Below are 223,900 nucleotides of genomic sequence, written 5' to 3'. Positions count from 1 at the left end.
GAGGCTGGCCACCAGATCGAGCGCGGTATCGGCAAGGCTGCCGAGCATGGCCGACGATCCGGTGGAAAGGACCGCCCAGACTTTCAGGCCCACCAGCAGCAGCGCCACCGCGCTGGAGGCAAGCGCGGCCTTGCGATTGAGATCGGCGTGCGTGTCTGTCCGGGTCATGTCCATCGTGGCGCTATCTTACGGGTAAAGCAGGGTGCTGGTCCAGCCGCCTTGCCCGTCCACCACGAAGCGGCGACGTTCGTGCAGGCGGTAATCGCGGTCCTGCCAGAACTCGATGGCGACCGGCCGCACGCGGTATCCCGACCAGTGTGCGGGGCGCGGCACGTTGCCATCGGGATACTGCGCCGTCAGCGCCTCCACGCGGTCGAGATAGACCTGCCGCGACGGCAGCGGGCGCGACTGGTCGGACGCGGCCGAACCCAGCCGCGACTGGGGATGCCGGCTGGCGAAATAGGCGTCGGCCTCTGCCGGAGTGACCTGCTCGATCACGCCTTCGACGCGGACCTGGCGGCGCAGCGACTTCCAGTGGAACAGCAGCGCCACGTGGGGATTGGCCGCCAGTTCGCCGCCCTTGCGGCTTTCGAAGTTGGTGTAGAACACGAAGCCGTCCGGCCCGTGGCCCTTGAGCAGCACCATTCGCACCGAAGGCACCGCCTGCGGCGTGGCCGTGGCCAGCGCCATCGCGTTGGGATCGTTCGGCTCGCTCTGCCGGGCCTGGGCGAACCAGTCCTCGAAGATCGCCATCGGATCGGCGTGGGGAATCGCTTCTGCGGATGCTTCGGTCACGGTCTTTTCCCTGCGGTGTCCGGCAAGGCCCACGGCCTGGCGGAACGATACGGTGCGCGCCATGACCTCGATCAACGCGGGGGATCGATGGCGCACCACGCGGAGTAGCGTGCGCTGGGCCGGGTGCCTACCCGCACGATGGGTCATCACGATGGGTCTTGGCGCGCCCACCCCGGTCTCACCGGCATGCCGTCCCCCGCCGCGTGCAGCGCAAGGCTTGCGGCACGGGCCCGGCAATCCTAGCTAGGATAGCATGGCAGACCCTTATTCGACCCTTGGCGTAGCGCGCAGTGCAGGCGAGAAGGACATCAAGTCCGCCTATCGCAAGCTGGCGAAGGAACTCCACCCCGACCGCAACAAGGACAACCCCAAGGCGTCCGAGCGCTTCTCCGAAGTGACGCGGGCGTACGACCTGCTGTCCGACAAGGACAAGCGGGCCAAATTCGACCGCGGCGAGATCGACGCCGATGGCAATCCGACGATGCCTTTCGGCTTCGGCGGGGGCGGCGGCGGCGGCGGCTTTGCCGGGGCGCAGCGCGGCTATCGCCATGACGGCGGGTTCGAGGCAGGCGGGGCCGAAGGCGTCGATCTGGGCGACCTGTTCGAGGGCCTGTTCGGTGGGCGCGGCGCCGGGGGACAAGGTGCAGGCTTCGGCGGCGGATTCGGCGGCGGCCGGCGCGGACCTCCGCCCAAGGGCGCCAACGTCACCTATCGCCTGAAAGTGCCCTTCACCGATGCCGCCACGCGCGCGCCGCAGCGGATCACGCTGGCGGACGGAAAGAGCATCGATCTCAAGCTGCCTGCCGGTGTCGAGGACGGCCAGCAGATGCGGCTTGGCGGCAAGGGCGAGCAGGGGCCGGGCGGTTTCGGCGATGCGATCATCACCATCGAGATCGAATCCCACCCATTCTACGAGCGCGACGGCGACTCGATCCGGCTGGACCTGCCGATCACGCTGGACGAGGCGGTGCACGGCGCCAAGGTGAAAGTGCCGACCGTGGACGGCGCGGTGATGCTGACGGTGGCGCCCGGCAGCAGCAGCGGCAAGACGCTGCGCCTGAAGGGGCGCGGCTTCACCCGCAAAAACGGCGAGCGCGGCGACCAGTTGGTAACGCTGATGATCGACGTTCCGGCGGACGACGCGGATCTGAAGACGCGGCTCGAGGGTTGGACGGACAAGCGCAACTTGCGCGGCAAACTGGGAGTGTAACCCTTTGTCCGAGGCTCCGGATGCACCCCCCGGGGCCCACCCGCTGGTCGACCTGCCCGATCTTTCCCCCGAGGCGCGCCGCCGCGAGGCGCTGCAATGGCGCGCCGGGCTGGCCGAGGCGCGCGAGCGGATCGGGCCGGGAAGCCGCGTGTTCGAAGTGGTCAAGCGGGTGTGGGTGGGCGTCATCAACGATGGCTTCATCCACGCCGGCAACTTTGCCTACATGGTGCTGATCGCGCTGTTTCCCTTCTTCATCACCGGCGCCGCGCTGTTTTCTCTGCTGGGCGAAGCGGGCCAGCGCGCCGCCGCGATCAACACCGTCCTGATCGCGCTGCCGCCGGTGGTGGCCAACGTGCTGGAACCGGTGGCCCGCGGCGTGATCGAGGCGCGCACCGGCTGGCTGCTGTGGATCGGGGGAATCGTGGGCCTGTGGACCGTGGGCAGCCTGGTCGAAACGATCCGGGACATCCTGCGCCGCGCCTATGGCACGCGCTGGACCCATGCCTTCTGGCGCTATCGCCTGATGTCCACCGGCCTCATCATCGCTTCGGTCGTGCTGATCCTGCTGTCGATCACGGCCCAGGTGGTGATCGGCGCGATGGAAGAGGCGATCTCGGCATGGCTGCCGCAGTTCGAGGACATCGTGAACGGGCTGGCCATCACCCGATTCGCGCCGGCGGTGCTGCTCTATGGCTCGCTGTGGCTGGTGTTCATCTCGCTGACGCCGGGGGCCTATCGCGGCCGGCAATACCCCAAATGGCCCGGCGCTCTGTTCGTGACGACGTGGTGGATCCTCGTCACGACGATGCTGCCCAAGCTGCTGCGGCACCTTTTTACCTACGATCTGACCTATGGCAGCATGGCCGGGGTGATGATCGCGCTTTTCTTTTTCTGGCTGGTCGGCTTAGGGATGGTGGTAGGCGCCGAACTCAATGCCGCTCTTGCCGAGACTCCGGAAGAGCAGGACATGCTGGGCCAGGCCGATGACCGGGCACGGGCGGCCGAACTCCGCACCGCGCAAGCACAGGACAAGTGAGACAAGAGGGCGCATGACCGGACTGATGAAGGGTAAACGCGGCCTGATCATGGGCCTCGCGAACGACAAGTCGCTGGCGTGGGGGATCGCCAAGCGTCTCCACGAGCAAGGTGCCGAAATGGCCTTCTCGTACCAGGGCGACGCGCTGGAAAAGCGCGTGCGGCCGCTGGCGGAAAGCCTTGGCAGCGATTTCCTGATCGAATGCGACGTGTCCGACATGGCGGCACTCGATGTCGCATTCGAGACTCTGAAGGCGCGCTGGCCGACGATCGACTTCGTCGTCCATGCGATCGGCTATTCGGACAAGAACCAGTTGCGCGGGCGGTATTGCGACACCACGCTCGACAACTTCCTGATGACAATGAACATTTCGGCCTACAGCCTGGTTGCGGTGACGCAGCGGGCGCTGCCGATGATGTCCGCCGGTGCCTCGATCCTGACGCTGACCTACTACGGCGCGGAAAAGGTCGTGCCGCACTACAACGTGATGGGTGTGGCCAAGGCGGCGCTGGAAACCAGCGTCCAGTATCTCGCCAACGACTGCGGCCCCTCGGGCATCCGCGTCAACGCGATCTCGGCCGGCCCGATCAAGACCCTGGCCGCAAGCGGGATCGGCGATTTCCGCTACATCCTGAAGTGGAACGAGCTGAACAGCCCGCTGCGCCGGAACGTGACGATCGAGGACGTGGGCGGCGCGGGGCTTTACTTCCTGTCGGACCTGTCCTCGGGCGTGACCGGCGAAGTGCACCACGTCGATGCGGGCTACCACATCGTGGGCATGAAGCAGGAAGACGCGCCCGACATCGCGCTCAGCTGATTCGCAGCTTGGCCGATTCGGCCGGCTGATGCGGACCGGGGGCTGGCGGCAGGCTAGCCCCCGGCCAGCCTCAGGCTTTCGCCCTCCAGCCGCAGATAGCGGTCGACAAACTGTCCCGGCGTGCACGGCTCGCCGAAATGGTAGCCCTGCGCCTTGTGGCAGCCATGCCGGCGCAGAAACTGCGCGGCGGCGGCGCTTTCCACGCCTTCGGCGATTACTTCGAGGCCCAGGTCGCGCGCCATGCCGATCAGCCCGGTCACGATCGCGCGGTCCTTTGCCGAGGTCTGCATCGCCAGCGTGAAACCCTTGTCGATCTTGATGTGGCTGACCGGGAAATTGCGCAGCACGTTGAGCGACGCGAAGCCGGTCCCGAAATCATCGAACGACAGGCGCACGCCCAGCGCGCGGATCTGCCGCAACTGCGCCAGCACGGTGTCCTGCTGGTCGAGGATGATGTTCTCCGTGATTTCCAGTTCGAGCGCATCGCCCGGCAAGCCATGCGCCGCCAATGTGCCGGCAACGATCGCGGGCAGATTGCCGGGGCGGAACTGCGCCGCCGAAAGATTGACGCTGATCCCGAAACGGGGATTCGCGCGCCGCCACAGCGCGGCCTGGCGGCAGGCTGCGTCGAGCACCCAGCAGCCCACCGCGCCGGCGATGCTGCTGGCCTCCAGCGCGGGCAGGAACACCCCCGGCGCCAGCAGGCCATGCTGCGGATGCCGCCAGCGGATCAGCGCCTCGGCCCCGGTCAGCGCGCCATCTGCCAGCGCCACCTGCGGCTGATAGAACAGCACGAACTGGCCCAGCCCGAGCGCATGGTGCAGTTCCGCCTCGAACTTGCGCCGCGCGACCGCCCGCGCCCTGAGGTGCGGCATGAACATGGTGGTATCCCCGCGCCCGTTGTCGCGCGCCTGCAGCAGGGCCAGCTCGGCATTGCCGATCAGGTCGTCGGGCGTGCGCGCCTGATCGGGTGCCAGCGCAATGCCGCAATGGCTGCCGATGTGGATCTCGTGCCCCGCCACGCGCATCGGCCGGGCCAGCGCCCCGTTGATATCGCGCGCGACCTGCGCCGCGGCGACCGGATCGCGCAGCGGCAGCACCGTGGCGAATTCGTCGCCGCCGAGCCGCGCGACGTAGGCGGCCACCGGAACCACCGCGCGGATGCTCTCGCCCACCCGGCGCAGCACCGCATCGCCCACGGCCTGGCCGAGCGTGTTGTTGATGTCGGCAAAACCGGCCAGATCGGTCAGGATCAGCGCCGCCGGCGCGCGGCGATCGAACGCCTCGTCCAGTTGCCCCATCAGCAGGGCGCGGTTGGGCAGGCCGGTCAGCGGATCGAAATGCGCGAGGTGATAAAGCGCGTCTTCCTCGCGTAGGCGGTCCGTCAGGTCCTGCACCAGCACGCCGAACAGCGTCCGCTCGCCCTCGTGCCAATGCGACCAGTGCAGTTCCGCAGAGAAGCGACTGCCGTCGCGGCGCTGCGCCGTCAGCACCGTGCCGCGCGTGATCGGCAGGTTGCCCAGCCGGACACGGCGCAAATCGGCGCCGACCGCCGTGCGATCCGCTTCGGCCACCAGCCGCTCGACCGGGGCGCCCACGAGGTCTGCCTCGGCCCATCCGAACAGCGCGGCGGCGGCGGGATTGCAGGTGGTGATCCGTCCCTGCTCGTCGAAACACACCACAGCGCCGGGCGAAGTCATGGCGCGCGCCTTGAACCGGGCGGGCCGGGCCTGCGCGGCGACATCCAGCCTGCGCAATTCCAGCTTGTCCGACACCAGCCGCGCCAGCTCGGCCAGCCGCGTGCGATCCTGCGCCGAAAAGCCCGCGTGCGGCTCGGGATCGACCACGCACAAGGCGCCCAGCGCATGACCCGACGGCGCGCGCAAGGCCGCACCGGCGTAGAAACGGATCGCGCCCGAGGCGACGAGCGGATTGTCGTGAAAGCGCGGGTCGAGCGCGGCGTCCTCCACCACCATGATCCCGTCCTGGGTCATGGCATGGGCGCAGAAGCTCGCATCGCGCGAGAAATCACAGGGAGCAATGCCCTTGCTGGAAACGAGGAACACCTGTTCCTCGCCCACGAGATTGACCGCCGCGCCGGGGCAATCGAACAGGCGCGCGGCCATCCCGACGATCGCGTCGAGACTGGCGAGCGCCTGCTCGTCCTCGATCCGGTATTCGGCCAGAGCGCGCAGGCGGTCCGGCTCGTCAGGTGATCGGTCAGGGCACCGCAAGGTCCGCCTCCTCGCGACAGATCTAGCCCGGAACTGGGAAAAATCTTCCGGAAAGGGGGCTAGGTATATGTCGCATGAACGGTGGCGGCAATATGTCCCCGTGCCAGTGGTTTACCGCTGCGGCGGCACCGACAGCGGTGCAGGTGCCGCAGGCTGGGCGGGCTGGGTGGTGGCAGACTCGGCCGCGCGTTCGCGGGCGAGCCTGGCGTCGTATTCCTTTTCGAGCTGTTCGACGCGGCCCTGTTCGGCTGCGGCGTCCTTGTCGATCGACTGAAGCCGCTTGGCGCGTTCTTCCTCGATCAGCTTGCCCATCTGCACGTCGGTGGCCTGCTTCTTTTCGGCGTAGGCCTGGTTGATCAGCTTGGCCATGCAGCCCGAAGCGCCGCCAGACCCCACCGGCGAGCAGGAATAGGCGCCGGCCGCACCTACGGTTTCATAGGCCTTCACGCGCTCGGTCCAGCTCTGATTGACCGAGGCATTGGGATTGTCGCGCAGCGGAGCGGGGATGCGGAACCGCTCGGATTCGTCCTTTCGGGCACAGACCGTGATCGATCCGTCCGAAGACGCCGGGCACGGATCGTCGCCATAGACGATGAGCTGGTTGACCTTCTCGCCCGGCTCACTCTGCGCCGCGGCGGGCAGGGGCGCGAGGCTGGCCATGGTGCCAAGCAGGGCGGCAGCGGCAAGAATGGGCTTCATCGATCAGGCACTCCGTCTGGGATCGGCCCGATATAGGCCGCTTATGCCTTGAACGGGAGATGAAACCCGATCCTTGGCCGGGATCAATTCAGATCCGCTTTGAAAGGGCGATGGCAACCTTGCAACCAAGGCGGACAGCGCCGAACAGCAGGGGATAGCCGGGCGCGCGCTCGGCCCCGGCGGCGAAGGCGGCGTCGCGGTGTGCGCGCTCGTCGTCACGGAACTCGCGAATCATGCCGGCCAGTTCCGGGTCCTCGTCGCCCAGTTCCTCCAGCTGCTCGGTATAGTGCAGGTCGATCTCGGTCTCGATTGCGGCGGTGCAGGCCATCGCCGCCTCCGGCCCCAGCAGCGCGGTGGCCGCGCCCAGCGCAAAGCCCGCCGCCGACCACACCGGCTGAAGCGCGGTGGGGCGCACGCCCCGCCTGGCGATCAGCGCATCGAAGCGGCGGCGGTGGTCTTCCTCCTGCCGCGCCATTTCCGCAATTTCGCCCGAATCGCGAGCGCGGTCGCCCATCACCGCCATCTGGCCGGCGTAGATCCGGGTCGCGCCATATTCGCCCGCCTGATCGACGCGCAGCATCTCGGCACTCTTGCGGCTGGTCATGCGGGCCTCCGGTTGCCGCGGCCGAGGAGGGCGAACACCGCCAGCGCTCCGGCCACGGAGATGAGGAAATTGTAGCCCGCCAGGCTGATCCCGAACAGGCTCCACGGCGCGACATCGCAGCGGATGATCGGCGCATTCATGATCGCGGCGAGCGGATCGCCGCTCGCGCCGCTGGTGCGCGCGCACGTGGTGATGCCCTGCCACCAGCCATATTCGACCCCGGCGTGGAAAGCCCCGATCGCGCCGCTGGCCAGCACCGCCAGCGCGGCGAGCCGGACCAGCGCGTCACCCAGGCGGCTGCCGCGCATCACGAGCGCGAGCAGCGCCAGCACGATCGCGGCGATATGCGGATAGCGCTGCCACCAGCACATCTGGCACGGGTAAAGCCCGAAGACGTATTGTGAAATCAGCGCACCGCCCATCAGCGCGGCGGGGACGAGAAGCACGAGCGTATAGGCGGCGCTGCGCGATTGCTGCGGCGTCATGGATCAGCGCTTCCTGAAAGCGATGGCCTGGGGCGTGGTGCGGCCGAGCGTCTGGACGGCGTAATAGAGCTGGAAGTCGTCGATGTTCTTCGCCTTCAGCTCTTCCGGCGTCATCTTGAAGCGCGGATCTTCGGCCTTGTCCTTTTCGAGATCCTTGTCGTCCTTGATCTCGTTGACGAGGTGCCCGCGCAGGTCGCTTTCGCGGTAGGAGCGCAGCGCGCGCTTGCGCAGGTCCGGATCGGAAATCTGCGGCACGGCGATGTCCGGATCGATGCCGCCTTCCTGCACCGATCGGCCCGACGGCGTGTAGTAGCGCGCCGTCGTCAGCTTGAGCGCGGTATCGCGGGTCAGCGGGATCAGCGTCTGCACGCTGCCCTTGCCGAAGCTGCGCTGGCCCATCACCACCGCGCGGTGCTGGTCCTGCAGCGCACCGGCGACGATTTCGGAGGCCGAGGCGGAACCTTCGTCGATCAGAACGATCATCGGCACGCCCCGCGCGACGTCGCCCGGCTGCGCGCTGTAGACCTCGTTGTCGCGCGCATAACGGCCGCGCTGCGAAACGATCGTGCCCTTTTCGAGGAACAGATCGGACAGCGACACCGCTTCATCGAGCAGGCCGCCGGGGTTGCCGCGCAGATCGAGCACGAGGCCGGCGGGGCGGCCGCCGGTCTTCGCCTTGATCTGTTCCCATGCGGCGGCAACTTCGGCGCCGACATTGGCGCTGAAGCTGGACACGGAGATCACGCCGACATTGTCCTTCACCTGCGAATCGACCGGCTTGAGATCGATGATCTGGCGGGTGACAGTGACATCGAACGGATCGTCGCGGCCGGGGCGGAAGATCGTCAGGCGGATGGGGGTCCCCGGTTCGCCGCGCATCTGGTCGACCGCTTCATCGAGCGTGCCGCCATAGATCAGCTTGCCGTCGAGGTGGGTGATGTAGTCGCCCGCCTTCACCCCGGCCTGGTCGGCGGGGCTGCCCTTGGTAGGCGCGATGACCTTCACCGCGCCGTCGTCCATCGTCACCGACAGGCCCAGCCCGCCATACGAGCCATCGGTCTGGGTGCGCAGGTTCTCGAAATCGCGCGCGTCGAGATAGGAGCTGTGCGGATCGAGCGTGGCAAGCATCCCGTCGATCGCGCCCTTGACCAGCTTGTCGTCGTCGACAGGCTCTACATAGTTCGACTTGATCCGCTCGTAGACGGCAAGAAGCTTGCCGAACTGCGGACCCGATTTCGCGTCCACCGCCGCGAGCCCGGCGGTCGTCGCCGGAATCAGGGCGACGGCCGAAACCAGCGCCGTCGCGCGGAGGAGGGAAGCGAAGGTCTTGCCCATAAAGGTCTTTCGGATGAGAGCGCGCTAAGCACGCGCTTTTATAGACGGTGCGTGATTAACGCCAGATGGAGCGAAAGGGCATTGGCGCCCCTCATTTGCCGCGCAGCAGTTGCAGCGGATTGACCGGCGCGCCGTCCTTGCGCAGTTCGACGGTGACGGTCGGCCGGCCCGGCCCGGCGCTGCCGAGCGGCGAGCCTTGCACCACCCGGTCGCCCACCGCCACATCGAGCCGCCCGAGATCGGTGACGAGCGAGGACCAGCCGCCCTCGTGCTCCAGGATCACGATCCGCCCATAGGTGCGATAGGAACCGGCGAAGGCCACGCGCCCCGCCGCCGGGGCGACGACCTGCGCACCGGGCACCGGCGCGAATGTGACGCCGCGCGCCGGCCCGGCGTCGCCCGCCTCCCCAAAGCCGCTGACGACACGGCCGGCAATGGGCATGATCCACGAAAAGCGCGGCGCAGGCGTGGGCGCACCGGGAGCGGCATCCTCGACCATCAGGACGTCGCCGGGCCGGGCCGGGCGCGGCACCGGGCCGGGCAGCGCGGCAAGCTGTTCGCGCAAGGCTCCATCCTGTTGCAGCCGGCCGATCAGCGCGGCGAGGTCGCGCGTTTCCTCCGCCAGGGCCAGCGCGCGGTCGCCCTCGCGGCTGGCGACGCCCTGCGCGGCGCGCGATTCGATACGCTGCCGGCTCTCGATGGCGGCCAGTTCCAGCCGGCGCGCCGCAAGTTTCGCTTCGCCGGCGTGCAGACGCGTGGCGGCGGCGCGGGCACGGTCCTGCAACTGCCGTCCCCGCACGATCTCGCCGCGCAGCGCGGCGGTGCGGCGGCGCACTTCGGGCAGCATGGTTTCCAGCACGGCGCGCAGGTAGACCGTGTCGCGCAGACTGTCTGACCGCATCAGGCTGAACGCCAGCGGACGGCGCGCCATCAGCTGCAGCGCTGCTGTCAGCCGCACCACCGGCTCCTGCCGCGCGGCCATGCGCAATCGCAGCGCGGCGCGCTGGCGATCGACCGCCGCGACCTGCCCCTGCGCCAGTTCCATTTCGGCTTCGGACTGCTGGATGCGCGCGGCGAGCGCGGCGGCCTCGGCCGCGGTGCGGTCCGCCGCTTGCGTGGCGCGGCGCGCCTGCGCCTCCAGCCGCTCGCCGCGCGTGCGGGCCTCCGCGAGCGACCGGGCCGCCTGCCGCAGCGCGTCGCTTGCCTGCGCGCCATCCTGATAGGGGGCCTGATAGGGCACGCCCTGCCCCAGCGCCTGCCAGCCCGCGAAAGCCGCAAGCACGGCGGTAAAGGCAAGGAAGGCAGCGCGTGACGTCATGACGGCACGCTTATCCTTCGCGGTGATAGGGATGGCCGGCAACGATGCTGGTGGCGCGCCACAGCTGTTCGGCCAGCATCGCGCGGGCCATCATGTGCGGCCAGGTGAGGTTGCCGAACGCGATCAGCAGGTCCGCGCTTTCGCGCAAGGCATCCTCGTGCCCGTCCGCCGCGCCGATCAGGAACCGCGCCTCGCGCACGCCGTCGTCGCGCCAGCGTTCCAGGATGCGCGCGAATTCGGCCGAGGAAAGCTGCTTGCCGCGCTCGTCCAGCGCGACGGTCCGCACCGGCGTGGCCGACGGCGGCGGCACGGTGCCGCCCCGATCGGGCAGCTCGGTCACCTTGAAGCCCCACGCGATGCGCTTGCCATACCGCTCCACCAGCTCGGCCTCTGGCGAACGGCCGATCTTTCCGCGGGCGATGATGTGGAGAAGCATGGGCAGCGTCTAGCCGACAATCTGGGCGAAGTCTCGGTCTGGTGCGCCTTCCGCATCCGCGGAAGGCTTGCCGCACCGGGCCGCTCGGGAAGCCCCGGATGGGCTTCCCTTGCTGTGATTACGCCTCGCCCTGGTCTCCGAACGCCCACATGCGTTCGAGATTGTAGAAGCTGCGCACTTCGGGGCGGAAGACATGGATCACCACGTCGCCGGCATCGACCAGCACCCAGTCGGCAGCGGGCAGGCCTTCGATGCGCGACGAGCCGTAGCCCGCGCGCTTGATGCGTTCGGCCAGCTTCTGCGCGATCGAGGCGACCTGGCGGGTCGAACGGCCCGATGCGATCACCATGTAATCGGCAACCGAGCTTTTGCCTTCGAGCGGGATCGAAACGATATCCTGCGCCTGATCCTCGTCCAGCGACTGGAGGATCAGTTCATACAGGCTGGTCGGTTCGGGCCTGGGGGTTGCACCGGCTTCGGCCGGCAGGGGTTGGGCGGTTGTCATGGAGTAAAAATGGTCTCCGTGGCTCTTGTTTCAATAAAGACAACGCCGAAGCCCTGATGAGGCTCCGGAAGCGGGGTGAGAGGGGGCGGGCGGGTTCAGGGCCGGTCTGCCCTGATGGAGCGATGCGTGACCATGTCGCGCATGGGACGACCAACGAAGCGACGATGCCAGTCCGGATCGGCCGCGCGAATCGCGGTGGCCGAGCGAGGATCGGGATCGAAACGCAGGATGGTCAGCGCCGGGGCGCTCCGTTTCGCGCCAAAAAAATCCTGTCCGGGCCGCCGGCGCCAGCGGCGCAACCAGGCCATGGCGGGGCTCGCCAAGGCAGCAGCATCATACCCCGGACGCGCGACAACCGCAATCGGCATCTCCCGCGCGATCCCGCGCCAGTCGCGCCAGCGGTGAAACTGGGCCAGATTGTCCGCGCCCATGATCCACACGAACCGCCGCTTGGGGTAGCGACGCTTCAGCGCGCGCAGGCTGTCGATGGTGTAGCGCGTGCCCAGTTCGCGCTCGATCGCGGTCGCGCGGATCGGCGCGCACCGGGCCGCGCGCTGCGCCGAGGCAAGCCGCGCGGCGAGCGGGGCCATGCCCGCGGCCGGCTTGAGCACGTTGCCCGGCGAAACCAGCCACCACACCTCGTCCAGCCCGAGCGCATCGCGCACGAACAGGGTGATCCGGCGGTGGGCGCCATGCGCCGGGTTGAAACTGCCGCCCAGAAGGCCGGTCAGGACAGGCACGACTGAGGTCAGGGGCGAACCTGTCCGCTGCCGCGCACCAGCCACTTGTAGGTGGTCAGCCCTTCGAGCGCGACCGGGCCGCGCGCATGAAGCCGCCCGGTGGCGATGCCGATTTCCGCGCCAAGGCCAAACTCGCCGCCATCGGCAAACTGGCTGGAGGCGTTGTGCATCACGATGGCGCTGTCCACTTCGGCAAGGAAGCGGTCCGCCACCTGCTGGTCCTGCGTCACCACCGCGTCGGTATGGCCCGAGGAATGGCGCGCGATGTGCGCCAGCGCATCGTCGATGCCGTCCACCACCGCAACCGAGAGAATCGCCTCGAGATATTCGGTGTCCCAGTCATCGTCCGCCGCTGCACCGATGCGCGGATCGATGGCACGCGCCCGCGCATCGCCCCGCAGTTCGCAGCCGGCGGCAATCAGCGGTTCGACCAGCCCGTGCGGATCGGGATAGGTCGCATCGATCAGCAGCGTTTCCATCGATCCGCAGATGCCCGTGCGGCGCATCTTGGCGTTGAGCGCGATGGCCTTGGCCATCGCCGGATCGGCTGCATGATCGACATAAGTGTGGTTGATGCCATCGAGGTGCGCCAGCACCGGCACGCGCGCTTCGGCCTGGACGCGGGCGACCAGGCTCTTGCCGCCGCGCGGCACGATCATGTCGATCAGGCCCGCCGCGCCCAGCATCGCGCCGACAGCGGCCCGGTCCTGCGTGGGCAGCAGCTGCACCGCATCGGCGGGCACGCCGCCCTCGACCAGCCCTTCGACCAGCGCCCTGTGGATCGCGCGGTTGGAATGAACCGCTTCCGAGCCGCCGCGCAGCAGCACCGCATTGCCCGACCGCACGCAGAGTGCAGCGGCATCGGCGGTCACGTTGGGACGGCTTTCATAGATGATGCCGATTAGCCCGATGGGAATCCGCACGCGCTGGAGCACCATGCCGTTGGGGCGCGCCTGCTCGTCGATCACCGCGCCGACCGGATCGGCCAGCACCGCCACATCATCGACCGCGGCAGCGATGCCTTCGAGCCGGGCTTCGTCCAGCCGCAAGCGATCGATCAGCGCAGGGGAAAGCCCGTTGGTTTCGGCGGCCGTCACGTCGCGCGCATTGGCGGACAGCACATCGGCGGCAGCACGGCGCAGCGAGGCGGCGGCAAGCTGGAGCGCGCGAGCCTTGTCGGCAGACGGCATCCGCGCAAGCTGGCGTCCGGCGGTGCGGCCGGCGCGGGCGAGCTGGGCGACGAGGTCGGTGACGGAAGCGGCGTTGGCCGAGGGCTGCTGCGTGGACATGGCGGCGCAACTACCACCTGGACGGCCGAATGTCAGCCCACCCCGCCCGCACGGCGATTTCGCCGAGTCGCGGGGGCCAAAAACGTCGCGCGCGGCAATCGGTTCCCGCAGAATGCGACGAAATGCGACCGGGCAGCTCGCTTCATCGACGGAGTCGCACGGCTCGCCCCGTCCCGATTCGACCGCGTGGTTCCCGGCGGGTACGTCGCCCCGTCCCGGACCGTCCGGTGCGGGCAAAAACAGAATACCGGGGGTCGCCCATCTTGCCGTCGATTACCAGGGACGGGCTGCTTGCCCGCCTGCGCAACTGGTTTCCTGAACGCGAATTCTTCATGCGGTCTCAGGGGCAGGTGCGCTTCATCCGCATTTCCAGCCGCGTCCAGATCGCGGCAGCCGGCATCGTCGCGGCGCTGCTGCTCGTGTGGATGCTGGCGCTGGCGTGGGTGCTGGTATCGCAGCTGCTCGCTTCGTCCGAGCGCGATGCCCTGCTGAAGCGCGAAGCCGCGGTGGCTTCGGCCGAAAGCCGCGTGGCGAAATATCGCGGCGGCATCGGCGATGTCGCCCAGGATCTCGAGCGCCGGCAGGACTACATCGAGAAGATGGTGGAAAGCCATGTCGGCGCGCTGCCCGCGGACCTGCCCAAGGGCACCGTGTCCGACAGCAGCGCCGAAGCCGACAAGACGGTGAAGAAGATCTCCATGGAGCTGCCCGAAGCCGCCGGCCTTGCCCGGATCGAGGCGCGGCAGCTGGCGCTGATCGAGCGCCTGACCCGCTATGCCGATGCGCGCTCCGCCCAAGCCGAGACCGCGATCCGCCGCGTGGGGCTGAACCCCGCGCTGATCGCCTCCGCCGACAGGCGCGCGATGGGCGGCCCGCTGATCCGCGTCGCCACCGGCTTTGGCGGGACGGACGATCCGCGCATGGCCCGCTTCGGTGCCAGCCTCGAGCGGATGAGCGCGATGGAGCAGGGCCTTGCCCGCATCCCCAACACACTGCCCGCGCGGCTCGAATATATTTCCAGCGGCTTCGGCTACCGCGCCGATCCGTTCGACGGCAGCGCCGCGTTCCACGCCGGGCTCGATTTTCGCGGCCCCATCGGCGCCCCGATCCACGCTGCCGCTGCCGGCACGGTCAGCTTCACCGGGGTTCGCCAGGGCTACGGCAACTGCGTGGAGATCAGCCACGGCAACGGGCTGATGACCCGCTATGCCCATATGTCGCGCATCGGCGCGCGACTGGGCGAGAAGGTGGACGCGGGCGCGGTGATCGGGCAGATCGGCAGCACCGGTCGCTCGACCGGACCCCACCTGCATTTCGAAGTGCGCATCAACGACCGCCCGGTCAATCCGCGCCCGTTCCTGGAGTCGAACCGCGATGTTTTCCAAGAAGCCCGCGCCGGACGGCCGGACGGCAGCCGGGGCTAGGCCGGTGGCCGCCGGCACGTTCTCGATCCTGGGCGCCGACATCGTCGTGAAGGGCGACATCGTCGCGAGCGCGGACCTGCACATCGACGGCACGGTGGAGGGCGACATCGCCTGCGCCGCTCTGGTACAGGGCGAAGGCAGCACGATCCGCGGCGCGATCCGGGCGAAAAGCGCGCGCCTGTCGGGCACCGTCCACGGCGGCATCGAAGCGGCCGAGCTGGTGATTCTCAAGACCGCGCGCATCGAGGGCGACGTCACTTATGACGCTCTTACGATCGAGCAGGGCGCGCAGGTCGATGGCCGCTTCGCGCACCGCGTGGCGGAAAACGAGGCCGCGCTCTCGCTGGTGGGGTAAGGCCGGGCATCCCCGCCCCGCCCGACAAGCCATGACGCCCGACAAGCCATGACCCCCAACGAAAAAGGCCGCCCCGAAAGGCGGCCTTTTCCTGTTCGGGTATCGAGACAACCGATCAGCTGTCCGACAGGCCTTCGGCGCGGCGCGCCTGGAGCCAGGCCTGCGCCTCTGCTTCCTGCGCGGCTTCGGCGGCGGCCTTGGAATGGGCCTCGCGCTCGGCACGGAGTTCCTCGATCAGCGCATCGCGGTCGGTGCCGAGGCGCAGGTCGGCCACGCCTTCGTCTTCCTCGATGCCCGCGCGCTTCGCCGCCTTGGCGACAAGCGCGTCAAGCTCGCGCTGCGAGCAGAGACCCAGCGTGACCGGGTCCTTCGGGTTGATGTTGGCGATGTTCCAGTGGCTGCGATCACGGATCGCGGCGATGGTGTTGCGCGTGGTGCCGATCAGCTTGCCGACCTGCGCGTCCGAGATTTCGGGGTGGTTGCGCAGGATCCAGGCGATGCCATCGGGCTTGTCCTGACGCTTGGAAACCGGCGTGTAGCGCGGCCCCTTGGTGCGGCTGACGGACAGCGGCGCCTTCTGCATGCGCAGGCGATAGTTGGGATTCGCCTGGCCGCGGTCGATCTCGGCCTGGTTCAGTTCGCCCGAGTGGACGGGATCGCGGCCGGTGTACTTCTGGCCGGCCAGATCATCGGCCATCGCCTGCACTTCAAGGATGTGCAAACCGCAGAATTCCGAGATCTGCTCGAAGGTCAGCGCGGTGTTGTCGACAAGCCAGGACGCCGTCGCGTGCGGCATCAGCGGATACGTGGGCTGGTTGCTCACGGGGCATTCTCCGGAAAGCGGAAACAATAAGGGCCGCCCCTTGCGGAGCGGCCGTAACCATCCTGATGTAGGCGACACCGCGCCGAACGGCAAGGTAAAAGCTGGAGAGCCCGACAACTCGCAAGGCGGATTTCTGCACGACCCAATAATTCAGCCATCAGATCGGCACCGGCCTGGTTAATCTACGGCTGCTCAAGGACCGGCTGGGTCGCAGCCAGCTACCATAAACTAGCTGATCGGCTCCTCGCCATGGCCAATCCGCATCAATGCGTCTTTCGCTTCGCGTCTACGGGCCTATTGAGATAAAAAATATTACACTAAATCCTTTCAAATAACTCCAAATCATCCGCATATAAATTTTCAATCCTGGACACCTCCGTCGAGGACAATGCAAGATCAACTTTTTCCGTGGTATTTATATGAGGAATTTTTTTTCCACATACAGAATGGACATAATCATCTAATTCGCAAAAATTCCGCTCAAGAGAAAACAAACGATTTACAATCACCCTATCTTCAAGAGATAAGTACCATTTCTGAGAGCGGAATGTCGTGTCTATTCTGTATGGATCATGATAATTATCACAAATCCAATGCAAAATATCTCCAGCAGATTTCATTTTATTCGCGATTGTCGCAAAATAAGGATCAATCGACACACTTCTAGTGCCATTCTGCAGAAACATTCTGGCCGCGGACTTAAATCGCTCCACGGGGTCTCTTAGAACCGCGAAGCTCTTACATTTATAAAAAATATCGGGGACAGAACACGCATAAAAACTTGCCGGGAAATGACCCGGATTACGCCGATACAATATTGAATTTATACTCGTTCCAGCATTCTTTCCAATATGTATAAAGACTATTTTATCGCCCCCAATTAGGCGAATAGCTTTTTTTCGAGCCACCGCACGGAATATAGGCGAACGACTTTCTGCCATCTTAATGAATACATCCGAGTATAGATGTACGCCTAAAGCATTCTTTAGCGCGATCTCTTTTAAATGGTTGAAACGAGAAATCATGCCTCGCACCTAAGGGCTACCACCTCTTCGTACCCCAATACAATCACCACCGCCCCCATCTTGCTTCACTCATGCAGCCCCTGACCCACATGAGTGATTACCGACCTAGACTACATTAAGTGGTATTAAAATACAGACCTTGAGAAATACATCATTTTGAAGATGCAAACTTGCCTTTAGACGAATATTTTCGCAACCCTACGATATATTTTTGCCGGCAGGCTTTTTTGGGCAAGCGTCAACACCCGTTTACCCTGGCAATCCCACTTCCAACACAATCTTGCCGATATGCGCGCCAGCTTCCATCCGTGCGTGCGCGGCGGCGGCTTCGGCGAGGGGGAAGGTGCGGTCCATCACCGGGCGCAGCTGGCCCTCGGCGACCAGCGGCCAGGCGTTGTCGAGGATTTCCTGCGCCAGCATCGCCTTGAACGCATCGGGGCGCGGGCGCAGGGTGGAGCCGGTGAGGATCAGGCGGCGGCGCATCACTTCGGCCATGTTGACCTCTGCCTTGACGCCGCCCTGCACCGCGATGGTCACGTGGCGACCATCGTCGGCGAGGCACTTGAGATTGCGCATCACATAGCTGCCCGCGACCATGTCGAGCACCAGATGCACGCCGGCGCCCCCGGTGATGCGCGCCACTTCCTCGACGAAGTCGGCCGCCTTGTAGTCGATCGCGTGGTCGGCGCCGATCCGCAGCGCCTCCGCGCACTTGTCCGCGCCGCCGCAGGTGACGATCACGGTGAGGCCGAACAGCTTGCCCAGCATGATCGCCATCGAACCGATGCCGCTGGTGCCGCCGTGGACGAGCATCGTCTCCCCGTCGCGCGCCCAGCCGCGCTCGAACACGTTGTGCCAGACGGTGAAGATCGTTTCGGGGAGCGCCGCGGCCTGGTCCATCGGCAGGCCTTCGGGCACGGGCAGGCAGTGCCCCGCCTGCGCGAGGCAATATTCGGCATAGCCCCCGCCCGACACCAGCGCGCAGACCCGCTGCCCGGGCAGCGGCAACAACACGCCCTCGCCCGCGGCCACGACCTGTCCCGACACTTCGAGGCCGGGAATCGGCGAGGCGCCCGGCGGCGCGGGATAGAACCCCTGCCGCTGGATCACGTCGGGCCGGTTCACGCCGGCAAAGGCGACCTTGATGAGCACCTGCCCCGGACCGGGCACGGGAACGGGCAGCGTTTCCGGCCGAAGCACCTCGGGACCGCCGGGTGCATCGAAGCCGACCGCGATCATCGTATCCGGAACCGTATGCATAGCCGGTGAGTCCCCTTGATCATGTCCGGCACTTTCCGCCCTTGTGTGATCACCTACCCACGCGCCCGGTTGACAGCAAGGCGCAAGCAGCCACATTGTGCACCGCAATGGACCTAGACGAGCGCCCGCGCCCCAAGGGGGACCTGGCCAGCCAACTGGCTACGGAATCGCTCGATCCCTATTCGCACGACGAATTGAACGAGCGCATCCGCCTGCTCGAGCTGGAGATCATCCGCGTGGTCGCCCACCGCGACAAGGCGAAGGCGCACCGCGCCGCCGCCGACGCGCTGTTCCGATCGCCGCCCGACGGGTCCGGAGAATGAACATGGCCGCCCTTCACCTTCCCGGGCGGCATCCCCATATCGCGCAAGACACGATCGCTGCCGTGCTGGCATCGGTTGCCGCACATACCCATGATTTAGCCGCGGTTAAGCATGGGTATGTTCTTCTCCCGAAAGGGAACACCCGGCGGTGGAAATCCTTCCACCATCCCTGAAAGCGAGCCTATGCCCAGTTTCGCCCAGAGCCTTGAGAAGACGCTTCACGCCGCGCTCAGCAACGCTTCCGAGCGCAGCCACGAGTATGCGACTCTCGAGCATCTTCTCCTTGCGCTGATCGACGACCCCGATGCGGCGCAGGTCATGCAGGCCTGCGGCGTGGATCTGGGCGATCTTGGCGACGTGGTGCGCCAGTATCTCGATCAGGAATACCAGTCGCTCAAGACGCAGGACAAGGCGGACCCGCAGCCGACCGCCGGCTTCCAGCGCGTGATCCAGCGCGCCATCCTGCACGTCCAGTCCTCCGGCAAGGACACTGTCACCGGCGCCAACGTGCTGGTCGCGCTGTTCTCCGAACGCGACAGCTACGCCGTCTATTTCCTGCAGCAGCAGGACATGAGCCGGCTCGACGCGGTCAGCTACATCAGCCACGGCATCGGCAAGGGCGGCCGGCAGGTGGAAAACCGCAATCCCAAGGGCGCCGAGGACGAAACTCCCAAGCAGGAGGAAAAGACCGAGGCCAAGAGCGCCAAGAAGGATTCCGCGCTCGACCAGTTCTGCGTCAACCTCAACGAGAAGGCGCTGGCCGGCAAGGTGGATCCGCTGATCGGCCGCGGGCCGGAAGTGGACCGCACGATCCAGATCCTGTGCCGCCGGTCGAAGAACAACCCGCTCTATGTGGGCGATCCGGGCGTGGGCAAGACCGCCATCGCCGAAGGCCTGGCGCGCAAGATCGTCGAAGGCGACGTGCCCGAAGTATTGTCGGAAGCGGTGATCTACTCGCTCGACATGGGCAGCCTTCTGGCGGGTACGCGCTATCGCGGCGATTTCGAGGAGCGGCTCAAGCAGGTCGTCTCCGAGCTTGAGAAGATGCCGCACGCGATCCTGTTCATCGACGAGATCCACACCGTGATCGGTGCCGGCGCGACCAGCGGCGGCGCGATGGATGCATCGAACCTGCTCAAGCCCGCGCTGTCGGGCGGGACGATCCGCTGCATCGGCTCGACCACCTACAAGGAGTTCCGCAACCACTTCGAAAAGGACCGCGCATTGCTGCGCCGGTTCCAGAAGATCGACGTGAACGAACCCACGGTCGAGGACACGATCAAGATCCTCAAGGGCCTGCGCACCGCGTTCGAGGAACACCACAAGGTCAAGTACACGCCCGAGGCGATCAAGACCGCGGTCGAGCTTTCGGCGCGCTACATCAACGACCGCAAACTGCCCGACAAGGCGATCGACGTGATCGACGAAGTGGGCGCGATGCAGATGCTGGTGCCCCCCAGCAAGCGCAAGAAGATCATCACCGCGCGCGAGATCGAACAGGTCATCGCGACGATGGCGCGCATCCCGCCCAAGTCGGTGTCGAGCGACGACAAGAAGGTGCTCGAACATCTCGAACGCGACCTGAAGCGGCTCGTGTTCGGGCAGGACAAGGCGATCGAGCTGCTGTCCTCGGCCATGAAGCTCAGCCGCGCGGGCCTGCGCGATCCGGACAAGCCCATCGGCTCGTTCCTGTTCAGCGGCCCGACCGGCGTGGGCAAGACCGAAGTGGCGCGCAGCCTGGCCCAGATCATGGGCATCCCGCTGCAGCGCTTCGACATGTCCGAATACATGGAGCGCCACTCGGTCAGCCGACTGATCGGTGCCCCTCCGGGCTATGTCGGGTTCGACCAGGGCGGGCTTCTGACCGATGCCATCGACCAGCAGCCGCACTGCGTGCTGCTGCTCGACGAGATCGAGAAGGCGCACCCCGACCTGTTCAACATCCTGCTGCAGGTGATGGACAACGGCCGCCTGACCGACCACCACGGGAAGACCGTCGATTTCCGCAACGTGGTCCTGATCATGACCACCAACGCGGGCGCTTCGGACATGGCGCGGCAGGGCATAGGCTTTGGCGACGTGTCGAAGGCGGATGCCGGCGACGAAGCGGTGAAGAAGATGTTCACCCCCGAGTTCCGCAACCGGCTCGATGCCATCGTGCCCTTCGCCTACCTGCCGCCGGAAGTCGTCAGCCGGGTGGTGGACAAGTTCATCCTCCAGCTGGAGCTCCAGCTGGCCGACCAGAACGTCCACATCCAGTTCGATTCCGATGCCCGCGCCTGGCTCGCCAAGCAGGGCTACGACAAGCTCTATGGCGCACGCCCGATGGCCCGCGTGATCCAGGAGAAGGTGAAGAAGCCGCTCGCCGAGGAACTGTTGTTCGGCAAGCTGGCCAACGGCGGCGAAGTCCACGTCAGCCTCAAGGAGGACGAAGGCCTGCTTTCGTTCGAGCTGACCCCGGCGGCGCCCAAGCTGGTCAAGAAGAAGGTCCGCAAGGGCGCCAAGTCCAGCAGCACGGACGATACCACGCCCGAGCCGAACGCCGACGAAGCCTGAACCGGCCCGTCAGCGGAGCGAAAAAAGGGGGCGGAACCTGCGGGTTCCGCCCCTTTCTCGTGCAAGGGTCCGGTTACGGCAGGGCGTCCGGCCCGGCGGAAGGGGCGGGTTGCGGGGCATCCCATTCGGCGCGGTCGATGAAGCCATCGCCGTTCACGTCGATGCGGGTGAAGCGCGCGTTGGCAAAAGCCATCCATTCCGCCAGAGTCAGCTTGCCGTCGTGATCGGTATCCGCCAGCGCCAGCAGGTGCGGCGTGGTCAGCCCGTCCACCCCGCCCAGCGCCGTCACCGCCGCGTCCAGTTCGCCGGGGCCGAGGTTGCCGTCGTGCTCCATGTCGATCCGGTCAAACAGCGCCTGGTTGGCCTGCGCATATTCGGCGCTGGACACGCGGCCGTCGCGATCGGCGTCGAGGCGGACGAAATCGGTCAGCGGGTTTTGCGCAGGCGACATCCGCGTGACGGGCGCAGGGGTTGCCGCCACGACCGGCGCGGTGGCGCTGGCGCCCGCTTCGGGACCGGTTTCCTTCTGCCGGCAGCCGCCAACCAATGCCAGTGCAGCGGCCATCAACGGCACGATGGGGCCTTTCGCTCGCAGCACGATCGCGGTCTCCCTGGCAGTGGATCGGAAGCCGCTACCCTAAAGGGCAGACCTGAACCCGGGCTGACACCCGTGGTGGAACGAATCGCCCGCTGGCGCCATTGATCGGCATCATGGCAGCAGACTTCGCGTGGATCCGCCCAGAGCCGATGGGCATCCGGATCGTGCCCGCGGACGCGTGGATCGACCCCGCGCGCCCGGTGGCGACCGCGCTGGTCACGCATGGCCACGCCGATCATGCGCGCGGCGGGCACGGCCGCACCATCGCCACGCCGGAAACACTGGCGATCATGCAGGTGCGCTACGGCATGGAGGCGGACAGCGCGGTGCGCGCCGCCCCGGTCGGCTATGGCGAGACGCTGGCGCTGCCCGGCGACGTGCGCGCCACGTTCTACCCTGCCGGGCACGTGCTCGGTTCCGCGCAGATCCTGCTGGAACACGCCGGCGAACGCGTTGTGGTGACGGGCGACTACAAGCGCCGGGCCGATCCCACCTGCCCTCCGTTCACGCCCATTCCCTGCGACGTGTTCATCACCGAGGCGACTTTCGGCCTGCCCGTGTTCCGGCACCCGCCCATCGCGGAGGAGATCGGCAAGCTGCTCGCCGCCCTGCACGGCCATCCAGAACGCTGCGTTCTGGTGGGCGCCTATGCGCTGGGCAAGGCGCAGCGCGTGATCGCCGAACTGCGCGCAGCCGGCTACCACGCGCCGATCCATCTTCACGGCGCGATGGAGCGGATGTGCCGGCTCTATCAGGAACACGGCGTGGATCTGGGCGACCTGCGGCCGGTGGCCGACAGCACCAAGGCGGCGCTTCAGGGGCAGATCGTGGTGTGCCCGCCCTCGGCGCTCAGCGACCGCTGGAGCCGCCGCCTGCCCGATCCGATTGCCGCCATGGCGTCAGGCTGGATGCGCGTCCGCCAGCGCGCGCGGCAGCGCAATGTCGAACTCCCGCTGGTCATCTCCGACCATGCAGACTGGGACGAGCTGACCGCGACCATCGAGGACGTGAACCCGCACGAAACCTGGATCACTCATGGCCGCGAGGAAGCGCTGCTGCGCTGGTGTCAGCTCAACCAGCGTCGCGCCCGCGCGCTGGCGCTGGTCGGCTATGAGGACGAGGACGACTGATGGAGCGCTTTGCCGCCCTCCTCGATGCGCTGGTCTATACCCGTTCGCGCACGGCCAAGCTGGGGCTGATCGCGCGCTACTTGCAAGAGACGCCCGATCCCGATCGCGGCTGGGCGCTGGCGGCGCTGACCGGCGGGCTGGACTTTCCGGCGGTGAAAGCCGGCACCGTGCGCGCGCTGATGGCGGAACGGGTGGACGAAGTGCTCTGGACGCTTTCCCGCGATTACGTGGGCGATACGGCAGAGACCGCCAGCCTGCTCTGGCCCGAACCGCAGGGCGTGATCCTGCCGCCGCCGGGCGTGACCGAAGTGGTCGAAACACTCCACCACGCCACGCGCCTGACGGCGCAGGGCATTCTCGCCGGCATGCTCGACCGGCTCGACGCCAATGGCCGCTACGCGCTGCTCAAGCTGGCCACCGGGGCGATGCGGATCGGCATTTCCGCCCGGCTCGCCAAAGTGGCCTTCGCACAGGCCTTTGGCGTGTCCGTCGATGAAGTGGAGGAATACTGGCACGGACAGGCGCCGCCCTACCGGCCGCTGTTCGACTGGGCGAGCGGCGCGGCGCCCCCGCCGCGCACCGACCTGCTCCCGCTGTTCCGGCCCTTCATGCTCGCGCATCCGCTGGAGGACGTGGAAGTCAGCCTGTCGGACTATGCCGCCGAATGGAAATGGGACGGCATCCGCGTCCAGCTCGTCCACGTGAACGGGCAAAGCCGCGTCTTTTCGCGCAGCGGCGACGACATTTCCGCCAGCTTCCCCGAAATCGCCGCCGCGCTCGATGTGCCGGCAGTGCTCGACGGCGAACTGCTGGTGCGCGGCAGCCACCAGGGCGGGGAACAGGGCGGCGCGGCCAGCTTCAACGCGCTGCAACAGCGGCTGGGACGCAAGGCGCCGGGCCGCAAGATGCTGGCCGACTACCCCGCCTTCGTGCGGCTCTACGACGTGCTGATCGAGGCGGGCGAGGACGTGCGCGAATGGGCGTGGGAGCAGCGCCGCGCGCGGCTGGAAGCGCTGGTCCCGCGGCTGGATGGCGAACGGTTCGACCTGTCGCAGGTAATTCCTGCGCGCGACATGGCGGAGCTGGCGGAAATCCGCGGCCGCGCGCGCGACGAGGCGATCGAGGGAGTCATGCTCAAGCGGCGCGATGCACCCTATGTCGCCGGGCGGCGCACCGGGCTGTGGTACAAGTGGAAGCGCGACCCGCTGCTGGTCGATTGTGTGCTGATGTATGCCCAGCGCGGCAGCGGCAAGCGCTCGTCGTTCTATTCCGACTTCACCTTCGGCTGCTGGAACGGCGATCCCGATGCCGGCGCGGAGCTGCTGCCAGTGGGCAAGGCCTATTTCGGGTTCACCGATGCCGAGCTGAAATGGCTGGACAGCCATGTGCGCCAGCACACCGTGGGCCGCTTCGGCCCTGTGCGCGAGACGGACAAATCACTGGTGCTGGAGGTCGCGTTCGATTCCGTCCACGCCAGCAAGCGCCACAAGTCGGGCGTGGCCATGCGCTTCCCCCGCATCGCCCGCATCCGTGCCGACAAGCCCGCGCACGAGGCGGACCGGCTGGCCACGCTGAAAGGCATGATCACCGATCCCGCGTAAATTGACGCAGATCAATTCTTCTGGTCGCGCGGGCCTCTAAAGCCGATCCTCGAAGAATACTTTTCCGGGAGATCAAAGCCTTGGCCACCGAAGCCGCAAATGCCACCACGGACGCCCCGCGCAGCCCTTTCGAGCGCATGGGCGGCCACGGTGTGCTGCGCCGGATCACCGACCGCTTCTATGATCTCATGGACAGCGACCCGGCCTATGCAGAACTGCGCGCGATGCACGCGCCCGATCTGTCGCCGATGCGCGCCTCGCTGCCCTCGTTCCTGGCGGGCTGGGCCGGCGGCCCGCGTGATTGGTTCAATGCCAATCCGGGCAAGTGCATGGTCTCGATGCATTCGCCTTTCGCCATCGACAACCGCACCGCCGGCCAGTGGGCCGAAGCGATGCACCGCGCCATCGCCGATACCGATGTGCCCGACCGCGACATCGCGAGCACCATGGCCGACGTTCTGGCCAACATGGCACGGGGCATGGCCAAGGGCTGATCCGCAGGCGCGCGCCGCCGGCCGTGACGGCGCCGGCGGCAGGCGCTAGGCTTCGTTCATGCTGCACCACGACCGTGCCCGCCGGCGCTTCGCCATCTGCCTTGCCGGCCTTGCCGGTTTCGTCGATGCGGTCGGCTTCCTGTCGGCCAGCGGCTATTTCGTCTCGTTCATGTCGGGCAACACCACGCGGCTGGCGGTTGCGCTCGGCACCGATCCGGCGCGGGCGCTGGCCCCGCTGCTGCTGATCCTGGGGTTCATTGCCGGTGTTGCCATCGGCGCGCTCGTGGTCCTGCGCGCCGGCACTTGGCGCAAGCCCGCGCTGCTGCTGCTGGTGGCGCTGCTCCTGCTCGCCGCCGCCGCGGCGCGGGCTGCAGGAATGCCCAACCTGATGCTGGGCGCCATGGTCATGGCAATGGGGGCGATCAACAACACCTTCCAGCGCGACGGCGAAGTGGCCATCGGGCTCACCTACATGACCGGCGCGCTGGTCAAGCTGGGGCAGGGGCTGGCGCTGCACATCACCGGGCGCGCCCGTCCCGGCTGGATGCTGTGGGGGCTGCTCTGGGCCGGCCTGCTGGCGGGCGCCGTGCTGGGCGCCGCGCTGCAGGACCGGCTGCCGATGGGCTGCCTGTGGATCGCCGCGCTCTGGGCTTTCGCGATGATCCCCGTGGCGCTGCGGCTTCCCTCGGATTCCTAGAGGTGCATCCCGCCCGAGGCTTCGATCACCTGCCCGGTGACCCAGGCCGCATCGGGACCGACCAGCATCGCGATCACGCGCGCCACGTCCACCGGCTGGCCCACGCGGCCCAGCGCGGCCATGCCGGCCAGTGCTTCGACCATGGCCGGATCGTTGAACAGGTCAGGCGCGAAATCGGTGATCGTCGCGCCCGGCGTCACCGCGTTGACGGTGATCCCGCGCGCGCCCAGTTCCGCCGCCAGCGACACCGTGAAGTGATTGATCGCGGCCTTGCTCATCGCATAGGCGATGCACGAGGGGTAGGCGACCTGGGCCACCATCGACGAGACGTTGACGATGCGCCCGCCATCGCGGAGACGCGGCAGCGCGGCGCGGGTGACGAAGAACGGCCCCTTCGCGTTGACCTGCATCTGTCGGTCGAAGCTCGCTTCGTCGGTTTCGGCAAGGGTCGCCATCGAACCGATGCCTGCGTTGTTGATCAGGATGTCCAGCCCGTCCGCCTGGGCATCGAAGGCGGCGAACATCGCGTCGATGGCATCGAGCGCGCCCACATCGGCGCAGAGCGCGAACGCCGCGCCGCCGCTGGCGACGATCTCGGCCACCACGGCATCGGCGGCGGCCTTGTCGCTGCGATAATTCACCGCCACGCGCGCGCCGTCCTGCGCCAGCCGCAGCGCCACCGCGCGGCCGATCCCGCGCGAACCACCGGTGACGAGCGCGGTCTTGCCGGAGAGCACCTGAGTCATGAGCATCCTTTCAACGAGTTTGCACCGACCCTACGCATCCCGCGCCGGCACGTAACCTCGTCAAACAATCGGAAACCGCAGTCAGGATGGGGCAGGTTTCAGGCGGCTGGCGGCACGCGCAGCAGCTTTTCGCGCGAAGTTGCGCCGCGCAACAATTCCACTTTTGAAGCGGCCACCCCCAGCGCCTGCGCCACGAGCGCGAGCACGGCGTCGGTGGCCTTGCCGTCCTCCGGCTTGGCCCGCACTTTCACCGCCACGCGGCCGTCCTCGATGGCGATTCCCTCCACGCGCGCACCGGGCGTCACGCGCACCGCCAGCCGACCTTCGCCGTCGACCAGTGCACGCAGCGCCTCGGCAGGCGGCAGGTCAGCCTTGGGCCGCGCCAAGGGCCGCGGCTTCCAGCGCCGCCTTGTGGGCGCGCCCGTTCTCGACATAGTGCGCCACGCCCGCGCGCATCCCGGCGATGGCCTCGTCGGTCAGGTCGCGCATATAGGCAGCGGGGCGGCCGCCCCACAGTTGGCGCGCCCCGATGCGCTTGTTGGGCGTGAGCAGCGCGCCCGCCGCCAGCATCCCGTCGCTTTCGATCACGCAGCCGTTCATCACGGTGGTGGAAAGGCCCACGAAGCCGCGATCCTCGATCGTGCAGCCGTGGATCATGGCGATGTGGCCCACCAGCACATCCTCGCCGATGATCGTGGGAAATCCCTGCGGATGCTTCGGCTCCGGGCTGTCGCAGTGGATCACGGTGCCGTCCTGGATGTTGCTGCGCGCACCGATCACCACGCGGTTCACGTCGGCGCGGATCACGCAGTTGTACCAGATGGACACGTCCGGCCCGATCTCGACATCGCCGATGATCCGGCACCCCGGCGCGATGAACGCGCTGTCGTGAATGCGCGGAGCCTTGCCGTGGATGGCCGCGATGGTGACGTCATGACGCATGGATAATCCTCTCCCCTCAATCTCTTGTCCGGTCCGCGACATAGACGATGTGCGGCCGCAGCGGATCGCTTTCGGCCAGGGCCGGATGATCGAAGTCCAGATCGCGCACCCGGCGCATCCCCAGCCGCTCCATCAGGCCCCACGAACGGACATTGCCCGGCACGGTCATGGCCCAGATCGCTTCTGCCGGCAGCTCTTGAAAACCCCAGTCGAGACTGGCCCGCGCCGCCTCGCGCGCATAACCCTGCCCCCAGGCATGGTGCGCCAGCCGCCAGCCGATCTCGATCCGGCCTTCGAGCGGCGTTCCCTCCGCCCCGGGCTTCAATCCGCAGAAGCCGAGGAACGCGCTGTCCTCGCGGCGTTCGACCGCCCAGAAGCAATAGCCGTGGCGGTCCTGAAACCCGGCCTGCCGGGCCAGCGCGGCGTCGATATCGGCCGGGCCTTGCAGGAAGCCGAGGAATTCCATCACGCGCGGATCGCAGCACATGGCCAGGAACGGTGCGGCATCTTCCGCGCGCCATGCGCGCAGCGCCAGCCGCGCCGTTTCCAGTCGGAAGCTCACGCCCCCATCAGGCGCGCGGCATGGAGCGCGTGGTAGGTCAGCACGCCCGAACAGCCCGCGCGCTTGAACGCCAGCAGCGTTTCCAGCACCATCGCATCGCGGTCCGCCGCGCCGGCGGCCACGGCCGCCTCGATCATCGCGTATTCGCCGCTCACCTGGTAGGCGAAGACCGGCACGCCGAAAGCCTGCTTCACGCGCACCGCGATGTCGAGATAGGGCAGGCCCGGCTTCACCATCACGCTGTCCGCGCCTTCGGCCAGGTCCAGTTCGACCTCGCGCAGCGCTTCCTCGGCGTTGCCGGGATCCATCTGGTAGGTCTTCTTGTTGCCCTTGAGCAGCCCGCGCGAGCCAACCGCATCCCGGAACGGGCCATAGAAGGCAGAGGCATACTTGGCGGCATAGGACATGATCTGGACGTTGACGTGGCCTTCGCCCTCCAGCGCCTCGCGGATCGCGGCGATGCGGCCGTCCATCATGTCGGACGGGGCGATGATGTCCGCCCCCGCTGCCGCCTGGTTCAGGCTCTGGCCCACCAGCACCTCGACCGTGGCGTCGTTCAGGACATAGCCGTGCTCGTCGATCAGCCCGTCCTGCCCGTGGCTGGTGTAGGGATCGAGCGCCACGTCGGTCAGCACGCCGATGTCGTCGCCGCAGGCCTGCTTGATCGCGCGGATCGCGCGGCACATCAGGTTGTCGGGGTTGAGCGCCTCGCGCCCGTCCTCGCTGCGCCGTTCGGGCTGGGTGTTGGGAAACAGGGCAAGGCAGGGAATGCCCGCCGCGACCGCTTCCTTCGCCCGCGCAACGATGCCGTCCACGGACCAGCGCGACACGCCGGGCAGCGAGGCGATGGGATCTTCCACGCCTACGCCCTCTGTGACGAACAGCGGCCAGATCAGGTCGGCCGGGGTGACGAGAACCTCGCGGTGCATCGCGCGGCTCCAGGCGGTGGCGCGCGTGCGGCGCAGGCGGATCATCGGATAGGAACTGGTCATGCCCTGCTTCCTAGGCTTCGCATGGGCGCGCCGCAATGAGTCGGCAGGCGCAAAGATCGCAAGCCGCTTGCGCGCCGCGCAAGTGCATTCAGCGCAGCACCCCGTTGGGCGTGCCGGGCTTGAGCGACAGCATCTGCCGCAGCTTCGCCTGGAATGCAGCCACCTGCCCCGGATCGACCGCCTGCCGGTGCGCGACCATGCGCACGGAACCCGGATCGACCGCCTGGCCGCCACGATAAAGCTCGTAGTGCAGGTGCGGGCCGGTCGAAAGCCCGGTCGAACCGACATAGCCGATCACCTGCCCGCGCCGCACCGCCATGCCCGGTGAAACCGCGATGCGGCTCATGTGGCCATAGCCGGTGCCGATGCCGCCGCCGTGATCCAGCCGCACGTAGTTGCCGTGCCCGCCATGCCAGCCGGCGAAAGAGACGCGGCCATCGGTCACCGCATAGACCGGCGATCCCCATGCCGCGGCAAAGTCTATCCCCGCGTGCATCCGCACGAAGCCGAGGATCGGATGCCGGCGCAGGCCGAAGCTCGACGTGATCCGCCCCGCCACCGGCGCGCCGAGCACCCCGCTGTCGGTGCTCTGCTCGCCGTTCAGCGCCTGCTGCGAAAGGAACGCGCCGTCCGGTCCCCAGCGCAGCAATTGCAGGCGCGGCTTCCCCTCGCGCACGATGCCGGCATAGAGCAGTTCGCCCTCCTGCCCTTCGCCATCGGCCGCGCGCTTGTAGGAAACGACGAGATCGAACTCGTCGGTCGGGCTGATCTCCTCGAACGGCAGATACTGGTCGATGGTGCGCAGATAGTCCTGCACCGTGTCCGGAGCGGCGCCGGCCGCGCGCGCAGAGCGGTAGAGGCTGGCCCCGACGATGCCGCGCAGCCGCAGCGGTGAGGTATCGACCGCAATGGGCAGCCGTGCCAGCGCCAGCCCGCCCCCGCGCCGGTCGATCGCCAGCGCCAGGTCGAAACGGGGGCGGACATGGATGGCATCGAGCGGACGGGGCTGCGCCGGGCTGGTGCGCTCGCCCAGCGTGATCTCGAAGCGCGTACCGGGCGCGATCTGCGTCAGCGCGACCGCCGAATTGATCGCGGCGGCGGCCTGCTCGGCATCACCCACGCCCACGCCGGCACGTTGCAGCATCCGTGGCACGCTGTCGTTTTCGCCCAACGTGGCGGTCAGCTGGATGGTCGGCCGTTCGGGGGCCGAATCGAGCCTGATGACCAGGTCGCTCGCCGCATAGTGGCGCCCGCTGCTGCCACCGGCCACGAAGGGCCGCAGCGACTGGACGCGAAATTCCTTCTGCGCGCCCTCATCGAGCGGGGCCAGAGGCGCGGCCTGGAGCGGCGTGAACGCGGGCCAGCAGCTTGCCGCCGCCAGTCCCAGCGCCAGCAGTGTGCCCAGCCCGCGAAACCAGCGCAGGCTGCCCACGTCCTCGGCCAGATCGGGCGCAAGATCGCTGCGCCGCGCCCAGCCTTCGATGCGGCGGCACACCGCATCCCAGCGCCGCGCGAGCGGGTGGTCGAGCGTGCGCAAGGCCGGGCGCACGGCGCGCGGCGCAGGTGCAGGCGACGGTTCGGCAGCGGCGGAGGAGGGCAGGATCGGCGCGCGGCGTGCGGCGGGCGCACCCGGCCGGGCGCGACCGAACGTCGCGCCGGCAGGTGCCGTCATCTGATCCCTTGGCCCGAACACGCCTGCACGATCCCTCTTCTGGGTTCACCTGCTGCCGTGCGACAACAAGGTTAATACCCCGTGAAGGTTCGCCTATTTCGTGCCGCAGGGATAGCGCGCGCGGAACAGGTCGGCCACCGCCGTGCCCACGGTCAACTGGCCGCGCTGTGCCACGGGATAACTGCGCATCTGCGCCATGACGTCATCGCTGCCGAAAGGCGCGCGCGCCGGTGGGCATGAACTCGGACGCCCGGCCGCCTGCTCACCGCGCAGCCGCGCGCGGTAGACCTGCGCCGCGCCGGTCACTTCCTCCTTCAGCAGCTTGTAGTCGCCGGACATCAGCGCGAACGGCCCCTTGGCCCGCAGCGCCTCGGCTTTGGCCAGGAACGCCGCGATCGACATGGCCCCCGGCTCGGCCTGCGCGGGAATCGCGACGGTCAGGGCCAAAAGCCCCGCGCCAAACGCCGCAGAACGTTTCAATCGCATCCTTTGTCTCCCATCTCCCGCCGCTGGTGGTAGTCTCGCGCCGCGCCCTTGGCTATGGCTGCGCGCAAGGGGGACCGCATGAACGAAGCGCAGGCGATCGGAGACGTGGTGGATGCGGCGCTGACAGCCCGCGTGGCGGAGCCGCACGCCGGCGAGGCGGCAGACGGCCACAGCCATGAAACCGCGTGCCTCAATTGCGGCACGCCGCTGGTGGGCAGCCATTGCCACGCCTGCGGACAGGCGGCGCATGTCCACCGCACGCTGGGCGCGTTCTTCCACGACCTGCTGCACGGCGTGTTCCACTTCGAAGGCAAGATCTGGCATACCCTGCCGCTGCTGGCGTGGAAGCCGGGCGAGCTGACGCGCCGCTACATCGACGGGCAGCGCGCGCGCTTCGTCTCGCCGCTCGCGCTGTTCCTGTTCACCGTGTTCCTGGCTTTCGCGGTCTATCACCAGACCGCGGGCGAGGCCGCTTTCGAGCCCGACGTGCAGGTCACCGACGGCAAGGGGCAGGCGCAGGGCGAAAAGGCAATCGAGGCGCGCATCGCGAAGCTTGAAGCCGATCGCCGCGACCTGCGCGCCAGGGGGCAAGGCACCGACGCCATCGACGGTCAGCTGGAAGGCCAGCACGCCGCGCTTGAGATCGTGCGCGAGGTCAAGGCGTCGGGCAGCAACGAAAACGGCAAGGTCAGCGATATTGCGGCGATCGACCAGGCGGTGAAGAAGTTCCGCAAGAACCCCGGCCTCACCGCCTACAAGGCGCAGAACTACGCCTATAAATACAGCTGGGCGCTGATCCCCATCTCGGTGCCGTTCCTGTGGCTGCTGTTCCCGTTCAGCCGCCGCTTCCACCTCTACGACCACACGGTGTTCGTCACCTATTCGCTCAGCTTCATGACGATCCTGGCGGTCGCGGCGATGCTGCTGGGCGCGGTGGGCGCACCGGGAATTGCGGCGCTCGTCACGCTGGTCCCGCCGCTGCACATGTACCGGCAGCTGCGCGGGGCCTACGGCGTCTCGCGGCTGGGCGGCATCCTGCGGACGATGGCGCTTTCGGTCTTCGCCTTCATCGCGCTGATGTTCTTCGTGATCCTGATCGCGGCGGAAACGGGCGCCTAGCAGTCCAGCACGAAAGGTCCGGGCTGGCGTGCTTCCAGCGCGGCGTGGGCCTTGCCCGCATCCGCCAGCGGGAAGCGCCCGCCCAGCGACAGCGGCAGGTCGCCGCGCGCCATCGCCGCGAACAGGCTGGCAGAGGCCGAGAGCAGCTTCTCGCGCGGCTGGATATAGGGCCACAGGAACGGGCGCGAGACTTTCGCAGACCTGGCGCCGAGCCGCGACAGGTCGAACGGCGGGATCGGACCGGACGCCTGCCCGTAATGCACAAGGTGCCCCTTGAGCGCGAGCGCGCCGAGCGAGCCTTCGAAACTGTCCTTGCCCACCGCGTCGAAGGACACATCCACGCCGCGTCCGCCGGTCAGTTCCATGACCCGCGCCGCGACGTCTTCCTCGCGGTAGAGAATCACGTGGTCGCAGCCCGCCGTCTTGGCGACCGCCACCTTTTCCGGCGAACCGACCGTGCCGATCACAGTTGCGCCGCGCAACTTCGCCATGCGCGCCACGAGTTGGCCCACGCCGCCCGCCGCCGCCTGCGCCAGAACGGTCATGCCGGCGTGCACCGGCTCGACTTCATCGACCAGCGCCTGCGCGGTCAGCCCCTTGAGGAACCACGCCGCCGCCACGCCGTCGTCGATGCCGCCGGCCACCGGAGCGGCCAGCGCCGCGTCGATCACCCGCGCACGCGCATAGGCGCCATAGTGGCGGTCGATATAGGCGACCCGGTCGCCCGGCACGACATCCGCCACGCCCTCGCCCACCGACTCGACCACGCCCACCGCTTCCAGCCCGGGAATGCCGGGCAGCGGCAGCGTCTGGTAGGCGCCCGAACGGACGTAGATGTCATGGAAATTGACCGGCACGGCGGTCTGGCGAAGCAAAACCTGCCCCGGCCCGGGATCGGGCAGGGGCACGGTTTCCAGTTGCAGCACATCCGGCCCGCCGGGCGCGCGGATCACGATGGCTTCGGTCGTCCCCGCCATGCCCCCGGCCTTCAGGTCAGGCGCCGAGCGGTTGGGTGCCGGCCGGGCCGGAGAAACGACGTCCCGCGCGCGGCACGGCCGAACCCTGCGCGGAGGCAGGGCGAACCACGCCCCGCGGTGCGTCCGGACGGTCGATCTTGCCGTCGTCGAGCAGCGTCTTGATCTCGTCGCCGGTCAGCGTCTCGTATTCCAGCAGCGCCTGCGCCAGCAGATGCAGCTTGTCTTCCTGCTCGCGCAGGATCTGCGTGGCGCGGGCATGGGCGCCGTCGACCAGCCCGCGGATCTCGCTGTCGATGAGCTTGTTGGTCTCGTCCGACATCATCGTGCGATGCGAGCCGCCCATGCCGAGATAGCCTTCCTGCGCTTCCTCGTACTGGAGCGGTCCCAGCTTGTCGCTCATGCCCCACTTGGTGACCATGTTGCGCGCCAGGCTGGTGGCATACTGGATGTCCGACGAAGCGCCCGAGCTGACCTTGTCGTAGCCGAAGATGATTTCCTCGGCGACGCGGCCGCCCATCGAAACCGACAGGTTCGCGTGCATCTTGTCGCGGTGGTAGGAATAGCTGTCCCGCTCGGGCAGGCGCATGACCATGCCCAGCGCGCGGCCGCGCGGGATGATCGTGGCCTTGTGGATCGGGTCGCTGGCAGTTTCGTTGACCGAAACGATGGCATGGCCCGCCTCGTGATAGGCGGTCATCTTCTTCTCGTCGTCGGTCATCACCATGGAGCGGCGTTCCGCGCCCATCATGACCTTGTCCTTGGCGTCCTCGAATTCCTGCATCGCGACCAGCCGCTTGTTGCGGCGCGCGGCGAGCAGTGCGGCTTCGTTGACCAGGTTGGCCAGATCCGCACCCGAGAAGCCCGGCGTGCCGCGCGCGATCGTGCGCGAATTGACGTCGGGCGCCAGCGGTACCTTCTTCATGTGGACCGACAGGATCTTCTCGCGGCCCTCGATATCGGGGATCGGGACCACGACCTGGCGGTCGAAGCGGCCCGGGCGCAGCAGCGCCGGGTCGAGCACGTCGGGGCGGTTGGTCGCCGCGATGATGATGATGCCTTCGTTCGCCTCGAAGCCGTCCATTTCGACCAGCAGCTGGTTCAGCGTCTGCTCGCGTTCGTCGTTCGAATTGCCGAGGCCGTGGCCACGGTGACGGCCGACCGCGTCGATTTCGTCGATGAACACGATGCAGGGCGCGTTCTTCTTCGCCTGCTCGAACATGTCGCGCACGCGGCTGGCGCCCACGCCGACGAACATCTCGACGAAGTCCGAACCCGAAATGGTGAAGAACGGCACGCCCGCCTCACCCGCGATGGCGCGGGCGAGCAGGGTCTTGCCGGTGCCGGGGCTGCCGACGAGCAGCGCACCCTTGGGAATCTGGCCGCCCAGCTTGGAGAAGCGGGTCGGATCGCGCAGGAACTCGACGATTTCCTCCAGTTCCTCGCGCGCTTCGTCGATGCCGGCGACATCGTCGAACGTGACGCGGCCCGAACGCTCGGTCAGCATCTTCGCCTTCGACTTGCCAAAGCCCATCGCGCCCGATCCGCCGCCCTTCTGCACCTGGCGCAGCGCGAAGAACGCCACGCCCAGGATCAGCAGGAACGGAAGCGACTGCGCCAGGATGTAGAGCAGCAGGTTGGGTTCTTCCTGCGCCTTGCCGGCATATTGCACGCCGTTGTCCTGCAGCAGCTTGGGCAACTCGGTGTCGTTCTGGATCGGAATGGTCGAGAACTGCTGGTCGTTCTTGAGCGTGCCGGTGATCCGGTCCTGCCCGATCTGCACTTCGCGCACGGCCCCTTCGGCCACGCGCGTGCGGAAATCGGAGTAGCGGATCAGCGTGCCGGTCCCATCGGTCCGCGCACCGAACATCGAGACCACCAGCAGGAGGGCGAGGAAGATGCCGCCCCAGACCAGGAGGCTCTTGATCCAGGGATTCCCCTGCGGCTGGTCGTCGTTCATCGGAAATTCGCTCTCGAAACGGCGGAGTCGTCCGCCAGTTGCTGCCAATGTAGGAACAGCGGGGTGAATGGCAATATAACCGAGAGTGCGAAATCCTTGCATTCCGTGATCGCTCGGCCCGCTGAGCCTCCGCCACGGGGTCGCCGGAGCGCATTGCGCTAATACTCCGACAAAATGATTGACACCGCTGCCATATCCGGGGAATCGGGCAAAAGGGTCGCAAGGCCACAGGCGGAGAAGGATGGGGACGATGATGGGCAGGCTGGCGCGGACGGTCGCGGTGGGCATGGCGGCTCTGGCAGCGGCGATGGCGATGACGCCTGCCGCGCGCGCGGCGCCCGACGTGGAGATCGCGGGCACGATTCACGCGGATCGCCCCGGTCCGGTGCTGTCGCGCTATCTCCAGGGACAGTTCGCCGAACATCTGGGTGCAGACATCTACGGCGGCATCTGGGTCGGCCCGGACAGCCCCATCCCCAACACCCGCGGCGTGCGCAGCGATGTGGCGGCCGCGCTCAAGGATATCCACGTGCCGGTGGTGCGCTGGCCCGGCGGCTGCTTTGCCGACATCTACCACTGGCGCGACGGCATCGGCCCGCGCGGCAAGCGCCCGGTGCGCAAGAACGACTGGTGGGGCGGGCTGGAGAGCAACGCCTTTGGCACGCACGAATATTTTGACTTCGTCGACCAGATCGACGCCGATTCCTACGTCGCGATCAACATGGCGACGAGCACGCCGTCCGAAATGCGCGAGTGGATGGACTACATCACCTCCAGCGCGCGGGACACGATCGCCGATGAGCGGCGCGCCAACGGGCGGCAGGAACCATGGAAGCTCGGCTTCGTGGGCATCGGCAACGAGGCATGGGGTTGCGGCGGCGCGCAGACGCCGGAATATTTCGCCAATGAATACCGCCGTTTCGCCACCTTCATGCACCGCAACGGCGGCACGTTCCATATGCACAACGACAATGCCGCGCTGCGCGTGGCGTCGGGTCCGAACAACGACGACACGGCGTGGATGGACACCGTGCTGAAAAGCGCCGGGCCGATGATGGATGCGATCTCGCTCCATTACTACACCGTCTTCGACGGCAATTGGGAACACCGCAACATGGCCCCCGCCACCGGCTTCCCCGCCGAGCACTGGGACCACATCCTCTACCAGGCGTGGCGCATGGACGAAGTGCTGCGCGCGCACGAGAAGGTGATGGACAAGCACGATCCGCAAAAGCGCATCGGGCTCTACGTCGACGAATGGGGCACATGGTATGCGCCCGAACCGGGTACCGAGCCGGGCTACCTCTACCAGCAGAACAGCTTGCGCGATGCGCTGGTCGCGGCGGAGACGCTCAACGTGTTCCACGCCCATGCCGACCGGGTGCGGATGGCCAACATCGCGCAGGCGGTGAACGTGCTTCAGGCGATGCTGCTGACAGACGGCGCAAAGCTGGCGAAGACGCCGACCTACTACGCCTTCCAGCTCTACGTGCCGTTCCAGGATGCAACCGCGATCCCGGTCGATGTGGCCGCCCCGCTGATCGCCTCGGGCGAGCACCGCTTCCCCGCCTTCACTCTCAGCGCGGCAAAGGGCAAGGACGGGCGCACCTATGTCGCGGTGGCCAATGCCGACCGCACGCGCGGCTACCGGCTGGCGCTGGGGATCGCGGGCGCCTCCGCCCGCCGGGTGTCGGGCCAGGTGCTCACCGCCGACAAGCTCGATGCACACAACGTCCCCGGCGCGCCAGAGCAGGTCACGCCGAGGCCGTTCCACGGCGCGCGAATTGCGGGGGGCCGGCTGATGCTCGACGTTCCGGCAAAATCGGTGGTGGTCGTCGCCCTCGACTGACGCGCCGGGCCGCTCAGGCCGGGCGGTGCGGCAGGGCTTGGGTGAAGCGCCACTCCTGCCCGCGCCCGTCGCCGCGCACGCCAGCCAGCGTGGCCACGCCGCCCGCCGCCAGCGCATCGTGCCAGCGTGCCAGTTCCGCGCCGCGCGGCACGCTGCGCCCCAGCCGCGCGGCCACGCCTTCCAGCACGCGCAGGGCGAGCGCGCGCGGCACGCCGGGGCGCCACGCCAGCGCACCATCGGGGGTCTCGCGCACCTCTTCCAGCGCCCGCGCCGCCGCCCAGTCGAGCGCCGCGTCGGCTTCGGCCAGATGCGCCGCACTGACGGCCATGCCATTGATATCCAGCCATTCGGCTGACGTCATGCCGGCACGCACGCGTGCACGCTCGAACCGGGCATCCCGGTTGGAGGGATCGTCCGCGAAGGCAACGCCGCGCCGGGTGCAGATCGCTTCCAGTTCCGCCTTGCGCCAGCCCAGCAACGGTCGGAGCAAGGGCCACTCACCCCCCGGCACAACCGCACGCGGCCGCATTCCCGCCAACCCGCGCAGGCCCGCGCCGCGATTGAGCCGCATCACCAGGGTCTCGGCCTGATCGTCCGCATGGTGCGCGGTGACGAGCGCGGCCAGCCCCGCCTCGTCCAGCCAACTCGACAGCGCGGCATAGCGCGCCGCCCGCGCGCGCGCCTGCACCCCGGCACCGCCCGGCAGCGCCAAGGTGATCGTCCGGTGGGAAATGCCGCGCGCGGCGCACAGCGCCGCCACTTGCGCCGCCTCGTCCGCGCTTTCGCGGCGCAGCCCGTGATCGACGGTCGCGGCGGCGAAGTTGCGCGGCGCGACTTCATGCATCAACAGCAGCAGCGCGATGCTGTCCGGCCCGCCGGACACGGCCAGCCCGACCGGCGCCCCGGAGGGCCAGAGCGCTGCGAAATCCGCCGCGAACCGGTCGTTCAGCCGATCAATTGCAGGTCACCGACTTGCTGGCGGCTTCGTACTGCGCCTTCAGTCGGCCCGCCGCCTCGGCAGGATAGGCGGTCTTGAATTCGGCATAGGCCACGCAAGCGCGCTTGGTTTCCTTCAGCCGCGCCATCGCCACGCCCAGGTAGAGCAGGCTGTCGGCCGCGCGTTCGCCGGCCTTGTCGGTCTGGTAGTTCTGGAGGAACCACTGGGCCGCGGTGCCCGGCTTGTCATCATCGAGATAGGCGCGGCCCAGCAGGTTGCGCGCGAAGCTGATGCGCTTGTGCTTGGGATACTGCTGGACGAAGCGGCCCAGCTGCTGCTGCGCCTCGGGGAAGAACTTGGCCTCCCACAGGCGGTAGCCATAGGCGTATTCGTCCTCGGCCTTGTCGTCGGTCGCGGGCTTCTCGATGGCCTGGACGGCGGCAACGCGGTCGGCCGAGGGAGAGGCAGGCTTGGGCGTCGCCACAGGCGCGGGCTTGGGCGCAGGCTTCGGGGCCGGCTGCGGCGCTGCCACCGGAACCGGCGCGGGTGCGGGCTGGGCCGATGCCGGCGTGGTCGCGATCGCAGGCGTGGATGCGGAGGGCGCCGGCGCAGGCGCGGCGGTTTCCACCGGCACGGGCGGCTCAAGCGCGACGATCCGCGCCTCCAGCTTGCCCATCCGGTCCTGGTTTTCCTCGCTCGCGGCGGTCAGGCGCTGAAGCTGCGCCTCGACCGCGTCCATGCGCGTCAGCAGGTCGCTGAGCGGGGTGGTCGCGGCATTGCCGGGCGTCGGAGCGACGGGAGCGGCAGGCGCGGTGATTTCCGGGCCGAAGGTCTTGCCCGCGCCGTCGGGGAACACCTTGCGCTGAACCGCGCGCAGTTCCGCCTCGATCCGGCGCAGGCGGGATTCGGTGGTTTCCTGAGCCTGCGCCAGCGCCGGAACCGGCGCCGCGAGCGGCGCAAGCGTTGCCGCCATGCCGAGGGCCAACGCCGCGCGCGTGGCGCGGCTGCGGATCATCGTCTTCATCGTAACTCCCGTCTGTCCACGTGTCCCATGCAGGACGCCCCTCCCCGCACAGGCGCGCTGGCGGCGGGCCTGTCGCCCGCCGGATCACGCCCCGCCTGATTGCCGCAGGGCGCGCGGGATGTCGAGCGCGTGGTTAACCCGCGACGGTGGAAGACTGCGGCGCCGGCGCGGCAGCCGCGGGCGCTGCAGGGGACGCGACCGGAGCAGCGGCCGGCGCAGGACGCGCCAGCAGCGAGGCGCCATCCACCGGCACGTTCTTCACGATGCCTTCCTTTTCGGCGAGGCGCGGCACACCGCGGCCACCCACCGTGATTGCCAGCGCATCGGGGCGACCGGTCCACAGCACCGGGCCCTGCACATCGGCCGGCAGCGTCCAGCTTTCGCCCTTGGCCAGTTGCCGCTGCAACAGCTGCTTGCCCGTCGCATCGCTGAACTTGACCCACACGCCATCTTCGAGCGCGGTAAAGATCACCGGCGAAGTGGCCGGGGCCGCCACCGGCGCGGGAGCCAGCGCAACAGCCGCCCCGGCAGCCGAGGCCGAAGCTTCCGCGCCCACCAGCGGGGGCAGTTCGGCGGCAGGCCAGTAATAGCTGCGCCAGAACACCAGGCCCATCACCACGATGGCCCCCACCAGCAGCAGCGCGAGCCATGAAACCAGCCGCGACGGCGTCTTGGCGGGATCGCCCACTTCAAACTGATGGATCACGCGCGGCTCGGGCCTCGGCGCGCGCACCTCCAGCTCGCGCCGCACGGCCTCGACGATCTCCTTGTCGTCCAGACCCACAGCACGGGCATAACTCCGTGCAAAACCAAGGGCATAGGGCCGCCCCGGCAGCACCGCGTAATCGCCGTTCTCGATTGCCTCGATATGACGCGCCGTGATGCGCGTGGCGTGGGCCAGGTCTTTTACCGAACGGCCCTGCGCTTCGCGCGCGGCCCGCAGGCGGCTGCCCACCGAAGCGAACGGTCCGGGAACCACGGTCCCGCCTTCGTTCGCATTGCTCTCTTTACCGTCGGCTTGTGCCACGGCGCGACTCCCGTCTTTCATGATTTTTTTGGCAACCCTGAAGCGTGACGCCCCCACCGGCAATCGATCGTCTTCGCGCCGCGAAAGTCAACGCCTTCTGGCATCATATCCGATCTGGTGACGACGAACCGGGCCGCGAACGGCACGAATGGCGTCAATCACACTCGATGCCGCGGAAGAACGCCCACTCGGCCAAGGTCGAACGCAAGTCGTGCGGTGGCGATGCGAGCCATCCGTCCATCGCGGCGCGAATCTCGCCGATGTCGATCTTGCGCACCAGTTCCTTGACCGGGCCGACCGCTGCCGGGGTAATCGAAAGCCGGGTGATGCCCAGCCCCAGCAGTGCCAGCGCTTCCAGCCGGCGCCCGCCCATCTCGCCGCACACGGTGATGTCGGTGCCGAAGGGCGCCACGGTCTGCACCACGCGGCGCAGGAAACGCATGATCGCAGGGCTTATCCAGTCGTAGCGTTCGGCCAGCTTGGGATTGGCGCGGTCCGCGGCGAACAGGAACTGCGTGAGATCGTTGGTGCCGATCGACAGGAACGACAGCTTGGGCGCCAGCAGGTCGAGACATTCGGCCAGCGCTGGCACTTCCAGCATCGCGCCATAGCGGATCGCCTCGGGCAGGAGCTTCTTCTGCCGCTTGAGGAAGGCAAGCTGGCTTTCGAACACGGCCTTGGCGGCATCGAATTCCCACGGCTCGGTCACCATCGGGAACATCACGTTCAGCGTGCGCCCGCCCGCCGCTTCCAGCAGCGCGCGCGCCTGCACCTTCAGCAATCCGTCGCGTTCGAGCGCGACGCGCAGCGCGCGCCAGCCCATCGCCGGATTTTCCTCGGTCTCGCCATCGTTGTGCCGCAGATAAGGCAGCACCTTGTCGCCGCCGATATCCACGGTGCGGAACACCACCGGACGGTCGCCGGCCGCTTCCAGCACATCGCGATAGAGCCGGGTCTGGCGCTCGCGCGCGGGCAGCGTGGCGGAAACGAGGAACTGGAACTCGGTGCGGAACAGCCCGATGCCGTCGGCGCCGGTCAGGTTCAGCATCGGCATGTCGTCGCGCAGGCCGGCGTTGATCATCACCGTGATGCGCTGCCCGTCGCGCGTGACCGGCTCGGTCTCGCGCATCGCGGCATAGTGCGCCTGCCGCTCGCGGTTCTTGGCGAAACGCGCTTCGAACGCCTCGACCAGCGTGGGCGCGGGGCGCACGTCGAGCACGCCCTGGTCGCCATCGAGCAGCAGCAGGTCGCCGTCGCGCATCTTGCCGCGCAGGCCGCGCACGCGCCCCACCACCGGAATGCCCATGGCCCGCGCCACGATCACCACGTGCGCGGTCAGCGAGCCTTCCTCGAGGATCACGCCCTTCAGCCGGCGGCGGTCGTATTCAAGCAGTTCCGCCGGGCCAAGGTTGCGCGCGATCAGGATCGCGTCGCCTTTCAGTCCCATGCTTGCGGCGGTGCCGAGCTGACCGGAAACGATGCGCAGCAACCGGTTCGACAGGTCTTCCAGATCGTGCATCCGGTCCGCCAGCAGCGGATCGTCGATCTGGCGCATCCGCATCCGGGTGCGCTGCTGGACCCGTTCGATCGCGGCTTCGGCGGTAAGGCCGGAATCGATCGCTTCGTTGATGCGGCGCGTCCAGCCTTCGTCGTAGGCGAACATGCGATAGGTCTCGAGCACTTCCTCGTGCTCGCCGCCCACGCCGAATTCGGCCTGGCTGGCCATGCGGTCGATCTGCTCGCGCATCTTGTCGAAGGCGAGATAGACGCGCTGGCGCTCGGCCTCGGTATCCTCGGCGACGACGTGCTCGATGGTCACGCGCGGCTGGTGGAACACCGCCACCCCGCTGGCGAGGCCCTTCACCAGCGTCAGCCCCTTCAGCCGCTCCGGCCCGGTCAGGTGCGCGGGCACGCCGAGGACTTCCTCCTCGTCGATCAGCTCGGCATTGGCGATCAGTTCCGACAGCACCATCGCCACGGTCTGGAGCGCCTCGATCTCCACTTCCTCGTAGCGGCGCGGCTCGACGTGCTGGACCGCGACCACGCCCACCGCGCGTTCGCGCCGCACGATCGGCACGCCGGCGAAGGAATGGAACTTTTCCTCCCCCGTTTCAGGGCGGAACGCGAAGTCCGGGTGCGCCGCCGCTTCGGCCAGGTTGAGCGTCTCGATATTGGCGGCAATGGTGCCCACCAGACCCTCGCCCACCGCGAGCCGGGTGACGTGGACCGCCGCCTGGTTCAGGCCGCGCGTGGCGAACAGTTCGAGCATCCCCTCGCGCAGGAGATAGATCGAGCAGACCTCGCTATCGAGGTTTTCGCCGATCGCCTCGACGATCTGGTTGAGCTTGGCCTGAGCCCCGGCACGCGAGGCCATCACCTCGTGCAGCGAGGTAAGGATCGCGCGGGCGGCGGCAACGGCAGACAGCATGGGCATGGCCTAGCCTACCGGTCCGCGCTTGCAAACGGCAAGCACCGCCAAATGCGGATTATTCATCGGTGGGAAACGTATTCACAAGCCGCAACCTGAACCATGCGGGCCGGATCGGGGGATATCTGGGGAAGGACCGGCCCCGGCCATGCGTGCCGGGCCGGTCGATTCCGCGAGGAAGAAGCGCGTCAATGCGACTGCGCGAGTTCTTCCTTGATGCGCAACTTGCGCTTTTTCAGTTCCATCACGAGGTTCTCGTCCGGTGCAGGCCGCAACAATTCCTCGGCAATCCGGCGTTCGAGACCGGCGTGCTTCGTATGCAGGGCGCTGACGTGCGATGTTTCCATGCGGCTACCTCCTGTGGTTGGGCAATTCCCGTCCATCGTCCCCGCGCAGAACCCTTGTCCTGCGCGGGATTTGGCGTCCGCCCCGACTCATCCGAGCGGGCGCGTTGTCATGCTCCCACATTCGCCGTATCTTGCAAGCCAAACCGCGTCAGGGCGCGGTGGGTCCGGGTCAGTCCGTATATCGACGCCGCCAACGGACCGCCGCGAGGGAGTGTAGTGTGTGACCGAAGACGAAATGCGCAAGCGACTCGAAACGCTGCGCCTTGAACACCGCGATCTCGACGCCGCCATCGATGCCCTGTCCGGAGCCGGGCCGCACGACCAGCTGCAGATCGCCCGTCTGAAAAAACGGAAATTGCGGATCCGCGACCAGATCGCGATTCTCGAGGATTACCTCATTCCCGACATTATCGCCTGAAACGAACAGCTTGGGCCAAGGGGCCGGCAATACCCCCTGCGTGCCGTAACGGCACACTCCCGAACCGGCGTTAACCTTTCGGCCGAGGCGTGTTGAGGCGGCCTCCCTTGCGGGGCTAGAGAGCGCGGGATGGACCTCACGCCAACCCTCAATCCGCGCATCGTCGAAGCCCTCTATGCCGAAGCGCTGGTCCTTGCCGACGAGGTGCGCCAGCGCTTCGAGCGGCTGCGGAGCGACACCGCCAGCGCGGGCATCGAGGATATCGTGCGCGTGCAGCTCAGCTGCGAAGCGCTGCGCACGACCACCCGGGTGATGCATTGCCTCGCCTGGCTGCTCAATCACCGCGCCTATTTCGCGGGCGAGCTTTCCGAACTCCAGCTGCGCCGCCACGGCCGAATCATCGCCAACTTCCCGGCCAGTGACCGCGGCGCGCTCGCCGGGCTGCCGAATGATGCCCACCGGCTCGTCCACGAAAGCGAGCGGCTTTACGAGCGCATCCAGCGGCTGGATCGCGCCTGGAGGGGCCTGGCGCAGCCCGGCCCCTCCGATTCGGACGGCAGCGCGGTGCGGCGGCTGCGCGAAAGGATCGCCGCCTCTGTCCAGCGCGCGAGCTAGCCGCCGTTAGGCACCCTCCCCCATCGCGGCCGACAGTGCGGCCACTTGGGCGGCATCGAAGCGCAGTCCCGCCTTGCTGCGCCGCCACAGCACGTCTTCTGCAGTGACCGCCCATTCGCGCCGCATCAGGTGTTCGAGTTCCGCTTCGCTGAAGCCATGTCCGAAATCGCGGCCCATGTCCGCGCGGACGAAGCGCAGCGCCTCGGTGCCATAGGCGCGCGCCAGCCGGTGCACCACCGGCCGCGCCATTCCCGGCGACTGGACCGCGATTTCCTGCTCGAGCGAGATCAGGTTGTCCGCCTCGTCCAGCCCGTCGGGCACGAAATCGCCGCCGGGCAGCGGCGCGGTCGCGGTCCAGCCGGTATCGGCCTCGATCCCCAGCCGCTCCAGCGCCGCTTCGGCCAGCGTGCGGTGCGTGGTGATCTTGCCGCCCAGCACCGACAGCAACGGCGCCGAATGCGCATCGCGTCCCCGGTCCAGATCGAAATGGTAGCCGCGCGTCGCCGCTTCGGGCTTGCCGCTGCCGTCGTCGGCCAGCAGCCGCACGCCGGCGAAAGCCCAGACGACATCGGCGGGTGTGGGCGGGCGGCGGAAATAGCGGCCCACCGCCTCGCACAGATAGGCAATTTCGGCGGCGCTGGGCCGCGGCGGGTCGATGTCCGCCCCCTCTTCCGAATCGGTCGTGCCGATCAGGGTGAACGCGTGCTCATAGGGGATGGCGAAGCAGATCCGCCCGTCGGCCAGCTGCAGGAACAGCGCCCGCGGATCGTCGTGCAGGCGCGGCACCACGATGTGCGAGCCGCGCACCCGGCGCAGCAGCGGCGGCCGCGCCTCGTGCGCAAGGTCCATCACCCCGCCCACCTGCGGCCCGGCGGCATTGACCACCATTGCCGCGCGGAAAGGCTCGCCCCCGTTGGCCCCGCGCGTCTCGATCCGCCAACCGCTGCCCTCGCGCGCCAGCCGCGTCACTTCGCAGCGGGTGACCACTTCCGCCCCGCGATCGGCCGCATCGCGCGCCAGCAGAACCACCAGCCGCGCATCGTCCACCCAGCAGTCCGAATATTCGTAACCCGCACGGATACGCTCGCGCAGGCCCATCTCGCCTGAGAGATCGACGCGCGCGGTCGGCGGCAGCGCCTCGCGCCCGCCCATGTGGTCGTAGAGCCAAAGCCCGGCGCGCAGCATCCACGCCGGGCGGCCCTCGCCCACCAGCGGCACCACGAAGCGCATCGGCCAGACGATGTGCGGCGCCTGCCGCCACAGGATCTCGCGCTCGTGCAGCGATTCCCGCACCAGCGCGAATTCGCGGTGTTCCAGATAACGCAGGCCGCCATGGATCAGCTTGGTCGAGGCCGAGGATGTGCCTTGCGCCAGGTCGCCGCGTTCCAGCAAAAGCACGGAAAGGCCGCGCCCGGCGGCGTCGCGTGCGATCGCAGCGCCGTTGACCCCGCCTCCGATCACCGCAAGATCCCAGGTAAAGGGCGGCTCCATGGCGGCATCTTGGAGTGCAATCGCCACGCTGGCAATATTGCTTAGCCGCGCCGCAATCCCCATAGCTGTTCCATGGCCAGCAACGACATCTCGCTCGCGGACAGTTCCACGTGGAACACCGGCATCGCCGTGGAACTTGAACCGCTCGTGCGGCGAGTGCTCGCACCCAATCCTTCGCCCTATACCTTCACCGGCACCCAGACCTATCTGGTGGGCCGCGGGGCGGAAATCGCGGTGATCGATCCCGGCCCCACCGGCACCGGCGTGGCCGGCCATGCCGATACTAACGGCGAAGGCCATGTCGAAGCGATCGTCGCGGCCGCAGGCGAGGCCCGGATCGTGGCGATCCTGTGCACCCACACCCACCGCGATCACAGCCCGGCCGCACGCCCGCTCCAGCAGGCAACGGGCGCGCCGATCATCGGCTGCGCGCCGCTGGTGCTGGCCGACGACGGCCCGCGCGCCGATGCATCGTTCGATCCCACCTATGCCCCAGACCGGGTGCTGGTCGACGGCGAGCGGCTGGCCGGTGACGGCTGGACGATCGAGGCGGTGGCGACCCCGGGGCACACCAGCAACCACTTGTGCTATTCCATCGTCCAGAGCGGCGCGCTGTTCACCGGCGACCACGTGATGGGCTGGTCGACCAGCGTCGTCTCCCCGCCCGATGGCGACATGGGCGCCTATATGCAGTCGCTCCAGAAGCTGCAGGAGCGCGAGGACCGCGTCTATTACCCGGCGCACGGCCCCCAGATCGACAATCCGCGCCAGTTCGTGCGCGGCATGATGGGCCACCGCCGCCAGCGCGAGCGCCAGATCGTCAAGCTGCTGGAACAGGCCCCGCACGAAATCCCGGCCATGGTCGCGGCGATGTACAAGGGTCTCGACCCGCGCCTCGCCGGCGCGGCCGGTCGTTCGGTGCTCGCGCACCTGGTCGATCTGGAACGACAGGGCCGCGTCGCCGGTTCGGGGGATATATGGACCCTGACGTGACCCCCGCCGCAGCGCCCCCGAAGCCCGCCCTGCGGCAAGAAAGCCCGCTCGCACGCGCCTCGGCGTTGCCCTGGCTGCTGTTTCTCGCCGCGCTGGCGATCGCCGCGTTCCTCGCCTGGCGCCTCCTGAAGCCCGAGGACATCGGCGACCCGCTTGCCACCAGCCTCGTCGCTTTCGAGAAGCAGAACCGCCTGACCGTGTTCAGCGCGCAGCTCGCCCCGGTGGTGTCGAGCGACGACGCGCGCCTGTTCGGACTGGTCAAGTCGAAGCAGGTGGCGGTCATCCCCGCGCGCGTGGACTACACGCTCGACCTTTCGCGCATGGGGCGCGACCGCATGGCGTGGAATGCCGGGACCAAGACGCTCTCGGTCAAGCTCCCCGCGCTCACCGTCGGCCGACCCAACATGGACGAGGCGCGCGCGCAATACTTGCGCGAAGGCGTGTGGATCACGCGTGAGGCGCAGGACAAGCTGACGCGCGACAACACCCGCCTCGCCGAACGGCTCGCCGTGGAACAGGCCGCCAATCCAGTGCTGATGTCGCTGGCGCGCGGCGCGGCGAAGGATGCGATCCGCCAGAACCTCGCGATCCCGCTGCAAGTTGCCGGATACGGCGACGTCAAAGTCGTGGTATCTTTCGACGGAGAGCCGACTCCGATGTGACGGGCGTCATTGGAAGCCGGCGATCCCGGGCGTAATGCGCGCTGCGGGACTGCTGGGAGACAGACCAATGGCAACCGCCGCACCAATACCGCCTGCAACTTCATCATCCGTTTTTCGAACCCGTGACCGCGATTTCTATGCGCGCATGGCGGTGGGCCTTGCCCTGTTCGTGGTGTTCGCCTTCGGACAGTTCGCGCTGCGCGGTTTCAGCCACCCGGCCACCGCGCCATGGTGGGTCCATGCCCACGGCTTGCTGATGCTGGGGTGGATGGGCGTGTTCATCGTGCAGACGCGACTGGGCCGCGCACGCTCGCTGGACGCCCACCGCAAGCTGGGCATTCTTTCGTGCGTGCTGGCCGCCGCCATCGCCATCGCCGCCATCAATGCCGCGACCATGGCGCTGGCGCTGCACCGCGTGCCGCCGTTCTTCAGCAACGCCTATTTCATGGCGCTGACGTGGGTGGACGTGAGCGGCTTTGTCGCCGTGTTCGCCGCCGCCGCCGTGGCGCTGCGCCGCGATGCCGATTGGCACAAGCGACTGATGCTGGCCGCCGTGATTCTGGTGACGGAACCGGCATTCGGGCGGCTGGTACCGCTGCCGCTGCTCGGTGCAGCAGGCCCCTGGGTCGAGCGCGCGTTCCAGATCGCCGTGTTCGCCTTCCCGCTGCGGCACGACTTGCGCACCCTGGGCCGCGTTCACCCGGCCACGCTGGTCGGCCCGGTGGTGATCGTGGCGGAACAGGCCGCAATCATAGCACTCACTGCCTATGCGCCGTTCGCCGCGCTCGCGCAGGGTATTGCCGCAGCCTGATGGCGTCCCTAAGTCCCCCCTGTCCGGAACGGCACCGATCCGCCCGTTCCGGCAGGGGAACCTTGGATGACCGCGCAACCGACGAACCTTTCCGGCCTTGACCTCCGCGCCGAAATCGACCGCCTCCGCAAGGAACGCAATGCGGTGATCCTCGCGCATTACTATCAGCGCCCGGAAATCCAGGACCTCGCCGATTTCGTCGGCGACAGCCTCGAACTCTCGCGCAAGGCCGCGGCCACCGACGCGGACGTGATCGCGTTCTGCGGCGTGAAGTTCATGGCCGATACCGCCAAGATCCTCAGCCCCGACAAGATCGTGGTGCTGCCCGATCTCGACGCAGGATGCAGCCTCGAGGATTCCTGCCCGCCGGACAAGTTCAAGGCTTTCCGCGAGGCGCACCCCGATCACATCGCGCTGACCTACATCAATTGCTCGACCGAGGTGAAGGCGCTGTCCGACGTCATCGTCACCTCTTCCAGCGCGGAAACGATCCTTGCGCAGATCCCGCCCGAGCAGAAGATCATCTTCGGCCCCGACCGGCACCTTGGCGGCTATCTCAACCGCAAGTTCGGCCGCGACATGCTGCTGTGGCCGGGCGTGTGCATCGTGCACGAAGCGTTCTCGGAAACGGAGCTGCTCAAGCTCAAGGCGCTGCATCCCGATGCGCCCATCGCGGCGCATCCCGAATGCCCGCCGCACATCGTCGATCATGCGGATTACGTCGGCTCGACCAGCGGCATCCTGCAATATGCCAAGACGATGGAAGGCGACACGCTGATCGTCGCCACCGAGCCGCACATCATCCACCAGATGGAACTGGCGATGCCGCACAAGACGTTCATCGGCGCGCCGGGTGCGGACGGCAACTGCAACTGCAACATCTGCCCCTACATGGCGCTCAACACCATGGAGAAGCTCTACCTCGCGCTGCGCGACCTCCAGCCGCGCATCGAGATGGACGAGGACCTGCGCCTCGCCGCCAAGAAGAGCCTCGACCGGATGCTCGACATGGCGAGCGGGACGGTCGGCATGGGCGATCTGGGCGCCAGGCCTTTCGGCAGCTGACAGCGCGCGCGCACGGCACCCACGAAAAAGGGGCGGCACCCAACCGGGAGCCGCCCCTTTTCTCATTCAGGCGCTGGCGTCAGAGGAACAGCACGTCGCCCTGCACCACGGCCGAGCCGATCACCGTCACGTCGAGATCGGCCAGCTTGTCGCCATTGACGTCCGCCATCAGATGCCCGCCGGCAAAGCGCAGTTCGCCCGCCGCACCGCTGAACGCAGCCCCGCCGATCCACGTCAGGTCGATGCCCGTATCGCGCAGGTCGATCCTGTCGGTGCCGGAAAGGAAGTCGGCGATGGTGTCGCCCTTCTCCACGATGTGGAACTGGAACACATCCGCGCCAGCACCGCCATAGAGCGTGTCCTTGCCCTCGAACCCGTCGAGCACGTCGTCGCCGCCCATGCCCTTCAGCACGTTGGCCACCTGGTTGCCCCAGATCACGTCGCGCGCCGATCCGCCGATGGCGTTCTCGATGGTGGTGCCATAAGCGATCGACAGGTTCATGTACTCGGTCGCGCGCACCCCGCTGACGCCCGTGTCGCCCGCGATATTGTCCGCATTGGCGGTCATGAAGCGGTTGGCGGTGTTGTCCAACCCGGTCTGGGTCGCCGTCCCGGCCACGGTATAGCCCGCCAGCGCGTTGAGATCGGCGCGGTTGGCGTTGACCGTGGCCGCGTTCTGCACCGCTTGCCCCACCGAACTGAACGATCCGGCATGAAGATCGATCTGCTGCGAGGCGTTGAAGCCCGACAGGTCGAGCGTGTCGATGCCGCCCGCGTCGTAGATCGACAGGTAGGGATAGGCGTTCTTCGAGAAGTCGTAGACCACGTTCCCGGCATTGCTGTTGAAGCCATAGGTGGTGTTGCCGGCGCGCGTGGCGGCGTCCGCGCCATACTTCGACTGGATCGTCAGGATATCGTGCAGCAGCGGCGTCTGCGCGTTGCCATAGAACACGGTATTCCAGTCGATGATGTTGGCACCCGTCTCCACCGCATCCCAGTAGGACATGATCGTGTATTGCGTGCTGTCCTGCGCATATTCGGCGTAGTTGGCATACGTGAGATCGAGGTTGGGATCGTAGTTGTAGTTGCCCGGATGCGACAGGCCGAGCGTGTGGCCCAGCTCGTGCACCAGCGTCGTCTTGCCATACCCGCCGAAGCCGAACCACGCGTTGGTCCAGTTGATCGAGGGATCGGCCACGAACACGTCGGACTGGAACTTGTAGCCCTGCTGGCCGGGATAATAGGCATAGGCCTGCGCCGGGTCCCACGAATTGGCGAACTGGATATCCGCCCCGGTGCCGTTCTTCTCCACGAACTTCGCGGAAACGAGATCGTCCCACAGCTGGATCGAAGCGCGCGCTTCCACGCGCTGCTGCGCGCTGAACGGCGAGAAGCCATAGGCCGAGGTGAAGCCCACGGTCGGATTGTTGTAGAGCCCGGTCAGGTGCGACAGATCGGTGAAGCTGTAGGTGATGACGCCATTGGGCGCGGCCAGCGTGGTACCCGAATCGATATGGGCCTTCACCCCGTCCAGTCCCAGGATCGGCTTGTTGCGGAACGACAGCCCGGCATAATCGTCGAGGTTGAAGCCCACCGGCGACGTGACGGTGAGCGAGGTCAGGCCGATCTCCACCGGCGTTCCCAGCGTTTCAAAGGCATCGGCAAGCGGATTGGCCGAAAGCAGGCTTTCGGCGGAAAGCGACCTTGCGGTCATAAGCGATTTGTCAGGCATGGAATCCAACCCCCGGTTCGGATGGCCTGCACAAAAGCGTGCAGCCGGTCCCAGCAAGACGCCGGACCGCGGGGCCCCTTCAGCTTCCCCGCGACCGGAGACTCATTTCAACTGAAACCAGTGGCAAGGTATAACCGGCGATTCGCGCGCGGCCAGAACCTTTTTGAAACAATGCGCTGAACCGAAACGGGCCTATTTGGCAGGCAGCACGATCAGCGCTTCGGCCCCTCGCCCAGCCGCGCCAGCACCAGTGCGGCGGCCACCAGCACCATGCCGAAACCGTCGATCCAGCCCACGCTTTCGCCGAACGCGAACCAGCCCGCCAGCACGGCGACAGCGGGCTGGGTGAGCAGCGCAAGGCCGATCAGCAGCGGCGGGAAGTGGCGCAGCGCATAGACCAGCAGCCCCTGCCCCACGATCTGGCTGCCCAGCGTCAGCGCGACCAGCGGCCACCAGTTGTGCGGCCAGACCGTCTCTCCCAGGAACAGAGCGAGCCCGAGCAGGACCGGCGCGCCCGTCAGGCTGGCGTGGAACAGCAGCGACCAGCTGCCGAAGCGATCGCGGGCGCGCTGCAGCAACAGGATGTAGAACGCGTAGAAGAACCCGGCGAGGATGCAGAACAGGTCGCCCACCAGCGTGGCGTGGTCGATCTCGAGCGAGCGCCCGAGCAGGATTGCCGCGCCGGCCAGCGCAGCGGCGACCGCGGCCAGCTCCGCCAGGCGCGGACGGCGATGCGCGGCGATCACGCCCCAGGCCATCAGGATCAGGCTGCCCGCATTGCCGAACAGCGAGGCGTTGGCGAGCCGCGTGGCCGCGATGCCGATGTGCCAGCTCGCCAGATCGAGCGCGAACAGCACGCCCGCCACTGCCACCGCCGCCCACGCGCCCTTGCCGAAGCCGGTCAGCGGCTGGCGATTGCGCACCGCCAGCACGGCCAGCAGCGGCAGCGCAAGGAACAGCCGCCAGAATCCCGAGGCAACCGGGCCGGTATCCGCCAGCCGCACCGACCAAGGCCCCAGCGCCAGCGCCACATTGCCGACCAGCAGCGCGGCGTAGTGGCGCGGCAAGGGATGCGAAAGGGCGCCGCCGTGGGCGCGCGTGCTTGACATGGGAGGCCGGTTTCCCGCTAAACAGGTTGCAAAAGGAAACGCAGTCTCCTTCGTAAGTCCTGTTTTCATTCCATCGACCGGGGTTCTTGTCCATGCACGATTCGTTGTTCCAGCCGATCCAGCTTGGCGCCATCACCGCGCCCAACCGCATTCTCATGGCGCCCTGCACCCGCACCCGCGCGCAGGACGATGGCGTGCCGAGCGCGATGATGGCGACCTATTACGCCCAGCGTGCCGGCGCCGGCCTGATCATCAGCGAAGCGGTGGGCATCAGCCGCGAAGGACTGGGCACCGCCCGCGCGCCGGGCATCTGGACCGCCGAGCAGGTCGAAGGCTGGAAGCCGGTGACGGACGCCGTCCACGAAGCCGGCGGGCGCATCGTCTGCCAGCTGTGGCACATGGGCCGCGTGGTCCATCCCTGGTTCCTGGGCGGCGAGCCGCCGGTTTCGGCCTCCGCCACCCGCCTTGAAGACGGCATGGCGCACACCCCCGCCGGCCGTTTCCCCTACGAACCCGCGCGCCCGCTGCGGATCGACGAGATGGCGCGTGTGGTCGAGGATTATGCGCTGGCGGCGCGCGGCGCGCGCGAAGCCGGCTTCGACGGCGTCCAGCTCCACGCCGCCAATGGCTACCTGATCGACCAGTTCCTGCGCTCCTCGACCAACCTGCGCGACGACGATTACGGCGGCCCGGCCGAGAACCGCGTGCGGCTGCTGCGCGAAGTGCTGCAGGGGCTGGTCGCCGAATGGGACGCAGGCCATGTCTCGGTCCGCCTTTCGCCCAACGGCGACAGCCAGGGCGCGGACGATCACGATCCCGCCACCCTGTTCGCCCATGCCGCCCAGGTGGTGCAGGATGCGGGCGCGGCCTTCCTCGAACTGCGTCAGCCGGGGCCGGAGGGCAGCTATGGCTCCACCGACGTGCCGCAGCAGGATGCGGTGATCCGCAAGATCTACAAGGGCCCGCTGGTGCTCAACAGCGACTACACGGCGGAAGCGGCCGATGCCGACGTCGCCTCGGGTCGCTGCGACGCGGTCAGCTTCGGCCGGCCCTATCTTTCCAACCCCGATCTGGCCGAGCGCATCCGCACCGGCGCCGCATGGGCGCCGAACAGGGGCGCGCCGAAATCTTGGTATTACCCGAGCGAGGAAGGCTATACGGACTACCCGACGCTGGCCGAGGAAACCGCTGGCGCCGCAGCCTGACGCCCAGACTCTAGGAGACGATCCCGTGCGCATTCCCCGTTCCTGGCTCTTCGTTCCCGGCGACAGCGAGAAGAAGCTGGCCAAGGGTCCCGAAACGGGGGCGCACGCGCTGATCGTCGATCTGGAGGATGCAGTCGCACCCACGGCCAAGGTCGAGGCGCGCCGCGTCAGCCGGGGCTGGCTGGAAGCACACCGCCGGCAGGTGACGATGCGCAAGCAGGCCCGCTGGGTGCGCATCAACGCCATCGACACCGGGCTGTGGCGCGACGATCTGGGCGCGGTGATGCCCGGCGCGCCCGACGGCATCATGCTGCCCAAGGCCGCCGGCCCGGACCAGGTCCGCATGATCGCCGCCGAAATCTATGAACTGGAACAGAAGAACGGCATCCCCAACGGCCAGACCCGCATCCTGCCGCTGGTGAGCGAAACGCCGCGCGCGGCCATGACCATCGCCGCCTACATGGATGCCGCGATGCCCCGCCTCGCGGGTCTGACGTGGGGGGCCGAAGACCTTGCCGCCGCACTCGGCGCCGGCCGCAAGCGCGACAGCGAAGGCCAGTGGACCGACGCCTTCCGCTTCGTGCGCGCGCAAACCCTGCTTACCGCGCACACCTGCGGCGTCTGGGCGATCGACACGCTCCATGCCGATTTCCGCGACGAGGACGGCCTGCGCCGCGCCGCGCTGGCCGCGCGCGGCGACGGGTTCTCGGGAATGCTGGCGATCCACCCGGCGCAAGTGCCCGTGATCAACGCGGCCTTCTCGCCCAGCGAGGCCGAACTGGCCGACGCGGAGGCGATCATCGCCGCCTTTGCCGCCAATCCCGGCGCCGGCACGCTCCAGATCGACGGCCGCATGATCGACCAGCCGCACCTCAAGCAGGCAAAGGCGCTGCTTGGCGTCGAATAGGATCGGGGAAACAGGCAGGGGCCATGGCCCCTGCAATGGCTCTCACCCCGCCGTCTTGGCCTTCGCGCTGGCCGCCGGTTTCGGCGAAGCACTCGCGGTGGGAGCGGGCGACACGGCAGGCGCCGGCTCGGCCACGTCGGCTGCGGCAGCGTCGGCGCTGGCCTCCTCCACCGGGGCTTTCGCCGCTTTGGCCGCGCCGCTCGGCTGGACCGCCTGAAGCGGCGCTTCCGCCTGCGAATGATCGAGATCGAGCATCGCGTCGCTGACCGTGCCGGGCAGCACTTCTCCGCCCGCCGCCTGCACCTTGCCTTCGTCCGCCTTCTTGCCGCAGCCGCCGGTCATGGCGACGAGCGCGAGCGGCGCGAGCAGGGCAAATCGGGTCTTGAACGTCATCGCAAGCATCCTGGCATCAGGCCCCGGGAGGGCACGGCACGTCAAGCCGGGCAAGGAAATCCCCGGCACGGGCGAGCAATGCCCGATCCCATGCCTCGGGCGCAACCTCAAGGCCGAGGTCGGCGAGGCTGGTGACGCCGAATTCCTCGATCCCGCACGGCACGATTCCGCCGAAATGCGACAGGTCGGGCGAAAGGTTCACCGAAAAGCCGTGCATCGTCACCCAGCGGCGGATGCGCACGCCGATCGCGCCGATCTTGGCCTCGCGCCCGTCGCGCCCCTTGGTCCAGATGCCCACGCGGCCCTCGGCGCGCCACGATTCGACGCCGAAATCGCCGAGCGTGTCGATCACCCAGCCTTCCAGGGCATGGACGAAGCCGCGCACGTCGCGCGCGCGCTTGCGCAAGTCGAGCAGGACATAGCCCACCCGCTGCCCGGGTCCGTGATAGGTATAGCGTCCGCCGCGCCCGGCCTCGACCACCTCGAAGCGCGGATCGAGCAGCTCGTCCGGCGCGGCGCTGGTCCCTGCGGTGTAGACCGGGGGGTGTTCGAGCAGCCAGATCAGTTCCTGCGCCGTGCCATCGGCGATGGCGGTGTTGCGCGCCGCCATGTCTTCGAGCGCGGCGCGATAGGGCACCGGCTCGCTTTCGCGGCGGATCTCGATAGTGCCGATATGATCCATGCCGCTGCGATGGGCGCTTGCCGCGCGAAGTGCAAGGGGGTGCGCAGCCGTCCCCGGCCTGCTAGAGAACGCGGCCCAAGGACAAGGACGCCATGCCCGTAACCTCACTCGACAGCAGCGCAGCCTGGGCCAGCGCGACCCGCATGGTCGCCGCCAACCGCGATATGCTGGCCGCGATCGCCGGCGTGTTCTTTCTCCTGCCGGGCCTTGCCGGCGCGGTGTTCCTGCCCGCGCCCGGCGTGAAAAGCGGCATGAACGAAGCCCAGATTATGGACGCGATGCAGTCCTACTATGCCGGCTCCATGCCGATGCTGGTGCTGCTGTCGCTGATCCCGATGGCCGGGATGCTGACGATGCTGGTGGTCATGCTCGACAGCGCGCGGCCCACGGTGGGGCAGGCGATCCGCCGCAGCTTCGCCGCGCTGCCCTCGTATTTCGCAGCGCAGCTGCTGGTCGCGCTGGCAATGCTGCCGGTGGCGCTGGTGGTCCTGGCGGCGCTGGCCGCGCTGCTGCCCGATACCGTGGCCATGGCGGCGGCCTTCGGCGTGCTGCTCTACCCGATCATGCGGACCATGCTGATCGCCCCCGTCCTTGCGGGCGGCAGCGCGCGCGGACCGATCGCGGCGATTCGCGAAAGCATCCGCCTCACCCGCCGCAACACCGGACGGATGCTGGCGTTCATCGGCCTGGCCGGGTTCCTGTTCCTGGTGGTCTACGGGCTGGTGATGATGGTCGTGGGCGTGGTGCTGGTGCTCGCCACCGGGGGCGAGGCGCAGCGCCTGCTCGCAGAGGGCATCTCGGGCGTGTTGCTGGCGGTAGGCTACACCTACTTCGTCGCGATTCTCGCCGCGATCCATGGCCAGCTGGCCGGGCCGGCGCCGGAAAGCACCGCCGCCCTTTTCGACTGAGAGACGCTGGGCTGAGCCGGACCGGCGACAGCCCCCGCCCGGCCTATTCCTTCCAGCCCCAGCTGATCACGCAGGGCGGCACGTTGACCGGCTCGAAGCCCTTGTCGATGTGCCGGAAATACTTGCTCATCAATGCCCGCGCCCGCGCGGTGTACTGATAGACCAGGAATGCGCCGCCGGGGCGCAGCACGCGGTGCGTGGCGGCCATGATCGCCGGGCCGACGCCTTCGGGAAGGGTCGAGAACGGCAGGCCCGACAGCACGTAATCGGCATGGTCGAAACCGTTGGCGCGCACGATCTCCTCGACATCCGCGGCCGAGCCGTGGACCGCGATGAAGCGGCTGTCGCCGATCGTCTTCGACAGATAGGCGATGAAATCGGGGTTGGTGTCGATCACGATCAGCCGGCCATCACGGCGCAGCTTTTCCAGCACCGGGCGGCAGAACGTGCCCACGCCCGGACCATATTCGACAAACAGGCGGCACTCGTCCCAGTTCACCCGGGAGAGGACGCGTTCGATCGTACGGCGTGAGGAGGGAACGATCGCCCCCACCATTACCGGATGCTTGACGAACCCCTTGAAAAAGATTCCGGCGGGGCCAAGCACCCGTTCAGCCTTGCGCTTCGCCCGTTGCAGAAGGGGCCGGCGCGCCGCTTGCGTGGAAGTCATCGTAGGGGAGCACCCTCTAGTTCACCTGAAGCCCGCGAGTCGCAAATTTGTCATCGCATTGCAAGCGCGGTGCGATCACCTTACCGAATTGGGGCAGCGCGACGAAACGATCGCGCGGACCGGGCGGGGCATAAACCCGCGCCGATGAATGGGGAGTGAGCGCGAGGTGAGCCAGCACGAATCCATCCACTTGCCGCGCGGGCGCATGGCACTGCTGTTCGCGGTCATGCTCACCACGGCCGCGGGCAACACCGCGATGCAGTCGGTCATGCCCTCGATCGGCACGCACCTGGGCATTGCCGACGTGTGGGTCAGCCTGGCCTATTCGTGGTCGGCGCTGCTGTGGATGCTGCTCGCCCCGTTCTGGGCCCGGCGATCGGACCGGCGCGGACGCAAGGCGATGATGAGCCTGGGCATGGCCGCCTTCGCGCTGTCGTTCGCGCTCTGCGGCACGGTGTTGTTCTTCGGCCTGCGCGGGGCGTTCACCGGCCTTTCGACGATCCTGCTGTTCGCGCTGGCGCGCTCGCTCTACGGCGGCTTCGGCTCGGCCGCGCCGCCGGCCGTGCAGGCCTATGTCGCCAGCCGCACCAGCCGCGAGGAACGCACCAAGGCGCTGTCGATGGTCTCGTCCAGCTTCGGGCTTGGCACCGTGCTCGGCCCGGCGCTGGCGCCGCTGCTGATCCTGCCGGGCATCGGCCTGGTCGGTCCCTTCGCCATCTTCGCCCTGTTCGCGGTGGGCGTGCTCGTGCTGCTGCGGATGCGCCTGCCCGACGACGACCCGCGCTTTTCCGCGCGCGGCGAGATCATGGAAGAGCCGTTCAGCCCGTCCTCCAACCCGCGCATCGTCGAGGACGATCCCGATGGCTCGCCCGACGAGCTGCCCGAAGCCGAGCCGCTCCACGGCGGCGCAGACCGGCTGCGGTGGAGCGATCCGCGGATGCGCGCGTGGCTGTGGACGGGCACGCTGGGCGGACAGGCGCAGTCGATCCTGCTGGGCGTGATCGGCTTCCTGCTGCTCGACCGGCTCGGCCTGCGCCACCAGCCCGATGCCGCCGCCGGGCCGATCGGGCTGGTGCTGATGTGCGGCGCGGTGGCGACGCTGCTGGCGCAATGGGGCCTGATCCCCACGCTCGGCCTTGGCCCGCGCACCTCGACGCTGTGGGGCATGGGACTGTGCTGCGTGGGCGTGGTGCCGATCGCGCTGGGGCCGGACCTGCACACGATCGCCACCGGTTTCGCGATCTGCTCGCTGGGCTTCGGACTGTTCCGCCCCGGCTTCACCTCGGGCGCAAGCCTAGCCGTCACCCGCCGCGAACAGGGGCAGTCGGCCGGCATCGTCGCGGCGGTCAACGGCTCGGCCTATATCGTCACGCCGGCGATCGGGGTGTTCCTCTACAACCACTCGGCCTGGCTTGCGTGGGTGCTGGTCGAAGTGCTGGCGCTTTCCGTGCTGGCGATCTGCCTGTTCGCCATTCGCCCGGACGAGGCGATGCCCTCGCACGGCCGCAGCCGCAGCCGCCGCTAGCCCGCCTCGATCAGGCGAGCGCCAACCGCTGCGCCACGCGCTTCGCCGCCGCATTGTGCAGCCGCACCGCGATCACCAGCAGCAGGTTGAGCACGACCGACTGGTAGAGGAAATACCACAGCGGGCTGCCCGCGATCATCCCGATGCCCAGCACGATCGCGCGGGGATTGGGGCCGAGGAACTTGAGCAGCAGCAGCAGCGGGCGCTGTTCCTTCTGCACTTCGGCGCGGATCGCGGCGAGCCGCGCGGGATCGTCCTGCATCGCGGCGGTCACAGCGCCGTCCACTTTCAGCGCCCAGGGGCTCATGCCCGAAGCCAGCCGCAGGTAGCCCAGCACGAAGCCGCGCAGGATCCACGACAGGCCCTTCTGTTCCTTGAACAGCCCGGCTTCGCTCTTGCTGGAATTGTTGAGCCACGGCACGCCGTAGGTCCAGTACTGGTAGAAGCGGCGCTGCACCTCGACGAAGTTCGACTGGACGATGTGGCTCGCGCCCGCCGAAAGCGTCCAGAACCACGCCCAGCCCGGTCCCAGCGCGCGGGTCAGCACGAAGGCCAGCAGCACATAGAGCACGATATGGCTGGCATAGTCGCAGATGCCGTCGACCAGTTCGCCCAGCGGGCTGGACTTGCCGGTGATCCGCGCCAGATCGCCATCCGCGCCGTCCACCACGTGCCACGTCATGTGCAGGATCATGCCCAGCACTGCCGCCCAGGGCCAGCCGAGCCCCCAGTTTGCACCGCCGAAATAGACCACGCCCGCCGCCACCACGAACAGCCCGCCCAGCACCGAAACCATGTTCGGCGTGATCGGCGTGCGCGCCAACCGCCGCGCCAGCTGCCACGCCAGCGGATGGTAGAGATAGTGGTTGAGCGGGTCCTGCATTTCGCGCGCACGCTTCGGCCGCTGGAGCGAGGCAGCGGCCCCGCCGGCGAAATTGACCTGGTTCAAGCGCGCACCCCACCGTTCGCGACCCGCAGCCAGCGTGCCCCTGCATGGGCGCAGGGCTGGCGTGCAACTATGGCCTTGCGTCTAACCCAAAGGGCGAGCGACCGCAAAGCCAAGGTTGGCCCCGGCCGACCGCGGTGGACAGTCTTCCACCGGGCGACAAGGCGGGCGGAACGAGATTGCGCCGCACAATCGCCCCGCCTGCTCACAGCTGATCCCATTCGACGAAGGATTTTCGTAGCTTGCCCGTTCGGAAAGGGTGTACGGGCAGCCGCGAAAACCAGCCCATTTCGCATCTGCACCGCAAAGCGCTGAAAATGCGCACCTCTCGATTCGGTGAGGCGAGCGTGACGGCGTCCAAATCTGCTTGCATTCCGCACGCAAATTAGGAAATGAGGCAATTTAGTTACAGCCGCTCGTGCTAACCCGGGCGACGGGCGCCTGTGTGAAGGGACTTGACTACATGAAGCCAATCAAGGTCGCCGTGATCGGCGTGGGCAACTGCGCCAGCTCGCTGGTCCAGGGGGTCTACTTCTACCGCAACAACAATTCGACGAACGGGCTGATCCACGACCGTATCGGCGGCTATGGTGCGGGCGACGTGGAATTCGTGCTCGGCGTCGACGTCGATGCGCGCAAGGTCGGCAAGGACATCTCCGAAGCTATTTTCGCCGCGCCGAACTGCACGGCCGTGTTCCAGTCCGACGTGCCGCAGACCGGCGCCAAGGTCATCATGGGCAAGATTCTCGACGGCGTTGCCGAGCACATGACCGGCATGGGCGACCGCGGCTTCATCGTCGCCGACCAGCCCGAAGCCACCCAGGAAGGCATCGTCGCCGCGCTGCGTGAGTCGGGCGCCGAAGTGCTGCTCAACTTCCTGCCCGTCGGTTCGCAGACCGCCACCGAATTCTACATGGAATGCGCGCTGGAAGCCGGCGTTGCGGTGGTCAACTGCATGCCCGTGTTCATCGCCTCGACCCCGGAATGGGAAGCCCGTTTCCGTGCGAAGCGCGTGCCCATCGTCGGCGACGACATCAAGGCCCAGGTCGGCGCCACCATCGTTCACCGCGTGCTGTCCAGCCTGTTCGGCGCGCGCGGCGTGCAGGTCGAGAAGACCTACCAGCTGAACACCGGCGGCAACACCGACTTCATGAACATGCTCGACCGCCAGCGTCTGGGCAGCAAGAAGGAATCGAAGACCGAGGCCGTGCAGGCGATGCTTGCCCAGCGTCTCGAGGACGAGAACATCCACGTCGGCCCGTCGGACTATGTTCCCTGGCAGAAGGACAACAAGCTGTGCTTCCTTCGCCTCGAAGGTTCGCAGTGGGGCAACGTGCCGATGAACTTGGAGCTTCGCCTCTCGGTCGAAGACAGCCCGAACTCGGCCGCTTGCGTGATGGACGCGATCCGTTGCTGCAAGGTCGCGCTCGAGCGCGGCGAGGGCGGCGCCCTGATCGGTCCGTCGGCCTACTTCTGCAAGCACCCGCCGCAGCAGTTCAACGACGACGTCGCAGCCCAGCTGGTCGATGAATACATCGCCGACACCGCGCTGGCCGCTGAATAATCCTCGTTTGTTCCTGACGGCCTTTCTGGCCTGAACGGATCCCGGTGGCGCCGGTCTTCCCCTGTGGAGACCGGCGCCGCTTCGCATCTGGAGTCGCCGCGTTGGACGCCCTGATCATTGCCGCAGGCTTCGGCAGCCGCCTTGCCGAACTTTCCCCTTCCAAGCCGCTGACCCCGGTCGCCGGCGTCCCGCTGATCGAGATCGGCGTGCGGCAGGCCATGATGGCGGGCATCACCCGCGTCGTCGTCGTCACCGGGCACCGCGCCGACCTGCTGGAACCCTTCCTCGCCGACCTGTCGCAGCGCGCCGGTATCGAGATCGTGCCCGTGCGCCTCAGCGACTGGTCCACCCCCAACGGCCACTCGGTCCTGGCCGGCAGCACGCGCTGCGAAGGCAACTACCTGCTGTTGATGGCGGACCATATGTTCGAGGCGGACATTCTCGCCCGCCTGCTCGACGAAGGCAGCACGGACCGCGGCGTCACGCTCGCCATCGATCGCCGGCTCGACAATCCACTGGTCGATCCCGAAGACGCCACCTGGGTCCGCACCGACGAAGCCGGCCGCATCCGCGCCATCGGCAAGACCATCTCGCCCTACGATGCGGTCGATTGCGGCGCTTTCCTCGCCACGCCCGAACTCGCCGTGGCGCTGCGCGAGGCGATTGCCGCGGGCAAGTCCGGCTCGCTGTCCGACGGGATGCAGGTGCTGGCGGACAAGGGCCGCGCCGCGACCATGGACATCGACGATGCCTGGTGGATGGACGTGGACGATCCGCGCGCCCACGCGCTGGCCGAGGAACTCGCCCAGTGGCACCTCGCCCCCACTTTCGCGGCAATGGGCGACCTGGACTAAACAGACCAAGGTGATTCCGAGGGCCGGCGGCCCTCGGGCGCCCAAACCGTCTCCCGCGCCGGAAGACGGGCACGGGGTGCAGGGGTGGTAAACCCCTGCAAGACCATCACTTCTCCAGCAAAAACCGCGTCTCCGGCACCGGCGTCAGAGGTCCCCTGCCCGCAAACCAGCCGGCCAGGTTGTCGACCATCAACTGCCCCATGGCCCGCCGCGTCGCTTCGGAGGCCGAGCCGAGGTGCGGCAGCAGCACCACGTTGTCCATCGCCAGCAGAGCTTCGGGCACGCGCGGTTCGTCGGCATAGACGTCCAGCCCGGCGGCCAGGATCGTGCCGTCCTGCAAGGCCGCGATCAGCGCCGCCTCGTCCACCACGCTGCCGCGCGCCACGTTGACCAGCACCCCTTCCGGGCCGAGCGCACGCAGCACGCGCGCATCGATCACGTGGCGCGTCGCGTCGCCGCCGGGCAGGATCGCGATCAGCACGTCGCAGGCATCGGCCAGCGCCTCGGCCGAGGGAAACCACGGATAGGGAACGCCTTCCTGTCGGGTGCGCCCGTGATAGGCGATCTCCACCGCGAAGCCTTCCAGCCGCCGCGCAATGGCCTTGCCGATCCCGCCCAGGCCAAGGATCCCAACGCGCCGGCCCCGCAGGCTGGGCGAAAGCGGGAACGGCCCCTGCTGCCAGCGCCCGGCGCGAACGAAAGCATCGGCCTGCGGCAACCGGCGCAGGGTGGCGAGCAGCAGGCCCAGCGCCAGATCGGCCACTTCCTCGTCCAGCACACCGGGGGTATTGGTCACCACCACCCCGCGCACAGCTGCTTCGGCAACGTCGATATTGTCGTATCCGACACCGAAATTGGCCACGATCTCCAGCGCGGGGAGGCGGCCGAACAGGCGGGCATCGACGCGGCCCGCCAGCGTGCTCGCCGCCATCCCGCGCACGCGGGCCAGCGCGGCGGGATCGGGATTGTCCCACAGGCGGTGCACGGTGAACGCACGTTCCAGCGCCTCCATCGCGGAGGGCAGGATCGGGGCGGGAACGAGGATGTCAGGCCGGGTCATGCCCGGCCCATAGCACCGCGATCAGGGATATTTGAGCGTGATCCGCGTCGACAGGTTGGTCTTGGCGATGTGGAGCCGCACCGATCGGAACGACGGCAGGCTGGCGATCGTCGCAGGATTGTTGGAAAACCCGAAACCCTCGGTCGGAATGCCCAGCATCCCGCCGCGGTTGATTTTCCCCGAGCCGTCCTCGTCGTGATAGACCGCGATGGCATAGACGCCGGGCTTGGGCACGAAGAGGCACATCTTCGTTTCGGGCGCGGCCGCATCGACCCGGCCGACGTACATCGAACCATGCCGCACCAGGAACTTGCGCGGCTCGTCGGCATAGAGCGTCACCGCCATCAGCCCGCTGTCATTGCGGACATTGTCGATGGTGATGTTGATCCAGGTCTCGCTCTGCGGGCCAGCGCAGTTCGGCGCAGCCATGGCCTCGCCAGCGCCGGCGACTCCGGCAATCGAGGCAAGCGCTGCGGCCGTGGCGCGAAGACGTCTCGGCATGGTCATGTGTTTTCTGGTCCCGATTCCTGTTGGTGTGGCGCCAGCCGGCGCGGCATTTGCCGCCAATCCTGGTTGTCCGGCGCTGCGGCCCCTTCCCGCGGGAAAGGGCACTATCATGACGTTTCCTTTGGCGATTCGGCTTTGAACCTAGGCTGAACTTTTGCTCCGCGCCAAGTGCTTTGCATCAACGTCATGTGCGACAGGGCGTTCCCCGCATACGCCGCATGGCGGCATTACCCACGGATTCATCACCTTGCGACTCCCACAGCCGTGTGGAAAACGGCGCTTTTCGTGCTTGTAGCGCCCCTCCCCCACCGGTAACGCAAAAGCGCAAGGTTCGCGCCCGCGCGCGCCATTCCCGTAACGCGCCATCCGGAAGCCCGCCCATGCCCGCGCCGCTCATTTCCCCTTCGATCCTTTCCGCCGACTTCGCCCGCCTGGGCGAGGAAGTCCGCGCCATCGACGCCGCCGGCGCGGACTGGATCCACGTCGACGTGATGGACGGCCACTTCGTGCCCAACATCACCATCGGCCCCGCCGTGGTGAAGGCCCTGCGCCCGCACACGGCCAAGCCGTTCGACGTGCACCTGATGATCTCGCCGGTGGACAGCTATCTCGAAGCTTTCGCCGCCGCCGGCGCGGACATCATCACCGTCCACCCGGAAGCCGGCCCGCACACCCACCGCACGGTCCAGGCGATCAAGGCGCTGGGCAAGAAGGCCGGCATCTCGCTCAACCCGGCCACCCCGGCCAAGATGCTCGACTACCTGATCGACGAGATCGACCTCGTCCTGATCATGAGCGTCAACCCCGGCTTCGGCGGGCAGAGCTTCATTTCCAGCCAGCTTCGCAAGATCGAGGCGGTGCGCAAGATGATCGACAAGACCGGCCGCCAGATCCATCTCGAAGTCGATGGCGGCGTGGATGTGACCACCGCGAAGCTCTGCACCGATGCCGGCGCCGACGTGCTCGTCGCCGGGACCGCCACGTTCAAGGGCGGCGCGGATCACTACGCCTCGAACATCGCCGCGCTGAAGGGCGCGGGCTGACCCCGGTGGAAAAACCCGGCCTCTCCCTTGCCCGCGGCACAGCCGCCGGCGTCGACGAGGCCGGCACCCCGGAACTTGCGCCCTCCCCGGCCATTCCCACCGCACCCGGCCCGATCGGAGCCAACAAGGGCAAGCGGAGCGAACAACCGGCCATGGACACAGGCGCCTTCGACGATGACGAACCGCGTTTCGATCCGGCGATCATCGAGCCCGGCCGCGCGCTGGCGCTCGCAGACTTCACCCCGCCAGCCGTGGGTGCGGGCGACCGGCTGGTCCGCTTCGCCTACCGGCTCGGCCTGCCTTCCGGCGCGCTCAATCCCTTTCGCAAGCGTGCCCGCACCCGCCTGACCGCCACTGTCGCCAATCCGCTGCCCGGCGATGCGGCGGCGGGCAAGGCGCTGCGCGCGGGCCATTTCCTGATCCACGGTGTCCGCACCGCGATTGCAGACACCGAATTCGCCGGCCCGCGGCTCGCCCCGCCGTTCGAGCGGCTGGTCCACGGCTTCGGCTGGCTGGCCGATCTGGAGGCCTGCGCGCCCCGCGCGCAGTGCACCCCGGTGGCGGAACGCGTGCTGGGGATGTGGCTCAACGCCAATCCGCGCCCCAACAGCGGCCCCGCGTGGAATGTCGGCCACGCCGGGCACCGGCTGCTGGCATGGCTGGTCCACGCGCCGCTGCTGCTCTCGGGCAACGACAAGAAATTCCGCGCCCGCGCGCTCCATGCCATCGCCGACACCGCGCGCTGGCTCGATCGCCATGCCCACAAGGCCGGCGACAAGCTTGACGAAGTCGCAGGCTGGGCTGCGATCACCGCCGCCGGCCTGCTGCTCGAAGACGGACGCGCCCGCCGGCTCCATGGCGAAGCGGGACTGATCAAGGCGCTGGGCGACCTGGTGGGCGACGACGGCGGCGTCCTCTCGCGCAGCCCGCTCTGCCAGATCGAGGCGATCGAGCTGATCGTCCGGCTCAAGGCCTGCTATGCCGCCGTGCGCGCCGATCCGCCCTCGCAGATCGACACCATCCTCACCCTGCTCGTGCCGCCGCTGCTGGCGCTGCTCCACGGCGATGGCGCGCTCGGTTCGTGGCAGGGCGCCGCCGCCGTCTCCGCCGCGCCGATAGAGGCGCTGGTCAAGGCCAGCGGCGTCCGCACGCGGCCTTTGCGCGATGCGCGCCAGTGGGGCTACCAGCGGGTTGGCGCGGGCAAGTCGTTCCTCCAGATCGATGCCGCGCCGCCGCCGCTCGCCCGCCACGCGCGCGAAGGCTGCGCCTCCACGCTGGCGCTGGAATTCAGCCACGGGCCGGACCGGCTGATCGTCAACTGCGGCGGCGCGGCGTTCGCCGGCGGGCAGATCCCGCTGCGTCTGGCGCAAGGCCTGCGCGCCACCGCCGCGCATTCCACGCTCACCATCGACGATTTCAATTCCACCGCCGTGCTCATCAACGGCAAGCTCGGCACCGGCGTCGGCACGGTCGAGGTCGATCGCCGCACCATCACGGCGGAAAACGGCGCGGGCGCCACCCGGATCGAGACCAGCCATGATGGCTATGTCGCGCGCTACGGCCTCACCCATCGCCGCATCCTGATCCTGCGCGACGATGGCACCGAACTGCGCGGCGAAGACCTGCTCGTCGCCACCGGGCGCAAGGGCAAGCGCGGCACGGTCGGCGTCGCCTTGCGCTTTCACCTCGGCCCGCATATCGAGCTGGCGCAAGGGCAGGACGGCCTCGGCGTCACCCTCGCGCTTCCCGACGGCAGCCTCTGGCAGTTCCGTTCGGGCCGCGATCCGGTGACCATCGAGGACAGCCTCTGGGCGGATGGTCAGGGCCGCCCCTTGGGCACCCGCCAGCTTGTCATCCCGGCCAAGATTCCCCGCAGCGGAGAGACATTCTCCTGGCTGCTCAAGAAGATGCGATAGGAATTCCGACGTGACTGAAGTGACCATCAAGCGGGCGCTGCTTTCGGTGTCCGACAAGACCGGCTTGGCCGACCTGGGCAAGGCGCTCGCCGCGCGCGGCGTCGAACTGGTCTCCACTGGCGGCACCGCCAAGGCGCTGCGCGACGCAGGCCTTACCGTGAAGGACATTTCCGACCTCACCGGCTTCCCCGAGATGATGGACGGCCGCGTCAAGACGCTGCACCCCAAGGTCCACGGTGGCCTGCTCGCCGTGCGCGACAATCCCGAACACGCCGCCGCGATGGCGGAGCATGAGATCGGCGCGATCGATCTCGTCGTCGTCAACCTCTACCCGTTCGAGGCGACCGTGGCGAAGGGCGCCGAGCGTGACGAAGTGATCGAGAACATCGACATCGGCGGCCCGTCGATGGTCCGTTCGGCGGCCAAGAACCACGAATACGTCACCATCCTCACCGATGCGGCGGATTATGCCGCTTTCCTCGGCGAGCTGGAGCAGAGCGGCGGCAAGAGCACGCTCGCGTTCCGCCGCGCCATGGCGGCCAAGGCCTATGCCGCCACCGCCGCCTATGACGCCGCGATCTCGCAGTGGTTCGCCAAGGTGGACCAGCAGCACCACTTCCCGCCGGTGCTCGCCAGCGCGCACAAGCTCGTCACCACGCTGCGCTATGGTGAAAACCCGCACCAGTCGGCCGCGCTCTATGTCGCGAACCGTCCGGACACCGCCGGCCTGCCGCAGGCCACGCAGGTGCAGGGCAAGGAACTGTCCTACAACAACTACAACGACGCCAACGCCGCGCTTGAACTGATCGCCGAATTCGGCGGCGACAAGCCCACCGTGGTGATCGTCAAGCACGCCAATCCGTGCGGTGTCGCCAGCGCCGACAACCTGCTCGACGCCTGGCAGGCGGCGCTCGCGTGCGATTCGGTTTCGGCCTTCGGCGGCATCGTCGTCACCAACGTGCCGCTCGATGGTCCCACCGCCAACGCGATCTGCGAAATCTTCACCGAAGTCGTCGTCGCCCCGGGCGCGGACGATGCCGCGAAGCAGGCTTTCGCGCGCAAGAAGAACCTGCGCCTGCTGCTGATCGACCAGCTGCCCGACGCCAGCCGCGCCGGCCTTGTCACCGTGCCCATCGCCGGCGGCCTGCTGGTGCAGGACCGCGACACCGGCAAGGTCGCCAGGGAAGACCTCAAGGTCGTCACCAAGCGCGCGCCCACGCCGCAGGAACTGGAAGACGCGCTGTTCGCGTGGACCGTGGCCAAGCACGTCAAGTCGAACGCGATCGTCTATGCCAAGGACGGCGTCACCGCCGGCATCGGCGCAGGCCAGATGAACCGCCGCGATTCCTCGCGCATCGCCGCCGCCAAGGCGAAGGAAGCTGCGGAAACCCACGGCTGGACCCAGGCCCGCACGGTCGGCTCGGCGGTCGCGTCGGACGCGTTCTTCCCCTTCGCTGACGGCCTGATGGCCGCGGTCGAGGCGGGCGCCACCTGCGTGATCCAGCCGGGCGGCTCGATCCGCGACGAAGACGTGATCAAGGCGGCGGACGAAGCCGGCCTCGCCATGGTCTTCACCGGAATGCGCCACTTCCGCCACTAATCGCCCACTGATCGGCAAAAAGGGGGGGGCACGGGCAGCCGCAGGCGCCGTGCCCCTTCCTGTCGAACACTTCATTCCCCCTGCCCGGCCAAATGGGCTAGCAGCGCAGGGGTGCTGAAACGATTCCCCGCGTTCCTGCGCTGGCTGCGCCGACAGGTGCGGTCGAGCGAACTTTCGTTCCTGCTGCTGGCCATCGGCGTGGGCGCGGCCGGCGGGCTGTTCACCGTGCTGGTCGGCGCCGCGGCGCGCACGCTGCAATATGTCCTGTTCGGCCTGCCCCCCGAACTGCGGCTCAGCGGCGCACCGCCGCTGGCCCCCCTCACCCTGCTCGTCCTGCCACTTGGCGGGCTTGTCCTCATCGCGTTCAACTGGGCCGTCCGGGCGCGCCGCCGTGCGCTGGTCGATGCGGTCGAGGCGAACGCGCTCCACGGCGGCCGGATGTCTGTGGCGGACAGCGCAGTGATCGTGGGCCAGACGGTGCTGTCCAACGGCTTCGGCGCCTCGGTGGGGCTGGAGGCGGCCTATGCGCAGCTGGGCGGCCTGTTCGGCTCGCTCGGCGCCCGGCTGATGAGCCTCCGCCGCCCCGATGCGCGCACGCTCGTCGGCGCGGGCGCGGGCAGCGCCATCGCCGCCGCGTTCGGCGCGCCGCTCGCAGGGGCGTTCTACGCGTTCGAGATCGTGATCGGCGCCTATACCCCCTCGGCCATCGCTCCTGTCGTCGCCGCCTCGCTCGCCGGCGCGCAAGTGGCACAGCGGCTGGGCGTGGTGCCCTATGTCGTCAGCGCGGTGCCCGGTCCGGCGATCCACACCGCAGGATACCTCGCCTATGGCGGCCTTGGCGCCGCTTGCGCCCTGCTCGGCATCCTCGTCATGCGCGCGGTTGCCGTGGTCGAGACGCAGACGCGCCGCGTGATGCCGGGGCCGTGGCGACCGGTGCTCGGCGGGCTTCTGCTCGTCCCCCTCGCCTACGTTTCCCCGCAGGCGCTCTCCGCCGGCCACAGCGCCCTGCACATCGACATGACCGAAGCCGTACCGCTCGGCTTCATCGCCATGATCCTGCTGGTGAAATGCGCCGGCTCGATCGTCTCGCTCGGCTTCGGCTTTCGCGGCGGGCTGTTCTTCGCCTCGCTGTTCCTCGGCACGCTGGTCGGCCATCTCTATGCCGGGGTGCTGGGCGCCATCGCGGGGCATTCGGTGCTCAACATGGGCAACGCCTCGCTTGTGGGCATGGCCGCGCTCGCCGTGGCAGTGGTCGGCGGCCCCTTCACGATGACCATGCTGGTGCTCGAAGCGACGGGCAATTTCAGCCTGACCGGGGCCGTGCTCGCCGCCTCGCTCGTCTCCTCCACGCTGGTGCGCGAACTGTTCGGCTATTCCTTCTCCACCTGGCGCCTGCACTTGCGCGGAGAGACGATCACCAGCGCACGCGATGTCGGCTGGATCAAGACTCTCACCGCCGGGCGGATGATGCGCCGCGGCCCTGCCACGATCGAGGGCACCGCCACCATTGCCGAACTGCGCCGCCGCTATCCGCTCGGCTCGACCAGCCGCGTGCTCGTGCTCGGCCCCACCGGCCGCTACGCGGGCATAGCCACCCCGGCGGTCGCCTTCGCCGAGGGCGCGGACGAGACAGCGCCGGTCTCGTCGATCTGCCACGCCGCCGACGCCACGCTGCTGCCCGATCAGGACATCACGCAGATCATGGCGCGCTTCGACGAAATCGGCACCGACGAGCTGGCCGTGGTGGACGCGGACGGCGAAGTGCTCGGCCTGGTCACAGAGACATACGTGCGCCGCCGCTACGCCGAGGAACTCGACAAGGCCCAGCGCGACCTGTTCGGCGAGCGCTGATCCGCCGCGGAATCAGAAAGGCCGCGCCCGGCATTGCCGGCGCGGCCTTTTCCGTTCCTGCCGAGACATCCCCGCACGCGGCACGCCGCGCCCGAGGCCCCTCCTCAGCGGTAGAAGATGTGATTGTCGATGCGCGCCATGCGGGTCTTGCCCCAGCTCGGCGAAACGCGCGCGGCGTGGAAGAACATCGCGCCTTCGACCGGGCTTTTCCACGCGCCGCGATCGGCGATCATGGCGATCTTCACGGCCTTGGTCCAACCCGGGCCGGCCTTGTTGACCGCGGGCATCGCGTGGCCGCGCACGAACGAGAATTGCGAGGGCTGATAGACCACGCCGCAATAGGAAGCGGGGAAACGGCCCGAGTTGGCGCGGGCGACGATCACCCGGCCCACGGCCAGCTGGCCCGCCATGGTTTCGCTCTTGGCCTCGAAATAGATCGCGCCGGCCAGGCAGTTGAGTTCGTCGGAAAGCGCGGCGGGTGCCGGCGTCGCGTCGACCAGCGCAGCAAGCGAAGCGGCGACCGGGGCATTCGCGGCGCTGTTGAGCGCGGCATCGCCGTCATCGGAGGTCACTTCAGGCTGGGGGATCGCGCGCTCCACGGCCGGAATCACGGCCTGCGCGGAATGGGTGGTGATGGCGGAAGCGCCGGGCGCTTCGCTGGCCGGGATCTGTACGTCAGCCCCGAAGCGGGGGGACAGATCCTGCGCGGCTGCACCGGAACCGCCGGTGCTGAGCAGGGTTGTGATAAAAGTCGCGGCAATGCTGATGGCACTGGCGATCCGAAGCTTCTTACTCATCCATCGTCATAACTGGGCGGTGGACGTCGGAACATGGCGCGACACGGTCGGTGTCCGCGCAACGGGTGTCGCGTGGATCCTTGTCGTATCGAAGGGCCATGTCGTCTGCCCCCCGTCTGCGTGCTAGCGCGGCCTGCTTGGTGCAAGGCCGTCGCCGCCTGCGCGACTGCGGTGGACTGCCTTTATTTTGCAACGCAGCAGAGTCAACCTGCGCAAAGCACTGTCAGCTTCCGTTCAGGATGAATCGTTCGCCCTCCGCGACAGTCAGTTCAATGATCCACAGATCGGGATCCTGCTTGCCCCGGCGCGCGAGATAGTCCTCAAAATCGGATTTATTTTCAATATCTTGTTCTTTGGAGCAGGACCATTTGCGGCTGCCGTCGAGCTGCGGCATCCGTTCGTAGAGACGCCCAAGTCCTTGATTATCCAACAGAACGATCAGGATGGTACCGCCGTCCGGATCGCCTTTCTTCAGCACCATGGCAAAGCCGCCACCCGCCTGCGCGCGGCGAATCAGCGCCGAGGCTTCAACGGCTGCGGGAAGGCGCTGCTCGTCCACGCCCGGTCTATCCGGACAGCGCGGCGCAATAGCCGGAATTGTAGCCTTCCAGCCCGGAAAGCGCGATGCGCGAGCGCTGGAACGTCCCGGTGCCGCGGCCCACTTCCTCGCCCTCGGCATCGAGCAGGCGCGATTCGGCGACCAGCACGCGCCGCCGTCCGGACACCCACCGTCCTTCCGCGATCACCGTTCCGCCGTGGATCGGCCGCGTAAAATGCAGGTTGAACGAGGTGGTCAGCAGGAAGCGGTCGGTGACCAGCGTGTTCGCGGCATAGAACGCCGCGTCGTCGAGCATCTTGAAATAGATCGTGCCGTGCGCCGCGCCGGCGGCGTGGAACACCGAGGGCGTTACCTCGAAGATGATCCGCGCGTGCCCTTCGGAAACGACGTCCAGCCGGCTTTCGAACAGCTGGTTGACCGGCGCGGAAGCGTAAAGCCCTTCCAATGCGCGCCAGTGGTACTGCGCGCCGTCGCCGCCCTGCCCGGGCTGGTCAGGCTGCGTCACGGTCGATGACATTGACCAGCAGCGCGTAGAGCGCGTCCGCATCGGGCGCAGAAACGAGGCGGTCGTGCATCCGCTCGTCGCGCATCAGGCGCGAAATCGCGGCCAGTGCCTGGAGATGGGTCGCCCCGGCCTGTTCCGGCGAAAGCAGCCCGAACACGAGGTCGACGGGCATATCGTCCGCGGAATCGAAGGCCACCGGCTGTTCGAGGCGGAAGAACGCCGCCACCGGGCGGGTCAGACCGTCCATGCGGGCGTGGGGAATGGCAACGCCGCGGCCGAAGCCGGTGCTGCCCAGCTTTTCGCGCTCCTCGATGCGTTCCAGCACATGCGCCGGGTCAAGCGAGTAGACCGCCGCGAAACACTCGGCGAGAGCGCCGAGAATCTGCGGCTTGGTTTCGGCGCGAACCACACGCACCGCCAGAGGATCGATCGAGAAAAGAGCCGTCATGAAAACGAAAATACCGCAACGTGCACGGGGGGCACGGTCAAGTTGCGGGCGCAATGCGCCTGAATTTCACGCTGTGCAAGCACCTAATCGCGCCCCCGCGATTCGTTTTCGGGGGCGCGACAAGGACTTGTTTTCAGTTTCGCGTCACGCCTTGCCGGGTTCCACCCAGCCGATCGAGCCATCGCCGCGGCGATAGACCATGTTGTGGGTGCCGGTGCCCGCGTTCTTGAACAGCAAGGCGTTGGTGTTGCGCAGGTCGAGCATCATCACCGCGTCGGAAACGGTCGCCTCGGGCACGTCGACCCGCGTTTCGGCGATCACCAGCGGTGCATCCGCCGGCTCCTCGTTTTCCACTTCCTCGACGACGAACACGGTATAGGCCGCGTCCTCCTCGCGCCGGGCGTGCTCGGCCTCGTCCTGGCGCGCCTTGATCCGGCGCTTGTAGCGGCGCAGCTGCTTGTCGATCTTCTCCGCCGACTGATCCAGAGCGATGTGCGCGTCCTGCGCCACGCCGCTTCCCTTCAGGATCAGGCCCTGCGTCACATGGGTGACGATATCGCATCGGAAACCACCGTGCGGCGCCTTGCCCAAGGTAACGTGCGAGGACAGCGCGCGAGAGAAGTACTTGTCGACAATCGTCGAAAGGCGCTCCTCGGCGTGACTTTCAAAAGCGGCGCCGGTGTCGACCTGATGGCCCGAAACGCGAATGTCCATACGTCTTCTCTCCTCGACTGGAGCCTCGGTGGACCGCGTTACCGCGACCACAAAGGCTCGCTGAAGCCCGCCATGAATTCCGCATGGCGCGCCAGTTCCGCTTCGCTCGCGGCATGAGGCCGGGGCGCTCGGAAGGTTCGGGAGACGGATACCGTCGCAGCGACCATGGTCTCGGTCACTGCCACCGCGTCGGCCGCGAGTTCGAGGCCGATCTGCCGCCCTCCCATCAATTCTACGTAAAGCTGCGCGAGCAGTTCCGCGTCCAGCAGCGCGCCATGCTTGGTGCGGTGGCTGCGGTCGATGCCATAGCGCGAGCACAGCGCGTCGAGGCTGAGCTTGGCGCCCGGATGCTTGCGCCGCGCGATCGCCACCGTATCGACCATGCGGTCGCGGCTGACGGCTTCCATCCCGATCTTTGCCAGCTCGGTGTTGAGGAAGCCGAAGTCGAACCCGGCATTGTGCGCCACCAGCGGCGCATCGCCCAGGAATTCGATCAGCGCCGCGGCCCGCTCGGCGAACTTCGGCTTGTCCGACAGGAACGAGGCCGACAGCCCATGCACCGCCTCGGCTTCGGCGGGCATATCGCGCTCAGGGTTGAAATAGGCGTGAAACACCGCGCCTGTAGGCACCCGGTTGAGCATCTCGACGCAGCCAATTTCCACGAGCCGGTCGCCTCCCTGGGGGTCGAGGCCGGTCGTCTCTGTATCGAAAACGATCTCACGCATTCCCGGCAATCTGGACCCGCCGGAAAGGGCTGGCAAGGGGACTCTCCGTCAGTTGCGCGGGTTTTTTTCCCGGATCGAACGCACAAGTTGGTTAACCTCTGCGCGCGTCTCGTCCAGGCTCACGCCGGTGTCGATCACGTGGTCGGCGCGCGCGCGCTTTTCCGCATCGGGCACTTGCAGCGCCAGGATCTGGGCGAACTTTTCCGGCGTCATGCCCGGCCGCGCCAGCACGCGCGCGCGCTGCATTTCGGCCGGGGCGGACACCACCGCCACCGCGTCCAGCCCCTGCCCATGGCCCTTTTCGAACAGCAGCGGGATGTCGAACACCACCAGCGGCTCGCCGCCATGCTCGATCATGAACGCCTCGCGCATCGCGCCCACCGCCGGATGGACGATCGCCTCCAGTCGCTTCAGCGCTTCGGGATGGCCGAACACCTGCGCGCCCAGCTCCGCGCGTCGCACCCCTTCGGGACCGGTCGTGCCGGGAAAGGCCGCCTCGATCGCGGGGATCAGCGCGCCGCCCGGCCCTTGCAGGCTGTGCACCGCCGCATCGGCATCGAACACCGGCACGCCCAGCTCGCGCAGCATCAGTGCCACCGCCGACTTGCCCATGCCGATCGATCCGGTCAGCCCAAGGATGAACGGCCTGCTCATGCGCCCAGCACCTTTCTCAATTCCGCGTCGGTCTCGCCACGCGGCGGGTTGGCCCCGAAGAACCGGCGGAACGCATGATCGGCCTGGCCGATCAGCATCGAAAGCCCGTCCACGGTGCGAAAGCCCGCCGCGCGCGCCGCTTTCAGGAAATCGGTGTCGAGCGGGCTGGTCACGATGTCGTAGAACACCGAGCCGGGCGGGGCATGGCTGATGTCGAAGGGGAGGGGGGGCTGCCCGGTCATTCCCAGCGCCGAGGCATTGACCACCAGATCGAGACAGCCTTCGCGGTCGTCGAAGACGAAGTCCGTCGCATCGGCAAAGTGAGCGAGGGGGGCGACGTGATGCTCGCCCTTCGGATCCAGCTCGTCCAGCAGCGCGCGCGCCTTGTCGGGATTGCGCCCCGCCAGCACGATCACCATGCCTTCGCCCGCCAGCGCCGCGATGATCGCGCGCGCCGCGCCGCCGGTGCCCAGAATGCGCGCCATGCGGAAATAGTGCTTGTCCCCCAGCAACGGCTGCAAGGGTTCGAGAAAGCCGGGCGCATCGGTGTTGTAGCCGACCAGTTCGCCCTGCTCGGGCACGATGGTGTTCACCGCCCCGATCCGCGCCGCCACCGGATCGAGCCGGTCGATCAGCGGGATCACCGCCTGCTTGTGCGGCATGGTCACGTTGCAGCCGCGCCAGTCGGGATCGGTGCGCCGCGCCGCAATGAAATCGGCCAGGCCCTCCGCCGTCACGTGCGTCGCGCGGTAATCAGCATCGATCCCCAGCTTGCCCAGCCAGAAGCCATGGATCGCGGGGGATTTCGACTGGACGATGGGATCGCCGATCACTTCGGCATAGGCGCGGCTCATGCCTCCAGCTCGCCTTGCGCGCGCAGCGCGCCCAGCAGCGCGAGCAGCGGCATCCCCAGCACGGTGAAGTGGCTGCCCTCGATCGTCTCGAACAGCTGCACGCCCAGCGCCTCGATCCGGAACACGCCCACGCAACCGGAAACCTGCGGCCACTCCCTGTCGATATAGCTGTCGATAAAGCTGCGGGAAAGCCGGCGAACCCGCAGATTCGCGACCTCGCAATGACGCCATGCCGTCACCCCGTCGCGGATCAGCACCGCGGCGGAATGAAGGTGCATCTCCTGGCCCGAGAAGAATTCGAGATGCTCGATCGCCTGCTCGCGGCTCTTGGGCTTGTCGAACAGCCGCCCGCCCACTTCGACCAGCGAATCCCCGCCCAGCACCAGCCGCCCCGGTGCCGCGACGGACACCGCCAGCGCCTTGGCCTCGGCCAGGATCTTGGCGATCTCGCACGCGGGGACGCCGATCAGCTCGCGCTTGATCTCGGCCTCGTCCACGTCGGCGCTCTGGGCCTCGAACGGCACCCCGGCCGCTTCGAGCATCGCCTTGCGCGATGCGCTCTGCGAGGCAAGGATGATCGTCATATCGGCTTCGCTCCCACCGTGGTGTCGCCGCCGGAGGCCCGGCGTTCGTTATAGAGATTGATGACCGCGGCCGCCGTTTCCTCGATCGAACGCCGCGAAACGTCGATCACCGGCCAACCGTTGTCCGCGAACATGCGCCGCGCGAATTGCACCTCGCGCGTCACGTGCTCGCTGTCGACATAGGCGGTCTCGGCCACCTGGTTCAAGGACAGCAGCCGGTTGCGCCGCACCTGCACCAGCCGTTCGGGGCTGGTGGTCAGCCCCACCACCAGCGGCCGGCGCAGTCCGAACAGCATCGGCGGCGGCGGGCTTTCCACCACGACCGGGATGTTCGCCACCTTGTAGCCCCTGTTGGCGAGATAGATCGCGGTCGGCGTCTTGGAACTGCGCGAAACGCCCGCCAGGACGATGTCGGCTTCCTCCCAGTTTTCCCAGCCGATGCCGTCGTCATGGGCGATGGTGAACTGGATCGCATCGACGCGCGCGAAATAGGCTTCGTCCATGATGTGCTGCCGCCCGGGCCGGCCCTTGGCCTCCTGCCCCAGTTGCTGCTCCAGCGCATCGGTCACCGCGTCGAGCGCCGCAACGCTGGGCAGGCCCAGCGCGGCGCAACGCTGTTCCAGCCGGTCGCGCGTCTCCGTATTGACCAGCGTATAGAGCACCAGTCCCGGATTGTTGGCGATTTCGCCCATGATCCGGTCGAGATGCTGCATCGATCGCACCATCGGCCAGAAGTGCCGCACGACGTCGGCATCGTCGAACTGCGCCAGCGCCGCCTTCGCGATCATTTCCAGCGTTTCGCCCGTGGAATCCGATAGAAGATGCAGGTGCAGCCGCTGCATGGGCCTCCGCTCGCGTGCCCCGGGATGAGGCTGTGGATAGAGCGAGGATAAACCACGGGAACAATCGGGGGACAAGTTCGGGGCCTGATTCCGCCCCCACTATCCCCGCTTCCGCCCCGTCACTTGTGGACAGGTCGCCGGCTTTACCCACAGCCTGTGGACAGCAGGGACAAGTTTCCCTTGCCGACGAGTCCGCGCAGAGTCGCACGGCCAACTTTTTGTGGAGCATCGGGCACAAATCGGGCAGAGGCGCGCCATCCCCGATATCCACAGGGTCAACAGACTCCCACAACCTGATTCAAAAGAATCTATTTGATTAGGATTGGATCCGAACGATGCCTGGTCCGCTGCTCGAAACGCTCCGGGGCGCCAATCTTGCGCGCCGTCCGATCTGGCTCATGCGCCAGGCTGGCCGCTACCTTCCGGAATATCGCGCATTGCGAGCGGAAAAGGGCGGATTCCTCGCGCTCGTCTACGATTCAGAGGCCGCGGCAGAGATCACCGTCCAGCCGCTCCGCCGCTTCGGATTCGACGGCGCGATCCTGTTTTCCGACATTCTGATCGTGCCTTACGCGATGGGACAGGATCTCCAGTTCCTCGCCGGCGAAGGTCCGCACCTCTCGCCTCGCCTCCTCGATGCCACGCTGGAGAGCCTCACGGCCGTCCCTGAGCGCCTCGCGCCGATCTACGCCACGGTGGCCCGCGTGAAGGCCCAGCTTTCGCCTGAGACGACGCTGCTGGGCTTTGCGGGCAGTCCGTGGACGGTCGCCACCTACATGGTCGCGGGCGAGGGCAGCCGCGATCACCACGACACGCGCGCGCTCGCCTATCGCGATCCGGGTGCGTTCCAGGCGATCATCGACGCGATCACCACGGTCACCATCGAGTATCTCTCGGGCCAAGTCGAAGCCGGCGCGGAAGGCCTGCAGCTGTTCGATTCCTGGGCTGGGAGCCTTGCTCCGACCGAATTCGAGCGCTGGGTCATCGCTCCCAACGCGAAGATCGCGGCCGAAATGCAGCGGCGCTATCCGCATGTGCCAGTGATCGGCTTCCCCAAGGGTGCAGGCGAAAAGCTCGCCGCCTATGCCCGTGAAACCGGAGTCAACGCGGTCGGCGTCGACGAAACCATCGATCCGCTGTGGGCCGCGCGCGAACTTCCCGCAGGGCTTCCGGTGCAAGGCAATCTCGATCCGCTGCTGTTGCTCGCCGGCGGTCCGGAACTTGAAACGCAGACCTTGCGCGTCCTCGATGCCTTTGCCGACCGTCCGCACGTGTTCAACCTGGGCCACGGCATCGGCCAGCACACCCCGATCGAACACGTCGATGCGCTGCTGCGCGTCGTGCGCGGCTGGCAGCGCGGCTAAGCTCAGCGCCCGCCGACGAACACCAGTCCATCACCGATCCGTCGCAGGTATCCGTGGTGGACCTGGTATCCCCGGCGGCGCAGATCGCGGGCGATATCGTCTGCGGTGGGGTGCAGCGTGGTGACGTGCTCGGACCAGAACACCGCAGGGCAGGGGCCGCCCATCGCGCGTGAACCCGGTTGTTCGAGCGCAAAGCCATGCCGCGCCGCCGTGAGCCGATAGGCATAGGGCACCACCGCAAGATTTTCGGCTGGCGCCAGTGCCAGAGTCGCCCCGTTCCACGCCGTGTTCATGTGGATTTTGGTGCCCGGGCAGGCAGCCGCGATCCGGGCGATGGCCGCGCCGCTCGCGTCCCAGCCCGTGCGCTTCAGCGGAACCGAGACGTTGTGCTGCAAGGCGGCCAGCGCAGCGGCGACGAGCAGGGCTTCCACCGCCACTGTCCACCGTGCTCCGATCCGGCTGCAAAGGGCAGCCCATCCGGTCGCCAGCGCCATCAGGATCGGCGGGTAGATCGCCACGAGATAGCGCCCGACCACGATGGGCCGCTGGGTGTGCATCGCGAACAGCAGGACCAGCACCAGCGCGGTGCCGAACCCCAGCGTCAGGATCAGGCCCAGTTCCGGAGACAGGCGGCGCACCCGGCCATCGCGCAAGGCGATCCACGCCAGACCGCAGCATCCGCCCAGCGTCAGCACCGGGTTGGCGAACGCGGCGGAAACGGTCTCTCCGCGAATGATCCAGTAGGCATATTCCCAGCCCGCATCGATCCAGAAGGCGCGCGTGTTGGCGTTCATCACCGCAAATTGCAGGGCATAGCCCATCGCGGCCGGCACCGCCGCCAGCGCCGCGATTCCCGCAAGCCGGAGCGCTCCCGCGCGGTCTCCCGCCAGCAGCAGCCAGCAGCAGAACGCCCCCACCAGCGTACCCACGATCAGCGTCGTGACGATGTGGACGGTGAGGGCCGCCAGCAGGCTTGCCGCCAGGAACAGCGCCGCTCTGCGCGGCAACCGTTCGCCCGGCTTGACGAAGGCCGCCAGTGCCGCCACGGCCACCGCGCCTGCGCAGAACGAGAGGAAATACGAGCGCAGGTCCGCCGCGCGATCGACCATCGGCACCGCCGCGCACAATCCCGCAGCATAGGCGAACAGCGTGGTGCGCAATGGTGGCCGGCGCCAGGCGACCAGCCCCAACGCACCTGCCGCACCGATCAGGATGCCCACGTTCAGCAGTCGCCGGATCTCGAGATGCGCGCCCGGCGCATTCGTCACCCAGGCCAGCGCGTAGAACAGCGGAGGATGGTTGTCCGCCAGCCAGGCGTGCCACAGCATCCCCAACGGCACCCCCGGACGCGTCACGTAGAGGGTGTAGAACTCGTCATACCACGGACTGCGCCAGCGGATTGCCGCCAGCACCGCCGCCGCCAGCGCGCAGCCCAGCACCGCCAGCATCGCCGAGCGGGCAAAGTCGATAGCTCTTGGTTGCCCGCGCAAGCACACGTCTCCTCGTCCGCCGTGGCGAGGACCCTAACCCGAATTCGCGAGAAACGGGTAAATGGCCCGGTCCATGGCAGGATAACGTCTTGCGGGGTGCCCCAAGGTTGGGCTTGCAAACCCTTCCATCAGGCCCGAAAGCCACCACTTGGGGGGATCGAGGGCAGACGAACCGGACGGATCCCATGCTGCAGGTGCTGTCGATGATCTATCTCTGGCTCAAGGCGGGCCATGTCATTTTCGTGATTTTCTGGATGGCGGGGCTGTTCATGCTGCCGCGCTTCTTCGTCTATCACCAGGAAGCGGCCGAAGGATCACCCGAAAACGCGGTGTGGATCGACCGTGAGCGCAAACTGATGAAGATCATCATGTGGCCCGCGCTGATCGCGGTCTGGGTGTTCGGCCTTGCACTGGCGATGAGCATCGGTGCGTTCCAGCAGGGCTGGTTCCACGCCAAGCTGGCGCTGGTGCTGGTGCTCACCGCTTATCAGTTCTGGCTGGCCAGCTATGCGCAAGCGCTGGCCACCGGCACCCGCAAGCTGTCGGGCCGGCACTTGCGGATGCTCAACGAGATTCCCGGCGTGGCCGCCGCGCTGATCGTCGTGCTGGTGATCCTGAAGCCGTTCTGACGGCTAAACCGGGCGGATCTTCTTCAGTCCGTCTCGCAGCGAATTGCGCACCAGCCCGGCGGCACGGCGCGGCAGGTATTTCCATTGCGCGCCCCAGGCATTGACCCTTGCCGATTGCGGGGCAGGGCGGGGGAATATCGCCCCGTGTTGCGGAAGCCGGACCATCGCTCTCTCCTCTCCGGGCGAAGCGCAACGATGCTCCGCACCCTATGCGGATAACGCCGCAGCGTATCCCCGGTTCCATGCCGGCATCGGCATTTGCCGCATATGGAAGGCTGACGGGTCATAAGCGATTGACGCCCGCCGCGCCCGGGCATATGCCCTGCGCGCTATTCCAGAATTGGCGCGCGTCTCGCGCCGCCTCAGGTCCGCTTTCTCCAAGCCCCAAGACCGCTGGTTCGGCCCATTCCGATCTCCTTTGGAAGACCAGGCAATGCATCTCAAGGAACTCAAGAAGAAGACCCCGGCCGAACTGGTCGAAATGGCCGAGGAACTCGGCGTCGAAGGCGCGAGCACGCTGCGTCGCCAGGACCTGATGTTCGCCATCCTCAAGGAAGTCGCCGAAGACGGCGAGGAAATCCTTGGCATCGGCACCATCGAAGTCCTGCCTGACGGCTTTGGCTTTCTGCGCAGCCCCGAGGCGAACTACCTTGCCGGGCCTGACGACATCTACGTCTCGCCGAACCAGGTCCGCAAATGGGGCCTGCGCACCGGCGATACGGTGGAAGGTGAAGTCCGCGCGCCCAAGGACGGCGAGCGCTATTTCGCGATCACCCGCCTCATCAAGGTCAACTTCGATGATCCGGAGGCGGTGCGCCACCGCGTCAACTTCGATAACCTGACCCCGCTCTATCCGAACCAGCGCCTGAATCTCGATACGCTCGACCCGACCGTCAAGGACAAGTCGGCTCGCGTGATCGATCTCGTCAGTCCGCAGGGCAAGGGCCAGCGGGCGCTGATCGTTGCGCCGCCGCGCACCGGCAAGACCGTGCTGCTGCAGAACATGGCGAAGGCCATCACCGACAACCATCCGGAAGTGTTCCTGATCGTCCTGCTGGTCGATGAGCGTCCGGAAGAAGTCACCGACATGCAGCGCAGCGTGAAGGGCGAGGTGATCTCCTCGACCTTCGACGAACCCGCCACGCGCCACGTCCAGGTTGCCGAAATGGTCATCGAGAAGGCCAAGCGCCTTGTCGAGCACAAGCGCGACGTGGTCATCCTGCTCGACTCGATCACGCGTCTCGGCCGCGCCTACAACACCGTGGTGCCTTCGTCGGGCAAGGTGCTGACCGGCGGTGTCGACGCCAACGCCCTGCAGCGTCCCAAGCGCTTCTTCGGCGCGGCGCGCAACATCGAGGAAGGCGGCTCGCTCTCGATCATCGCCACCGCGCTGATCGATACCGGCAGCCGCATGGACGAAGTCATCTTCGAAGAGTTCAAGGGCACCGGCAACTCGGAAATCGTCCTCGATCGCAAGGTGGCCGACAAGCGCATCTTCCCCGCGCTCGACGTGGGCAAGAGCGGCACCCGCAAGGAAGAGCTGCTCGTTCCGAAGGACCAGCTCTCGAAGATGTGGGTGCTGCGCCGCATCCTCATGCAGATGGGTACGATCGACGCGATGGAATTCCTGCTCGACAAGATCAAGGATTCCAAGACCAACGAAGATTTCTTCGCAACGATGAACCAGTAATCGTCCAGCGAAACCACAAAAGGAAAGGGGGCCAATCGGCCCCCTTTCTGTTTCTGTTCAGGCGCTGGTCTTCTGCAACTGCGCACCCATCATTTCCCAGACCTTGTTGATGGCCTTCAGAGGCCTGACCATCACCTTGAAGTCGATGATCCGGCCTTCCATGTCGAAGCGGATCATGTCGATCCCGTTGATCTTGATGCCGTCCAGCTCGGCCACGAATTCCAGCACGACTTCCGGCCCGTCGACCACTTCGCGCACATAGCGGAAGGTTTCGTTGCCCAGCACGTCGCCCGCTGCCATCAGGTACTTGAGCACGATCTCGCGCCCTTGCTGCGGGGTGTGGACCACGGGCGAATGGAAAACCGCCTCGGGGTGGATCAGCTCGGCGAGCAGCTCCGGGTCCTGGCTTTGCATATAGCGGTGCCACGCACCGATCCCGAGTTGCATCGTCTGATCTCCCGTTTTTGTTCGTGCTGACTGTTGCCCGCCAGCGTGCCAGCCACATTGACCTCACGCAACGTTTGATCGGCGCGGCACGTGCAGTATGCCTTTTGCCGTGACACCCGACCAGCTCATCGCCGAAGGCATCGCCGCACTGCGTGCGCGCAACCTGCCGCGCGCCGCCGAATGCCTGCGCGCCGCCGCGGTCCATGCGTCGGCCGCCATGCCCTGGCCTGCGCTGGCGCAGGTGGAACTCGCGTTGGGCCGCCCCGCCGCCGCAGAGGACGCGCTCGACCGCCAGTTGGCGCAGGCTCCGCGCGATGTTGGCGCGCTGCTCGCCAAGGGACAATTGCGCCAGCAGGGCCGCGATGACCGCGCTGCCGTCAGCTTCTATCGCACCGCGCTGGCGCAGGCGGCGGTCAGTGGCATTCCGCGCGGGCTGGAAGCGCTCGCCGGACAGGCCCGGGCCTTCATCGGGGAGACCGACCGCGCCTTCACCGCGCATCTCAAGGCCGAGGTCGGCACCGATCTTTCGCCCGCCATGGCCGAGGCGATCGAACTGCTCACCGGCGAACGGCAGCTCTACCTCCAGCAGCCATCGGTGTTCTATTTCCCGGGCCTGCCGCAGCGCCGCTTCTATGATCCGTCGGAGTTTCCGTGGCTTGCCGCGGTGCTCGAACTGCTGCCGCGGATGAAGAACGAACTGGCGCAGGTGCTTGCCGATACCGGGACCGACGCCTTCACGCCCTACGTCACCGCCCCCGCCAACCGGCCTGCGCCCAACAACCCGCTGCTGGGCAAGGCCGATTGGGGCGCCTATTATTTCTGGAAGGACGGCGCGCCGGTGGAGCAGGCCGTCACGCGCTGTCCGGCGACCATGGAAGCGCTGTCGCACGCCCCGATGCCGATGATCCCCGGCCGAGCGCCCATGGCCCTGTGGTCGCGGCTGCGGCCGGGCACGCACATCGCCCCCCACCACGGCATGCTCAACACGCGCCTGATCTGCCACGTGCCGATCCGTCCGGCACCCGGCTGCACGCTGCGCGTGGGCAGCGACGTGCGTTCGTGGGAGGAGGGGGTGCCGCTGCTGTTCGACGATTCGATCGAGCACGAGGCGCGCAACGATGGCCCGGAAGAGCGCGTCGTGCTGCTGTTCGAAATCTGGCGCCCCGAAATTGGCGAGGCGGACCGCGCCGCGATCGCCCGGATTTTCCAGGCGATCGGCGGCTACGGGGAAGAGGGGATCTGACCGCTTACTGCTTCAGGTGCTGCGCAAAGAATTCGCGCGTGCGCCCGTCGGCCAGTTGCGCGCCTTCCTCGTTGCGGCGGTTGCCCATTTCGGCGGCAAAGCCATGGTCCAGCCCGGCATAGTCGTGCAGCGTCACCTTGGGGTTCGGCCCCAGCGCGTCGTGGATCGCCTTCTGCGCTTCCGGCCCCACGAAGTGATCCTCGGTCGGAATGTGCAGCATCAGCGGGTTTGCGATGGCGTGCGATTCGTCCAGCATCTGGTCGATCATCACACCGTAGTAGCCGACCGAGGCATCGATGTCGGTGCGCGTCGCCGCCATGTAGGCAAGGCGCCCACCCAGGCAGAACCCGACAAGGCCGACATTGTCCACCGCCTGCTCGTGGCGCAGCCAGCGGATCACCGCCTCGATGTCCTTCACGCCGTCGTTGGCGTCGTACTGCTGGAAATAGCCGAAGGCTTCCTGCATCTGCTCGGGCACGTCGGGGTTCAGCTCAACCCCCGGTGCAAAGCGCCAGAAGATGTCCGGCGCCACGGCGGTATAGCCCAGCTTCGCCCAGCTTTCGCACTTCTGGCGGATGCCTTCGTTCACGCCGAAGATTTCCGGCACGACGATGATGGCCGCTTCGCTCTGCTGCGCCGGCCGCGCGACGTAGACAGGAATCTCGCCTTCGCCGTGGTAGCCCGCGATGGTGGTCTTTTCGCCCATGGTCCTCATCCTGCATTATGGTGGGGGGATATGTCGTCGGGCGCCAACTTGGCCCCGGCCGTGGACTTTGCCAAGCGCAAGTGACACTCTCGCCGCAGCCACGCGCGCTGAAGGGAAGAATCGCATGAAGATGAATGTCGAAATCGACTGCACCCCGGAAGAAGCGCGCCGCTTCCTCGGCCTGCCGGATGTGTCGAAGGCAAACGACGTCTATGTCGATGCCATTGCCAAGGCGATGCAGGGCGTCACCTCGCTCGACCAGCTGAGCGGCTATGCCAAGCAGCTCGCCCCGATGGGCGAGATGGGGCTGAAGATGTTCCAGCAGTTCGTCGAGCAGGGCGCGGGCGCGGCGATGGCCGGGTTCAAGGCCGGCGGCAAGAAGGACTGAACGCCGCGGGGAGGCGGGTTCGCGCCTCGGGCTCGCGCGAACCAATCCCCCTTCTTCTTCCTCGCCAAGCCGCTAAAGCCGGATCATGTCTTCCGACACGATCTTCGCGCTGTCCTCCGGTCAGCCTCCCGCCGGCATCGCCGTCATCCGCCTGAGCGGTCCGCAGGCCGGGCCCGCGCTCGAAGCGCTTGCGGGCAGGCGTCCCGCGCCGCGCCGCGCCAGCCTGGCCCAGCTTGCCGATCCCGCTGATGGCACCGTGCTCGATCACACGCTGGTGCTGTGGCTACCCGGTCCGGCGACGGCCACGGGCGAGGATTGCGCCGAACTCCATCTCCATGGCGGCCGCGCGGTCGTCGCTGCGGTAGAGGCGGCGCTGGCCCGCCTGCCCGGCCTGCGCCGCGCCGAGGCGGGCGAGTTCACCCGCCGCGCCTTCGCCAACGGACGCATCGACCTGGCAGAGGCGGAAGGGCTTGCCGACCTGCTGTCCGCCGAGACCGAGCTTCAGCGCCGCACCGCACTGGCCATGGCCGATGGCGCGTTGTCCCGCGCGGTGGGCGGTTGGCGCGAAGCCTTGCTCGGACTTTCGGCAAGGATCGAGGCCGCGCTCGACTTCTCCGACGAGGACGACGTTGGGGAAGGGGCGGACCTGCTCCCGCCCGGCTTCGCTGCCGGATGCGACACGTTGCGCGGCGACATCGCCGCCTGGCTGTCACGCCCCCGCGCCGAACCGCTCAAGGAAGGCTTCCGCGTCGTGCTGGCGGGGCCGCCCAACGCCGGCAAGTCGACGCTGTTCAACGCGCTGGTCGAGGACGAAGCCGCGATCACCGCCGCCGAACCCGGCACCACCCGCGATGTGCTGATCCGCTCGGTCGCGCTCGATGGCGTGCCGTTAACCTTCGTGGACACAGCGGGCTTGCGCGAAGAGGGGGCAGGGGAGATCGAGCGCATCGGCATCGCTCGCGCCCGCGCCGAAGCGGAGCGCGCCGATCTCATCCTCTGGCTCGGCCCCGAGGGCGAAGGCCCGCAGCCCCAATTCGTGTGGGAGATCGAGGCGCAGGCTGATCGACCTGACGCCGCGCGCAAGGCGCAGCCGCTGCACCGGGTCTCTGCACGCACTGGCGAAGGGCTATCCGCTCTCCGTGCCGCGCTGGTCACCCACGCCCGGCAGGCAATGCCTGCCCCGGGGGAAGCCGCGCTCAATGCCCGCCAGCACCGCCTTCTGGCCGAAGTTGCCGGAGCGCTGGATGGTGCCGTGGCCGAATCCGACCCGCTGCTCGCTGCCGAAAACCTGCGCCTCGCTCGCCGGGCGCTCGACCAGCTCGTCGGCCGCACCGGCACCGAGGATATGCTGGACGCCCTGTTTGGTCGCTTCTGCATCGGCAAGTGATGTTCCACGTGGAACAACGTCCGTCCGTCGGAGCGGACCCTGACTACCTATCCTTGCCGGATCGAAGCACGGTTCACCCCGAATGTTCCACGTGAAACATCGCGCGCTTTGACGATGCACGCCAAATCCACTATCGCGGCGGCCATGCACCAGTTCGACATTATCGTGGTCGGCGGCGGGCACGCCGGCGTCGAGAGCGCGGCGGTCGCGGCGCGGTTGGGCGCGCGCACGGCGCTCGTCAGTTTCGATGCCCGCACCATCGGCGCGATGAGCTGCAACCCCGCCATCGGTGGCTTGGGCAAGGGCCATCTCGTGCGCGAGGTCGATGCCTTCGACGGGCTGATGGCCCGCGCCGCCGATGCCGCCGCGATCCATTACCGGATGCTCAACCGCTCGAAGGGAAGCGCGGTGCAGGGGCCGCGCGTCCAGGCGGACCGTGCCCTGTTCCGTGCGGCGATCCAGCGCATGCTCGCCGAACAATCCGGCCTTCACGTGGTGGAGGGCGAAGCCGCCGCGCTGCGTCTGGCCGGGGGCCGCGTGACCGGGATCGACCTCGCCGACGGCACCGTGCTCGAGGCAGGGGTGGTCGTGCTCTGCACGGGCACGTTCCTGGGCGGCCGGCTGTTCCGCGGCGAGGAGCGCATGGACGGCGGCCGGATCGGTGAAAGCGCGGCGCATCGTCTCGCGCAGCAACTGCGCTCTGCCGACCTGCCGATGGCCCGGCTCAAGACCGGCACGCCACCACGCCTCGATGGCCGCACCATCGATTGGGCGCGCCTGCCCGAGCAGCCGAGCGATCGCGACCCGTGGACGATGTCGCCGCTCACCGCGCTCGACACGCATGGCGAGCGGCCGGTGCCGCAGGTGTTCTGTGCCATCGCGCGGACCAATGCCCGCACGCACGACATCATCCGCGCGGGGCTGGACCGCTCGCCGCTGTTCACCGGCGCCATCGGCGCGCAGGGTCCGCGCTATTGCCCGTCGATCGAGGACAAGATCCATCGCTTCGGCGATCGCGACGGCCACCAGATTTTCCTCGAGCCGGAAGGGCTGGGCGATCACACCGTCTATCCCAATGGCGTGTCCACCTCGCTGCCCACCGATGTCCAGGTCGCGATGATGCGCTCGATCGAGGGTCTCGAAGGGGTGGAGATCACCGTGCCGGGTTACGCGGTCGAATACGATCACATCGATCCGCGTGCGCTCCATCGCAGCCTGGAAGTGCGGGCGCTGCCGGGACTCTATTGCGCGGGGCAGATCAACGGCACCACCGGGTATGAGGAAGCCGCCGCGCAGGGTCTCGTCGCCGGAATGCACGCGGCGGCCGCCGTGCTCGGCCGCGAGCCCGCGCCGCTCGACCGTGCCAACAGCTACATGGCGGTGATGATCGACGACCTGACGCTGCACGGCGTCAGCGAGCCCTATCGGATGCTGACCGCGCGCGCCGAGTATCGGCTGCGTCTGCGCGCCAACAATGCCTCGTCGCGGCTCACCCCGCTGGCACTGGCCGCTGGCTGCGTGGGCGAAGAGCGCCGCGATTGGTGGTTGGCCCGTGCGGAGGCGCGCTCCCGGCTTGAAGGTGCCCTGTCGCAGCAGGCCACGCCCGGCGACCTCGCGCGCGAAGGAGTCATGGTTCGTGCCGATGGCACTCGTCGGCCGCTGATGGAGTGGCTCCGTTTTCCCGACGTGGCGCTCGAATCGCTGCGGCCATGGATTGGCGAAGAAGCCTTCGATCCGCTGCTGGTCGAGGAGGTCGAGGAAGACGCCGCCTATGCGCCCTATCTCGCCCGGCAGGATGCCGAACTGCGCGACTTGCGCGCGAGCGATGCGGTGCCACTGGGGGAGGGCTTTCCCTTTGCCGACGTGCCCGGCCTCTCGCGTGAGATGGTCGAGCGGCTGGAGAAGTCCCGGCCAGACACACTGGCGGCGGCGGGCCGCATCGCGGGGATTACCCCCGCTGCGCTCGCCAGCCTGCTCGTCCATGCCCGTCGCAGGATCGCGGCATGAGCGCATCTGCCATCACCACGGAGGCCGAGGCCCTTGCTTGGCTCACCGAAGAGCTGAGCGTCGATGCCGCCGGCATGGCGCGGCTCGAACGGATCGCCGCGCTGCTGCTCGAGGAGAACGAGCGCCAGAACCTCGTGGCGCGCGGCACGCTGCCACATCTCTGGCAGCGTCATATCGTTGACAGCGCGCAGCTGCTCGGCGCTGTTCCACGTGAAACAATGCCGGTGGGGCCGTGGCTCGATCTCGGTACCGGAGCCGGCTTTCCCGGTCTTGTCATCGCCGCGCTTGAACCCGATCGCCCGGTGACGCTGGTCGATTCGCGCCGGTTGCGCACCGACTGGCTGGCCCGCGCCGCGAGCGAACTCGGCCTCGCCAATGTGGAGGTCGTCCTCGCGCGGGTGGAGGATCTGCCCACCCGGTCTTACGCCGTGCTGTCGGCGCGGGCTTTTGCACCGCTCGACAAATTGCTGGCGTTGTCCGCCCGCTTTTCCACACCCGAGACGCTTTGGCTGTTGCCGAAGGGGGCCAAGGCGCAGCATGAACTGGAAGCGCTTCCGGAAAGCTGGCAACATGCGTTCCACGTGGAACAATCGCTGACCGATCCGGCCGCCGGCCTCATCGTCGGACGTCTCCTTGGCGGAGGCCCCGCCGCGAAATCCTCCTCGAACGCGTCCACGCGTTCTGTGGGCAAAAATCGCAAAGCAAAGGACGTCAGCCGATGATCACGATTGCCGTTGCGAACCAGAAGGGCGGTGTGGGCAAGACCACCACCGCCATCAACATCGCGACCGCGCTGGCGGCAACGGGGTGGAAGGTGCTGCTGATCGATCTCGATCCGCAGGGCAATGCTTCCACCGGCATCGGTGTCCCGGCCAGTGAGCGGCTGCGCTCCTCGTACGACCTGCTGATCGACCAGGCGACCATCGCCGACTGTGCGGTGCCGACACGCATTCCCGGTCTCGATCTTGTGCCTGCCACGGTCGATCTGTCCGGCGCGGAAGTCGAACTCGTCAGCGTGGACGATCGTACCGGCCGCCTGCGCGCGGCCATCGCGTCGGATGCAGGACACGAGATCTGCCTGATCGACTGCCCGCCATCGCTTGGACTGCTCACGCTCAACGCGCTGACCGCGGCGGACACGCTGCTGGTGCCACTCCAGTGCGAGTTCTTCGCGCTCGAAGGATTGAGCCAGCTGCTGCAGACGGTCGAACGCGTGCAGGAGCGCTTCAATCCCGATCTCGGCATCCTCGGCATCGTGCTGACGATGTACGACCGGCGCAATCGCCTGACCGACCAGGTCGCCGAAGACGTGCGCTCGTGCCTGCACGATCTCGTCTTTGAATCGGTGATCCCGCGCAATGTGCGCCTTTCCGAAGCGCCGAGCCACGGGCTGCCCGCGCTGATCTACGACCACGCCTGCGCCGGATCGCAGGCCTACATGAAGCTGGCGCGCGAACTGATCAGCCGCCTGCCCGAACGGAGGAAGGCTGCATGAGCAGCGAGGATGGTGTGAAGGCGGCAACGCCGAAGCGCGCGGCGCTCGGCCGGGGGCTGGGCGCGCTGCTGGGCGAGACGCGGCGCGAGGAAGCGATTGCCCGTCCGGCGGCCAGCGCCAATGGCGGTGAGGGTGCGGGCACAGGTGCGGGCGCGGGCCGCGACAGCGGCATCGCGCTGCTGCCGGTCTCGCAGATCGAGCCGCATCCCGATCAGCCGCGCCGCCACTTCGACGAAGACGCGCTGGAGGAACTGGCCAAGTCGATCGCGGCGCGCGGCGTGATCCAGCCCGTCATCGTCCGCCCGCTTGGCGGCGGTCGCTACCAGCTCGTTGCCGGCGAGCGCCGCTGGCGCGCGTCGCAGCGCGCGCGCGTCCACGAAATCCCCGCCATCGTCCGCCAGCTGGAGGAGCGCGAAGTGACCGCGCTCGCGCTGATCGAGAACTTGCAGCGCGAGGACCTCAACCCGGTCGAGGAAGCGCGCGCCTACCAGCGCCTGTCCGAGAACGACGGCCTGACCCAGCAGGAAATCGCGCAGTTCGTCGACAAGTCGCGCAGCCATGTCGCCAACCTGATGCGGCTGCTCAGCCTGCCCGAGGAAGTGCTGGAAATGGTCCAGCGCGAGGAACTGTCGATGGGCCATGCCCGCGCACTGGCGGCATTGCCCGATCCCCTGCCGGTGGCGCGCGAGGTCGTGGACAAGGGACTCTCGGTGCGTGATGCAGAGCGCATGGCCAAGCGCGTGTCGCGGCCCGATGCAGCACCGCGCAAGGCGCGCGCGACGCGCGATCCGTCCTATTCGGCGGACATCGCGGCGGTGGAGCAGCACCTCGAGGAGATCCTGGGGCTGAAGGTGACGATCAGCGCCGACGCCGATCCCACCAGCGGTGCGGTGAGCATTCGCTACAAGACGCTCGATCAGCTCGACCTGATCTGCCAGCGCCTGACCGGCGGAGCGATCTGACCCAAAGGGCAATTAATCGACTGATTAAATTTCGTTGACCCGACATCGGGCGCGGCGTATCTGCGTTATCAGACAAGATAATGGAGAGCCGTGCCCATGTCGCTCGACCTGATTCCGCGTACCGCCTATAACGAAGACCATGAAGCCTTCCGCCAGACGGTGCGTCGCTTCATGGAAAACGAAATCGCCCCCAACGCGTCCAAGTGGGCCGAAGAAGGCATCGTGCCCAAGTCCGTGTGGCCCAAGGCCGGCGAGCTGGGCCTGCTGTGCCCCACGGTGCCGGAAGCCTACGGCGGTCTCGGTCTCGATTTCGGCTATAACGCGATCATCGACGAGGAAGGCACCTACTACGGCGGTGCCTCGACCGGGTTCTCGCTGCAGTCGGACATCGTCGCGAACTACATCATCTCCTATGGCTCGGAAGAGCAGAAGCAGAAGTGGCTGCCCAAGATGGTTTCGGGCGAGGTGGTCACTGCCATCGCCATGACCGAGCCGGGCACCGGTTCGGACCTTCAGGGGATGCGCACCACCGCCAAGAAGGACGGCAACCACTACGTGATCAACGGGTCGAAGACCTACATCACGAATGGCCAGAACGCCGACCTGATCCTAGTGTGCTGCAAGACCGACACCGAGATCGAGCCCAAGTGGAAGGGCGTGTCGATCGTCCTTGTCGAAGCTGATCGCGACGGCTTCCAGCGCGGGCGCAAGCTCGACAAGATCGGGCAGGACGAGGCCGATACCTCGGAGCTGTTCTTCAACGATGTGCGCGTGCCGATCACCAATTGCCTGGGCGAAGAAGGCAAGGGCTTCATCTACCTGATGAGCGAACTGCCGCAGGAGCGCCTGTCGATCGCCGTGGGTGCGCAGGCCGCCGCGCAGAAGGCCTTTGACGATACCGTCGCCTTCACCCGCGACCGCAAGGCGTTCGGCAAGCCGATCCTCGACTTCCAGAACACCCGCTTCACGCTGGCCGATCTCAAGTCGAAGCTCCAGGTGGGCTGGGCGCATCTCGACTGGGCTCTGGCGCGTCACCTCCGGAAGGAGCTTACTCCGGAAGAAGGCGCCGCGGCCAAGCTGTGGCACACCGAGCTGCAGTGGGAAGTCATGGACAAGTGCCTCCAGCTGCATGGCGGCGCTGGCTACATGAACGAATACGCCATCGCTCGCAGCTGGCGCGCCGCGCGCGTCACCCGCATCTTCGGCGGCACCAACGAAATCATGAAGGAGCTGATCGGGCGCAAGCTCTGATCCGCGCTTCCTGACGGACAAGCGAACCCCGCCCGGTGCATCCGGGCGGGGTTTTTCGTTTCAACAGTGCTTTGAAATCAAGGCGTTTACCTGACGTCATGACGCCCCATCTTCAGATGCGCTGGGCGATCGCCTTTGCCAGCGCCTCGATTCCGGCCGCATCGTCCGCATCGAAGCGGGCAGGGCTGGGGCTATCGAGATCGATCACCGCGATTACCACACCGTCGCGGATCACCGGCACGACCAGTTCGGAACGGCTCGCCGCGTCACAGGCGATGTGGCCCGGAAAGGCGTGAACGTCGGGCACCAGCTGGGTTTCGCCGCTGGCTGCCGCCGTTCCGCACACGCCCTTGCCCAGCGCGATGCGGATGCAGGCGGGCTTGCCGATGAACGGGCCGAGCACGAGTTCGCCACCGACCATGCGGTAGAATCCGGCCCAGTTGAGATCGCCCATGAACTGCGCGATCAGCGCAGCGACATTAGCCATGTTAGCGACCGCGTCCGGCTCGCCCTCGGTCAGGGCGCTGGCGGCGGAGAGGAGGTCGGCGTGGAGTTCGGCCCTGGTCTGGCCGGGAGTCGGTTCAAAGCTGTACATGGCGCCAGTCTAGCGGCGCGCGGCGCAAATGTCGCGCCGCGCAACTTCCCGGTGCTGCCTGCGCAAGCCCATTGCGGGCAGGGCGCAGCCTGCCTAGTTTGCGGGGCATGAGCCTCCTCAAAAAGATCCTTGTCGGTGCCCTCGTGCTCGTGGTCGCCGTTGGCCTGTTCCTCGTCTGGGTGCTGCGCGGCGATACCGCGCAATATCCGCTCGCGGATACCACCGGGCCGAAGCCCAAGCTGGCCGAGCCGGCGCCCCAGACGTTCCCCACGCTTGGCCTGGCCAAGCCGATTGGCTGGAAGGCCGGCGAAGCCCCCGTCGCGGCACAGGGGCTGACCGTCAGCCGTTTCGCCGATGGTCTCGATCATCCGCGCAGCGTGGTGGTCCTGCCCAATGGCGACGTGCTGGTGGCGGAAACCAACGGGCCGAAGAGCGACGGCCCCGGCGGCATCACCGGGCTGGTCATGGGCTACCTGATGAACGCGGTCGGCGCGGGCGAGGCATCGCCCAACAAGATCGTTCTGCTGCGCGATGCCAATGGCGACGGGAAGGCGGAACAGCGCTTCGTGATCGCCAACCCGGCGCTCGATTCGCCCTTCGGCATGGTCCTGCGCGAGGGGCGGCTTTATGTCGCCAACCACAACGCGGTGGTGTCGTGGCCCTACCAGCTGGGCCAGACCACGCTTTCCGGCACGCCGGAAAAGCTGATGGACCTGCCCGGCGGCGGCAACCACTGGGTGCGCAACCTCGCGCTCAGCCCCGATGGCAACCGGCTTTACGTGACGGTCGGCTCCTCGTCGAACATTGCCGAAAACGGCATCGACAAGGAGAAGGGCCGCGCGGCGATCCACGAGTACGATTTCACCCGCAAGAGCGCGCGCGAATATGCCAGCGGGCTCCGCAATCCCAACGGGCTGGATTTCAACCCGCGCACGGGCGAGCTTTGGACCGTGGTCAACGAGCGCGACATGCTCGGCTCGGACCTCGTTCCCGATTACCTGACCAATGTGCCGCTGGGCGTCACCTATGGCTGGCCGTGGGCCTACTGGAAGAAGAACATCGACTGGCGCGTGCAGGAGCCGATGCCGGAGTACACGCTCGAATATGTGCGCAAGCCGGAATACGCGCTGGGCGCACACACTGCGCCGCTCGGCCTGGCGTTTGCACGCGGCGGCAACGTGATGGGCAGCCGCTTCGCCAGCGGGGCGTTCATCGCACGGCACGGTTCGTGGAACCGCAAGCCGCTGTCGGGCTACGATGTGGTTTTCGTCCGCTTTGACGATCGCGGCAACGTGCTGCCGAACCAGCCGGTGCCGGTGCTGACCGGCTTCCTCGACAAGGACGGCAAGGCGCATGGCCGCCCGACATGGGTCGCCTTCGCCAAGGACGGCGCGCTGCTCGTCAGCGACGATACCGGCGGGGTGATCTGGCGCGTGACCGCGCCCGGCGCGGCGCCGGCGGCGGCGATTGCCGAAATCCCGTCCACGCCCCTGCCGGCAAAGCCCAAGGGCACCGGCAAGTTCATCGCCCGCCCCGACGAAAATTCGGACCTGACCAAGCCGCAGCCGTAAGCGGCAGCGGCGCGGGCGCGTGATTCAGATCGCGCGCCCGGCCCGTCCTGCCAGTTCGTTGACATATTGCCAGGCGACGCGGCCCGAGCGGCCGCCGCGGCGCTTCGACCATTCCAGCGCGTCGGACGCTTCCCAATCCAGCGCGTGATGCGCGGCATACCCGGCGATGATCGCCAGATAATCGTCCTGCGAACAGGCGTGGAAGCCCAGCGAAAGCCCGAAGCGGTCGGCCAGCGCCAGCTTGTCGTCCACGGCATCGCGCGGGTTGATCGGATCGTCCTGTTCCGAGGTATGGCGCTCGACGATGGCGCGCCGGTTCGAGGTGACGGCAAGCCGCACGTTCGCCGGCCGCGCTTCCACCCCGCCTTCGAGCCATGAGCGGAGCTTTCGGGCGGCGTCGGCATCGCCCGAATCGAAGCCGAGATCGTCCAGGAACACGAGGAAACGGCGCTCGATGCCCCGCAGTAGCGTGAAGAGCCGCGCAAGGCCGGCGTCGGGTGTGGCCTGCACCAAGGCCAGGCTGCCCGGCAGAGCCTGCTGTGCGGCCAGCGTGGCGGCACGCAGGAGCGCGGACTTGCCCATGCCGCGCGATCCCCACAGCAACATGTCGTGCGCCGCCGCGCCGTGCGACAGGCGGGCGACGTTGGCGACCACGGCGGCCTTCTGCTGGTCGATACCCTGCATCAGGGCGAGCGCGGGCGCCTCCAGCACCGGCACGGCGCGCGCCGCCGTCCCGTCCCACACGTAGGCCGGGTGCGCCAGCCAGTCGGCCGGCGTCGGGGCCGGCGGGGCGAGCCGATCGAGCGCATCGGCAATGCGCGTCAGCAGCGCGGGCGTATCGTCCATCGGCCGTGCGCTCCGCTCAGCCAACCAGTGCAGCGGTGTCGATGGCGTAGAGCAGTTCGGCTCCCCCCATGGCGGAGGCGCCCAGGCCGCGCGCCTCGGGCACGATGGTGCGGTTGAAGAACCGCGTCACTGCCGTCTTGGCGGCATCGCCGCTGGCGCGTGCCTGCCGCGCCAGTTGCCAGCCCGCCACGGCCACTGCGCACATCGTGGTGAAAGGCACGCTGCCCGCCAGCTTGTCGTCCAGCGAGGCGTTGGTGCTCATCCACTGGCCGATCGCGGCGGCATCCTTCGCCAGCGCGGCGACTTCGGGCACGTCCTCCATCTCGGCGCTGATGTCCGCCATCAGCGCCTGCAGCACGCCTCCGTTGTCGAAGCCGAGCTTGCGGGTGACGAGATCGGCCGCCTGGATGCCGTTGGTGCCTTCGTAGATCGGTGCGATGCGCGCGTCGCGGTAATGCTGCGCCGCGCCGGTCTCCTCGACGAAGCCCATGCCGCCGTGGACCTGCACGCCGATGCTGGCCACTTCGCAGCCGATGTCGGTGCCCCAGGCCTTGAGCATCGGCACGAGCAGTTCGGCGCGCTTCTGCGCGGCCTCGTCGCCCAGGGCGCCGCGATCGACCTGCCCGGCGGTGTAGTACAGCAGCGCGCGCGCGCCTTCGGTCAGCGCGCGCATCCGCAGGATCATGCGGCGCACGTCGGGGTGCTCGATGATCGCGACGGGCGCCTTGTTCGGCGAGCCGGAGCGGGCGCTCTGGATGCGGTCGCGGGCATAGGCGCTCGCCTGCTGCAACGCGCGCTCGGCGATCTGCACACCCTGGCTGCCGACGTTGATGCGGGCCGAGTTCATCATCGTGAACATGGCCTTCAGGCCTTCGTTCTCGTGACCGACCAGTTCGCCGATGCACTCGCCGTTGTCGCCATACGACATGATGCACGTCGGCGAGACGTTGATGCCCAGCTTGTGTTCGATCGATACGCAGCGCACGTCGTTACGCGCGCCGAGCGATCCGTCCGCACCGACGTGGAACTTGGGCACGATGAACAGCGAGATGCCGCGCGACCCGGCCGGGGCATCGGGCGTGCGCGCGAGGACGAGGTGGACGATGTTTTCCGCCAGATCGTGTTCGCCGAAGGTGATGAAGATCTTGGTGCCAGCGATGCGGTGCTTGCCTGCGTGCGGTCCTTCGGTGATCGGCGTGGCGGTGGTGCGCAGTGCGCCCACGTCGGACCCGGCCTGCGGTTCGGTCAGGTTCATGGTGCCCGACCATTCGCCCGAGATCAGCCTGGGCAGGTAAAGCGCCTGCTGTTCTGCGCTGCCGTGGTGGTGCAGCGCCTCGATCGCGCCGACCGTGAGGATCGGCAGCAGGGTGAAGCCCATGTTGGCCGCACCCAGCGTTTCCAGCACGCAGGTGGCGAGCGTGAAGGGCAGCCCCTGTCCGCCGAACTGCTCCGGCCCGGCGATGGCGTTCCAGCCCTGTTCGACAAAGGCGCGGTAGGCGGCGTCGTATCCTTCGGGCAGCACGACGTTGCCATCGGCCCAGCGCGCGCCGATGGTGTCGCCCGCGCGGTTGAGCGGCGCCCATTCGCCCGCAGCGAGTGCGCCGATGCCTTCGGCGATGGCTTCGACCAGATCGGGCGTGGCCGCGGCGAAACGCTCCGTCTGCGAAAGCTCGTCGATCCCGGCAGACACCCGCATGGCGAGAACCTGGTCGGCAGTTGGCGGGGTGAAATCCATCTGTTGTTTTCCTTGGCAGCGCTCGCCGTGCGCTATAGCGCCAAGCCATGACCGCGACAAAGCCTCCCGTCATTGTTCAGGCCGATGAAAACGGCATTGCCGAGGCCGCCCGGATCATCGCCGCGGGCGGTACCGTGGCCGTGCCGACCGAGACCGTCTATGGCTTGGCCGCGCGCGCAGACGACGATGGCGCCGTGGCCGGGATCTACCGCGCGAAGGGACGGCCCGATTTCAATCCTTTGATCGTCCACGTGCCCGATCTGGCGGCGGCGGAACGGCTGGCGGAAATGGACGAGCGGGCACACCGCCTTGCTGCCGCGTTCTGGCCCGGCGCGCTGACGCTGGTGGTGCCGCGCCGCGCCGGGGCGGAACTGGCTGCCGCGGTGAGCGCGGGACTGCCCACCGTGGCGCTGCGCTGCCCCGCACATCCGGTGATGCAGGCCTTGCTGCGGCGATGCGGCCTGCCGCTGGCCGCGCCATCGGCCAATCGCAGCGGCGGGGTCAGCCCGACCGAGGCGGCGCACGTGGCGGCATCGCTGGGCGGGCGGGTCGATCTGATCCTCGATGGCGGGATCACCGAGCAGGGTATCGAATCCACCATCGTTGGCCTGCGCGCGGACGGGACATGGGCGATCCTGCGGCCCGGTCCCATCGATGAGGCCAGGATTTCCGCGGTTCTGGGCGCGCAATCCGGCGGCATGACGTCACACGGCGGCGGGATCGAGGCGCCGGGACAGCTCGCCAGCCACTATGCGCCGGGCAAGCCGGTGCGTCTGGAGGCACACGCGGCCGAACCGGACGAATTCCTGATCGGCTTTGGCGATGTCGAGGGCGAGGTGACGCTGTCGGCAAGCGGCGATCTGGCCGAAGCGGCGGCGCGGCTTTACGCCTGCCTCCACGCGGCCGCGGATGCGCCGCAGCCGCGCATTGCGGTGGCGCCCGTGCCGATGGCGGGCATCGGCGTGGCCATCAACGACCGGCTGGGGCGCGCTGCCGCCTAGTCGCGTTCGTAGGGCACCGAGGCGCGCATCGCGTCCATGTCGCGCGCGATCCGGCCCGCATTGATGCAGGCCTCGTCATCGCCGCGTTCGCAGCGCACGCGCGCCCGGCCGTAATCGCGTTCAAGGCTGCCATAGCGTTCTTCGCGCTGCCGGATTTCGCGGCCGCGCTTTTGATCGCGCTCGGAATCGCTGACCGTCACGCGGTCGTAGACATCGGCGGTGGTGTTCACGGCGCGCGCGCCTGCGCGGACGGGCATGGTGGCGAGATCGAACGCGCTTTTCGCCACGCAGCCCGGCAGCAGGGCCAGCGCGGCGATGGCGAGCGGCCAGCGGATGCGAATCACTCGTTGGGTCATGCGATATTCCCCCCGGAAAGGCCCTGCATTGGGGGCGGCGCGGTTAGCCAATACTGAACCGCGCCCCGTCTACGTCAAGGTTCGCAGATCAGCTTGCCCGATCCCATCGACGAGACCTTGCACGTCGCACGGCCCTTTACCCGCACTTCGCCCGATCCCATGATGTCGGCCTTGACCTCTCCATCGGAGGCGAAGCGCGTGTTGCCCGATCCCGCGACGTCGATTTTCGCCGATTCTGCAGTCAGGCCCTCCATCGACGCGTCGCCGCTGCCGGCCACGGTGACCTTGAGCGTGCCGGCCTTGCCCGCTGCGCGCAGCTTGCCCGAACCGACTACATCGACGTGCAGTTCCTTGGCATCGATGGCGGGGGCATCGACCAGGCCGGAGCCGGCGATGGTCACGCTGGCCTTGTCGCCGGTCAGCGCGTCGACCTCGATCTGGCCCGATCCGGCCAGCACCACTTCGCGGGCGGCGGGGACTGTCACGTTGACGGTGACGGTGCCATCCGCATCGTGGCTTTTCCAGGTTTCGCGCGCGATGCCCAGCTTGCCGTCCTTCAGCGTGAAGCGCAGCTTGTCCTTGATCGCGCTGTCGCCGTCGACGCTGATGGCCAGCGCCGCGCCGCGCGTGATGCGCACCCTGTCGGGGCCAAGCAGGGTGATCTGTTCGGGGGCCTTGCCCGATAGATCGAGTTGCGACAGCGGCACGCCCTTTGTGCCGTCGATGCTGACATTGGCGGAATCGCAGGCGGAAACAGCGGCGGCGAGGCCGATCATCGCAACGCCGGCAAGCGTTCGTGCAAGATCCTTGAACATGGCAGGCACTCCCAAAGGTGTGTTGCCAGACTAATGCACCATCGGCTGGCGCGCCATGTCGTTCGCCGGAAACCATCGGCGGCTGGTGGAAGGGAGGGGGAGGGAACGAAAAAGGCCGCCGGTGGTGAACCGGCGGCCTTTTTCATCGGCGCGAAGGGGAAACGGATCAGACCGTTTCGTAGTACTTCGGCGCGTGCTCGTTCAGGATTGCGAGGATCTTCTGGAGCGCGGCGGGTTCGTCGGTCTTTTCCATTGCGGCGAGTTCGCGGGCGAGGCGCGAGGACGCAGCTTCAAAGATCTGGCGCTCCGAATAGCTCTGTTCCGGCTGGTCGTCGGCACGGAACAGGTCGCGCGTCACTTCGGCGATCGAAACGAGATCGCCCGAGTTGATCTTGGCTTCATATTCCTGGGCGCGGCGCGACCACATGGTGCGCTTGACCTTGGGCTTGCCCTTGAGCGTGTCGAGTGCTTCGCGCAGCGTCTTGTCCGAGGACAGCTTGCGCATGCCGATCGCTTCGACCTTGTTCACCGGAACGCGCAGCGTCATGCGTTCCTTTTCAAAGCGGAGCACGTACAGCTCCAGCTTCATCCCGGCGATTTCTTCATTCTGCAGTTCGACCACCCGGCCGACACCATGCTTCGGATAGACGACGTAATCCCCAACATCGAAGGCAAGAGCCTTGGTTGCCATTGCTTATCCTTTCGACGCGGGCAGGAGCGACGACGGCAACGGGCGGGAATTCGCCCTAAGGTACAGGCCCGGACTCTTGTGGGGGAAGATGTCCGGAAAAAGCGACCGTTCAACGCGGTCTGCGTAGCCCTGCGATCCGTTTGCCGCTTTTCCTGCCTTCTCGTGGTGAAAAGGCGCCGGACAGGCGAAACCGTCCGGCGCGTGACCAGCGATATAGCAGTCCTGTAATAAAATTGCCAGACCCGGATGCGTTAAATCGCCTTCATCTGCGGCGAGAAGCCACGGAAGGTCGCGCAATCAAGCCCATTTCGGGCCTATGGCCTGCTGGAGAGGCTTGGACAGGGGCGACCGAATCGACCGCCCCGTCCAACATCCGGTCAGTCGCCCTCGCCGGGCTCGGCCGAGAAGTACTTGTCGAACTTGCCGTCCTCGCCCTTGTGCTCATCGGCGTCTGCCGGCGCGTCCTTCTTGGCGGTGATGTTCGGCCATTCGGCAGAATACTTGGCGTTGAGCTCGAGCCACTGCTCGAGACCGGATTCGGTATCGGGCAGGATCGCCTCGGCCGGGCATTCCGGTTCGCAGACGCCGCAGTCAATGCATTCGCTGGGATTGATCACGAGCATGTTCTCACCCTCGTAGAAGCAATCTACGGGGCAGACCTCTACGCAGTCCATGAACTTGCAGCGGATGCAGGCGTCGGTGACGACGTAGGTCATCGGTGATTTTCCCTCAGGCTCTGTTTCCGGTCGTGCTAGAGGCGTTTGCAGCCGCCCGTCAAGCGTCCGTTCGCGCAGAGGGTTCGTCAAACTGCTCCACGCCGGGTTCAAGCACCCGATAGCAGGCCTGCGCTTCGGCCGCCGGACCGCGCCGCGTCGGCAGGCTGAGCACCTCGATCACCTTGACCCCGGAGCGCGTCGGAAGGACCAGAACGTCGCCGGGTCTGACCGCGGCGCTGGGCCGCTCGATCCGCCGTCCGTTGAGCCGCATATGTCCTTCCAGTGCCCAATCATGCGCGAAACTGCGTGTCGCGGCGAGCCGCACGTACCACAGCAGCTTGTCCACCCGCATCAGCGGATCAGCTCCGCCAGTGCAGCGAAAGCACCCGTGGCGGGCGGCGCGGTGCGCGCGGGCGTGGCGTCAGGGCTGGGGCGAGACGGGCGCCAGTCCCACAGCGGCGGCGAAGGGGGGCCGAATGCCCCTTCGGGCAGGGGGCGACCCGTGGAGACCCGGAAACCGGCCGCGCGCAGCAGCGCGGCATAGCTGGCCGTGGTCAGCCCCATCGACCGCGCCAGGGTGGGATCGAGGTAATAGCGCTTGCCCTTTGCGGTCAGCCGCACGCGGTGCGCATCCTGGAGAAGTTTTTCCGCAAGATCCACGCGGATGGCCTGAGCGCCCACGCGGCGGTAGCCGAGCGGCGTAGCCTTTCCATCCAGCGCGGCCGGCATTTCCGCTACCGGTGCGGCGTGGGCCAGTCCGCGCAAACCGGCCAGCCGGCTCCACAGCCCCAGGGCGCGCGGTCGCAGCGCCTGCGGCACGAACAGGTCTAGCGCGCCGATTCTGACGCCCAGGCGGCGCAGGGCCTCCCGCTGGCGCGGCTCGAGCGTGTCGATGCCCGATCCTTCGCGGACAAGGACGCCGCCCGCTTCGACCAGGCGCAGCAGCAGTGCGCGCAGCGCCGAGCCGGAGTCGGGGGCTCGGCTCGCCTCCTCCAGCCTGCGCAGAGGAGAGAGGGGGGCCGCGGCGAGCGCGGCGAACCAAGCGGCGACGGCGTCGGCCGCCTTGTCGCGTTCGGGCAGTGGCAGCCGGTCGAGCGCGGGTTCGAGCATGATGCGGGGATCGAGCAGCGCCTTGCCCGCTTCCAGCCGCGCCACCGGATGACCGCGCCACACGATCTTCCGCCCATCGAGCAGCAGCCCGTCCGGCAGGGCGGCGTCGGCCATCAGTTCGGCGGCGTGCCGGGCGAGCAGTCCCGGCAGGTGGCGTTCGGCGGCGGCCAGCAACAGCTTGCGGTCGGCCGCGCGGGCGAGCGGATCCACCACGAAGCGGAAGCCTTCCAGATGGCCGATGGGTTCGTCGTCCACCAGCACTGCGCCGCTTTCGGCCAGCCGCACCGGCAGCAGCGCGGCGTCGGCACCCGCCTTGCGCATCAGCACCGTGGTGCGGCGGTTGACGAAGCGTTCGGTCAGCCGCGCGTGGAGCGCGTCGGACAGGCGGGTTTCCACCGCACGTGCTCGCGCCGCCATCTCGTCGTGCGCCAGCACCCAGTCGGGCCGCTGCGCGATGTAGGACCAGCTGCGGATTGCCGCGATGCGGCCCTGGAGGGTGTCGATGTCGCCGGAGGGATTGTCGAGCTGCGCGATCGACTGCGCGAGGTAGTCCGCGCCCAGGTAGCCGTGGCGCAGGTCCTGCCACAGCCGCGCCACGAAGCGCGCGTGCGTTTCCGCGCCCTGTTGCCGGAAATCGGGAAGCGAGCAGGCCTGCCAGAAGCGCTGGACCGAACCGCGGCCGCGCACCGATGCGGCGATCTCGGGCTCGTCGGCCAGCCGGGTCAGCACCGAAAGATCGATGGCTTGGGGCGGGGTCGCCAGTTCGGGGCGGGGCGGGGGGCTTTCGAGATCGTCGATCAGCGTGCGCAGCGAATCGAAGCGCGGTTCCGATTCGCGCCAGAACAGCCGGGTCAGCGGCGGGAAACGGTGCTCCTCGATCGCATAGACTTCCTCGGGCGTGAATTCGGGACCGTGCCCGCCCATGCCGGCCAGCGTGCCGAAGGTGCCGTCCTTGTGATGGCGTCCCGCCCGGCCCGCGATCTGGGCCATTTCGGCGGTGGTCAGCCGGCGCTGGCGGTGCCCGTCGTATTTCGACAGGCCGGCGAAGGCGACATGGGTGACGTCAAGATTCAGCCCCATGCCGATGGCATCGGTGGCGACGAGGTAATCCACTTCGCCCGCCTGATACATTTCCACTTGTGCGTTGCGCGTCTGCGGGCTGAGCGCGCCCATCACCACGGCCGCGCCGCCGCGAAAGCGGCGCAGCATCTCGGCCATGGCGTAGACCTGCTCGGCGCTGAACGCGACGATCGCGCTGCGCGGCGGGATGCGCGACAGCTTCTTCGCGCCGGCGTGGGTGAGCGTCGAAAAGCGCGGGCGGGAGACGATTTCCGCCTCGGGCACCAGCGCCTTGATCATCGGTTGCAGGGTGGCGGAGCCGAGCAGCATCGTCTCCTCGCGCCCGCGCGTATGCAGCAGACGGTCGGTGAAAACGTGGCCGCGTTCGGGATCGGCCGAAAGCTGCGCCTCGTCGAGTGCCACGAAGGCGAGGTCGGGCCGGCTCGGCATCGCCTCGACCGTGCACAGGTGCCAGCGCGCGCCTTTCGGCTCGATCCGCTCCTCGCCGGTGATCAGCGCGACGTTCTGCGGACCTTTGATGGCGCAGACACGGTCATAGACTTCGCGCGCCAGCAGTCGCAGCGGAAAGCCGATCGCGCCCGACGAATGCGCGCAGAGTCGCTCGATGGCGAGGTGGGTCTTGCCGGTGTTGGTGGGGCCGAGCACGGCCTTGACCCGACGGTCGGTCGGGCCTCCGCCGAAACGAAGGGGCGAGAGGCTGGCCATGACCGAAATGTGGCGAGCCTTGTTCGCAGACGCAAGAAGGCGCCGGGATTTTATCCCCGGCGCCTTCCTTGAAGCCGGCCAGGCACCCGTTGGATGCCTTCGGGTGCCCTTCAGGGCACCTGCTTATCCGTCGTAGTCTGCACCCAGCGAGGTGTTGCGCACCGGTGCCGCAGCGGTGATGCGCAGCGCTTCGGCCGACTGCGACAGCGAGCCGATTTCATCGACCTCGTCGTCGTCGTCAGGCAGCACGCGCTGGAGCGACTGGATCAGGTTTTCCTTGAGCACCGCCGGGCGGACGGTTTCTTCCGCGATCTCGCGCAGGGCGACGACCGGGTTCTTGTCACGGTCGCGGTCGACGGTGAGTTCGGCACCGCCCGAGATCGCGCGGGCGCGCTCGGCGGCCAGCAGGACGAGATCGAAACGGTTGGGAACCTTGTCGACGCAATCTTCGACGGTAACGCGCGCCATCCGGGCACTCCGATAGGCAAGAATGAGTGGAAAGAAGCGCAGCTAGGCCGGAGGTGTGGAAAAGTCAAGAAAAGTCGGCGGCCCGAGAATCAGGCCCCTACTCGTCGTCGCCGTAGGAGTGGGCGGCCAGCTGGTCGGGCGCGAGGTCGCTGAAGCGGGTGATGCGCGCTTCGAAGCGCATACGGACCTTGCCGGTGGAGCCGTGGCGCTGCTTGGCCACGATCAGTTCGGCCAGACCATAGACGCGCTCCATTTCCGCCTGCCACGCGGCATGGGCTTCCTGCACCTTGGGATCGTCGTTGCCCTGCGGCACCTTCGGTTCCTTCGCCGCGACGTAGTAATCCTCGCGGAACACGAACCAGACCATGTCCGCGTCCTGCTCGATCGAGCCCGATTCGCGAAGGTCCGAGAGCATCGGGCGCTTGTCGTCGCGCTGTTCGACCGCGCGGCTGAGCTGCGACAGCGCGATCACGGGGACGGCGAGTTCCTTGGCCAGAGTCTTGAGACCACGGCTGATTTCCGAGATTTCGTTGACGCGGTTGTCCGACCGTCCCGAGCCTTGCAGCAGCTGGAGGTAGTCGACGATGATCAGGCCGATGTCGTGCCGGCGCTTCAGGCGGCGCGCCCTTGCGCGAAGGCTGCCGATGGTCAGCGCCGGGGTATCGTCGATGTAGAGCGGCAGTTCGGCCAGGCGCTGGCTGGCGAAGGACAGCTGCTGGAAATCCTCGCGGCTGATCCGGCCCATGCGGAGCGCTTCGGAACTGATGCCCGACTGTTCGGCGAGGATACGCGTGGCGAGCTGGTCCGCGCTCATTTCCAGGCTGAAGAAGGCCACCCCCGCGCCGACCGAATCCTTCAGCGCAATGCCGTCGTCCAGGTCGCGGCGCAGGCGGTCGGCGGCGTTGAACGCGATATTGGTGACGAGCGAGGTCTTGCCCATGCCCGGACGGCCGGCGAGGATGATAAGGTCGGAATCGTGCAGTCCGCCGATCTTCTCGTTGACCGAGGTGAGGCCGGTGGTCTTGCCGGAGATGTGGCCGCCCGAAAGCAGGGCCTTCTCGATCATTTCCAGCGAAGCGCGCGTGGCCTGCGCGAAGCTCTGCGCCTCGCTGCCGGTCTGCGCGCCTTCGGCCACGGCATAGAGCGCGGCTTCGGCCTGTTCCACCTGTTGCAGCGGAGCGACCGCCTCGCTGGTGTCCATCGCCCCTTCGACAAGGTTGCGGCCCACGGTGATGAGTTCGCGCAGCAGCGCCAGATCATAGATCTGTTCCGCCAGTTCACGCGGGTTGAGCAAGCCTTGCCCATCGGCGGTCAGCCGCGCGAGATAGGCGGTGCCGCCCAGCTCCTTCAGCCCTTCGTCGGTTTCGAAGTAGGGCTTGAGCGTGACCGGGGTGACCACCGCCTTGCGGTCGATCAGGGTCTGGATGCGCTCGAACACGCGGCCGTGGACCGGCGCGAAGAAATGCTCCGGCTTCAGCGGACTGGTCAGTTCTTCGAGAATGCGGTTGTCGATCAGCACCGCGCCCAGAAAGGCGGCTTCCGCTTCGACGTTGCAGGGCAGGGCGCGCACCGTATCGGGTTCGCGCGAGAGGATCGCTTCGCTGGCAGACATGGCAGCCTCAATGGGGCAGGGCAGGCCCTCGCGGCAAGCGAGTGAGCTGCCCTGATGTGGCACAATTTACCCACAGCCTGTGGATGGCGCAAATGCCGCCTGCAAATCACCTTGCCCCCGGCTTTCGCCTCTGCGAAATACACTGCCCCATGGCGGACCCGCGCATTTCGCATATCGAGCTTGATGAGGCGACGATCATCTGGCGCAATGCCGATATCGAGCAGGAGCGCCGGATCGCCATCTTCGACCTGATCGAGGAAAACACCTTCAAGCCGCTGCGCGCGTTCGAGGCTGGTCACACCGGGCCTTACCGGCTGCGCCTCTCGGTCGAGGACGGGCGGCTGGCGCTCGCCATTTCCAGCGACGACGGCGCGGGCGACGGACAGCTGCTGGAGACGATCGTCCTTGGGCTGGGGCGCTTCCGGCGGCCGATCAAGGACTACTTCGCGATCTGCGATTCCTATTACCAGGCGATCCGGCGCGCCACCGCGCAGGAGATCGAGACGATCGACATGGCGCGGCGCGGCGTCCACAACGGCGCGGCCGAAATGCTGCTGGAACGGTTCGAGGGCAAGATCGAGACCGACTTCGCCACGGCCCGCCGGCTCTTTACCCTGATCTGCGTGCTGCATATCAGGGGCTGACGCAAAGATCTGACCGGGACGCGATTCTCCAGCATGGCGAAAAAAGGCAAGGCGGCGCGCAAGCGCCTGCTGGCGGCATTGGTGTTGGTGCTGCTCGTCGCGGGCGGCGCGGCGTGGTGGGAGGCGCGCGCCTGGCGCCCGGACCGAACGCGCTTTCCGGTGCAGGGCGCCTGGCTCGACGGGCACGATGGCACGATCGACTGGCGGTTGCTGAAAGCGGCGGGTGCCGACTTCGTCTACCTGACCGCCAGCGAGGGGCCGGATCGGCGCGATCCCGCCTTCGGTGAAGGAATCGCGGCGGTGCGCGAGCGCGGGATGCAAGCGGGCGCGGTCCACGTCTATGACCTGTGCGCGCCGGCCGATGCGCAGGCGGCGAACTTCGTCACCACCGTCCCGCGCGAGAAGGACCTGCTGCCCCCCGCGATCGCGCTCGATATCGATTCGCGTTCCTGCCCCGAAGCGCCGGGCGAGGCCGCGATGCAGAGCGAGCTGACGACTTTCCTCAACCAGATCGAGAAGCACGTGGGCAAGCCGGCGATCCTGATGGTTTCGCGCGGGATCGAAAACCGCTATCATCTGGCGGCCGTGATCGACCGCAACATCTGGGTTCAGCAGGACTATCTGGCGCCGGGCTATGCCGGGCGGCCGTGGGTGATGTGGACCGCGACGCGCCGCTTGCGCGTGAACGGTGCCGAAGGCCCGGTGCGCTGGGTGGTGGTGCAGCCGTGAGCGGCCTCGGCCCCGCGGCGCGCGATGCGCTGGTGGCGGCGGCGCGGCGCGCGGCGGACAGCGCCTATGCGCCCTATTCCGGTTTCCATGTGGGTGCGGCGCTGCTGTTCGACGATGGCGCGATCGTGACCGGTGCGAACATGGAGAATGCCAGCTACGGCTTGTCGCTCTGTGCGGAAACGGTGGCCTGCGCGCTCGCCAGCCATGCCGGAAGGCGCGGCGGGCTGGTCGCGGTGGCGGTGCTGGGCGGACCGGGCGGCCGCATCGATGCGCCGGTCACGCCGTGCGGGCGGTGCCGGCAGGTGCTGAGCGAACTGGCGCAGCTGGGCGGGACCGATCCGCTGGTGCTGAGCGTGGGCGCGCATGACGTGTTGGAAACGCGGCTTTCGGTGCTATTGCCCCACGCATTCGGTCCGGCGCAGCTGGGCTGACCAGCACGCAATCCGGGGGTACGTCTTGGCCATTCTTTCCGACAAGTGGATCCGCGAGAAGGCACTCAGCGAAGGCATGATCGAGCCTTTCGTCGAGAGCCAGCGCCGCGACAACTGCATCAGCTATGGCCTGTCGTCCTACGGCTATGACGCGCGCGTTTCGGACGACTTCAAGATCTTCACCAACGTCGATTCGGCGGTGGTCGACCCGAAGAACTTCGATTCGAACTCGTTCGTCGATCGCAAGACCGACGTCTGCGTGATCCCGCCCAACTCGTTCGCGCTGGCGCGCACGGTCGAATATTTCCGCGTGCCGCGCGACGTTCTGGTGATCTGCCTGGGCAAGAGCACTTATGCGCGCTGCGGCATCATCGTGAACGTGACCCCGCTGGAGCCGGGCTGGGAAGGGCACGTCACGCTGGAGTTTTCGAACACCACGCCGCTGCCGGCCAAGATCTATGCCAACGAAGGCGCGTGCCAGTTCCTGTTCCTGCAGGGGAACGAGCCGTGCGAGGTCAGCTATGCCGACCGTGCGGGCAAATACATGGGCCAGCGCGGGGTCACGCTGCCCAGGCTGTGAGCCTCGCGCCGGAATTTAATCGCTCGATTGACTAAGGTCTGGGCGGGCGCGATACCAGCGGGGACGAGAGCGGGAGCGAAGCCCGCCGTGCCTGATGAGGATCGCCCCGATGGCCTACCTGTTCGACGAGTGGCGCACCCGCTCGCCCCACTACGACGAAACCCACGAAGCGGTCTGCGACAGCGTGCGCGCCTTCGTCACCCGCGAAGTCCTGCCCCATGTCGATGCGTGGGAGCGCGAAGGCCGGCTGCCGCGCGAATTGCACCGCAAGGCGGCGCAGGCGGGCGTGCTGGGCCTTGGCTATCCCGAGGAATTCGGCGGGGCGAGCGAAGGCTTCGACATCTTCCATTCCTTCGTCCAGAGCGAGGAACTGTGCCGGCCGGGCGCGGGCGGCATCGTTGCCTCGCTGATGACGCACGGCATCGGCCTGCCGCCCATCCTGGCCATGGGCGGCGATGCGATGAAGCGCCGCATTGCGCCCGACGTGCTGGCGGGTGAGAAGATCATCGCACTGGGCATCACCGAGCCGGGGGGCGGATCGGACGTCGCCAACCTGAAGACGCGGGCCGAGCGCAAGGGCGCGAGCTACGTGGTCAACGGACAGAAGACCTACATCACCTCGGGGATGCGCGCCGACTACATCACGCTGGCCGTCCGCACCGGCGGGGCTGGGATCGGCGGCGTTTCGCTGCTGCTGGTCGAGATGGACCGGCCCGGCGTTTCGCGCACCGCGCTCGACAAGATGGGCTGGCATGCCTCCGATACCGCAACGATCCATTTCGATGACGTGGAAGTGCCCGCGGAAAACCTGATCGGCCCGGAAAACGGGGGCTTTGCCGGGATCATGCGCAATTTCAACGGCGAGCGTATCGGCATGGCGCAGCAGGCGGCGGCCAACGCGCGGCTGTGCTTCGAGGACGCTCTGGACTGGGCGCGCGAGCGCCAGACTTTCGGCAAGCCGCTCGTGTCCAACCAGGTGATCCGCCACAAGCTGGCCGACATGCTGCGCCGCATCCAGGCGACGCAGGCGTGGATCGATCACTGCGCGTGGACGCTCCTGAACGGCAAGGCCGCGCCCGGCGAGTTCGCGCTGCTCAAGGTGCAGGCGACCCAGACCATGGAATTCTGCGCGCGCGAGGCGTGCCAGATTCTTGGCGGGGCGAGTTTCATCCGAGGCAGCCGGGTCGAGCGGATCTACCGCGAAGTGCGCGTGATGGCGATCGGCGGCGGATCGGAGGAGATCATGTTCGATCTCGCCAGCCGCCAATACGGATTCTGAGCATTCAGGGAGAGCAAAACATGGCTACCGACAGGGCCTCGCGCCCGTACGATATCGTGATCTACGGCGCCACGGGCTACACCGGGCGGCTGGTCGCGGAATATCTCAACACGCACTACGGCACGTCAGGCCCGCGCTGGGCGATGGCGGGACGTAGCGCGGACAAGCTGGCCGAAGTGCGCGACCTGATCGGCGCGCCCAAGGACACGCCGCTGATCGTGGCGGATATCGCCGACCCGGCGAGCATCGCCGCTATGGCCCAGCAGACCAAGTCGATTGTCACCACGGTCGGCCCGTACCAGCTCTATGGCGAGCCGGTGGTAAAGGCCTGCGTCGAGGCGGGCACCGATTATGCCGACTTGTGCGGCGAGCCGGTGTGGATGCGCCAGATGATCGACAAGTATGATGCGCAGGCGCGGCAGACCGGCGCGCGCATCTGCTTCTCGTGCGGGTTCGATTCGATCCCGTTCGACCTGGGCGTGCTGATGCTGGAAAAGGAAGCCGTCGCGCGCTTCGGCGCACCGGCGCCGCGCGTGAAGGGGCGCGTGCGCGATACCAAGGGCGGCGTTTCGGGCGGCACTGCGGCCAGCCTCAAGGCAACGCTGGCGGCCATCGCCAAGGAGCCGGCGCTGGGCCAGATCATGGCCAGCCCGTTCGGCCTGACGCCGGGTTTCGAGGGACCGGAGCAACCGGCCGCCGACGTGCCGGCCTATGACGAGACGCTGGGCAGCTGGGGTGCGCCGTTCGTGATGGCGGTGATCAACGTCAAGAACGTCCACCGCACGAACCAGTTGCTCGGTTTCCCCTTCGGCAAGGACTTCGTCTACGACGAGATGATCCTCACCGGACCGGGCGATCAGGGCAAGGCCGTGGCCGACTACATCGCGGTGACCCCGATGATCGGCACGCCCAACGATCCCAAGCCGGGCGAGGGGCCGACCAAGGAAGTGCGCGACAACGGCAGCTATGACCTGCTGTTCGTGGGAGAGATGCCCGACGGGCGCACGATTCACTACGGGGTGAAGGGCCGCTACGATCCGGGCTATGGCTCGACCAGCCGGATGCTGACCGAAACGGGGCTGGCGCTGATCGAATCGGATGTGGCGGGCGGCGTGGCAACGCCGGGGGCCTTCGTGGGCGAGGCGCTGGTCGAGCGCTTGCGCCAGCATGCCGAGATCACGTTCGAAGTCGAAAACTGAGTGAACGGCGGGGCGCGAGGGGCGCCCCGCCGAACTTCGTTACGCCGCTTCGGCGTCTTCGTAGACCTGCGCCTCTGCGGCGATCAGGATATCCGCGAGCATCCAGTAGGCTTCGCCCCACGCGGCCAGGATTTCGTCGGTGGCGACATCGGCGCCCAGCACGTCGCGGATCGCCGGAAGCAGTGCTTCGGCCACGAGCGGGTAATGTTGGGCCTTCACGCCGGTTTCGACGTGGCGAGCGACCATGCGCTGCACCGCCGACCCCAGGTTGCCCAGCTTGTCGATGTTCTTGGCATAGGCCAGAATCGCCGCCGCGAGGCGCTTGGGCTGCTCGCCGCTATCCTGCGCCGCGCGATCGAACATCGCGGCCACGTCCGGATTCTGGAACAGGCGCGCATACATCGCCGTGGTGATGGCAACGCCGTGCTTCTCGATGGCGGGTGCGGTGGCCTTGACGATTTCGATGGCGGCAGGGGAAGCGGTTCGCATTGGGATCGACTCCATTTTTGTGGTATAGAAAATACCGGTATTGGTTTTACTTGATTTTCGCAAGCGGGAATCGGACAGGAAGAATCATCATGCAGCTTACCCAGCACACCGATTTCGGCCTCCGCCTGCTGCTGGTGCTGGCGCGTGCGGACGGCGCTTCGATTTCGCTGCCACGCTTCGCGGCGGAGCAGGGCCTGTCCTACAACCATGTCGCCAAGGTAGCGCAGGCGCTGGTGCATGAGGGATTCGTGGCCAGCCAGCGCGGCCGGGGTGGCGGCGTTTCGCTGGCGCGTCCGGCGGCGGCGATCACCGTGGGCGAAGTCGTGCGCGCGCTGGAGCGCGGCATGAAGCTGGCGGATTGCGCGCGCTGCGCCCTGCGCGACAACTGCGGGTTGAGCGGCGTTCTGGCCGAGGCGCTGGAGGCGTTCCTCGCCGTGCTCGACAGGCACACGCTCGCGGATGTGTCGGCGGAGGGTGTGCCGGCTTTCCTGCCCTGGACGGTGATTCCCGCACCAGCTGGCGGAACTTGCGCCACGCCGGGCGATTGATCCCGCAAAGGCGCGCCGATCCGGCGGGCCTTTCGTGGGGAGAGAAGCCCGTGAACACCATCGCAGCGCTTGTGGGGCGCATTCTGCTTGCCGTGATCTTCGTTGTATCCGGCATCAACAAGCTGTTCGATCTGGCTGGCACCGAAACGCTGATTACCGGGGCCGGCCTTCCTTCCGGCCTGGCGCTTCCGACCGCGCTGTTCGAACTGATCGGCGGGCTGGCCATCGCGCTGGGCTTCATGACCCGGTTGTTCTCGATCCTGTTCGCCGGGTTCAGCCTTGTCACCGTCCTGTTCTTCCACCGCGATTTCACTGATCCGATGCAGGCGACGATGGCGCTGAAGAACGTCGCCATCGCTGGCGGCTTCCTGTGCCTGTTCGCGCATAGCCAGATGCGCTGGAGCTACGACTCGATGCGCCTGCGTCGCCGCGGTGAAGTGGCCACGCGGGAAGCGGAGGAGCGCGCGCGCGAGGCGGAACTGCGCGCGGCGCGCGCGGAAGGTCAGGTTGCAGGCGTCACAACGGCCGGCACGCGCCCGGCGACGACTTATGTCACGACCGATGTCGATGGCGACGGCGTGCCGGAACGGCGCCGCCGCTGGTGGTCGCTGTCCTGACTCTCGCCTTGGCGGATCAGGGTCTTTTCAGCGCGGCGACGCAGGCGGCACGGTCAACGTCGCGCCCGTCCCCGCGCCGGGCATCCACGTAGGTCGCCACAGGCCGGCTGCCCTGTTCCGTTGGATAGAGATAGGCGTCGAGCACACACGCCGTGCCGGACCATTGCAGCTTGCGCGCATCCTCTTCGCGCACGTCCAGCCGGGGCGCGCCGAACAGGCGGGTGAGCTGGTCCGCATCCGCACCGATCACGCCTTCAAGGCCGGGCGCGGTCTGGAACTGCGCGGTCGGGCGCGGCGGGGGCGTGCGGACCGCGGGCCGCGTCGGCGGCCGCCCGGTGCTGCGGATCGTGGCCGACTTGCCGGTGGCGCCTGTGGTCGTGCCCGTGGCGCCGCCACAGGCCGCAAGGGCGCAGGTGAGGGGAAGCAGCAGAGCGAGGCGTAGCATCATGCGCCATCGGATCGTCGCTCCCGCCTGTGCTGTCAACGCTGCTCCGGCGCGCCGCAGCGACCTTGCGGTGCAGTGAGGACATGGCTACCTCGCTGGCCAACGACCTTCCCCTCAAGACCTGCAAGCGGAGTGCACGCATGAGCGAGCCGATTCTCGACGTTCCGACTCTTGACGTTATCGCCATCGGAAACGCCATCGTCGACGTGATGGCACCCGCCGAGGATGCCGATATCGAGCGGCTCGGGCTGGCCAAGGGCGGCATGACGCTGGTCGATGCGGACCGCGCGCGCGCGCTCTATGACGCGATGGGGCCTGCGCGTGAGATTTCGGGCGGATCCGCGGCGAACACGCTGGCGGGGCTGGCTGCGCTCGGCGCGAAGTGCGCTTTCATCGGGCAGGTGGCGGACGACCAGTTCGGCCAGGTCTTCGCGCATGACATCCGCTCGGGCGGCATCGATTTCGCCACCCCCGCGCGGGGCGAGGAGCCGCCGACGGCGCAGTGCCTGATCTTCGTGACCCCGGACGGCCAGCGCACGATGAACACGTTCCTGGGCGCATCGCAGTTCCTGCCGGCCGCCGCGCTCGACGAGACGGTGATCGCCAGTGCTGCCGTGCTCTATCTCGAAGGCTACCTGTGGGATCCCGAGGAGCCGCGCCGGGCGATGCGCAAGGCGATTGCCGCTGCCCGTGCGGCCGGCCGCAAGGTGGCATTCACGCTGTCCGACGCGTTCGTCATTTCGCGCCATGGCGACGATTTCCGCGCGCTGATCGAAGCAGGGCAAATCGACATCCTGTTCGCCAACGAGCACGAACTCGCTGCGCTGACCGGCAAGGACGATTTCCACGATGGCATCGCCGCATTGGCGGACAAGGTGCCCACGCTGGTCGTGACGCGCAGCGAGAACGGCGCACACGCGGTCGCGGCGGGCGAGCACGCCCATGTGCCGGCGGAGCCGATCGAAAAGGTGGTCGACACCACCGGCGCGGGTGACCTGTTCGCCGCCGGCTTCCTGTTTGGCCACGTGCGCGGACGCCCACTGGCCGAATGCCTCAAGCTGGGCGCGGTGTGCGCGGCGGAAATCATCTCGCACTATGGCGCGCGGCCCGAAGCCGATCTCGCGGAGCTTGTCGCGGGCCGCTGAGGGCCGGAAAGCCGGTGCGCGCCGCGCACCGGCCAATTCCCTGGCTCAGTCTTCGCCGCGCGCCGTTTCGCGGTCGATTTCCTTCTGGCCGATGTCGCGGCGGCAGAAGCCTTCGGGAAACTCGATGGTGTCCACCGCGGCATAGGCTGCGTCGCGGGCCGCGCGGACGGTCTTGCCGCGTGCGGTCACGTTGAGCACGCGGCCGCCGCTGGCGCTGAGCGTGCCGTCCATGCCCAGCGTGGTGCCGGCATGGAACACCTTGGCCCCGGTCGCCTCGGCGGCGGGGATGCGGTCGATCCGGCCGCCCTTTTTCGGCGTGGCGGGATAGCCTTCCGCCGCCATCACCACGGTCAGGGCCGGATCGGCCGAGAAGCGCGGCGGCTCGATCGATGACAGGCGGCTGTCGGCACAGGCCAGCAGCAGTTCGACCAGATCGCTTTCCAGCCGCATCATCAGCACCTGGCATTCCGGATCGCCGAACCGGCAATTGTATTCGATCAGCTTCGGCCCTTCGGCGGTGAGCATCAGCCCCGCATAAAGCACGCCGGAATAAGGCGTGCCCTCGTCCGCCATGGTCTTGACCGTAGGGGCGACGATCTTCGCGATGGTTTCCGCTTCCAGTTCGGGCGTCAGCACGCGCGCCGGGCTGTAGGCGCCCATGCCGCCGGTGTTGGGGCCGGTATCGCCGTCGCCCACGCGCTTGTGATCCTGCGCCGAGGCGAAGGGCACGATCGTCGCGCCGTCGGTCAGCGCGAAGAAGCTGGCTTCCTCGCCGGTGAGGAATTCCTCGACCACCACTTCGGCGCCGGCGCTGCCGAACTGGCCGCCGAACATGTCGGTCACGGCTTCCTCGGCCTCGTCCATGGTCATCGCCACGACCACGCCCTTGCCCGCGGCAAGCCCGTCGGCCTTGATCACCACCGGCGCGCCGAACCGGGCCAGCGCTTCGCGCGCCTCGGCTTCGGACTTCGCGCGGACATAGCCGGCGGTCGGGATGTTGGCGCGCGCGCACAGATCCTTGGTGAAGCCCTTCGATCCTTCCAGCTGCGCTGCCGCGCGGCTGGGGCCGAACACCGAGAAGCCGGCGCCGCGCAGCGAATCGGCCAGTCCATCGACCAGCGGCGCTTCCGGCCCGATCACGATCAGCCCGATGCGCTTCGCCTCGCAGAAGGTGACGACGGCGGCGTGATCGGCCAGATCGAGTGCGACCAGTTCGGCATGGTCGGCCACGCCCGGATTGCCCGGCGCCGCATAGAGGTTGCCGAGAAGCGGCGATTGGGCCAGTTTCCACGCGAGCGCATGTTCACGGCCGCCCGACCCGATCAGCAGGATATTCATGGCATTCCCTTCTTCGCCCAACGACGACCAAGACGCTGGCGGGCTGTTAGCGAGGGAACAGGCGGGCGACAACGCCCCCGCGTTGTCGATCTCCGAGATTTCCGCGCTGCTGAAGCGCACGGTGGAGGATCGGTTCGGCTTCGTGCGTGTGCGCGGCGAGCTTTCGGGCGTGAAGCGCGCGGCGTCCGGGCACCTCTACCTGTGCCTCAAGGATGAGGGCGCGCGGCTGGACGGCGTGATGTGGCGCGGCAACGCGCAGCGCCTGTCGTTCCTGCCGGAAGACGGCGTGGAAGTGGTCGCCACCGGCAAGCTGACGACTTATCCCGGCCGCTCGAACTACCAGATCGTGATCGACCGCATGGAGATCGCCGGCGAGGGCGCGCTGCTGGCGCTGCTGGCCAAGACCAAGGCGCGGCTGGAAGCGGAAGGCCTGTTCGATCCGCGCCGCAAGCGCGCGCTGCCCTATCTGCCGCGCACCATCGGCGTCGTCACTTCGCCCACCGGGGCGGTGATCCGCGACATCCTGCACCGCCTGCGCGACCGCTTTCCCAGCCACGTCGTCGTCTGGCCGGTGCTGGTGCAGGGGCAGGGCGCGGCGGCGCAGATCGCGGCGGCGGTGCGCGGCTTCTCTGCCATCGAACCGGGCGGCCCGGTGCCGCGCCCGGACCTTGTCATCGTGGCGCGCGGCGGCGGCTCGATCGAGGACCTGTGGTGCTTCAACGAAGAGGACGTGGTCCGCGCCATCGCCGGATCGACCATCCCTGTGATCAGCGCGGTGGGTCACGAGACCGACACCACCCTGGCCGATTTTGCCGCCGACTTGCGTGCGCCCACCCCCACCGCCGCGGCCGAAATCGCGGTGCCGGTGCTGGGCGAACTGGCTGCTGTGCTCAGCGATTTCCACGCACGCAAGCAGCGTGGCATGGTGCGCCTGCTCGCCCATGCGCGCGAACGGCTGGACCAGCGCGGCGGACGCCTTCCGCAGCCGCAAGCGCTGCTCCAGGCGCAGGCGCAGCGGCTTGACGATCTGGGCGAGCGGCTGCGGCGCGGCCTGCTCCACCGCACCGAGATCGCCCGCGGCGCGCTGGGCCGCTCGGCGGGTGCGCTGCGGCCTGCCCTGCTCGCCGCGCGCCTCAACCGCGAGCGCGACCGTCTCGCCGGGCAGCGCCTGCGCCCCGATGCGGTGCTGCAGCGGATCGGGGCGCTGCGTCTGCGTGTCGACGCGCTGGACCGTCTGCGCCGCTCGCTGGACCCGGAGGCACCGTTGCTGCGCGGCTATGTTCTGGTGACAGACCGCGAAGGCGCGGTGGTCAAGGATCGCCGCACGGCGGCGGAGCGCGGCGCACTGACGCTCAAGTTCGCCGATGGGGCGCTGGACGTTGTTGCTGCGGGGCCAGAGGGGGCAACGCCTGCGCCTTCCGCCCCATTCCCGCCGCGTGCCGCACCGAAACCGCGACCGGCAGCGCGCGGCGATGATCAGCCGAAATTGCTTTGAGCGCATGAAGCACCTAGATTGGTGCCCATGCTGATGTCTCCTGCCGGCCGCCTCGCGCGGCTTCACTATCTTCCCGGCACTTTCCGCCAGCTGTCCGCTGGTGATCATGTCGTTTGTGCGATCAGCGGCGAGCAAATCCCGCTCGATATGCTGCGCTATTGGTGCTCGGTGCGCCAGGAAGCCTACGCCACGCCCGAAATCGCGACGAAGCGGCTGCTCGAACGCTGATGCGTCTGCGCGCGGCCGCTGCGGTGCTGGGGCTGGCCTTCACCGTGACGATGGCGCCGGTCCGGGCCGATGTGGCCCCGCTGGCACTGGCCGTGTCCGGCCCCTCCGAACAGGGCGGCTGGCTGCGCGGGCAGGCGCCTGCCGGCACCAGCGCGCTCATGCTGGACGACAAGCCGGTCCCGCTTGCGCCCGACGGTGGCTTCTTCGTGGCTTTCGACCGCGATGCGCCGCCGGCCGCGAAGCTTGTCGCCGTGCTTGCCGATGGTCGCCGCATCGAAACTGCGCTGGCCATTGCCCCGCGCGCCTGGCGTATCGAGCGGATCGACACGCCCAAGCGGCCCGGTGGCCTGCCCGATGCCGAGTTCGCGCAGCGGCGCGCCGGTGAAGTGGCGCGTATCGCGGCGGCGCGCGCACGGGATAGCATGGCCCAGGGCTGGCGGCAGGATTTCCTGCGGCCGGCGCCGGGGCGGCTATCCGGTCTGTTCGGCGCGCAGCGGATCTATCGCGGTGAGCCGGGCGCGTACCATTCGGGCATGGACATTGCCGGCGGTGCCGGCACGCCCTTTGTCGCGCCGGCCGATGGCACCGTGGTGCTGGCGGCGGACGCGCCGTTCACGCTGGAGGGGCACCTGTTGATCCTGGACCACGGCATGGGTCTCAACAGCGCGTTCCTTCACGCGTCGAGCCTGGCGGTAAAGGAGGGCGATACCGTCCGCCAAGGTCAGGTGCTGGGGCGGATCGGCATGTCGGGCCGCGCCACGGGGCCGCATCTCCATTGGAGCGTGACCTGGCAGGGGCGCCGACTGGACCCGCTGCTGTTCCTGCCCAAATGAGGGCTGCCAGCGCGAACGGCGCACCTTTCTTGTTCCTTCGCTGCTTGCAATTGTAATTTCTTTAGGAACATTTGGTACCGGGCGCAATTTTTGGGCAACGGTAAATGTCCCGGTAATCAGGGATTCTGCCCTTTGGTACAGGTCCTGTGTTGCACCTTGGCCACAATCATATTGCGTTTTGATGTCGTCCGCGACTTCGCGCTTCCAAGTCGCCCCGTAAATCTCACAGAAAGCTCCATCATTTCCCGGGGTCCGTGGATCCGCTTTGGTGTGTCCGGTCGTTGGACGGCCAGACGGGGGGCCGGGAATGGACTTCGGCGGCGGGTTTCGTCCCCGCTGCCCATTGAAGGGACTGGACACGTGAAGAACAACACCATCACCGCTCTGAAGACCGGCGCTGCGCCGGTCGCGGTTGCGCTGGCACTGATCGCCATGCCTGCCGCTGCGCAGGATACGGCGGCGCAGGACCAGGCCGCTGCCGAGACCACCGATGCGAATACCATCGTCGTCACCGGCTCGCTGATCCGCAACCCCAACCTCGTTCAGGCGACCCCGGTCAACGTGACCACGGCGGACCAGATCGAGCTGAAGCAGTCGAACACCGCTGAAGACGTGCTGCGCGAAGTGCCCGGCGTCGTCTCGAACATCGGCTCGGCCGTCAACAACGGCAACGGCGGCTCCTCGTACGTCGACCTTCGCGGCCTCGGTTCGAACCGCAACATCGTCCTGATCGATGGCCAGCGCATCGTCCCGGCCGACCTTCAGGGCCGCGTCGACCTCAACAACATCCCGCTCGCCCTGATCAGCCGCGTTGACGCGCTGACCGGCGCGGCCGTGACCACCTATGGTGCGGACGCCATCACCGGCGTCGTCAACTTCATCACCAAGAAGGACTTCTCGGGCGTCGATCTGTCGGTTTCCGACCAGATCACCGAAAAGGGCGACGGCAACTACTTCCGCGCTGACGTGACCACCGGCGTCAACTTCGACGACGGCCGCGGCAACGCGGTGCTGAGCCTCGGCTACCAGAACTCGAACCCGGTCTACCAGGGCGCGCGCGACTTCTCGTACTACCAGCTCGACAGCTACTCGGGTTCGGCCGGCGGCTCGGGCACGGCGGTGCCCTCGCGCTTCTCGATCAACGGCGGCAACAAGGTCATCAACCCGACGACCGGCCTGCTTGAATCGGGCTTCACGCCCTTCAACTTCAACCCCTACAACATCTTCCAGACGCCGTTCCGCCGCTTCAACATCTTCGCGCAGGCCAACTACCAGCTGTCCGACGCGGTTGAAGTCTACACGCGCGGCATGTTCTCGAAGAACACCGTCTCGACGATCATCGCTCCTTCGGGCGTGTTCGCTTCGTCGGTCGTCATCCCCTACAGCAACCCCTACCTTCCGGCGGGCGCTGCTGGTCAGTTCTGCTCGGCCAACGGCCTCAGCATCGCCGAGTGCGATGCCGCCCGCGTCGCGACGGATCCGACCGATCCCAACTATCGCACCTTCAGCACCGTGCTGCGTCGCCGCATGACCGAAACCGGCACGCGCAACTCGGAATACGCCTCGAACGTCTTCGACTACTCGCTGGGCTTCCGCGGAAAGCTGACCAGCACGGTCGATTGGGACCTGCGCGGCAGCTACGGCGAATCGGACAAGACCCAGACCATCACGGGCTACGTCCTGACCTCGCGCGTGCGCGATGCGCTGCTCGCCACCAACACCAGCACCTGCCTCAGCGGCAACGCGGGCTGCGTTCCGCTGAACGTGTTCGGCGCGGGCGGTTCGATCACCCCGGCGCAGGCGGCCTACCTGCTCTCGCCGTCGACCACCAGCAACAAGACCTCGCTCCTGCAGGTCCGTGGCCTGCTTTCGGGCGACTTCGGCTGGTCGGTTCCCAGCGCGAGCGAGCCGGTCGGCTTCGCGCTCGGCAGCGAATACCGCAAGTATGGCGCCAAGCAGATCTCGGACACGCTGTCGAAGACGCCGGGTGAACTCGGCGGCGCCGGCGGCGCGGCTCCGGACATCGACGGTGCCTACGACGTGTGGGAAGGCTACGGCGAACTCATCGTTCCGCTCGTCAACGACAAGCCGTTCTTCAAGAGCCTGACCGCCGAAGGCGGTGCGCGCTACTCGAAGTACAGCGTGCGCGGCGGCGGCTCGAACGAGGCCTGGACCTACAAGTTCGGCGGCAGCTGGGAACCGGTTGCGGACCTCAAGATCCGCGGCAACTACGCCCACGCCGTTCGCGCGCCCAACATCGCGGAACTGTTCACGCCGCTGACCACCGGCCTGACCAACCTCGCCTCCGATCCCTGCGCGGGCGCGGCTCCGGTGACCAATGCCAACCTGCGCGCGGTCTGCCTTGCACAGGGCGCCCCGGCTTCCTCGATCGGCCAGATCCTTGATCCGACCGGTTCGCAGGCCAACGTCACTTCGGGCGGCAACCTCAACCTGAAGCCGGAAAAGGCGAACACCTGGACCGTCGGTGCGGTGGTTCAGCCGTCGGCTGTCCCGGGCTTCTCGTTCTCGGTTGACTACTACAACATCAAGGTCACCGACGTGATCGGCTCGCCCCTGCCGGGCGATCTCATCAGCGCTTGCTTCGACGGCCTGTCGGCATCGAGCGCCACGAACACGGCTTGCACCGTCATCCGCCGCGATCCGGCGACCGGCGGTCTTGACGGCGACCCGGCGGTGGTCGGCGGCCTCTTCTCGCCGCTCGGCAACCTTGGCACGCTGTTCACTTCGGGCGTCGACGTGGTTCTGAACTACTCGCACGACTTTGGCGCGGTGAAGTGGGCGCTGAACGCGACCGGCAACTACACCGCCCATTCGAAGTACCAGGCCACCCCGACCAGCATCAACCGCGAGTGCGTCGGCTACTACTCGGCGAACTGCTCGTTCACCGGGTCGATCCAGCCGAAGTACCAGTGGTCGGTGCGCAACACGTTCGGCATCGGCCAGGCCGATATCTCGTTCCTGTGGCGCCACATTTCCGGCGTGAAGCAGGAACCGGCCGACGTGGTCGCTTCGGGTCCGGCGTTCGAGGGCACCGTGCCAGCCGGCAACGGCGTTCTCAGCGGCCAGAACGTGAACTTCGGCAAGATCGATGGCTACGACATCTTCGATCTGACCACGCGCTTCAACGTCGACCAGATCACCTTCACGGTCACCGTGCAGAACCTGTTCAACAAGAAGCCGCCGATCGTTGGCAACACGATCGGTTCGACCACCTACAACAGCGGCAACACCTATCCGTCGACCTACGACGCGCTGGGCCGCCGTTTCGCGGTGGGTGCGCGCGTGAAGTTCTGATCGAACTTCGCAAGCACAGGAAATCGGGGGCGGGCAGCAATGCCTGCCCCCTTTTTCGTGTCCGCTTGACGCGGGCTGCGTCACGGGGAAGGACTGCGGCATGACGATCGACCTCGCCCAAGCCGCTGCCGAGGCCCGGGCTGCCCTTGCCGCCGGTCGCCGCGAAGCGATCCACTGCAACACATTGGGCTGGTTCCACGCGGTGAACGGCGATCCCGCCGGCGCCGCACGCCATTTCCGCGAAGCGCTGGCGATTGCCCCGCGCGATCCCGAGGCGCTGGTCGGCCTTGCCGGCTTGCTGCGCGATGCCGGCCAATTGCGCGAGGCGGCGCTCCACTGCGATGCCGCGCTGGCAGCAGCGCCAGACTATGCCGACGGCTGGTTCGAGCGCGCCTGCGTGATGGCGGCCGGCGGCGTCATGGACGAGGCGGCGCGCTGCTATCGACGCGTCGTGGAGCTACAGCCCGGCCACGGCCCCGCGCACGCCGGCCTCGCCTCGATCGCCGCGCGCGACGGCGATGCTGATGGCGTGCGCCGTCATGCTCCCGCCGCATTGGCGGCCAACCCGCAGGACGCAGTGGCGACGGCTGCGCTCGCCTCCGTCGAACTCGAAGCCGGCGATGCGGCGCGCGCCCGTGAACTCGCCGAAGCGGTGGTGGGCACCCTTGGCGGCCCGTCCGGCGAACGCTCGCACCTGCTCGCCATCCTTGGCGATGCCTGTGACCGGCTGGGCGACCATGCCGCCGCCGAAACCGCCTATGTGCGCTCGAAGCAGGATTTTGCCGCAGTCCACGCGCGCACCTTCGTGGGCCGGCCGTCGCACGCACGTTTCGTCGCGCAGATCGCCGCGCAGATCCCGGACCTTCATCCCGCGCGCTGGCCTGCTCCCGATCCGGCGGCGGCGCGCGGCCCGGCCTCGCGCCATGTCTTCGTGCTGGGCTATCCGCGCAGCGGCAACACGCTGCTTGAAAACGTGCTCGCCTCGCTGCCGGGCTGTGCTGCGCTGGAAGAACGCCCCACGCTGCGCGATGCGGACCAGGCCTTCCTTGCCGAAGGCGGACTGGCGCGGCTGGATTCAGCGCCCGAAGCCGACCTTGCGGCTTTCCGCGCGGCCTATTGGGAGCACGTGCGCGGCGCGGGGCTGGCGGTGGATGGTCAGTGCTTCGTCGATATGGACCCGCTGAAAGGCATACGCCTGCCCCTCATCGCGCGTCTCTTTCCCGAAGCCCGCGTGCTTCTGGTTCGCCGCGATCCGCGCGATGTGGTGTGGAGCTGCTTCCGCACCAATTTTGCACTCACCAACGCCGCGATGGATTTCACCACGCTGGAAGGCGCGGCGCGGCATTACGATGCGACGATGCAGCTGATCGAGGCTGCCCGCGGGGCATTGCCGCTGAATGTGCTGGAAGTGCACTATCACCGCCTGGTGCAGGATTTCGACGCGACCACGCGCGCGATCTGCGAATTCATCGATATGCCATGGAGCGAGGATCTGCGTCGTTTCGACCGCACGGCGCGGCAGCGAGGCGTGGCGACGGCGAGCGCACGGCAGGTCCGCCAGGGCCTGTTCGATGGCACGCGCCAGTGGGAGCGCCATGCCGATTTCCTCGCTCCGGTCCTGCCGATCCTCCGACCCTGGGTAGAGCGCTTCGGTTACGCGTAAGTCTGTGCGGGAGCGGGATCGAGCGCAATTCCCGCGCCTGCCGCAACCTTGCCGGCCCAATCCATCACCATGTCGATCTCTTCGCCATGGGCGCCGCGCGCCGCAGCGTAGGCGATCCTGCGGTCCTCCGGCGTGAACGCGCTGCCGGACTTCGAGTGGCGGGTAAAGGCGGGGCCACCCGCGATCTCTTCGATGGCCCCGGCCGGGAAATCGAGCCGGAAATGGCGGGCAACGCGGGCCAGCGTCGGCGCGGGGCTTCCCGTCAGCGCATCGGCATCGAGCAGGATCAGACGATCCGGTCCCAGCTTCTGCGCCAGGCCGAGGAACAGCCGGTGCTGCGCGAGCCATCCGGCGGCGGCCACTTGCAGGTCGGTCTGGCGAAAGACGTCCTCCGGCTCGATCCCCAGAGGAGCGAGCAGTCCTTCGGGCAGGAACTTGGCCATCAGTTCGCGCACCCACAGGCGGCACGGCAGGCCCTTGCGCGCCACGGAAATCAGGAAGGTTTCGAGCGGGGCATAAAGGAACACCGCCCGCGCCTGCGGCTGCAGGGCCATGAACAATTCGGCCAGCGGATTGATGAGGTTCGATGGCTTGACCACCACCGCTTCGCCGGGTCCGAACGGACGTGCCAGCAGGCGCAGCGCGGTATCGGCGATCCGCGCCACTTCCGCTCCGCGCGCGCCGCGCTGGCGCAGGCCGACCACGTCGTTGAGCAGCACCGGTTCGGACAGGCCCATGGCCGTCCCCGGCCGCGACAACGCGCGCGTGAGCAGCGTCGATGCGCAGAAGGCGGAATGGAACACGATGTTCAACGGACGTTTTTCTGCCGCCGCGAGGCAGGTGGTCACTGCAACATCGACAGCGGGGCCGCGCGGGCCGAGGCAATCGTCGGTGAGGAAGGGAATGGTTTCGTGTGCGGCGCGCGGCACCGGGATGAACCGGATCGCATCGGCCTGCTCGACATGGCGATGCGCGATCCATTCGGCATTGACGATGTCGAAGCTCAAGGAATACCCACTCATTTTACCGACCGGCATTTCGGGCGGACGCAAGGATGCTTGTCGCCAAGAACGCCGCAATGTAAATCGGGTTCCATGGTCGCATCACAAAATTTTGCCGGTGAAGCGGGCGCTGCCCCTCCCGGGCATCTCGCGCGTGCACAGGCCGCCAATGCGCGCGGCATCCAGGCCTTGCAGGCGCACGATGGCGTGAGCGCGATCGCGGCCTTTCGAGAGGCGACCGAAGCCGATCCTGACGCTGCCCCGCTGTGGATCAACCTGGCGCACGCCTATCGCCTGCGGGGCGATGCCGCCGGTGAACGCGATGCGCTGAACCACGCGCTGTCGATCAACCGGGTGGATTTCATTGCGCAATTGCGCATGGCGCAGTTGCTGCAACGCCTGGGCGAGGAAACCGCTGCGCTGGCCGGATGGAACGGTGTGCGCCAGCTGGCCGCGCAATTGCCGCGGATCTCCCCGGCGCTGGCCGCCGAGCTGGACGATGGCGAGCGCTATTGCAGCGAACTGCGCGTGCGGCTGGAAGGCCAGACGCAAAGTGCACTCGAGGCGATGCGCGCGAGCGAGGACGAAGGCGAACGCCGGCGCATTGGCGCCTTCGTCGATACCGCGCTTGGTCGCCGGCGCATCTACCATAACGAATGCGCCGGACTGCACTATCCCTTCCTGCCGCCCGACGAATACTTCGATCGCAAGCATTTCCCCTGGTTCGAGGATCTGGAGGCGCACGCCCCGTTCATCGCGGCGGAAATGAGCGCGCTGCTCGCCGCACCCGGCGAGGACATCCGGCCCTATGTGCGGATGGAGCCGGGCACGCCCGAGAACAAGTGGACCCTGCTGGACGGTTCGCTCGACTGGTCGGTCTGCTTCCTGTGGGAATACGGGGTGGCCAACGAGGCCGTGCTGGCGCGTTGCCCGCACACGGCGAGCCTGCTGGAGCGGCTTCCCCTGATGCGCATTCCGGGCCGTGCGCCCAACGCCTTCTTCTCGATCCTCCAGCCGCACAGCCATATTCCCCCGCATACCGGCGTCACCAATACCCGCGCGATCATCCACCTCGCCCTAGAAGTGCCCGAAGCCTGCGGTTTCCGCGTCGGGGGGGAAACGCGCGAGTGGGTCGAGAACAAGGCTTTTGCCTTTGACGATACGATCGAGCACGAGGCTTGGAACCGCAGCAACCGCCGTCGGGCGGTGCTGATCCTCGATGTGTGGAACCCGCACCTGGGCGAGCGCGAGCGCGAGGCGGTCGCCTCGTACTTTGCGGCGAATGACACGGCGCTGAAATAGCCGGCGGCAGGAACCCTGTTTCATTTCCCGGAACCCTGTTTCATTTCAGGGTGTTGTCGCGGCAGCTTGGGCGGGTTAGCGTGGCATCACTTTTCCGGACGGAGTTCCGCCAGCATGATTACCACATTCATTATCGCCCTGGCGGCCAATGCCGCCGCCAGTACTTCTGCAAGCGGCACGGCCATTACCGCGCTTGAACTGGACCCGCGCAAGATGAGCCAGTCACAAGTGCGCGCGCACAACGCCTCGCGCATTAAGACCGATCCCGACTACATCCGTTGCGTCAAATCCGAGGACACCGGCTCGCTTGTCCGCAAGCGGGTGAGTTGCCGCACCAACGCAATGTGGGAGCAGGCCGACCGCGTCGGCAACCAGAACGCGCGCGAAACGTACGAGGCGATGCAGGGCAAGGCCATCAATCAGGCCAATTGACCCGGTGCGGCGGACTGACTGGCGGTTCGGCGACTCGTCGAACGGTCAGTTGGCCAGCCGCATCACGCGAACGGCGGCAGCGTTGCCCACGTTCGCCATGAAACTGCCCAGCGCGCCGCGCTTGATGCGGATCTTGTCACCCGGCTTGGCCCAGCTCTTGCCGCCGTCGGTCTGCTTCCACCGTGCGCCATCGGCAAGGGTGAATACCGCGTAGCCGTCCTTCGCGGGACGGACCAGGCTGATCGTGGTTTCGATTTCCTGGATGTCCTCGCCTTCGGTGTTGCCGAACAGCTTCAGCTTGGGCAGCGTGAACCCGAACAGGCCCTTCTTGGTTTCGCGCAGCGTGGCCCGGTCGGCGACGACAAGATCGTGGTTTTCGCGCGCGGAGACCATCGTGGCGACGTTGCGATCGTAGCAAGCCAGCCGTTCCGCGTCCGCCGTCAGCTGGCGGCAATCGGCCACCGCCTGGAACACGGGAGGAAGCGAGTCGGTGATCGGCGATTCCTTGGCCGCCGCGAGCGCGGGGGCGAGCAGCAAGGACACGGAAGCGGCGCGGATCAGTGACTTGCGGTTCATCGGCATTCCCTCTGGCACGGTGCGGGTCTTATCCCGCGCCTTGCTCTGCCGGTCAATCACCGGGTGCGCGCACCGGCATCAGCCGGTCGCGCGGGCACCCGCTTCGCTATCCTTGCCTGCTTCCGCATCGCGGATCGCCTGCCCCAGTTGCAGCGGCGCAGAAATGCGGGCGAGTTCGTCGAGCTTGAACGTCTGCTCGAACACCAGGCCATAGCGGGGGTGGCTGCGCCAGCGCACCTTGGCGTAGATCGCCGGCATCACCCCGGTCTCGATCTTCACCAGCTCGTTCATCAGCAGCCACTTGTCGCATTCGATACCGGCGCCCTGCTGCGAGATATCGTTGAATGCGATGCGCACCGCCTCCCCGCCCGAATGGAGCATGGCGTTCAGCGCGATGCGCAGCCGCACCTGCCGCCGGGGAAAGCCGCCATGGCTTTCGTCCAGCAGGCGCTCGATTTCGACTTCTTCCTGGAAGCGGAAGCCGGCGTAATCGTCCGAATGCCATACCAGTTCGATTGGATAGCGATCGCCATTGGCCAATTCGATGCGCAAATCCCGATGCTCGGGCAGGGGCGTGAACAGCCGGACCTTGAGCCCGGTGGCGGACGCGTCGCGCAGAATGCAGAGGAATTCGCGTCCGTCGACCACCAGCTTGGCGGCGCGAATCAGCAGGGTAAAGCGGGGCGAGCCGCGCTGGTCGCTGCTCGCATGGCCGGACTCGTCGGAGGCATCGCTCTCCGAGGCTTTGGTATCGTCCGGCTCGTCGTTCCCCTCGAGCAAGCTTATTCCCCCGACGCGCTGCCCCCTCTGGGCCGGACGCACGTCTGTTCCGACCGAAGTCCTTGTAACGTGACGAATCTTGCCGAGCCGTTACCTCAGATTCGGATATTGTTGCAGAACCCCCGCCGTTGCAACGGCTCTATGGCCCTTATCGGCCTGCCATCCCTTTGACTTTGGACAGAAAAGTTCGTCCGATCCGCAGCATGGTGCCATCGGCAAGCTCGGCGGACCACACGCCCAGCCCGTCGTGCCGCAAGCCGGCGATGCGGTCCCGCCGGACGATGGTAGAGCGGTGAAGGCGGATGAAGCGTTCGGGATCGAGCCGGTTCTCCAGCCCCTGGATCGTATGCAGCATCAGGTACGATCGCTCGCCCACGTGAAGGCGCACATAGTCGCGCTCTGCGTCGATGCGGTCGAGATCGGATGCGGCAATGCGCACAAGCTCGCTGCGATGAGGCACCCAGAACTCTTCGATCCACGCGCTGCCGGGCGCGGAGGCGGGTTGCTCGGGCGCGGCGCGGCGTGCGGTCACGCGTTCCTGCGCGCGTTCCACGGCGCGTTCGAGCCGCTCCTGCGCGACGGGCTTCAGCACGTAGTCCACCGCGTCGAGGTCGAACGCTTCCACCGCGAAATGATCGTGCGCGGTCACGAACACCACGCCGGGTCGCTGCGGCTGGTCCGCCAATGCGCGCGCCACGGAAAGGCCATCCACTTCGGGCATGGTCATGTCGAGCAGCACCAGATCGGGTGCGAGCGCAGTGACGAGGCGCAGGGCCTGCCCGCCATCGCTCGCGGTGCCGACCACCTGCAACGCCGGAATGCGGGCGCAGAGGATCTGCATCCGTTCGACTGCGAGCGGCTCGTCATCGACGATCAGCGTGCGCATGATTTCCCCCTCAAGCTTCTGATTTTCAACAGTCATGGTGTATCACCGGCAGTGTCAGGACGGTAGCGTAGCCGCCTGCGGGCAGCGCCGCGCTCTCCACCCGCGCTCGGTCGCCAAAGCGCGCGGCCAGGCGCTGGCGCACATTGTCCAGGCCGATGCCGGTGCTGCCGGATTCGCCGACCTTGCCCGGCCCGTCGTCGGCCACGGTCAGCACCAGCAGCCCGCTCGCCTCGCGCGCGGCGATGCGGATGGTGACGGGGCGTGTGCTCGCCGAAACCGCGTACTTGATAGAGTTTTCGACCAGCGGTTGCAGGATCATCCCCGGCACGCAGGCGCTCATCAGGTCTTCCGGCACGTCGAATTCGGTGCGCAGGCGTTCGGGAAAACGCACCGCCTCGATTTCGAGATAGTGCCGCTGCAGCGCGATTTCGTCCGAGAGCGGCACGTCGGCGGTGGGATCGGTGGCAAGGCTGTGGCGGTAGAAGCTGGAGATCGTCTGGATCATCTTCTCCGCCTGCTCGCTGCGCCCCACCATCACCAGCGCCGACAGCGAATTGAGCGTGTTGAACAGGAAGTGCGGATTGACCTGATAGCGCAGGCTGCGCAGCTCGGCGGACTTGGCCGCGCGCCGATATTCGCCTTCGCGCTGTTCGGCAGCGCGCGCCATCTCGCCATTGCCGAGCGCGAGATAGAGCGCAGCCCAGGCGATCAGCAGGAAATAACGGCCGAGCGCGACATCGGTGAGCTGGCGCCACAGCCCTTCGTCCTCGACGGCCTTCCGGATGACTTTGGCGTGCACGGGGGCGGGGGCGGGATAAGCCGCAGGTTCCGGGGCCGGGGAGGGCACGGCCTTTGGCGTGGCGGCCGCGGTCGGTACTGCCGCGGGGTGGGGCGCGGGCCGTGCTGCGGGCCTTACTGCGGGGGGGGCCTTGTGCGCGGGGGCGGTTTTCCCCGATGGAGCGGCTGCGCGGGGGGGCACGGGCGGAGCTGGCGGGGCGGGCGGCATGGCGATGCCCGCCTCGGCCAGCGCGCGGCGCGTTTCCTCCAGTGCCTCGCGGCGGGCTTCCTCGGCTTCGCGCCGCGCGTCGGCCGCCATTTCGCCGCGTGCTTCCAGGGTGTGGCGGCGTGCTTCCTCGATGCCGCGCGCGATCTCGTCGGCATCGGCGCCGTCGACCTGGACGACCATGCCGCCGGCGCGCACTTGCGCCGTGCCGTCGGCGTTGCGCCGGATCACCACGCCGCCGGGAGCGAGCATTTCCGAACTGCCGTCCGCCCTGCTGCGGATCGAGAGCGGGATTTCCGGCGGCGCGGGCGGCGCAGCCTTGGCCTGCGGCGCCACCGGGGCAGGCGGCGGCGGGGCAGGCTCAGGCGGGACGGGCGCTGCGATAGGGTCCATCACGTCCACCAGCACATTGCCGGACACATCATGCCGCACCCGGACACCGGTCGATGTCGTGACCGACGTCGAAGCGGCATCGCCGGGCTGGTCGCCGCCGGCGTTCGCGTCCGGTGCCGGCGCGGCTGTGGCTCCGCGCGCCTTGGCGGCTTCCTCGGCGGCAACGCGGTCAAGGAAGCGCTGTTCCACCGGGGCGAACGCCTGCTGATTGACCACCGCGAGCGCGAGAGCGGCGGGCAGCATGATCACCAGCGAAGCGCCCACGCGCAGCCCGATGCTGCGCCCGTCGAAGCGGCGGATCAGCGGCCAGGCGAGCAGCGTGACCGCGATTCCCGCCAGCGTCACCAGCGCGCGCCGCCACAGCAGTTCCTGGAACTCGCCCAGTTCCACCACCAGCCCGCGCAGGGTGATGAGCACGAAATAGCACAGCCACAGCGCCAGCGCCGACAGCACGACCTGCCGGGCGGGAACATGGGGGCGCAAGGGGAGCGCTTCTGGCTCCGTCAGGGAGGACGCGGGGCTGGATGCCATCGCCCGGTTCTACACCGCCCGCGCGGCCTTGTGCCAGCGTGCTGGTCGGCAGGAGTCGGCGGTTGGTGGATTCGGCCGATGCGCCCCGGCCATCAGCAGGGGCGCATCGGCCAACTGATCATGCCGGAAGCAGGTGTTCTTCCGCGATCTTCTTCTTCCACACCAGCGGCGCAAGCTGGTGGACGTTCTGGCCATCGGAATCGACCGCCACGGTCACCGGCATATCCTCGACGGTGAACTCATAGATGGCTTCCATGCCAAGGTCCTCGAAGCCGACGACCTTGGCTTCCTTGATCGCGCGAGCGACGAGGTAGGCGGCGCCGCCCACGGCCATCAGGTAGGCCGACTTGTGGTTGGCGATCGACTGGGTGGCGGCGGGGCCGCGCTCGGCCTTGCCCACGCTGGCCAGCAGGCCAAGGTCGAGCATCAGATCGGAGAAGCTGTCCATGCGCGTGGCGGTGGTGGGGCCGGCGGGACCGACGACTTCCTCGCGCACCGGATCGACCGGGCCGACGTAGTAGATCACGCGGCCCTTGAAATCGACGGGCAGCTGCTCGCCCTTGGCCAGCATGTCCTTGATGCGCTTGTGTGCGGCATCGCGGCCGGTGAGCATCTTGCCGTTCAGCAGCAGGCGGTCGCCTGCCTTCCAGCCCTGCACGTCTTCGGGGGTCAGCGTGTCGAGATCGACGCGCTTGGCCGCGGAATCCGGCGCCCAGTGCACTTCCGGCCATTCGTCCAGCTTCGGCCGTTCGAGATAGTTCGGACCCGAACCGTCGAGCGTGAAGTGCGCGTGGCGCGTGGCGGCGCAGTTGGGGATCATCGCCACCGGCTTGCCAGCGGCATGGCACGGTGCGTCCATGATCTTGACGTCGAGGATCGTCGAAAGACCGCCCAGGCCCTGCGCGCCGATGCCCAGCGCGTTGACCTTGTCGAAGATCTCGATGCGCAGCTTCTCGATATCGTTCTGCGGCCCGCGCTCCTTCAGCTGGGCCATGTCGATCGGCTCCATCAGCGCCTTCTTGGCGAGCAGGACGCAGTGTTCGGCGGTGCCGCCGATGCCGATGCCGAGCATCCCGGGCGGGCACCAGCCTGCGCCCATCTGCGGCAGCATCTCGACCACCCAGTCGACGATCGAATCGCTGGGATTCATCATCTTGAACTTGGACTTGTTCTCGCTGCCGCCGCCCTTGGCCGCGACATCGACGGTGACCTTGTTGCCCTTCACCATCTCGACATGAAGCACGCAGGGCGTGTTGTCCTTCGTGTTGCGGCGGGTGAATGCGGGATCGGCCAGCACCGAGGCGCGCAGCTTGTTGTCGGGGTTCATGTAGGCGCGGCGCACGCCTTCATCGACCACGTCCTGCAACGACAGGTCGCTGTCGAGGCGGCAGTCCTGGCCCCACTCGATGAACACGTTGACGATGCCGGTGTCCTGGCAGATCGGGCGGTGCCCTTCGGCGCACATCCGGCTGTTGGTGAGGATCTGCGCGATCGCATCCTTGGCCGCCGGGCCTTGCTCGGCCTTGTAGGCTTCACCCAGCGCACGGATGTAGTCCATCGGGTGGAAGTAGCTGATATACTGCAGCGCATCCGCCACGCTGTCGATCAGGTCGGCTTCGCGGATCGTCACCATCTCGCGCACGGCGCAGACTCCCTCGTTGTCGTTCGATGAAGGCCCCATAAGCGCCGACTGGCGTCGTTGCAAAGCGCTTGGCGCGGCTCCAGTGATATTCTACAGGCCGTCGCAGCACGGATTGATCCGGTGGATTGGCCCGGTGTATCGGCGCTGCAGGACACGGCGGGGCGATGCACGCCGGACCGGTGATGAGGGAACATTCATGACCTTGGTGGAAGAACGCCCTGCCAACGCCGATGCGGCGCAGGCGCGCCGCGCGATGATCGACAGCCAGCTGCGGGTGAGCGGCGTGAACGACCCGGCCATCCTGTCGGCATTCGACACGGTCGTGCGCGAGGATTTCGTGCCGGCGGATCGCCGCGCGGTGGCCTATGCCGACCGCGCCGTGCCGCTGGGCGATGGCACCGTGCTGGCCCCGGCGCTGACCCACGGGCAGATGCTGACCGCGGCGGACATCGCGCCGGACGACAAGGTGCTGGTGATCGGCAAGCCCGGCGCCTACCTCGCTGCGCTGGCCGGCAAGCTGGCGGGCAGCGTGACGCAGGCCGGCACCGCCGATGACTGGTCGGCGACCGGTCCCTATTCGCTGATCCTCGTCGATGGTGCGGTCGAAGCGGTGCCCGCGGGCCTCGCCGCCGCGCTGGCGGACCACGGACGCGTCGTCACCGGGCTGGTCGAACGCGGCGTGGCGCGTCTCGCCATCGGCCGCAAGATCGCCGGCGAACTGGTGCTGACCAATCTCGGCGAAGCCGATTTCGCCGCGTTCCCGGAGTTCGCCGCGCCGAAGAAATGGAGCTTCTGACGCGATGAGACAGGGCAGACTTCGCGCCGTGCTGCTGGCCGGCGCCATGGCGGCGTTCGCCACGCCGGCCTTGGCCGATGACCTGCGCGGAGCCCTGGTCGCCGCCTACCAGACCAATCCCGATCTCCAGGCTGCGCGCGCCAACCAGCGCGCCACGGACGAGGGCGTGCCCATCGCGCGTTCCGCCGCGCTGCCCAGCCTTTCGGGCACGGCCAGCTACAGCGAGTTCGTCAAGAAGACGGCCAACAGCTTCCTCGCGCCCGATCGCGCCTTTTCCAGCGACGTTTCGCTGTCGGTGCCGGTCTATGCGGGCGGCGCGGTCAAGAATTCGATCCGCGCGGCCAAGACCCGCGTCGTCGCCGGGCAGGCGGACCTGCGCGGGATCGAAAGCGGCGTGTTCGCGCAGGCGGTCGCCGCCTACATGGACGTGATTCGCGACCAGGCGATCGTCGGGCTCAACCGCAACAACGTCGACGTGCTCCAGGTCAACCTCAAGGCGACGAGCGACCGCTACGAGATCGGCGACGTGACCCGCACCGACGTGGCGCAGTCCAATTCCCGTCTGGCGCTGGCGCGGGGCGATCTGCGCACCGCCGAGGCGAACCTTGTCGCCAGCCGCGAACGCTACATCCAGATCGTGGGCAAGGCTCCGGTGGATCTGCAGCCGCCGCCGCCGCTCGCCGGCCTGCCGCCGGCGCCCGACGATGCCGTCGACATCGCGCTCGACAGCAATCCCGATCTGGCCGCCGCGCGCGAACGCAGCAAGGCCGCGCGCTACGATTCCAAGGTGGCGGGCGCCGGGCGTCTGCCGCGCGTGTCGATCTTCACCAGCGGCAACTACACCGATTACCTCGGCACGCTGGGCAGTGCCGGAAGCGTGCGGACCAGCCAGAACCAGACCACGGCGCAGGCCGGGGTTTCGGCCTCGATCCCGCTGTTCCAGGGCGGCCTGCCCGCCGCGCGCGAACGCCAGGCGCAAGCGGTCGAGGGCGCGACTCTGGAGCGTGAGATCTCGATCGAGCGCGACGTGGTCGCCACCGTCCGTTCGGCCTACACCTCGTGGAAGGCGGCGAACGACGTCATCGCCATGAACCAGACGGCGGTCGATGCGGCGGCGCTCAGCCTTGAAGGCGTGCGCGCGGAAAACACCGTGGGCAACCGCACCATCCTCAACATCCTCGATGCGGAGCAGGAACTGCTGCGGGCGCAGGTGCAACTCGTCGCGGCGCGTCGCAATGCTTATGTCGCCGGGTTCAACCTGCTGGCGGCGATGGGCAAGGCGCAGGCCAAGGACCTCGCGCTCGATGCCGGTCCGGAAAGCGCCGTGCTCTATGATCCGCAGGTCAACTACGACCGGGTGAAGGGCAAGATCTGGGACTGGGCGAAGGATCCCGCGCCCAAGCCCGTATCGACGCGTACCGTTGACACGCCGGCGCAGGATGCGACAATCGCGCCACAACCTGCCCCCTGAGGGGGATTCGGGCAGGCGCTGCCGCTGGCGGCACAACAGGGGTTCGGAATACGCTTATGCGTCAGGCAGGTGAACCGTCGGTCGAGGAAATTCTCGAATCGATCAAGAAGGTGATCGCCCGCGACAACCGGGCCGAAGCCGCACAGGCGCGCGCCCGCCGCGATGCACCCGCTGCCGCCGAAGCGCCAGCCGTCTCCGTCTCGTCGCGCGTGCACGAAGTGCTCGACCTGACCGAGATCGCCGCACACATTCTTTCGGACGACAGCGTCGGGGCTGACGGCGCGGAAGCGCCCACGGCCGATAGCCCGCTGCTGCCCGAAACCACCGCCGCTTCGATGCGCGATTCGCTCGCGGCGCTTGCCATGCTGTCCGAACCCGGTGTCCCGCCCCAGATCGTGCGATCCGGGGAAACTTCGCTCGAAGGCCTCGTGCGCGAAATGCTGCGCCCGATGCTGGCCGAGTGGCTCGACAAGAACCTGCCGCCGATGGTGGAGAAGATGGTCGCGACCGAAATCGCGCGGATCGTCGGCAAGAAAAGCTGACATTTTCGCCTGATGCGTGAGGTGCGCATGGGCTGGCCTTCCCGCAAGAAAGTTCGTATCTGGTTTCCATGAAAACCAGTTTTCTGTCGCGCGCCGCGCTTTCGCTTGCTCTTGCTGCTTCCTTTTCTGCCGCTCCGGCACAGGCGCAAGGCGTTCCCCAGCCGTTCTCGGCGCAGGATCTCGTCACGCTGGGGCGCTTCGGCAGCCTGGCTGTTTCGCCTGATGGCAAGCTGCTCGCCTACACTGTCACCACCACCGATCCCGTGAGCTACGCGCGCACCACCTCGCTGTGGCTGCGGCCGCTGGGCGATGCCAGGGCGGCGGCGCGCCAGGTTGCGGTCGATGGTGCGGTCAGCGATCCCGCCTTCGCGCCGGATGGCAGCCTGTGGTTCCTGTCCGATGGCAAGCAGGGCGGGAAGGACGCGGGCACGCAGGTCTGGAAGATCGCCGCGCCCGCCGGAGCAGGCGCGCTGGCGGTGCCCGTGACCGCCTTCAAGGCCGACGTCTCCGGCTTCAAGCTTTCGCCTGATGGCAAGCGCCTTGCCGTCTGGGGTGACATCGCGCGCGATTGCCCGACCTTCGGCGGCTGCGCCAGCGACGGCAACACCAGCCAGCCCGGTCCCGGCACCGGCCGCCTCTACAAGGATAGCACCGGCTTCGTGCGGCACTGGGATGCCTGGGAAACGCCCGGCAATTACAGCCGCGTCTTCGCCTACGCGCTGGGCACCGATGGCCGCGTGAATACCGACACCGGCCGCGCGCTCGATGGCGATGCGGCGAACGGCGGGCTGGTCGGCGATGCGCCCACCAAGCCCTTCGGCGACGGCGCGCAAGTGGCGTGGAGCGCGGACAGCAGCGCGGTGGTCTATGTCGCCCGCCAGGCCGACCGCGACGAGCCGCGCTCGACCAATCTCGACCTGTGGTGGGCGCCGGTGAACGGCGATGCGCCCAGGAACCTCACCGCCGCCAACAAGGCGACCGACACCGCCCCCGCACTTTCGCCAGACGGCCAATGGCTTGCGTGGACGGCGATGGCGCGCCCCACCTACGAGGCGGACCGGCTGGTGGTGAACCTGCTGAATCTGCGCACCGGCGAGCGGCGCGAACTGACCGGCGGCTGGGACCGCTCGGTCGATACGCTGCAATGGACGCCCGATGGCAAGGCGCTGATCGCCACCGCCGAGGACGTGCTGGATACGCCCGCGTTCCGGATTGATCCGAAGTCCGGCAAGGTTGTCCGTCTTGCCCTGTCGCCCGCCAAGGGGCGCGAAGGCCACATCGGCAACGTCACCCCGCTCAGGGACGGGCGCGTGGTATTCACCCGCGATTCGATCGATGCCCCGGCGGAAATCTACGTGGGCAAACCCGGCAAGGGTGCCACGCGGCTGACCGACATTGCGGCCTCGGCGCTGGCCGCGCGCGCGCCGGTCGTCACCCGCCGCTTCAGCTTCGCCGGCGCCAATGGCGATACGGTGTGGGGCCAGATCACCAAGCCGGCTGGCGCGGCGGGCAAGCTGCCGGGCATCCTTTACGTCCACGGCGGGCCGCAGGGATCGTTCAACGATGCCTGGTCCAACCGCTGGAACCCGCGCGTCGTCGCATCGCAGGGCTATGCCGTGGTCTCGGTCGATTTCCACGGCTCCACCGGATACGGGCAGGCCTTCACCGACGCGATCAACAACGATTGGGGCGGCAAGCCGCTGGAGGACCTGCAGAAGGGCTTCGCCGCCGCCGCTGCGGTCGATGCGCAGGTGGATACGGACAACGCCTGCGCCATGGGGGCGTCCTATGGCGGCTACATGATGAACTGGATCGAGGGGAACTGGGCGGACAAGTTCCGCTGCATCGTCCAGCATGACGGCGTGTTCGATGCCCGCGCCATGGCCTACGAGACCGAGGAACTGTGGTTCGACGAGTGGGAACACGGCCAGAAGACCTACTTCGATGCGCCCGAAGCCTATGAAAAGTGGAACCCGGTGAACCACGTGGCGAAGTGGAAGACGCCGATGCTGGTGGTGACCAGCGAGAAGGACTTCCGCATCCCCTATACGCAGGGCCTTGCCGCCTTCACCGCGCTCCAGACGCGCAAGGTGCCGAGCGAACTGCTGGTCTTCCCCGACGAGAACCACTGGGTGCTCAAGCCGAAGAACTCGCTGCAGTGGCACCAGACGGTGTTTCGCTGGCTCGATCGCTGGTTGAGGAAGGGCGGCAAGGAAGGCTAAGCCCGTCGCCCTGACAGGGAGACACCATGGCCAAGCCCGATCCCGCGCTGCTCGATCCTGCGCGCTACCCATTCGCCCACGAGGTCACCACGCGCTTTGCCGACCTCGATCCGAACGATCACATCAACAACGTTGCCATGGCGGCGGTGCTGGAGGACGGGCGGGTGCGCTTCAACATGGCGCTGGGCTTGCGCCGGGCGGAGAACTTCCGGCCGATGGTGGCGAGCGTGTCCATCGACTACCTCGCGCAGGCGCATTTCCCGCAGCCCATGACCTGCCATGTCGCGGCCTGCGACATCGGCCGGTCGAGCTGGCAGATGCAGCAGGTGCTGGTGCAGGAAGGGCGCGCGGTCGCCACCTGCCGCACCGTGGTGGTCTGCACCGACGGCCAGAAGGCGATTCCCCTGCCGGAGGACTTCCGCGACCGGCTGGGTCCGTGGCTGCTCAAGTGAGCATCGCGGACGAAGTCGCGCAGGCCGAGCGCGCGCTCGAACTGCTGGGCGGTTTTTCCACCCGCCGGCACATCCTGCTCTGCGCCGATCCCGAAAAGGCCAAGTGCTGCGCGCGCGAGGTGGGGCAGGAGGCCTGGGCTTTCCTCAAGAAGCGGCTGGGCGAACTGAAGCTGGGCGGGGCGCAGGGCGTGCTGCGCAACAAGGTCGGCTGCCTGCGCGTGTGCGTGGCCGGGCCGGTCGCGGTCGTCTATCCCGATGGGGTCTGGTATCATTCGTGCACCCCGCCGGTGCTGGAACGGATCATCCAGGAACACGTGATCGGCGGCGTGCCGGTCGAGGACTTCCGGCTGCATCCGCCGGGCGGTTAGTCCTCGTCGGCGAAGGGATCGTCGATCGATTCGTCGTGGCCGGTCCCGCTGGAGAGGAACACCAGCCCCATCAGCGCCGCCATCAGCATCATCGTCAGCCCGATGCCCAGGAACGTGGCGATGTAGAGGTGGATCGAAACGAGGCCGAACTGGCTGTAGAGCCAGGCCCACACCGCCAGGATCGTGATCAACGTGACCGCCCCCATGCCCCACATCATGCGGCGATAGCGCGTCCACGCGTGGGCGGCATTGTGCGGGTCGTCCAGCGGCGAGGGACGGGGTTGGGGGGATCTGGGCATCGCCCGCAACATGGGCATCGCGCGCCTCCGCGGCAAGGTTCGGGATCGGCGTCCAGACTGGCTTTGACACTGGCCGCAATGCTGTCATGATCCATCCTGCGGGAGGCGGGAAACCCGTCCCTGACAAGGGGAAAGGAGGATGCCATGACGATTGCCAGGCTCATCGCCGGTCGTTCGGGCGAAGTGTGGCGCTGTCACGCGGAAGACCTCGTGGCCGACGCCGTCGAAGTCCTTGCCACCAAGCGCATCGGCGCCTTGCCGGTCGAAGATGCCGGCGCCGGGATTGCCGGAATCCTGTCCGAACGCGACGTGCTCTATTGCCTTCAGGCGCATGGGTCCGACGCGTTGCGGATGAAAGTGCGCGATGTGATGACCGCGCCGGTCATTTCGGTGACGCCGCAGGACAGTGTGCTGCACGCGCTTGGCCTGATGACTCGCCGCCGTGTGCGTCACCTGCCGGTGATGGACGGCGCACGGATGGTCGCGTTCATCTCGATCGGCGATCTGGTCAAGCACCGGCTCGACGCGATCGAGGCTGAAGCCGAAGCGATGCGCAGCTACATCCAGTCGGCGTGAGTTTTTCGCGTCCGACTTGAGGATGCGGCCGCGCAGTCCTATCTCGGGAAGCATGAGCGAACCCGCCGTTACCCTTGCGCCCAGCGCCGCCGCCCGCATCGCCGCCATTGCCGCGAAGCAGGCCAAGCCAGCGATCCTGCGTCTCTCGGTCGAAGGGGGCGGCTGCTCGGGCTTTCAGTACAAGTTCGGCCTCGCCGACGCGCCCGACGCTGACGATTCTGTGGCCGAGACCGACGGGGTCAAGCTGGTGGTCGATTCGGTCAGCCTCGACCTCGTTTCGGGCGCGGTCGTCGAATATGTCGAATCGCTCGGCGGGTCGGCGTTTCGCGTCACCAACCCCCAGGCGGCATCGGGTTGCGGTTGCGGCGCCAGCTTCAGCGTATGATCAAGGTCGCATCGTTCAACATCAACGGGATCAAGGCGCGCCTTCCCCGCTTGCTCGAATGGCTGGAGGAAACCCGGCCCAGCGTCGCCTGCCTGCAGGAGATCAAGACGCAGGACGAAGGCTTCCCCGCCGCCGAGTTCGAGAAGATCGGCTATCACGCGATCTGGCATGGGCAAAAGGGCTTCAACGGTGTCGCCATCCTTGCCGATGGGGTCCAGCCGGTCGAAGCGCATCGCGGCTTGCCCGGCGATCCCGAGGATGAGCACGCGCGCTACCTGGAAGCCGACGTCTTCGGGCTGCGCGTGGTCTGCATCTACCTGCCCAACGGTAATCCGCAGCCGGGGCCGAAGTTCGACTACAAGCTGCGCTGGATGGAGCGCCTGCGCACTCGCATGCGAGAGATCGCGGCCGAAGAACGGCCTGCGCTGGTGATCGGCGACTACAACGTGATCCCCGAGGACAAGGACACCTTCTCGGTCCGCGCCATGGCCAGCGATGCGCTGATGCAGCCCGAATCGCGCGATGCCTATCGCCGGCTGCTGAACGATGGCTGGACCGACGCGATCGACCTGCACAACTCGCAGGGCGGTGTGTGGACCTTCTGGGACTATCAGGCCGGCGCGTGGCAGCGCGATCATGGCTTCCGCATCGACCATGCGCTGCTTTCGCCCGAACTGGCCGACCGGCTGGTTTCCGCCGGCGTCGACAAGGCCTATCGCGGGCGCGAGAAAGCTAGCGATCACGCTCCGATCTGGGTCACTTTGCGCGACTGATCGTGCTGCAGGTGCGAATAATCGCAAAAGCTGTGCGTTTGTTCACTGCAGCGTCAGAGGGGCGCGGCTAATTCGCTCCTCCAAATCCCCTCCCTCCACGGACATCTTCCCCATGGGCCTCTTCGCCAAGGACTTCTATCGCTCGCTCCTGCTCGGTTTTGCCCTGGGCACCGTGGGCATGGGCGTGAGCATCGCGGCGCAAGTCCACGCGAAGGAGGCAGCCCAGCCGGCGTCCGTGGTGGCGTCCCAGACCGCGACGACGCCCCGGTGATGGCGCGCCGGCCTCGCACCTTGTGGGCGGGGCTGGCTCTCGCCTTCGCCGCCAGCGCCTGCCAGCAGCCGGCTTCGGCCGAGGCTGTGGTGGCCGCTCCCGAAGCGGCGGTGAAAGCCGCCGAAGCGCCGGGCGCCCGAACCGCGATTTTCGCAGGGGGCTGCTTCTGGGGCATGGAAGCGGTGTTCAGCCACGTAAAAGGCGTCTCCAGCGTCGTTTCCGGCTACACCGGCGGCAATCGCGCGCAGGCGGATTACGAGACGGTCAGCGGCGGGGCGACCGGCCATGCCGAATCGATCCGCGTCACCTACGATCCGTCGGTGGTCCGCTACGACCAGCTGCTCCAGGTGTTCTTCGGCGTCGCCAGCGATCCCACCGAACTGAACCGGCAGGGGCCGGACACCGGCACCCAGTATCGCAATGCACTGGTTCCGCTGGACAATGAACAGCGCCGCGTCGCCGCCGGCTATGTCGCGCAGTTGAAAGTGCTCAACCCCTGGAAGCGGCCGATCGTCACCCGGATCGAGCCGTACAAGGGGTTCTTCGCGGCGGAGGCCTATCATCAGGATTTCGCGCTGAAAAACCCCGACCATGGCTACATCAAGCGCTGGGACGCGCCCAAGGTGGCGGCGCTCCAGCGCACTTTTCCGCAGTTCTGGAAAGCCGCCTTCACCCGCAACTGAATTGCGGAAGCGGTCCGGCGCGCCTATCTAGGCGGGCATGGCGGGCCACCATCATCACCACTTCGCGGGGGAAACCCTGATCGGCGCAGCGCGCGACGTGCTTGTCTCGGCGGGCGAGCAATGGACCGATATGCGCGCCGACGTGTTCGAGGCGCTGGCGGGCCGCGACCGGCCGGCCTCGGCCTATGACATTGCCGAAAGCGTGGGCGCGCGGCGGGGGAAGCGGGTGGCCGCGAACAGCGTCTATCGCATCCTCGACCTGTTCGTGCGCACCAACCTTGCCCGGCGGGTGGAAAGCGCCAACGCCTATCTCGCCAACACCCATCCCGGCTGCCGGCACGACTGCATCTTCCTGATCTGCGACGTTTGCGGACAGGCCACGCACCTCGACGACGACCGGCTGACCGGCGCCTTGCGGCAGGCGGCGCAGGGGGCGGGCTTTGCCGATGTGCGACCGGTGGTGGAGCTGCGCGGGGTGTGCAAGCACTGTGCCTGAGGCGCGCCCGAACGGCACCTAACGACACCTGAGCGAACCCGTGGCGATCTGACCGCGTCCTAGAGCGCCTTGCCCATGCGCTTCAGTGGCACCGGTGCGCCGCCGCGGTCGTCCTCGATTTCCTCGATCACGCTGTAGCCCGAAACCACATAGAGCGGCACGCCCGAGAGCGTCCCCATCAGTTCGCAGCGGGTGAACCCTTCTTCCTTCGCGGCCGCCTCGCAATGGGCCAGCAGCGCGCGGCCGACGCCGCGGCGGGCGAAGGCGGGCACGGTGTACATCGCGCGGATGCGCGCGGCCTCGGTGGCGGGATCAAGCAGACGCGGCTCGCGCAGGCCCGCGCTGTGATCGCCGCCATAAAGTGTGGCGCGCCGGCTCCAGCCGCCGCAGCCGGCCAGGGTGCCGTCCATCTCGGCGACGAAATAGGTCCCGTCTTCAACCAGTTGCCGGTCCAGGCCCATGACCGCGCGGCTCGATTCGATCTGCTCCGGGCTGAGAAAGCCGGTCTGCAGCTGCGCAATCGCCGCATCCATCACCGTGCGCAGGGCGGGAAGATCGGCGGGCGTGGCGGGACGGATGGCGATGGTCGTCATGCGCCTTGCCTTGCCGTTGTGCCGCCCTGGGGGGCAAACGCTTTGTTGTGGTTGGACGTGCGCAAACAAGGGTGTAAGGCGGGCGAATGTCCGTTGTTCCGGCCACTCCGCTCCTCGATACGGTCGGCACCCCTGCCGACCTCCGCAAGCTCCAGCCTTCGCAGCTCCGCCAGTTGGCGGATGAACTGCGTACGGAAATGATTTCCGCCGTCGGCCAGACGGGCGGGCACCTCGGCTCCGGGCTGGGCGTGGTCGAGCTGACCACGGCGATCCACTACGTGTTCGACACGCCGGTGGACCGGCTGATCTGGGACGTGGGCCACCAGGCCTATCCGCACAAGATCCTGACCGGGCGGCGCGACCGCATCCGCACCTTGCGGCAGGGTGGCGGCCTTTCCGGCTTCACCAAGCGCAGCGAGAGCGAATACGATCCGTTCGGCACGGCGCATTCCTCCACCTCGATTTCGGCCGCGCTGGGCTTTGCCATCGCCAACAAGCTGGCGGGCAGGCCGGGCAAGGGCATCGCGGTGATTGGCGACGGGGCGATGAGCGCGGGCATGGCCTACGAGGCGATGAACAACGCCGAGGCTGCGGGCAACCGCCTGATCGTGATCCTGAACGACAACGACATGTCGATCGCGCCGCCGGTGGGCGGGCTTTCCGCCTACCTTGCGCGGCTGGTCTCGTCGGGGCCGTTCCTGGGCCTGCGCGACACGCTGCGCAAGCTGTCGCGCCGTTTGCCCGAACCGCTGCACAAGGCGGCGAAGAAGACCGACGAATTCGCGCGCGGCATGGCCATGGGCGGCACCCTGTTCGAGGAACTGGGCTTCTATTATGTCGGCCCCATCGACGGGCACAACCTGGACCAGCTGATCCCGGTGCTGGAGAACGTGCGGGATGCGGCCGAAGGGCCGTGCCTGATCCACGTGGTGACGCAGAAGGGCAAGGGCTATGCCCCGGCCGAAGCGGCGGCGGACAAGTATCACGGCGTCCAGAAGTTCGACGTGATCACCGGCGAGCAGGTCAAGAGCGCGGGCGGCCCGCCCAGCTATACCAATGTCTTCGCGCAGGCGCTGGTGGCGGAAGCCGCGCGCGATGCCACGATCTGCGCGATCACCGCCGCGATGCCTTCGGGCACCGGGCTGGACAAGTTCGCCAAGGCCTATCCCGACCGCACCTTCGACGTGGGTATTGCCGAGCAGCACGCCGTCACCTTTGCCGCGGGCCTTGCCGCCGAAGGGATGCGCCCGTTCTGCGCGATCTATTCCACGTTCCTGCAGCGCGCCTACGACCAGGTGGTGCACGATGTGGCGATCCAGAACCTGCCGGTGCGCTTCGCCATCGATCGCGCCGGGCTGGTGGGCGCCGACGGGGCGACCCACGCCGGCTCGTTCGACGTCACCTACCTTGCCACGCTGCCCAACATGGTGGTGATGGCGGCGGCCGACGAGGCCGAACTGGTGCACATGACGCACACCGCCGCGTTGCATGACAGCGGCCCGATTGCGTTCCGCTATCCGCGCGGCAATGGCACCGGCGTGCCGCTGCCCGAGGTTCCGCAGCGGCTGGAGATCGGCAAGGGCCGCGTGGTGCGCGAAGGATCCAAAGTGGCGCTGCTTTCGCTCGGCACCCGGCTGGCCGAGGCGCTCAAGGCCGCGGACCAGCTCGATGCGCGCGGGCTTTCCACCACCGTGGCCGACCTGCGCTTCGCCAAGCCGCTGGACGAGGCGCTGATCCGTCGCCTGATGACCACGCACGACGTGGTGGTGACGATCGAGGAAGGTGCGATCGGCGGCCTGGGCGCGCACGTGCTGACTCTGGCGAGCGACGAAGGGCTGACCGATGCGGGGCTGAAGATCCGCACCATGCGCCTGCCCGATGTGTTCCAGGACCACGAGAATCCCGACCGGCAATACGACGAGGCCGGCCTCAATGCGCCGCAGATCGTCGATACGGTGCTGAAGGCGCTGCGCCACAACAGCGCGGGCGTGAACGAAGCACGCGCCTGACGACAGCTGCCTTCGCGCCCCCGGCGGAGAGGGGCGCGAGGGGCAGGGTCAGAGCATGCCGCTGATGAAGCGCCACGGCCCTGCCGGGACCAGCGCGAGCGGGATGTGCAGCCAGGTCACGAACAGCCAGGGCAGGATCGCGCCGAGCAGGAAGATGCGCAATTCGCCGATATTGGCAAGGTTCGGCCAGAACGAGGTGCGCTTCATCCATGAGCGCCATTCGGTGCCGTAGAGCGCCTTCTTCTTCTCGTCCTGCAGGTGCGATCCGCCCAGCGCCAGCAGCAGCAGGCCGCCCATCAGCACGAAGCCGCGCGGAGTGGGTGCGATGAGGATGTGCGAGACCGACCAGAGCGCGAAGCCCATCATCATCGGGTGACGGGTGATCCTGAACACGCCGCGCGGCAGCACGGCCGAAAGACCGTGGACGCGCGCGCCCGGCAGTGCGGGATTGCCCACCAGCGAGGCCATGAACAGCGCCAGCGCGACCAGTGTCAGCAGGCTGGCGACGATCCACGGGACCAGCGCCGTGCCGTCCCACAGCGGCGTTCCGGCCGGCGTGCGGGCGAAGGCGATCACCGTCCAGCCGAACGTGGCCAGCGCGATCAGCGAATATACAGCCTGAAATCCCCTGGCCCCAAGGGCACGTACCAGCGGCGCACGCAATGGGTGCGACAGCACGAAGTGCGTTCCGAGAAAGGCGGCCATTGCCGCCCCGAGCCAAACCAGATCCATCGTCCCCCTTTCGCCGCCCCTCGCGGGCGCGGGGACGGTCTATTCATAAGCTTTTGGTAACGCCCCTTCGTGCGGATGGCGATAGCGATCACGCAATCTTGTCTGATGATTGACCAAAGATTGCAAAATTCCGTCGATATAGATTTCAACCGGTCCGGAGGCGAGTTCGAGCGGATCGCCGTCCCAGATCACGACATCGCCCGCCAGACCGGGCTTGAGGCTGCCGAAACGCGCACCTTCACCGATGATCTCGGCCGGAACCGAAGTGATCGCGGCGAGCGCCTGCCCCCAGGTAAGACCGGTGGCGCCCGGCATTTTCGTCAGGGCGACCAGATTGCCGGCATATTGCGGGGCATAGCGCGGCTGGTCGTTGTCGTAGAAACCGCCAAGGCCGACCTTGACGCCCGCCGCCATCATCCGGCCGACATTGGACTGGGTGGCGGCCTGCGTTTCGAACCGGCCGGGCAGGTCGGTCATCGCGCTGGCGAGGACGGGCACCCCCGCTGCGGCGATCTCGCGCGCGGTGCGCCAGCCTTCCGCCGCGCCGACAAGGACGAGGCGCAGCGCGGGGAAGTCCTTCTTCAGCGCCAGCACCGCGCGGATGTCCGCCGCGCGGTCGACATGGACGTAGAGCGGCTGGCGGCCGGTCACGACCGGGATCAGCGCGGCCGCGTCGAAATGCGTCAGCAGGCCATCGTCCGCGCGCCCCTGCGCGGTCTGGGCGAGGCGCGGGTCGAGCGGAATGTCGTCGCCGGTGCCTACGGGGGCGGGCTTGCCGCTGCCGATCCGGGAGATGCCGGCGCGGCGGTCGAAGTCCGCCGCTTCGCGCAAGGCATTGCGCAGCACCGCCTGCGCGGCGACGCGGCTGCCGCCCGCGAGATCGGCGCCGCGTTCGCCCAGTTCGACATACTGGAACGCGCGCGGGCGCTGCACCGGGTTGGCGTCTGCGGCCAGGTCCACGATGGCGCCCTGTCCCGCGAAGATCGCATTGGCGGCGACCGGGGCGACTGCGGCGCGGGTAACGCCGCCCGCGCGGTTGACCGCGACCGGCGCGGCATCGGGATCGATCGCCGCCGATACGTCGAGCGCGGCATTGAAGCCGGCCTTCTCGGCATATTCGTCGTTGCTTTCCTCGACTGCACCCACATCGAGCAGGCCGAGGTCGGTGACCGCGACGACAAGGCCGGGAGTGACCCATTTGCCGGTGCCGTCGATCACGCGCACGCCGGGCGGGACCGCGACGTTGGCACCGGCTGCGACGACCTTGCCGCCGCGCACCACCACGGTGCCGTTCGGGATCGGCGCGCTGCCATCGCCGATGGCGACCGTGGCGCCCGTCACCGCGAAATCGCCGGCGGGTGCATTCTGGGCCAGCGCGGCGGGCGCGAGCGATGCGCCAACCAGCGCGGAGGCAGCGAGGAGCAGGGTGCGGGGGCTCACTTCACGTCTCCTTCGCCGGGCAGGCCGAGTTCGAAATCGCTGACGGGGCGGCGCGTGCGGTCCGCCGCATCGTACAGCAACGCGCCGTCGACCCAGACCTTTTCGGGGCGCGAATAGACCGACAGCGGATTGCCGTTCCAGAGCACCACGTCGCCCATCTTACCGGGTGCAAGGCTGCCGGTCATGGCGTCGATGCCCAGCGCCCTGGCCGGGTTGAGCGTGAACCACGAGACCACCTGCGCGTCCGGGATCTGGATGCCGATGCGGCGGCCGTCGCCCTGCGCCTTGGCGGCTTCCTGGTTGAGCCGCTGGATGCCGTATTCGTCATCCGAATGGATCACCACGCAGGCGCCCGCGTCCTGCAGGATCGCGGCGTTTTCGGGGATGCCGTCGAACGCCTCCATCTTGAAGCCCCACCAGTCCGCCCAGATTGCCGAGCAGATGCCGTTGGCCTTGAGCAGGTCCGCGATCTTGTAGGCTTCGACCGCGTGGTGGAACGCGGTGACCTTGTAGCCGGCCTCCTTGGCCATATCGATCACCAGCGCCATCTCGTCGGCGCGGTAGCAGTGGTTCTGGACAAGGATCTTGCCCGCCAGCACGTCGGCCAGCGTTTCCATGCCCAGATCGCGCGATTCCAGTTTCCCCGCATCGCGCTTCTTCTTGTATTCGGCGGCCTTGATCCAAATCTGCCGGTCCACCGCGAAGTTGCCCATGCGGGTGGAGGGCATCGTGCCCTTCGATCCGTAAACGCGCTTGGGGTTCTCGCCGCAGGCCATCTTGAGGCCATAGGGCGCGCCCGGGAACTTCATGCCCTGCACGGTGCGGCTGGGCACGTTCTTGAGCACGACCGAGCGCCCGCCCATCAGGTTGGCCGAGCCGGGCAGGATCTGCAGCGCAGTGACGCCGCCATTGACCAGCGCGCGGCTGAAGCCGGGGTCCTGCGGCCAGACCGAGTGCTCCGCCCAGACTTCGGGCGTGGTGGGCGCGGTGGCCTCGTTGCCGTCGGAATTGGCCTGGACCCCGGGGCTGGGATAGACGCCCAGGTGGCTGTGGATGTCGATCACGCCGGGGGTGACGAACTTGCCCGCGCCGTCGATGCGGCGGTAGCTGGCGGGGACCGAAAGGCCCGCATCCCCCACCGCTTCGACCTTGCCGCCCGAAACCAGCACCGTGCCATTGTCGATGCGGCGGCCCGCACCGTCGAACACGGTGGCGCCCACGATGGCCACCGCCTCGCCCGGATAGGGCTGGTAGGTGGAGGGGAACGGGTTTTCGTTGGGCGCCGCCGCGCCGTCGTCCCCCTTGGGCTTCGCCATGCCGCTGGCCGAGGCGAGCGCCAGCGCGAGGCCGGCGAGCGCGTGGGCCGCCATTCTTCCTGCCTTGCGGATCTTCACGAGGCTTTGTCCCCTGTTCCGGTGGTCACTTGACGCCGTGCATCAGCTTCTTGAGCGGCGTGGCGAGCAGCAGCAGCAGCACGCCGATCACCACGGCGACCCAGCCGATGGTGGTGAACACCGCGGTGTAGGTGTCGAGGCTGAGCTTGAGGTTGGTCACCTGTCCGCCCACCGTTTCCACGCTGGCGACCTGCGCCACGATGCCCGCGACATACTGCGCCACCGAGATCGACAGGAACCACACGCCCATCATCAGCCCCACGATCCGCGCCAGGCTGAGCTTGGTGATCATCGACAGGCCGACCGGCGAGATGCACAGCTCTGCCACCGAGTGGATCAGGTACAGTCCGGCGAGCCACCAGATCGAGACCTTGAAGTCCGGCCCGGCGAACTGCGCGCCCCACACCAGGAAGAGGAAGCCCGCGCCCACGCCCGCCAGCGCGACGCCGAACTTCACCGGGATGGTCGGCTCCACCCCGCGGCGGCCAAGGCCGGTCCACAGCATCGACATCACCGGCGCCAGCGCGACGATGAAGAAGGCGTTGAAGAACTGGGTCTGGCCGGCGGAGATCGAGAACAGGCCGAACACCGACAGGTCGGTGTTGCGATCCGCGAACAGCGTTAGCGAGGAGCCGGCCTGCTCGAACAGGGTCCAGAACACGGTGTTGAACACGATCAGCACCATGGCGGCCATCATCATCTGGAATTCGGCCTTGTTGCCGGCCTTCCACGCGTAGAACAGGATCACCGGCAGGCCGAGAATGAAGGTGCCGAACAGCAGCTTGCCCATCAGCGGCAGGGCAAGGACATAGCCGAGCAGGCCTGCACCTTCGGCCGGGGGCACGGCGTTCATCAGGTTCTGGAACAGGAACAGCACCACCGGAATGGCGATGACCGCGCCGGCATAGATCGCGAGCGTGCGGTCCTTGGCCTGGCCGGCAGGCGGTTCGCCATACCCGTCGAGGCGGCCGCCGTTGAACTGGATCAGGCTCCACGAGAACACCATGCCGATGGCGGCAAGGCCGAAGCCGGCCCACCAGCCGACGGTGTCCGCCAGCAGCGGGCACAGCAGCTGCGAGAACAGCGAGCCGAGGTTGATGCCCATGTAGAAGATGGTGAAACCGGCGTCCTTGCGGCTGTCTCCGTTGGGATAGAGCGCGCCGACCATGGTCGAGATGTTGGGCTTGAAGAAGCCGTTGCCGACAGTGACCAGCGACAGGCCGACGAGCAGCAGCAGCGTGAACAGCGGCGCGCGTTCGCCGGCGGCATCGAAGCCGCCCTTGGGCACCGAGCGGGCCACGTGGCCATCGGGCGCGAGCAGCGCGACCGTGCCGTCCTCGTTGCCCTTGATCAGCAGCTTCTGGCCGCCATCGACGATGTAGCGCTTTTCGAGGCCGGTCGAGGTGGGCCGGTCGAGGCTGTTTTCCTCGATGATCTCGTAGCGCTGGCCCTCGATGGTGGCGTGGGGCTTCGCCGTCTCGCCGCCGAAGCAGAGGATGAAATAGCCCAGCGCCATCATCAGCGCGCCGAACTTCACCGACTTTTTCGAACCGAGATAACGGTCGGCGAGCAGGCCGCCGATCAGCGGGGTGAGATAGACCAGCGCCGTGAAGCCGCCGTAGAGGCCGTTGGTGGTGCTGTCGCTGAACAGGAAGTGCTTGGTGAGGTAGAGCGTCAGCAGCGCGCGCATGCCGTAGTAGCCGAAACGTTCCCACATCTCGGTGGTGAACAGGCGCGCCAGCTGTCGTGGATGGCCGAACCAGCTGGCATCGGCAGAACCCTGCGCAGCCCCGTTTGCGGAGGTCTGCTCGGTCGGTGCTGTCATCAGGAAAACCGCTCCCCATTATCGTTGCCGGCGCGGCGCAAAGCGCGCCCGGACCCCGCCGGAAAAGCCGCCAGACTAGCGCGAATGCGCGGTTTGGGAAGGAACTAATTGCGTCGGAAACCGGTTGGCCATGATCGTGCGTGGCAAGGCGCCAGCCCCGCAATCCGGGCGGTGCGCGGAGCGGTCCGCTGGCAATTTTGTTACGGGCGCGGCGATTGCCGGAGCAAGTGTGTTAGCGCTATAGTGCACCGCCATGAGCCTCAAAGCGGTCCCGATCCACATCAAGCTGCGCGACATGATCGCTGCCGCGATCATCGACGGGATCTATCCCGAGGGCGCGATGCTGCCCTCGGTTCGCGCCTTCGCCGCTGCGCAAGGCGCCAATCCGCTGACCGCGGCCAAGGCCTACCAGCATTTCCAGGACGAGGGGCTGGTCACCGTGCAGCGCGGCATCGGCATGTTCGTCGCGCCGGGCGCGGCGGACGCGCTGCGCCAGCGGATGCGCACGGCGTTCCTGGACACGGAGTGGCCCGAGATCGTCGTGCGGATGCGCCGGCTGGGTATTGATCCGGACCAATTGCTTGATGTGGCCCGGCAATATTGAGACGTCGGACTACCCCGGAAAACCGCGCTGCCTATGTCCTTCGTTAAGTTGTGCGGCTAGGCCGGTTCTGGCAATCTTTTGCCTTGCGCAACCAGACGGGGGTCATGGGGGCGCAAGTGTGTGGGATCATGGGGATGTCGCGAGACATCGGCGGAGGGAATAGACGGATGATCAGATCCGAGCTCTTGCAGGCGCTTGCCAAGGAAAGTCCGGGGATGCGCGCGGAGGAGATCGAGCGCGTCGTCGACGTGTTCTTTGACGAGATTGCCAAGCGGCTGGCCGAAGGCGGCCGCGTGGAACTGCGCGGCTTTGGCGCATTTTCGACGCGCGAGCGCGATGCGCGCAAGGGCCGCAACCCGCGCACTGGCGAAACAGTCGAAGTGCCGGGCAAGCGCGTGCCCTATTTCAAGCCGGGCAAGGAAATGCGCGTTCGGCTCAACGCCGAATAGGGCGGCCCGCCCGAAAGCCACGCCAAATTTGCCCGGACGGCATTGAGCGGCGGACAGGCCCAGCTTGCCGCCGGCGGGACGATGTGCAATCGCCCGCCGGCGCGCGCTGCCGTGCGCGTGCCAGGATCGGGCGGACGTGGCGGAATGGTAGACGCCGGGGACTTAAAATCCCTTGAGCTTTGCTCGTGCGGGTTCGAGTCCCGCCGTCCGCACCAGATCATGGCTGGCCCGATCAGGCCCTGGGCGCGAGGCGGCGGTAGCTGAGCGCTTCGGCGACATGGATGCGCCCCACCTGCGGCGCTCCGGCGAGATCGGCGATGGTCCGCGAAACGCGCAGCATCCGGGTATAGCTGCGCGCGGAAAGGCGCATCGCTTCGGCCGCCTGGGCCAGCAGTTTGCGCCCGGCTTCATCCGGCGTGGCGAAGCGTTCGAGCAGGTCGCCGTCGAGTTCGGCATTGTTGCGCCGGCCTGTCCCTTCAAGCCGGGCGGTCTGCACCGCGCGGGCGGCGGCAACCCGCGCCGCGACCTGGTCCGATCCCTCGGCCGGGGGCGGCAGGGCCAGATCGGCGGCGGACACGGGATCGACTTCGACGTGCAGATCGATCCGGTCGAGCAACGGACCCGATACCTTGGACTGATAATCGCCCGCGCACTTCGGCGCGCGGCTGCACCCCAGCGCGGGATCGCCGAGATGGCCGCAGCGGCAGGGGTTCATCGCCGCGATCAGCTGGACCCGCGCCGGGAAAGTGACGTGGGCATTGGCACGCGCCACGGTGACTTCGCCGGTTTCCAGCGGCTGGCGCAGCGAATCGAGCACCGCGCGCTGGAATTCGGGCAGTTCATCCAGGAACAGCACGCCGAGATGGGCGAGGCTGACTTCGCCCGGCCGCACTTTCAGCCCGCCGCCGGTCAGGGCGGCCATGGAGGCGGAGTGGTGCGGGCTGCGGAACGGGCGCGCGCGGCTGATCCGGCCGTCTTCGAGCAGCCCCGCCACCGACGCGACCATCGAGGTTTCGAGCGCTTCGGCGGGAGTCAGTTCGGGCAGGATGCCCGGCAGGCACGATGCCATCAGCGACTTGCCCGCGCCGGGAGGGCCCACCATCAGGAGGTTGTGCCCGCCGGCCGCCGCGATCTCCAGCGCGCGCTTGGCCACTTCCTGCCCTTTCACCTGCCGCAGGTCTGCCATGCGGCGCGGCGACTCTGCCTCGCCCGGAAGCGGCGGAGGCAGGCGCTGCGTGCCCTTCAGGTGGTTGAGCAGCGAGACGAGATCGGGCGCGGCCACCACGTCGATCCCGCTGGCCCAGCGCGCTTCCGCGCCCTGTCCGGCGGGGCAGATCAGGCCCTTGTCCGCCGCGCTGGCATGGAGCGCGGCCAGCAGCACGCCGGGACTGGCGATGATCCGCCCGTCGAGCGCCAGTTCGCCCACCGCGACGTAGTCCGCCAGCCCTTCGCGGTCGACCACGCCCATCGCGGCCAGCAGGGCGAGCGCAATCGGCAGATCATAGTGCGAGCCTTCCTTGGGCAGGTCGGCAGGCGAGAGATTGACCGTGATCCGCTTGGGCGGAAGCGCGAGGCCGAGCGCGGCCAGCGCGGAATGAACGCGCTCGCGGCTTTCGCCCACGGCCTTGTCCGGCAGGCCGACGACGCGGAACGCGGGCAGGCCGGGGGCGAGCTGGCACTGCACTTCCACCGCGCGTGCCTCCAGCCCGAGGTAGGCGACTGTCGAAACCAGCGCGACCATGTTTTTCCGGTGTCCCCCTACGCATTGCTGCGGTCCGTGTTCATACGTGGGGTGTGGGGGCTGTGAAGCCGATGCCGCCAAAATGGCCGAGATCGCATGGCTAAGGCGGCGTTAGCCTTGTTCGATCATCCCGCATAAACGGCGTTCCTTTCGTCTTTGCAAGGCGGCCGGGGGCGAGTCTGGCGGGGATGCGCCGGATCCTCCTTGCCCTTTCATTTGTGCTGCTCGCGCTCGGCGCGGCCGCGCCATCGTCCGCGCGCGAGGTTACCACGCGCAGCTGGGTGGACGAGCGCGGTGTGCGCTGGACCGAAACCACCGAGACCTGGGTGGAGGACGGCGCCGGTAATGATGAGGGGCCGCAGGCGGACGCCCCCGCTGGCGGGGGCAGCGACCGGTTGCTGCCCGCGTCGTTCGAGGCGCCGCATGCCGAAGCGGCGATTGCGCGCTTCGGGCCTTTCGCGGTGCTGGATGGCACGCGGGCGGCGCTGGTGCGTGAAACCGATACGAGCGCGCCGCGCCATTTCCTGCGGATGCTGCGCGCCTATCCCGGCATCCGCGTGCTCGAACTGGCCGATTGCCCCGGCACGGTGGACGACAACGCCAATCTCGCGCTCGGCCGGATGATCCATGCGCGCGGGATTGCGACCGACGTGCCGCCGGGTGGATCGGTGCGTTCGGGCGCAGTCGACCTGTTCCTGGCGGGCGTACGCCGCACGGCGTCCGCCGACGCCGCCTTCGCCGTCCACGCCTGGCTGGACGAGGACGGGCTGCGGCCCACCGACTTCGGCGAGAACTCTGCGGTCAACCGCAACTACGTGGCCTATTACCACGAGATGGGGATGCCGCTGCCGACGGCCAGGGCGTTCTATGCGCTGACCAATTCGGTGCCCAACGAGCAGGCGCTGTGGCTGCACACCGGCGACATCGCCCGCTACGCCGCGCTGGACGCGCGTCCTTAGGGAGCGCCGCGACGGATCAGTGCGCCGCGCCCCATGACGGGCCCGTGCCGATCTCCACGCCCAGCGGCACGGTGAGGCTGACCGCAGGCTCGGCTGCGCGGGCCATCACCGCCTCGATCACCGGGCGGGCGCGCTCCACGTCGGCTTCGGGCAGTTCGAACACCAGTTCGTCGTGCACCTGCAGCAGCATCCGCACATGGCCGAGCCCCGCCGCTTCGAGCGCGGGCATCATGCGGACCATGGCGCGCTTGATGATATCGGCGCTGGTGCCCTGGATCGGCGCGTTGATCGCGGCGCGCTCGCTGCCCTGGCGTTCGGCCTGGTTCTTGGAATTGATGCGCGGGAACCACGTCTTGCGGCCGAACAGCGTTTCCGAATAGCCGCGCTCGCGCACTTGCTCCAGCGTTTCGAGGATGTAGCGCTGGATGCCCGGGAAGCGTTCGAAATAGCGGTCGATCATGGCCTGCGCCTCTTCCGCGGTGACGCCCAGACGGCCGCCGAGGCCCCAGCGGCTGATGCCGTAGAGAATGGCGAAGTTGATCGTCTTGGCCCGGCCGCGCGTGTCGCGGTCGACCACGCCAAACATCTCCATCGCGGTGCGCGCGTGGATGTCCTCGCCCTGTGCGAAGGCGTCCTTCAGCGCGGGCACGTCGGCCATGTGCGCTGCAAGGCGCAGTTCGATCTGGCTGTAGTCGGCCGCGAGCAGCACGTTGCCCGGCTCTGCCACGAAGGCATCGCGGATCTGGCGGCCGATCTCTGTGCGGATCGGGATGTTCTGCAGGTTGGGATCGTTCGATGACAGGCGCCCGGTCTGCGCGCCGACCAGGCTGTAGCTGGTGTGGACGCGGCCGGTTTCAGGATTGATCGCGGCTTGCAGTGCGTCGGTATAGGTCGACTTGAGCTTGGACAGCTGGCGCCATTCGAGCACCAGCGTGGCGACTTCGGCGCCCTGGCCGGCGAGGGTTTCCAGCACCGACTGGTCGGTGGAATATTGCCCGCTCTTGCCCTTCTTGCCGCCCTTGTAGCCCAGCTTGTCGAACAGGACGTCGCCCAGCTGCTTGGGGCTGCCGATGGTGAAGGGGCCACCGCACTTTTCGTGGATGCGGGTTTCGAGCGCGGCGATCGAATGGGCGAACTCGGTGGACAGCCCCGAGAGGCGCGCGCGGTCGACCTTGATGCCGTGGCGCTCCATCCCCGCCACCACGGGCACCAGCGGCCGGTCGACGCGCTGGTAGATGCGCGTGCCGCCCTCGTCGGCGAGGCGCGGGGCGAACAGGCGGTGGAGGCGCCAGGTCACGTCCGCGTCCTCTGCGGCATAGCGCGTGGCGTCCGCCAGCGGCACTTCGGCGAACGAGATCGCCTTCTTGCCGGTGCCGCACAGGTCCTTGAACTTCATCGTGGCGTGGCCGAGGTGCTTGTCGGACAGCTCGTCCATGCCGTGGCCAGCAAGGCCCGTCTCGCTGCGCCCGGCATCGAGGCAGAAGCTCATCACCATGGTATCGTCCACCGGCGCCATGGTGATGCCACCCACCGCTTCGCCGGCGCGGGCGAGAATCGTGATGTCGTACTTCACGTTCTGGCCGACCTTGAGCACCGCCTCGCTTTCCAGCAGCGGCTTCAGCGCGGCGAGCGCCTCCGTCTTGTCCATCTGCAGCGGAGCTTCGGAGAACATGTCGCTGCCCCGGTGGCCCAGCGGGATGTAGCAGGCATCGTTGGGACCGAGCGCGAGGCTGACGCCGACGAGATCGGCGCGCATGGAATCGAGCGCGCTGGTTTCGGTATCGACCGCGACCACGCGCGCTTCGAAGGCGCGGGCGATCCATTGGTGAAGCTCGCCCATGGACTGGACGCAGGCATAGGCGCCGCGCTCGACGGCGGGCCATTCGGGCAGCGGCTGGCGGCTGGCGTCCTGCGCCGGGGCATCGCCGGCGTCCGCGCCTGCACCGGCGCCGGCTTGCAGCGCAGGCGCGCCCGAGGCCGGGGCGGATGCGCCGCCGCCCAGCTTGCGCAGCAGGCTGGTGAAGCCGTGTTCGGTCAGGAAGGCGGCCAGCGGATCGGGCGGGATCGCGGTCAGCTCGAAGTCTTCGAGCGGGATCGGCAGCGCGCAGTCTTCCTTGAGCGCGACCAGCGTGCGCGAAAGGCGCGCCATGTCGGCCTGCTCGATCAGGCTGTCGCGCAGCTTGCCGGCCTTCATCCCCGGCGCGGCGGCGAGTGCGGATTCGAGGTCGCCGTGCTCCTGGATCAGCTTGGTCGCAGTCTTGGGGCCGATGCCGCGGATGCCGGGGACGTTGTCCACCGCGTCGCCCATCAGCGCCAGCACGTCGCCGACCTTTTCGGGCGGAACGCCGAACTTCTCGATCACTTCGGGAATGCCGATGCGCTGGTTCTTCATCGTATCGAGCATGTCGACGCAGCCGCCGCCGATGCCGCACTGGCCGACGAGCTGCATCAGGTCCTTGTCGGACGAGACGATGGTGACATCCCAGCCCTGCGCGGTGGCGGCGCGGGCGTAGGCGGCGATGAGATCGTCCGCCTCGAGATCGTCCTCCTCGATGCAGGGGAGGCTGAAAGCGCGCGTGGCGTCGCGGATCAGCGGGAACTGCGGGACCAGATCCTCTGGCGGGGGCGGGCGGTTGGCCTTGTACTGATCGTAGAGCGCATTGCGGAACGTGGTCGAGCCCTTGTCGAGGATGACCGCGAGATGGGTGGGGCCATCCGCCTTGTGCAGGTCTTCCGCCAGCTTCCACAGCATCGTGGTGTAACCGTAGACTGCGCCGACCGGCACGCCGCGCGGATTGGTGAGCGGAGGCAGCCGGTGATAGGCGCGGAAGATGTAGGCCGATCCGTCGACGAGGTAGAGATGACGGTGGGGCGTGGCGGGACTGTCCATGGGCCTGCGTGTAGCGCGCGGGGCCGGGATGCGAAAGCGTCTCTCCGGCACGAAGCGCCGTCCGATAGGCCCGTGACGTGTCCGATGGGTTGCAGCTGGCAACGGTTCGGCGCTTTCCGGGGGCGTTTTATCGCGCGGAAAACCGCCGGAAAAAAGCCTTCCCCTTCCGCGCTATAGGAAACCGGGGTTGGCACGCATACGTCTAACGCTTGCAAGCCGATGAATTGCCGATTAATTGGGTCTGGAAGTCTACCGCCAGAGTAGGCTTTGCGGCGGGCTGCTTGCCCGGCGCGGTTCACTTCAATCCAGGGATTGTAACGCATGCGCAAGCTCATCCTCGCCGCTGTCGCCGGCACCGCCTTCGCCCTCGCCGGTTGCTCGGAAAAGCCGGCTGAAGAAGCCACCGAAGCTGCCACCGAAGCTGCTGCCGACGCTTCGGACGCCGCTGCTGACGCTTCGGGCGCCGCTGTCGACGCCAGCGCCTCGGCTTCGGAAGCCGCTGCTGACGCGAGCGAAGCCGCGAAGATGTAATCCCCGCCCGCAAGGGCAGGTTACGGATAGGGGGCATGGTCGCGCGCGCGGCCGTGCCCCTTTTTCTTTGTGCGGCGATCTCTGCGCGACGATCTTGTGGATGTGCGGGCTTTGCGGATGTGCGGGGCGGCCACCCGTCAGAGTTCGCAAACGGCAGCCGCAACGAAAAAGGGCGCCGGACGGCGCCCTTTTCCTTGTCAGCCTCTCGTCACCCCGTCGCCGGGAAGGTCAGCGCCGGACGATTTCCTGCGCGCCGCGCGTGGCGGGCTGGCTGTAGCCATCGTAGAGCGTGCGCGTGATCTGCGCGATCAGGTTGGCGTGGACGGTGTGGCTTTCGGGGCCGGTCACGAAAATGGCTACCGCCAGGTGGCGTCCGTCGGGCAGGCGGACGATCCCGACATCGTCGGTCACGCCGGCCAGCGTGCCGGTCTTGTGCGCCACCAGCGTTCCTTCGGGCAGGCCTGCGCGGATGCGGTTCTTGCCCGTGCTGGTGCGGGTCATCGTATCGAGCAGCACGGCGCGGCTCTGCGGGGAAAGCACGCCGCCACGGTCGATCGCGCCAAGCAGGGCGACCATCGCGCGCGGGGTGCTGCTGGTGCGGGTGTCGATCGTGGTCGCCGGATTGACCCGGCCATCGTCGCGCACCAGCGTGGCCATCGTGCTGTCCAGCCGCTGGCCGACGATTCCATTGCGCGTCAGCCACGCATTGACCGGGCCGATGCCGCCCACCGCGGTGATCAGGCCGTCGGTGGCGTGGTTGTTGCTGCGGGTGATCATCAATTCCATCAGGCCCTGCGCGGTCAGCACCTGACCGGGGCGCAGCGGCGCCGCCGCGCTGCGCGCGCTGACGGGTTCTGTCACGGGCATCATCATCGGCAACTGCTGGTCGAGCCGGAAGCGGCCCTGCTCCACGCCTTCGAGGAACGTGGCGGCGACCGCGACCTTGGCTGTGCTGGCCATCGGGAAGGGCATATCGCCGTTGACGAGGATCTGCCCGCCGCCATCGAGGTCCATCGCGGCCACGCCGATCCGGCCCCGACCCTGCGCCACGATGGCCGCGACGCGCTGCTGGATTTCCAGATCGCGCTGGTCCTGCACCGCCACCGGGGCGCGGCTCTGCACCGCGACCGGGGTTGCTGCGAGTGCCGGCACTGCGAGAAGCGCGGCGGCGAGAATCCTGTGAATGCGACTTGCCATGGCGGCTTTTCTAACCCCGACCCGTATGTCCCGTCATTGTCATATGTAACCTATTACGATTCCCCGGCAAAGCATTACGGACTCGTCCGGTCGCCGGCGCGCCACGGTCCGGCCTACGGCGGGGAACCGAATCGCACATCGGTGAAATGCGCTCTGGACTTTAATTGAGCGATTAAGTTAAGCCGGGAAAAATACCGGAGAGCCGCTCCGGACGCGATGACCCGGAGGAAGCCTTGGCGTTTGACCCGCAACATGATCTGGCACGCCCGCTTGGCGCGGTAATGGCCCGCGCCGGTGTGACCGCGCCGGTCACCAACCCCCGTCGCCTGTCGGGCGGGGCCAATCTGGAATCCTGGCTGTTCGATTGCGGCGATGAGGCCTTCGTGCTCCGCCGTGCCCCGTCCGAGGAATGGCTCGCCGGCCGTTCTCTGACCATGGAAGCCGAAGCGGCGATCGTCCGCCATGCCCATGACGGCGGCGTGCCCGCGCCCGAAGTGGTGGCCGAACTGCGTCCCGACGATGGCATCGGCAAGGGCTTCGTGATGCGCTGCCTGCCGGGCACCGCCGACCCCGAGGTCACGCTGTCCAGCCCGCCTTCGCTGGGCGAGGAACTGGCCGTCGCCATGGCCAGGATCCACGCGCTCGATCCCGCGCCGCTGCCGTTCCTGAACGTGCTGGAGCCGGCGGAAGGCGTCGAAGGACTATACCGGCAGTTCCTGGACGCGGGCGGCGATCGGCCGATCATCGCGCTGGGGCTTGCCTGGCTGCGCGCCAACCTGCCGCCGAAGGCCGCGCCCAAGGTGGTGCACGGCGACCTGCGCATCGGCAACGTGATGAGCCACGAAGGGCACCTTTCGGGCGTGCTGGACTGGGAACTGACGCATCTGGGCGATGGGCACGAGGATCTGGCCTATGGCTGCATGACGGTGTGGCGCTTTGGCCGGCTGGACAAGCTGGGTTTCGGGTTGACCGACATCGACACGATGGCGCGCGCCTATGAAGCGGCGGGCGGCGAGGCGTTCGATCCGGTGCGCTTCCGCTTCTGGCTGGTCTATCGCACGGTCTGGTGGTCGCTCGGCTGCCTTGGCATGGGCAAGACCTGGCGCAGCGGCGTGGACCGCCAGATCGAGCGCGTGGTCGTGGGGCGCCGCACCTCCGAACAGGAACTCGACCTGCTGCGCCTTCTTGAAGGCGATGCACCCGAAGCCGAGCGCACGCGCAAGCTGGCCCCGGCTGCGGCCGCGCCGGCGGCCGGCGACGGCGAGCCGAGCGCGAGCGAAATCCTCACCGCCATTTCCGAATGGCTGGCCTCCACCGTGAAGGACAAGCTGGCCGGGCGCGAGCGGTTCGAACTGGCCGTGGCGCAGAACGCGCTGGGCATCGTGCGCCGCCAGATCGAAGGGCGTCCGCCCACGTCCGATCGCGCACTGACCGAAGACATCCTCGCCGGCCGCGCGGGCCTCGCCACGCCGGGCCTGCTCGCCGACTTGCGCCGCCGTGCGCTCGATACGCTTTCCGCCGACATGCCGAAATACCCCGCGCTCGCCCAGGTGCGCGGCCTCTGGGAGTAATACCAATGGACTTTGACCTGCCCCAAGACCTGCTGGCCTACCTGGACGAGCTCGACGCCTTCATCGACGCGGAGATCAAGCCGCTGGAGCAGCAGGATGACAACATCCGCTTCTTCGATCACCGCCGCGAATGGGCGCGCACCGATTTCGAGAACGACGGCCTGCCGCGTCACGAATGGGAAGCGCTGCTGGTGGAAGCCAGCAAGCGCGCCGACAAGGCCGGCCACTGGCGCTTTTCGGCGCCGAAGAAGTACGGCGGCAAGGATGGCTCGAACCTGTGGATGGCGGTGATCCGCGACCGGTTCGCGGCCAAGGGCCTGGGCCTGCACAACGACCTGCAGAACGAACACTCGATCGTCGGCAACTTTCCCTTCGTTGCCATGTTCGAGCATTTCGGCACCGAGGCGCAGCAGAAGGAGTTCATCTTCGGCGGCTTCGAGCGCACGCGCCGCACCGCTTTCGGCCTGACCGAACCCGATCACGGTTCCGACGCGACCCACATGGAAACCCGCGCGGTGCGTGAGCAGCGTGACGGCGTCGACGGCTGGCTGATCAACGGCGAGAAGATGTGGACCACCGGGATGCACGTGGCCACCCACGTCGCCTGCTTTGCCCGCACCTCCGGCGAGGATGGCGCGGCGCGCGGTATCACCTGCTTCCTGATCCCGGCCGATCATCCGGGCGTGAAGGTCGAGGAATACCTCTGGACCTTCAACATGCCGACCGATCACCCGCGCGTGTCGTTCACCAACATCTGGGTGTCGGACGAGGCGCTGCTTGGCCCGGTCGACGGCGGCCTCGCCATTGCGCAGTCGTTCGTCCACCAGAACCGGATCCGTCAGGCGGCCTCTTCGCTGGGTGCGGCGACGTTCTGCGTGGAGCAGTCGGTGCAGTATGCGCGCGAACGCAAGCCGTTCGGTGAAGAACTGGCCCGCAACCAGGCGATCCAGTTCCCGCTCGTCGAACTGGCCACCCAGTGCGAGATGCTGCGCGCGCTGATCTACAAGACCGCGTGGCAGATGGACAAGATGGAGCACAAGCAGGTCGAGCGCGACCTGTCGGACAAGATCTCCATGTGCAACTACTGGGCGAACCGGCTGTGCTGCGAAGCGGCCGACCGCGCCATCCAGGTCCACGGCGGCATCGGCTATTCGCGCCACAAGCCGTTCGAGCACATCTATCGCCACCACCGCCGCTACCGCATCACCGAAGGCGCGGAAGAGATCCAGATGCGCAAGGTGGCCGGCTATCTGTTCGGCTACATGGGCCCGCGCAAGGCGCAGTACGCCAGCAAGGGCTGAGCCTGAGCCTGAAATACGAAGGCCCCCGCCCGGTTCGACCAGGCGGGGCCTTTTTTCGTTGATAGGCGATTTCGTCGATGGACGAGGGTATCGGCCGGACGTGCCGGCCAACCTTCCTCAGGCCGCGGCGGCGGCCTTGAGATCGTCCACGAGGTCGGTCTTTTCCCACGGGAAGAAGTCGCCCTCGGGCTTGCGGCCGAAGTGGCCGTAGGCCGCGGTCTTCGAATAGATCGGCTTGTTGAGGCCAAGTCCGGTGCGGATGCCGCGCGGGGTCAGGCCGCCCAGCTTCTCCTTCGCCACGGCCGTGACCGCCTGTTCCAGCTTGTCGTCCGAAACCGTGCCCGTGCCGTGGGTGTCGACATAGAGCGACAGCGGCTGCGACACGCCGATGGCGTAGGCCACCTGGATCGTGCAGCGCTTGGCAAGGCCGGCCGCGACCAGGTTCTTGGCGAGGTAGCGGGTGACGTAGGCGGCCGAGCGATCGACCTTGGTGGGGTCCTTGCCCGAGAACGCGCCGCCGCCGTGGGGCGAAGCGCCGCCGTAGGTATCGACGATGATCTTGCGGCCGGTGAGACCGGCGTCGCCATCGGGACCTCCGATCACGAAGCTGCCCGTCGGGTTGATGTGATAGACGGTCTCGGCCGAGAGAAGCTCTGCCGGGATCACGTCCGCGACGACCTTCTTGACGTAGGCGTTCAGCTCGGCGCCCTTCGCGCCTTCGTCATAGCCCGGCTTGTGCTGGGTGGAGACGACGATCGCGGTGGCCGCAACCGGCTTGCCATTGGCAAACCGCAGCGTGACCTGGCTCTTGGCGTCGGGTTCCAGGAACGGCGCCGAACCCGAGTGGCGGTCGGCGGCCATGTGCTCCAGGATCTTGTGGCTGTAGTCGAGCGTGGCCGGCATCAGGTCGGGCGTCTCGTCGCAGGCGAAGCCGAACATGATGCCCTGGTCGCCCGCGCCTTCGTCCTTGTTGTCGCCGGCATCGACGCCCTGCGCGATGTGCGCGGACTGCGGGTGCAGGTTGTTCTCGAAGCGGAAGGTCTTCCAGTGGAAGCCGTCCTGCTCGTAGCCGATGCGCTTGACCGTCTCGCGGACCGCGTCTTCGACTTCCTGTTCCACGCCGGGCGCCCAGTTGCCCTCGGTGTCCATGATGCCCTTGCCGCGGATCTCGCCGGCCAGCACCACGAGCTGCGTCGTCGTCAGCGTTTCGCAGGCGATGCGCGCTTCGGGGTCCTTGCTCAGGAACAGGTCGACGATCGCGTCGCTGATCTGGTCGGCGACCTTGTCGGGGTGGCCTTCGGAAACGCTTTCGGAGGTGAACAGGTAATCGCTGCGCATGGGGCGGGTCCGATATAAAGGATTCTTTATGTCGCTCGTCTAGCGAACCCGGCGGCGCCTTGCAACCACGCCGATCAAAAGAAGAATTGCGGCCCAGCCAAGCGGAAGCACGTTGCCCAGCCGCGCGAACAGGGTGGGCGCGTGGGCGGGCGGCACCATGCCGTCGAGCCTTCCGGCCAGATTGCGGCCCACGTGCTGGCGCACCACGCCATCGGCGTCGATCACCGCGCTGATCCCGGTGGTGGTGGAGCGCAGCACGGGCAGGCCTTCCTCGATGGCGCGCATCCGCGCCTGCGCGAGGTGCTGCGGCGGGCCCCAGCTGCCGAACCAGCCGTCGTTGGAAGGGTTGAAGATGTAGTCTGGACGGTGCGCGCGGTCGACGACCTGGCCCGAGAAGATGATCTCGTAGCAGATCTGGAAGCCGGCCTTGCCATAAGGCCCGAAATCGAGCGTGCGCGGCCCAGGTCCGGCCAGGAAATCGAGCGAGCCGGCCACCAGCCGCGACAGGCCGAGCGGTTCCAGCAGCCCGCGCATCGGCAGGTATTCGCCGTAAGGCACAAGGTGCGCCTTGGCGTAGCCGCCCCGGATCGCCCCGTTGCCATCGATGGCGGTGATGACGTTCCACGCACCGACGACCTGCCGCCGCTTCAGCTCCAGATCGACCGCGCCGGTCAGCAGCAGCCCTTGCGGCCCGATCACCCGGCCGATGCGCGCGCGCGCCACGTCGGGGTCGGCGGCATAGGTGGTGTCTTCGTACCAGTAGCGGTCATAGCCCGGGCGCAGGTAGTCGGGCACCGCGCTTTCGGGCCAGAGCACCAGCCGCTTCCGGGCTGGGTCTGCCGCCAGCGACAGGCCGGCGATGCGCCGGAACTGCGCCTCGAACTGGCGTGGATCGTTGATCTCGTCCTGCCCGATGTTCGGCTGGACCAGCGTGTAGGGAACGTGCCCCAGGCCGCCGTGGCCGCCGATGGGCAGCAGGAACGCGGCAAGGGGAATGATGGCATAGGCGGCGCCGGCCAGCCGCTGGCCTTTCGCCAGCGCGCGCCACGCGAACAGCCAGTATCCCGCCAGCAGCACCACCAGCCCGGACAGGGCATATGTGCCCAGCCAGGGTGCGGCGGCGGCAAGGCCGGGGCGGGCGAAGCCGCCCAGCGTCACCATGCCCAACGGGTTCCACGCAAAGCCGGTAAAGGCCCAGCTGCGCAGCCATTCGGCGAGGATCCAGCTGGCCGCGAACGCCGGGACCAGCGCCGCCTTCCAGCGCCGCGCGGCGATCCATGCCAGCATCGCCGCCAGCGCGGGGAACACCGCGAGGTAGAGTGCGAGGAGCACGACCGCGATCCAGCCGAGCCAGGCCGGCATCTTCGCCTGATAGGTGAAGGCGGTCGCGATCCAGCCGTTGCCCACCGTGAAAAGGCCCAGGCCGAACAGCCACCCGATGGCGGCGGCGCGCCATTGGCCCGGCGCCCGCTCGACCAGATGGACGAGCAGCGCCAGCGCGGCCAGCGTGACGGGCCAGAGCGCGAGGGGCTGGAAGCCGGTCGCCGCCGCCGCGCCGAGCAGCGGGGGGAGCAGCAGGGTGCGCGAGGAGGGGAAGCGGGGCATGATCCTCGTGGGCTATGCAAGGCAAAGGGGCCGATCGCAAGCGACCGACCCCTTCGTCAGGTTCCGAAAAAAGTGCGGCGGGTGCCCTCAGCCTTCGGCGGGGGCGGCCTCGGCCGGCGGATTCTTGCGCGGGCGGCCACGGCGCTTGGGCGCAGGCGCCTCGTCGCCGGCGTCCACCGGGACGGGGGAAGCTTCACCGCCCTCGCTCACCGCGTCGGCGCGTGCGCCGAATGCGGGGGGCAGGCTCGACGGGTCGAGACCGGGCGCCGAGGGCGCATCGCCCGCGGCATCGGCACGGCGCGTACGGGTGCGCGGCTTGAGGCCGCGCGTCGACGGAACGTCGCGGATGAACGGGTTGTCGTTCGCGTCGGCGATGGGTTCGCCTTCGTCGGCACGAATGCCTTCGCCGGGCAGCGTCTGCTGCTCGGCCGGAGCTTCGCGCTGCTCGTTGAAGCGGGGACGATGCTCGCGCTTCTCGCGCGGCTCGCGATCGGGACGGCGGTTCTCGTCGCGACGGTTATCCTCGCGACGGCCATCCTCGCGGCGGTTGTCGTCACGGCGACCTTCTTCCCGGCGACCTTCGTCGCGGCGGTTATCGTCGCGACGGTTATCCTCACGCCGGTTATCCTGACGATTGTCGTCGCGGCGCCCCTCCTCGCGGGGGGCCTCTTCACGGCGGCCTTCATCACGGCGCGATTGGGGGCGGTCGAAGCCGGGGAAATCGACGTCCATGCCGAATTCCAGCGTGTCGTCGTCGCTCTCGGGCTCCTGCCACCGCTCGCCGGGTGCGCGCTGGCGCTGCTCTTCCTGACGAACGCGGGTGTCGGCGATGACGCGGAAGTAGTGGTCCGCGAACTGGAGATAGTATTCGGCCTGAACGCGGTCGCCGTTGAGGTGCGCGTCCTGCGCCAGCTTGCGGTACTTCTCCAGAAGCTGGGGGGCGTTGCCCCGGGCGCGGCTGTCGATCCGGTTGAGCTGCTGGCCGCTACCCTGCGGGCGGCTGTTACCGCGACCGCGACGGCGGTTGTTCCCACGATTGTTGTTCAACTCAGGCACTTCCTTGTCTGGGGCGGCCTATCCGGTGTTCTTTGCAACGCCGATTGCCGCGCAACCCTGTGCCACGGCATCGCACCTGCGATCCGCGGTTCCCAGCACTTGCTTGCCTCCGGTCCGGTTGACCGGTGATCGTTGCAAATGGTGGAGTTGGCCGGGACGGGAAGCCTTCATCCGTCGCCCTGCCTTTGCCCTAATTAGGGAAGCGCCGGTGCCTTGCCAAGTGCTATTTAGGGTTTCCGGCGCATTTCGACGCCTCTTTCTCGACCGGCAAGGTCACGATGGAGGTGGGACGAGAGGCCGGCGGCGTCTGCCAGTGCCGCCACTTCCTCGCCCTGGGTCCAGCCCACCTCGACCAGCGCGATGCCGTCGGGGGCGAGAAGGTCGGGCAGTCGGGGGACCAGCACGCGGTAGTCATCCAGCCCGTCCGCGCCCGCGAACAGCGCGCTTGCCGGCTCGAAATCGAGCACCGAAGGCGCCAGCGGCTGGGCCGTCTCGATATAGGGCGGGTTCGCCAGGACCAGATCGAAAGTGCCAAGGCTCTCGCTCCAGCCGGGTGCCGTCCAGTCGCCGGCCTGCATTGTCGCACGGCTCGCCATGCCAAGCGAGGCGGCGTTGCGGCGTGCAACGCCCAGCGCGCCCGGCGACCGCTCGATCCCGATGCCCTGCGCCTGCGGCCAGAGCGAAAGCGCCGCCAGCAGCAGCGCGCCCGAGCCCGTGCCAAGATCGAGCACGCGGTTTGGCCCCGGCCGCCCGGCAAAGGCCTCGCGCGCGGCCTCGATCAAGGTTTCGCTGTCGCCGCGCGGGATCAGCACATCCGGGCTGACCTCAAGCTCCAGTCCATAGAAGTCCTGATGCCCGACGATGTAGGCCACCGGTTCGTGCATCAGGCGCCGCTCGACCAGCGTGTCAAAGCCGGCAGGCGCAGGGTCCGCCATGCGGCGCAGCAGCACGTCCGTGCGCGAGCAGCCCAGCGCGTGGGCCATCAGCACTTCGGCATCGAGCCGCGCCGTGTCGCTGGTCGCGGCAAGGCGCTGCGCCGCGCCGCGCAGAGCCTCGGCGACGGTCACGAATCCATCGCGGCCAACCGCTTGGCCTGGTCCTCGGCGGTGAGCGCGTCGATCAGTTCGCCAAGGCCGGTGCCTTCGAGCACTTCGGGCAGACGGTGGAGCGTCAGGTTGATGCGGTGGTCGGTGACGCGGCCCTGCGGGAAGTTGTAGGTGCGGATGCGCTCGGAGCGGTCGCCCGAGCCGACCATCGCGCGGCGCGCTTCTGCTTCCACGCCCTGCGCCTGTTCGCGGCGCAGGTCATAGAGGCGGGTGCGCAGCACCTGCATCGCCTTGGCCTTGTTCTTGTGCTGGCTGCGTTCATCCTGGCAGATCACCACCAGGCCGGTGGGCAGGTGGGTGATGCGCACCGCCGAATCGGTGGTGTTGACGTGCTGTCCGCCGGCGCCGCTGGCGCGGTAGATGTCGATCTTCAGGTCCTTGTCCTCGATCTGGACATCGACTTCGTCGGGCTCGGGCAGGACGGCCACGGTGGCCGCGCTGGTGTGGATGCGCCCGCCGCTTTCGGTGACGGGCACGCGCTGCACGCGGTGGACCCCGCTTTCGAACTTGAGCCGGGCGAACACGCCCTGCCCGGAAACGTGCGCGACCACTTCCTTGAAACCGCCCAGTTCGTTGGCGTTCGCGCTGATCACCTCGACGCGCCAGCCCTGCTCGGCGGCGAAGCGTTCGTACATCCGGAACAGGTCGGCTGCGAACAGGGCGGCTTCGTCGCCGCCGGTGCCGGCGCGGATTTCCAGCATGGCCGGGCGTGCATCGGCCGTGTCGCGCGGCAGCATGGCGACCGAGAGACGATGCTCTGCTTCGGGCAGTTCCGCCTTCAACCGGGCGATTTCCTCGTCCGCCAGCGCGCGCATCTCGGGATCGTCGAGCGTGGCGAGGCTGGCGAGTTCGCCGCGCATCGCCTGCACTTCCTCGGCCACGCGCGCCACCGGCTCCAGCTCGGCATAGTCGCGGCTGGCGGTGACGAAGGCCTCTCCTTCGAGCGTGCCCGAGGCAAGTCGCGCCTCAAGCTCGGCAATACGCGCGGCAATCTGCCCGAGGCGAGCGTCGGAAATGGCCATCAGGCGGCGATGTGCGCCGGAATCGCGTGGAGCGCGACGCGCGCCTGTTCGCCCGTGCCGAGGTTCTTCACCGTGGCTTCACCGGCAGCGAGTTCCTCGTCGCCCACGATCAGCGCGAAGCGCGCGCCGCTTTCGTTGGCGCGGCTCATCCGCTTCTTCATGTTGCCGCGAAAGCCCATCTCGACGACCAAGCCGCCGCGCCGCAGCGTGGCGGCGAGGCCCAGGCAGGCGGCTTCCGCTGCCGCGCCCATCGGCACGATGGCCACGTCCGCCGCGGGTTCCTTCACCTCGCGCGCGTCGGCCACCAGCATCGCCAGCCGTTCGATCCCGGCTGCCCAGCCGACCGCGGGGGTGGCCGCGCCGCCCAGTGCTTCCATCAGCCCGTCATAGCGGCCGCCGCCAAGCACGGTGCCCTGCGCGCCCAGCCGGTCGGTGACGAATTCGAACGCGGTGTGGCGATAATAGTCCAGCCCGCGCACCAGCGCCGGCGCGCGCGTCCACGCCACGCCCGCCGCGTCCAGCCCGGCGGTAACCTTGGCGAAGAAGTCCTGCGCTTCGTCCGAAAGGAAATCGTCGATCTTCGGAGCGTCGGCGGTGAAAGGCTTGTCGCGCGGGTCCTTGCTGTCGAGGATGCGCAGCGGATTGCGCTCCAGGCGGTCCTGCGAATCCTCGCTCAGCGCGTCCTTGTGCGCGCGGAAGTAGTCGATCAGCGCGGCGCGCCATGCTTCGCGGCTGGGGGCATCGCCCAGAGTGTTGAGCTGGAGCGTCACCCCGTCCGCGATGCCCAGTTCCTTGAGCAGCTGGTCGGCCATCACCAGCAGTTCCACGTCCGCCTGCGGCTCGCCCGCGCCGATGATCTCGGCGTCGATCTGGTGGAACTGGCGATAGCGGCCCTTCTGCGGGCGCTCATAGCGGAACAGCGGCCCGTGCGTGGCGATCTTGAGCGGCGCGTGCTGCTGCCAGCCGTTGGTCAGATAGGCGCGGGCGAGGCCGGCGGTGAATTCGGGGCGCAGCGTCAGCGATTCCCCGCTGCGGTCCTCGAACGAATACATTTCCTTCGAGACGACGTCGGTCGTCTCGCCCAGCGAACGCGAGAACACCGCCGTTTTCTCGAACACCGGCATTTCGGTCCGGCGGAAGCGGTAGAGCTTGCGCACCCGCTCGAATGTCTCGACGACGAAGCCGAACGCTTCGGCATCGGGGCCGAAGATGTCCTGGGTGCCACGGATGGCCTGGGGTGTTTCCTTGCTCATGTCCCGCGGCCGATAGCGCCAAAGGGCGCGCAATAAAAGGCATGGGCGCACACGTGCCCTCACCGGTTGCGGATGCGACCGGTTGCCGCCATGACAAGGCGATGACGATGACGCCTGCGCTTTTCCGGATCTTCGGCGCCCGGACCCTTCTCGCCTTCAGCCTTGCCACTTGCGCCACTGGCCTCATCGGCACCGCGCACGCGCAGGTCCAGCCCGCTGGCAACAGCCGTCCGGTGGCCGTGCCGCTCCGGCAGACCGTGCCCGATCCGCAGGACGTGCCCTATCCCGGCACCATCGCGCTCGACATTGACGCGACCGACACCGTCACCGGCGCTTTCCGCGTGACCGAGACGATCCCGGTCGCCCCCGGCGCGGCGCGGCTGACGCTGCTTTTCCCGCGCTGGCTGCCGGGGAACCACGGCACGCGCGGCCCGCTCGCCGAACTGGTCGACGTGCGCTTCAGTGCGGATGGCAAGCCGCTGGCGTGGAAGCGCGACCCGGTGGAGGTGAACGCCTTCCACATCGACCTGCCCGCCGGCACGCGCGAAGTCGTGGCCACGATGATCCACACCTCGCCGCTGCGCGAGGCCGAGGGCCGCATCACCGTCACGCGCGAAATGCTCAATCTCCAGTGGGAGAAGATGAGCCTCTATCCCGCCGGGCACTATGTGCGGCAGGTCCGGATCAAGCCGACCGTCACCTTTCCCGCCAACTGGACGGTGTTCACCGCGCTGGACGGGCGCAAGGCCAGCGGCAACCGCGTGACCTGGGACGTGACCGACTACGAAACGCTGGTCGATTCGCCGGTCTTCGCCGGTATCCATGCGCAGCGGTTCGACCTGGGCCGCAATGTCTCCATCGATGCGGTGGCGGACAAGCCCGAGCTGCTGGCGATCAGGCCGGAGAACCTTCAGGCCTATCGCAACCTGGTGGAGGAAGCGCAGGCGCTGTTCGGCGCGCAGCATTTCGACCACTACGATTTCCTGCTGGCGCTGACCGACCGGATGGGCGGCATCGGGCTGGAGCATCACCGCTCCAGCGAGAACCAGATGGAGCCGCGCACCTGGATCGACTGGGCGCAGGGCGACTGGGACCGCAACGTGGTGCCGCATGAATTCGTTCATTCGTGGAACGGCAAGTTCCGCCGCCCCGCGCGGCTGTGGACACCCGACTACCGGCAGCCGATGCAGGACGACCTGTTGTGGGTCTATGAAGGGCAGACCCAGTTCTGGGGCTATGTCCTCGCCGCGCGGTCGGGTGTGCAGGGCAAGGACATGGTGCTGGGGATGCTGGCCAGCAACGCCGGCCTGTTCACGCAATATCCGGGCCGGGAATGGCGCTCGGTGGAGGACACCACGCTCGATCCGGTGTTCGCCGCGCGCAAGCCCAAGCCGTTCCCTTCGCTCGCCCGTGCCGAGGAATACTACACCGAAGGCGCGCTGGTGTGGCTGGAGGCGGACCAGATCATCCGCGAGGGCACTGGCGGGGCAAAGGGGCTGGACGATTTCGCCCGTGCCTTCTTCGGCCAGCGCGGCGGCGACTGGGGCGTCGCACCCTATGAACTGGCGGACGTGGTGCAGGCGCTGAACGCGGTCTATCCTTATGATTGGGCGGGCTTCCTGCGGACCCGGATCATGACGCCGGGCCAGCCCGCCCCGCTCGCGGGGATCGAGCGCGGCGGCTATCGCCTTATCTGGCGCGAGCAGCCCAACGCCTATGACAAGGGGCGGATGGACGACGGCAAGTATACCAACCTGAACCATTCGATCGGTGTCGCGATCGACAAGGAAGGCAAGATCTCGGCCAGCCGCTGGGACGGCCCCGCCTTTCGCGCGGGGCTGGTTTCGGGCATCCAGGTGATCTCGGTGAACGGCACCGCCTATGACGCGGAAGCGATCAAGGCCGCGATCACCGCTGCCAAAGGCACGGCCAGGCCGATCGAACTGCTCGTGAAGCGCGACGACCGGGTCTACACGCTGGCCATCGACTATCACGACGGATTGCGCTGGCCATGGCTGGAGCGGGTGACGGACGGCAAGGGCCCGGTCGGGCTCGACGCCCTGCTCGCGCCGCGCAAGGGGGGAGCGAAGTAGCGCCATGCAGACGATCCGGCGCCTGCGGCTGGGCGAGAAGATCGCACCGCCGCGCTTCATCCTGTTCCTCGTGCTGCTGGTCGCCGGGTTCTTCGGCTGGCGCGCGTTGACCGGGGCGCAGGGCTTTGCCGATCCGTTGGCGATGGGCTTCGATTTTGCGGCCATCGCTTTCCTCGTCTCGCTCTGGCCGCTGCTGCGCGATTGCGACATCGAGACGATGCGCCGCCATTCGGAGGAGAACGACGCCAACCGGGTGCTGATCCTCCTCGTCACCTCGGTGCTGACGGTGGTGGTCATGGCGGCCATCGCGGGCGAACTGCCGCTGGCGAGCAAGGGCGACCGGCTGGCGATGGCGCGCCTGATCGGCACGCTGGCGCTGACCTGGTTCTTCGCCAACGGGGTCTATGCGCTGCATTACGCGCACCTTTACTACACCCGCCACGGTGAAATGGGCGCGGACGCCGGCGGTCTCGACATTCCGGGCACGACGACGCCCGATTACCTCGACTTCGCCTACTTCGCCTTCACGCTGGGGATGACGTTCCAGACCTCGGACATCGAAATCACTTCGCGCGCCGTGCGGCGCATCGCCACGCTGCATTCCTTCGCCGCTTTCGTCTTCAACATCGGCGTCATCGCGTTCACCATCAACGCGCTCGGCGGCAGTTGAGCCCCGTCTATAGTTATACGCGATAAGTATTGTTGCGGCGCACAAGGGGCTTCGCTAGAGGCACCGCAAAACCCACGCACACCGGCCCATCGCGGCCTCGAAGCAAAGGCAGACCATGCGCATCGACATGATTCCCACCGGGGACAATCCGCCCGAAAGCCTCAACGTCGTCATCGAAGTTCCCGTTGGCGGCGAACCGGTGAAGTACGAGTTCGACAAGGCCTCGGGCGCGCTGTTCGTCGATCGCATCCTGCACACGCCGATGCGCTATCCGGCGAATTACGGCTTCGTGCCGCACACGCTTTCGCCCGATGGCGACCCGCTCGACGCGCTGGTCATCGCGCGCTCGCCCTTCGTCCCCGGTTCGGTCGTCCGCGCCCGCCCGATCGCCGTTCTCAACCTTGAGGACGAGCATGGCGGCGACGAGAAGCTGGTGTGCGTGCCGGTCGATTCGACCTTCCCGTACTATTCGGACGTGAAGGAGAAGGAAGACCTTCCCGAGATCGTGCTCCAGCAGATCGAGCACTTCTTCACGCACTACAAGGACCTGGAAAAGGAAAAGTGGGTCCGCGTCGGCACCTGGGGCGGCGCCGCCGATGCACGCCAGATCACGATCGAGGCGATCGAGCGCGCCAAGCAGGCCAAGTAATCCTACCCATCCCGCCCGCCGTCCGGTGTCGGACGGCGGGTCCGGGCTTTTTCCGTGGTCCGCGCGCCGGCTCAGTCGCCCGCCACGCTCATCCCGTCGATCCGCAGCGTGGGCACGTCGATGCCGCGGTGAATGTCCAGATCGTCGGCCGCGACCAGCGCGGCGAACATCTCGATCAGATTGCCCGCGACGGTGAATTCGGCGATCGGTCCCGCGATTTCACCATTCACGATGCGGAAGCCCGACGCGCCCCGGCTGTAGTCGCCGGTCACGCCGTTGACCCCCTGGCCGATCAGCTCGGTCACGTAGATCCCGTCCTTGATGTCGGCCATCAGCGCCGCAGGGCTGACGCTGCCCGGCTGGAGCACCACGTTGCTCGCGGTGACGTGCGGTGCGCCCGATCCCCCGCGTGAGGCGTGTCCCGTGGGGGCGGCGCCGAGCTGACGGGCGGCGGCGGAATCCATCAGCCACCCGGTCAGGCGTCCGCCATCGACCAGCTTGCGCGTCGCGGTGGGCAGCCCCTCGCCGTCGAACGGGCGCGAGCGCGGACCGCGCTGGCGGTGCGGTTCGTCGGTGATGGTGATCGCGGAATCGAACAGCTGCGCGCCGTCCCTGTCGAGCAGGAAGCTGGCGCGCCGGGCGATCGACGCGCCCGACATCGCGCCGAGCAGGTGGCCGACCAGCGAGCCGCCGACGCGCGGATCGAACACGACCGCGCATGTGCCGCTTTTCACCCGGCCCGGATTGAGCCGCGCCACCGTGCGGGTGCCGGCAAGGCGGCCGATCTCGGCGGGGGAGAGCAGGTCGGCGGCGTGGCGCGCGCTGCGCCAGGCATGGTCGCGCTGCATCGCGCCGCCTTCACCCGCCAGCACGCTGGCCGAAATGCCGTGGCTTGTCGCGCCGTAGCCGCCGCTGAAGCCGTGGCTGGTGACCAGCGCGACGATCCCGCGCCCGGCGCTGGCGCTGCCGCCTTCGCTGTTGGTCACGCCGGCCACCGCGCGCGCGGCATCCTCCGCCTCTTCGGCGATGCGGCGCAGGTCGGTGGGGCTGGGTTCTTGCGCGTCCTCCAGGTCGAGTTTGAGCGGGGCGCCCTTCAGCAGCAGTTCTTCGGGGGCAAGGCCGGCGAAGCGATCGACGGGGGCATTGCGCGCCATGGCCACGGCGCGCGCGGCCAGTTCATCCAGCGCGCCATCGCCCAGGTCGCTCGATCCGATCGAGGCGGAAGCGCCGCCCACGAACACGCGCAGGCCGATGTGTTCGGATTCCGAACGCTCGACATCTTCCAGTTTGCCGAGGCGGACCTGCACCGATTCCGAGGCATTGGCGATGTAGACCGCGTCGCCGGCATCGGCGCCCGCGCGCGTGGCGCGTTCGATCAGCGCGTGGCAGCGTTCCTGGGCTTGGGCGGGCGAGAGCATGGCGGGGCCTTTCTGCGCGAAACGAAAGGCCGGGCTCTAGCGGCTCGCGCAAAGCGGGACAATGCGGCGACCGGATTTCAGAAGAGCGTTGCGGCGCCCTTGAACAGGCCGGTCAGCAGGAAGGGCAGGCCGATGGCCAGCGCCCAGACCGCGAACTGATCGCGGCGATAGGCGCCTTTCAGCGCAGGGTCGGCGGCTGCGGTATCGTCGAGATGTTCCCAGTGCCGTTCGAAGCGCCGGAACAGCGGGATGATCGCGGCGACCAGAACCACCAGCGCCAGCATCGGCAGCATCGATCCGGAATCGCCTTCGATGGCCTGCATCGTCACGAAAATCTGCAAGGCGGTGTAGACCAGCAGGCCATAGGCGACATTGTCGCTCATGCGCTTGCGCCAATCGATGTGATGCGCGTGTGCGGCCGATGTGATCCTGACCATCCTGCGTCCCCGCCGCTGTGTGTTTTCCGGTCGAAAGGAGTAGAACACCGTTTCGGGCGTGTTTCAAGCCCGTGACCGCAACGGGCTGCCTCGCGGCCGGTTCCATGCACAAATCCTGCCAGTTCCGATCCGCGCGGGGTTTGACCGTGCCGGCAAGGCGGCTATGGCTTGGGCGCGAAAGCCCGAGTCCACCAGAAGCGGTAGCGCCGACCCGATGACAGCAGACTTCACCACCCCCGCCAGTGCGACCACCAGCGCCGCGCCCACCGCCGGAGAAGCCTCGCCGCCGATCCCGCAGGGCGGACTGGAAGTCGTCTCGATCGCCAAGAGCTATGACAAGCGCGCCGTGCTGTCCGACATCTCGCTGTCGGTGGGCAAGGGCGAGGTGCTTGGCCTGCTGGGGCCGAACGGTGCGGGCAAGACCACCTGCTTCTACTCGATCATGGGCCTTGTCCGCCCGGATTCGGGGCGCATCCTGCTCGACGGCGTGGATATCACCAAGCTGCCGATGTATCGCCGCGCGGTCCTGGGCCTTGGCTATCTGCCGCAGGAAACCTCGATCTTCCGCGGCATGACGGTGGAACAGAACATCGCCACCGTGCTGGAACTGATCGAGCCGGACAAGGCGACGCGCGCCGCCGAGCTTGACCGGCTGCTCGACGAATTCGGGCTGACCCGCCTGCGCTCCAGTCCGGCGATGGCGCTGTCGGGCGGTGAACGCCGCCGCTGCGAAATCGCGCGCGCTCTGGCGGCGCGGCCCTCGATCATCCTGCTCGACGAGCCCTTCGCCGGCATCGATCCGCTCTCGATCAGCGACATTCGCCATCTGGTGAAGGACCTGAAGCGGCGTGGCATCGGCGTGCTGATCACCGATCATAACGTGCGCGAAACGCTCGATATCGTCGACCGCGCCTGCATCATCTACGGCGGTCAGGTGCTGTTCGCTGGCAGTCCCGAAGCGCTCGTGGCCGATCCCAATGTTCGCCGCCTTTACCTCGGCGAAGGCTTCACGCTCTAGATCGGGCTGAAGCGAGGGGGGATGGACTAGATGGCGCTCGGGCCGAGACTGGATCTGCGGCAGAGCCAGTCGCTCGTCATGACGCCGCAGCTCCAGCAGGCGATCAAGCTGCTGGCGCTGTCCAATCTCGAGATCGAGACGTTCATCGGTGATGCTCTCGACGCCAATCCGCTGCTCGAAATGGGCGAGGCTGCGCCGGCGGACGTGCCCGAGGCGGGGGCCGAGGACCTGCGCCGCACGCATCTGGAAAGCTCGCCGGTCGACCAGCTTGTAGGCGAAGGCCGCGCCGACGAGGACCGCCCGCTCGATATCGATCCCGCCACGCTCGACCGCGACCGCGATACCGGCGACAGCAATTCGGGCCTCGACATGGTCGATCACCGCGCTGCATCCGGCGGCGGCGAGGGTCTGGACATCGATGAGCGCGGCGGGGCCGAGGAAACGCTGGCCGAGCATCTCCACGCGCAAGTGGGCGCGGCTTCGTCTGATGCGCAGATGTTGTTCGTCGCGCGCTGGCTGATCGACCAGCTCGACGAGACGGGATATTTGTCGCTGCCGCTGGGCGAGGCGGCCGAGGCGCTGGGCCTGCCGCTGGCCGTGGTGGAGCGCGCGCTGGCGCTGGTCCAGTCGCTCGATCCCACCGGCGTGGGTGCGCGCAATCTTTCCGAATGCCTTGCGCTCCAGGCGCAGGAAGCGGACCGCTACGATCCCTGCATGGCCCGGCTGATCGACAATCTCGATCTGGTGGCGCGCGGCGAATTCGCGCGGCTGAAGCGGATGTGCGGCGTGGACGACGAGGACTTCGCCGACATGCTGGCGGAGCTGCGCGGCTACGATCCCAAGCCCGGCCTGCGCTTTGGCGGCGGCACGGCGGAGGCGGTCGTGCCCGACATCCTCGTCCGCTCGGTGCCGCAGAAAGGCGGCAAGCCGGGCGAGATCGCCGGCTGGGACATTGCGCTCAACCAGGCGACTTTGCCCCGCCTTGTCGTCAACCGCGGCTACTACATCGAAATGCGCGGGGCCTGCGTGGGCAAGGAAGCCAAGGCCTGGCTGGGCGAGAAGCTGGCCGACGCCAACTGGCTGCTCAAGGCGCTCGACCAGCGCCAGAAGACGATCCTCAAGGTCGCGGCGGAGATCGTCAAGCAGCAGGACGGCTTCTTCCGCCACGGCGTCTCGCAGCTGAAGCCGCTGACGCTGCGGACCGTGGCCGAGGCGATCGAGATGCACGAATCGACCGTCAGCCGCGTCACCTCGAACAAGTATCTCCACTGCGACCGCGGCACGTTCGAACTGAAGTATTTCTTCACTTCGGGCGTGGCGTCGGCGGACGGCGAAGGCTCGGTTTCGGCCGAGGCGGTGAAGGCCGCGATCCGCCAGCTGATCGACGCCGAGGACGCCAAGGCGGTGCTTTCCGACGATGCGCTGGTGGATCTTCTCAAGGCGCGCGGGTTCGACCTCGCCCGCCGCACCGTGGCGAAATACCGCGAGGCGATCGGCCTTGGCAGTTCGGTGCAGCGCCGCCGGCAAAAGGCGCTCGCCGGGGTTCGCTGACCCATTTGCGACGAACCGTTTCGTCGCAACTGTAACCGGTGGCGCGGAACCCTTCCCAGAACACTCCGTTACGATGCCGCGACCCGGGCAGGACAAGGCGTGCCACGTCCCTCCCGGTCACCGTCACCGGGTTGGCTTGGCGGCCTATCCAGCAGGGGGTTCGGTCAAGGAGTGATGCTATGAAAGGGACCTTCGTTATCCTCGTGAGCGCAGCCTCGCTGTCGCTGGGCGCTTGCGCCTCCACCCCGGGCAACGACAAGATGGCCTACACCGCGGGCGGCGCCGCTGCCGGCGCTGCCGCCGGTGCGGGCCTTGGCGCCGTGGCCGGTTTCGACCCCATCGCCGGCGCGGTGGTCGGCGGTGCGATCGGCGGCGTGGCCGGCGCGGTCTGGGCCGACCGCAACGGCGATGGGCAGGCCGATGGTTATTACACCAACGGCCAGTACTATCCGGGCACACCGGCGGGCTACGCGCCCGGCGCGCGCACCTGCCAGTCGGTGGGCAACACGGCGCTGACCGGCGCGGCCGGCGGCGCGGCGCTTGGCGCGGGCGTTGGCGCTCTGGCTAGCGGAGTCAGCGTGCTGACCGGCGCGCTTGTCGGTGCGGCGGTCGGCGGTCTGGCCGGCGCTGTCTGGGCCGATGCCAACAACGACGGCTGCGTCGATGGCTACACCACCGAAGGCCGTTACTATCCGGGCGCGCCGATGGCGACCCAGCCCACCTCGAACACCCGCGCCGGCGAGCGCGGTTAAGCGACGAGGGTACGATGCGGCGGATGATCCGGTCCCATGGCGGTCGTTCCATCCGCCGCCTTACCCTTTCGCTGTGCGCGGCGGCGTCGGTGCTGGTCATGGCACCGGGCGCCGCCCATGCGCAGGTGGCGCCGGCGGACCTCGCCGGTGAACTGGAAGACGGCGGCGGCGATGCGGCGCAACTGCGCGATTTCTATGCCAGCCGCGGCTATCGCCCGCTTTGGATCACGGGCGGCACCGTCTCGCCCGCGGCATCCGCGCTGCTCGATCTGATCCGCACCTCGAAATTCGATGGCATCAAGCCGAAGAAGGCGCGCGAAGGCGATCTGCGCAAGGCGCTGGAACGCGCCGACGATCCCACGCCGGAAAACCTGCTGCGCGCCGAAATCGCCGCATCGCGCGCGCTGGCCGCTTATGTCCAGCAGATGCGCAAGGCGCCGCGTGCGGACATGATCTATGAATCTCCGGCGCTCGCGCCCGGTGTGCCCACGACCGCCGCCGTGCTGGGCATGGCCGCCGCCGCGCCTTCCATCGACGCGTTCGTGCGTACGATGGGCTGGATGCACCCGTGGTATGCGCCGCTGCGACAGGCGTTGGCGCAGGATGGCCTGGACGATAGCAGCCGCCAGCTGCTGGCCGCCAATCTCGAACGGGTCCGCGCCATTCCCGCGTTCCAGAAGGGACGCTACGTGCTGGTCGATGCCGCCGGCGCCCGGCTGACGATGATGCAGGACGGCCAGCCGGTGGGCACGATGCGCGTGGTGGTGGGCAAGCCGGAAATGCCGACGCCGATGATGGCCGGATTCCTGCGCTATGCCCAGCTCAACCCCTACTGGAACATCCCGCCCGATCTGGTGAAGGCCCGGATCGCGCCCAACGTGCTGGGCAAGGGGCTGCGGTATCTGAAGGCCAAGGGCTATCAGGTGCTGTCCGGCTGGGACGAGGACGCGCGGGTGATCGACCCCGCGCGGGTCGACTGGCAGGCTATTGCCGCCGGAGCCGAGGACTTGCGGGTGCGCCAGCTGCCCGGCGGTGACAATTTCATGGGGAAGGTCAAGTTCATGTTCCCCAACGCGCAGGGCATCTACCTGCACGACACGCCCGAAAAAGGGCTGATGAAGGAAGACGAACGCCAGTTCAGTTCGGGCTGCGTGCGGCTGGAAGACGCGCCGCGGCTGGGCCGCTGGCTGATGGGCAAGCCATTGCCCAGGGCGGGCAAGGCGGTGGAGCAGCGCGTGGACCTGCCGGTGCCCGTGCCGGTCTACATCACCTATCTGACCGCCGCGCCCGATGCGAACGGCCAGATCGCGTTCCGTGCCGACCCCTATAATCGCGACGGGCTGGCACCGGGCGCGCCGCGCATGGCCAGCGCCCGCCGCTGACGGTCAGACCGCGGGCGTACGGGATCTCGCGGCCGGGCGTTCCGCCATCATGTGCCGGACCATGCCTTGCAGGCCGGCATCGAACTTCGCCAGCACGTCCTTGTCGCTCGCCGTATCCCAATGGGTGATCAGCTCGCGCCCGTTCCACCAGTGCAGCGCATAGGCGGGCGGGTCCGCCACGATCAGGGCGCGCGCATCTGGCGTTTCGGGATCGAGCGGGCGCAGGTCCAGCCCCACCTGCGGTGCGGTCGAGGGGCAGGTGGCGACCGTCAGGCCTTCCCAGCGCGCGGCGATGGCGCGGTGGATATGGCCGCAGATCAGGCCGATCACGTTGTCGCGCCCGCGCAGCACCTCTGCCAGACGCGTCACCCACGGTTCGGCGGGGTCCGTGTTCATCCACGGGATGCCCACTTCCATGGGCGGGTGGTGCAGCGCGATCAGCGTGCGGCGACCGGGCTGCTCGTCCAGCCGCGCCGCCAGCCAGCGCGCGCGGGTGTCGCAGAAGGCACCGCCGTGGCGCCCTTCTTCCAGCGTATCGAGCACCAGCACGCGCATCGGCGCGGTCTCGATCGCGTATTGCAGGAAGCCGTCGTTGAAGGGAATGTCCGGGAACACCGCGCGGAACGTGGCGCGCTCGTCGTGGTTGCCCAGCGCGAAATGGATGGGGAAGGGCAGGCCGGCCACCGCATCGCGCAGCCGCTCGTAGCTGTCGCGGTCCCCGCGGTCGATCAGGTCGCCGGTCAGCAGCAGCATGTCCGGGCGCGGGTCGAGCGCGGCGAGTTCCGCCAGCACGCGGTCGAGCCGCTGGCGGTTGAACTCGTCCGGGCAATCCGGCTCGAATCCCAGGTGGATGTCGGTGATCTGGGCGATCAGCATATCGGCTCCGGTTTACCGCATCAGCGCGGGCAGACGGGGCCGGTCGGCCACGGCTGTCGTCATCGCGCCCTTCTTGCGTTCGTCCGCCGGTTTCCACGGCGCGCCATCGTCCATGTGATAGGCGTGGCACATCGCGCAGCCCGATTCGACCGGGTCCTTGACCTTGACCGAAGCGAGATGGCTGCCGCTTTCGCCGACGTGGCACGAACGGCACCCGCCGGGGCCGTCCATTCCCGGCACCAGCAGGTCGCTGGCATCGTTGGACGTGCCGGCGCGGACATGGCAGCTGGCGCAGTCGGTCTTGCGGTGGTCCTTATGATCGAACCAGCCGACGTGATAATAGCGGCCGTTCTGCGCCACCTTCTGCACGGTGAAACCGCCGGTCGCCATGCTGCCGCCGCGCGTCACCGTGTGGCAGTCATAGCACATGCCGCCCTTGCTGAAGACCTGTGCCACCGCCTGATCGCCGCGCGTGGGATAGAAGCGCACCGCGCGGGCATAGTCGGCGGCGGTTGCGCGCAGGGCGGCATCGCCCGGCACGCGGCGTGCAAGGCCGGAAAGGCTGGCCGGGCGCGGCGGCATTCCGCCGCGATAGAACGCGCGCAGTTCGGCCACCACCTGCTCGGGCTGGCCATGGCGCAGCGTGCGGAACGTGCCGCCCACCTGGTCGAAGGTGAGGCTGTGGCAGCTCTCGCAGGCCTCTTCCATCACCACCGGCTTGAACCGTGCGCCGCCGGCCTCGGTCTTGTGGCAATCCTGGCAGCCCAGCGCGTCGTTCGCGGCAAAGCGGCCCGCGCGGCGGCGGACCATCTGCGCCACGCCGTTGGTTTTCGACAGGTGCTGGGCGTGCGTGAATTTGAGGCCGTTCGCCTCCTTCAGCGAAGGCGTCCATGCCACCCGCTGCAGCAGCGGCTTGCCGTCCGCGCCCACGCCCGCGATCACCGCGGGCCTGAACTGCGGGTGGGCCGTTCCGAAATCGGCGGCATCGGCGATCTTCGTGTCGGGCAAGCGCGTCCTCAGTCCGTCGTGGCAATCGGTGCAGAATTGCTGCCGGGTCGCAGGCATAGCACCCGCGCCCTCATGCTCGGTGTGACATCCGACACACCTGCCCTGCGGCCGGTTGAACGCGGTGGCCACCGCCTGCGTGAACTTCGCCATGCCCTGCGGCTCTCCCCGCGCGCGCAGCAGGCGCGCCTTGTCCGGGATGTGGCTGTGCGCATCCTGGGTATGGCAGGTGAGGCAGGCGTTGTCGGTCACCGCGACGAAGGCCTTGGTGTGGCACGCCTGGCAGTCGTTCTCGAGGTTCTTGTGCGAAAGGCTGAGATGGCCCGACGACCACGAAGTATCGCCGTGAATGCCTGCCGGACGGCGCGCATCCTTGTGCATCGCCAGTGGCTGGTACGTGGCATAGGACCAGATCGGTACGGCCAGGAACGCCACCAGCATCAAGATGGCAAAGCCCCAGGCAGAGATGCGCTTGCCCGGCAGCAGCCCCTTCAGCGTGTAGGCCGTGCCGAGATCGACATCCTCGGCGCTTTCCGAAACGGATTCGACGCGGCGCACGGTGAACACCGCCAGCCCGCTTTCGCCGTCGCGCGATACCGTGATGCGGTGCCCGCCAAAGCCCAGTTCCGCGCCGACGTCGGGATCGATCTCGCGCCCCTTGGTGCTGCGCCCGTCCACGTCGAACGGCTGGTCGCCGATCGATTCGATGCGCAGCAGCCCGCCCGCCGCCTCGGTGACGCGGGCATGGCGCGGATCGACCGCAAGGTCGGGCAGGTGAATGCCCGAGGACGCGTCGCGCCCGATGACAAGCTCGCCGCCTTCGACGCGCGACGGGCGGATGATTTCTTCGCCGTTGGACTTCAGGGCGATCTGGCGGACCAGGAACGTCATGGCTTGGCCCTCACCAGTAGAAGAAGACGCTGACGATGTGCGCGGACAGCGCGGCGATCAGCGCGAAGGTGACGGGCACGTGGACATAGAGCCAGGCCTGCAACCATGTCTTGAGCCGCAGGTGCCGCCGCATTCGCGCCAGCATCGCTTCCTTGCGCGTCAGCAGCGCGTCCACTTTCTCCACCGGATCGTCGGCCACGCGCGGCTGGTAGGCGCGGCGCTGGCGCAGCTGCGATGCGGCATGGCGTGTCGCGTCCCTGGGATAACGCCCGGTCAGGCGGTTCCAGAACGTGCCGGCGAAAGGGTCTTCCTCAAGGCTGCGGTTGACCAGCGCGGCACCTTCCGGATCGAGCGGCTGCGCCGCGTCGTGGATCTGCCGGTCGAGCGAGCGCATCGCCTCGATCATCTGCTTCTCGGTGATCGCGCCGTCGGCGTCATAGCGGTTTTCCGACAGCGCGCGCGGCAGTGTGGCATAGACCCAGATGCCGAACATGCCCGAGACGATGACCAGCATCATCAGCCCCCAGGCCAGCGTGTGGACGTTCCAGCCGAAGGCGAAGCCCGAATGGAGCGTGCCGACCACGATCAGCAGCAGGCCCAGATAGACGTGGGCGCTGGTCCATGCCTTCAGGCTCCAGCGTCCCGGCGTGATCGCGCGCTTGCGCACGCCCAGCATGGTCAGCCACAGGATCAGCAGCGCGCCTACGGTGCCCAGCGTATAGCCCAGCCAGCTCGATCCGAAATGCGTGCCGGGCAGCGGCACGAACACGTAGAGCGCGATCAGCAGGAACGCGAGCGCGGCCGAAAGCTTGAGCCAGCGAAAATTGCGATGCGCGAGGAAGCCCTCGTGCGTGCTGGTCCGTTCGCGGCTGGCGCCGGTGCGGCGCCGGGGTGCGATGGTGGCCATCCTCTCAGGCTCCCTCGTTTTCGAGCCGCGCGACGGTCAGGAACTCGTCGGGCGAGACGCGGATGGCGGCCCCGGTGGGGCAGGCGCGCACGCAGCTCGGCCCGCCCTCGATCCCGGCGCACATGTCGCACTTGATCGCCTTCTTCCGGTCGAGCGCCTCGTCCACCGCGGGATCGCCGGTGTAGTGGGTGTTCTTCTTCGACCACTTGTAGGGCGGCTCGCCCGGTCCCGGACCCTTGCCGAACAGCAGCCAGCTCAGCAGCGAAGGCTTCTTCGGCGGCACCTTGTCCATGCGGATCACGCCGTAGGGGCAGTTGCGCTGGCAATTGCCGCATCCGATGCAGGTGTCGTTGATCCGCACTTCGCCGTCCGGCCCGCGCTGGATCGCGTTGGGCGGGCAATCGGCCATGCAGTGCGGATGCTCGCAGTGGCGGCAGCTGGTGGGCACATGCAGGTGCGCAAAGCTCTTGCCCGCCTCCCGGTCCAGCCGGGAGAGGCCGTCGTGGCTGTCGGCGCAGGCCTTTTCGCAGTTGTCGCAGCCCACGCACAGCCGCTCGTCGATCAGCAGCACGTCGGTCGCCTCGCCCAGGCCCTGCGACACGAGGAACTTGGCCTGCTCGGAATAGAGGTCGACCACGCCCGAGAAGCTGTCCTTCTTCGATTCGACGAAGGCATTGGTCGCGCGGCGCACTTCCATGTCCTTGCGCGCACGCTCCAGCAGCGCGGGCTTGGCCGCCAGCACGCGGGAGAAGGCATCGCCGTCGATGCGGATCACTTCGCTCTTGATCGCGGCGCGCACCGTGGCGGTGCGCTGGCCGCCGTCGATCAGCGCCATTTCGCCCACATAGGACCCGGCGGGCAGGTAGGAGAGGAACACCGGCTTGCCGCCGACTTCCTTCTCCACGATCATCGAGCCGACGCGGATCACGTAGATGTCGCGGTCGTCGTCGCCCTCGCGGATGATGGTGTCGCCCGCGCGCACGTTCATCACTTTCGCTGTCTGCACCACTTCGCCGACATCGGCGCTGGTTAACCCTGCGCCGAACATCTGCAGCAGCTGCCGCTCGATCGAGATGCGTTCGATCGCGCGCTTGGCGGTCGGCACCTGGCTTTGCAGCTTGAGCGCGGCGTTGCGGCTGATCTCGACGCAGATGCAGTCTTCGGCCGCAACGATGGTCGCACCGCGCCGGCGCCCGGAAATCAGGCCCACTTCGCCGAAGATCGACCCCTTGGGGATCGGCACCACCTTGCTCGGGTCCTTGGGATCGAGCCGCACGTGGACCGATCCGTCGGCAATGGCGAACAGCGACGAGCCGGGATCGTTCTTCTCGAAGATCGTCTCGCCCTTGCGATAGAAGCGGGCGTCGGAATCGAGCATGAACTCGCGCAGCTGCAGCGTCGTCATGCCTTCGAGGATGGCGATGTTGGCGCGCAGCAGCTCCAGCCATTCGTTGACCGAGCGATTGCCGGGCAAGGATGCGAACTTGGCTTCCAGCAGCGGTTCGTCGGCCGGCTTCAGGTCGCGGTTGCCGGCGATGAACTCGACCACGTCGTAGCCCTGGTTCATGCAGTGCTTGATCAGCGGGTAGCCGGCCAGCGCGCCGATCACGAAGATGCCGGGCGCGGTCGATTCGAACTGCGGCGAAAGCGTGGGGAAGGCCAGCCGGTCGCTCGATGCGAACTCGATTCCGCAGCCTTCCACGAAAGCGCGCGGCGGGGCGGAACCGATACGGGCGATGATCCGGTCGCAGCGGATGCGTTCCTCGCCGTCGCGGGTGGACAGCGTGATCCAGCCCGGCTCGACCGCCTTGGTCTCCGCCTCGTAGCGGATCGTCAGCTTGCCCGCCGCGTCGTCCTCGACCAGCGCCTTGGCGTTCGGCTCCTTCGCCGTGGCGAAGCTTTCGCGCACATTGGTGGACTTGGGATTGCGGTTGAGGATGGAGACGACGTTGCCCTGCGCGGGGTCTTCCGCCAGCCCGCGCGCGTTCTCGATCCCTGCGTCGCCCGTGCCGATCACCACGACGTGCTCGTCCAGGATCGCGTAGGGATCGTCGAGCTGGTAGGTCACGTGCGGCAGGTCGGCGCCGGGGCAGCGCATCAGGTTGGGATTGCCCTGCGTGCCGATGGCCAGGATCACGCTTTCCGCGATGATCGTCTCGCCATTGGTCAGTTCGATGGCATAGGGCGGGGCATGACGCTGGATTTCGGTGGTGGTGGTCGAACCGTCGCGCGCGCGGGTCACGATCTTCTGCACCGAGCCGGGAATGGCGGGGCCGGTGCCGCGGATCGCTTTCACGTCGGCGTTGTATCTCACGTTCACGCCCAGCTCGGCGGTGCGCGCGTTCCACTTGCCGAGGATGTCTTCCTTCTTGCCCGCGTCGAATTCCTGGTCCGAGCGCAGGACGAGCTGCGATGGCGTGGCCATCACGTGCTTGCCCTTCTGGTACTTGAAGATCGTGTCGGACAGGTGGTCGGTCTTTTCGAGCAGGACATGGTCCAGCCCGAGGCCCGCGGCGCGGCTCGCGGCACTCATGCCCGCAGGGCCGGACCCCACGATTGCGACTTTGTAGACCTGGCTCACCGGCGCGCGTCCCCCGCCTCATGCGAGGCCGAGCGGCACCTCTTGCGTGAGCCTGCTCCCCCCTGTTTTGCTGTTACCGATTGCGCAAACCCGTTTGGTGCCGGACATTAACGGATGAGCGGCGCTTTGCCACCCGCAAATTGCCATTCGTTCATCGATGCCGTTCTTCGCGCCGCGCGCCTTGCAAGGAACGTGCGCGGCGGGATATGCCCGGCCGCATCAAGGCAGGGCGTGCCGTTACGCGGCAGGGGCCAGGAGTGCGCGATGACCGAGGCCAATACCGTTCCCGACCGTGAAGCGCCCGCCGGCGCCGGACCGGGTGCGGATGCCGCCGCCACGCCCCGCGCTTCGGGGCAGGGCCGGGCCGGCAAGGTGTTGCTCGGACTGGCCGCCGTGGTTGCGCTGGTGGCGGGCGGCGTCGCGGCCTTTCGCGGGCAGAAGCAGGAAGCCGTGGCGGTGCAGCCGCCCGCGCCGGTGGAAAGCCAGGCGCCTTCGGTCGACAATGTGATCGCCAAGCTGGAAACCCGGCTCAAGGAAAACCCCGAGGACGCCGAGAGCTGGCGGATGCTCGGCTGGTCCTATTTCCAGACCGAACGCTATGCCGAAGCGGCGACCGCGCTCAAGCAGGCGACCAAGCTCGATCCCGAGCATGCCGAGACCTTCTCGTTCCTGGGCGAGGCGCTGGTTCTCGCCAGCGACACCGAAGGGCGCATCCCCCCCGATGCGCGCGCCGCTTTCGACAAGGCGCTCAAGCTCGATCCCAAGGATGCGCGCGCGCGCTATTTCAAGGCGGTGGCGATGGACCTTGCCGGGCAGCACCGCCGCGCCATCGATGCGTGGTTTGCGCTGCTCGCCGATACGCCCTCCGACGCGCCCTATGCCGACGATATCCGAAAGGTGATTCGCGACGTGGGCGACAAGTACAAGATCAACGTGGGCAAGCGCCTGGCCGAAGCGCAATTCGCGGCGCCCTATGGCGGCATGGTCACCGATGGCCCGCGCGTGGCCGCCGCCGCCATTCCCGGTCCCTCCACCGACCAGATGAAAGCGGCCGCCGGCCTGCCCAAGGGGCAGCAGGAAGCGATGATTCGCGGCATGGTCGATGGGCTTCAGGCCAAGCTGGAAAAGAATCCCGGCAATGCCGAAGGCTGGATCATGCTGATGCGCAGCCGGATGCAACTGGGCGAACCCGCCCGCGCCGCGCAGGCGCTCAAGGATGGGCTGGCCGCGTTCCGCAACGACCAGCAGGGCGCGCGCAGGCTGCGCGAAGCCGCCGCCAGCATCGGTGTCGCGGGGGCCTGAGCGATTACTTGGGGCCGTCCGTGGTCGCGGATACGCAATATTGCGTAGTCACACGGAAAGTTCTGGAAACGATCCTCGTCCACACGATCCGATTACGATAAATTAACCTTTAACGTTCATTCGTCCTATGGTTAATGACGGGCAAGACCCTTTGGCAACTGGTTAACGGGGTCCGCCGCGGGGAATGGCATAGAGGGGGCACTTCAATGCGCGTGCTGCTGATCGAGGACGAACCGACGACCGCCAAGGCGATCGAGCTGATGTTGTCGGCCGAAGGGTTCAACGTATACTCAACCGATCTCGGGGAAGAAGGCCTCGATCTCGGCAAGCTCTACGACTACGATATCATCCTTCTCGACCTGAACCTGCCCGACATGCATGGGTACGACGTGCTCAAGAAGCTGCGCGTCGCCAAGGTGCAGACTCCGGTGCTGATCCTTTCCGGCATTTCGGAAATGGATTCCAAGGTCCGCTCGTTCGGCTTCGGCGCCGACGACTATGTGACCAAGCCTTTCCACCGCGAGGAACTGATCGCCCGCATCCACGCCGTGGTGCGCCGGTCGAAGGGGCACTCCCAGTCGGTCATCCGCACGGGCAAGCTTTCGGTCAATCTCGACGCCAAGACGGTCGAGGTCGATTCGGCGCGCGTGCACCTGACCGGCAAGGAATACGCGATGCTCGAGCTGCTTTCGCTGCGCAAGGGCACCACGCTGACCAAGGAAATGTTCCTCAACCACCTTTATGGCGGGATGGACGAGCCGGAACTCAAGATCATCGACGTGTTCATCTGCAAGCTGCGCAAGAAGCTCGCGCACGCCTGCGGCGGCGAAAACTATATCGAGACGGTCTGGGGCCGCGGCTACGTGCTGCGCGATCCGGACGATCTCGCGGCCATCGAAGCGGCCTGATCGCAGGCCGGACATTGCTGGATTACCCCGGACGGCCCGCCTTGTGCGGGCCGTTTTCGTTTTGCCCGGCGTGGCCATCGGCCATTGACCCACGCCGCCCACGCTGTCATCGGCCCCGCGCATGACCGCCTACAAGCCCGGTGATCCGACCACGCTCAACCGCCTCTATGGCCGCGCCAAGGGCAAGCCCCTGCGTCAGGGCCAGCAGGACCTTGTCGACCAGTTGCTGCCGCAGATCGCCGTCCCCGCCGAAGGGCCGGTGACGGCAGTGGGGCTGTTCGGGCGCGATTGCCCCCTGCATTTCGAAATCGGTTTCGGGGGCGGCGAGCACATGGCCTTTCGCGCAGACATGCTGCCCGATCACGGCTTCATCGGCGCCGAGCCGTTCCTCAACGGCGTGGCGCAGGCGCTGACCCACGTCGACGGCGATCGCGGTTCGGATGGCCAGGCGCTGCACGCGCCGATCCGCAATATCCGCATCCACCACGGCGACGCGCTGGAAGTGCTGAGCCGCATTCCCGACGGCGCGCTGTCGTTCCTCTACCTGCTCCATCCCGATCCCTGGCCCAAGGCGCGCCACGCCAAGCGGCGCATGATGAACGACGGTCCGGTCGATCTGATCGCGCGCAAGCTGAAGCCGGGCGGCGAGTTCCGCTTCGGCACCGATCATGCGGTCTACCTGCGCCATGCGCTGATGGTCATGCGCCGTCACACCGACCAGTTCGAATGGCTGGCGCAGCAGCCCAGGGACTTCCAGGTGCGCCCCGGCGGCTGGCCGGAGACGCGCTATGAAGCCAAGGCGCGCAACGTCTACGGCCACGAGGTCTGGTACTTCCGCTACCGCCGCCGCTGACGCACCCTTGCCCCGCCGGTCTTTTCGTGCAGTCATGCTTGACCAGAAAAGACAGGAGAGAAGGATGCAGGAAAAGGACCCCGCGCGCAGTGTCGCCGGGCTGACCGCGATCGTCACCGGGGCGGGCAGCGGCATGGGCAAGGCCACGGCCGAAGTCTTCGCGCGCGACGGCGCCAATGTCGCGCTGTGCGACATCAACGGCGATGCGGTGGAAGCCGTGGCCGCCGCAATCCGCGCCGCCGGCGGATCGGCGCAGGCGTGGAAGCTCGACATCACCGACCGCGCCGCGATCGAGGCGTTCGTGGGCGAGGTCGCCGCGCGTTTCGGCGGGATCGACGTGGTGGTCAACAATGCCGGCATCGCCAGCGCGACCCCGCTGGAAGATCCCGGCTATGACGCGGTGTGGGACCGGACGATCGCGGTCCTGCTCACGTCGCACCAGCGGATGATCCGCGCCGCGCTGCCGTGGCTGCGCAAGTCGAACAGCCCGCGCATCGTCAACATCGCCTCGACCGAGGCGCTGGGCGCGACGCTGCACCAGAGCGCCTACAGCGCGGCGAAGGCCGGCGTCACCGGCCTCACGCGGAGCCTGGCGGTGGAATTCGGCAAGGAAGGGATCACCGTCAACTGCATCTGTCCCGGCCCGATCCTCACCGGGATGACCGCCGCGATCTCGGACGAGCACAAGGAACTCTATGCCAAGCGCCGCACCGCGCTGCGCCGTTATGGCCAGCCTGAGGAAGTCGCGCACATGACGCTCAGCCTGTGCCTGCCCGCGGCCTCGTTCCTCACCGGCGCCACCATCCCGGTGGACGGCGGACTGATGGCGCGCAACGCCTGACCGGTCCGGTCGGGCCGTTTGCAAACAAGGTTACCCGCTGCTGCACGAAATCTTGGGCCAGGCCTTGGGTGCGGCGCGGATTAACTAATTAACCCGGCCCTAACCAAGGGCGGCGCAGGATGCTCCTGCCGAGACGCGCATACCCCTGCACGTCCGGCCGGAGTATCTGGGCATGAGCACCGACAGCGCCTCGCTGATTCTCACCGAAATGCGCGAATTCGCGGGCTTTACCGCCGGCGAGCAGCGCTACATCCGGCGCAGTCTGGACATCGGGCTGGGCCGGCAGGATGCGCTGCGAATCTGGGCGCGCACGCCCAGCGAAGCGACCTCGATTCGCGATCAGTATGCCGCCTATCAGGACCTCGCGTCGCTGCGCCGCGCGCTGCCGGAGGATTTCGGCGCCGGCGGGTTCGAAGGCTTCATGGGCAAGCTGCTCGGTCTTTCCGTTTTCGATCTGGCGCAGGATCATATCGCGAGCTTCTCGGCCTACCGCTTCCTCTACGAACGCCTGCTTGGCGCTGAAGTGCGGCCCTGGCTGCCGGCGGCGTTCTGCGGGGCCGCCGCCTTGCCGCAGGTGCGGCCCGACCGGCGCAAGGGTCTGCTGCAGTCGATCAGCGAGGCAGCCGCCACCGCCGCGGGCTGGTCCGCCCGCGCGCCGCGCTTCTTTCCCGAATTCGTGGAGGTGGAGGCGGCGGCCTGAGGCCGCGCCAGCCTGCTTGCCATCGGTCGGTGCCTCGGCCACGTTCCCCGTCAAACAACAACGGGAGAGGCTCCGCCATGTACAAGATGGTCTATTGCATCCGCAAACGCGCCGACATTTCGGTCGAGGAATTTCAGCGTTACTGGCTCGAACAGCACGGGCCGAAAGTGCGCTCTGTCGCGGCCGAGATCGGCGCGCGCCGCTATGTGCAGAGCCACACGCGCCTGCCCGAATACAACGAAGCGTTCCGCCCCTCGCGCGGGCTTGGCGAACCCTATGACGGTATCACCGAACTATGGTGGGACAGCATGGAGGACTTCGCCAAGGGCAATTCGCCCGCAGGTCAGGACGCCGCGCTGATGCTGCTGGAGGACGAGCGCAACTTCATCGACTTCCCCAATTCCTGTGTCTTCATGACCGAGGAATTCGAGATCTTCTGAATTCCTGAAACGCCGCCGCCCCGACGCTCAGCTCTTGTAGAGCCCGTCGATCCGCGCGCCGTAGCGCTCGCGGATCTTGTGGCGGCGGATTTTCATCGAGGGGGTCATCTCCTCGTTGTCGATCCCGAAAGCCTCGTCGGCGAAGGCGAACTGGCGCACCTTCTCGATCACCGAAAGGTCCTTGTTCACCCGGTCCACCGCCGCGCGCACCGCGTTGCGGAAGGCGGGAAGGTCCTGCAACTCCTTGAAATTGAAGTGCTCGCCCTGCGCGCGTGCCCAGTCGAGCGCCCATTCCGGGTCGGGCACGATCAGGCCGACGATGTAGGGCCGCTTGTCGCCCGAAACCATCGCCTGCGCGATTTCCGGCTGGAGCGTCAGCATCCCCTCGATCTTCTGCGGGGAGACGTTGTCGCCCTTGTCGTTGACGATCATGTCCTTCTTGCGGTCGGTGATCCGGATGCGGCCGCGCTCGTCGATGTGGCCGATGTCGCCCGTATGCAGCCAGCCGTCCTGCAGCGCGCGCGCGGTTTCGGCCGGGTTCTGCCAGTAGCCGTGCATGACCAGTTCCCCGCGCACGAGGATCTCGCCGTCCTCGGCGATCTTCACTTCGACCCCCTTCATCGGCGGGCCGACGGTGTCCATCTTCAGCCCGGCGCGGGGCCGGTTGCACGAGATCACCGGGCCGGCCTCGGTCTGGCCATAGCCCTGGAGCATGGTCAGCCCCATCGCGTCGAAGAACACGCCCACGTCGGGATTGAGCGGCGCGCCGCCCGAAACCATCGCCTTGATGCGTCCGCCGAAGCGCTGGCGAATCTTCGGCCGCAGCACCGCATCCAGCACCAGGTTCATCGGCGCGTCGGTGATCCGCCCGCGTCCCTGCGCCTTGCGCTCGCCGATCGCCAGCGCGCGGCCCATCAGGTAGTTGGCCAGCTTCCCCTGCTTTTCCACCTGCTTCATGATCCGCGTGCGCAGCACTTCGAACAGGCGGGGCACGACGACCATGATCGTCGGGCGGGTTTCCTCGATGTTGCTGGCCAGCTTTTCCAGCCCCTCGGCGTAGTAGATCTGCGCGCCGATGCCGATCGGCAGGTATTGCCCGCCGGTGTGTTCGTAGGCGTGGCTCAGCGGCAGGAACGAGAGGAACACCTCGTCCTTCACGCCGAAGTCCTGCACCAGGATTTCCGCCGCGCCTTCCACGTTGGCAAGGATCGCACCGTGGTGCTGCATCACGCCGCGCGGCGCGCCGCCGGTGCCGCTGGTGTAGATCAGGCAGGCGGTCTGGCTGCGGCCGATCCCGGCGATCCGGCGTTCGACCTCGGCGCGGGCGGAGGCGGCATCGCCTGCGATCATCGCAGCCCAGTCATGGAAGGCCAGGACCCCCGCCTGCATCTGGCGCAGCGGCTCGATCCCGATCACGTGTTCGGCGCAAGGCGCGCGCAGCGCGGCGGCGAGCAGCGGCTGGGCGAGCTTGGCGGTCGAGACGATCACCGCCCGCGCACCCGAGTTCTCCAGGATATGGATGTGATCGCGTTCGGTGTTGGTGGTGTAGGTCGGCACGGTGACAAGGCCGGCTGCCATGATCGCGAGATCGGCAATGCACCATTCGGGCCGGTTTTCCGAGACGATCACCACCCGGTCGCCGTCCTTCAGGCCCAGCGCGCGCAAGTTGTGGGCCAGCAGGCAGACCTGGTCCGCCGCCTTGCGCCAGCTCTGCGAGTGCCATTTCCCGTCGTGCTTCGCCCACAGGAACGGCGCCTCGCCCGCCGCGCGTGCGCGATCGAGGAACATGGCAACCAGATTCGGGTACCCGGCGAAATCGGTAAGCTCGACCAAGATGTAGTCCTCGTCCCCAGAGCGGGTGCGTGCGCCCATTACGCCCGGCCCCGCTTTTCGTTTCGGCAGAGCCTAGAGTTGGCCCGCCGCAACGGCAAGTCGGGGCTTGGGGGCGGCGGCCTACACCCTTCCGACGTCTTACTCGGCGATTGCGGCACCTTCGCTACGCGGGTCAGCCGCACCCTGCCAGCGGGTGCCGATGCGCTCGATGGCGTTGGTCTTGAGCGGCATCTCGCGCGGGATGACCTTGGCATGGCCAAGCGCGAGCAGTGCCGGGATCATTGCCTCCAGCTTGCTGCCCTGCTCGACGAACACGGTGTCTCCGCCGGGCGCGAACAGCACCGGCAGCGCGATCGCCTGCGCGGCGGGCAGGCGCCAGTCGAGCACGCCGATGATCGTCTTGATCACCTGCACCGGGATCGTCGCGCCGCCCGCTGCACCCACCGCGAGGACCAGTTTGCCGTCCGCCCCGAACACCAGCGTCGGCGCCATCGAACTGCGCGGCCGCTTGCCGGCTTCCACCCGGTTGGCGGTGGGCACGCCGTCCTTGTCGGGCACGATGTTGAAGTCGGTCAGCTCGTTGTTGAGGAAGTAGCCGTTGACGACGAGGCCCGATCCGAACGCGCTCTCGATGGTCGAGGTATAGCTGGCGGCATTGCCCTGCCGGTCGACCACCACGAAGTGCGAGGTGCCGTGTTCCTCCTGCTGCGGCGCGGGTGCGAGCCGGGCCGTGGCGCGCGGCGGCGTGCCGGGCGACACGGCGGGAATCGTGGCCTTGTCCGAAATCAGCGCCGAACGAGAGGCGAGGTAGGTGGAGTCGGTCAGGCCGGCGACCGGCACGCTGACGAAGCCGGGGTCGGCAAGATACTGGTCGCGGTCGGCATAGGCGAGCCGCTCGGATTCGGCGAGCAGGTGCCAGGCCACCGGATTGTCGGGGCCGAGCGCGGTGAGGTCGAAGCGTTCAAGCTGCTTGAGCACCGCGAACACCGTGGTCGCGCCCGACGAGGGCGGGCCCATGCCGCAGACGCGGTACTGGCGATAGTGTCCGCAAACCGGATCGCGCGCCACCGCGCGGTAGGCGGCAATGTCTGCCGTGGTGGTGGGGGCCGGGTTGCGCGGGGCGGTGCCGATCTTGGCGGCGATGGTCTCCGCGTTGTCCCCGGCATAGAAGGCGGAGGCGCCGCGCGCGGACACCTGTTCGAGGAAGTCCGCCAGCGCGGGGTTGCGGATGAGCGTGCCCGCCGGCTTCGGCTGGCCATCGGCGCCGTAATAGAGTGCGCGTCCCGCCGGATCGAGCGCGCCGGTGCCGGGGTAGCGGGCCAGCATCATGTGCAGCCGTTCGGTCATGATGAAGCCGTCGCGGGCGAGGCGGATCGCGGGCTGGAACAGCGTGCGCCAGGCGATGCGCCCGTGCTTGCCGTGCGCCATCGCGGCCAGCCGCAGCGAGCCGGGTGCGCCCACGCTACGCCCGCCGGGGATCGCCTCCATGATCGGCAGCGGCTTGCCATCGGCGTAGAACCATTGCGGCCCGGCCGCCGCAGGTGCCGTCTCGCGCCCGTCGATCGTCTCGACCATGCCGGCCGCATCGCTGGTGACCAGGAAGCCGCCGCCGCCAATGCCCGAGCTTTGCGGCTCGACCACGTTGAGCGCCAGCATCGTGGCGATCGCCGCGTCGGTGGCCGATCCGCCCAGACGCAGCATCTGCGCGCCCGCATCCGCCGCGCGGGGATCAGCGGCGGAAACAAGGCCCCGCGTGCCGACTTCGGCGCTGTCGGCAAGGCCGATGGCGGGCGGACCGGCGGCGGGCAGCATCGGGGCATAGCCCTGCGGCGGCATGACGCAGGCGGCGAGCGAAAGAGGCGCGAGCAGCGCCAGCGACCGGAACGGGCGAAGATTCATGCCCGCAAGGCTATTCGGTGCCGACCGCCTCGGCAATGCTGGTCAGCCCTTCGGCGCGAACCCTTTTGGCCAGGCCGTTCACGATCCGGCGGGCCAGCCCCGGTCCGGCATAGACCATGGCGCTGTAGATCTGCACCAGGCTGGCACCGGCGCGAATGCGCGCCCAGGCATCGTCCGCGCTGGCGATGCCGCCCACGCCGATCAGCGGGATGGCCCCGCCGCTCGCCTTGCGGAACTCGCGCAGGCGCTGGAGCGCCATCTCGCGCAGCGGCTCGCCCGAAAGGCCGCCGGTCTCGCCCGCGTGGCGCGAGCGCAGCGGCGGACGGGCGATGGTGGTGTTCGACACGATCAGCGCATCGAGCCGCTTGTCGAGCGCGATCCGGCAGATCGCATCGATGTCCGCGCGTTCGAGATCGGGCGCGAGTTTGAGGAAGATCGGCGCCGGGTTGGTGCCGCGCGCCTCGATCACCGCGTCGAGCAGTTCGTTCAGCGCGCCTTCGTCCTGCAGTGCGCGCAGGCCGGGGGTGTTGGGCGAACTGATGTTGGCCGTCAGGTAGTTGGCCAGCGGGGCCATGATCCGGGTCATCTGTGCGTAATCGGCGATGCGGTCGGGCGAATCCTTGTTGGCGCCGATATTGGCGCCAAGGATGCCCGGCTTGCCCAGCCGCTTGCGGAGGCGCTGCGCGACCGCGTCCGCGCCGTCGTTGTTGAAGCCCATGCGATTGATCACCGCGCGGTCTTCGACCAGCCGGAACAGGCGCGGCTTGGGATTGCCCTCCTGCGGGCGCGGGGTGACCGTGCCGATCTCCACGAAGCCGAAGCCCAGGTCGAACAGCTCGTCCGGCACCTCGGCATTCTTGTCGAAGCCCGGTGCCATGCCGACCGGGTTGGGGAACACCAGCCCCGCCACGCGCTGGGCCAGCGCGGGCTCGGGCGTGGCGCGCCCGCCCATCGGCACGACTCGAAGCGCGGCGATGGTCAGGCGGTGGGCAGGCTCGGCGGGAATGCGGAACAGCAGCGGCCGGAGGGCAGAGTAGAGCATCGGGCTTTGATGGTGTCCCTGGCAGGGTGGGAAGAGCGCTTCCTATTGCGTCTGCGAAGCTTCGCGCCAAGACACAATTGTAACCAAATTATCACTTCTGCCGCCGGATATGCCTTTTCTTTCGTGCTGTTGCAGGTTCGCCACCGATTTTGTCGAATCCATACAATTCCCGAATCGGTCCATGACATAGACGAACCGTGCGACCCGAAGGGCTCGGTGCAGTGATGTATCGGGTTCTCGACTTCAAGGCGGCCGTGCCGATCCGGTGCGGCCGCCCTTTTTTGGTCCGTTTCGCAATGCACCATGGTCGCTCGCTTGACAGTGGCCGGTGATTGCGCGTTGAATCCAGATCAAATGGGGCGCCAAATCAACATGACAGAGGCCGCTGATGCGCGCCTCGGCGACAGCGCGCGCAAGCGGGCGCTGCTCGCGCAGGAGCGGCTGATCAGCCCCTCGCTGATCCAGCTGGACTATCTTGCGCCGCCGCCGGAAATGGCGCCGTTCGTCACCACCTTCTTCCTGTTCCGCTGCGACGAGACGCATATCGCCGACGTCCAGCCTGCGGGCGTGGGCCTTCTCGCGGTGTTCATGCGCGGCCGGGGTGAGCTGTTCCTGCGCGACGGCACGGTCGATGCCAGCCACCTCGTCAATCTGGTGACGCCCTTGTCCGCCGCCGCGCCGATCCTGATGGAAGGGCCGTGGCACACCTTCGGCGCGGCCCTTTCACCGCTGGGCTGGGCCGCGCTCACCGGCGGCCTTTCGGCCTCCGACCACGGCAATCGGATGCGCAACGCTGCCGAACTGATCGGCGAGCCGTTGCAGGCTTTCGGGGAGGCGCTGACTGCGGCCTACAACGGACCGGGCATTTCGAACGAGGCGATGGTGGCGATGGCGTCCGAGGCGCTGGCACCGTTGATGCGCCCGGTTCCGGCGGCGCACATCGCGCTGATCGGGCAGGTGGCGGAATGGATGGGCGGCTCGCTTTCGCCCAAGGTCGATGATCTTCTGGCCCGCGCCCCCTATTCGCCGCGCCAGCTGCAACGGCTGGTGGACAAGTATTTCGGCCTCCCGCCCAAGCAGCTGGCGCGAAAGTACCGCGCGCTGCGGGCCGCCGCGCTGCTGGCCCACCCCGGCACCAGCCCGGACGAGCTGGCGCTGGTGGCGGAGCAATTCTACGACCAGCCGCACATGATCCGCGAACTGCGCCTCTTCACGGGACGGACTCCGGCACGGCTTGGTGCGCCGGACCTGCCGGTGCTGTCGGCCCTGCTCGACTTGCGCAATTTCCGGGAGGTGAAGCCCCGGATCGCCGCAATGCCGCCCGGCTTCGGCGCCTGAGACAAACGACAGGCGGCGGCGTCCTTGCGCTTGCCGGCCAGCGCGCCTAGATAACCGGAACGATCCGGTCCGATTATGGAGTCGGGCCTTTCCTCCGGGGCGCCAGATGCGACTTTCCAGCATGGCAGACTATGCCGTCGTCACGATGAGCGCCGCCGCGCGCCATTGCGGCCACGCGCGCGTCAACGCCCAGCAGCTGGCGGATGAAACCGGATTGCCCCTGCCCACGGTGCAGAAGCTGGTCAGCAAGCTGTCTTCGGCCGGCCTGCTCAAGTCCGTGCGCGGCGCGGGCGGCGGCTTCAAGCTGGCCCGCCCGGCGGCCGCGATCACCCTGGCGGACATTGTCGAGGCGGTCGAAGGGCCGATCGCGCTCGCCACATGCAGCACCCACGGGCGCAACGACTGCACGCTGGAGGCGGCCTGCAACGTCCGCCCGCACTGGCCGCTGGTCGATGCCGCCTTGCGCGGTGCGCTGGCCGGCGTCTCGCTGGTCCAGCTGGCCCGCCCCGTTCCCCTTACGCCCGAGTTGAGTGCATGAGCGAAGAAGCGATCAAGGACCAGGCTGCGCGCGATGCCGCCGCCCGCGTGGCGGATTACGAGCACGGCTGGGTCTCCGATATCGAGCAGGAGTACGGGCCGAAGGGCCTGTCCGAGGATACCGTCCGCTTCATCTCGGCGAAGAAGGACGAGCCGGAGTGGATGCTCGAGTGGCGGCTCAAGGCCTATCGCCACTGGCTGACCATGCCCACGCCCGACTGGGCCAAGCTGTCGATCCCGCCGATCGACTACCAGGAAGCCTATTACTGGGCCGCGCCCAAGCAGAAGAAGGCGCTCGGCAGCCTCGACGAGGTCGATCCCGAAATCCTGCGCATCTACGAGAAGCTCGGCATCCCGCTGGAGGAGCAGAAAGTGCTCGCCGGCGTGGAAGGTGCGCGCAAGATCGCGGTCGACGCGGTGTTCGACAGCGTCTCAGTCGCCACCACCTTCCGCAAGGAACTGGAAGCCGCCGGCGTCATCTTCCGCTCGATCAGCGAGGCGATCCGCGAATACCCGGAACAGGTGAAGCGCTGGCTGGGCAAGGTCGTGCCGATGCACGACAACTACTTCGCCGCACTGAACTGCGCGGTCTTTTCCGACGGCACCTTCGTCTACATCCCCGAAGGCGTGCGCTGCCCGATGGAGCTGTCGACTTATTTCCGCATCAACGCGGAAAACACCGGCCAGTTCGAACGCACCCTGATCGTGGCCGACAAGGGCTCCTACGTTTCCTACCTCGAAGGCTGCACCGCGCCGCAGCGCGATGAGAACCAGCTGCACGCGGCGGTGGTGGAACTGGTCGCGCTCGACGATGCCGAGATCAAGTATTCCACCGTGCAGAACTGGTATCCCGGCGATGCGCAGGGGAAGGGCGGCATCTACAACTTCGTGACCAAGCGCGCGCTGTGCCAGGGCGCGCGGTCCAAGGTTTCGTGGACGCAGGTGGAAACCGGCTCCGCGATCACGTGGAAATATCCCTCGTGCGTGCTCAACGGCGAGAATTCGGTCGGCGAGTTCTATTCCGTCGCCGTCACCAACAACTATCAGCAGGCCGATACCGGCACCAAGATGATCCACAACGGCAAGGGGTCGCGCTCGACCATCGTGTCCAAGGGGATCAGCGCGGGCAAGAGCAACAACACCTATCGCGGCCTCGTCCGCGTCGCCCCGCAGGCGGAAGGCGTGCGCAACTTCACCCAGTGCGATTCGCTGCTGCTGGGTGCGGAGTGCGGCGCGCATACCGTGCCCTATATCGAAGTGCGCAATCCTTCCGCCACGATCGAGCACGAGGCGACGACGAGCAAGATCTCGGACGACCAGCTGTTCTACGCGATGCAGCGCGGCCTCGCCCAGGAAGACGCCGTCGCGCTGATCGTCAACGGCTTCGCGCGCGAGGTGCTGCAGCAGTTGCCAATGGAATTCGCCGTGGAAGCGCAAAAGCTGCTCGGCATCAGTCTTGAAGGATCGGTCGGTTGAAGAAAACGCTTTCCATCCGCACCGGCGCTCCGGCCGGCGATGATGCCGCCGCGCCCAGGGCGAAGCGCACCATCTCGGCCTCGCGGCTCGACCGGATCCACGATGTCGCGCGCGAGCAGCGCCGCAATCCCTCGGAGGCGGAGCAGCGCCTGTCGGACCTGCTGGTCGATGGCGCCATCCCCGGCGTCACGTTCAAGCGCAAGGCCGTTGCGGGATCGACCATCGTCGATTTCCAGTGCCGGCAGCGCAAGCTCGCGGTGATGCTGGGCGGCGATCCGGTGATTGCCGAGCGCGACGACCGCAAGCTCGCCGAGCAGGGGCTGACCGTGCTGCGGCTCGATCCGGAGGCCGTGCTGGCAGACCCGGCGGGTGCGCTGGAGCAGGTCCGCGCCGCCGCCGATGCGCTGCGTCCGCCGCCCCGTCCGCTCCGTGCCGGTCGCGGCTTCGCGCCTCGTCCCGCCTATGGCCGGGCTGATTCCGGGCGACAGGATTTCGGATACTCCGGCCCGTCGCGGCCCCGGACCCCGCGCCCGTGATTGCGCTGCCGCTCCTCCTGCTTGGCATCGACGTGCCCGATCCGGCCCCCGCGCTGGAAGCGGTCAAGGCGTGTGACCGGGTGGAAATGCGCAGCCTGATCCGGGGTGAGCCGCACCGCCGCACCAAGTTCGCCGCTGCCGCCTATGCCGAACAGCGCGCCATTGCGCAGGAGCGTTCCACCGTCCTGTCCGGCCCGTCGTCGACCACGCCGAGCGGGCAGGTCACCACGGGCACTGCGCTGGCGCAGCTCGATGGGCGGCAGAAGCAGCTCGACGACGCGCGGGCGACCGAAAAGAGCTGGCGCGACCTCTTCGACGAGGTTCGCGCCGATTACCTTGCCAATTGCACCACCGGAAAACGCAATGCTGACGATTAAGGATCTCTCCAACGAAATCGCGGGCAAGCCCATTCTCAAGGGTCTGTCGCTCTCCATCGGCGCCGGCGAGATCCACGCGATCATGGGGCCGAACGGCGCGGGCAAGTCCACGCTGGCCTATACCCTTGGCGGGCGGCCGGGCTACGAAGTGACCGGCGGCAGCGTCGATTTCGACGGGCAGGACCTGCTCGCGATGGCGCCGCACGAACGCGCCGCCGCGGGCCTGTTCCTGGGCTTCCAGTACCCGGTCGAAATCCCCGGCGTGTCGAACGTCCAGTTCCTGCGCGAGGCGCTGAACGCGCAGCGCGGGGCACGCGGCGAAGCCCCGCTTTCGGGCGGCGAGTTCCTGCGGCTGGCGAAGGAAAAGGCCGGCCTGCTGCGCATGGACATGGAAATGCTCAAGCGCCCGGTGAACGTCGGCTTTTCCGGCGGCGAGAAGAAGCGCGCCGAGATGGTGCAGATGGGCATCCTCGATCCCAAGCTGGCGATCCTGGACGAGACCGATTCCGGGCTCGACATCGATGCGCTGCGCATCTGCGGCGAAGGGATCAACGCGATCATGCGCAAGCCTGACAAGGCGGTGCTGCTGATCACCCACTACCAGCGCCTGCTCGACTATGTGAAGCCGGACTTCGTCCACGTCCTCGCGGGCGGGCGGATCGTCAAGTCGGGCGGCCCGGAACTGGCGCTCCAGCTCGAAGAGCAGGGCTACGAGGCCGTCGCCGCATGACGCTGGCCGTGCTCCCCACGCGCAAGGACGAGGCGTATCGCTATGCCGACCTTGCCGCGCTCGAAACGCTCTGGCCGCTGGCGGCGGAGCGGATCGCGGTGCCGGCGGGGACCAGCGGCGCGCTCGCCGTGGTGGCCGATGGCGGCGCTGCGCAGGCGCGCGAGATCGAGATTGTGCTGGGCGACGGTGCGGAATACGACCTGCGCCTGCTCAACGCGGGCCGCGCCTATGGCCGGCTGGCGGTGAAAGTCACGCTGGGCAAGGGCGCGCGCTTCCACCTTGGCGCGGCGCAGCTGGGCGGCGGCGACCAGACGCTCGAAATCGTGACCGAGGTGGTCCACGCCCAGCCCGACGCGACCTCGCGGCAGGTGGTGCGCTCGGTCCTCGCCGGCAAGGCAACCGGCACCTACCTTGGCCGCGTGGTGGTGGAACGCGGCGCCGTGGGCACGGACGGCGAACAGTCGATCCGCGCCATGCTGCTCGATCGCACCGCCACCGCAAACGCGCGGCCCGAACTCGAAATCTACGCCGATGACGTCAAGTGCGCGCACGGCTGCGCGGTGGGCGAGCTTGACGCGCAGGGCCTGTTCTACCTCCAGTCGCGCGGGCTTCCCCCGGCCGAGGCCAAGAAGCTGATGCTCCAGGCCTTCATCGCCGAGGCTTTCGTCGGCGCGCCCGACGAGGACGCCTTGACCGAGGCCGCGCTCGCCGCGCTGGGAGACCTGTTGTGAGCACCGCGACGCTGAGCCGCGCGGCCGACTGGCCGGGTCTGGCGGGGCCGGACGGCACCCGCTGGCACTATCTCGATACGGCCGCCACCGCGCAGAAGCCGCAAGTGGTGATTGATGCCGTCACCCGCGCCATCGGCACCGACTACGCCACCGTCCACCGCGGGGTCTATACCCGCTCGGCCGAGATGACGCTGGCGTTCGAGGCCGCCCGCCGCAAGGTTGCGGGGCTGGTCGGCGGCGAGGAGGGCGAGATCGTCTTCACCCGCGGCGCGACCGAGGCGATCAACCTCGTCGCGCAGAGCTGGGGGCTGGCGAACCTGAAGCCCGGCGACCGCGTGCTGCTGTCGCGCCTTGAACACCATTCCAACATCGTGCCGTGGCAGTTGATCCAGCAGCGCACCGGCATCGCCATCGATGTCTGCCCGCTGACCGAGGACGGACGAATCGACCTCGATGCGGCGCAGGCCATGCTGACCCCGGCGCACAAGCTCGTCGCCTTCGCGCACGTGTCGAACGTGCTCGGCTCGGTGCTCGATGCGCGGCGCGCGGTGGAACTGGCGCACGCCGTCGGCGCGAAGATCCTGCTCGATGGCTGCCAGGCGGTGGCCCGCCTGCCGGTCGACGTGAAGGCGCTGGGCTGCGATTTCTACGCCTTTTCGGGGCACAAGCTCTACGGCCCGACCGGCATCGGCGCGCTGTGGGCGCGCGGCGCCATCCTCGATGCCATGCAGCCCTGGCAGGGCGGTGGTTCGATGATCGACCGCGTCACGTTCGAAAAGACCACTTGGGCACCCGCGCCGCAGCGCTTCGAAGCGGGCACGCCTGCCATCGTCGAGGCAATCGGTCTGGGCGTCGCGGTCGATTTCGTGCAAGCAACGGGGCTGGGCGCGATCCACGCGCACGAAGCGGCGCTGGTGGCAAGGGCGCGGGCCGAACTCTCGCGCTTCAACACGCTGCGCCTGTTCGGGCCAGAGGAAAGCGCCGGCATCGTCAGCTTCGCGATCGACGGGGTGCATCCGCACGATCTCGGCACGATCCTCGATGAGGAGAACGTGGCGATCCGCGCCGGGCACCACTGCGCGCAGCCCTTGATGGAACACCTTGGCGTGCCGGCAACCGCCCGCGCCAGCTTCGGCATCTACAGCGATGAAAGCGACGTGACCGCGCTCGTGCGCGGCATCGAAAGGACGATGAGGATATTCGGATGAGTGGCGAGGATCCCAAATTCTCGATCGAGGAAGTGGAAGGCGTTGCGGCGCCCCGCCGCGCCTTCGTGGAGGACGCCGTCGAGGAAACCGCAGCGGAGAAGCTCGGGCGCAAGCGCGACTATCTCGAAGGTTTCCTGGCTGAAAAGCCGCAGGAAGCCGGAGCGGGCGAACCGGGCGGTGCGATCTATGATGGCGTGATCGCCAGCCTGCGCGAGATCTTCGATCCGGAAATTCCGGTGAACATCTACGACCTGGGCCTGATCTACGGCGTCGATGTGGACGAGGAGGCGCACGTCACCGTGACGATGACGCTCACCACGCCGCATTGCCCGGTGGCCGAATCGATGCCCGGTGAAGTCGAACTGCGCGTGGCCGCCGTGCCCGGCGTGCGCGACGCAGAGGTGAATCTCGTCTGGGATCCGCCGTGGGACCCGCAGAAGATGAGCGACGAAGCCAAGCTCGAGTTGGGAATGCTCTGAACGCATCCTATATGGAACCTGCCATGACCGAAACGATCACCCGTACCCGCCAGCGCCCCGCCGCCGTGATCCTCACGCCCGGCGCCGAAGGGCGCATCGCGGCGCTGATGGAAGCCGCACCCGAAGGGGCCATCGGGGTCAAGCTGTCGACCCCGCGCCGGGGCTGCTCGGGCCTTGCCTATTCGGTGGACTACGTCACCGCGGCCGATCCGCTGGACGAGCGGATCGAGACGCCGGGCGGCACCTTCTTCATCGACAGCGCCTCTGTGCTCTACCTCGTGGGCAGCACGATGGACTGGCAGGAAGACGATTTCACCGCCGGCTTCGTGTTCCAGAACCCCAACGCCAAGGGCACCTGCGGCTGCGGGGAAAGCTTCACGATCTGATCTGCGCAGCGGCATGGGGGACGGCGCCGATACCTTGACCGAAGCGCGACCCGTCCGCCGGGGCGGCTATCGCAAGGGCGAGGAATCGCGACAGCGCATTCTTGAAGTGGCGATCCGCGAATTCGGCCGCGTGGGCTTCACCGCCGCCACCACCCGCACCATCGCCCAGCAGGCCGGCGCGACCCTGCCTTCGCTCCAGTATTATTTCGGCGGCAAGGAAGGGCTTTATCGCGCCTGCGCCGAAGAGATCGCGGCCCGCTTCATCGCCATGACGGTGGACGCGGCGCAGGGCGCGGCCGAAGCGCTGGTCGCAGGCGCAGGAGATCTGCGCGCCGAACTCAAGCGCACCATGGCCGCCGTCGCCCGCGCGATGACGGGCAGCGATGCCGCCGGCCTGTGGGGCGCCTTCGTCAGCCGCGAACTGCTCGCGCCCGGTCCCGCTTTCGATGTCATGCTGGAAAAGCTGTTCGCGCCGGGCATTGACCTGATCGCGGCGATGATCGCGCGCGTGCAGGGGCGCGAAGAGGCCGATGAACCGGCCCGAATCCGCGCGATGCTGATGATCGCCAGCCTCACCGCCTTCCAGTCGGGCCGTTCGGTGGCGCTGCGCGTGTTCGGCTGGGACGATGTCGGCGCGGCGCAGCTCGCCGCCATCACCGCCGCGCTCGATGCGGAGATCGACGCGCTCTAACTCTCCTGTTGAATTTATATCATGGGATAGTATTTTGATCCGGACGGCGCGACCAGACGGAGCCAAGCCCATGCCCACCCCGATTGCAGAGCTGCGACAGAAGGTCGCCGCGCAGAAGACGAACAACCCCGCGATGTACGGCGGCATCGATTTCGCGCTGGTGCCCGAACGTCTGCTGGATGGCGAGGTGGCGCAGAGCGAACTGCGCAACCATCCCGCTGTGGCGAAGAAGCTGCTCGAAGACCGCCCCCTGATGGAGCGGATGGCCGCCTACACCATGATGGGCGATACGGTGGCCGATGCCTATGCCGCGCTGATTCCCGAACTGGGCTTCCGCCCGCTGGTCGATATGCTGGTCGAGGCTTGCGACAAGGGCGTGGAGGCCGTGGAGGGCGCGCCGCCGGAACTGGCGGCCTTCATCCATGCGATGGAAGCGCGGCCGGCATGGGTGGACATGAAGCTGGTCGAGGAAGGCGCGCGGCTGCAGCGCAACGCCTTTGCCAATTTCGCGCCCTGGGCGATCCGGGGGGCGTTCATCGCCACTTTCATGAACAAGTATGCCGCGCTGCCGATGGCGCTGACCGGCACGCTTTCCAACAAGACCGCCGCGCGGCGGATCAAGGAAACCGCCACCTTCTTCGGCACCTCGATGCTGCCGGGCGCGCTCGAACGCTTCGGCCCCGGCTTCAAGGCGGCGGCGATGGTGCGGCTGATGCATTCGATGGTGCGCTTCAACGTGCTGTCGCGCGGGCGGTGGGACCAGAAGATCTATGGCATCCCGATCCCGCAGGTGGACCAGATGCCGGCCGGGCTGATCTCGGACTTCCTCATTTCCAGCAAGGTGCTGCGCGAAGGGCGCTCTGATTTCACGCCCGAGGAACGCGCGCAGATCGAACTGTCGCGCTACCGCTGCTTCCTGCTGGGCCTGCCCGAGGATCTCGTGGCCGATACTCCGCGCGGCATCGTCGATGCGTGGAACGCCCGCGCGCTCACGTTGCGCACCGGCTTTGACGAGGCGACCTGCGGCAACCTGCTGCGCGCGACGATGGAAGCCGATCTGGTCGATACCTCCACCCCGGCCGGCAAAGTGCGTGATCGACTGGAGCGCAGCTTCGCCAAGGTCTATTTCATGCAGAACTTCTGCGATGGCAGCGAAAAGGCGGCGGCGCAGTTCGGCGTGAAGATCCGCCCGATCGACAAGGTCCGCGCCGCCGCGGTCGGTGTCGGCCTCGTTGGTCAGATCCAGGCCTATGGCATCGCCCGCCGCGTGCCGGTTGTGCGCCATCTGGCGGACCGCCGGCTGGTGGGCAAGGTCCGGCGCTATCTCGGCAGCCTGGGCCACGCCGAGTTCACCACCGATGCCTCGAAGTACAAGCCGGCGGAGCTTCAGCCCGCCGGCTGATCGTCAACCTTCGGCAAGGAAGTCCAGCAGCGCGCGCTCGAGCGGGTCGAACTGGCCGTCGGCATCGATCCGGGCGTCCAGCCACAGGCGCTCGGGGGCGGTCACGTCGAAGTCGGCGCGCGCTTCGGACACGACGTTGCGCCCGCTTCCCTTGCGGCCGAAGCCCACCTCGCGAACGGACGAGAGGAAGCCGGTGCCGTTCACTTGCGCCATACGGGCGAAGAACCGGCCGACATGGGTGGCGCGGTCGTTCATGAAGGCTTCGAGCTGGCCCGCCCGCTCGCGCGAGAGAGCCTGCGAGCCCTGCCAGCCCTGCAGGTAGTTGGCCACGCCCTGCACGAACAGCCGCTCCCATTCGGGTGCGTTGTCGGCGCCGAGCGCCGCGTCCTTGATGCGGAACAGCATTTCCGCCTCCGCGCGGCTGACGCGCGCCGGGCCGTCGCCGCCGGCCGCGAAGATCACGCGGCGCAGCAGGCGGCATTCGCTTTCGCTGATGCAGCCGGCCGCCAGCGTGCCGCCGTCGCGGGTCGGTCCGGTGCCGAACACCACCGCGCGTTCGATCTGGACCAGCGCATAGGTCTTGAGCCGCTCGGGGCTGTTCAGCGCCTTTTCGAGGACGCGCACGACCAGTTCGAGTTCGGTCATGCTGTCCAGCCGGCCATCATGGTCGATCTTTTCAATCAGCCAGTCGGCGGTATCTGCATCGACATAGCCGCGCGGCGCGCAGCCGTTGACGACGAAGTCGCCGATCGCCTCGACGACGAAGTCGGTCCATTCGGGCGTGTGATCGCGGACGTGGCTGTTGATGACGAGGATCGCCTCGGCCTCGTCCGGCACGATCAGCCCGTCGGGCCAGGCCACGCGGCGCAGGGCGAGGACTTCCTCGGCGGTGATGATGCCGTCGGCGACGGCCTGCTCGGCAAGGTGACGGAAATGCAGCGACATCGGCAGGGTCCGGATTCGGTTAATCGTTGATCCGGGATATGCCTGATGAAGGTTTAAGGATGTGTTGGGAGGGGCGGCCCTGCGCCGGCCCCTCCCGCCACGATCAGCGCAGGTCGGGCGCCGCCGCTTCGGCCTTGAGCAGCGCGATGGCTTCGTCGAGGCTGACCACCTTCTGCTGCTGTTCGCCCAGCTGGCGGATCGCCACGGTGCCTTCGTCGGCCTCGCGCTTGCCGACCACGAGCAGGAAGGGCACCTTCTGCAGCGAGTGCTCGCGCACCTTGTAGTTGATCTTCTCGTTGCGCAGGTCGCTTTCCACGCGCAGCCCGGCGGCTTTCAGCTTCTCGGTCGCTTCCTTCGCATAGTCGTCGGCATCGGACACGATCGTGGCGACCACCGCCTGCACCGGGGCGAGCCAGGTCGGCAGCTTGCCGGCGTAGTGTTCGATCAGGATGCCGATGAAGCGTTCGTACGAGCCGAAGATCGCGCGGTGCAGCATGACCGGGCGGTGCTTCTCGCCGTCCTCTCCGATATAGGCCGCGTCGAGCCGTTCGGGCAGCACGCGGTCGGACTGGATCGTGCCCACCTGCCAGGTGCGGCCGATCGCGTCGGTCAGGTGCCATTCCAGCTTGGGCGCATAGAACGCGCCTTCGCCCGGCAGTTCTTCCCACCCGTATTCCTCGGTGGCGAGGCCGGCGCGGACCACGGCGTCGCGCAGTTCGCGCTCGGCCATGTCCCACATCTCTTCGCTGCCGAAACGCTTTTCGGGGCGCAGCGCCAGCTTGATCGAGTAGGTGAAGCCGAAGTCCTTGTAGATCCGGTCGGCGAGCTGGCAGAACGCCTGCACTTCGGCCACGATCTGGTCTTCGCGGCAGAAGATGTGCGCGTCGTCCTGCGTGAACTGGCGCACGCGCATCAGGCCATGCAGCGCGCCGTGCGGCTCGTTGCGGTGGCAGCAGCCGTTTTCATAGAGGCGCAGCGGCAGGTCGCGGTACGACTTGATCCCCTGGCGGAAGATCAGGACGTGCGCCGGGCAGTTCATCGGCTTTAGCGCCATCCAGTCGGCGTCGCCCGAGATGATCGGGCCTTCGTCGTCGACATTGGGCACTTCGTCCGGAATGACGAACATGTTCTCGCGGTACTTGCCCCAGTGGCCGGACTGCTCCCACTGGCGCGCGTCCATCACCTGCGGGGTCTTCACCTCGCGGTAGCCGGCATCGTCGATGGCGCGGCGCATGTAGGCTTCCAGCTCGCGCCACACCTTGTAGCCCTTGGGGTGCCAGAACACGCTGCCGTGCGCCTCGGACTGGAGGTGGAACAGGTCCATCTCGTTGCCCAGCTTGCGGTGGTCGCGCTTGGCCGCTTCTTCCAGCCGCGTCAGGTGCGCGTCGAGCTGCTTCTTGTTGAGCCAGCCGGTGCCATAGATGCGCGAAAGCATCGCGTTCTTCTGGTCGCCGCGCCAATATGCGCCGGACACGCGCGTCAGCTTGAACGCCTGCGGATCGAGCTTGCCGGTGCTGGCAAGGTGCGGGCCGCGGCACATGTCGAGCCAGTCGTCGCCCGACCAGTAGACCGTCAGGTCCTCGTCGCCGGGAAGTTCCTCGGCCCACTCGGCCTTGAACGTCTCGCCCTGCTGCTTCCAGCGCGAGATCAGCTGCTCGCGGCTCCACACTTCGCGGCGCAGCGGCTTGTTGGCGCCGATCAGCTTGCGCATCTGCGCCTCGATCGCGGGCAGGTCGTCGTCGGTGAAGGGACGATCCTTGCCATCGATTTTCGGAGGCGCGAAGTCGTAATAGAACCCGTCGTCGGTCGAAGGACCGAAGGTGATCTGCGTGCCGGGGAACAGCGCCTGCACGGCTTCCGCCAGCAGGTGCGCGAAATCGTGCCGCGCCAGCTCCAGCGCGTCGGCTTCGTCCTTCGCGGTCACCAGCGCAAGCTGGGCGTCGCGCTCCAGCGGGCGGGTGATGTCGCGCAGTTCGCCATCGACGCGGGCGGCGATGGCGGCCTTGGCAAGCCCCGGTCCGATCGCGGCGGCGATGTCCGCCGGGGTGGTGCCGGGCGCGACTTCGCGGACGGAACCGTCGGGCAGGGTGATCTTCAGCAGTTCGGACATCGTCACTCTCTGGTCGTTTGGCGCGCTTTGGCACATCGCCGCGCGCACCGGAAGGGTTGGCGTCCGCTAGGGGGTGTTCGATCCGGGAGGGAACGCCGCCTGCCCGGACCGGGCGGCGGCATCGTGCGCTGGCCTAGCGCGAACGAGCACGCCCCCGGCACGCCGGGGTGGTTGTAGTGATCGTGGCAAGGCAAGGCAGCATCATTGCCACCGTAATAGCCGCTCCGCGTGGCAGAGTCATTACTTGGCATTTGCCCGCAAGCGACGCGAATCCGCCGATTTATGACGATTTCGGGAAACCGGCGCCGACCAAACTTTAACTCGGTGCCCTCTAGAGCGCCGGCATGAGCAGTTCCGACCATCAGGAAGCGAAGCCCTTGCCGGCCAGTCCCGCGCGATCCGAGCGTGATCCGCGCTGGGCCTTGTGGCGTCCCGTCCTGAGCAGCTTTCATCACCGCACGACGGCGGCTTTGCTGGCCATCCTGCTCGGCATGGTCGGCCTCCAGGTGGTGTAGCAGCAGCGCGCGCTCGAATTGCGCAGCGAAAGCGCCAACTACCGCGAGGCGGTGGCGCTGGCGGATACCGCGCGTCACCTCAGCGACAAGGTTGCCGCGTTCCGGCTGGCGAGCATGGCGCTGATCGTGCCGCGGTCCCGCGCCGAGGCCGAAGCCGCGCGCGACCGACTGACCGATGCGGCGATCGGCATCGCCAATGCGGCCAACGTGATCGCCAGCGCGCGCGGCGCGCCCAGCCGCGCCGCGCGCGATCAGGAACTTCTCGACCATCTCGATCTGATTTCCGCGCCGGCGCTCGCGGTGCCGACGGGCCAGTCCATGCCGCTTCGCACCCGCGCGCTGATCGAGCGCTCGAACGACCGGCTGGCCGGGGCCGCCGCCGCCATCGACCGCTCGATCTCCGCCCGGCGCGACGGCGCCTATGCCAATCTCAACCGCCTGATCGGCGGGTGGTACATCATGGTCGGGCTGTCCGGCGCGCTGGTGGCCATCCTGGTGGTGGGCATCTGTTTTGACCTGCTGTGCAACATCCTGCCCGCGCTGCGGCAGGTCCACGGTGCGCTGCGGCGGCTGGCAGACGGCGACCTCGACGTGCGCATCGCCCCGTCGCGGCTGCGCGAGATCAACGACCTCGCCACCGCGCTGGAAACCTTCCGCGTCAATGCGCGCGCGGTCAGCGGCCTCGCCTTCTCCGATCCGGCCAGCAACCTGCCCAACCGGCGCGCCTTCATGGACCGGCTGGACGCCGTTCTGGCGGAGGACCGCGAAGACGACTGCATGGTGATGCTGGTCGACGTCGACCGCTTCAAATACATCAACGACGATTACGGTCACGCTGTCGGCGATTGCCTGATCGCGCTGATCGGCAAGCGCATCCACACGGTTCTGGGCGAGGATTCGTTCGTGGCGCGGCTGGGCGGCGACGAGTTCGCCGTGCTTGTCATGCGCCGGCGCGGCGACAGTCCGACCGAGATCGCGGGCCGGGTGGTCGGAGCGGTGGCCGCCGAACCGTTCACCTGCGGCAAGTGCACCGTGGGGGTCACGCTTTCCATCGGCTATGTCACCGCCCACCGCGATCCCGCGCATGGCTGGGTGCCGGCGACCGCGCCCGATGTGCTGCTGCGGGCGGACCTGGCGCTCTATGCCTCGAAGCACAACGGCCGCAACGGCGCGACCGCGTTCCGCGAATCGCTGCTGGTCGATCACGAGATCGAGCGCGCGCTCGAACGCGATCTGGCGCAGGCACTGCGCGGCGATGAACTGCGCATGGTGTTCCAGCCGATCCACCCGGTGGCCGGCATCCCGCGCGAAGTCGAGGCGCTGGTGCGCTGGGAACACCCGGTCCACGGCGCGGTGCCGCCGGCCCGCTTCATCCCGGCGGCCGAGCGCAGCGGCAACATGACCGAGCTGGGCAACTGGATCATCGAGCGCAGCCTGTCCGACCTGTCGCGGTGGCCGGGGCTGCGGCTCAGCCTGAACCTGTCGCCGCTGCAGTTGCAGCAGGAAGGCTTCGTCGGGCGCCTGCTCGATGCCTGCCGCCGGCATGACATCGAACCGCGCCGGCTGTGCCTCGAAGTGACCGAATCGATTTCGATCGAGCGCAACCGCCGGGCGTTGCTCGCGCTGGAATTCCTGCGCCAGTCGGGGTGCCGCATCGCGCTCGACGATTTCGGCACCGGCTATTCCTCGCTATCGTTGCTGCGCGGCTTCCGGTTCGACCGGCTCAAGCTGGACCGCGAACTGATCGTCGATCTGGCGCACGACGAAACATCGCGCGCCGTGTTCGAGGCTGCGGTGACGATGGCACTGCGCATCGGCGCCGAGGTGGTGGCCGAAGGAATCAGCGATGCCGCGCTGCTCGCCCCGGCGCGCGCGGCGGGCTGCACCCACCTGCAGGGCTATCACTTCAGCCGCCCGCTCGAAGCGGGTGACGTTCCGGGCTATTTCGAGGCGTTCGAGGAAGTCTGCGCCAGGGTCGCCTGACGACGCCCGAGCAGCGCGACCAGCCCGGCAGCGGCGGCCATGCACAGGAACGGCATGGCGGGAAAATGGAAGCGCGACTGGCCCGAGAAGACCATCGCGATCGCGCTGGGATAAAGCGCGATGCCATAGGGCAGCAGCCACCAGTCGATCGGGTTCAGCCCGGCGCGGCGGCGCGCGGCAAGGGTCAGCGGCACTGCCAGCGCGGCCAGTGCCAGAACCGCAACGTAGAACGCCTGGTTGGCCAGGCGCAGCATCAGGAACGCCCCGGCGTGATAATGGCGGGCGCCGGTTTCGTAGGCCCACACGCCTTCGCCGTCCGGCCCCCACAGGCGCAGCAGCTTGCGCGGCATCAGCGCGGCAAAGCGCGCGGGATGTTCGCGGATCCACGCGGTGCCCAGGCGGCGCGCTTCGGCGTCATAGGCCAGCTCGTCCAGGTCGCGGCGCGCGTCGAGCGCTTTCACCGCCGGGTCGTCGGGCGTGAAGGTGCCGCGCGCGCTGTCGTTGTTGCCCGTCAGCAGGGTGATCCCGCCATTGGTCGAAACCGCGACCCAGGCGCCGAGTTCGCGGTGGTTGCGGATCGTCCACGGCGCGACGGTGAGCGCGGCGACGGCCAGCACGGCAAAGCCCTGCGCGGCAAGGCCGGGGATGCGGCGCAGCGGCGCGGGCTGGCGCAGCAGCGCGATGGCAAGGACCAGCGGCACCACCACCAGCGTCTGCGCCTTGACCAGCGTGGCCAGGCCGAACACCACCCCGGCCAGCACTGTCCAGCCCCAGCCGCTCCGGGCGACCATCAGCCAGCATCCCCCCAGCAGCAGCGCGGTGTAGAACACCTCGGTCAGCGCCAGCGGCACGTAGAGCACGGCGTTGGGATAGACGGCATAGGCCAGCAGCGCTGCGCGCGCGGCGGGTTCCGATCCCGTCACCTTGCGCCCCAGATCGAGCAGCAGCCAGCCCGACAGCGCGGCGCCCGCAAGGTTGAGCAGGCCGACCACGATGGTCGAGGCTCCCAGCGCCCGGAACGCGACGGACAGCGCCATGGGCCAGCCCGGCGGCCAGTAGGCCGTGGCATGGCCGTCGTTCGCCAGATAACCGTGGCCGAGCGCGAGGCTGACCGCGCGGCTGTAATAGAAATCGGCGTCAGACGTGGGCGTCACGTCCAGCAGGATGGCGAGCGCGCGCAGGCCAACCAGCAGCGCGAAAGCGAGCGGAAGCGCTTGGGGGCGCAGCAAGAGGCGCGCCAGCGCCGTTGGGGCAGGGGTCTGCATGGGGCGGAAGGCTCGCATCTGCGGGTAAAGATAGCGTTGTGCGCGCGAAGCCGATAGTCGGGGATGCGATGAGCGAAGAGGCCGATCAGATCGCCCCGGTGCAATGGCTGGATGGCCCCAACGGCCACCGCCTTGCCCACCGTTTCCTGCCCGGCGCCGGACCGGCGCTGGTGTTCCTGCCCGGCTACAAGTCGGACATGGCGGGCGGCAAGGCCGAAGCCGTGCTCGGCTGGGCGGCGAAAGCGGGGCGCGCGTGCCTGCTTCTGGACTATTCCGGTTGCGGGCTGAGCGAAGGCGATTTCGGCGAGGGCACGCTCAGCCGCTGGCGCGATGAAGTCGCCGCGCTGATCGGCGCGCACGGCATCGCGCGGGCGGTGCTGTGCGGTTCCTCGATGGGCGGCTGGCTGATGCTGCTGGTGGCGCGCGCGCTGCCGGATGTGGTGCAGGCGCTGGTCGGCATCGCCGCCGCGCCCGATTTCACCGACTGGGGCCTCGATGATGCGCAGAAGGCCGATCTCGCGGCGGGGCGCGTGCTGCTGCAAGACAATCCTTATGGTCCCGAGCCGACGCCGACCCATCCCGGCTTCTGGCGCGATGGCGAGGCGAACTTGCAGTTGGGCGGCACCATCCCCTTCGACGGGCCGGTGCGGCTGGTCCACGGGCAGGCCGACGCGGACGTGCCGTGGGAGATCTCGCTGCGCCACGCTGCCGCGCTGCGTTCAGCCGACGTGCAGGTCCATCTGATCAAGGACGGCGACCACCGCCTGTCGCGCCCACAGGACATCGCACTGCTGCTGCGCACGATTGCCGCGCTGCCCGATGCGGCTGCCGAAGAGGGCGCATGAAGGACAAGGAACGCATGCTCCTGTTTCCCCCTCCCGTGTTTCCCGCCGATCTGGCGGAGGCGCCGGCCGCGCTCATGCAGGTCGGTCCCAATCCCTCGCAGCGTCAGTCCTCGCCGCTGCCGATCCCGCGCCGCCGCACCGTGATCGAGGCCGCCCCCGGCGCAGAACAGGACGCCCAGCAGATGCCCGGCACCACCCGCCCCGCCGCCGACAAGCCGCTTCCCGACCGGCTGACGGCGTGCCTCGCCACCGGCCGGCAGGATCTCACCGCCGGCCTCGCCTCGGCGCGGATGTGGCGTGACGAGGGCAAGACCGCGTTCGAAAAGGTCCGCGCCAACCAGTGCCTTGGCCTGCTGCTCAATCAGCAGGGCGACTATGCCGGTGCGGAAACTGCCTTTGCCGACGCCATCGCCGGCATTCCGCCCGAACAGGCGGTCGGCTCGGTCCAGCTCCTGGCGATGGCGGGCAATGCCGCGCTCGCCGCCGGCAAGGCAGACCGTGCGGCCGACTGGTTCGACAAGGCGCTGGCGGTGAAGGACTACAAGGACAACGCCGCGCTCGGCGCGATCCAGACCGACCGCGCGCGGGCGCTGGTGGCGGCTGGGCGCATGGCCGAGGCCGGCGGCGCGCTCGACGAGGCGCACCGGCTGGCGCCCGACGATCCCGACGGCTGGCTGCTTTCGGCCACGCTGGCGCGGCGCAGCGGCGATCTGGCGCGGGCGCAGCGCGATATCGAGATCGCGGCGAACCTCGATCCGCGCGATCCCGCCATCGGGCTGGAGGCGGGCGTGATCGCCGTGCTCGACGGACGCGATGCCGCCGCGATGAAATCGTGGGATTCCGTGATCAAGGCCGCGCCGAACAGCGCGGAGGCCAAGACCGCCGCCGGCTACCTTGAACAGCTGGGTCCGGCACCCACATCGGCTCCAGTGCCGCAGGAGAAGAAACCGTCATGAAGCTGTCCGTCCTCGATCTGGTTCCCGTGGTCGAGGGCGGCACCGTCGCCCAGGCCCTTGCCGACGCCGCCGCGCTGGCGCGCACTGCGGAGGAGCTGGGCTATCATCGATACTGGGTGGCCGAGCATCACGGCATGGAAGGGATCGCCAGCGCGGCGGTCGCGGTCACGCTGGCGCACATCGGCCATGCCACCAGCACCATCCGCATCGGCGCGGGCGGGATCATGCTGCCCAACCACAATCCGCTGATCATCGCCGAGCAGTTCGGCACGCTCGATGCGCTGTTCCCCGGCCGGATCGACCTGGGACTGGGGCGCGCGCCGGGCGCCGACCAGCGCATCGTGCAGGCGCTGCGCAAGGACGTGAACCGCGCCGCCGAGCATTTCGGCGACGACGTGTTCGAGTTGCAATTGCAGTTCGCGGGGGACAAGCGCCTGCCCTTGCAGGCGACGCCGGGACTGGGCGCCAATCCGCAATTGTGGATTCTCGGCTCCAGCCTGTTCGGCGCGCAGCTCGCGGCGATGCTGGGCCTGCCCTATGCCTTCGCCTCGCATTTCGCGCCCGATCATCTCGATGCCGCGCTCAAGATGTACCGCGAGCGGTTCACGCCCTCGGCCGCGCTCGACAAGCCGCACGTCATGGCAGCGATCAACGTGATCGCTGCCGAAAGCGACGAGGAAGCCGTGCTGCTCGCCTCGTCGATGGACCAGAGCTTCGTGCGGCTGCGCACCGGCAATCCGGGCCAGCTGCCGCCGCCGGTGCCGGGCTACCGCGATACGCTGCCGCCGCAGGCCCATGCCATGCTGGAACATATGCGGCAGGTCTCCGCCATTGGCAGCGTGGCTACCGTGCGCGATCGGCTGGAGGCGTTCCAGGCGCGCACCGGGGCAGACGAACTGATCGTGTCGGGATCGACCTTCGATCCCGCGCTGCGCCGCCGCTCGCTGGCGCTGACGATGGAGGCCGTCGGGGCGCTCGCGGCGTGAGCGGTGCCCTGCGCATTCCTGCGCAGCGTCCTCGCATCGGTTGGCAAGGTGTGCCGCATAGTCTGACCTGTCTTGCGGTGCCGTAACGAACGAAGTAAGTTGCGCACTATTGCTGCACTGCAATGACATAAAATTATAACGGCGCGAAATGCGTTTGGCGCCGGATCAGCGGGAAAGAACGCCATGGCCACCACCTCCGCCAGCCCCAATCCTGTCGCCGCCTCCACTCCAGCGCTCGAAACCGCGCTGGCCAAGCGCTTTGCCGCCTCGCTGCTGCCAGCCGAAGTCGCAGACTTCGACGCGGAGCGGCTGGTCGAGGCCGCGCGCTTCACCCTGATCGCCGCCGGTCGCCGGCGCGGCGTCGAACCGTCGATGGCGATCGAAAGCGTGGGCGGCACCGATGCCGCCCCGCGCTACCTGCGCATCGCGGTGGTGAACGAGGACATGCCCTTCCTCGTCGATTCGATCACCGCCACGATTTCCGCGCAGGGGCTGGCGATCGACCGGCTGGCCCATCCCGTGGTGGCGGTGCGACGCGATGCCGAAGGGCACCTCGTGGCGCTGCCCGATGGCGATGCCGTGGGCGAACGCCGCGAATCGTTGATCTATCTGGAGACCGAGCGCGCCGATGCGAAGCAGCGGCGTGAACTGACGGGCGCGCTGGCCGCCACGCTGGCCGATGTCCATGCGGCCGTGGCCGATTGGCCCCGGATGCAGGCCGCGATGCACGAGGACGCGCGCAGCCTGACCGATCAGGAAGGCGCGGCGCTGCTGCGCTGGCTGGGCGACGGAATGCTCACCCAGCTGGGCCACGTCACTCGCCACCGCGACGGCACGCAGGAAGAAGCACTGGGCATCTGCCGCGCCAGCGACCAGCCGCTTCTTGCCGATGCCAGCTATGACCGGGCCTTCGCGTGGTTCGACCGGGCGGGCGAGCGCGGCGCCGAAGCCGCGCGTGCGCCGCTGATCGTCAAGGCCAACCGCATCGCGCGCGTTCACCGCCGCGTGCCGCTCGACCTGTTCATCGTGCCCGTGTTCAAGGACGGCCGCGTGGCCGCGCTGTCGGTTCATGCCGGCGTGTGGACCAGCGCGGCGCTGGCCGCGACGCCGGACCGCATTCCCCGGATGCGGACCCAGCTCGCCGACCTGATGGGCAGGTTCGGGTTTGATCCTTCGGGCCATGCCGGCAAAGCGCTGGTCCATGCGCTCACCGCGCTGCCGCACGACCTGCTGATCGGGTTCGGCGATGCCGATCTGGAACGCATCGCCACGACCATGATGAGCCTGGTCGACCGGCCGCGCCCGCGCCTCGCGCTGGTCCGCGCGCCGCTCGCCCGGCATCTGTTCGCGTTCGTGTGGCTCCCGCGCGACGTGCAATCGACCGAAGTGCGCTTGCAGGTGAAGACCCTGCTGGAAAACGCCACGGGCGCGCAGGTGCTCGACTGGAGCCTGCAGGTGGAGGGCAGCACGCTGGCGATGATGCGCTTCGTGCTCGATATCCGCGATGGGGCCGCCGTGCCCGAAGAGGCCGCGCTCGACGCTGCCTTGCAGACGATGGTGCGCGGCTGGGCCGGTGCGGTTGAAGCAGAGCTGGCGCGAAGCGAGGACCCCGCGCGCGCTGCGGCCCTCGCCGCGCGTTATGCCGATGCCTTCCCGGTGGGATACCGCACCGGCTACGGCGCAGCGGAAGCGGCAGACGACATTCGCGTGCTGCGCGGGCTGGGTACCGCCGGTGCGCCGCGCCGCGCGGTGCGGCTCCACCGCCTGCCCGGCGAGGAAGGCCTGCGGCTCAAGCTCTACCAGCGCGAAGGCGCGATCGTGCTGTCCGACGCCGTGCCCGTGCTCGAAAACTTCGGCTTTCGCGTGCTGGAGGAAGTGCCGACCGCGCTCGACAAGGGGCGGCTGGGCTTCATCCATGATTTCCTCGTGGCGACTCCCGCCGATACCGCGGCCGAGGATCTGCTCGCCCGTGCCGCGCAGATCGAGGGATCGCTCGCCGCCGTGCTCAACGGCGCGGCCGAAGACGATGCCTTCAACCGCCTGATAGTGGCCGTGGGGCTCAGCGCGCGCGAGGCGAACTGGCTCCGCGCATGGTTCCGCTATCTGCGACAGACAGGCATGACTTTCGCCATCCAGACCGTGGTCGATGCGCTGAAGAATGCGGCCCCCGTCACGCGCGGTCTGGTCCGGCTGTTCGCGCTGCGCCACGACCCTGCCTTTTCCGGCGATCGCGCGGCGGCCGAGACGGCGGCCAGCGAGGAAATCCGCGGCGGCTTGGCCGGCGTGGCAGCCATCAACGACGACCGCCTGCTGCGTGCCTTCCGCAGCGTGGTCGAGGCGGTGCTGCGCACCAACGCCTTCGCGCCCGCCGCAGATGAGGCACTGGCGTTCAAGATCGAATCGGCGCTGGTGCCGGGGCTGCCGCGTCCGGTGCCGTGGCGTGAGATCTTCGTCTATTCGCCGCGCGTCGAGGGCATTCACCTGCGCGCCGGTCCGGTCGCGCGCGGCGGCCTGCGCTGGTCCGACCGGCGCGACGATTTCCGCACCGAGATTCTCGGCCTGATGAAGGCGCAGCGCGTGAAGAACGCCGTGATCGTGCCCACGGGCGCCAAGGGCGGGTTCTATCCCAAGCACCTGCCCGATCCCGCCAAGGACCGCGAAGGCTGGCTGGCCGAGGGCAAGGCCAGCTACCAGGTGTTCATCCGTACGCTGCTGTCGATCACCGACAACATCGTCGATGGCAAGGTTGTGCACCCGGCGGGCGTAACCCTCCGCGACGGTGACGATCCCTACTTCGTCGTGGCCGCCGACAAGGGCACCGCGACCTTCTCCGACGTCGCCAACGCGATCGCGGCCGAGCGCGACTTCTGGCTGGACGATGCTTTCGCCAGCGGCGGGTCCAAGGGCTATGACCACAAGGCGATGGGCATCACCGCCAAGGGCGCGTGGCTGTCGGTGCGGCGCCATTTCCTCGAACAGGGCATCGACGTGCAGAGCGAAAGCGTGCGCGTGGTCGGCTGCGGCGACATGTCGGGCGACGTGTTCGGCAACGGGATGCTGCTGTCGAAGGCGGTGAAGCTGGTCGCGGCGTTCGACCACCGGCACATCTTCCTCGATCCCGAACCCGATCCGGCGGCCAGCTGGCAGGAACGCGCGCGGATGTTTGCGCTGCCGCGTTCAAGCTGGGACGATTACGACAAGGCGCTGATCTCCGGCGGCGGCGGGGTCTTCCCGCGCACGATGAAGGCGATCCCGCTTTCGCCCGAAGTGCGCGCGATGCTGGACATCGCGGCGGAGGAGATCGATCCCGAATCGCTGATCTCCGCGATCCTGCGCGCGCCTGCGGACCTGCTGTGGTTCGGCGGCATCGGCACTTATCTCAAGGCCTCGGCCGAGAACAACGTGGCGGTGGGCGATCCGGCCAACGATGCCTTGCGCGTTTCGGCCAGTGAAGTGCGCGTGAAAGTGATCGGCGAGGGCGCCAACCTGGGCATGACGCAGGCCGCGCGCATCGAATTCGCGCTCCACGGCGGGCGCGTGAACACCGACTTCATCGACAATTCCGCGGGCGTCGATTGTTCGGACAACGAGGTCAACATCAAGATCGCGCTCGCCTCGGCCAAGCGCGCCGGGCGCCTGACCGAGGACGGGCGCGTTGCGCTGCTCTCCGAGATGACCGACGCGGTCGCGCATCTGGTGCTCGAGGACAACCGCCTCCAGGCGTTGGCGCTGTCCATCGCCGAGCGGGGCGGAGCGGCGGCGGTGCCGGCGCTGTCGCGCGTGATCGACGTGCTGGAGGAAGGCGGCGACCTTGACCGCAAGACCGAGGGGCTGGCCTCGGCTGAGGATCTGGCGCGGCGCGCCGGGACGGGGCAGGGGCTGACCCGCCCCGAACTCGCGGTGCTGCTGTCGAGCACCAAGCTGGTCCTCCAGCGCGCGCTCGAGGACAGCCCGGTGGTCGACGATCCGGTGATGGAAAGCGAGCTGTTCGCGGCCTTCCCGCCGCAGATGCGCGACGCTTATGCGCAGGACATCGTCCACCACCGCCTGCGGCGCGAGATCATCGCGACCAAGCTGGCCAACCGCATCGTCAACCGCATGGGGCCGGTGCATCCCTTCGAACTGGTCGAGGAGGAAGGCTGCACGCTGGCGCAGGTCGCGGCGGCTTTCGTTGCGGCGGAGCGCCTGCTGGGGCTGGCGGAAACCTGGCACCTGCTCGACGAGACGCCGATGCGTGAGGACCTGCGGCTGGCCATGTTCGACCGCGTGGCGCGCGCGCTTCGCGGCCACGTGGCGGACGTCCTGCGCGCCGGCCACGGCACGATGGCGCTGGGCGAGCTGATCGGCGATCTGTCCGGCGGGGTCGGCCTGCTGTCGCACACCGCGGCGCAGTTGCTGCGCGGCGAAGCGCAGGCGCAGGCGCGGCGCATGGCGCAGGAACTGACCGAGCAGGGCATCCCGGCGGAGGTGATCGCCCGGGTGACGCACATTTACGACATGGATGGCGCGATCGGGCTGGCGCATCTGGCGGGCGACCTGAAAGTCGATGCCGTCGCGCTGACCGGGGCCTTTGCCGATCTTGGCGCACGGCTGGGGCTGGACTGGGCGCAGCAGGCGGCCAGCCGGGCGAATCCCTCCGACCCGTGGGAACGCCTGCTGGTGTCGGGCCTGGCGCGCGATTTCCAGCAGATGCGGCTCGATTTCCTCGCCCGCAGCGGCGACGGCGATCCCGACGCGGCGGTGGCGAAGTGGATCGAGGTCCATGCGCCTCCGGTGCGTCAGTTCCGTGCCCTGATCGCGCGGGCGCAGGCCAATCCTGTGGTCGCCCCGGCCATGCTCGCGCAGATCGCCAGCCAGGCGCGCACGTTGCTGGCGCGCTGAGGCGGGATTTTTGATGGCTTCGATGCCTCTTTTGACAACGCCCGGTTGACGCGTCCGCGCTTTTCCCCAAATCCGCCCGGACAAGTGGAGGAATACGAATGGAAAAGGCGGACGTTGTCATTGTCGGTGCCGGCCACGGCGGTGCGCAGGCGGCTATCGCGCTGCGCCAGAACGGCTTCACCGGGTCGATTCTGGTGATCGGGCGCGAGCCGGAGCTGCCCTATGAGCGTCCTCCGCTGTCCAAGGAATACCTCGCGCGCGACAAGACCTTCGACCGCATCATGATCCGCCCGGCGCAGTTCTGGGAGGACAAGCAGGTCGAGATGTCGCTCGGCCGCGAAGTGACCGCGGTCGATCCCGCCACGAAGACGCTCAGCCTGTCCGATGGCGGCAAGGTGGAATACGGCTCGCTGATCTGGGCGGCGGGCGGCGATCCGCGCCGGCTGTCGTGCGTGGGCGCCGACCTTGCGGGCGTTCACGCGGTGCGCACGCGCGCCGATGTCGACCAGCTGATGCGCGAGCTTGATGCCGGCGCCAAGACCGCCGTGGTGATCGGCGGCGGCTATATCGGGCTGGAAGCGGCGGCTGTGCTGACCAAGCTCGGCGTCCACGTCACGCTGCTCGAAGCCCTGCCGCGCGTGCTGGCACGTGTCGCGGGCGAGGCGCTGTCCGAATTCTACCAGGCCGAGCACCGCGCCCACGGCGTGGACCTGCGCACCGGCACCGCGATGGACTGCCTCGAAGGCGACGGCGCGAAGGTCACCGGCGTGCGCATGGCCGATGGCTCGGTGCTGCCCGCCGACCTCGTCATCGTCGGCATCGGCATCGTTCCCTCGGTCGGGCCGCTGCTCAGCGCGGGCGCGGCCGGCGGCAACGGCGTGGACGTGGACGAGTTCTGCCGCACCTCGCTGCCCGACGTCTATGCCATCGGTGACTGCGCCGCGCATTCCAACGGCTTTGCCGACGGCGCGGTGATCCGGCTCGAATCGGTGCAGAACGCCAACGATCAGGGCACGACCGCCGCCAAGGCGATCTGCGGCGAACTGGTGCCTTACAAGGCGACGCCGTGGTTCTGGTCGAACCAGTACGACCTCAAGCTGCAGACGGTGGGCCTCTCCACCGGGCACGACGAGACAGTGCTGCGCGGCGATCCCGCCACGCGCTCGTTCTCGGTCGTCTATCTCAAGGGTGGCAAGGTGATCGCGCTCGACTGCGTGAACATGGTCAAGGACTATGTGCAGGGCAAGAAGCTGGTCGAAGCCCGCGCCCAGATCGCGCCCGAGAAGCTGGCCGACGCCGCCGTGCCGCTGAAAGAACTGGTGTAAACCACCACTCTCAGACCCCCTCCTCTCCGGAGGAGGGGGTCGGGCTGTGTCCCAGCCGCCCCAACGCCCACTGCGCCGCCTCCGCCACGGCCGCATCGGCATCGCCGGTCAGCGCAGCCACCGGCCCGGCCAGCCGCGGATCCCCGCTATTGCCGGCCGCATAGAGGCAATTGCGCACCATCCGGTCGCGCCCGATCCGCTTGATCGGCGATCCCGAGAACAGCGCGCGGAACCCTGCATCGTCCAGCGCGAGCAGCTCGGCCAGCTTCGGCGCGGTCAGTTCCGCGCGCGGCAGGAACGCCCGGTTGGCGGCGGCGCTCTGCGCAAAGCTGTTCCAGGGGCACACTGCCAGGCAATCGTCGCAGCCATAGATGCGGTTGCCCAGCGCCGCGCGAAACTCGTCCGGGATCGGTCCCTTGTGCTCGATCGTCAGGTAGGAAACGCACCGCCTTGCATCGAGCCGGTAGGGTTCGGGAAACGCGGCGGTGGGGCACGCCTGCTGGCACGCGCTGCACGATCCGCAGCGGTCGGCATGGGGCGCGTCGGCGGGCAGGTCGAGCGTGGTGTAGATCGCGCCAAGGAACAGCCATGAACCGTGCGCGCGGCTGACGAGGTTGGTGTGCTTGCCCTGCCATCCGATGCCGGCGGCCTGCCCCAGCGGCTTTTCCATCACCGGCGCCGTATCGACGAAGACTTTCACTTCGGCGCCGGACGTTTCCGCCACCATCCAGCGCGCCAGCGCCTTGAGGTTGCGCTTCACCACGTCGTGGTAGTCGGCGCCCTGCGCATAGACCGAGATGCGCGCGCGGTCCGGCACCTGTGCCAGCGCAAGCGGGTCGGAAGCGGGGGCATAGCTCATGCCCAGCGCGATCACGCTGCGCGCCTCGGGCCACAGCGATTGCGGACCGCGCCGATGGTGCAGGCGGGTTTCCATCCACTCCATCGATCCGTGGCAGCCGTCGCCCAGCCAGCGCTCCAGCCGCGCGGCGCGCACCGGGTCGTCGGCGGCGGGGGCGATGCCGCAGGCGGCAAAGCCGATCCGCGCGGCTTCGGCCTTGATCCGCTCGGCAATCGTGGCGCTGTCGTTAACCAAGCTTGCTGCCCCGCTCGTTCATCGCCTAGGGTTAACGCCGCAATCCATGAAAATGCAGCTAGGGGAATGGCCGGTGTCGGGCAATGCTGTCGATGCCGCACACGCCGAACTGGCGATCGAGGCGCGCGGGCTGGTCAAGCGGTTCGATGGCTTCACCGCCGTGGACGGCGTGGACATCGCGGTGCCCAAGGGCTCGATCTACGGTATTCTCGGCCCGAACGGCGCGGGCAAGACCACCACGCTGCGGATGTTGCTGGGCATCATCGATCCCGATTCGGGCTATCGCCGCGTGCTGGGGCATGAACGCCCCACCGAAGTGGCGCGGCGAATCGGCTACCTGCCCGAGGAACGCGGCCTCTATCCCGCGATGAAGGCCTACGAGGCGATTGCCTTCCTCGCCGCGCTGCGCGGAGTGCCGCTGAAAGTGGGGCGCCGGCGCGGGCGCGAACTGCTCGAAGCGCACGGTCTGGGCTATGCCGCCGATCGCCAGATCCGCCAGCTTTCCAAGGGCATGGCCCAGCAGGTGCAGCTGCTGGGCACGTTGGTGCACGAACCCGACCTCGTGGTGTTCGACGAGCCGTTCTCCGGCCTCGACGCGCTCAACCAGGGCAAGCTGGAGCGCACCATCCGCGAGCTTGCCGCCCGCGGCACGACGGTGATCTTCTCCACCCATGTCATCGCCCATGCCGAACGGCTGTGCGACCAGATCGCGATCATCGCCGGCGGCAAGGTGCCTTTCGCGGGGCCGGTCGATGCCGCGCGGGATCGCTTGCGGCCGCAGGTGCGGCTGGAAACGCGCAGCCCGGACGGGCCTTGGCGCGCCGCGCTGCCCGCCGATGCGCGGCACGAGGGCGCCTTCTGGCACTTCACCCTGCCCGAAAGCGGGGTGGAACCCTTGCTGCGCGCGCTGATCGAAGGGCAGGCGGGCATCCTCAGCCTGTCGATCGAGCGGCCGGGGCTGCACGATGCCTTCGTGGCCATCGCGGGCGAGGCGGCCGCGCGTGCGCTGGAAGAAGCGCCGACAGAGGAAGAGCCGGCCGGAAAGGGGCGCCGCTGATGCTTGCCGAAAAACTGCGCGCGGCGCTGGTCATCGCCCGCCGCGATTTCGTCGCGGTGATCTTCTCCAAGACATTCATCTTCTTCCTGCTCGGCCCGGTGTTCCCGATCGTCGTCGGCGGCATGGCGGGCAACATCGGTGCGCAGGTGCAGCGCGATCTGGACAACCCGGTGGTAGGCGTGGCCCTGCCCGCGCACGAGGGCGACCGGATGGTCAGGGCGCGCGACGCCATGGCCGACCGCATGGCCGGTCCGGTGCCCGAATTCGTCGTGCTGGAACGTCTGCGCGCGGGGGAAAGCTACGACGCGCGCGCCGCGCTGGCGCGGGGCGGCGGCATCGCGGCGGTGGTGACGGGCACGCTCGATGCGCCGGTGCTCACCGGCACGCCGGAACGGCTGGGATCGTGGCGCGGCATGGTCTCGACATTCGCGGCCCGGGCGCAGTCGGCCAGTCCCGGCGGCTTTCCCGATGTCGCGGTGGACAGTGTCGCCACCAGCGTCGCGCAGGAACGCAACGGGCAGGTGCTGACCGCGCAGGCGGCGCAGGTGCTGCTGTTCCTGCTGGTGATGCTGCTGGCGGGCATGGTGCTGTCCAACCTCGTCGAGGAAAAGGGCAACAAGATCATCGAGGTGCTGGCGGCGGCGATCCCGATGGACGCGCTGTTCCTGGGCAAGCTCTTCGCCATGCTGGCGGTCAGCCTGGTGGGCATCGCGGTGTGGGGCATGGGCTACGGCGTGGTGGTCCTGCTCGGGGCAAAGGCGGTGCCCGTGCTGGCCGCGCCGGCGGTGGGCTGGCCGGCCTTCCTGATCCTCGGCTTCCTCTATTTCGCCATGGCCTACCTACTGCTGGGATCGCTGTTCCTGTCGATCGGCGGCATGGCGAGCACGGTGCGCGAAGTGCAGACGCTGTCGATGCCGGTGACGATGACCCAGCTGATGGTGTTCTTCTTCGCCAGCTATGCGCTGGCGCGGCCGGGCACGTGGATCGAGACGGCATCGCTGGTGTTCCCGGTCAGCTCTCCCTTCGCCATGCTGGCCCGCGCGGCGCAGGCGCCGGAACTGTGGCCGCACGCCGTGGCGCTGGTCTGGCAGGCGGGGTGGGTGCTGCTGATCGTGCGACTGGGCGCGCAGCTTTTCCGCCGCACGGTGATGAAATCCGGGGCCGCCGGCGGGCGCGCCAGACGCGGCTGGCTGGCTGCGCTGCTGCGTCGCCGGACTGCGTAATTGACATCAGTGTAGGTTGCAGGAATAGTACCGTTGAGCAGACTCGGTTCACGAGTCGCCACCGGAAAGAGGATCCCATGGCCACGCAACTCGCGCCCGAAGCCGCGTTCTCCTATCGCCGTTCGCCCACCGCCACCGAAGCGTTCGAGGAATGGCTGCGGCACAACCCTCAGGCGATGCCGGCGCAGACCAATCCGTGGGACGTGAGCCGCTCCGAGATCTACGTGAACGATACCTGGGGGCCGATTTTCCGGGAAATGCGCGCCAAGGCGCCGGTCAACAAGGTGATCGGCTCGCCCTATGGCGATTATTGGAACGTGGTGTCGCACAAGGCGATCAGCCACGTCGAATCGCTGCCCGAACTGTTCTCGTCGTCGTGGCAGCACGGCGGCATCACCATCGGCGACCCGCCGCATGACGTCGATCCGCAGGTGCTGGCCGAACGCCAGCTGCCGATGTTCATCGCCATGGACCGGCCCGAACACACCGGCCAGCGCCGCACCGTCGCTCCGGCGTTCACTCCGGCAAAGATCGTGGAGATGGAGAACGAGATTCGCCGCCGCACCGCCAGCGTGCTCGATTCGCTGCCGATCGGCGAGCGGTTCGACTGGGTGGACAAGGTCTCGATCGAACTGACCACCGGAATGCTCGCGATCCTGTTCGGTTTTCCGTGGGAAGACCGCCGCCTGCTGACCTTCTGGTCCGACTGGGCGGGCGATGTGGAACTGACGCTGGCGCGCGATCTGGCCGACTTGCGCTTCGGCATCCTGGGCGAGATGGCGCACTATTTCCAGCGGCTGTGGATGGAGCGCATGGGAGCGGCGCCCAGCCCGGACCTGATCTCCATGATGATCCATTCCGAAGCGATGAGCCACATGAGCCCGCAAGAGTTCATGGGCAACCTGGTGCTGCTGATCGTGGGCGGCAACGATACCACGCGCAACACCATGTCGGGCATCGTCCATGCGCTGCACACGTTCCCCGACCAGCGCGCGATCCTGGAGGCGGACGCCTCGGTCATCCCCAATGCGGTGCAGGAGTGCATCCGTTTCGTGACCCCGCTGGCGCACATGCGGCGCACCGCGACGGCGGATACCGAGTTGTTCGGACAGGACATCAAGGCCGGCGAGAAGGTGGTGATGTGGTACATCTCCGCCAACCGCGACGAGGCCGTGTTCGAGAACCCGGACAAGCTGATCGTCACGCGCGAGAATGCGCGGCGGCACCTGTCGTTCGGCTATGGCATCCACCGCTGCGTGGGCGCGCGCCTGGCCGAACTGCAACTGCGCGTGCTGCTTGAGGAAATGCGCGAGCGGCGCCTGCGGGTGCACGTGACGGGCGATGTGCAGCGCGTGCGGGCCAACTTCGTCCACGGCTTCCGCAAGCTGGAAGTGGAAGTGGAGCGTTACTGATTCTGCCCCGCTTGTGTGAGCACAGTCATCGCGCGTTCAGGGACGGCCCGGTAATCCCAAGCCGTCCCGCCGCGGGTGCCCCGATACCCCGGCCCCCCTGCCCGCGGCGGGACCAAACGCGGCCAAGTCTGCCGCCTGAAGGGTGAAGCATGATCGCACCCGTTTCCGACATCGTCCGCACGCAAATGAGCCGCCGCCGCTTCGCCGGCTGGCTTGTGGCCGGGTCCGCCATGGCCTTCGCCGGTGGATGCAGCGCAAAACCGGCGGTGCAGGGCACGTTCCCCGTCCGCTTCAGCGATGCCGAATGGCGCAAGCGACTTACACCCGAACAATACTATATCCTGCGCGAGGCGGGGACGGAGCGTCCCTTCACCTCGCCGCTGCTGAAGGAGCATCGCCGCGGGACGTTCGTCTGCGCGGCCGATGGCAATGCGCTGTTCTCCTCTGCCACCAAGTTCGAGAGCGGCACGGGCTGGCCCAGCTTCTGGCAGCCGCTCAAGGGCGGCATCGGAACCTCGACCGACCGTTCGTTCGGTACGACGCGGACCGAAGTGCACTGCACGCGCTGCGGCGGGCATCTGGGCCACGTGTTCGATGACGGGCCGCAGCCGACCGGGCTGCGGTATTGCATGAACGGCGACGCGCTTCTGTTCAGGCCGGCCTGACACATCCTTTTATTTGCGACGGGTGGCGGCCTTTCGCACGGGAGCGCCCCGTGCCATGGGCGGGCCGATGCGCATCGCCAAGATCCCCCTGCTGCTTGCGGCGCTCGCTGTCACGTTTGTCGGCGGTGGAAAATTCCCCCGCGATGTCCGTGACAGGCAGATCGTGTTTCGCGATCTGCTGGCGGGCGAGGCGCCGGTCCGGATCGGGAACGAACTGGAAGTGGCCGGTGCCTGGTGGATGCGCAGCCGGCAAAGCAGCTTTGGCAACTACTCGGCACTGGCGATCATGCCCGGGGGACGGCTGCTCGCGATCAGCGATCGCAACGCCATGCTGGCCTTTGCGCGGCCAGACGGCTCCCTGCACCAACCGGCGTTTTTCGGTCGCCCGCTCCCCGATGATTTTCGACTGGCGCGACTGTCCGCCGATGCGGAAGCGGTTTCCCTCATCCCGTCGACGGGCGAACTGCTGGTAGCCGTTGAAGGGAGCGACCGGATCTTTGCCTTACGGCGGGATTTCAAGGCGTTTCGCACGTTCACGGTTCCCGCGCTGTGGGAGTGGCCCGTGAACCAGGGGCCGGAAGCGGCACAGGTCCTGGCCGATGGGCGGCTGGTGCTGATCGGCGAAACCTATGCCCACCGGTTCGATCGCAGGTTGCACCCGGCGCTGCTGTTCCCCGGCCTGCCGCGGGCGGGTGAGGCCCCGGGGCGGTTCCTGCTGGAAATGCCCGAAGGCTACCGCCCGACGGATCTGGCGCAGATGCCCGACGGGCGCCTGCTGGTGCTGGGGCGCAAATTTACGCTGA

The 223,900-nt window shown here is 67.8% G+C and carries 215 protein-coding genes and 1 tRNA gene (2 of these 216 running past the window's edge); 115 read left to right on the top strand and 101 right to left on the bottom strand.

All coding sequences use genetic code 11. The features are described 5' to 3' along the window. On the bottom strand, positions 1 to 174 hold the 5' end (the start) of the coding sequence (locus OLX02_RS05830) for a cation diffusion facilitator family transporter (RefSeq protein WP_264421014.1). Its footprint begins 807 nt before the window's first position; 174 of the gene's 981 nt are visible here — the first part of the coding sequence; the start codon lies at positions 172 to 174; the stop codon falls past the left edge of the window. Between the two features lie 12 nt (positions 175 to 186). Then, positions 187 to 753, bottom strand: coding sequence for a pyridoxamine 5'-phosphate oxidase (gene pdxH / locus OLX02_RS05825; protein WP_264421200.1), 567 nt, complete (start codon positions 751 to 753; stop codon positions 187 to 189). Between the two features lie 295 nt (positions 754 to 1,048). Between pdxH and OLX02_RS05820 the strand changes: the two genes are divergently transcribed. Genes OLX02_RS05820 through fabI form a run of 3 tightly spaced genes read left to right on the top strand, consistent with a single transcriptional unit; the run spans position 1,049 to position 3,858 of the window. Next, complete coding sequence (locus OLX02_RS05820) at positions 1,049 to 2,005, top strand: DnaJ C-terminal domain-containing protein (RefSeq protein ID WP_264421011.1); 957 nt, start codon at positions 1,049 to 1,051, stop codon at positions 2,003 to 2,005. 4 nt (positions 2,006 to 2,009) lie between these two features. Beyond that, positions 2,010 to 3,041 (top strand): YihY/virulence factor BrkB family protein, encoded by a 1,032-nt coding sequence (locus OLX02_RS05815; protein WP_264421008.1) that lies wholly within the window; start codon positions 2,010 to 2,012, stop codon positions 3,039 to 3,041. A gap of 13 nt (positions 3,042 to 3,054) precedes the next feature. Then, positions 3,055 to 3,858, top strand: a complete 804-nt coding sequence (gene fabI / locus OLX02_RS05810) for an enoyl-ACP reductase FabI (protein WP_264421006.1) — start codon at positions 3,055 to 3,057, stop codon at positions 3,856 to 3,858. A gap of 53 nt (positions 3,859 to 3,911) precedes the next feature. Here the strand turns inward: fabI and OLX02_RS05805 are convergent, their stop codons facing one another. From OLX02_RS05805 to OLX02_RS05760, 10 genes are all read right to left on the bottom strand, one after another. After that, entirely contained in the window at positions 3,912 to 6,092 is a 2,181-nt protein-coding gene (locus OLX02_RS05805) for a putative bifunctional diguanylate cyclase/phosphodiesterase (RefSeq protein WP_264421004.1), read from the bottom strand. A 111-nt stretch (positions 6,093 to 6,203) separates the two neighbouring features. Further along, entirely contained in the window at positions 6,204 to 6,791 is a 588-nt protein-coding gene (locus OLX02_RS05800) for a hypothetical protein (protein WP_264421003.1), read from the bottom strand. A gap of 88 nt (positions 6,792 to 6,879) precedes the next feature. Further along, positions 6,880 to 7,395, bottom strand: coding sequence for a demethoxyubiquinone hydroxylase family protein (locus tag OLX02_RS05795; RefSeq protein ID WP_264421002.1), 516 nt, complete (start codon positions 7,393 to 7,395; stop codon positions 6,880 to 6,882). Continuing rightward, a complete protein-coding gene (locus OLX02_RS05790; protein WP_264420999.1) occupies positions 7,392 to 7,880 on the bottom strand; it encodes a disulfide bond formation protein B in 489 nt (162 codons plus the stop codon). Before OLX02_RS05790 ends, OLX02_RS05795 begins: the two co-directional genes overlap by 4 nt. A 3-nt stretch (positions 7,881 to 7,883) precedes the next feature. Further along, positions 7,884 to 9,215: a S41 family peptidase gene (locus tag OLX02_RS05785; protein ID WP_264420997.1), complete on the bottom strand. Its 1,332-nt coding sequence runs from the start codon at positions 9,213 to 9,215 to the stop codon at positions 7,884 to 7,886. Positions 9,216 to 9,306: 91 nt separating this feature from the next. Then, positions 9,307 to 10,533: a murein hydrolase activator EnvC family protein gene (locus tag OLX02_RS05780; protein ID WP_264420995.1), complete on the bottom strand. Its 1,227-nt coding sequence runs from the start codon at positions 10,531 to 10,533 to the stop codon at positions 9,307 to 9,309. Between the two features lie 10 nt (positions 10,534 to 10,543). Beyond that, a complete protein-coding gene (locus OLX02_RS05775) occupies positions 10,544 to 10,969 on the bottom strand; it encodes a 23S rRNA (pseudouridine(1915)-N(3))-methyltransferase RlmH (protein WP_264420994.1) in 426 nt (141 codons plus the stop codon). A 118-nt stretch (positions 10,970 to 11,087) separates the two neighbouring features. Continuing rightward, complete coding sequence (rsfS, locus tag OLX02_RS05770) at positions 11,088 to 11,474, bottom strand: ribosome silencing factor (protein ID WP_264420993.1); 387 nt, start codon at positions 11,472 to 11,474, stop codon at positions 11,088 to 11,090. Positions 11,475 to 11,569: 95 nt separating this feature from the next. After that, positions 11,570 to 12,259, bottom strand: a complete 690-nt coding sequence (locus OLX02_RS05765) for a nicotinate-nucleotide adenylyltransferase (RefSeq protein WP_413630078.1) — start codon at positions 12,257 to 12,259, stop codon at positions 11,570 to 11,572. Further along, on the bottom strand, positions 12,223 to 13,503 hold the full coding sequence (locus OLX02_RS05760) for a glutamate-5-semialdehyde dehydrogenase (protein WP_264420989.1): 1,281 nt from the start codon (positions 13,501 to 13,503) through the stop codon (positions 12,223 to 12,225). Before OLX02_RS05760 ends, OLX02_RS05765 begins: the two co-directional genes overlap by 37 nt. A 263-nt stretch (positions 13,504 to 13,766) precedes the next feature. On the opposite strand from OLX02_RS05760, the gene OLX02_RS05755 reads away from it, so the two are divergent. Further along, entirely contained in the window at positions 13,767 to 14,927 is a 1,161-nt protein-coding gene (locus tag OLX02_RS05755; protein ID WP_264420987.1) for a M23 family metallopeptidase, read from the top strand. Beyond that, positions 14,878 to 15,282 carry a bactofilin family protein gene (locus tag OLX02_RS05750; protein ID WP_264420985.1) on the top strand — a complete coding sequence of 135 codons (405 nt, stop codon included), beginning with the start codon at positions 14,878 to 14,880 and terminating at the stop codon, positions 15,280 to 15,282. The genes OLX02_RS05755 and OLX02_RS05750 overlap by 50 nt, the downstream gene beginning before the upstream one ends. 115 nt (positions 15,283 to 15,397) lie before the next feature. Here OLX02_RS05750 and OLX02_RS05745 read toward each other — a convergent pair whose 3' ends face one another. The 3 genes from OLX02_RS05745 to OLX02_RS05735 all read right to left on the bottom strand — a co-directional run bounded on the left by OLX02_RS05745 (position 15,398) and on the right by OLX02_RS05735 (position 18,390). After that, positions 15,398 to 16,105, bottom strand: coding sequence for a DUF1013 domain-containing protein (locus OLX02_RS05745; RefSeq protein ID WP_264420983.1), 708 nt, complete (start codon positions 16,103 to 16,105; stop codon positions 15,398 to 15,400). Between the two features lie 317 nt (positions 16,106 to 16,422). Further along, positions 16,423 to 17,130: a sulfotransferase family protein gene (locus OLX02_RS05740; RefSeq protein ID WP_264420981.1), complete on the bottom strand. Its 708-nt coding sequence runs from the start codon at positions 17,128 to 17,130 to the stop codon at positions 16,423 to 16,425. A 249-nt stretch (positions 17,131 to 17,379) separates the two neighbouring features. After that, positions 17,380 to 18,390, bottom strand: coding sequence for an NAD(P)H-quinone oxidoreductase (locus OLX02_RS05735; RefSeq protein WP_264420979.1), 1,011 nt, complete (start codon positions 18,388 to 18,390; stop codon positions 17,380 to 17,382). Positions 18,391 to 18,497: 107 nt separating this feature from the next. Here OLX02_RS05735 and OLX02_RS05730 point away from each other — a divergent pair, with 107 nt between their 5' ends. Continuing rightward, a complete protein-coding gene (locus tag OLX02_RS05730) occupies positions 18,498 to 18,713 on the top strand; it encodes a DUF1192 domain-containing protein (protein WP_264420977.1) in 216 nt (71 codons plus the stop codon). Positions 18,714 to 18,896: 183 nt separating this feature from the next. Continuing rightward, entirely contained in the window at positions 18,897 to 21,269 is a 2,373-nt protein-coding gene (clpA, locus tag OLX02_RS05725) for an ATP-dependent Clp protease ATP-binding subunit ClpA (protein ID WP_264420975.1), read from the top strand. Positions 21,270 to 21,342: 73 nt separating this feature from the next. On the opposite strand, the gene OLX02_RS05720 is transcribed toward clpA, so the two are convergent. Further along, positions 21,343 to 21,867 carry an EF-hand domain-containing protein gene (locus tag OLX02_RS05720; RefSeq protein WP_264420974.1) on the bottom strand — a complete coding sequence of 175 codons (525 nt, stop codon included), beginning with the start codon at positions 21,865 to 21,867 and terminating at the stop codon, positions 21,343 to 21,345. Positions 21,868 to 21,980: 113 nt separating this feature from the next. Here OLX02_RS05720 and OLX02_RS05715 point away from each other — a divergent pair, with 113 nt between their 5' ends. From OLX02_RS05715 to OLX02_RS05700, 4 genes are all read left to right on the top strand, one after another. Next, positions 21,981 to 22,997: a ligase-associated DNA damage response exonuclease gene (locus tag OLX02_RS05715; RefSeq protein ID WP_264420973.1), complete on the top strand. Its 1,017-nt coding sequence runs from the start codon at positions 21,981 to 21,983 to the stop codon at positions 22,995 to 22,997. Beyond that, entirely contained in the window at positions 22,997 to 24,598 is a 1,602-nt protein-coding gene (locus tag OLX02_RS05710; protein WP_264420971.1) for a cisplatin damage response ATP-dependent DNA ligase, read from the top strand. Before OLX02_RS05715 ends, OLX02_RS05710 begins: the two co-directional genes overlap by 1 nt. Positions 24,599 to 24,678: 80 nt before the next feature. Further along, positions 24,679 to 25,092: a group II truncated hemoglobin gene (locus OLX02_RS05705; RefSeq protein WP_413630075.1), complete on the top strand. Its 414-nt coding sequence runs from the start codon at positions 24,679 to 24,681 to the stop codon at positions 25,090 to 25,092. A gap of 58 nt (positions 25,093 to 25,150) precedes the next feature. Beyond that, positions 25,151 to 25,789 (top strand): YoaK family protein, encoded by a 639-nt coding sequence (locus OLX02_RS05700; RefSeq protein ID WP_264420969.1) that lies wholly within the window; start codon positions 25,151 to 25,153, stop codon positions 25,787 to 25,789. Here OLX02_RS05700 and OLX02_RS05695 read toward each other — a convergent pair. The 7 genes from OLX02_RS05695 to OLX02_RS05665 all read right to left on the bottom strand — a co-directional run bounded on the left by OLX02_RS05695 (position 25,786) and on the right by OLX02_RS05665 (position 31,189). Continuing rightward, positions 25,786 to 26,535 carry an SDR family NAD(P)-dependent oxidoreductase gene (locus OLX02_RS05695; RefSeq protein ID WP_264420967.1) on the bottom strand — a complete coding sequence of 250 codons (750 nt, stop codon included), beginning with the start codon at positions 26,533 to 26,535 and terminating at the stop codon, positions 25,786 to 25,788. The genes OLX02_RS05700 and OLX02_RS05695 overlap by 4 nt on opposite strands. Positions 26,536 to 26,633: 98 nt before the next feature. Further along, positions 26,634 to 26,921 (bottom strand): DUF167 domain-containing protein, encoded by a 288-nt coding sequence (locus OLX02_RS05690; RefSeq protein ID WP_264420965.1) that lies wholly within the window; start codon positions 26,919 to 26,921, stop codon positions 26,634 to 26,636. Then, entirely contained in the window at positions 26,902 to 27,477 is a 576-nt protein-coding gene (locus OLX02_RS05685) for a gamma carbonic anhydrase family protein (RefSeq protein ID WP_264420963.1), read from the bottom strand. The genes OLX02_RS05690 and OLX02_RS05685 overlap by 20 nt, the downstream gene beginning before the upstream one ends. A gap of 16 nt (positions 27,478 to 27,493) precedes the next feature. Then, the gene (locus tag OLX02_RS05680; RefSeq protein ID WP_264420960.1) at positions 27,494 to 28,039 is read right to left on the bottom strand and encodes a GNAT family N-acetyltransferase; all 546 of its coding nucleotides are present in this window, start codon (positions 28,037 to 28,039) and stop codon (positions 27,494 to 27,496) included. Further along, entirely contained in the window at positions 28,036 to 29,031 is a 996-nt protein-coding gene (hemB, locus tag OLX02_RS05675) for a porphobilinogen synthase (RefSeq protein ID WP_264420959.1), read from the bottom strand. The genes OLX02_RS05680 and hemB overlap by 4 nt, the downstream gene beginning before the upstream one ends. Before the next feature lie 88 nt (positions 29,032 to 29,119). After that, positions 29,120 to 30,703 (bottom strand): M23 family metallopeptidase, encoded by a 1,584-nt coding sequence (locus OLX02_RS05670; RefSeq protein WP_264420958.1) that lies wholly within the window; start codon positions 30,701 to 30,703, stop codon positions 29,120 to 29,122. A gap of 93 nt (positions 30,704 to 30,796) precedes the next feature. After that, a complete protein-coding gene (locus tag OLX02_RS05665) occupies positions 30,797 to 31,189 on the bottom strand; it encodes a hypothetical protein (protein ID WP_264420956.1) in 393 nt (130 codons plus the stop codon). Between the two features lie 78 nt (positions 31,190 to 31,267). Here OLX02_RS05665 and OLX02_RS05660 point away from each other — a divergent pair, with 78 nt between their 5' ends. Next, on the top strand, positions 31,268 to 32,308 hold the full coding sequence (locus OLX02_RS05660) for a DUF3667 domain-containing protein (RefSeq protein WP_264420955.1): 1,041 nt from the start codon (positions 31,268 to 31,270) through the stop codon (positions 32,306 to 32,308). On the opposite strand, the gene OLX02_RS05655 is transcribed toward OLX02_RS05660, so the two are convergent. Both OLX02_RS05655 and ftsH read right to left on the bottom strand, forming a co-directional pair. Then, complete coding sequence (locus tag OLX02_RS05655) at positions 32,305 to 33,285, bottom strand: quinone oxidoreductase family protein (protein WP_264420954.1); 981 nt, start codon at positions 33,283 to 33,285, stop codon at positions 32,305 to 32,307. The two genes, OLX02_RS05660 and OLX02_RS05655, sit on opposite strands and share 4 nt — an antisense overlap. Positions 33,286 to 33,301: 16 nt before the next feature. After that, complete coding sequence (gene ftsH / locus OLX02_RS05650) at positions 33,302 to 35,242, bottom strand: ATP-dependent zinc metalloprotease FtsH (protein ID WP_264420952.1); 1,941 nt, start codon at positions 35,240 to 35,242, stop codon at positions 33,302 to 33,304. A gap of 250 nt (positions 35,243 to 35,492) precedes the next feature. On the opposite strand from ftsH, the gene OLX02_RS05645 reads away from it, so the two are divergent. Beyond that, entirely contained in the window at positions 35,493 to 37,091 is a 1,599-nt protein-coding gene (locus OLX02_RS05645) for an alpha-N-arabinofuranosidase (protein WP_264420950.1), read from the top strand. Positions 37,092 to 37,104: 13 nt separating this feature from the next. Here OLX02_RS05645 and tilS read toward each other — a convergent pair whose 3' ends face one another. From tilS to OLX02_RS05620, 5 genes are all read right to left on the bottom strand, one after another. Next, complete coding sequence (tilS, locus tag OLX02_RS05640; protein WP_264420948.1) at positions 37,105 to 37,974, bottom strand: tRNA lysidine(34) synthetase TilS; 870 nt, start codon at positions 37,972 to 37,974, stop codon at positions 37,105 to 37,107. 70 nt (positions 37,975 to 38,044) lie between these two features. Continuing rightward, positions 38,045 to 39,052 (bottom strand): tetratricopeptide repeat protein, encoded by a 1,008-nt coding sequence (locus tag OLX02_RS05635; protein ID WP_264420947.1) that lies wholly within the window; start codon positions 39,050 to 39,052, stop codon positions 38,045 to 38,047. A 133-nt stretch (positions 39,053 to 39,185) separates the two neighbouring features. Continuing rightward, on the bottom strand, positions 39,186 to 40,079 hold the full coding sequence (locus OLX02_RS05630; RefSeq protein WP_264420946.1) for a helix-turn-helix domain-containing protein: 894 nt from the start codon (positions 40,077 to 40,079) through the stop codon (positions 39,186 to 39,188). Positions 40,080 to 40,233: 154 nt separating this feature from the next. Then, positions 40,234 to 42,513, bottom strand: coding sequence for a phosphoenolpyruvate--protein phosphotransferase (ptsP, locus tag OLX02_RS05625; RefSeq protein WP_413630074.1), 2,280 nt, complete (start codon positions 42,511 to 42,513; stop codon positions 40,234 to 40,236). A 182-nt stretch (positions 42,514 to 42,695) separates the two neighbouring features. Continuing rightward, positions 42,696 to 42,854: a YdcH family protein gene (locus tag OLX02_RS05620; protein WP_264420945.1), complete on the bottom strand. Its 159-nt coding sequence runs from the start codon at positions 42,852 to 42,854 to the stop codon at positions 42,696 to 42,698. 220 nt (positions 42,855 to 43,074) lie between these two features. On the opposite strand from OLX02_RS05620, the gene OLX02_RS05615 reads away from it, so the two are divergent. Together OLX02_RS05615 and OLX02_RS05610 are read left to right on the top strand one after the other, a co-directional pair. After that, a complete protein-coding gene (locus OLX02_RS05615) occupies positions 43,075 to 43,272 on the top strand; it encodes a YdcH family protein (RefSeq protein ID WP_264420944.1) in 198 nt (65 codons plus the stop codon). A 129-nt stretch (positions 43,273 to 43,401) separates the two neighbouring features. Next, complete coding sequence (locus OLX02_RS05610; RefSeq protein WP_264420943.1) at positions 43,402 to 43,887, top strand: DUF1465 family protein; 486 nt, start codon at positions 43,402 to 43,404, stop codon at positions 43,885 to 43,887. Positions 43,888 to 43,893: 6 nt separating this feature from the next. Here OLX02_RS05610 and OLX02_RS05605 read toward each other — a convergent pair whose 3' ends face one another. Continuing rightward, on the bottom strand, positions 43,894 to 45,378 hold the full coding sequence (locus OLX02_RS05605; RefSeq protein ID WP_264420942.1) for a glycerol-3-phosphate dehydrogenase: 1,485 nt from the start codon (positions 45,376 to 45,378) through the stop codon (positions 43,894 to 43,896). 72 nt (positions 45,379 to 45,450) lie between these two features. On the opposite strand from OLX02_RS05605, the gene OLX02_RS05600 reads away from it, so the two are divergent. The 4 genes from OLX02_RS05600 (at position 45,451) to nadA (ending at position 48,909) form a co-directional block, all read left to right on the top strand. Beyond that, complete coding sequence (locus tag OLX02_RS05600) at positions 45,451 to 46,371, top strand: MBL fold metallo-hydrolase (RefSeq protein WP_264420941.1); 921 nt, start codon at positions 45,451 to 45,453, stop codon at positions 46,369 to 46,371. Then, complete coding sequence (locus OLX02_RS05595; RefSeq protein ID WP_264420940.1) at positions 46,368 to 47,033, top strand: DUF4230 domain-containing protein; 666 nt, start codon at positions 46,368 to 46,370, stop codon at positions 47,031 to 47,033. Before OLX02_RS05600 ends, OLX02_RS05595 begins: the two co-directional genes overlap by 4 nt. Before the next feature lie 67 nt (positions 47,034 to 47,100). Then, positions 47,101 to 47,844: an adenylate cyclase gene (locus OLX02_RS05590; RefSeq protein WP_264420939.1), complete on the top strand. Its 744-nt coding sequence runs from the start codon at positions 47,101 to 47,103 to the stop codon at positions 47,842 to 47,844. 66 nt (positions 47,845 to 47,910) lie between these two features. Then, positions 47,911 to 48,909, top strand: coding sequence for a quinolinate synthase NadA (gene nadA, locus OLX02_RS05585; RefSeq protein ID WP_264420938.1), 999 nt, complete (start codon positions 47,911 to 47,913; stop codon positions 48,907 to 48,909). Between the two features lie 79 nt (positions 48,910 to 48,988). Here nadA and OLX02_RS05580 read toward each other — a convergent pair whose 3' ends face one another. Together OLX02_RS05580 and OLX02_RS05575 are read right to left on the bottom strand one after the other, a co-directional pair. Then, the gene (locus OLX02_RS05580; RefSeq protein ID WP_264420937.1) at positions 48,989 to 50,641 is read right to left on the bottom strand and encodes a M10 family metallopeptidase C-terminal domain-containing protein; all 1,653 of its coding nucleotides are present in this window, start codon (positions 50,639 to 50,641) and stop codon (positions 48,989 to 48,991) included. Between the two features lie 212 nt (positions 50,642 to 50,853). Next, on the bottom strand, positions 50,854 to 51,750 hold the full coding sequence (locus OLX02_RS05575) for a DMT family transporter (RefSeq protein ID WP_264420936.1): 897 nt from the start codon (positions 51,748 to 51,750) through the stop codon (positions 50,854 to 50,856). Between the two features lie 92 nt (positions 51,751 to 51,842). Between OLX02_RS05575 and OLX02_RS05570 the strand changes: the two genes are divergently transcribed. Beyond that, complete coding sequence (locus OLX02_RS05570) at positions 51,843 to 52,955, top strand: alkene reductase (RefSeq protein ID WP_264420935.1); 1,113 nt, start codon at positions 51,843 to 51,845, stop codon at positions 52,953 to 52,955. 25 nt (positions 52,956 to 52,980) lie between these two features. After that, positions 52,981 to 53,862 (top strand): HpcH/HpaI aldolase/citrate lyase family protein, encoded by an 882-nt coding sequence (locus OLX02_RS05565; RefSeq protein ID WP_264420934.1) that lies wholly within the window; start codon positions 52,981 to 52,983, stop codon positions 53,860 to 53,862. Positions 53,863 to 53,904: 42 nt separating this feature from the next. On the opposite strand, the gene OLX02_RS05560 is transcribed toward OLX02_RS05565, so the two are convergent. Then, the gene (locus OLX02_RS05560; protein WP_264420933.1) at positions 53,905 to 54,255 is read right to left on the bottom strand and encodes a hypothetical protein; all 351 of its coding nucleotides are present in this window, start codon (positions 54,253 to 54,255) and stop codon (positions 53,905 to 53,907) included. Positions 54,256 to 54,271: 16 nt separating this feature from the next. Continuing rightward, positions 54,272 to 54,937, bottom strand: a complete 666-nt coding sequence (gene lipB, locus OLX02_RS05555; RefSeq protein WP_264420932.1) for a lipoyl(octanoyl) transferase LipB — start codon at positions 54,935 to 54,937, stop codon at positions 54,272 to 54,274. 92 nt (positions 54,938 to 55,029) lie between these two features. Here lipB and OLX02_RS05550 point away from each other — a divergent pair, with 92 nt between their 5' ends. Next, a complete protein-coding gene (locus tag OLX02_RS05550) occupies positions 55,030 to 55,845 on the top strand; it encodes a hypothetical protein (protein WP_264420931.1) in 816 nt (271 codons plus the stop codon). A gap of 43 nt (positions 55,846 to 55,888) precedes the next feature. Here the strand turns inward: OLX02_RS05550 and OLX02_RS05545 are convergent, their stop codons facing one another. Beyond that, complete coding sequence (locus OLX02_RS05545; RefSeq protein WP_264420930.1) at positions 55,889 to 56,515, bottom strand: class I SAM-dependent methyltransferase; 627 nt, start codon at positions 56,513 to 56,515, stop codon at positions 55,889 to 55,891. A gap of 205 nt (positions 56,516 to 56,720) precedes the next feature. Here OLX02_RS05545 and OLX02_RS05540 point away from each other — a divergent pair, with 205 nt between their 5' ends. Then, positions 56,721 to 58,040 (top strand): MFS transporter, encoded by a 1,320-nt coding sequence (locus OLX02_RS05540; protein ID WP_264421194.1) that lies wholly within the window; start codon positions 56,721 to 56,723, stop codon positions 58,038 to 58,040. Between the two features lie 10 nt (positions 58,041 to 58,050). Here OLX02_RS05540 and OLX02_RS05535 read toward each other — a convergent pair whose 3' ends face one another. Beyond that, positions 58,051 to 58,989 (bottom strand): CDP-alcohol phosphatidyltransferase family protein, encoded by a 939-nt coding sequence (locus tag OLX02_RS05535; RefSeq protein ID WP_264420929.1) that lies wholly within the window; start codon positions 58,987 to 58,989, stop codon positions 58,051 to 58,053. A 460-nt stretch (positions 58,990 to 59,449) separates the two neighbouring features. Here OLX02_RS05535 and OLX02_RS05530 point away from each other — a divergent pair, with 460 nt between their 5' ends. After that, positions 59,450 to 60,550 carry an inositol-3-phosphate synthase gene (locus OLX02_RS05530; protein WP_264420928.1) on the top strand — a complete coding sequence of 367 codons (1,101 nt, stop codon included), beginning with the start codon at positions 59,450 to 59,452 and terminating at the stop codon, positions 60,548 to 60,550. A gap of 101 nt (positions 60,551 to 60,651) precedes the next feature. Then, the gene (locus OLX02_RS05525; RefSeq protein ID WP_264420927.1) at positions 60,652 to 61,404 is read left to right on the top strand and encodes an NTP transferase domain-containing protein; all 753 of its coding nucleotides are present in this window, start codon (positions 60,652 to 60,654) and stop codon (positions 61,402 to 61,404) included. 106 nt (positions 61,405 to 61,510) lie between these two features. On the opposite strand, the gene OLX02_RS05520 is transcribed toward OLX02_RS05525, so the two are convergent. Next, positions 61,511 to 62,464, bottom strand: coding sequence for a 2-hydroxyacid dehydrogenase (locus tag OLX02_RS05520; protein WP_264420926.1), 954 nt, complete (start codon positions 62,462 to 62,464; stop codon positions 61,511 to 61,513). 21 nt (positions 62,465 to 62,485) lie between these two features. Beyond that, complete coding sequence (locus OLX02_RS05515) at positions 62,486 to 62,965, bottom strand: DUF2141 domain-containing protein (protein WP_264420925.1); 480 nt, start codon at positions 62,963 to 62,965, stop codon at positions 62,486 to 62,488. A gap of 386 nt (positions 62,966 to 63,351) precedes the next feature. Between OLX02_RS05515 and rpe the strand changes: the two genes are divergently transcribed. From rpe to OLX02_RS05495, 4 genes are all read left to right on the top strand, one after another. Next, positions 63,352 to 64,014, top strand: a complete 663-nt coding sequence (gene rpe, locus OLX02_RS05510) for a ribulose-phosphate 3-epimerase (RefSeq protein ID WP_264420924.1) — start codon at positions 63,352 to 63,354, stop codon at positions 64,012 to 64,014. Positions 64,015 to 64,019: 5 nt separating this feature from the next. Continuing rightward, complete coding sequence (locus tag OLX02_RS05505) at positions 64,020 to 65,930, top strand: heparinase II/III family protein (RefSeq protein WP_264420922.1); 1,911 nt, start codon at positions 64,020 to 64,022, stop codon at positions 65,928 to 65,930. A gap of 10 nt (positions 65,931 to 65,940) precedes the next feature. Then, positions 65,941 to 67,530 (top strand): bifunctional phosphoribosylaminoimidazolecarboxamide formyltransferase/IMP cyclohydrolase, encoded by a 1,590-nt coding sequence (gene purH / locus OLX02_RS05500; RefSeq protein WP_264420921.1) that lies wholly within the window; start codon positions 65,941 to 65,943, stop codon positions 67,528 to 67,530. Between the two features lie 111 nt (positions 67,531 to 67,641). After that, positions 67,642 to 69,381: a chloride channel protein gene (locus OLX02_RS05495; protein ID WP_264420920.1), complete on the top strand. Its 1,740-nt coding sequence runs from the start codon at positions 67,642 to 67,644 to the stop codon at positions 69,379 to 69,381. Between the two features lie 104 nt (positions 69,382 to 69,485). Here OLX02_RS05495 and OLX02_RS05490 read toward each other — a convergent pair whose 3' ends face one another. The 10 genes from OLX02_RS05490 to OLX02_RS05445 all read right to left on the bottom strand — a co-directional run bounded on the left by OLX02_RS05490 (position 69,486) and on the right by OLX02_RS05445 (position 76,063). After that, complete coding sequence (locus tag OLX02_RS05490) at positions 69,486 to 70,178, bottom strand: cell wall hydrolase (protein WP_264420919.1); 693 nt, start codon at positions 70,176 to 70,178, stop codon at positions 69,486 to 69,488. 223 nt (positions 70,179 to 70,401) lie between these two features. Further along, positions 70,402 to 70,737: a DUF1491 family protein gene (locus OLX02_RS05485; protein ID WP_264420918.1), complete on the bottom strand. Its 336-nt coding sequence runs from the start codon at positions 70,735 to 70,737 to the stop codon at positions 70,402 to 70,404. Between the two features lie 7 nt (positions 70,738 to 70,744). Further along, the gene (locus OLX02_RS05480; protein WP_413630073.1) at positions 70,745 to 71,254 is read right to left on the bottom strand and encodes a PaaI family thioesterase; all 510 of its coding nucleotides are present in this window, start codon (positions 71,252 to 71,254) and stop codon (positions 70,745 to 70,747) included. Next, positions 71,229 to 71,690, bottom strand: a complete 462-nt coding sequence (locus tag OLX02_RS05475; protein ID WP_264420915.1) for a PTS sugar transporter subunit IIA — start codon at positions 71,688 to 71,690, stop codon at positions 71,229 to 71,231. Before OLX02_RS05475 ends, OLX02_RS05480 begins: the two co-directional genes overlap by 26 nt. A gap of 144 nt (positions 71,691 to 71,834) precedes the next feature. Next, positions 71,835 to 72,404 carry a ribosome hibernation-promoting factor, HPF/YfiA family gene (gene hpf / locus OLX02_RS05470; protein ID WP_264420913.1) on the bottom strand — a complete coding sequence of 190 codons (570 nt, stop codon included), beginning with the start codon at positions 72,402 to 72,404 and terminating at the stop codon, positions 71,835 to 71,837. A 38-nt stretch (positions 72,405 to 72,442) separates the two neighbouring features. Then, on the bottom strand, positions 72,443 to 73,129 hold the full coding sequence (gene dnaQ / locus OLX02_RS05465; protein WP_264420911.1) for a DNA polymerase III subunit epsilon: 687 nt from the start codon (positions 73,127 to 73,129) through the stop codon (positions 72,443 to 72,445). Positions 73,130 to 73,177: 48 nt separating this feature from the next. Further along, a complete protein-coding gene (coaE, locus tag OLX02_RS05460; RefSeq protein ID WP_264420910.1) occupies positions 73,178 to 73,783 on the bottom strand; it encodes a dephospho-CoA kinase in 606 nt (201 codons plus the stop codon). Beyond that, the gene (gene aroE, locus OLX02_RS05455) at positions 73,780 to 74,637 is read right to left on the bottom strand and encodes a shikimate dehydrogenase (protein ID WP_264420909.1); all 858 of its coding nucleotides are present in this window, start codon (positions 74,635 to 74,637) and stop codon (positions 73,780 to 73,782) included. Before aroE ends, coaE begins: the two co-directional genes overlap by 4 nt. After that, entirely contained in the window at positions 74,634 to 75,221 is a 588-nt protein-coding gene (locus OLX02_RS05450) for a Maf family protein (RefSeq protein WP_264420907.1), read from the bottom strand. The genes aroE and OLX02_RS05450 overlap by 4 nt, the downstream gene beginning before the upstream one ends. After that, on the bottom strand, positions 75,218 to 76,063 hold the full coding sequence (locus OLX02_RS05445) for a pyruvate, water dikinase regulatory protein (protein WP_264420905.1): 846 nt from the start codon (positions 76,061 to 76,063) through the stop codon (positions 75,218 to 75,220). Before OLX02_RS05445 ends, OLX02_RS05450 begins: the two co-directional genes overlap by 4 nt. A 335-nt stretch (positions 76,064 to 76,398) precedes the next feature. On the opposite strand from OLX02_RS05445, the gene hemE reads away from it, so the two are divergent. After that, positions 76,399 to 77,427 (top strand): uroporphyrinogen decarboxylase, encoded by a 1,029-nt coding sequence (gene hemE, locus OLX02_RS05440; RefSeq protein WP_264420904.1) that lies wholly within the window; start codon positions 76,399 to 76,401, stop codon positions 77,425 to 77,427. Positions 77,428 to 77,429: 2 nt separating this feature from the next. On the opposite strand, the gene OLX02_RS05435 is transcribed toward hemE, so the two are convergent. Beyond that, complete coding sequence (locus OLX02_RS05435) at positions 77,430 to 78,917, bottom strand: hypothetical protein (RefSeq protein ID WP_264420901.1); 1,488 nt, start codon at positions 78,915 to 78,917, stop codon at positions 77,430 to 77,432. Positions 78,918 to 79,102: 185 nt separating this feature from the next. Between OLX02_RS05435 and OLX02_RS05430 the strand changes: the two genes are divergently transcribed. Next, positions 79,103 to 79,546, top strand: coding sequence for a CopD family protein (locus tag OLX02_RS05430; RefSeq protein ID WP_264420899.1), 444 nt, complete (start codon positions 79,103 to 79,105; stop codon positions 79,544 to 79,546). A gap of 3 nt (positions 79,547 to 79,549) precedes the next feature. On the opposite strand, the gene OLX02_RS05425 is transcribed toward OLX02_RS05430, so the two are convergent. Beyond that, complete coding sequence (locus OLX02_RS05425; protein ID WP_264420898.1) at positions 79,550 to 79,711, bottom strand: hypothetical protein; 162 nt, start codon at positions 79,709 to 79,711, stop codon at positions 79,550 to 79,552. Positions 79,712 to 79,979: 268 nt separating this feature from the next. Between OLX02_RS05425 and rho the strand changes: the two genes are divergently transcribed. Beyond that, on the top strand, positions 79,980 to 81,236 hold the full coding sequence (rho, locus tag OLX02_RS05420; RefSeq protein ID WP_264420897.1) for a transcription termination factor Rho: 1,257 nt from the start codon (positions 79,980 to 79,982) through the stop codon (positions 81,234 to 81,236). Between the two features lie 57 nt (positions 81,237 to 81,293). On the opposite strand, the gene OLX02_RS05415 is transcribed toward rho, so the two are convergent. Next, positions 81,294 to 81,683 carry a nuclear transport factor 2 family protein gene (locus tag OLX02_RS05415; protein ID WP_264420895.1) on the bottom strand — a complete coding sequence of 130 codons (390 nt, stop codon included), beginning with the start codon at positions 81,681 to 81,683 and terminating at the stop codon, positions 81,294 to 81,296. A gap of 97 nt (positions 81,684 to 81,780) precedes the next feature. Between OLX02_RS05415 and OLX02_RS05410 the strand changes: the two genes are divergently transcribed. Continuing rightward, positions 81,781 to 82,926, top strand: coding sequence for an aspartyl/asparaginyl beta-hydroxylase domain-containing protein (locus tag OLX02_RS05410; RefSeq protein WP_264420893.1), 1,146 nt, complete (start codon positions 81,781 to 81,783; stop codon positions 82,924 to 82,926). Between the two features lie 4 nt (positions 82,927 to 82,930). Here OLX02_RS05410 and OLX02_RS05405 read toward each other — a convergent pair whose 3' ends face one another. Further along, positions 82,931 to 83,632, bottom strand: a complete 702-nt coding sequence (locus OLX02_RS05405) for a dienelactone hydrolase family protein (protein WP_264420891.1) — start codon at positions 83,630 to 83,632, stop codon at positions 82,931 to 82,933. 124 nt (positions 83,633 to 83,756) lie between these two features. On the opposite strand from OLX02_RS05405, the gene OLX02_RS05400 reads away from it, so the two are divergent. The 7 genes from OLX02_RS05400 to OLX02_RS05370 all read left to right on the top strand — a co-directional run bounded on the left by OLX02_RS05400 (position 83,757) and on the right by OLX02_RS05370 (position 91,122). Beyond that, a complete protein-coding gene (locus OLX02_RS05400; RefSeq protein ID WP_264420890.1) occupies positions 83,757 to 84,020 on the top strand; it encodes a DUF6489 family protein in 264 nt (87 codons plus the stop codon). Positions 84,021 to 84,105: 85 nt separating this feature from the next. Then, positions 84,106 to 85,407, top strand: coding sequence for a tRNA uridine-5-carboxymethylaminomethyl(34) synthesis GTPase MnmE (gene mnmE / locus OLX02_RS05395; protein ID WP_264420889.1), 1,302 nt, complete (start codon positions 84,106 to 84,108; stop codon positions 85,405 to 85,407). Between the two features lie 144 nt (positions 85,408 to 85,551). Further along, on the top strand, positions 85,552 to 87,414 hold the full coding sequence (gene mnmG, locus OLX02_RS05390; protein WP_264421192.1) for a tRNA uridine-5-carboxymethylaminomethyl(34) synthesis enzyme MnmG: 1,863 nt from the start codon (positions 85,552 to 85,554) through the stop codon (positions 87,412 to 87,414). Further along, positions 87,411 to 88,136, top strand: a complete 726-nt coding sequence (gene rsmG / locus OLX02_RS05385; RefSeq protein ID WP_264420887.1) for a 16S rRNA (guanine(527)-N(7))-methyltransferase RsmG — start codon at positions 87,411 to 87,413, stop codon at positions 88,134 to 88,136. The genes mnmG and rsmG overlap by 4 nt, the downstream gene beginning before the upstream one ends. Further along, positions 88,133 to 88,909 carry a ParA family protein gene (locus OLX02_RS05380; RefSeq protein ID WP_264420886.1) on the top strand — a complete coding sequence of 259 codons (777 nt, stop codon included), beginning with the start codon at positions 88,133 to 88,135 and terminating at the stop codon, positions 88,907 to 88,909. Before rsmG ends, OLX02_RS05380 begins: the two co-directional genes overlap by 4 nt. Next, positions 88,906 to 89,871 carry a ParB/RepB/Spo0J family partition protein gene (locus OLX02_RS05375; RefSeq protein WP_264420885.1) on the top strand — a complete coding sequence of 322 codons (966 nt, stop codon included), beginning with the start codon at positions 88,906 to 88,908 and terminating at the stop codon, positions 89,869 to 89,871. The genes OLX02_RS05380 and OLX02_RS05375 overlap by 4 nt, the downstream gene beginning before the upstream one ends. A gap of 96 nt (positions 89,872 to 89,967) precedes the next feature. Next, positions 89,968 to 91,122, top strand: coding sequence for an acyl-CoA dehydrogenase family protein (locus OLX02_RS05370; protein WP_264420883.1), 1,155 nt, complete (start codon positions 89,968 to 89,970; stop codon positions 91,120 to 91,122). Positions 91,123 to 91,234: 112 nt separating this feature from the next. Here OLX02_RS05370 and OLX02_RS05365 read toward each other — a convergent pair whose 3' ends face one another. Continuing rightward, positions 91,235 to 91,717, bottom strand: coding sequence for a GAF domain-containing protein (locus OLX02_RS05365; RefSeq protein ID WP_264420881.1), 483 nt, complete (start codon positions 91,715 to 91,717; stop codon positions 91,235 to 91,237). Between the two features lie 107 nt (positions 91,718 to 91,824). Between OLX02_RS05365 and OLX02_RS05360 the strand changes: the two genes are divergently transcribed. Next, positions 91,825 to 93,288, top strand: coding sequence for a PQQ-dependent sugar dehydrogenase (locus OLX02_RS05360; RefSeq protein WP_264420878.1), 1,464 nt, complete (start codon positions 91,825 to 91,827; stop codon positions 93,286 to 93,288). A gap of 24 nt (positions 93,289 to 93,312) precedes the next feature. Here the strand turns inward: OLX02_RS05360 and OLX02_RS05355 are convergent, their stop codons facing one another. Together OLX02_RS05355 and OLX02_RS05350 are read right to left on the bottom strand one after the other, a co-directional pair. Then, entirely contained in the window at positions 93,313 to 94,134 is an 822-nt protein-coding gene (locus tag OLX02_RS05355; protein ID WP_264420875.1) for an ATP-binding protein, read from the bottom strand. A gap of 16 nt (positions 94,135 to 94,150) precedes the next feature. Next, positions 94,151 to 95,869, bottom strand: a complete 1,719-nt coding sequence (locus tag OLX02_RS05350) for an acyl-CoA dehydrogenase (RefSeq protein ID WP_264420873.1) — start codon at positions 95,867 to 95,869, stop codon at positions 94,151 to 94,153. Positions 95,870 to 95,916: 47 nt separating this feature from the next. On the opposite strand from OLX02_RS05350, the gene OLX02_RS05345 reads away from it, so the two are divergent. Further along, entirely contained in the window at positions 95,917 to 96,870 is a 954-nt protein-coding gene (locus tag OLX02_RS05345) for an L-threonylcarbamoyladenylate synthase (RefSeq protein WP_264420871.1), read from the top strand. On the opposite strand, the gene OLX02_RS05340 is transcribed toward OLX02_RS05345, so the two are convergent. The 8 genes from OLX02_RS05340 to OLX02_RS05305 all read right to left on the bottom strand — a co-directional run bounded on the left by OLX02_RS05340 (position 96,867) and on the right by OLX02_RS05305 (position 104,423). Beyond that, entirely contained in the window at positions 96,867 to 97,226 is a 360-nt protein-coding gene (locus OLX02_RS05340; protein WP_264420870.1) for a hypothetical protein, read from the bottom strand. The two genes, OLX02_RS05345 and OLX02_RS05340, sit on opposite strands and share 4 nt — an antisense overlap. Positions 97,227 to 97,300: 74 nt before the next feature. Then, a complete protein-coding gene (locus OLX02_RS05335) occupies positions 97,301 to 98,041 on the bottom strand; it encodes a head GIN domain-containing protein (RefSeq protein ID WP_264420869.1) in 741 nt (246 codons plus the stop codon). Positions 98,042 to 98,207: 166 nt separating this feature from the next. Continuing rightward, complete coding sequence (locus OLX02_RS05330; RefSeq protein ID WP_264420868.1) at positions 98,208 to 98,732, bottom strand: CarD family transcriptional regulator; 525 nt, start codon at positions 98,730 to 98,732, stop codon at positions 98,208 to 98,210. A 377-nt stretch (positions 98,733 to 99,109) separates the two neighbouring features. Further along, on the bottom strand, positions 99,110 to 99,448 hold the full coding sequence (gene fdxA, locus OLX02_RS05325) for a ferredoxin FdxA (RefSeq protein WP_084279690.1): 339 nt from the start codon (positions 99,446 to 99,448) through the stop codon (positions 99,110 to 99,112). Positions 99,449 to 99,506: 58 nt separating this feature from the next. Further along, positions 99,507 to 99,800, bottom strand: a complete 294-nt coding sequence (locus tag OLX02_RS05320; RefSeq protein ID WP_264420863.1) for an RNA-binding S4 domain-containing protein — start codon at positions 99,798 to 99,800, stop codon at positions 99,507 to 99,509. Further along, positions 99,800 to 102,343, bottom strand: a complete 2,544-nt coding sequence (locus OLX02_RS05315) for a helicase-related protein (protein WP_264420861.1) — start codon at positions 102,341 to 102,343, stop codon at positions 99,800 to 99,802. Before OLX02_RS05315 ends, OLX02_RS05320 begins: the two co-directional genes overlap by 1 nt. A 123-nt stretch (positions 102,344 to 102,466) precedes the next feature. Continuing rightward, positions 102,467 to 102,811, bottom strand: coding sequence for a DNA-directed RNA polymerase subunit omega (rpoZ, locus tag OLX02_RS05310; protein ID WP_011443804.1), 345 nt, complete (start codon positions 102,809 to 102,811; stop codon positions 102,467 to 102,469). Between the two features lie 97 nt (positions 102,812 to 102,908). Beyond that, on the bottom strand, positions 102,909 to 104,423 hold the full coding sequence (locus tag OLX02_RS05305; RefSeq protein WP_264420856.1) for a replicative DNA helicase: 1,515 nt from the start codon (positions 104,421 to 104,423) through the stop codon (positions 102,909 to 102,911). 149 nt (positions 104,424 to 104,572) lie between these two features. Between OLX02_RS05305 and OLX02_RS05300 the strand changes: the two genes are divergently transcribed. The 6 genes from OLX02_RS05300 (at position 104,573) to OLX02_RS05275 (ending at position 109,285) form a co-directional block, all read left to right on the top strand. After that, positions 104,573 to 105,067 carry a UPF0262 family protein gene (locus tag OLX02_RS05300; protein WP_264420855.1) on the top strand — a complete coding sequence of 165 codons (495 nt, stop codon included), beginning with the start codon at positions 104,573 to 104,575 and terminating at the stop codon, positions 105,065 to 105,067. Between the two features lie 33 nt (positions 105,068 to 105,100). Beyond that, a complete protein-coding gene (locus tag OLX02_RS05295) occupies positions 105,101 to 105,796 on the top strand; it encodes a glycoside hydrolase family 25 protein (RefSeq protein ID WP_264420854.1) in 696 nt (231 codons plus the stop codon). Next, the gene (locus tag OLX02_RS05290; protein ID WP_264420853.1) at positions 105,793 to 106,227 is read left to right on the top strand and encodes a cytidine deaminase; all 435 of its coding nucleotides are present in this window, start codon (positions 105,793 to 105,795) and stop codon (positions 106,225 to 106,227) included. Before OLX02_RS05295 ends, OLX02_RS05290 begins: the two co-directional genes overlap by 4 nt. A 25-nt stretch (positions 106,228 to 106,252) precedes the next feature. Then, positions 106,253 to 106,807, top strand: a complete 555-nt coding sequence (dcd, locus tag OLX02_RS05285) for a dCTP deaminase (protein WP_264420851.1) — start codon at positions 106,253 to 106,255, stop codon at positions 106,805 to 106,807. 109 nt (positions 106,808 to 106,916) lie between these two features. Next, a complete protein-coding gene (locus OLX02_RS05280; RefSeq protein WP_264420850.1) occupies positions 106,917 to 108,086 on the top strand; it encodes an acyl-CoA dehydrogenase family protein in 1,170 nt (389 codons plus the stop codon). Positions 108,087 to 108,106: 20 nt separating this feature from the next. Next, positions 108,107 to 109,285, top strand: coding sequence for a saccharopine dehydrogenase family protein (locus OLX02_RS05275; protein ID WP_264420848.1), 1,179 nt, complete (start codon positions 108,107 to 108,109; stop codon positions 109,283 to 109,285). A 39-nt stretch (positions 109,286 to 109,324) separates the two neighbouring features. Here the strand turns inward: OLX02_RS05275 and OLX02_RS05270 are convergent, their stop codons facing one another. Then, positions 109,325 to 109,774: a globin domain-containing protein gene (locus tag OLX02_RS05270; RefSeq protein WP_264420846.1), complete on the bottom strand. Its 450-nt coding sequence runs from the start codon at positions 109,772 to 109,774 to the stop codon at positions 109,325 to 109,327. Between the two features lie 89 nt (positions 109,775 to 109,863). Between OLX02_RS05270 and OLX02_RS05265 the strand changes: the two genes are divergently transcribed. Beyond that, positions 109,864 to 110,322 carry an RrF2 family transcriptional regulator gene (locus OLX02_RS05265; protein ID WP_264420843.1) on the top strand — a complete coding sequence of 153 codons (459 nt, stop codon included), beginning with the start codon at positions 109,864 to 109,866 and terminating at the stop codon, positions 110,320 to 110,322. Between the two features lie 50 nt (positions 110,323 to 110,372). Then, positions 110,373 to 110,939, top strand: a complete 567-nt coding sequence (locus OLX02_RS05260) for a DoxX family protein (RefSeq protein ID WP_264420841.1) — start codon at positions 110,373 to 110,375, stop codon at positions 110,937 to 110,939. A gap of 16 nt (positions 110,940 to 110,955) precedes the next feature. On the opposite strand, the gene OLX02_RS05255 is transcribed toward OLX02_RS05260, so the two are convergent. After that, a complete protein-coding gene (locus tag OLX02_RS05255; protein WP_413630086.1) occupies positions 110,956 to 111,384 on the bottom strand; it encodes a hypothetical protein in 429 nt (142 codons plus the stop codon). Between the two features lie 140 nt (positions 111,385 to 111,524). Here OLX02_RS05255 and OLX02_RS05250 point away from each other — a divergent pair, with 140 nt between their 5' ends. Continuing rightward, a complete protein-coding gene (locus OLX02_RS05250; protein ID WP_264420838.1) occupies positions 111,525 to 112,529 on the top strand; it encodes an adenosine kinase in 1,005 nt (334 codons plus the stop codon). Between the two features lie 45 nt (positions 112,530 to 112,574). Here the strand turns inward: OLX02_RS05250 and purD are convergent, their stop codons facing one another. After that, positions 112,575 to 113,867: a phosphoribosylamine--glycine ligase gene (gene purD, locus OLX02_RS05245; protein ID WP_264420837.1), complete on the bottom strand. Its 1,293-nt coding sequence runs from the start codon at positions 113,865 to 113,867 to the stop codon at positions 112,575 to 112,577. On the opposite strand from purD, the gene xseA reads away from it, so the two are divergent. The 5 genes from xseA to OLX02_RS05220 all read left to right on the top strand — a co-directional run bounded on the left by xseA (position 113,866) and on the right by OLX02_RS05220 (position 121,401). Next, entirely contained in the window at positions 113,866 to 115,362 is a 1,497-nt protein-coding gene (xseA, locus tag OLX02_RS05240; RefSeq protein ID WP_264420834.1) for an exodeoxyribonuclease VII large subunit, read from the top strand. The two genes, purD and xseA, sit on opposite strands and share 2 nt — an antisense overlap. Before the next feature lie 27 nt (positions 115,363 to 115,389). Next, positions 115,390 to 115,590, top strand: coding sequence for a DUF2093 domain-containing protein (locus OLX02_RS05235; protein WP_264420832.1), 201 nt, complete (start codon positions 115,390 to 115,392; stop codon positions 115,588 to 115,590). After that, positions 115,590 to 116,423: a M23 family metallopeptidase gene (locus OLX02_RS05230; RefSeq protein WP_413630071.1), complete on the top strand. Its 834-nt coding sequence runs from the start codon at positions 115,590 to 115,592 to the stop codon at positions 116,421 to 116,423. The genes OLX02_RS05235 and OLX02_RS05230 overlap by 1 nt, the downstream gene beginning before the upstream one ends. 432 nt (positions 116,424 to 116,855) lie before the next feature. Then, positions 116,856 to 119,738 (top strand): TonB-dependent receptor domain-containing protein, encoded by a 2,883-nt coding sequence (locus tag OLX02_RS05225; RefSeq protein ID WP_264421190.1) that lies wholly within the window; start codon positions 116,856 to 116,858, stop codon positions 119,736 to 119,738. Positions 119,739 to 119,838: 100 nt separating this feature from the next. Then, positions 119,839 to 121,401, top strand: a complete 1,563-nt coding sequence (locus tag OLX02_RS05220; RefSeq protein ID WP_264420830.1) for a tetratricopeptide repeat-containing sulfotransferase family protein — start codon at positions 119,839 to 119,841, stop codon at positions 121,399 to 121,401. Here OLX02_RS05220 and OLX02_RS05215 read toward each other — a convergent pair. Continuing rightward, entirely contained in the window at positions 121,392 to 122,408 is a 1,017-nt protein-coding gene (locus OLX02_RS05215; RefSeq protein ID WP_264420829.1) for a hypothetical protein, read from the bottom strand. The genes OLX02_RS05220 and OLX02_RS05215 overlap by 10 nt on opposite strands. A 201-nt stretch (positions 122,409 to 122,609) precedes the next feature. Between OLX02_RS05215 and OLX02_RS05210 the strand changes: the two genes are divergently transcribed. After that, entirely contained in the window at positions 122,610 to 123,704 is a 1,095-nt protein-coding gene (locus tag OLX02_RS05210) for an aspartyl/asparaginyl beta-hydroxylase domain-containing protein (RefSeq protein ID WP_264420827.1), read from the top strand. Between the two features lie 114 nt (positions 123,705 to 123,818). After that, positions 123,819 to 124,136 carry a hypothetical protein gene (locus OLX02_RS05205; RefSeq protein WP_264420825.1) on the top strand — a complete coding sequence of 106 codons (318 nt, stop codon included), beginning with the start codon at positions 123,819 to 123,821 and terminating at the stop codon, positions 124,134 to 124,136. Positions 124,137 to 124,181: 45 nt separating this feature from the next. Here OLX02_RS05205 and OLX02_RS05200 read toward each other — a convergent pair whose 3' ends face one another. The 5 genes from OLX02_RS05200 to OLX02_RS05180 form a co-directional block, all read right to left on the bottom strand. Further along, the gene (locus OLX02_RS05200) at positions 124,182 to 124,712 is read right to left on the bottom strand and encodes a hypothetical protein (protein WP_264420823.1); all 531 of its coding nucleotides are present in this window, start codon (positions 124,710 to 124,712) and stop codon (positions 124,182 to 124,184) included. A gap of 78 nt (positions 124,713 to 124,790) precedes the next feature. After that, on the bottom strand, positions 124,791 to 125,492 hold the full coding sequence (locus tag OLX02_RS05195; RefSeq protein WP_264420821.1) for a PilZ domain-containing protein: 702 nt from the start codon (positions 125,490 to 125,492) through the stop codon (positions 124,791 to 124,793). A gap of 148 nt (positions 125,493 to 125,640) precedes the next feature. Continuing rightward, complete coding sequence (locus OLX02_RS05190; RefSeq protein ID WP_264420819.1) at positions 125,641 to 126,414, bottom strand: LytR/AlgR family response regulator transcription factor; 774 nt, start codon at positions 126,412 to 126,414, stop codon at positions 125,641 to 125,643. Continuing rightward, a complete protein-coding gene (locus tag OLX02_RS20180) occupies positions 126,404 to 128,305 on the bottom strand; it encodes a sensor histidine kinase (RefSeq protein WP_413630068.1) in 1,902 nt (633 codons plus the stop codon). Before OLX02_RS20180 ends, OLX02_RS05190 begins: the two co-directional genes overlap by 11 nt. Positions 128,306 to 128,423: 118 nt before the next feature. Next, positions 128,424 to 129,938: a fumarate hydratase gene (locus tag OLX02_RS05180; RefSeq protein WP_264421189.1), complete on the bottom strand. Its 1,515-nt coding sequence runs from the start codon at positions 129,936 to 129,938 to the stop codon at positions 128,424 to 128,426. 205 nt (positions 129,939 to 130,143) lie between these two features. Between OLX02_RS05180 and OLX02_RS05175 the strand changes: the two genes are divergently transcribed. The 6 genes from OLX02_RS05175 (at position 130,144) to OLX02_RS05150 (ending at position 135,798) form a co-directional block, all read left to right on the top strand. After that, positions 130,144 to 130,743: a protein-L-isoaspartate O-methyltransferase family protein gene (locus OLX02_RS05175; RefSeq protein WP_264420817.1), complete on the top strand. Its 600-nt coding sequence runs from the start codon at positions 130,144 to 130,146 to the stop codon at positions 130,741 to 130,743. A gap of 4 nt (positions 130,744 to 130,747) precedes the next feature. After that, positions 130,748 to 132,214 (top strand): TolC family outer membrane protein, encoded by a 1,467-nt coding sequence (locus tag OLX02_RS05170; RefSeq protein WP_264420815.1) that lies wholly within the window; start codon positions 130,748 to 130,750, stop codon positions 132,212 to 132,214. 56 nt (positions 132,215 to 132,270) lie between these two features. Beyond that, positions 132,271 to 132,756 carry a DUF2497 domain-containing protein gene (locus tag OLX02_RS05165; protein ID WP_264420813.1) on the top strand — a complete coding sequence of 162 codons (486 nt, stop codon included), beginning with the start codon at positions 132,271 to 132,273 and terminating at the stop codon, positions 132,754 to 132,756. 68 nt (positions 132,757 to 132,824) lie between these two features. Further along, on the top strand, positions 132,825 to 134,978 hold the full coding sequence (locus OLX02_RS05160) for an alpha/beta hydrolase family protein (protein WP_264420811.1): 2,154 nt from the start codon (positions 132,825 to 132,827) through the stop codon (positions 134,976 to 134,978). A 26-nt stretch (positions 134,979 to 135,004) separates the two neighbouring features. Beyond that, the gene (locus tag OLX02_RS05155) at positions 135,005 to 135,430 is read left to right on the top strand and encodes an acyl-CoA thioesterase (protein ID WP_264420809.1); all 426 of its coding nucleotides are present in this window, start codon (positions 135,005 to 135,007) and stop codon (positions 135,428 to 135,430) included. Then, on the top strand, positions 135,427 to 135,798 hold the full coding sequence (locus OLX02_RS05150) for a (2Fe-2S) ferredoxin domain-containing protein (RefSeq protein ID WP_413630067.1): 372 nt from the start codon (positions 135,427 to 135,429) through the stop codon (positions 135,796 to 135,798). The genes OLX02_RS05155 and OLX02_RS05150 overlap by 4 nt, the downstream gene beginning before the upstream one ends. Here OLX02_RS05150 and OLX02_RS05145 read toward each other — a convergent pair. After that, positions 135,795 to 136,115 carry a hypothetical protein gene (locus OLX02_RS05145; RefSeq protein WP_264420807.1) on the bottom strand — a complete coding sequence of 107 codons (321 nt, stop codon included), beginning with the start codon at positions 136,113 to 136,115 and terminating at the stop codon, positions 135,795 to 135,797. The genes OLX02_RS05150 and OLX02_RS05145 overlap by 4 nt on opposite strands. Positions 136,116 to 136,241: 126 nt before the next feature. Between OLX02_RS05145 and OLX02_RS05140 the strand changes: the two genes are divergently transcribed. The 6 genes from OLX02_RS05140 (at position 136,242) to OLX02_RS05115 (ending at position 139,281) form a co-directional block, all read left to right on the top strand. Next, the gene (locus tag OLX02_RS05140) at positions 136,242 to 136,673 is read left to right on the top strand and encodes a CBS domain-containing protein (RefSeq protein WP_264420806.1); all 432 of its coding nucleotides are present in this window, start codon (positions 136,242 to 136,244) and stop codon (positions 136,671 to 136,673) included. Between the two features lie 52 nt (positions 136,674 to 136,725). Continuing rightward, positions 136,726 to 137,058 carry a HesB/IscA family protein gene (locus OLX02_RS05135; RefSeq protein WP_264420804.1) on the top strand — a complete coding sequence of 111 codons (333 nt, stop codon included), beginning with the start codon at positions 136,726 to 136,728 and terminating at the stop codon, positions 137,056 to 137,058. Continuing rightward, complete coding sequence (xth, locus tag OLX02_RS05130; protein WP_264420803.1) at positions 137,055 to 137,831, top strand: exodeoxyribonuclease III; 777 nt, start codon at positions 137,055 to 137,057, stop codon at positions 137,829 to 137,831. Before OLX02_RS05135 ends, xth begins: the two co-directional genes overlap by 4 nt. A 112-nt stretch (positions 137,832 to 137,943) precedes the next feature. After that, complete coding sequence (locus tag OLX02_RS05125; protein WP_264420802.1) at positions 137,944 to 138,102, top strand: hypothetical protein; 159 nt, start codon at positions 137,944 to 137,946, stop codon at positions 138,100 to 138,102. Next, entirely contained in the window at positions 138,102 to 138,785 is a 684-nt protein-coding gene (msrA, locus tag OLX02_RS05120; protein WP_264420800.1) for a peptide-methionine (S)-S-oxide reductase MsrA, read from the top strand. Before OLX02_RS05125 ends, msrA begins: the two co-directional genes overlap by 1 nt. Before the next feature lie 37 nt (positions 138,786 to 138,822). Beyond that, the gene (locus OLX02_RS05115) at positions 138,823 to 139,281 is read left to right on the top strand and encodes a Fur family transcriptional regulator (protein ID WP_264420798.1); all 459 of its coding nucleotides are present in this window, start codon (positions 138,823 to 138,825) and stop codon (positions 139,279 to 139,281) included. Between the two features lie 59 nt (positions 139,282 to 139,340). Here the strand turns inward: OLX02_RS05115 and OLX02_RS05110 are convergent, their stop codons facing one another. Beyond that, entirely contained in the window at positions 139,341 to 139,874 is a 534-nt protein-coding gene (locus tag OLX02_RS05110; protein ID WP_264420797.1) for a GNAT family N-acetyltransferase, read from the bottom strand. 86 nt (positions 139,875 to 139,960) lie between these two features. Between OLX02_RS05110 and dxs the strand changes: the two genes are divergently transcribed. Beyond that, positions 139,961 to 141,883: a 1-deoxy-D-xylulose-5-phosphate synthase gene (dxs, locus tag OLX02_RS05105; protein ID WP_264420795.1), complete on the top strand. Its 1,923-nt coding sequence runs from the start codon at positions 139,961 to 139,963 to the stop codon at positions 141,881 to 141,883. 48 nt (positions 141,884 to 141,931) lie between these two features. On the opposite strand, the gene OLX02_RS05100 is transcribed toward dxs, so the two are convergent. The 4 genes from OLX02_RS05100 to OLX02_RS05085 are packed head-to-tail and all read right to left on the bottom strand — an operon-like array spanning position 141,932 to position 147,274. Beyond that, entirely contained in the window at positions 141,932 to 142,615 is a 684-nt protein-coding gene (locus OLX02_RS05100) for an NnrU family protein (protein ID WP_264420794.1), read from the bottom strand. A gap of 39 nt (positions 142,616 to 142,654) precedes the next feature. Further along, positions 142,655 to 144,055, bottom strand: a complete 1,401-nt coding sequence (locus tag OLX02_RS05095) for an amidohydrolase family protein (protein ID WP_264420793.1) — start codon at positions 144,053 to 144,055, stop codon at positions 142,655 to 142,657. Continuing rightward, complete coding sequence (locus OLX02_RS05090) at positions 144,052 to 145,425, bottom strand: amidohydrolase (protein ID WP_264421186.1); 1,374 nt, start codon at positions 145,423 to 145,425, stop codon at positions 144,052 to 144,054. Before OLX02_RS05090 ends, OLX02_RS05095 begins: the two co-directional genes overlap by 4 nt. Positions 145,426 to 145,474: 49 nt before the next feature. Further along, positions 145,475 to 147,274 carry a peptide MFS transporter gene (locus tag OLX02_RS05085; protein WP_264420791.1) on the bottom strand — a complete coding sequence of 600 codons (1,800 nt, stop codon included), beginning with the start codon at positions 147,272 to 147,274 and terminating at the stop codon, positions 145,475 to 145,477. 253 nt (positions 147,275 to 147,527) lie between these two features. Between OLX02_RS05085 and OLX02_RS05080 the strand changes: the two genes are divergently transcribed. The 3 genes from OLX02_RS05080 (at position 147,528) to OLX02_RS05070 (ending at position 148,542) form a co-directional block, all read left to right on the top strand. After that, positions 147,528 to 147,878, top strand: a complete 351-nt coding sequence (locus OLX02_RS05080) for a GntR family transcriptional regulator (RefSeq protein ID WP_264420789.1) — start codon at positions 147,528 to 147,530, stop codon at positions 147,876 to 147,878. Between the two features lie 167 nt (positions 147,879 to 148,045). Next, positions 148,046 to 148,327, top strand: a complete 282-nt coding sequence (locus tag OLX02_RS05075) for an integration host factor subunit beta (RefSeq protein WP_264420787.1) — start codon at positions 148,046 to 148,048, stop codon at positions 148,325 to 148,327. A gap of 130 nt (positions 148,328 to 148,457) precedes the next feature. Continuing rightward, positions 148,458 to 148,542: transfer RNA gene (locus tag OLX02_RS05070), tRNA-Leu, on the top strand. 17 nt (positions 148,543 to 148,559) lie between these two features. Here OLX02_RS05070 and OLX02_RS05065 read toward each other — a convergent pair. Next, complete coding sequence (locus OLX02_RS05065) at positions 148,560 to 150,068, bottom strand: YifB family Mg chelatase-like AAA ATPase (protein WP_264420785.1); 1,509 nt, start codon at positions 150,066 to 150,068, stop codon at positions 148,560 to 148,562. Positions 150,069 to 150,256: 188 nt separating this feature from the next. Between OLX02_RS05065 and OLX02_RS05060 the strand changes: the two genes are divergently transcribed. After that, on the top strand, positions 150,257 to 151,027 hold the full coding sequence (locus tag OLX02_RS05060) for a hypothetical protein (RefSeq protein WP_264420784.1): 771 nt from the start codon (positions 150,257 to 150,259) through the stop codon (positions 151,025 to 151,027). Positions 151,028 to 151,043: 16 nt separating this feature from the next. On the opposite strand, the gene polA is transcribed toward OLX02_RS05060, so the two are convergent. Next, complete coding sequence (gene polA, locus OLX02_RS05055; RefSeq protein ID WP_264420782.1) at positions 151,044 to 153,917, bottom strand: DNA polymerase I; 2,874 nt, start codon at positions 153,915 to 153,917, stop codon at positions 151,044 to 151,046. Between the two features lie 321 nt (positions 153,918 to 154,238). Here polA and OLX02_RS05050 point away from each other — a divergent pair, with 321 nt between their 5' ends. Further along, positions 154,239 to 154,448 carry a hypothetical protein gene (locus OLX02_RS05050; RefSeq protein WP_264420781.1) on the top strand — a complete coding sequence of 70 codons (210 nt, stop codon included), beginning with the start codon at positions 154,239 to 154,241 and terminating at the stop codon, positions 154,446 to 154,448. 228 nt (positions 154,449 to 154,676) lie between these two features. Here the strand turns inward: OLX02_RS05050 and OLX02_RS05045 are convergent, their stop codons facing one another. After that, complete coding sequence (locus OLX02_RS05045; RefSeq protein ID WP_264420779.1) at positions 154,677 to 155,645, bottom strand: serine hydrolase; 969 nt, start codon at positions 155,643 to 155,645, stop codon at positions 154,677 to 154,679. 233 nt (positions 155,646 to 155,878) lie between these two features. Here OLX02_RS05045 and OLX02_RS05040 point away from each other — a divergent pair, with 233 nt between their 5' ends. Together OLX02_RS05040 and OLX02_RS05035 are read left to right on the top strand one after the other, a co-directional pair. Then, a complete protein-coding gene (locus OLX02_RS05040) occupies positions 155,879 to 157,216 on the top strand; it encodes a phosphotransferase family protein (RefSeq protein WP_264420777.1) in 1,338 nt (445 codons plus the stop codon). Between the two features lie 5 nt (positions 157,217 to 157,221). Then, a complete protein-coding gene (locus OLX02_RS05035) occupies positions 157,222 to 158,517 on the top strand; it encodes an acyl-CoA dehydrogenase family protein (RefSeq protein ID WP_264420775.1) in 1,296 nt (431 codons plus the stop codon). A gap of 117 nt (positions 158,518 to 158,634) precedes the next feature. Here OLX02_RS05035 and metK read toward each other — a convergent pair whose 3' ends face one another. The 6 genes from metK to hisS all read right to left on the bottom strand — a co-directional run bounded on the left by metK (position 158,635) and on the right by hisS (position 165,897). Continuing rightward, positions 158,635 to 159,855 (bottom strand): methionine adenosyltransferase, encoded by a 1,221-nt coding sequence (gene metK / locus OLX02_RS05030; protein ID WP_264420773.1) that lies wholly within the window; start codon positions 159,853 to 159,855, stop codon positions 158,635 to 158,637. Between the two features lie 39 nt (positions 159,856 to 159,894). Next, positions 159,895 to 161,460, bottom strand: a complete 1,566-nt coding sequence (gene lnt, locus OLX02_RS05025; RefSeq protein ID WP_264420771.1) for an apolipoprotein N-acyltransferase — start codon at positions 161,458 to 161,460, stop codon at positions 159,895 to 159,897. An 87-nt stretch (positions 161,461 to 161,547) separates the two neighbouring features. Then, entirely contained in the window at positions 161,548 to 162,507 is a 960-nt protein-coding gene (locus OLX02_RS05020) for a DUF4167 domain-containing protein (RefSeq protein ID WP_413630066.1), read from the bottom strand. A 236-nt stretch (positions 162,508 to 162,743) separates the two neighbouring features. Continuing rightward, positions 162,744 to 163,583: a peptide chain release factor N(5)-glutamine methyltransferase gene (gene prmC, locus OLX02_RS05015; RefSeq protein WP_264420767.1), complete on the bottom strand. Its 840-nt coding sequence runs from the start codon at positions 163,581 to 163,583 to the stop codon at positions 162,744 to 162,746. Beyond that, the gene (gene prfA, locus OLX02_RS05010; protein WP_264420765.1) at positions 163,580 to 164,644 is read right to left on the bottom strand and encodes a peptide chain release factor 1; all 1,065 of its coding nucleotides are present in this window, start codon (positions 164,642 to 164,644) and stop codon (positions 163,580 to 163,582) included. Before prfA ends, prmC begins: the two co-directional genes overlap by 4 nt. Further along, entirely contained in the window at positions 164,644 to 165,897 is a 1,254-nt protein-coding gene (hisS, locus tag OLX02_RS05005) for a histidine--tRNA ligase (RefSeq protein WP_264420764.1), read from the bottom strand. The genes prfA and hisS overlap by 1 nt, the downstream gene beginning before the upstream one ends. Before the next feature lie 107 nt (positions 165,898 to 166,004). On the opposite strand from hisS, the gene OLX02_RS05000 reads away from it, so the two are divergent. From OLX02_RS05000 to ppa, 3 genes are all read left to right on the top strand, one after another. Beyond that, positions 166,005 to 167,990 carry a M61 family metallopeptidase gene (locus OLX02_RS05000; RefSeq protein WP_264420762.1) on the top strand — a complete coding sequence of 662 codons (1,986 nt, stop codon included), beginning with the start codon at positions 166,005 to 166,007 and terminating at the stop codon, positions 167,988 to 167,990. A 4-nt stretch (positions 167,991 to 167,994) separates the two neighbouring features. Then, entirely contained in the window at positions 167,995 to 168,660 is a 666-nt protein-coding gene (locus tag OLX02_RS04995; protein ID WP_264420760.1) for a DUF1345 domain-containing protein, read from the top strand. A 115-nt stretch (positions 168,661 to 168,775) separates the two neighbouring features. After that, on the top strand, positions 168,776 to 169,309 hold the full coding sequence (ppa, locus tag OLX02_RS04990) for an inorganic diphosphatase (protein ID WP_264420758.1): 534 nt from the start codon (positions 168,776 to 168,778) through the stop codon (positions 169,307 to 169,309). A gap of 71 nt (positions 169,310 to 169,380) precedes the next feature. On the opposite strand, the gene OLX02_RS04985 is transcribed toward ppa, so the two are convergent. Further along, entirely contained in the window at positions 169,381 to 170,727 is a 1,347-nt protein-coding gene (locus tag OLX02_RS04985) for a TldD/PmbA family protein (protein WP_264420756.1), read from the bottom strand. Between the two features lie 77 nt (positions 170,728 to 170,804). Next, positions 170,805 to 171,110 carry a hypothetical protein gene (locus OLX02_RS04980; RefSeq protein WP_319641233.1) on the bottom strand — a complete coding sequence of 102 codons (306 nt, stop codon included), beginning with the start codon at positions 171,108 to 171,110 and terminating at the stop codon, positions 170,805 to 170,807. A 268-nt stretch (positions 171,111 to 171,378) separates the two neighbouring features. Here OLX02_RS04980 and lptB point away from each other — a divergent pair, with 268 nt between their 5' ends. The 4 genes from lptB to OLX02_RS04960 all read left to right on the top strand — a co-directional run bounded on the left by lptB (position 171,379) and on the right by OLX02_RS04960 (position 175,867). Then, positions 171,379 to 172,182, top strand: a complete 804-nt coding sequence (lptB, locus tag OLX02_RS04975) for an LPS export ABC transporter ATP-binding protein (protein WP_264420754.1) — start codon at positions 171,379 to 171,381, stop codon at positions 172,180 to 172,182. 30 nt (positions 172,183 to 172,212) lie between these two features. Next, the gene (gene rpoN / locus OLX02_RS04970; protein WP_264420753.1) at positions 172,213 to 173,733 is read left to right on the top strand and encodes an RNA polymerase factor sigma-54; all 1,521 of its coding nucleotides are present in this window, start codon (positions 172,213 to 172,215) and stop codon (positions 173,731 to 173,733) included. 179 nt (positions 173,734 to 173,912) lie between these two features. Continuing rightward, positions 173,913 to 174,485 (top strand): hypothetical protein, encoded by a 573-nt coding sequence (locus OLX02_RS04965; protein WP_264420752.1) that lies wholly within the window; start codon positions 173,913 to 173,915, stop codon positions 174,483 to 174,485. Positions 174,486 to 174,508: 23 nt separating this feature from the next. Then, entirely contained in the window at positions 174,509 to 175,867 is a 1,359-nt protein-coding gene (locus tag OLX02_RS04960; RefSeq protein ID WP_264420751.1) for a L,D-transpeptidase family protein, read from the top strand. A 3-nt stretch (positions 175,868 to 175,870) separates the two neighbouring features. On the opposite strand, the gene OLX02_RS04955 is transcribed toward OLX02_RS04960, so the two are convergent. Genes OLX02_RS04955 through OLX02_RS04940 form a run of 4 tightly spaced genes read right to left on the bottom strand, consistent with a single transcriptional unit; the run spans position 175,871 to position 182,127 of the window. After that, positions 175,871 to 176,743: a phosphodiesterase gene (locus tag OLX02_RS04955; protein ID WP_264420750.1), complete on the bottom strand. Its 873-nt coding sequence runs from the start codon at positions 176,741 to 176,743 to the stop codon at positions 175,871 to 175,873. Positions 176,744 to 176,755: 12 nt separating this feature from the next. Next, complete coding sequence (locus OLX02_RS04950) at positions 176,756 to 178,639, bottom strand: cytochrome c3 family protein (protein ID WP_264420748.1); 1,884 nt, start codon at positions 178,637 to 178,639, stop codon at positions 176,756 to 176,758. Between the two features lie 10 nt (positions 178,640 to 178,649). Continuing rightward, complete coding sequence (locus tag OLX02_RS04945) at positions 178,650 to 179,546, bottom strand: hypothetical protein (protein WP_264420746.1); 897 nt, start codon at positions 179,544 to 179,546, stop codon at positions 178,650 to 178,652. Positions 179,547 to 179,550: 4 nt separating this feature from the next. Further along, positions 179,551 to 182,127, bottom strand: coding sequence for a cyclic nucleotide-binding domain-containing protein (locus OLX02_RS04940; protein WP_264420745.1), 2,577 nt, complete (start codon positions 182,125 to 182,127; stop codon positions 179,551 to 179,553). A 264-nt stretch (positions 182,128 to 182,391) separates the two neighbouring features. On the opposite strand from OLX02_RS04940, the gene OLX02_RS04935 reads away from it, so the two are divergent. From OLX02_RS04935 to OLX02_RS04910, 6 genes are all read left to right on the top strand, one after another. Further along, positions 182,392 to 183,429, top strand: coding sequence for a tetratricopeptide repeat protein (locus OLX02_RS04935; protein WP_264420744.1), 1,038 nt, complete (start codon positions 182,392 to 182,394; stop codon positions 183,427 to 183,429). Positions 183,430 to 183,635: 206 nt separating this feature from the next. Next, positions 183,636 to 184,337, top strand: coding sequence for a response regulator transcription factor CtrA (gene ctrA, locus OLX02_RS04930; RefSeq protein WP_264420743.1), 702 nt, complete (start codon positions 183,636 to 183,638; stop codon positions 184,335 to 184,337). 121 nt (positions 184,338 to 184,458) lie between these two features. Further along, the gene (trmB, locus tag OLX02_RS04925) at positions 184,459 to 185,190 is read left to right on the top strand and encodes a tRNA (guanine(46)-N(7))-methyltransferase TrmB (protein ID WP_264420741.1); all 732 of its coding nucleotides are present in this window, start codon (positions 184,459 to 184,461) and stop codon (positions 185,188 to 185,190) included. 64 nt (positions 185,191 to 185,254) lie between these two features. Continuing rightward, complete coding sequence (locus OLX02_RS04920) at positions 185,255 to 186,031, top strand: SDR family NAD(P)-dependent oxidoreductase (RefSeq protein WP_264420739.1); 777 nt, start codon at positions 185,255 to 185,257, stop codon at positions 186,029 to 186,031. Between the two features lie 172 nt (positions 186,032 to 186,203). After that, positions 186,204 to 186,731 carry a hypothetical protein gene (locus OLX02_RS04915; protein ID WP_264420737.1) on the top strand — a complete coding sequence of 176 codons (528 nt, stop codon included), beginning with the start codon at positions 186,204 to 186,206 and terminating at the stop codon, positions 186,729 to 186,731. A gap of 77 nt (positions 186,732 to 186,808) precedes the next feature. Further along, positions 186,809 to 187,171, top strand: a complete 363-nt coding sequence (locus tag OLX02_RS04910; protein ID WP_264420735.1) for an EthD domain-containing protein — start codon at positions 186,809 to 186,811, stop codon at positions 187,169 to 187,171. A 27-nt stretch (positions 187,172 to 187,198) separates the two neighbouring features. Here OLX02_RS04910 and OLX02_RS04905 read toward each other — a convergent pair whose 3' ends face one another. The 3 genes from OLX02_RS04905 to OLX02_RS04895 all read right to left on the bottom strand — a co-directional run bounded on the left by OLX02_RS04905 (position 187,199) and on the right by OLX02_RS04895 (position 191,945). Next, the gene (locus OLX02_RS04905; protein WP_413630065.1) at positions 187,199 to 189,043 is read right to left on the bottom strand and encodes an AMP-dependent synthetase/ligase; all 1,845 of its coding nucleotides are present in this window, start codon (positions 189,041 to 189,043) and stop codon (positions 187,199 to 187,201) included. Positions 189,044 to 189,142: 99 nt separating this feature from the next. Continuing rightward, positions 189,143 to 190,903 carry a gamma-glutamyltransferase gene (gene ggt, locus OLX02_RS04900; RefSeq protein ID WP_264420733.1) on the bottom strand — a complete coding sequence of 587 codons (1,761 nt, stop codon included), beginning with the start codon at positions 190,901 to 190,903 and terminating at the stop codon, positions 189,143 to 189,145. Positions 190,904 to 190,913: 10 nt separating this feature from the next. Beyond that, positions 190,914 to 191,945 (bottom strand): quinone-dependent dihydroorotate dehydrogenase, encoded by a 1,032-nt coding sequence (locus OLX02_RS04895; protein WP_264420732.1) that lies wholly within the window; start codon positions 191,943 to 191,945, stop codon positions 190,914 to 190,916. 372 nt (positions 191,946 to 192,317) lie between these two features. Between OLX02_RS04895 and OLX02_RS04890 the strand changes: the two genes are divergently transcribed. From OLX02_RS04890 to OLX02_RS04835, 12 genes are all read left to right on the top strand, one after another. Then, positions 192,318 to 193,283 (top strand): helix-turn-helix domain-containing protein, encoded by a 966-nt coding sequence (locus tag OLX02_RS04890; protein ID WP_264420730.1) that lies wholly within the window; start codon positions 192,318 to 192,320, stop codon positions 193,281 to 193,283. A gap of 106 nt (positions 193,284 to 193,389) precedes the next feature. Then, positions 193,390 to 193,821, top strand: coding sequence for an SUF system Fe-S cluster assembly regulator (locus OLX02_RS04885; RefSeq protein WP_264420728.1), 432 nt, complete (start codon positions 193,390 to 193,392; stop codon positions 193,819 to 193,821). Further along, on the top strand, positions 193,818 to 195,296 hold the full coding sequence (gene sufB / locus OLX02_RS04880; RefSeq protein WP_264420708.1) for a Fe-S cluster assembly protein SufB: 1,479 nt from the start codon (positions 193,818 to 193,820) through the stop codon (positions 195,294 to 195,296). Before OLX02_RS04885 ends, sufB begins: the two co-directional genes overlap by 4 nt. Continuing rightward, the gene (locus tag OLX02_RS04875) at positions 195,293 to 195,832 is read left to right on the top strand and encodes an endonuclease domain-containing protein (protein ID WP_264420706.1); all 540 of its coding nucleotides are present in this window, start codon (positions 195,293 to 195,295) and stop codon (positions 195,830 to 195,832) included. The genes sufB and OLX02_RS04875 overlap by 4 nt, the downstream gene beginning before the upstream one ends. Next, the gene (locus OLX02_RS04870) at positions 195,829 to 196,209 is read left to right on the top strand and encodes a hypothetical protein (protein ID WP_264420704.1); all 381 of its coding nucleotides are present in this window, start codon (positions 195,829 to 195,831) and stop codon (positions 196,207 to 196,209) included. The genes OLX02_RS04875 and OLX02_RS04870 overlap by 4 nt, the downstream gene beginning before the upstream one ends. After that, positions 196,196 to 196,939 (top strand): Fe-S cluster assembly ATPase SufC, encoded by a 744-nt coding sequence (gene sufC, locus OLX02_RS04865; protein WP_264420702.1) that lies wholly within the window; start codon positions 196,196 to 196,198, stop codon positions 196,937 to 196,939. Before OLX02_RS04870 ends, sufC begins: the two co-directional genes overlap by 14 nt. Further along, entirely contained in the window at positions 196,936 to 197,670 is a 735-nt protein-coding gene (locus tag OLX02_RS04860; protein WP_264420700.1) for a SufD family Fe-S cluster assembly protein, read from the top strand. The genes sufC and OLX02_RS04860 overlap by 4 nt, the downstream gene beginning before the upstream one ends. Continuing rightward, a complete protein-coding gene (locus tag OLX02_RS04855; RefSeq protein WP_264420699.1) occupies positions 197,667 to 198,878 on the top strand; it encodes an aminotransferase class V-fold PLP-dependent enzyme in 1,212 nt (403 codons plus the stop codon). The genes OLX02_RS04860 and OLX02_RS04855 overlap by 4 nt, the downstream gene beginning before the upstream one ends. Beyond that, positions 198,875 to 199,357, top strand: a complete 483-nt coding sequence (locus tag OLX02_RS04850) for an SUF system Fe-S cluster assembly protein (RefSeq protein WP_264420697.1) — start codon at positions 198,875 to 198,877, stop codon at positions 199,355 to 199,357. Before OLX02_RS04855 ends, OLX02_RS04850 begins: the two co-directional genes overlap by 4 nt. A gap of 23 nt (positions 199,358 to 199,380) precedes the next feature. After that, a complete protein-coding gene (locus OLX02_RS04845) occupies positions 199,381 to 199,743 on the top strand; it encodes a HesB/IscA family protein (protein ID WP_264420695.1) in 363 nt (120 codons plus the stop codon). 34 nt (positions 199,744 to 199,777) lie between these two features. Beyond that, entirely contained in the window at positions 199,778 to 200,434 is a 657-nt protein-coding gene (locus OLX02_RS04840; protein ID WP_264420693.1) for a CerR family C-terminal domain-containing protein, read from the top strand. Positions 200,435 to 200,504: 70 nt separating this feature from the next. Further along, positions 200,505 to 201,836: an oxygenase MpaB family protein gene (locus OLX02_RS04835; protein ID WP_264420691.1), complete on the top strand. Its 1,332-nt coding sequence runs from the start codon at positions 200,505 to 200,507 to the stop codon at positions 201,834 to 201,836. A 3-nt stretch (positions 201,837 to 201,839) separates the two neighbouring features. Here the strand turns inward: OLX02_RS04835 and OLX02_RS04830 are convergent, their stop codons facing one another. Next, a complete protein-coding gene (locus OLX02_RS04830; protein WP_264420689.1) occupies positions 201,840 to 202,781 on the bottom strand; it encodes a hypothetical protein in 942 nt (313 codons plus the stop codon). Positions 202,782 to 202,884: 103 nt separating this feature from the next. After that, entirely contained in the window at positions 202,885 to 204,891 is a 2,007-nt protein-coding gene (thrS, locus tag OLX02_RS04825) for a threonine--tRNA ligase (RefSeq protein ID WP_264420687.1), read from the bottom strand. A gap of 344 nt (positions 204,892 to 205,235) precedes the next feature. Between thrS and OLX02_RS04820 the strand changes: the two genes are divergently transcribed. Both OLX02_RS04820 and OLX02_RS04815 read left to right on the top strand, forming a co-directional pair. Further along, positions 205,236 to 205,406, top strand: coding sequence for a hypothetical protein (locus OLX02_RS04820; RefSeq protein WP_264420686.1), 171 nt, complete (start codon positions 205,236 to 205,238; stop codon positions 205,404 to 205,406). An 18-nt stretch (positions 205,407 to 205,424) separates the two neighbouring features. Beyond that, positions 205,425 to 207,389, top strand: a complete 1,965-nt coding sequence (locus tag OLX02_RS04815) for a putative bifunctional diguanylate cyclase/phosphodiesterase (RefSeq protein WP_264420684.1) — start codon at positions 205,425 to 205,427, stop codon at positions 207,387 to 207,389. Here the strand turns inward: OLX02_RS04815 and OLX02_RS04810 are convergent. Continuing rightward, positions 207,347 to 208,618: a glycosyltransferase family 39 protein gene (locus OLX02_RS04810; RefSeq protein ID WP_264420682.1), complete on the bottom strand. Its 1,272-nt coding sequence runs from the start codon at positions 208,616 to 208,618 to the stop codon at positions 207,347 to 207,349. The two genes, OLX02_RS04815 and OLX02_RS04810, sit on opposite strands and share 43 nt — an antisense overlap. Before the next feature lie 104 nt (positions 208,619 to 208,722). On the opposite strand from OLX02_RS04810, the gene OLX02_RS04805 reads away from it, so the two are divergent. The 5 genes from OLX02_RS04805 (at position 208,723) to OLX02_RS04785 (ending at position 217,647) form a co-directional block, all read left to right on the top strand. After that, positions 208,723 to 209,499 (top strand): alpha/beta fold hydrolase, encoded by a 777-nt coding sequence (locus OLX02_RS04805; protein WP_264420680.1) that lies wholly within the window; start codon positions 208,723 to 208,725, stop codon positions 209,497 to 209,499. Between the two features lie 14 nt (positions 209,500 to 209,513). Next, positions 209,514 to 210,455, top strand: a complete 942-nt coding sequence (locus tag OLX02_RS04800) for a tetratricopeptide repeat protein (protein ID WP_264420678.1) — start codon at positions 209,514 to 209,516, stop codon at positions 210,453 to 210,455. Continuing rightward, on the top strand, positions 210,452 to 211,441 hold the full coding sequence (locus tag OLX02_RS04795; RefSeq protein WP_264420676.1) for an LLM class flavin-dependent oxidoreductase: 990 nt from the start codon (positions 210,452 to 210,454) through the stop codon (positions 211,439 to 211,441). The genes OLX02_RS04800 and OLX02_RS04795 overlap by 4 nt, the downstream gene beginning before the upstream one ends. A gap of 183 nt (positions 211,442 to 211,624) precedes the next feature. Further along, the gene (locus OLX02_RS04790) at positions 211,625 to 216,322 is read left to right on the top strand and encodes an NAD-glutamate dehydrogenase (RefSeq protein WP_264420674.1); all 4,698 of its coding nucleotides are present in this window, start codon (positions 211,625 to 211,627) and stop codon (positions 216,320 to 216,322) included. Positions 216,323 to 216,420: 98 nt separating this feature from the next. After that, positions 216,421 to 217,647, top strand: coding sequence for an NAD(P)/FAD-dependent oxidoreductase (locus OLX02_RS04785; RefSeq protein ID WP_264420672.1), 1,227 nt, complete (start codon positions 216,421 to 216,423; stop codon positions 217,645 to 217,647). Between the two features lie 10 nt (positions 217,648 to 217,657). Here the strand turns inward: OLX02_RS04785 and queG are convergent, their stop codons facing one another. Beyond that, positions 217,658 to 218,740 carry a tRNA epoxyqueuosine(34) reductase QueG gene (gene queG / locus OLX02_RS04780; protein ID WP_264420670.1) on the bottom strand — a complete coding sequence of 361 codons (1,083 nt, stop codon included), beginning with the start codon at positions 218,738 to 218,740 and terminating at the stop codon, positions 217,658 to 217,660. Positions 218,741 to 218,786: 46 nt separating this feature from the next. On the opposite strand from queG, the gene OLX02_RS04775 reads away from it, so the two are divergent. The 5 genes from OLX02_RS04775 to OLX02_RS04755 all read left to right on the top strand — a co-directional run. Next, positions 218,787 to 219,797, top strand: a complete 1,011-nt coding sequence (locus OLX02_RS04775; RefSeq protein WP_413630064.1) for an ABC transporter ATP-binding protein — start codon at positions 218,787 to 218,789, stop codon at positions 219,795 to 219,797. Further along, positions 219,797 to 221,020 (top strand): ABC transporter permease, encoded by a 1,224-nt coding sequence (locus OLX02_RS04770; RefSeq protein ID WP_264420668.1) that lies wholly within the window; start codon positions 219,797 to 219,799, stop codon positions 221,018 to 221,020. The genes OLX02_RS04775 and OLX02_RS04770 overlap by 1 nt, the downstream gene beginning before the upstream one ends. A 77-nt stretch (positions 221,021 to 221,097) precedes the next feature. Next, positions 221,098 to 222,432 carry a cytochrome P450 gene (locus OLX02_RS04765; RefSeq protein ID WP_264420666.1) on the top strand — a complete coding sequence of 445 codons (1,335 nt, stop codon included), beginning with the start codon at positions 221,098 to 221,100 and terminating at the stop codon, positions 222,430 to 222,432. 149 nt (positions 222,433 to 222,581) lie between these two features. Further along, complete coding sequence (msrB, locus tag OLX02_RS04760; RefSeq protein WP_413630063.1) at positions 222,582 to 223,097, top strand: peptide-methionine (R)-S-oxide reductase MsrB; 516 nt, start codon at positions 222,582 to 222,584, stop codon at positions 223,095 to 223,097. Positions 223,098 to 223,164: 67 nt separating this feature from the next. Further along, positions 223,165 to 223,900, top strand: partial view of an esterase-like activity of phytase family protein gene (locus tag OLX02_RS04755; RefSeq protein WP_264420664.1) — the 5' portion only. It continues 263 nt past the right edge of the window; 736 of the gene's 999 nt are visible here — the first part of the coding sequence; it begins with the start codon at positions 223,165 to 223,167; its stop codon lies off the right edge, out of view.

The sequence above is a fragment of the Novosphingobium sp. KCTC 2891 genome (genome assembly GCF_025938155.1).
Lineage (GTDB): Bacteria > Pseudomonadota > Alphaproteobacteria > Sphingomonadales > Sphingomonadaceae > Novosphingobium.
This window is presented reverse-complemented; position numbering and strand designations above follow the sequence as displayed.

Excerpts from the sequence above, each read along its gene's own strand:
- OLX02_RS05200 (WP_264420823.1), bottom strand. The coding sequence starts at position 124,712 with ATGAACCGCAAGTCACTGATCCGCGCCGCTTCCGTGTCCTTGCTGCTC.
- OLX02_RS05155 (WP_264420809.1), top strand. The coding sequence starts at position 135,005 with ATGGCCAAGCCCGATCCCGCGCTGCTCGATCCTGCGCGCTACCCATTC.
- OLX02_RS05785 (WP_264420997.1), bottom strand. The coding sequence starts at position 9,215 with ATGGGCAAGACCTTCGCTTCCCTCCTCCGCGCGACGGCGCTGGTTTCG.
- OLX02_RS05345 (WP_264420871.1), top strand. The coding sequence starts at position 95,917 with ATGACCGCGACAAAGCCTCCCGTCATTGTTCAGGCCGATGAAAACGGC.
- OLX02_RS05600 (WP_264420941.1), top strand. The coding sequence starts at position 45,451 with ATGGCCAGCAACGACATCTCGCTCGCGGACAGTTCCACGTGGAACACC.
- ctrA (WP_264420743.1), top strand. The coding sequence starts at position 183,636 with ATGCGCGTGCTGCTGATCGAGGACGAACCGACGACCGCCAAGGCGATC.
- OLX02_RS05080 (WP_264420789.1), top strand. The coding sequence starts at position 147,528 with ATGAGCCTCAAAGCGGTCCCGATCCACATCAAGCTGCGCGACATGATC.
- OLX02_RS05280 (WP_264420850.1), top strand. The coding sequence starts at position 106,917 with ATGGCCTACCTGTTCGACGAGTGGCGCACCCGCTCGCCCCACTACGAC.
- hemE (WP_264420904.1), top strand. The coding sequence starts at position 76,399 with ATGCCTGGTCCGCTGCTCGAAACGCTCCGGGGCGCCAATCTTGCGCGC.
- rpoZ (WP_011443804.1), bottom strand. The coding sequence starts at position 102,811 with ATGGCGCGCGTTACCGTCGAAGATTGCGTCGACAAGGTTCCCAACCGT.
- OLX02_RS04915 (WP_264420737.1), top strand. The coding sequence starts at position 186,204 with ATGAGCACCGACAGCGCCTCGCTGATTCTCACCGAAATGCGCGAATTC.
- OLX02_RS05820 (WP_264421011.1), top strand. The coding sequence starts at position 1,049 with ATGGCAGACCCTTATTCGACCCTTGGCGTAGCGCGCAGTGCAGGCGAG.
- OLX02_RS05405 (WP_264420891.1), bottom strand. The coding sequence starts at position 83,632 with ATGGGCGAAAAGACCACCATCGCGGGCTACCACGGCGAAGGCGAGATT.
- OLX02_RS05165 (WP_264420813.1), top strand. The coding sequence starts at position 132,271 with ATGCGTCAGGCAGGTGAACCGTCGGTCGAGGAAATTCTCGAATCGATC.
- OLX02_RS05320 (WP_264420863.1), bottom strand. The coding sequence starts at position 99,800 with ATGCGGGTGGACAAGCTGCTGTGGTACGTGCGGCTCGCCGCGACACGC.
- OLX02_RS05750 (WP_264420985.1), top strand. The coding sequence starts at position 14,878 with ATGTTTTCCAAGAAGCCCGCGCCGGACGGCCGGACGGCAGCCGGGGCT.
- OLX02_RS05445 (WP_264420905.1), bottom strand. The coding sequence starts at position 76,063 with ATGCAGCGGCTGCACCTGCATCTTCTATCGGATTCCACGGGCGAAACG.
- aroE (WP_264420909.1), bottom strand. The coding sequence starts at position 74,637 with ATGAGCCGCGCCTATGCCGAAGTGATCGGCGATCCCATCGTCCAGTCG.
- OLX02_RS05570 (WP_264420935.1), top strand. The coding sequence starts at position 51,843 with ATGCACGATTCGTTGTTCCAGCCGATCCAGCTTGGCGCCATCACCGCG.
- coaE (WP_264420910.1), bottom strand. The coding sequence starts at position 73,783 with ATGAGCAGGCCGTTCATCCTTGGGCTGACCGGATCGATCGGCATGGGC.
- OLX02_RS04960 (WP_264420751.1), top strand. The coding sequence starts at position 174,509 with ATGATCCGGTCCCATGGCGGTCGTTCCATCCGCCGCCTTACCCTTTCG.
- OLX02_RS05135 (WP_264420804.1), top strand. The coding sequence starts at position 136,726 with ATGAGCGAACCCGCCGTTACCCTTGCGCCCAGCGCCGCCGCCCGCATC.
- OLX02_RS05270 (WP_264420846.1), bottom strand. The coding sequence starts at position 109,774 with ATGCGAACCGCTTCCCCTGCCGCCATCGAAATCGTCAAGGCCACCGCA.
- OLX02_RS05220 (WP_264420830.1), top strand. The coding sequence starts at position 119,839 with ATGACGATCGACCTCGCCCAAGCCGCTGCCGAGGCCCGGGCTGCCCTT.
- OLX02_RS05580 (WP_264420937.1), bottom strand. The coding sequence starts at position 50,641 with ATGCCTGACAAATCGCTTATGACCGCAAGGTCGCTTTCCGCCGAAAGC.
- OLX02_RS04905 (WP_413630065.1), bottom strand. The coding sequence starts at position 189,043 with ATGGGCGCACGCACCCGCTCTGGGGACGAGGACTACATCTTGGTCGAG.
- nadA (WP_264420938.1), top strand. The coding sequence starts at position 47,911 with ATGACCGCGCAACCGACGAACCTTTCCGGCCTTGACCTCCGCGCCGAA.
- OLX02_RS04835 (WP_264420691.1), top strand. The coding sequence starts at position 200,505 with ATGCCCACCCCGATTGCAGAGCTGCGACAGAAGGTCGCCGCGCAGAAG.
- OLX02_RS05670 (WP_264420958.1), bottom strand. The coding sequence starts at position 30,703 with ATGACGGCACCTGCCGGCGCGACGTTCGGTCGCGCCCGGCCGGGTGCG.
- mnmG (WP_264421192.1), top strand. The coding sequence starts at position 85,552 with ATGCACCAGTTCGACATTATCGTGGTCGGCGGCGGGCACGCCGGCGTC.
- sufC (WP_264420702.1), top strand. The coding sequence starts at position 196,196 with ATGCTGACGATTAAGGATCTCTCCAACGAAATCGCGGGCAAGCCCATT.
- OLX02_RS05490 (WP_264420919.1), bottom strand. The coding sequence starts at position 70,178 with ATGAGTAAGAAGCTTCGGATCGCCAGTGCCATCAGCATTGCCGCGACT.
- OLX02_RS05740 (WP_264420981.1), bottom strand. The coding sequence starts at position 17,130 with ATGATTTCTCGTTTCAACCATTTAAAAGAGATCGCGCTAAAGAATGCT.
- msrB (WP_413630063.1), top strand. The coding sequence starts at position 222,582 with ATGATCGCACCCGTTTCCGACATCGTCCGCACGCAAATGAGCCGCCGC.
- OLX02_RS05035 (WP_264420775.1), top strand. The coding sequence starts at position 157,222 with ATGGACTTTGACCTGCCCCAAGACCTGCTGGCCTACCTGGACGAGCTC.
- fabI (WP_264421006.1), top strand. The coding sequence starts at position 3,055 with ATGACCGGACTGATGAAGGGTAAACGCGGCCTGATCATGGGCCTCGCG.
- OLX02_RS04795 (WP_264420676.1), top strand. The coding sequence starts at position 210,452 with ATGAAGCTGTCCGTCCTCGATCTGGTTCCCGTGGTCGAGGGCGGCACC.
- rsfS (WP_264420993.1), bottom strand. The coding sequence starts at position 11,474 with ATGACAACCGCCCAACCCCTGCCGGCCGAAGCCGGTGCAACCCCCAGG.
- xth (WP_264420803.1), top strand. The coding sequence starts at position 137,055 with ATGATCAAGGTCGCATCGTTCAACATCAACGGGATCAAGGCGCGCCTT.
- OLX02_RS04805 (WP_264420680.1), top strand. The coding sequence starts at position 208,723 with ATGAGCGAAGAGGCCGATCAGATCGCCCCGGTGCAATGGCTGGATGGC.
- OLX02_RS04785 (WP_264420672.1), top strand. The coding sequence starts at position 216,421 with ATGGAAAAGGCGGACGTTGTCATTGTCGGTGCCGGCCACGGCGGTGCG.
- OLX02_RS05235 (WP_264420832.1), top strand. The coding sequence starts at position 115,390 with ATGCTGATGTCTCCTGCCGGCCGCCTCGCGCGGCTTCACTATCTTCCC.
- OLX02_RS05330 (WP_264420868.1), bottom strand. The coding sequence starts at position 98,732 with ATGGCAACCAAGGCTCTTGCCTTCGATGTTGGGGATTACGTCGTCTAT.
- lnt (WP_264420771.1), bottom strand. The coding sequence starts at position 161,460 with ATGCCCCGCTTCCCCTCCTCGCGCACCCTGCTGCTCCCCCCGCTGCTC.
- OLX02_RS05340 (WP_264420870.1), bottom strand. The coding sequence starts at position 97,226 with ATGACCCAACGAGTGATTCGCATCCGCTGGCCGCTCGCCATCGCCGCG.
- OLX02_RS04890 (WP_264420730.1), top strand. The coding sequence starts at position 192,318 with ATGACAGAGGCCGCTGATGCGCGCCTCGGCGACAGCGCGCGCAAGCGG.
- OLX02_RS04885 (WP_264420728.1), top strand. The coding sequence starts at position 193,390 with ATGCGACTTTCCAGCATGGCAGACTATGCCGTCGTCACGATGAGCGCC.
- OLX02_RS05335 (WP_264420869.1), bottom strand. The coding sequence starts at position 98,041 with ATGTTCAAGGATCTTGCACGAACGCTTGCCGGCGTTGCGATGATCGGC.
- OLX02_RS04845 (WP_264420695.1), top strand. The coding sequence starts at position 199,381 with ATGACCGAAACGATCACCCGTACCCGCCAGCGCCCCGCCGCCGTGATC.
- pdxH (WP_264421200.1), bottom strand. The coding sequence starts at position 753 with ATGGCGATCTTCGAGGACTGGTTCGCCCAGGCCCGGCAGAGCGAGCCG.
- OLX02_RS05590 (WP_264420939.1), top strand. The coding sequence starts at position 47,101 with ATGGCAACCGCCGCACCAATACCGCCTGCAACTTCATCATCCGTTTTT.
- OLX02_RS05365 (WP_264420881.1), bottom strand. The coding sequence starts at position 91,717 with ATGTACAGCTTTGAACCGACTCCCGGCCAGACCAGGGCCGAACTCCAC.
- OLX02_RS05380 (WP_264420886.1), top strand. The coding sequence starts at position 88,133 with ATGATCACGATTGCCGTTGCGAACCAGAAGGGCGGTGTGGGCAAGACC.
- OLX02_RS05540 (WP_264421194.1), top strand. The coding sequence starts at position 56,721 with ATGGCACTGCTGTTCGCGGTCATGCTCACCACGGCCGCGGGCAACACC.
- OLX02_RS04945 (WP_264420746.1), bottom strand. The coding sequence starts at position 179,546 with ATGGCCACCATCGCACCCCGGCGCCGCACCGGCGCCAGCCGCGAACGG.
- OLX02_RS04950 (WP_264420748.1), bottom strand. The coding sequence starts at position 178,639 with ATGACGTTCCTGGTCCGCCAGATCGCCCTGAAGTCCAACGGCGAAGAA.
- metK (WP_264420773.1), bottom strand. The coding sequence starts at position 159,855 with ATGCGCAGCGATTACCTGTTCACCTCCGAAAGCGTTTCCGAAGGCCAC.
- OLX02_RS05000 (WP_264420762.1), top strand. The coding sequence starts at position 166,005 with ATGACGCCTGCGCTTTTCCGGATCTTCGGCGCCCGGACCCTTCTCGCC.
- OLX02_RS05660 (WP_264420955.1), top strand. The coding sequence starts at position 31,268 with ATGAACGAAGCGCAGGCGATCGGAGACGTGGTGGATGCGGCGCTGACA.
- OLX02_RS05225 (WP_264421190.1), top strand. The coding sequence starts at position 116,856 with ATGCCTGCCGCTGCGCAGGATACGGCGGCGCAGGACCAGGCCGCTGCC.
- OLX02_RS05190 (WP_264420819.1), bottom strand. The coding sequence starts at position 126,414 with ATGACTGTTGAAAATCAGAAGCTTGAGGGGGAAATCATGCGCACGCTG.
- OLX02_RS05685 (WP_264420963.1), bottom strand. The coding sequence starts at position 27,477 with ATGCGTCATGACGTCACCATCGCGGCCATCCACGGCAAGGCTCCGCGC.
- OLX02_RS05375 (WP_264420885.1), top strand. The coding sequence starts at position 88,906 with ATGAGCAGCGAGGATGGTGTGAAGGCGGCAACGCCGAAGCGCGCGGCG.
- dxs (WP_264420795.1), top strand. The coding sequence starts at position 139,961 with ATGTCCGTTGTTCCGGCCACTCCGCTCCTCGATACGGTCGGCACCCCT.
- rho (WP_264420897.1), top strand. The coding sequence starts at position 79,980 with ATGCATCTCAAGGAACTCAAGAAGAAGACCCCGGCCGAACTGGTCGAA.
- OLX02_RS04955 (WP_264420750.1), bottom strand. The coding sequence starts at position 176,743 with ATGCTGATCGCCCAGATCACCGACATCCACCTGGGATTCGAGCCGGAT.
- OLX02_RS05050 (WP_264420781.1), top strand. The coding sequence starts at position 154,239 with ATGCGCAAGCTCATCCTCGCCGCTGTCGCCGGCACCGCCTTCGCCCTC.
- OLX02_RS05410 (WP_264420893.1), top strand. The coding sequence starts at position 81,781 with ATGCCTTTTGCCGTGACACCCGACCAGCTCATCGCCGAAGGCATCGCC.
- OLX02_RS04820 (WP_264420686.1), top strand. The coding sequence starts at position 205,236 with ATGAGCAGTTCCGACCATCAGGAAGCGAAGCCCTTGCCGGCCAGTCCC.
- OLX02_RS05255 (WP_413630086.1), bottom strand. The coding sequence starts at position 111,384 with ATGCTACGCCTCGCTCTGCTGCTTCCCCTCACCTGCGCCCTTGCGGCC.
- OLX02_RS04985 (WP_264420756.1), bottom strand. The coding sequence starts at position 170,727 with ATGCTCTCGCCCGCCCAAGCCCAGGAACGCTGCCACGCGCTGATCGAA.
- OLX02_RS04860 (WP_264420700.1), top strand. The coding sequence starts at position 196,936 with ATGACGCTGGCCGTGCTCCCCACGCGCAAGGACGAGGCGTATCGCTAT.
- OLX02_RS05780 (WP_264420995.1), bottom strand. The coding sequence starts at position 10,533 with ATGACGTCACGCGCTGCCTTCCTTGCCTTTACCGCCGTGCTTGCGGCT.
- OLX02_RS05730 (WP_264420977.1), top strand. The coding sequence starts at position 18,498 with ATGGACCTAGACGAGCGCCCGCGCCCCAAGGGGGACCTGGCCAGCCAA.
- OLX02_RS05305 (WP_264420856.1), bottom strand. The coding sequence starts at position 104,423 with ATGTCTGCCAGCGAAGCGATCCTCTCGCGCGAACCCGATACGGTGCGC.
- mnmE (WP_264420889.1), top strand. The coding sequence starts at position 84,106 with ATGTCTTCCGACACGATCTTCGCGCTGTCCTCCGGTCAGCCTCCCGCC.
- OLX02_RS05530 (WP_264420928.1), top strand. The coding sequence starts at position 59,450 with ATGAAGCCAATCAAGGTCGCCGTGATCGGCGTGGGCAACTGCGCCAGC.
- OLX02_RS05800 (WP_264421003.1), bottom strand. The coding sequence starts at position 6,791 with ATGAAGCCCATTCTTGCCGCTGCCGCCCTGCTTGGCACCATGGCCAGC.
- OLX02_RS05170 (WP_264420815.1), top strand. The coding sequence starts at position 130,748 with ATGAGACAGGGCAGACTTCGCGCCGTGCTGCTGGCCGGCGCCATGGCG.
- OLX02_RS05100 (WP_264420794.1), bottom strand. The coding sequence starts at position 142,615 with ATGGATCTGGTTTGGCTCGGGGCGGCAATGGCCGCCTTTCTCGGAACG.
- polA (WP_264420782.1), bottom strand. The coding sequence starts at position 153,917 with ATGGACAGTCCCGCCACGCCCCACCGTCATCTCTACCTCGTCGACGGA.
- OLX02_RS05710 (WP_264420971.1), top strand. The coding sequence starts at position 22,997 with ATGGAGCGCTTTGCCGCCCTCCTCGATGCGCTGGTCTATACCCGTTCG.
- OLX02_RS04770 (WP_264420668.1), top strand. The coding sequence starts at position 219,797 with ATGCTTGCCGAAAAACTGCGCGCGGCGCTGGTCATCGCCCGCCGCGAT.
- OLX02_RS05295 (WP_264420854.1), top strand. The coding sequence starts at position 105,101 with ATGGCGAAAAAAGGCAAGGCGGCGCGCAAGCGCCTGCTGGCGGCATTG.
- OLX02_RS05075 (WP_264420787.1), top strand. The coding sequence starts at position 148,046 with ATGATCAGATCCGAGCTCTTGCAGGCGCTTGCCAAGGAAAGTCCGGGG.
- OLX02_RS05400 (WP_264420890.1), top strand. The coding sequence starts at position 83,757 with ATGAAGATGAATGTCGAAATCGACTGCACCCCGGAAGAAGCGCGCCGC.
- OLX02_RS04830 (WP_264420689.1), bottom strand. The coding sequence starts at position 202,781 with ATGTCGCTGCATTTCCGTCACCTTGCCGAGCAGGCCGTCGCCGACGGC.
- OLX02_RS05775 (WP_264420994.1), bottom strand. The coding sequence starts at position 10,969 with ATGCTTCTCCACATCATCGCCCGCGGAAAGATCGGCCGTTCGCCAGAG.
- OLX02_RS05655 (WP_264420954.1), bottom strand. The coding sequence starts at position 33,285 with ATGGCGGGGACGACCGAAGCCATCGTGATCCGCGCGCCCGGCGGGCCG.
- OLX02_RS05090 (WP_264421186.1), bottom strand. The coding sequence starts at position 145,425 with ATGGCGGCCCACGCGCTCGCCGGCCTCGCGCTGGCGCTCGCCTCGGCC.
- ppa (WP_264420758.1), top strand. The coding sequence starts at position 168,776 with ATGCGCATCGACATGATTCCCACCGGGGACAATCCGCCCGAAAGCCTC.
- OLX02_RS05475 (WP_264420915.1), bottom strand. The coding sequence starts at position 71,690 with ATGACGGCTCTTTTCTCGATCGATCCTCTGGCGGTGCGTGTGGTTCGC.
- OLX02_RS05665 (WP_264420956.1), bottom strand. The coding sequence starts at position 31,189 with ATGCGATTGAAACGTTCTGCGGCGTTTGGCGCGGGGCTTTTGGCCCTG.
- OLX02_RS04920 (WP_264420739.1), top strand. The coding sequence starts at position 185,255 with ATGCAGGAAAAGGACCCCGCGCGCAGTGTCGCCGGGCTGACCGCGATC.
- OLX02_RS05065 (WP_264420785.1), bottom strand. The coding sequence starts at position 150,068 with ATGGTCGCGCTGGTTTCGACAGTCGCCTACCTCGGGCTGGAGGCACGC.
- OLX02_RS05140 (WP_264420806.1), top strand. The coding sequence starts at position 136,242 with ATGACGATTGCCAGGCTCATCGCCGGTCGTTCGGGCGAAGTGTGGCGC.
- OLX02_RS04895 (WP_264420732.1), bottom strand. The coding sequence starts at position 191,945 with ATGCTCTACTCTGCCCTCCGGCCGCTGCTGTTCCGCATTCCCGCCGAG.
- OLX02_RS05060 (WP_264420784.1), top strand. The coding sequence starts at position 150,257 with ATGCGCCGGATCCTCCTTGCCCTTTCATTTGTGCTGCTCGCGCTCGGC.
- OLX02_RS04775 (WP_413630064.1), top strand. The coding sequence starts at position 218,787 with ATGAAAATGCAGCTAGGGGAATGGCCGGTGTCGGGCAATGCTGTCGAT.
- OLX02_RS05735 (WP_264420979.1), bottom strand. The coding sequence starts at position 18,390 with ATGCATACGGTTCCGGATACGATGATCGCGGTCGGCTTCGATGCACCC.
- OLX02_RS05520 (WP_264420926.1), bottom strand. The coding sequence starts at position 62,464 with ATGACCCGGCCTGACATCCTCGTTCCCGCCCCGATCCTGCCCTCCGCG.
- rsmG (WP_264420887.1), top strand. The coding sequence starts at position 87,411 with ATGAGCGCATCTGCCATCACCACGGAGGCCGAGGCCCTTGCTTGGCTC.
- OLX02_RS05110 (WP_264420797.1), bottom strand. The coding sequence starts at position 139,874 with ATGACGACCATCGCCATCCGTCCCGCCACGCCCGCCGATCTTCCCGCC.
- OLX02_RS04850 (WP_264420697.1), top strand. The coding sequence starts at position 198,875 with ATGAGTGGCGAGGATCCCAAATTCTCGATCGAGGAAGTGGAAGGCGTT.
- OLX02_RS04800 (WP_264420678.1), top strand. The coding sequence starts at position 209,514 with ATGCTCCTGTTTCCCCCTCCCGTGTTTCCCGCCGATCTGGCGGAGGCG.
- thrS (WP_264420687.1), bottom strand. The coding sequence starts at position 204,891 with ATGTCCGAACTGCTGAAGATCACCCTGCCCGACGGTTCCGTCCGCGAA.
- sufB (WP_264420708.1), top strand. The coding sequence starts at position 193,818 with ATGAGCGAAGAAGCGATCAAGGACCAGGCTGCGCGCGATGCCGCCGCC.
- hisS (WP_264420764.1), bottom strand. The coding sequence starts at position 165,897 with ATGAGCAAGGAAACACCCCAGGCCATCCGTGGCACCCAGGACATCTTC.
- lipB (WP_264420932.1), bottom strand. The coding sequence starts at position 54,937 with ATGGATCATATCGGCACTATCGAGATCCGCCGCGAAAGCGAGCCGGTG.
- OLX02_RS05275 (WP_264420848.1), top strand. The coding sequence starts at position 108,107 with ATGGCTACCGACAGGGCCTCGCGCCCGTACGATATCGTGATCTACGGC.
- purD (WP_264420837.1), bottom strand. The coding sequence starts at position 113,867 with ATGAATATCCTGCTGATCGGGTCGGGCGGCCGTGAACATGCGCTCGCG.
- OLX02_RS05160 (WP_264420811.1), top strand. The coding sequence starts at position 132,825 with ATGAAAACCAGTTTTCTGTCGCGCGCCGCGCTTTCGCTTGCTCTTGCT.
- OLX02_RS05045 (WP_264420779.1), bottom strand. The coding sequence starts at position 155,645 with ATGGCAAGTCGCATTCACAGGATTCTCGCCGCCGCGCTTCTCGCAGTG.
- OLX02_RS05115 (WP_264420798.1), top strand. The coding sequence starts at position 138,823 with ATGGCGGGCCACCATCATCACCACTTCGCGGGGGAAACCCTGATCGGC.
- OLX02_RS05550 (WP_264420931.1), top strand. The coding sequence starts at position 55,030 with ATGCCCGTAACCTCACTCGACAGCAGCGCAGCCTGGGCCAGCGCGACC.
- trmB (WP_264420741.1), top strand. The coding sequence starts at position 184,459 with ATGACCGCCTACAAGCCCGGTGATCCGACCACGCTCAACCGCCTCTAT.
- OLX02_RS05645 (WP_264420950.1), top strand. The coding sequence starts at position 35,493 with ATGATGGGCAGGCTGGCGCGGACGGTCGCGGTGGGCATGGCGGCTCTG.
- OLX02_RS04765 (WP_264420666.1), top strand. The coding sequence starts at position 221,098 with ATGGCCACGCAACTCGCGCCCGAAGCCGCGTTCTCCTATCGCCGTTCG.
- rpe (WP_264420924.1), top strand. The coding sequence starts at position 63,352 with ATGCCCGCGCCGCTCATTTCCCCTTCGATCCTTTCCGCCGACTTCGCC.
- rpoN (WP_264420753.1), top strand. The coding sequence starts at position 172,213 with ATGGCGCTCGGGCCGAGACTGGATCTGCGGCAGAGCCAGTCGCTCGTC.
- OLX02_RS05700 (WP_264420969.1), top strand. The coding sequence starts at position 25,151 with ATGCTGCACCACGACCGTGCCCGCCGGCGCTTCGCCATCTGCCTTGCC.
- lptB (WP_264420754.1), top strand. The coding sequence starts at position 171,379 with ATGACAGCAGACTTCACCACCCCCGCCAGTGCGACCACCAGCGCCGCG.
- OLX02_RS04980 (WP_319641233.1), bottom strand. The coding sequence starts at position 171,110 with ATGAGCGACAATGTCGCCTATGGCCTGCTGGTCTACACCGCCTTGCAG.
- OLX02_RS05545 (WP_264420930.1), bottom strand. The coding sequence starts at position 56,515 with ATGACTTCCACGCAAGCGGCGCGCCGGCCCCTTCTGCAACGGGCGAAG.
- OLX02_RS05145 (WP_264420807.1), bottom strand. The coding sequence starts at position 136,115 with ATGCCCATGTTGCGGGCGATGCCCAGATCCCCCCAACCCCGTCCCTCG.
- OLX02_RS05300 (WP_264420855.1), top strand. The coding sequence starts at position 104,573 with ATGGCGGACCCGCGCATTTCGCATATCGAGCTTGATGAGGCGACGATC.
- OLX02_RS05635 (WP_264420947.1), bottom strand. The coding sequence starts at position 39,052 with ATGAAGACGATGATCCGCAGCCGCGCCACGCGCGCGGCGTTGGCCCTC.
- fdxA (WP_084279690.1), bottom strand. The coding sequence starts at position 99,448 with ATGACCTACGTCGTCACCGACGCCTGCATCCGCTGCAAGTTCATGGAC.
- OLX02_RS05205 (WP_264420825.1), top strand. The coding sequence starts at position 123,819 with ATGATTACCACATTCATTATCGCCCTGGCGGCCAATGCCGCCGCCAGT.
- OLX02_RS04790 (WP_264420674.1), top strand. The coding sequence starts at position 211,625 with ATGGCCACCACCTCCGCCAGCCCCAATCCTGTCGCCGCCTCCACTCCA.
- OLX02_RS05250 (WP_264420838.1), top strand. The coding sequence starts at position 111,525 with ATGAGCGAGCCGATTCTCGACGTTCCGACTCTTGACGTTATCGCCATC.
- dnaQ (WP_264420911.1), bottom strand. The coding sequence starts at position 73,129 with ATGCGTGAGATCGTTTTCGATACAGAGACGACCGGCCTCGACCCCCAG.
- OLX02_RS05430 (WP_264420899.1), top strand. The coding sequence starts at position 79,103 with ATGCTGCAGGTGCTGTCGATGATCTATCTCTGGCTCAAGGCGGGCCAT.
- OLX02_RS05560 (WP_264420933.1), bottom strand. The coding sequence starts at position 54,255 with ATGACGTTCAAGACCCGATTTGCCCTGCTCGCGCCGCTCGCGCTCGTC.
- OLX02_RS05450 (WP_264420907.1), bottom strand. The coding sequence starts at position 75,221 with ATGACGATCATCCTTGCCTCGCAGAGCGCATCGCGCAAGGCGATGCTC.
- OLX02_RS05790 (WP_264420999.1), bottom strand. The coding sequence starts at position 7,880 with ATGACGCCGCAGCAATCGCGCAGCGCCGCCTATACGCTCGTGCTTCTC.
- OLX02_RS20180 (WP_413630068.1), bottom strand. The coding sequence starts at position 128,305 with ATGGCATCCAGCCCCGCGTCCTCCCTGACGGAGCCAGAAGCGCTCCCC.
- OLX02_RS05715 (WP_264420973.1), top strand. The coding sequence starts at position 21,981 with ATGGCAGCAGACTTCGCGTGGATCCGCCCAGAGCCGATGGGCATCCGG.
- OLX02_RS04935 (WP_264420744.1), top strand. The coding sequence starts at position 182,392 with ATGACCGAGGCCAATACCGTTCCCGACCGTGAAGCGCCCGCCGGCGCC.
- OLX02_RS05370 (WP_264420883.1), top strand. The coding sequence starts at position 89,968 with ATGTCGCTCGACCTGATTCCGCGTACCGCCTATAACGAAGACCATGAA.
- OLX02_RS05230 (WP_413630071.1), top strand. The coding sequence starts at position 115,590 with ATGCGTCTGCGCGCGGCCGCTGCGGTGCTGGGGCTGGCCTTCACCGTG.
- OLX02_RS05175 (WP_264420817.1), top strand. The coding sequence starts at position 130,144 with ATGACCTTGGTGGAAGAACGCCCTGCCAACGCCGATGCGGCGCAGGCG.
- ftsH (WP_264420952.1), bottom strand. The coding sequence starts at position 35,242 with ATGAACGACGACCAGCCGCAGGGGAATCCCTGGATCAAGAGCCTCCTG.
- OLX02_RS05760 (WP_264420989.1), bottom strand. The coding sequence starts at position 13,503 with ATGTCCACGCAGCAGCCCTCGGCCAACGCCGCTTCCGTCACCGACCTC.
- OLX02_RS05605 (WP_264420942.1), bottom strand. The coding sequence starts at position 45,378 with ATGGAGCCGCCCTTTACCTGGGATCTTGCGGTGATCGGAGGCGGGGTC.
- OLX02_RS05515 (WP_264420925.1), bottom strand. The coding sequence starts at position 62,965 with ATGCCGAGACGTCTTCGCGCCACGGCCGCAGCGCTTGCCTCGATTGCC.
- clpA (WP_264420975.1), top strand. The coding sequence starts at position 18,897 with ATGCCCAGTTTCGCCCAGAGCCTTGAGAAGACGCTTCACGCCGCGCTC.
- OLX02_RS05180 (WP_264421189.1), bottom strand. The coding sequence starts at position 129,938 with ATGGTGACGATCCGCGAAGCCGACCTGATCGACAGCGTGGCGGATGCG.
- OLX02_RS05415 (WP_264420895.1), bottom strand. The coding sequence starts at position 81,683 with ATGCAACTCGGGATCGGTGCGTGGCACCGCTATATGCAAAGCCAGGAC.
- OLX02_RS05795 (WP_264421002.1), bottom strand. The coding sequence starts at position 7,395 with ATGACCAGCCGCAAGAGTGCCGAGATGCTGCGCGTCGATCAGGCGGGC.
- prfA (WP_264420765.1), bottom strand. The coding sequence starts at position 164,644 with ATGGCCATTTCCGACGCTCGCCTCGGGCAGATTGCCGCGCGTATTGCC.
- xseA (WP_264420834.1), top strand. The coding sequence starts at position 113,866 with ATGGCATTCCCTTCTTCGCCCAACGACGACCAAGACGCTGGCGGGCTG.
- OLX02_RS04965 (WP_264420752.1), top strand. The coding sequence starts at position 173,913 with ATGAAAGGGACCTTCGTTATCCTCGTGAGCGCAGCCTCGCTGTCGCTG.
- OLX02_RS05620 (WP_264420945.1), bottom strand. The coding sequence starts at position 42,854 with ATGGAAACATCGCACGTCAGCGCCCTGCATACGAAGCACGCCGGTCTC.
- OLX02_RS05575 (WP_264420936.1), bottom strand. The coding sequence starts at position 51,750 with ATGTCAAGCACGCGCGCCCACGGCGGCGCCCTTTCGCATCCCTTGCCG.
- OLX02_RS05085 (WP_264420791.1), bottom strand. The coding sequence starts at position 147,274 with ATGACAGCACCGACCGAGCAGACCTCCGCAAACGGGGCTGCGCAGGGT.
- OLX02_RS05355 (WP_264420875.1), bottom strand. The coding sequence starts at position 94,134 with ATGGACGATACGCCCGCGCTGCTGACGCGCATTGCCGATGCGCTCGAT.
- OLX02_RS05695 (WP_264420967.1), bottom strand. The coding sequence starts at position 26,535 with ATGACTCAGGTGCTCTCCGGCAAGACCGCGCTCGTCACCGGTGGTTCG.
- msrA (WP_264420800.1), top strand. The coding sequence starts at position 138,102 with ATGGCGCGCCGGCCTCGCACCTTGTGGGCGGGGCTGGCTCTCGCCTTC.
- ggt (WP_264420733.1), bottom strand. The coding sequence starts at position 190,903 with ATGAATCTTCGCCCGTTCCGGTCGCTGGCGCTGCTCGCGCCTCTTTCG.
- OLX02_RS05350 (WP_264420873.1), bottom strand. The coding sequence starts at position 95,869 with ATGGATTTCACCCCGCCAACTGCCGACCAGGTTCTCGCCATGCGGGTG.
- OLX02_RS05425 (WP_264420898.1), bottom strand. The coding sequence starts at position 79,711 with ATGGTCCGGCTTCCGCAACACGGGGCGATATTCCCCCGCCCTGCCCCG.
- hpf (WP_264420913.1), bottom strand. The coding sequence starts at position 72,404 with ATGGACATTCGCGTTTCGGGCCATCAGGTCGACACCGGCGCCGCTTTT.
- OLX02_RS05315 (WP_264420861.1), bottom strand. The coding sequence starts at position 102,343 with ATGGCCAGCCTCTCGCCCCTTCGTTTCGGCGGAGGCCCGACCGACCGT.
- hemB (WP_264420959.1), bottom strand. The coding sequence starts at position 29,031 with ATGACCAGTTCCTATCCGATGATCCGCCTGCGCCGCACGCGCGCCACC.
- OLX02_RS05480 (WP_413630073.1), bottom strand. The coding sequence starts at position 71,254 with ATGTCATCGACCGTGACGCAGCCTGACCAGCCCGGGCAGGGCGGCGAC.
- OLX02_RS05265 (WP_264420843.1), top strand. The coding sequence starts at position 109,864 with ATGCAGCTTACCCAGCACACCGATTTCGGCCTCCGCCTGCTGCTGGTG.
- OLX02_RS04995 (WP_264420760.1), top strand. The coding sequence starts at position 167,995 with ATGCAGACGATCCGGCGCCTGCGGCTGGGCGAGAAGATCGCACCGCCG.
- OLX02_RS05360 (WP_264420878.1), top strand. The coding sequence starts at position 91,825 with ATGAGCCTCCTCAAAAAGATCCTTGTCGGTGCCCTCGTGCTCGTGGTC.
- ptsP (WP_413630074.1), bottom strand. The coding sequence starts at position 42,513 with ATGCCCATGCTGTCTGCCGTTGCCGCCGCCCGCGCGATCCTTACCTCG.
- OLX02_RS04910 (WP_264420735.1), top strand. The coding sequence starts at position 186,809 with ATGTACAAGATGGTCTATTGCATCCGCAAACGCGCCGACATTTCGGTC.
- OLX02_RS05125 (WP_264420802.1), top strand. The coding sequence starts at position 137,944 with ATGGGCCTCTTCGCCAAGGACTTCTATCGCTCGCTCCTGCTCGGTTTT.
- OLX02_RS05610 (WP_264420943.1), top strand. The coding sequence starts at position 43,402 with ATGGACCTCACGCCAACCCTCAATCCGCGCATCGTCGAAGCCCTCTAT.